The 173,542-nt window shown below is 66.6% G+C and carries 169 protein-coding genes, 3 tRNA genes, 1 other RNA gene and 2 pseudogenes; 99 read left to right on the forward strand and 76 right to left on the reverse strand.

Translation table 11 applies throughout. The features are described from left to right. Window positions 1-64: 64 nt before the first annotated feature. Together ACTJJM_RS03430 and ACTJJM_RS03435 are read right to left on the reverse strand one after the other, a co-directional pair. Window positions 65-607: a type 1 glutamine amidotransferase domain-containing protein gene (locus ACTJJM_RS03430; protein WP_010483547.1), complete on the reverse strand. Its 543-nt coding sequence runs from the start codon at window positions 605-607 to the stop codon at window positions 65-67. A gap of 129 nt (window positions 608-736) precedes the next feature. Further along, the gene (locus ACTJJM_RS03435; RefSeq protein WP_010483549.1) at window positions 737-1,204 is read right to left on the reverse strand and encodes an SET domain-containing protein; all 468 of its coding nucleotides are present in this window, start codon (window positions 1,202-1,204) and stop codon (window positions 737-739) included. A 209-nt stretch (window positions 1,205-1,413) separates the two neighbouring features. On the opposite strand from ACTJJM_RS03435, the gene ACTJJM_RS03440 reads away from it, so the two are divergent. The 5 genes from ACTJJM_RS03440 (at window position 1,414) to ACTJJM_RS03460 (ending at window position 6,716) form a co-directional block, all read left to right on the forward strand. After that, window positions 1,414-1,869 carry an SUF system Fe-S cluster assembly regulator gene (locus ACTJJM_RS03440; protein WP_005408436.1) on the forward strand — a complete coding sequence of 152 codons (456 nt, stop codon included), beginning with the start codon at window positions 1,414-1,416 and terminating at the stop codon, window positions 1,867-1,869. A 17-nt stretch (window positions 1,870-1,886) separates the two neighbouring features. Next, on the forward strand, window positions 1,887-3,362 hold the full coding sequence (gene sufB, locus ACTJJM_RS03445; RefSeq protein WP_005408435.1) for a Fe-S cluster assembly protein SufB: 1,476 nt from the start codon (window positions 1,887-1,889) through the stop codon (window positions 3,360-3,362). Window positions 3,363-3,436: 74 nt separating this feature from the next. Beyond that, complete coding sequence (gene sufC, locus ACTJJM_RS03450) at window positions 3,437-4,201, forward strand: Fe-S cluster assembly ATPase SufC (RefSeq protein WP_440865153.1); 765 nt, start codon at window positions 3,437-3,439, stop codon at window positions 4,199-4,201. Beyond that, window positions 4,201-5,463: a Fe-S cluster assembly protein SufD gene (sufD, locus tag ACTJJM_RS03455; protein ID WP_241873753.1), complete on the forward strand. Its 1,263-nt coding sequence runs from the start codon at window positions 4,201-4,203 to the stop codon at window positions 5,461-5,463. The genes sufC and sufD overlap by 1 nt, the downstream gene beginning before the upstream one ends. After that, window positions 5,460-6,716, forward strand: a complete 1,257-nt coding sequence (locus ACTJJM_RS03460; RefSeq protein ID WP_010483557.1) for a cysteine desulfurase — start codon at window positions 5,460-5,462, stop codon at window positions 6,714-6,716. Before sufD ends, ACTJJM_RS03460 begins: the two co-directional genes overlap by 4 nt. A 548-nt stretch (window positions 6,717-7,264) precedes the next feature. Here the strand turns inward: ACTJJM_RS03460 and ACTJJM_RS03465 are convergent. From ACTJJM_RS03465 to ACTJJM_RS03490, 6 genes are all read right to left on the reverse strand, one after another. After that, window positions 7,265-7,798 carry a hypothetical protein gene (locus ACTJJM_RS03465; protein WP_241873752.1) on the reverse strand — a complete coding sequence of 178 codons (534 nt, stop codon included), beginning with the start codon at window positions 7,796-7,798 and terminating at the stop codon, window positions 7,265-7,267. A 589-nt stretch (window positions 7,799-8,387) separates the two neighbouring features. Continuing rightward, a complete protein-coding gene (locus tag ACTJJM_RS03470) occupies window positions 8,388-8,894 on the reverse strand; it encodes a hypothetical protein (RefSeq protein WP_146205518.1) in 507 nt (168 codons plus the stop codon). 807 nt (window positions 8,895-9,701) lie between these two features. Further along, entirely contained in the window at window positions 9,702-10,145 is a 444-nt protein-coding gene (locus ACTJJM_RS03475) for a hypothetical protein (protein ID WP_241873750.1), read from the reverse strand. 485 nt (window positions 10,146-10,630) lie between these two features. Next, entirely contained in the window at window positions 10,631-11,098 is a 468-nt protein-coding gene (locus ACTJJM_RS03480; protein WP_197602125.1) for a hypothetical protein, read from the reverse strand. After that, window positions 11,095-12,054, reverse strand: coding sequence for an RHS repeat domain-containing protein (locus ACTJJM_RS03485; protein ID WP_197602126.1), 960 nt, complete (start codon window positions 12,052-12,054; stop codon window positions 11,095-11,097). The genes ACTJJM_RS03480 and ACTJJM_RS03485 overlap by 4 nt, the downstream gene beginning before the upstream one ends. Window positions 12,055-12,057: 3 nt before the next feature. Then, window positions 12,058-17,376 (reverse strand): RHS repeat domain-containing protein, encoded by a 5,319-nt coding sequence (locus ACTJJM_RS03490; RefSeq protein WP_241873749.1) that lies wholly within the window; start codon window positions 17,374-17,376, stop codon window positions 12,058-12,060. A 241-nt stretch (window positions 17,377-17,617) separates the two neighbouring features. Between ACTJJM_RS03490 and ACTJJM_RS03495 the strand changes: the two genes are divergently transcribed. From ACTJJM_RS03495 to ACTJJM_RS03555, 13 genes are all read left to right on the forward strand, one after another. Next, window positions 17,618-18,157: a GNAT family N-acetyltransferase gene (locus ACTJJM_RS03495; RefSeq protein WP_049434494.1), complete on the forward strand. Its 540-nt coding sequence runs from the start codon at window positions 17,618-17,620 to the stop codon at window positions 18,155-18,157. After that, the gene (locus ACTJJM_RS03500) at window positions 18,154-18,486 is read left to right on the forward strand and encodes a non-heme iron oxygenase ferredoxin subunit (RefSeq protein ID WP_005412525.1); all 333 of its coding nucleotides are present in this window, start codon (window positions 18,154-18,156) and stop codon (window positions 18,484-18,486) included. The genes ACTJJM_RS03495 and ACTJJM_RS03500 overlap by 4 nt, the downstream gene beginning before the upstream one ends. Before the next feature lie 203 nt (window positions 18,487-18,689). After that, complete coding sequence (locus tag ACTJJM_RS03505; RefSeq protein ID WP_125437791.1) at window positions 18,690-19,094, forward strand: hypothetical protein; 405 nt, start codon at window positions 18,690-18,692, stop codon at window positions 19,092-19,094. Between the two features lie 150 nt (window positions 19,095-19,244). Next, complete coding sequence (locus ACTJJM_RS03510; RefSeq protein WP_125437789.1) at window positions 19,245-21,551, forward strand: TonB-dependent receptor; 2,307 nt, start codon at window positions 19,245-19,247, stop codon at window positions 21,549-21,551. A gap of 68 nt (window positions 21,552-21,619) precedes the next feature. After that, a complete protein-coding gene (locus ACTJJM_RS03515; protein WP_241873748.1) occupies window positions 21,620-22,339 on the forward strand; it encodes a tetratricopeptide repeat protein in 720 nt (239 codons plus the stop codon). 10 nt (window positions 22,340-22,349) lie between these two features. After that, window positions 22,350-23,027: a Fe2+-dependent dioxygenase gene (locus ACTJJM_RS03520; RefSeq protein WP_012510312.1), complete on the forward strand. Its 678-nt coding sequence runs from the start codon at window positions 22,350-22,352 to the stop codon at window positions 23,025-23,027. Between the two features lie 164 nt (window positions 23,028-23,191). Continuing rightward, window positions 23,192-23,602: a hypothetical protein gene (locus tag ACTJJM_RS03525; protein ID WP_010483584.1), complete on the forward strand. Its 411-nt coding sequence runs from the start codon at window positions 23,192-23,194 to the stop codon at window positions 23,600-23,602. A 146-nt stretch (window positions 23,603-23,748) separates the two neighbouring features. Further along, window positions 23,749-26,169 carry a TonB-dependent receptor domain-containing protein gene (locus tag ACTJJM_RS03530; protein ID WP_241873746.1) on the forward strand — a complete coding sequence of 807 codons (2,421 nt, stop codon included), beginning with the start codon at window positions 23,749-23,751 and terminating at the stop codon, window positions 26,167-26,169. A gap of 202 nt (window positions 26,170-26,371) precedes the next feature. Beyond that, on the forward strand, window positions 26,372-27,010 hold the full coding sequence (locus ACTJJM_RS03535) for a PepSY-associated TM helix domain-containing protein (protein ID WP_440865154.1): 639 nt from the start codon (window positions 26,372-26,374) through the stop codon (window positions 27,008-27,010). Window positions 27,011-27,036: 26 nt separating this feature from the next. Continuing rightward, window positions 27,037-27,555: a DUF2271 domain-containing protein gene (locus ACTJJM_RS03540; protein WP_004147429.1), complete on the forward strand. Its 519-nt coding sequence runs from the start codon at window positions 27,037-27,039 to the stop codon at window positions 27,553-27,555. Between the two features lie 73 nt (window positions 27,556-27,628). Beyond that, the gene (locus ACTJJM_RS03545; protein WP_010483590.1) at window positions 27,629-28,432 is read left to right on the forward strand and encodes a DUF4198 domain-containing protein; all 804 of its coding nucleotides are present in this window, start codon (window positions 27,629-27,631) and stop codon (window positions 28,430-28,432) included. Window positions 28,433-28,486: 54 nt separating this feature from the next. Further along, complete coding sequence (locus ACTJJM_RS03550) at window positions 28,487-29,458, forward strand: FAD:protein FMN transferase (protein WP_440865155.1); 972 nt, start codon at window positions 28,487-28,489, stop codon at window positions 29,456-29,458. After that, window positions 29,455-31,059, forward strand: a complete 1,605-nt coding sequence (locus ACTJJM_RS03555) for a sulfite reductase subunit alpha (RefSeq protein WP_224329086.1) — start codon at window positions 29,455-29,457, stop codon at window positions 31,057-31,059. The genes ACTJJM_RS03550 and ACTJJM_RS03555 overlap by 4 nt, the downstream gene beginning before the upstream one ends. Window positions 31,060-31,143: 84 nt before the next feature. Here ACTJJM_RS03555 and ACTJJM_RS03560 read toward each other — a convergent pair whose 3' ends face one another. From ACTJJM_RS03560 to ACTJJM_RS03575, 4 genes are all read right to left on the reverse strand, one after another. Next, window positions 31,144-31,749, reverse strand: a complete 606-nt coding sequence (locus ACTJJM_RS03560) for a HutD/Ves family protein (RefSeq protein ID WP_100447928.1) — start codon at window positions 31,747-31,749, stop codon at window positions 31,144-31,146. A 34-nt stretch (window positions 31,750-31,783) separates the two neighbouring features. Next, window positions 31,784-32,509 (reverse strand): murein L,D-transpeptidase catalytic domain family protein, encoded by a 726-nt coding sequence (locus ACTJJM_RS03565; RefSeq protein ID WP_010483599.1) that lies wholly within the window; start codon window positions 32,507-32,509, stop codon window positions 31,784-31,786. A 17-nt stretch (window positions 32,510-32,526) separates the two neighbouring features. Beyond that, window positions 32,527-33,603, reverse strand: a complete 1,077-nt coding sequence (locus tag ACTJJM_RS03570) for a L,D-transpeptidase (protein ID WP_224329085.1) — start codon at window positions 33,601-33,603, stop codon at window positions 32,527-32,529. A 352-nt stretch (window positions 33,604-33,955) separates the two neighbouring features. Further along, complete coding sequence (locus ACTJJM_RS03575) at window positions 33,956-34,267, reverse strand: ComEA family DNA-binding protein (RefSeq protein ID WP_224329378.1); 312 nt, start codon at window positions 34,265-34,267, stop codon at window positions 33,956-33,958. Window positions 34,268-34,483: 216 nt separating this feature from the next. Here ACTJJM_RS03575 and ACTJJM_RS03580 point away from each other — a divergent pair, with 216 nt between their 5' ends. The 4 genes from ACTJJM_RS03580 (at window position 34,484) to murU (ending at window position 38,114) form a co-directional block, all read left to right on the forward strand. Then, a complete protein-coding gene (locus ACTJJM_RS03580) occupies window positions 34,484-35,977 on the forward strand; it encodes a M20 family metallopeptidase (RefSeq protein ID WP_010483606.1) in 1,494 nt (497 codons plus the stop codon). Window positions 35,978-36,047: 70 nt separating this feature from the next. Further along, window positions 36,048-36,317 (forward strand): GlsB/YeaQ/YmgE family stress response membrane protein, encoded by a 270-nt coding sequence (locus ACTJJM_RS03585; protein WP_010483608.1) that lies wholly within the window; start codon window positions 36,048-36,050, stop codon window positions 36,315-36,317. A gap of 64 nt (window positions 36,318-36,381) precedes the next feature. Continuing rightward, complete coding sequence (locus tag ACTJJM_RS03590) at window positions 36,382-37,407, forward strand: aminoglycoside phosphotransferase family protein (RefSeq protein WP_224329084.1); 1,026 nt, start codon at window positions 36,382-36,384, stop codon at window positions 37,405-37,407. Further along, on the forward strand, window positions 37,404-38,114 hold the full coding sequence (gene murU / locus ACTJJM_RS03595; RefSeq protein WP_049480166.1) for an N-acetylmuramate alpha-1-phosphate uridylyltransferase MurU: 711 nt from the start codon (window positions 37,404-37,406) through the stop codon (window positions 38,112-38,114). The genes ACTJJM_RS03590 and murU overlap by 4 nt, the downstream gene beginning before the upstream one ends. A 461-nt stretch (window positions 38,115-38,575) precedes the next feature. Here the strand turns inward: murU and hda are convergent, their stop codons facing one another. Genes hda through ACTJJM_RS03610 form a run of 3 tightly spaced genes read right to left on the reverse strand, consistent with a single transcriptional unit; the run spans window position 38,576 to window position 41,588 of the window. Further along, entirely contained in the window at window positions 38,576-39,283 is a 708-nt protein-coding gene (hda, locus tag ACTJJM_RS03600) for a DnaA regulatory inactivator Hda (RefSeq protein ID WP_010483615.1), read from the reverse strand. Further along, on the reverse strand, window positions 39,283-40,452 hold the full coding sequence (locus ACTJJM_RS03605; RefSeq protein WP_010483616.1) for an AI-2E family transporter: 1,170 nt from the start codon (window positions 40,450-40,452) through the stop codon (window positions 39,283-39,285). Before ACTJJM_RS03605 ends, hda begins: the two co-directional genes overlap by 1 nt. Beyond that, window positions 40,449-41,588, reverse strand: coding sequence for a DUF2066 domain-containing protein (locus ACTJJM_RS03610; RefSeq protein WP_019336864.1), 1,140 nt, complete (start codon window positions 41,586-41,588; stop codon window positions 40,449-40,451). Before ACTJJM_RS03610 ends, ACTJJM_RS03605 begins: the two co-directional genes overlap by 4 nt. A gap of 99 nt (window positions 41,589-41,687) precedes the next feature. On the opposite strand from ACTJJM_RS03610, the gene purM reads away from it, so the two are divergent. From purM to ACTJJM_RS03645, 7 genes are all read left to right on the forward strand, one after another. Continuing rightward, entirely contained in the window at window positions 41,688-42,746 is a 1,059-nt protein-coding gene (purM, locus tag ACTJJM_RS03615; RefSeq protein ID WP_010483620.1) for a phosphoribosylformylglycinamidine cyclo-ligase, read from the forward strand. Between the two features lie 22 nt (window positions 42,747-42,768). Beyond that, window positions 42,769-43,257: a hypothetical protein gene (locus ACTJJM_RS03620; RefSeq protein ID WP_019336866.1), complete on the forward strand. Its 489-nt coding sequence runs from the start codon at window positions 42,769-42,771 to the stop codon at window positions 43,255-43,257. Next, window positions 43,254-43,676, forward strand: a complete 423-nt coding sequence (locus ACTJJM_RS03625) for a hypothetical protein (RefSeq protein ID WP_217015325.1) — start codon at window positions 43,254-43,256, stop codon at window positions 43,674-43,676. Before ACTJJM_RS03620 ends, ACTJJM_RS03625 begins: the two co-directional genes overlap by 4 nt. A 41-nt stretch (window positions 43,677-43,717) precedes the next feature. Then, window positions 43,718-44,380: a DUF2238 domain-containing protein gene (locus ACTJJM_RS03630; protein ID WP_241872640.1), complete on the forward strand. Its 663-nt coding sequence runs from the start codon at window positions 43,718-43,720 to the stop codon at window positions 44,378-44,380. After that, window positions 44,377-45,036 carry a phosphoribosylglycinamide formyltransferase gene (gene purN, locus ACTJJM_RS03635; protein WP_019336868.1) on the forward strand — a complete coding sequence of 220 codons (660 nt, stop codon included), beginning with the start codon at window positions 44,377-44,379 and terminating at the stop codon, window positions 45,034-45,036. Before ACTJJM_RS03630 ends, purN begins: the two co-directional genes overlap by 4 nt. 67 nt (window positions 45,037-45,103) lie before the next feature. After that, the gene (locus ACTJJM_RS03640) at window positions 45,104-45,928 is read left to right on the forward strand and encodes a DUF3108 domain-containing protein (RefSeq protein ID WP_440865156.1); all 825 of its coding nucleotides are present in this window, start codon (window positions 45,104-45,106) and stop codon (window positions 45,926-45,928) included. Window positions 45,929-45,930: 2 nt separating this feature from the next. Next, window positions 45,931-46,614 (forward strand): DUF3108 domain-containing protein, encoded by a 684-nt coding sequence (locus tag ACTJJM_RS03645; RefSeq protein ID WP_010483632.1) that lies wholly within the window; start codon window positions 45,931-45,933, stop codon window positions 46,612-46,614. A 77-nt stretch (window positions 46,615-46,691) separates the two neighbouring features. Here ACTJJM_RS03645 and ACTJJM_RS03650 read toward each other — a convergent pair whose 3' ends face one another. From ACTJJM_RS03650 to ACTJJM_RS03660, 3 genes are read right to left on the reverse strand one after another with little or no spacing between them, the layout of a single operon-like run. Continuing rightward, window positions 46,692-47,018: a hypothetical protein gene (locus ACTJJM_RS03650; RefSeq protein ID WP_049455550.1), complete on the reverse strand. Its 327-nt coding sequence runs from the start codon at window positions 47,016-47,018 to the stop codon at window positions 46,692-46,694. Continuing rightward, window positions 47,015-48,286, reverse strand: coding sequence for a UDP-N-acetylglucosamine 1-carboxyvinyltransferase (murA, locus tag ACTJJM_RS03655; RefSeq protein ID WP_010483637.1), 1,272 nt, complete (start codon window positions 48,284-48,286; stop codon window positions 47,015-47,017). The genes ACTJJM_RS03650 and murA overlap by 4 nt, the downstream gene beginning before the upstream one ends. 21 nt (window positions 48,287-48,307) lie before the next feature. Next, complete coding sequence (locus ACTJJM_RS03660; RefSeq protein ID WP_005408396.1) at window positions 48,308-48,538, reverse strand: BolA family protein; 231 nt, start codon at window positions 48,536-48,538, stop codon at window positions 48,308-48,310. A gap of 54 nt (window positions 48,539-48,592) precedes the next feature. Between ACTJJM_RS03660 and ACTJJM_RS03665 the strand changes: the two genes are divergently transcribed. The 16 genes from ACTJJM_RS03665 (at window position 48,593) to ACTJJM_RS03740 (ending at window position 61,930) form a co-directional block, all read left to right on the forward strand. Next, window positions 48,593-49,594 (forward strand): KpsF/GutQ family sugar-phosphate isomerase, encoded by a 1,002-nt coding sequence (locus tag ACTJJM_RS03665; protein ID WP_010483640.1) that lies wholly within the window; start codon window positions 48,593-48,595, stop codon window positions 49,592-49,594. A gap of 66 nt (window positions 49,595-49,660) precedes the next feature. Continuing rightward, on the forward strand, window positions 49,661-50,209 hold the full coding sequence (locus tag ACTJJM_RS03670) for a KdsC family phosphatase (protein WP_440865157.1): 549 nt from the start codon (window positions 49,661-49,663) through the stop codon (window positions 50,207-50,209). Beyond that, window positions 50,206-50,781, forward strand: coding sequence for an LPS export ABC transporter periplasmic protein LptC (gene lptC / locus ACTJJM_RS03675; RefSeq protein WP_010483644.1), 576 nt, complete (start codon window positions 50,206-50,208; stop codon window positions 50,779-50,781). Before ACTJJM_RS03670 ends, lptC begins: the two co-directional genes overlap by 4 nt. Before the next feature lie 104 nt (window positions 50,782-50,885). Next, window positions 50,886-51,437 carry a lipopolysaccharide transport periplasmic protein LptA gene (lptA, locus tag ACTJJM_RS03680; protein WP_005408392.1) on the forward strand — a complete coding sequence of 184 codons (552 nt, stop codon included), beginning with the start codon at window positions 50,886-50,888 and terminating at the stop codon, window positions 51,435-51,437. Beyond that, complete coding sequence (gene lptB / locus ACTJJM_RS03685) at window positions 51,437-52,156, forward strand: LPS export ABC transporter ATP-binding protein (protein ID WP_010483646.1); 720 nt, start codon at window positions 51,437-51,439, stop codon at window positions 52,154-52,156. The genes lptA and lptB overlap by 1 nt, the downstream gene beginning before the upstream one ends. 40 nt (window positions 52,157-52,196) lie before the next feature. Further along, window positions 52,197-53,621, forward strand: coding sequence for an RNA polymerase factor sigma-54 (locus ACTJJM_RS03690; RefSeq protein WP_440865158.1), 1,425 nt, complete (start codon window positions 52,197-52,199; stop codon window positions 53,619-53,621). A gap of 58 nt (window positions 53,622-53,679) precedes the next feature. Next, the gene (gene hpf / locus ACTJJM_RS03695; protein WP_004147311.1) at window positions 53,680-53,997 is read left to right on the forward strand and encodes a ribosome hibernation-promoting factor, HPF/YfiA family; all 318 of its coding nucleotides are present in this window, start codon (window positions 53,680-53,682) and stop codon (window positions 53,995-53,997) included. A gap of 21 nt (window positions 53,998-54,018) precedes the next feature. Next, window positions 54,019-54,471: a PTS sugar transporter subunit IIA gene (locus ACTJJM_RS03700; protein ID WP_440865159.1), complete on the forward strand. Its 453-nt coding sequence runs from the start codon at window positions 54,019-54,021 to the stop codon at window positions 54,469-54,471. Next, the gene (hprK, locus tag ACTJJM_RS03705) at window positions 54,468-55,418 is read left to right on the forward strand and encodes an HPr(Ser) kinase/phosphatase (protein ID WP_005408388.1); all 951 of its coding nucleotides are present in this window, start codon (window positions 54,468-54,470) and stop codon (window positions 55,416-55,418) included. The genes ACTJJM_RS03700 and hprK overlap by 4 nt, the downstream gene beginning before the upstream one ends. Window positions 55,419-55,445: 27 nt before the next feature. Next, entirely contained in the window at window positions 55,446-56,330 is an 885-nt protein-coding gene (gene rapZ, locus ACTJJM_RS03710) for an RNase adapter RapZ (RefSeq protein ID WP_010483655.1), read from the forward strand. A gap of 413 nt (window positions 56,331-56,743) precedes the next feature. Next, window positions 56,744-57,136, forward strand: coding sequence for a PTS sugar transporter subunit IIA (locus ACTJJM_RS03715; RefSeq protein ID WP_010483657.1), 393 nt, complete (start codon window positions 56,744-56,746; stop codon window positions 57,134-57,136). After that, window positions 57,129-57,398, forward strand: a complete 270-nt coding sequence (locus ACTJJM_RS03720) for an HPr family phosphocarrier protein (RefSeq protein ID WP_005408385.1) — start codon at window positions 57,129-57,131, stop codon at window positions 57,396-57,398. The genes ACTJJM_RS03715 and ACTJJM_RS03720 overlap by 8 nt, the downstream gene beginning before the upstream one ends. 2 nt (window positions 57,399-57,400) lie before the next feature. Next, on the forward strand, window positions 57,401-59,170 hold the full coding sequence (gene ptsP, locus ACTJJM_RS03725) for a phosphoenolpyruvate--protein phosphotransferase (protein WP_010483659.1): 1,770 nt from the start codon (window positions 57,401-57,403) through the stop codon (window positions 59,168-59,170). Between the two features lie 203 nt (window positions 59,171-59,373). Continuing rightward, window positions 59,374-60,735: a magnesium transporter gene (gene mgtE / locus ACTJJM_RS03730; RefSeq protein WP_010483662.1), complete on the forward strand. Its 1,362-nt coding sequence runs from the start codon at window positions 59,374-59,376 to the stop codon at window positions 60,733-60,735. Between the two features lie 59 nt (window positions 60,736-60,794). Beyond that, window positions 60,795-61,061 carry a hypothetical protein gene (locus tag ACTJJM_RS03735; protein WP_010483664.1) on the forward strand — a complete coding sequence of 89 codons (267 nt, stop codon included), beginning with the start codon at window positions 60,795-60,797 and terminating at the stop codon, window positions 61,059-61,061. Window positions 61,062-61,132: 71 nt separating this feature from the next. After that, window positions 61,133-61,930 carry a prolyl oligopeptidase family serine peptidase gene (locus tag ACTJJM_RS03740; protein ID WP_019337120.1) on the forward strand — a complete coding sequence of 266 codons (798 nt, stop codon included), beginning with the start codon at window positions 61,133-61,135 and terminating at the stop codon, window positions 61,928-61,930. 120 nt (window positions 61,931-62,050) lie between these two features. Here ACTJJM_RS03740 and ACTJJM_RS03745 read toward each other — a convergent pair. From ACTJJM_RS03745 to ACTJJM_RS03760, 4 genes and pseudogenes are all read right to left on the reverse strand, one after another. Beyond that, window positions 62,051-62,533: pseudogene (locus tag ACTJJM_RS03745) on the reverse strand (REP-associated tyrosine transposase); the annotation flags it as partial. A gap of 171 nt (window positions 62,534-62,704) precedes the next feature. Next, a complete protein-coding gene (locus tag ACTJJM_RS03750) occupies window positions 62,705-63,655 on the reverse strand; it encodes an aspartate carbamoyltransferase catalytic subunit (RefSeq protein WP_010483671.1) in 951 nt (316 codons plus the stop codon). A 15-nt stretch (window positions 63,656-63,670) separates the two neighbouring features. Then, window positions 63,671-64,165, reverse strand: a complete 495-nt coding sequence (ruvX, locus tag ACTJJM_RS03755; protein ID WP_440865160.1) for a Holliday junction resolvase RuvX — start codon at window positions 64,163-64,165, stop codon at window positions 63,671-63,673. Beyond that, complete coding sequence (locus ACTJJM_RS03760) at window positions 64,158-64,724, reverse strand: YqgE/AlgH family protein (RefSeq protein ID WP_005408377.1); 567 nt, start codon at window positions 64,722-64,724, stop codon at window positions 64,158-64,160. The genes ruvX and ACTJJM_RS03760 overlap by 8 nt, the downstream gene beginning before the upstream one ends. Window positions 64,725-64,815: 91 nt before the next feature. Between ACTJJM_RS03760 and ACTJJM_RS03765 the strand changes: the two genes are divergently transcribed. Both ACTJJM_RS03765 and ACTJJM_RS03770 read left to right on the forward strand, forming a co-directional pair. After that, window positions 64,816-66,603 carry a DUF4153 domain-containing protein gene (locus ACTJJM_RS03765; protein WP_440865161.1) on the forward strand — a complete coding sequence of 596 codons (1,788 nt, stop codon included), beginning with the start codon at window positions 64,816-64,818 and terminating at the stop codon, window positions 66,601-66,603. Further along, complete coding sequence (locus tag ACTJJM_RS03770; RefSeq protein ID WP_197602420.1) at window positions 66,600-67,145, forward strand: DNA-3-methyladenine glycosylase I; 546 nt, start codon at window positions 66,600-66,602, stop codon at window positions 67,143-67,145. Before ACTJJM_RS03765 ends, ACTJJM_RS03770 begins: the two co-directional genes overlap by 4 nt. An 85-nt stretch (window positions 67,146-67,230) precedes the next feature. On the opposite strand, the gene ACTJJM_RS03775 is transcribed toward ACTJJM_RS03770, so the two are convergent. The 3 genes from ACTJJM_RS03775 to ACTJJM_RS03785 form a co-directional block, all read right to left on the reverse strand. Further along, window positions 67,231-67,938, reverse strand: a complete 708-nt coding sequence (locus ACTJJM_RS03775; RefSeq protein ID WP_029379885.1) for a YitT family protein — start codon at window positions 67,936-67,938, stop codon at window positions 67,231-67,233. A gap of 91 nt (window positions 67,939-68,029) precedes the next feature. Continuing rightward, on the reverse strand, window positions 68,030-68,479 hold the full coding sequence (locus tag ACTJJM_RS03780; RefSeq protein ID WP_019338302.1) for a GNAT family N-acetyltransferase: 450 nt from the start codon (window positions 68,477-68,479) through the stop codon (window positions 68,030-68,032). 95 nt (window positions 68,480-68,574) lie between these two features. After that, complete coding sequence (locus ACTJJM_RS03785; RefSeq protein ID WP_014646220.1) at window positions 68,575-68,787, reverse strand: DUF4287 domain-containing protein; 213 nt, start codon at window positions 68,785-68,787, stop codon at window positions 68,575-68,577. Between the two features lie 93 nt (window positions 68,788-68,880). On the opposite strand from ACTJJM_RS03785, the gene ACTJJM_RS03790 reads away from it, so the two are divergent. Beyond that, window positions 68,881-69,777 carry a LysR family transcriptional regulator gene (locus ACTJJM_RS03790; protein ID WP_197602103.1) on the forward strand — a complete coding sequence of 299 codons (897 nt, stop codon included), beginning with the start codon at window positions 68,881-68,883 and terminating at the stop codon, window positions 69,775-69,777. Between the two features lie 62 nt (window positions 69,778-69,839). On the opposite strand, the gene ACTJJM_RS03795 is transcribed toward ACTJJM_RS03790, so the two are convergent. From ACTJJM_RS03795 to ACTJJM_RS03805, 3 genes are all read right to left on the reverse strand, one after another. Further along, window positions 69,840-70,823 (reverse strand): aldo/keto reductase, encoded by a 984-nt coding sequence (locus ACTJJM_RS03795; RefSeq protein WP_197602104.1) that lies wholly within the window; start codon window positions 70,821-70,823, stop codon window positions 69,840-69,842. Between the two features lie 121 nt (window positions 70,824-70,944). After that, window positions 70,945-72,087 carry a PilT/PilU family type 4a pilus ATPase gene (locus ACTJJM_RS03800; protein ID WP_006422552.1) on the reverse strand — a complete coding sequence of 381 codons (1,143 nt, stop codon included), beginning with the start codon at window positions 72,085-72,087 and terminating at the stop codon, window positions 70,945-70,947. Between the two features lie 99 nt (window positions 72,088-72,186). Beyond that, a complete protein-coding gene (locus ACTJJM_RS03805; RefSeq protein WP_440865162.1) occupies window positions 72,187-73,224 on the reverse strand; it encodes a type IV pilus twitching motility protein PilT in 1,038 nt (345 codons plus the stop codon). 87 nt (window positions 73,225-73,311) lie between these two features. Between ACTJJM_RS03805 and ACTJJM_RS03810 the strand changes: the two genes are divergently transcribed. Beyond that, window positions 73,312-73,989 (forward strand): YggS family pyridoxal phosphate-dependent enzyme, encoded by a 678-nt coding sequence (locus ACTJJM_RS03810; protein ID WP_100447906.1) that lies wholly within the window; start codon window positions 73,312-73,314, stop codon window positions 73,987-73,989. A gap of 18 nt (window positions 73,990-74,007) precedes the next feature. Beyond that, window positions 74,008-74,829, forward strand: a complete 822-nt coding sequence (gene proC, locus ACTJJM_RS03815) for a pyrroline-5-carboxylate reductase (protein WP_049481360.1) — start codon at window positions 74,008-74,010, stop codon at window positions 74,827-74,829. Window positions 74,830-74,888: 59 nt separating this feature from the next. On the opposite strand, the gene ACTJJM_RS03820 is transcribed toward proC, so the two are convergent. Beyond that, on the reverse strand, window positions 74,889-75,764 hold the full coding sequence (locus ACTJJM_RS03820) for a LysR family transcriptional regulator (RefSeq protein WP_029379886.1): 876 nt from the start codon (window positions 75,762-75,764) through the stop codon (window positions 74,889-74,891). 71 nt (window positions 75,765-75,835) lie between these two features. On the opposite strand from ACTJJM_RS03820, the pseudogene ACTJJM_RS03825 reads away from it, so the two are divergent. Continuing rightward, window positions 75,836-76,465: pseudogene (locus ACTJJM_RS03825) on the forward strand (short chain dehydrogenase); the annotation flags it as partial. Window positions 76,466-76,538: 73 nt separating this feature from the next. Here the strand turns inward: ACTJJM_RS03825 and soxR are convergent. Next, window positions 76,539-76,973: a redox-sensitive transcriptional activator SoxR gene (soxR, locus tag ACTJJM_RS03830; protein ID WP_010483703.1), complete on the reverse strand. Its 435-nt coding sequence runs from the start codon at window positions 76,971-76,973 to the stop codon at window positions 76,539-76,541. A gap of 29 nt (window positions 76,974-77,002) precedes the next feature. Here soxR and ACTJJM_RS03835 point away from each other — a divergent pair, with 29 nt between their 5' ends. Continuing rightward, a complete protein-coding gene (locus tag ACTJJM_RS03835; protein ID WP_440865163.1) occupies window positions 77,003-78,424 on the forward strand; it encodes an MFS transporter in 1,422 nt (473 codons plus the stop codon). Window positions 78,425-78,470: 46 nt separating this feature from the next. On the opposite strand, the gene ACTJJM_RS03840 is transcribed toward ACTJJM_RS03835, so the two are convergent. Together ACTJJM_RS03840 and ACTJJM_RS03845 are read right to left on the reverse strand one after the other, a co-directional pair. Then, window positions 78,471-80,495, reverse strand: coding sequence for an esterase/lipase family protein (locus tag ACTJJM_RS03840; RefSeq protein ID WP_010483707.1), 2,025 nt, complete (start codon window positions 80,493-80,495; stop codon window positions 78,471-78,473). Continuing rightward, on the reverse strand, window positions 80,495-81,469 hold the full coding sequence (locus tag ACTJJM_RS03845) for an Lnb N-terminal periplasmic domain-containing protein (protein WP_125437402.1): 975 nt from the start codon (window positions 81,467-81,469) through the stop codon (window positions 80,495-80,497). The genes ACTJJM_RS03840 and ACTJJM_RS03845 overlap by 1 nt, the downstream gene beginning before the upstream one ends. Before the next feature lie 171 nt (window positions 81,470-81,640). Here ACTJJM_RS03845 and ACTJJM_RS03850 point away from each other — a divergent pair, with 171 nt between their 5' ends. After that, window positions 81,641-82,045 (forward strand): GFA family protein, encoded by a 405-nt coding sequence (locus ACTJJM_RS03850; RefSeq protein ID WP_049410238.1) that lies wholly within the window; start codon window positions 81,641-81,643, stop codon window positions 82,043-82,045. A gap of 275 nt (window positions 82,046-82,320) precedes the next feature. Here the strand turns inward: ACTJJM_RS03850 and ACTJJM_RS03855 are convergent, their stop codons facing one another. Continuing rightward, on the reverse strand, window positions 82,321-85,422 hold the full coding sequence (locus ACTJJM_RS03855; protein ID WP_241873741.1) for an efflux RND transporter permease subunit: 3,102 nt from the start codon (window positions 85,420-85,422) through the stop codon (window positions 82,321-82,323). Between the two features lie 4 nt (window positions 85,423-85,426). Next, entirely contained in the window at window positions 85,427-86,602 is a 1,176-nt protein-coding gene (locus tag ACTJJM_RS03860; protein WP_171953959.1) for an efflux RND transporter periplasmic adaptor subunit, read from the reverse strand. Between the two features lie 156 nt (window positions 86,603-86,758). Here ACTJJM_RS03860 and ACTJJM_RS03865 point away from each other — a divergent pair, with 156 nt between their 5' ends. From ACTJJM_RS03865 to ACTJJM_RS03875, 3 genes are all read left to right on the forward strand, one after another. Continuing rightward, window positions 86,759-87,442, forward strand: a complete 684-nt coding sequence (locus ACTJJM_RS03865) for a response regulator transcription factor (RefSeq protein WP_010483717.1) — start codon at window positions 86,759-86,761, stop codon at window positions 87,440-87,442. Continuing rightward, the gene (locus ACTJJM_RS03870; RefSeq protein WP_100447890.1) at window positions 87,429-88,805 is read left to right on the forward strand and encodes a sensor histidine kinase; all 1,377 of its coding nucleotides are present in this window, start codon (window positions 87,429-87,431) and stop codon (window positions 88,803-88,805) included. The genes ACTJJM_RS03865 and ACTJJM_RS03870 overlap by 14 nt, the downstream gene beginning before the upstream one ends. Before the next feature lie 98 nt (window positions 88,806-88,903). Further along, window positions 88,904-90,997, forward strand: coding sequence for a TonB-dependent siderophore receptor (locus tag ACTJJM_RS03875; protein ID WP_241873740.1), 2,094 nt, complete (start codon window positions 88,904-88,906; stop codon window positions 90,995-90,997). Window positions 90,998-91,041: 44 nt separating this feature from the next. On the opposite strand, the gene ACTJJM_RS03880 is transcribed toward ACTJJM_RS03875, so the two are convergent. The 3 genes from ACTJJM_RS03880 to ACTJJM_RS03890 all read right to left on the reverse strand — a co-directional run bounded on the left by ACTJJM_RS03880 (window position 91,042) and on the right by ACTJJM_RS03890 (window position 93,871). Then, window positions 91,042-91,929: a LysR family transcriptional regulator gene (locus ACTJJM_RS03880; RefSeq protein WP_241873738.1), complete on the reverse strand. Its 888-nt coding sequence runs from the start codon at window positions 91,927-91,929 to the stop codon at window positions 91,042-91,044. A 38-nt stretch (window positions 91,930-91,967) separates the two neighbouring features. Continuing rightward, the gene (locus ACTJJM_RS03885) at window positions 91,968-92,840 is read right to left on the reverse strand and encodes an SDR family oxidoreductase (RefSeq protein WP_241873737.1); all 873 of its coding nucleotides are present in this window, start codon (window positions 92,838-92,840) and stop codon (window positions 91,968-91,970) included. Window positions 92,841-93,007: 167 nt separating this feature from the next. After that, window positions 93,008-93,871 carry a DMT family transporter gene (locus tag ACTJJM_RS03890; RefSeq protein ID WP_241873736.1) on the reverse strand — a complete coding sequence of 288 codons (864 nt, stop codon included), beginning with the start codon at window positions 93,869-93,871 and terminating at the stop codon, window positions 93,008-93,010. 133 nt (window positions 93,872-94,004) lie between these two features. Here ACTJJM_RS03890 and ACTJJM_RS03895 point away from each other — a divergent pair, with 133 nt between their 5' ends. Next, entirely contained in the window at window positions 94,005-95,384 is a 1,380-nt protein-coding gene (locus ACTJJM_RS03895; RefSeq protein ID WP_109814092.1) for an aminotransferase-like domain-containing protein, read from the forward strand. Here ACTJJM_RS03895 and ACTJJM_RS03900 read toward each other — a convergent pair. Further along, window positions 95,323-96,267 (reverse strand): LysR substrate-binding domain-containing protein, encoded by a 945-nt coding sequence (locus tag ACTJJM_RS03900; protein ID WP_241873735.1) that lies wholly within the window; start codon window positions 96,265-96,267, stop codon window positions 95,323-95,325. The genes ACTJJM_RS03895 and ACTJJM_RS03900 overlap by 62 nt on opposite strands. 115 nt (window positions 96,268-96,382) lie before the next feature. Here ACTJJM_RS03900 and ACTJJM_RS03905 point away from each other — a divergent pair, with 115 nt between their 5' ends. Further along, window positions 96,383-97,081, forward strand: coding sequence for a glutathione S-transferase family protein (locus ACTJJM_RS03905; RefSeq protein WP_010483737.1), 699 nt, complete (start codon window positions 96,383-96,385; stop codon window positions 97,079-97,081). An 86-nt stretch (window positions 97,082-97,167) separates the two neighbouring features. Next, window positions 97,168-97,842, forward strand: coding sequence for a methyltransferase (locus ACTJJM_RS03910; RefSeq protein WP_049481382.1), 675 nt, complete (start codon window positions 97,168-97,170; stop codon window positions 97,840-97,842). Between the two features lie 3 nt (window positions 97,843-97,845). On the opposite strand, the gene smqnr is transcribed toward ACTJJM_RS03910, so the two are convergent. Further along, a complete protein-coding gene (gene smqnr / locus ACTJJM_RS03915) occupies window positions 97,846-98,493 on the reverse strand; it encodes a SmQnr family pentapeptide repeat protein (protein WP_126559839.1) in 648 nt (215 codons plus the stop codon). 160 nt (window positions 98,494-98,653) lie between these two features. Here smqnr and ACTJJM_RS03920 point away from each other — a divergent pair, with 160 nt between their 5' ends. Together ACTJJM_RS03920 and ACTJJM_RS03925 are read left to right on the forward strand one after the other, a co-directional pair. Then, a complete protein-coding gene (locus tag ACTJJM_RS03920; RefSeq protein ID WP_241873733.1) occupies window positions 98,654-99,430 on the forward strand; it encodes a DeoR/GlpR family DNA-binding transcription regulator in 777 nt (258 codons plus the stop codon). Window positions 99,431-99,441: 11 nt separating this feature from the next. Then, window positions 99,442-100,575 (forward strand): MFS transporter, encoded by a 1,134-nt coding sequence (locus tag ACTJJM_RS03925; RefSeq protein WP_241873732.1) that lies wholly within the window; start codon window positions 99,442-99,444, stop codon window positions 100,573-100,575. A 9-nt stretch (window positions 100,576-100,584) separates the two neighbouring features. Here ACTJJM_RS03925 and ACTJJM_RS03930 read toward each other — a convergent pair whose 3' ends face one another. The 5 genes from ACTJJM_RS03930 to ACTJJM_RS03950 form a co-directional block, all read right to left on the reverse strand. Further along, window positions 100,585-102,090: a PepSY domain-containing protein gene (locus tag ACTJJM_RS03930; protein ID WP_440865164.1), complete on the reverse strand. Its 1,506-nt coding sequence runs from the start codon at window positions 102,088-102,090 to the stop codon at window positions 100,585-100,587. 11 nt (window positions 102,091-102,101) lie between these two features. Beyond that, window positions 102,102-104,240, reverse strand: coding sequence for a TonB-dependent receptor (locus tag ACTJJM_RS03935; RefSeq protein ID WP_241888559.1), 2,139 nt, complete (start codon window positions 104,238-104,240; stop codon window positions 102,102-102,104). A 129-nt stretch (window positions 104,241-104,369) separates the two neighbouring features. Then, window positions 104,370-104,765, reverse strand: a complete 396-nt coding sequence (locus ACTJJM_RS03940; protein ID WP_019336919.1) for a DUF2946 family protein — start codon at window positions 104,763-104,765, stop codon at window positions 104,370-104,372. A 211-nt stretch (window positions 104,766-104,976) separates the two neighbouring features. Next, window positions 104,977-105,231: a hypothetical protein gene (locus ACTJJM_RS03945; RefSeq protein ID WP_005408345.1), complete on the reverse strand. Its 255-nt coding sequence runs from the start codon at window positions 105,229-105,231 to the stop codon at window positions 104,977-104,979. Window positions 105,232-105,242: 11 nt separating this feature from the next. Beyond that, window positions 105,243-105,467 (reverse strand): hypothetical protein, encoded by a 225-nt coding sequence (locus ACTJJM_RS03950; protein ID WP_010483754.1) that lies wholly within the window; start codon window positions 105,465-105,467, stop codon window positions 105,243-105,245. Window positions 105,468-105,955: 488 nt separating this feature from the next. Here ACTJJM_RS03950 and ACTJJM_RS03955 point away from each other — a divergent pair, with 488 nt between their 5' ends. The 24 genes from ACTJJM_RS03955 to ACTJJM_RS04070 all read left to right on the forward strand — a co-directional run bounded on the left by ACTJJM_RS03955 (window position 105,956) and on the right by ACTJJM_RS04070 (window position 124,779). Beyond that, a complete protein-coding gene (locus ACTJJM_RS03955) occupies window positions 105,956-108,292 on the forward strand; it encodes a VapE domain-containing protein (RefSeq protein ID WP_197601890.1) in 2,337 nt (778 codons plus the stop codon). Next, on the forward strand, window positions 108,292-108,567 hold the full coding sequence (locus tag ACTJJM_RS03960) for a hypothetical protein (protein ID WP_049410201.1): 276 nt from the start codon (window positions 108,292-108,294) through the stop codon (window positions 108,565-108,567). The genes ACTJJM_RS03955 and ACTJJM_RS03960 overlap by 1 nt, the downstream gene beginning before the upstream one ends. 75 nt (window positions 108,568-108,642) lie before the next feature. Further along, window positions 108,643-108,870, forward strand: a complete 228-nt coding sequence (locus ACTJJM_RS03965) for a hypothetical protein (protein WP_010483758.1) — start codon at window positions 108,643-108,645, stop codon at window positions 108,868-108,870. A 41-nt stretch (window positions 108,871-108,911) separates the two neighbouring features. After that, window positions 108,912-109,550: a hypothetical protein gene (locus ACTJJM_RS03970; RefSeq protein ID WP_049410199.1), complete on the forward strand. Its 639-nt coding sequence runs from the start codon at window positions 108,912-108,914 to the stop codon at window positions 109,548-109,550. Between the two features lie 151 nt (window positions 109,551-109,701). After that, window positions 109,702-110,085, forward strand: a complete 384-nt coding sequence (locus ACTJJM_RS03975) for a hypothetical protein (protein WP_019336915.1) — start codon at window positions 109,702-109,704, stop codon at window positions 110,083-110,085. Window positions 110,086-110,441: 356 nt separating this feature from the next. Further along, window positions 110,442-110,870, forward strand: a complete 429-nt coding sequence (locus tag ACTJJM_RS03980) for a Mor transcription activator family protein (RefSeq protein WP_019336914.1) — start codon at window positions 110,442-110,444, stop codon at window positions 110,868-110,870. Then, complete coding sequence (locus ACTJJM_RS03985; protein ID WP_010483765.1) at window positions 110,867-111,217, forward strand: hypothetical protein; 351 nt, start codon at window positions 110,867-110,869, stop codon at window positions 111,215-111,217. The genes ACTJJM_RS03980 and ACTJJM_RS03985 overlap by 4 nt, the downstream gene beginning before the upstream one ends. After that, window positions 111,214-111,699 carry a glycoside hydrolase family 24 protein gene (locus ACTJJM_RS03990; protein WP_440865165.1) on the forward strand — a complete coding sequence of 162 codons (486 nt, stop codon included), beginning with the start codon at window positions 111,214-111,216 and terminating at the stop codon, window positions 111,697-111,699. Before ACTJJM_RS03985 ends, ACTJJM_RS03990 begins: the two co-directional genes overlap by 4 nt. Continuing rightward, window positions 111,696-112,073, forward strand: a complete 378-nt coding sequence (locus ACTJJM_RS03995; RefSeq protein WP_313123460.1) for a hypothetical protein — start codon at window positions 111,696-111,698, stop codon at window positions 112,071-112,073. Before ACTJJM_RS03990 ends, ACTJJM_RS03995 begins: the two co-directional genes overlap by 4 nt. Beyond that, window positions 112,015-112,320, forward strand: a complete 306-nt coding sequence (locus ACTJJM_RS04000; protein WP_312391967.1) for a hypothetical protein — start codon at window positions 112,015-112,017, stop codon at window positions 112,318-112,320. The genes ACTJJM_RS03995 and ACTJJM_RS04000 overlap by 59 nt, the downstream gene beginning before the upstream one ends. 110 nt (window positions 112,321-112,430) lie before the next feature. Continuing rightward, window positions 112,431-112,985 carry a hypothetical protein gene (locus ACTJJM_RS04005; RefSeq protein WP_197601887.1) on the forward strand — a complete coding sequence of 185 codons (555 nt, stop codon included), beginning with the start codon at window positions 112,431-112,433 and terminating at the stop codon, window positions 112,983-112,985. Beyond that, complete coding sequence (locus ACTJJM_RS04010; RefSeq protein ID WP_053442589.1) at window positions 112,982-113,572, forward strand: phage baseplate assembly protein V; 591 nt, start codon at window positions 112,982-112,984, stop codon at window positions 113,570-113,572. The genes ACTJJM_RS04005 and ACTJJM_RS04010 overlap by 4 nt, the downstream gene beginning before the upstream one ends. Before the next feature lie 52 nt (window positions 113,573-113,624). Continuing rightward, window positions 113,625-113,963: a GPW/gp25 family protein gene (locus tag ACTJJM_RS04015; protein WP_010483777.1), complete on the forward strand. Its 339-nt coding sequence runs from the start codon at window positions 113,625-113,627 to the stop codon at window positions 113,961-113,963. Between the two features lie 2 nt (window positions 113,964-113,965). Continuing rightward, complete coding sequence (locus tag ACTJJM_RS04020) at window positions 113,966-114,862, forward strand: baseplate assembly protein (RefSeq protein WP_010483779.1); 897 nt, start codon at window positions 113,966-113,968, stop codon at window positions 114,860-114,862. Further along, window positions 114,855-116,156, forward strand: a complete 1,302-nt coding sequence (locus ACTJJM_RS04025) for a phage tail protein I (RefSeq protein ID WP_313208324.1) — start codon at window positions 114,855-114,857, stop codon at window positions 116,154-116,156. The genes ACTJJM_RS04020 and ACTJJM_RS04025 overlap by 8 nt, the downstream gene beginning before the upstream one ends. A 7-nt stretch (window positions 116,157-116,163) precedes the next feature. Then, window positions 116,164-117,663: a tail fiber protein gene (locus ACTJJM_RS04030; protein ID WP_100442687.1), complete on the forward strand. Its 1,500-nt coding sequence runs from the start codon at window positions 116,164-116,166 to the stop codon at window positions 117,661-117,663. Window positions 117,664-117,667: 4 nt separating this feature from the next. Then, on the forward strand, window positions 117,668-118,270 hold the full coding sequence (locus tag ACTJJM_RS04035) for a hypothetical protein (protein ID WP_440865166.1): 603 nt from the start codon (window positions 117,668-117,670) through the stop codon (window positions 118,268-118,270). 107 nt (window positions 118,271-118,377) lie between these two features. After that, window positions 118,378-119,577, forward strand: a complete 1,200-nt coding sequence (locus ACTJJM_RS04040; protein WP_010483787.1) for a phage tail sheath C-terminal domain-containing protein — start codon at window positions 118,378-118,380, stop codon at window positions 119,575-119,577. Window positions 119,578-119,579: 2 nt separating this feature from the next. Next, window positions 119,580-120,083 carry a phage major tail tube protein gene (locus ACTJJM_RS04045; RefSeq protein ID WP_010483789.1) on the forward strand — a complete coding sequence of 168 codons (504 nt, stop codon included), beginning with the start codon at window positions 119,580-119,582 and terminating at the stop codon, window positions 120,081-120,083. Between the two features lie 80 nt (window positions 120,084-120,163). Beyond that, entirely contained in the window at window positions 120,164-120,454 is a 291-nt protein-coding gene (locus ACTJJM_RS04050; protein WP_010483792.1) for a phage tail assembly protein, read from the forward strand. A gap of 120 nt (window positions 120,455-120,574) precedes the next feature. Next, window positions 120,575-123,046 (forward strand): phage tail tape measure protein, encoded by a 2,472-nt coding sequence (locus tag ACTJJM_RS04055; RefSeq protein WP_440865167.1) that lies wholly within the window; start codon window positions 120,575-120,577, stop codon window positions 123,044-123,046. Between the two features lie 2 nt (window positions 123,047-123,048). Then, complete coding sequence (locus ACTJJM_RS04060) at window positions 123,049-123,516, forward strand: phage tail protein (RefSeq protein ID WP_049434341.1); 468 nt, start codon at window positions 123,049-123,051, stop codon at window positions 123,514-123,516. Further along, on the forward strand, window positions 123,500-123,715 hold the full coding sequence (locus ACTJJM_RS04065) for a tail protein X (RefSeq protein WP_010483798.1): 216 nt from the start codon (window positions 123,500-123,502) through the stop codon (window positions 123,713-123,715). Before ACTJJM_RS04060 ends, ACTJJM_RS04065 begins: the two co-directional genes overlap by 17 nt. After that, the gene (locus ACTJJM_RS04070) at window positions 123,706-124,779 is read left to right on the forward strand and encodes a contractile injection system protein, VgrG/Pvc8 family (protein ID WP_054171122.1); all 1,074 of its coding nucleotides are present in this window, start codon (window positions 123,706-123,708) and stop codon (window positions 124,777-124,779) included. Before ACTJJM_RS04065 ends, ACTJJM_RS04070 begins: the two co-directional genes overlap by 10 nt. Window positions 124,780-124,859: 80 nt before the next feature. Here ACTJJM_RS04070 and ACTJJM_RS04075 read toward each other — a convergent pair whose 3' ends face one another. After that, complete coding sequence (locus tag ACTJJM_RS04075; RefSeq protein WP_005408320.1) at window positions 124,860-125,240, reverse strand: tautomerase family protein; 381 nt, start codon at window positions 125,238-125,240, stop codon at window positions 124,860-124,862. 565 nt (window positions 125,241-125,805) lie between these two features. Here ACTJJM_RS04075 and ACTJJM_RS04080 point away from each other — a divergent pair. Then, on the forward strand, window positions 125,806-126,213 hold the full coding sequence (locus ACTJJM_RS04080; protein WP_043398242.1) for a hypothetical protein: 408 nt from the start codon (window positions 125,806-125,808) through the stop codon (window positions 126,211-126,213). A 52-nt stretch (window positions 126,214-126,265) separates the two neighbouring features. After that, entirely contained in the window at window positions 126,266-126,829 is a 564-nt protein-coding gene (locus ACTJJM_RS04085) for a hypothetical protein (protein WP_043398239.1), read from the forward strand. An 85-nt stretch (window positions 126,830-126,914) separates the two neighbouring features. Here the strand turns inward: ACTJJM_RS04085 and ACTJJM_RS04090 are convergent. The 14 genes from ACTJJM_RS04090 to ACTJJM_RS04155 form a co-directional block, all read right to left on the reverse strand. Next, a tRNA-Val gene (locus ACTJJM_RS04090) sits at window positions 126,915-126,989 on the reverse strand. A gap of 133 nt (window positions 126,990-127,122) precedes the next feature. Then, entirely contained in the window at window positions 127,123-127,476 is a 354-nt protein-coding gene (locus ACTJJM_RS04095; protein ID WP_005412452.1) for a PilZ domain-containing protein, read from the reverse strand. Further along, on the reverse strand, window positions 127,473-128,429 hold the full coding sequence (locus ACTJJM_RS04100; RefSeq protein WP_224329061.1) for a DNA polymerase III subunit delta': 957 nt from the start codon (window positions 128,427-128,429) through the stop codon (window positions 127,473-127,475). The genes ACTJJM_RS04095 and ACTJJM_RS04100 overlap by 4 nt, the downstream gene beginning before the upstream one ends. After that, entirely contained in the window at window positions 128,426-129,091 is a 666-nt protein-coding gene (gene tmk / locus ACTJJM_RS04105) for a dTMP kinase (RefSeq protein ID WP_019336901.1), read from the reverse strand. The genes ACTJJM_RS04100 and tmk overlap by 4 nt, the downstream gene beginning before the upstream one ends. Then, window positions 129,088-130,149 (reverse strand): endolytic transglycosylase MltG, encoded by a 1,062-nt coding sequence (gene mltG, locus ACTJJM_RS04110; protein WP_010483815.1) that lies wholly within the window; start codon window positions 130,147-130,149, stop codon window positions 129,088-129,090. The genes tmk and mltG overlap by 4 nt, the downstream gene beginning before the upstream one ends. Before the next feature lie 137 nt (window positions 130,150-130,286). After that, window positions 130,287-131,651, reverse strand: coding sequence for an aminodeoxychorismate synthase component I (locus ACTJJM_RS04115; protein ID WP_440865168.1), 1,365 nt, complete (start codon window positions 131,649-131,651; stop codon window positions 130,287-130,289). A gap of 92 nt (window positions 131,652-131,743) precedes the next feature. Continuing rightward, window positions 131,744-133,006 carry a beta-ketoacyl-ACP synthase II gene (gene fabF / locus ACTJJM_RS04120; protein ID WP_057503269.1) on the reverse strand — a complete coding sequence of 421 codons (1,263 nt, stop codon included), beginning with the start codon at window positions 133,004-133,006 and terminating at the stop codon, window positions 131,744-131,746. A gap of 143 nt (window positions 133,007-133,149) precedes the next feature. Then, the gene (gene acpP / locus ACTJJM_RS04125; RefSeq protein ID WP_005415509.1) at window positions 133,150-133,389 is read right to left on the reverse strand and encodes an acyl carrier protein; all 240 of its coding nucleotides are present in this window, start codon (window positions 133,387-133,389) and stop codon (window positions 133,150-133,152) included. 152 nt (window positions 133,390-133,541) lie between these two features. Continuing rightward, window positions 133,542-134,285, reverse strand: a complete 744-nt coding sequence (gene fabG, locus ACTJJM_RS04130; RefSeq protein WP_005408312.1) for a 3-oxoacyl-ACP reductase FabG — start codon at window positions 134,283-134,285, stop codon at window positions 133,542-133,544. Between the two features lie 81 nt (window positions 134,286-134,366). Next, the gene (gene fabD / locus ACTJJM_RS04135; protein WP_440865169.1) at window positions 134,367-135,311 is read right to left on the reverse strand and encodes an ACP S-malonyltransferase; all 945 of its coding nucleotides are present in this window, start codon (window positions 135,309-135,311) and stop codon (window positions 134,367-134,369) included. A 168-nt stretch (window positions 135,312-135,479) separates the two neighbouring features. Further along, the gene (locus tag ACTJJM_RS04140) at window positions 135,480-136,262 is read right to left on the reverse strand and encodes a serine/threonine protein kinase (RefSeq protein WP_019659499.1); all 783 of its coding nucleotides are present in this window, start codon (window positions 136,260-136,262) and stop codon (window positions 135,480-135,482) included. Window positions 136,263-136,339: 77 nt separating this feature from the next. After that, entirely contained in the window at window positions 136,340-137,317 is a 978-nt protein-coding gene (locus ACTJJM_RS04145; protein WP_005415505.1) for a beta-ketoacyl-ACP synthase III, read from the reverse strand. A gap of 91 nt (window positions 137,318-137,408) precedes the next feature. After that, window positions 137,409-137,603: a 50S ribosomal protein L32 gene (gene rpmF, locus ACTJJM_RS04150; protein ID WP_005408308.1), complete on the reverse strand. Its 195-nt coding sequence runs from the start codon at window positions 137,601-137,603 to the stop codon at window positions 137,409-137,411. 107 nt (window positions 137,604-137,710) lie between these two features. Beyond that, on the reverse strand, window positions 137,711-138,220 hold the full coding sequence (locus ACTJJM_RS04155; protein WP_010483828.1) for a YceD family protein: 510 nt from the start codon (window positions 138,218-138,220) through the stop codon (window positions 137,711-137,713). 113 nt (window positions 138,221-138,333) lie between these two features. Between ACTJJM_RS04155 and ACTJJM_RS04160 the strand changes: the two genes are divergently transcribed. Next, window positions 138,334-138,903: a Maf family protein gene (locus tag ACTJJM_RS04160; RefSeq protein ID WP_019338747.1), complete on the forward strand. Its 570-nt coding sequence runs from the start codon at window positions 138,334-138,336 to the stop codon at window positions 138,901-138,903. A gap of 107 nt (window positions 138,904-139,010) precedes the next feature. Here ACTJJM_RS04160 and ACTJJM_RS04165 read toward each other — a convergent pair whose 3' ends face one another. Beyond that, window positions 139,011-140,846 carry a glycosyltransferase family 39 protein gene (locus ACTJJM_RS04165; RefSeq protein WP_019338746.1) on the reverse strand — a complete coding sequence of 612 codons (1,836 nt, stop codon included), beginning with the start codon at window positions 140,844-140,846 and terminating at the stop codon, window positions 139,011-139,013. Between the two features lie 42 nt (window positions 140,847-140,888). Here ACTJJM_RS04165 and ACTJJM_RS04170 point away from each other — a divergent pair, with 42 nt between their 5' ends. Genes ACTJJM_RS04170 through ACTJJM_RS04185 form a run of 4 tightly spaced genes read left to right on the forward strand, consistent with a single transcriptional unit; the run spans window position 140,889 to window position 145,255 of the window. After that, window positions 140,889-141,842, forward strand: coding sequence for an AAA family ATPase (locus ACTJJM_RS04170; protein WP_043398214.1), 954 nt, complete (start codon window positions 140,889-140,891; stop codon window positions 141,840-141,842). Window positions 141,843-141,865: 23 nt separating this feature from the next. Then, a complete protein-coding gene (locus tag ACTJJM_RS04175) occupies window positions 141,866-142,789 on the forward strand; it encodes a DUF58 domain-containing protein (RefSeq protein WP_440865178.1) in 924 nt (307 codons plus the stop codon). Next, entirely contained in the window at window positions 142,782-144,731 is a 1,950-nt protein-coding gene (locus tag ACTJJM_RS04180; protein WP_241873723.1) for a transglutaminase TgpA family protein, read from the forward strand. Before ACTJJM_RS04175 ends, ACTJJM_RS04180 begins: the two co-directional genes overlap by 8 nt. Beyond that, entirely contained in the window at window positions 144,728-145,255 is a 528-nt protein-coding gene (locus tag ACTJJM_RS04185; RefSeq protein ID WP_005408301.1) for a Slp family lipoprotein, read from the forward strand. The genes ACTJJM_RS04180 and ACTJJM_RS04185 overlap by 4 nt, the downstream gene beginning before the upstream one ends. A 79-nt stretch (window positions 145,256-145,334) precedes the next feature. Here the strand turns inward: ACTJJM_RS04185 and ACTJJM_RS04190 are convergent, their stop codons facing one another. From ACTJJM_RS04190 to dnaX, 4 genes are all read right to left on the reverse strand, one after another. Beyond that, window positions 145,335-145,694, reverse strand: a complete 360-nt coding sequence (locus ACTJJM_RS04190; protein ID WP_010483842.1) for a histidine triad nucleotide-binding protein — start codon at window positions 145,692-145,694, stop codon at window positions 145,335-145,337. Window positions 145,695-145,760: 66 nt separating this feature from the next. Then, entirely contained in the window at window positions 145,761-146,360 is a 600-nt protein-coding gene (gene recR, locus ACTJJM_RS04195; protein ID WP_032127775.1) for a recombination mediator RecR, read from the reverse strand. 82 nt (window positions 146,361-146,442) lie between these two features. After that, entirely contained in the window at window positions 146,443-146,763 is a 321-nt protein-coding gene (locus ACTJJM_RS04200) for a YbaB/EbfC family nucleoid-associated protein (protein ID WP_440865170.1), read from the reverse strand. A 6-nt stretch (window positions 146,764-146,769) separates the two neighbouring features. Beyond that, window positions 146,770-148,803, reverse strand: coding sequence for a DNA polymerase III subunit gamma/tau (gene dnaX / locus ACTJJM_RS04205; protein WP_224329057.1), 2,034 nt, complete (start codon window positions 148,801-148,803; stop codon window positions 146,770-146,772). 161 nt (window positions 148,804-148,964) lie between these two features. Here dnaX and ACTJJM_RS04210 point away from each other — a divergent pair. After that, window positions 148,965-149,057, forward strand: a tRNA-Ser gene (locus tag ACTJJM_RS04210). Between the two features lie 335 nt (window positions 149,058-149,392). Here ACTJJM_RS04210 and ACTJJM_RS04215 read toward each other — a convergent pair. Continuing rightward, window positions 149,393-149,767: a DUF3592 domain-containing protein gene (locus ACTJJM_RS04215; protein ID WP_440865171.1), complete on the reverse strand. Its 375-nt coding sequence runs from the start codon at window positions 149,765-149,767 to the stop codon at window positions 149,393-149,395. A gap of 351 nt (window positions 149,768-150,118) precedes the next feature. Here ACTJJM_RS04215 and ACTJJM_RS04220 point away from each other — a divergent pair, with 351 nt between their 5' ends. Then, window positions 150,119-150,562, forward strand: a complete 444-nt coding sequence (locus tag ACTJJM_RS04220) for a GNAT family N-acetyltransferase (protein WP_440865172.1) — start codon at window positions 150,119-150,121, stop codon at window positions 150,560-150,562. A gap of 57 nt (window positions 150,563-150,619) precedes the next feature. Here the strand turns inward: ACTJJM_RS04220 and ACTJJM_RS04225 are convergent, their stop codons facing one another. Both ACTJJM_RS04225 and ACTJJM_RS04230 read right to left on the reverse strand, forming a co-directional pair. Then, entirely contained in the window at window positions 150,620-161,530 is a 10,911-nt protein-coding gene (locus ACTJJM_RS04225; protein WP_440865173.1) for an autotransporter-associated beta strand repeat-containing protein, read from the reverse strand. A gap of 357 nt (window positions 161,531-161,887) precedes the next feature. Continuing rightward, window positions 161,888-162,205 (reverse strand): DMT family transporter, encoded by a 318-nt coding sequence (locus ACTJJM_RS04230; RefSeq protein WP_010483859.1) that lies wholly within the window; start codon window positions 162,203-162,205, stop codon window positions 161,888-161,890. 300 nt (window positions 162,206-162,505) lie between these two features. Between ACTJJM_RS04230 and ffs the strand changes: the two genes are divergently transcribed. Beyond that, window positions 162,506-162,602, forward strand: an RNA gene (gene ffs / locus ACTJJM_RS04235) — signal recognition particle sRNA small type. A gap of 77 nt (window positions 162,603-162,679) precedes the next feature. Here ffs and ACTJJM_RS04240 read toward each other — a convergent pair. From ACTJJM_RS04240 to ACTJJM_RS04250, 3 genes are read right to left on the reverse strand one after another with little or no spacing between them, the layout of a single operon-like run. Beyond that, on the reverse strand, window positions 162,680-163,069 hold the full coding sequence (locus ACTJJM_RS04240) for a nuclear transport factor 2 family protein (RefSeq protein WP_010483861.1): 390 nt from the start codon (window positions 163,067-163,069) through the stop codon (window positions 162,680-162,682). Then, on the reverse strand, window positions 163,066-163,833 hold the full coding sequence (locus tag ACTJJM_RS04245; protein WP_010483863.1) for an MBL fold metallo-hydrolase: 768 nt from the start codon (window positions 163,831-163,833) through the stop codon (window positions 163,066-163,068). The genes ACTJJM_RS04240 and ACTJJM_RS04245 overlap by 4 nt, the downstream gene beginning before the upstream one ends. Then, window positions 163,833-164,582 (reverse strand): 3-deoxy-D-manno-octulosonic acid kinase, encoded by a 750-nt coding sequence (locus ACTJJM_RS04250; RefSeq protein WP_010483865.1) that lies wholly within the window; start codon window positions 164,580-164,582, stop codon window positions 163,833-163,835. Before ACTJJM_RS04250 ends, ACTJJM_RS04245 begins: the two co-directional genes overlap by 1 nt. 20 nt (window positions 164,583-164,602) lie before the next feature. Between ACTJJM_RS04250 and ACTJJM_RS04255 the strand changes: the two genes are divergently transcribed. Next, window positions 164,603-165,649 carry a glycosyltransferase family 9 protein gene (locus ACTJJM_RS04255; protein ID WP_010483867.1) on the forward strand — a complete coding sequence of 349 codons (1,047 nt, stop codon included), beginning with the start codon at window positions 164,603-164,605 and terminating at the stop codon, window positions 165,647-165,649. 18 nt (window positions 165,650-165,667) lie between these two features. On the opposite strand, the gene ACTJJM_RS04260 is transcribed toward ACTJJM_RS04255, so the two are convergent. Further along, window positions 165,668-166,072 carry a DUF6165 family protein gene (locus tag ACTJJM_RS04260; RefSeq protein ID WP_010483869.1) on the reverse strand — a complete coding sequence of 135 codons (405 nt, stop codon included), beginning with the start codon at window positions 166,070-166,072 and terminating at the stop codon, window positions 165,668-165,670. 239 nt (window positions 166,073-166,311) lie between these two features. Beyond that, window positions 166,312-166,402 (reverse strand) — tRNA-Ser (locus ACTJJM_RS04265). Between the two features lie 165 nt (window positions 166,403-166,567). Between ACTJJM_RS04265 and ACTJJM_RS04270 the strand changes: the two genes are divergently transcribed. Further along, window positions 166,568-167,272: a protein phosphatase 2C domain-containing protein gene (locus ACTJJM_RS04270; protein WP_049453595.1), complete on the forward strand. Its 705-nt coding sequence runs from the start codon at window positions 166,568-166,570 to the stop codon at window positions 167,270-167,272. Window positions 167,273-167,334: 62 nt separating this feature from the next. Here the strand turns inward: ACTJJM_RS04270 and dnaQ are convergent, their stop codons facing one another. From dnaQ to ACTJJM_RS04285, 3 genes are read right to left on the reverse strand one after another with little or no spacing between them, the layout of a single operon-like run. Continuing rightward, the gene (dnaQ, locus tag ACTJJM_RS04275; protein WP_010483873.1) at window positions 167,335-168,066 is read right to left on the reverse strand and encodes a DNA polymerase III subunit epsilon; all 732 of its coding nucleotides are present in this window, start codon (window positions 168,064-168,066) and stop codon (window positions 167,335-167,337) included. Between the two features lie 4 nt (window positions 168,067-168,070). Next, window positions 168,071-168,523, reverse strand: coding sequence for a ribonuclease HI (rnhA, locus tag ACTJJM_RS04280; protein WP_010483875.1), 453 nt, complete (start codon window positions 168,521-168,523; stop codon window positions 168,071-168,073). A gap of 13 nt (window positions 168,524-168,536) precedes the next feature. Continuing rightward, on the reverse strand, window positions 168,537-169,181 hold the full coding sequence (locus ACTJJM_RS04285) for a methyltransferase domain-containing protein (RefSeq protein WP_010483877.1): 645 nt from the start codon (window positions 169,179-169,181) through the stop codon (window positions 168,537-168,539). 11 nt (window positions 169,182-169,192) lie between these two features. On the opposite strand from ACTJJM_RS04285, the gene gloB reads away from it, so the two are divergent. After that, window positions 169,193-169,957: a hydroxyacylglutathione hydrolase gene (gloB, locus tag ACTJJM_RS04290; protein ID WP_043398189.1), complete on the forward strand. Its 765-nt coding sequence runs from the start codon at window positions 169,193-169,195 to the stop codon at window positions 169,955-169,957. Continuing rightward, window positions 169,954-171,153, forward strand: coding sequence for a lytic transglycosylase domain-containing protein (locus tag ACTJJM_RS04295; protein WP_010483881.1), 1,200 nt, complete (start codon window positions 169,954-169,956; stop codon window positions 171,151-171,153). The genes gloB and ACTJJM_RS04295 overlap by 4 nt, the downstream gene beginning before the upstream one ends. 197 nt (window positions 171,154-171,350) lie before the next feature. Here the strand turns inward: ACTJJM_RS04295 and ACTJJM_RS04300 are convergent, their stop codons facing one another. Then, window positions 171,351-173,306: a peptidyl-prolyl cis-trans isomerase gene (locus ACTJJM_RS04300; protein WP_235651148.1), complete on the reverse strand. Its 1,956-nt coding sequence runs from the start codon at window positions 173,304-173,306 to the stop codon at window positions 171,351-171,353. Window positions 173,307-173,542: the final 236 nt, after the last annotated feature.

Raw genomic sequence — 173,542 nt, forward strand, 5'->3', positions numbered from 1 at the left:
GGAGGGGGGGTGGGGGGGGGAGGGGGGTTGTCCCCTCCCCCTCCCCCCCACTACCCGTAGCGCATCAGGCGGCAAGTGCCTTGACCACCGCCTCACTGAAGGCGGGAATGTCGTCCGGCTTGCGGCTGGTGATCAGGTTTCCATCGATCACAACCGCGGTATCGCGCCATTTCGCACCTGCGTTGACCAGATCCTGCTGCAGGGACGGCCAGGACGTCACGTCGCGCCCCTCAGCAAGGCCGCTGTTGATCAGCAACCACGGGCCGTGGCAGATGGCCGCCACAGGCTTGCCGGCTTCATCCACTGCCCGGATGAAGCCGAGTACAACCTCGTCGGTACGCAGCGTGTCCGGATTGATGACGCCTCCGGGCAGGACCAAGGCATCGAAGCGTGCCGGATCCGCTTCATCCAGCGGAATGTCCACCGCGACGGCGTCGCCCCAGTTCTTCTCCTTCCAGCCCTTGATCGTCGCCTCCTTTGCGGGCGACACCACGCTGACGCGCGCGCCCTCGGCTTCCAGCAGCCGCTTGGGTTCGGTCAATTCGGACTGTTCGAAGCCGTGGGTGGCCAGGATGGCAATCTGCTTGCCCTTCAATCGCTCTGCCATGGGTGCACTCCGGTTGGGGGAGCCGACAGAATGGAAGAACGGCCCTTGCACGGCGGTGACCCTGCCGTGCACGGCAGGTGGAGAGCCTCCGGGTAGTGCCGGCCAGTGGCCGGCAGTCCCCGGTACGGGTCAGCGCTTGGGCTGCAGCATGGTGCCGGTGCACTTGGGCGAGCCGCAGCGGCACTCCCAGATCTTCTTCAGCTTGGCGGTATGACGCTCGGCCAGGGTGATGCCGTAGTTGTAGGTCAGTTCCTCACCGGCCTTGATATCGCGCAGCGCCTCGATGAACACCTTGTCGCCACGGCTGTCGCCGTCCTCGTCTTCCTCGATCACTGCCTCGCAGTTCGGGTCGCAGCTGTGGTTGATCCAGCGCGCGTCGTTGCCCTTGTAGTTGGCATCGATCACCCAGTCGTCATTGAGGGTGAACAGGAAGGTATGGCCACTTTCAACGTCGCCGCTGTCATCGGCATCAACGTCGCCGTGGCTGCGCAGCAGGCCCTTGTACTGGATCACGCGCTCGCCCTGCTTGATCGGGGCCACGGAAAACACACCGTTGCCGTGGATGGCGGACTTGCGGGCTTGGATCTTCTTGGGCATCGGCAAGGGAAGTCTGCAGCGAAAGGAACGTTGATTCTCGCCCATTCCGGGTGATTGCGAAAATCACCCCGTTGGCGCAGCATTGCGCCCTGGCAACGGCCCCGGTGTGTTCTCCCGTCCCGGCCCCAGCGCCGGCTGAATGCCCGGGTTGGATGGCGGCGAAGAAAAGCGTACAATTTCAGTCCGCTTTAAGAACCACTCGCATCCCCATGTTGCGCGTCACCAAACTCACCGATTACGCCACCGTCGTACTGACCGTGCTCGCCGCCCGTCCGGGCGAGGTGCTCAGTGCCACCGAGCTGGCCGAATTCACCGGTCTGGAGCCGCCCACCGTCAGCAAGGTACTCAAGCCGCTGGCCCAGGCCGGCCTGGTTGAAGGCCTGCGCGGCGTCCGTGGCGGCTACCGCCTGACCCGCCCGGCCATCGAGATCTCGCTGTTCGAAGTGGTCGAAGCGATGGAAGGGCCGCTGGCCCTGACCGAATGCAGCCACGACCACCACCAGTGCGGCATGGCGCCCAAGTGCGGCGCGCGCAGCAGCTGGCGGCTGATCAACGACGTGGTTTCCGAGGCCCTGCGCGATGTCACCCTCGCCCAGATCCTGCCCCCTCTCCCCCTTGCCGATGACGAACAGCGCCGCACCATCGCTGTCGACGTCGTCTCCTGATCCGTAGGCAGCCCCCCATGGCCACCGAAACCATCGAAAACGTCGCCCACGACGACACCCCCAACCGCGAGATCCACGAGCAGCTCGGCCGCAAGTATTCGGCCGGCTTCATCACCGAGATCGAGTCGGACTCCCTGCCGCCGGGCCTGGACGAGGACACCATCCGTGCCCTGTCGGCCAAGAAGGACGAGCCGGAGTGGATGACGCAGTGGCGCCTGGACGCCTACCGCCACTTCCTGACCATGCCGATGCCGGACTGGGCCAAGCTGGAGATCGCCCCGATCGATCTGCAGGCGCTCAGCTACTACTCCGCGCCGAAGGGCCCGAAGTACGCCTCGCTGGATGACGTGCCCAAGGAGCTTCTGGACACCTACGACAAGCTGGGCGTGCCGCTGCACGAGCGCGCCAAGCTGGCCGGCGTGGCGGTGGATGCGGTGTTCGACTCGGTGTCGGTCGGTACCACCTTCCGCAAGGAACTGGCCGAGAAGGGCATCATCTTCTGCTCGATGTCCGAGGCCATCAAGGAACACCCGGAGCTGGTGCGCCAGTACCTGGGCACCGTGGTGCCGGTCGGCGACAACTACTTCGCCGCGCTCAACTCGGCGGTGTTCTCCGATGGCAGCTTCGTGTTCATCCCCAAGGGCGTGCGCTGCCCGATGGAACTGAGCACCTACTTCCGCATCAACGCCGGCCACACCGGCCAGTTCGAGCGCACCCTGATCGTGTGCGAGGACAAGGCCTACGTGTCCTACCTGGAAGGCTGCACCGCGCCGATGCGCGACGAGAACCAGCTGCACGCCGCCGTGGTCGAGCTGGTCGCGCTGGAAGATGCGGAGATCAAGTATTCCACCGTGCAGAACTGGTACCCGGGCGACGAGAACGGCGTCGGCGGCATCTACAACTTCGTCACCAAGCGTGCCGAATGCCGTGGCGCGCGCAGCAAGGTCACCTGGACCCAGGTCGAAACCGGCTCGGCGATCACCTGGAAGTACCCGTCCTGCGTGCTGCTGGGCGACGACTCGGTGGGCGAGTTCCACTCGGTGGCGCTGACCCATCACCGCCAGCAGGCCGACACCGGCACCAAGATGATCCACGTTGGCAAGCGCACCAAGAGCAAGATCGTCAGCAAGGGCATCAGCGCCGGCCGCGGCCAGAACACCTACCGCGGCCTGGTGCGTGTGGACCGCAATGCCGATGGCGCGCGCAACTACACCCAGTGCGATTCGCTGCTGATCGGCAAGCAGTGCGGCGCGCACACCTTCCCCTACATCGAGGTGAAGAACCCGGGCGCCACCGTCGAGCACGAGGCCACCACCTCGAAGATTTCCGACGACCAGCTGTTCTACTGCCGCGCCCGTGGCATCAGCCAGGAAGACGCGGTGTCGATGATCGTCGACGGCTTCTGCAAGCAGGTGTTCCGCGAACTGCCGATGGAGTTCGCGGTGGAAGCCAAGAAGCTGCTGGAAGTCTCGCTGGAAGGTTCGGTGGGCTGACCGCCCGCCCCTGCCCCTCGCAAACGCATTCTCTTTACCGGCGGGCCGCGGCCCGCCCCACGGAAACCCCCACCATGCTGAAGATCGAAAACCTCCACGCCCGCATCGGCGACAAGGAAATCCTCAAGGGCCTGTCGCTGGACGTCCAGCCGGGCCAGGTGCACGCCATCATGGGCCCGAACGGCGCCGGCAAGTCCACCCTGGGCAATGTCCTGGCCGGCCGCGACGGCTACGAAGTGACCGAAGGCAGCGTGCAGTTCGACGGCGTCGACCTGCTGGAGCAGGACCCGGAAGCGCGCGCCACTGCCGGCCTGTTCCTGGCGTTCCAGTACCCGGTGGAGATCCCGGGCGTGAACAACACCTACTTCCTGCGCGCGGCACTGAACGCCCAGCGCAAGGCACGCGGTGAGGAGGAACTCGATTCCATGCAGTTCCTCAAGCTGGTGCGCCAGAAGCTGGCCGTGCTGCACCTGAAGGACGAACTGCTGCACCGTGGCGTCAACGAAGGCTTCTCCGGTGGCGAGAAGAAGCGCAACGAGATCTTCCAGCTGGCCGTGCTGGAACCGAAGCTGGCGATCCTGGACGAAACCGACTCGGGCCTGGACATCGATGCACTGAAGAGCGTGGCCGATGGTGTCAACGCACTGCGCGCTGCTGATCGCTCGTTCCTGGTCATCACCCACTACCAGCGCCTGCTGGACTACATCAAGCCGGACGTGGTGCACGTGCTGGCAGATGGCCGCATCGTCAAAAGTGGCGGCCCGGAGCTGGCACTGGAGCTGGAAGCGCACGGCTATGATTTCCTGAAGGACCGGGTCGTGCCCGAGGCGGCGGTCTGATGAGCGCCCTGCTTGATTCGATGGCCCAGGCCTTCTGCGGCAGCGATGCGCGCCGCGAAGTGCTGGATGCGGCCCTGCGTGACGGCCTGCCGGCCGCCCGCAACGAAGCCTGGAAGTACACCTCGCTGCGCCAGCTGGAACGCCGTGCGTTCGCTGCGGCACCGCTGCAGGGCCCGGCGCTGGACGCCGCCCTGCTGGACGACATCCCGGCGCCGCGCCTGGTGTTCGTCAACGGCCGTCTGGATGCCGCGCTGAGCGACGTGCAGGCCTTGCCGGCCGGCGTGCAGCTGCAGCCGCTGTCGGCTGCGCTGGCCGCTGGCGAAGACGCCGTGCGTTTCCTTGGCCGCCGCTACGAGCGCAGCGAGGAGATCTTCGCCCGCCTGAATGCCGCGCTGGCCGATGAAGGCGTGGTGCTGCGCGTGGATGAAGGCGTACAGGTCGACGTGCCGCTGCAGCTGGTGTTCGCCAGCGTCGCCGGTGACACCGACCTGGCCTGGCATCACCGCCACCTGATCGAACTGCGTGCCGGCGCCAGCCTGGGCGTGGTCGAGCACCGCTTCAGCGTGGGTGACTCCGCCCACCTGGACAACACCGTGCTGCATGCCCACGTCGCTCGCGATGCCGTGCTCAAGCACGCCCGCGTCCAGGCCGGCAGCGCGCGCCAGACCAGCTTCCTGCGCACCGACGCCGTGCTGGCCCGCGACGCGCAGTACCACCGCGTGGACCTGGAACTGGGCGCCGCGCTCAGCCGCCATGAACTGAACGTGCGCCTCGAAGGCGACAATGCCCAGCTGACCGCCAACGGCGTGCTGCTTGGCAATGGCCGCCGCCACGTCGAAACCCGCCTGGGCATCGACCACATCGCGCGCGATACCAGCTGCGAACTGCTGTGGCGCGGCGTCGCCGCCAACCGCAGCCGCGTGGTGTTCCATGGTGGCATCCAGATCCGCGAAGGCGCCGATGGCACCGACGCGAACCTGTCCAACAAGAACCTGCTGCTGTCGGCCGATGCCGAGATCGACACCCAGCCGACGCTGGTGATCGACGCCGATGAAGTGAAGGCCGCGCACGGTGCGACTGTCGGCCAGCTCGATGCCAACGCGCTGTTCTACCTGCGCTCGCGCGGCCTGCCGCAGGCACAGGCGCAGGCACTGCTGAGCGCCGCGTTCTGCCACGAGCCGTTGAAGATCCTGCCGGACGCACTGCGTGCGCAGCTGGCACGCCGCCTGGACAAGGCGCTGGCCGAGGCAGGTGTGGCATGAACCTATCCACGCCGCGACCGATCGAAGAACGCACCGGCGCCCCCGACTGGGACCGCGTCCGCCTCGACTTCCCGCTGCTGATGCGTGAAGTGCATGGCAAGCCGCTGGTCTATTTCGACAATGCCAACACCGGCCAGAAGCCGGTGCAGGTGATCGGCGCGGTGGACGAGTTCTACCGCCGCTACAACGCCAACGTCAGCCGCGCGGTGCATGCACTGGGCAGCGAAGCCACCGACGCCTACGAAGGCGCACGCAACACGCTGGCGCGCTTCCTCAACGTGCGGCCCAGCGACCTGGTGCTGTGCAGTGGCACCACCTTCGCCATCAACCTGGTGGCCTATTCGTGGGCGCTGCCGCGGCTGAAGGCCGGCGACGTGATCCTGATCACGCGCATGGAGCACCACGCCAACATCGTGCCGTGGCAGCTGGTCGCGCAGCGTACCGGCGCCACCATCCGCGTGGCCGAGATCACCCCCGATGGCGCGCTGGACCTGGATGCGCTGCGCGCGGCGATGACCCCGGAGGTCAAGCTGCTGGCGGTTACTCATGTCTCCAACGTGCTGGGCACGGTCAATCCGGTGCGCGAGATCTGCCGCGAAGCGCGCAAGCGCGGCATCATCACCGTGGTCGATGGCTCGCAGGCCGTACCGCACCGCAAGGTCGACGTGGCCGCGATCGGCTGCGACTTCTACGCCATCACCGGCCACAAGATGTGCGGCCCGACCGGCACCGGTGCGCTGTGGGCGCGCCGCGAGCACCTGGACGCGATGCCGCCGTTCCTCGGTGGCGGCGAGATGATCAAGGAAGTCAGCTTCGACGGCACCGTGTTCAACGATGCCCCGCACAAATTCGAAGCCGGCACCCCGAACATCGCCGGTTTCATCGGCCTGGGTGTGGCTGCCGACTACCTGCAGCAGCTTGGCCAGGAGAACGTGGAAGCACGCGAAGCCGAACTGCTGGCGCACTTCACCGAAGAGCTGCGCCGCGTCGACGGTCTGCGCATCATCGGCGAAGCGCCGGAGAAGGCCGCCGTGGTCTCGTTCCTGATCGATGGCGCACATGCGCACGACCTGGCCACCCTGCTCGACCTGGAAGGCGTGGCCGTGCGCTCGGGCCAGCACTGCGCACATCCGCTGCTGCAGTACTTCGGCGTCGCGGCTACCTGCCGTGCCTCGCTGGCGTTCTACAACACGCATGCCGAGATCGAGCGGTTCATGACCGCACTGACCAAGGTGCGGAAGCTGCTGGGCTGAGGATTCGCCAGAATCAGGGAAGTACGAGAACGCCGCAGGAAACTGCGGCGTTTTTTATTGCGCGCTGGGCGCAAGCAAGCAGAGGCGTGACCGGGAAGCACCGAGTGATGCCAGGAACGGGCAATCTCACCGCAATGCCGATCCATCCACCATCAACGGCCTTGAGGCACCTTCTCCTACATGCCAACAAGCATGGATACCCCGGGGGCAATCAAGAAGACGTACATCATCACGACGCCCCTCAACACCCACCGTTCCCCCTGATGGAGCGTCTTCCCTTTGGAAGTAAGGGCAAGCACTGCAATACCGCGCAAGCACCTAAGCCACCAATCAACCTTGATGATTCCGACTGCAGCGAGTACTTCCGGCCGTTCACGCTCGATTTTCAGCAACATCCTGTGAGCCGCAAATGCGTTTATCCACATGGCACCTAGGATGATGGAAGCCCAAATGGGGAAGCTCTCAACAAACCCTGGCACTCAGCTCCTCCTTTTGAAGCTACTCCATCACATAGCACCTGCACACCCAATCATCTACGCAGCAATCTGCTATGGAGTCGTTGCGTTCAAGGGCGCAAGAAGCCCCTTGACGTATCCACCGAGGCCAACAACGTCCTCAGCTGTACCAATCAGGTCCCGTCGCATCATCTTCTCGACATGCTCTACACCACCAAGTCGCGCGACAACATCCGCAAGGAAAGTGACATCTCCCGCAAATAACGTCACGTCCTGATCCAGCTTTACGACCCAGCGACCATCACGCGAAAACAAGAAATGATCACGCATGAAGTTCCCATCTTCCAGCCAGTAGAAGCGCAGGCTATCCAGCCCTCGCTCAATTTCCACAGAGCTTCCACCGTCGGAGCACTCTGAACATCGAACCGCGCACATCGCGATATCTGCAAAGTGCTCCGAAAGTGCGCTCAGCCACGCCACCCAAACATCATTCGGAGCAGAATCCTCATACAGGTTGCGATCAAACGCCATCCCGGCCCGGTCTTCCCGGAGGAGCGGGAGATCCGGAGGGTTAGCATCCGAGAGGGATGCCGCAATGAAATCTGGCCAGCAATATGTATTGCTCATGGCTTCTCTGAATGCACTCAAGCCCACTCATCAATACTCCGCCTAACGGCCAACACCTGTGCTTCGGCATAGCGGGGATCGCGAATACGGATATCGGCATCATCAAGATAGTGCCATATCACGTGAGGAACCCCGATTTCATACGAACTTGACCGAATCACGTTCTTGATAAATTGCGCCCTCTGGTACCAGCCAGACACCTGTTCCTCGGAAGCAGGCTCGGATTCCAACAGCCTCCACAGACAGGCTAAAACGAGATTCTTTTCATCGATAGCGCTCAATGCGATACCTCATATTCTTCAACCAAGGGGCAACCCCCCAAAGCCTATCGACGTGATCGATCAGCTCGCAATGACACAGGCGCAATCGCGCAACGTGGAGAACTGAGCTGCCCAGGAGTGCCATGGCGTAATGTGACATCTGCGACTCTACCAGCGATCGAGAATGTTCCGAAGCCCCTTCCTGGCAAGTGTCACCCCTAAGACGGGGACCATGTGATCACATGTTAGGCGCGCCTTTGAATCATCCCGCTTTCCTGCCATAGAAGGCAGAAATGAAAGCACATGACGTCATTTCCACAACCTATCACTCACTTCAGATCTTCAAGATTGACGAGCACATCTCCAAATTTCGCACGTGGCACGGGACCAGGGATTCGTAGGGAGCGAACTTCAAGGGGGGCGTGAATTTCGCCAAGCAGCAGATCACCTGTCGAATTGTCAGTTTCTCTTGTCCTGAACACCCCAATTATCGAAACCCATGAATACGCGTATTCGTCAAATACGCTTCGCTGCAGATCTATTGGCCCTCTAATTCGAACTTGGGTCTCCTCAGTCACTCCGGCCTCAAACAACTCTTTGCTTGAATTCAGTACAAAGAGCTCCCGGCTCACCCCGAGATAGCCCTCCATCCGCACCAACTTTCCATCGAATAGCCGGGGCGTAGCAGCTAGTTCCCGGAAGCTGACTCGGCAAGCGGAGCTGCCCTCGACCCCACAGCTCTTTCCAGACGGTTCGCCCCCGCCTTCTTGATGCCTGCAACCAGCCCCGTAGAAAATAAAAAAAATAACCATGAAAAACCGGAAATCAACATTCACGCCCACACCCCTGCGTCGCCATCCAGCGCCATGGGATACCGCTCACCTTCTTCGCTCCACACCCATAATCCCAAGCCCTCCTCCTGCCAGCCGAAAAGTGCGCGGAATCATTGATAGCCAAGCTCATCAACAATAGCCTTGCACTCGGGATCCAAATCGACATGAAATGATTTCAACTCCTCGGACGGCAGTTTTCCGTCCTCCGAGCGATGCATTACTGCGTATCCGCGCAGCCCTGACACCGTCCCCTCAGGAGCAATGTCGTAGACATCCCCAGCCCACCCCCGCGACGACTTTATATAGTCGGCCACCACCAAAAGACAGTCGTCATCCAGCCGACCGCTTCCTATTTCATGCAGCGAACAACCAGCGACAGATACAAGACATAGCACTGAAGTGCGCGCAAACCCTTGAAGAACCATCGCTGGTCGTCGGCATCGAGATGAACTTGTGGATTTCACAGCACTCCCGCCACTTGTCGATAAACTCTGGAAGGAACACCGTGGGCCGCGTGTCCACCCGCTTTTGGAGTAGTGATTCTATCAATAGCGCGTCAGCCACTGTTTGACGACAACGTGCTTCCATTCTACTTGGGATAGGCTTTCGCCCATCCCCCCTTAAGCCATGGCCATCTGAACCACCTCACCAGAAGGCTCATACACCGTACGCTCGATGACATTTCCATTGACAGCGGTAATCGCCGCCGGTGAAGCCAACGCATCGGTGCAACTGTACATAACCACTTCATCGGCAGCGCCCAGCACTATATACAGGCCATGCGCACCAACACCGCGAGTGCCGCCCGAATCAGTGGAAAGCCAGCCCTTTTGCTTTACGACAGCCCACCCTCGACCTTTCAGCAATAATCGTCACGCACTCATTCATAGGAAGCCCACAGGTGTCCGCAGACCTGACGACACCTTGATGATCGGCCAAGACGAAATATACCCTCACCCTTTCGCTTTCAGCCTGATCAAATGATTTCCTTACATCAATTAAATGTACCCTGCATATTTGCGCTTCTGGCACACTCTCGGAAGAACTGAAAACTGACTCGAGCGCCAGTGCGTAGTGATCAGCCGCTGCGTTTCCCGGATCATGATTCATGACCACATCCAAACGTTCATCTCTTCCGCCACAGGCGGCAATTCCCAAAAAACAAAGCGCCGCCACAATAATACCGGCCAGCCACCCAAAGCGATCAAGCACTTGGGAATTTCTCACTGAAATACCCCCCAAAACTTGGCGCACCCGCAATCTACATCCTTTCACAGAACCCGAGCATTCGCTTCACAATGATCGAGGCACACTGGCGTTCGTCAATACCACAAGTCCCCGCAGTCAAGAGTTTCCCGCTACCATCAGTCAATACATAGAAAATCCTTCTATTTCTCCACCCCTCCCGAGAGAGTTCGAGCTGCGATACCACTAACTCTGCATTCACTTCCCGCTCCCCATCCACAGGGCGCGAATGTATGAGTTCATCCATATCAGCATGGATCTTCTGAGATGAGGAGCTGTCGTGGTCCTGGTTGGCCACCCGAAGAAGACAACCGCGGTCCTGCACACAGGAGGCAAGAAGCAGCATCGGTAAGGCAGCAGATAGAGAAATTATGATCTTCATCGAGACCTGCCCAACCAATAACCTCGAGTTCAAACCAGAATGCGCTCCGCATCACCCGTTCCTATCATCGAATCCGAACGAATTATTATCGGCATTCGCGCAACTGCTGCCTCTAATTGGAGAGCCCCACCCCGCAAGGTGGAACCCCGACCCGTTCATGCCGCAATCTCTGAAGATCCATCTCCATCAGTTCGCGCGTAGTCTCCGGCGGATCAAGACGCAAACCTTCCTCGAGGATTTGCATCGCTCGCTTACAGTCTCCCCCGCCTTGCTCAAGGGAGAGAAACAGTGCCAATCGCTGCATTGAACTAACGTCCATTCGTGCGACCCCCTCCTCAAGCCAGTAGCGATATCGCTCCATGTCGCCACGCGTCGAGTAGTGCCATTCAAGCTTTAGACGGGCCTCTGCATTCCCGTTTTCAGCCATCGCAATCTGACGTTCCAACTCTTCCTCGGAAAGGGCCAAACTTGGCGCTTCATCATGCTTCTCATTTCGGGAAAGCCGCTCTTCCTGGGGCTCCCCGTTACCGCAGCCAACAAGCAGCAAAGACAAAACAACGGAATTCGAAAGAATTTTCATTGCTTAACCTTCACCGTTTCCATTCTACGAATTCTGGACCCCAATTCAGGCTCAGCAAACTGATAGGATATTGAACCATCAGCTTTGATCGTAATCGAACGAATGGCGGGGCCCGTCGGCCCCGTCCCTCCAGGCGAGAACCTCTGCCATACACCTGCACCTCCGGTTCCGTTCTCACCCATACTGACACGGAGCGTCATATCATCTCCAGGCTTGTAGTTTTTTGGATAGCGAACGAATCCGTTGGGAGCATATACGGACGACTTATTCAGGTTCGCCCATCCCTGAGCAAAAGCCTTTGCCTGACCGATTTCCGCCCCCAAGTGGCAACCTGCCATGAATATTTCCTGGCCCTGTTTTAGCCCAAACTGGGTCCGAGCCATATCCCAGGAGCTGACTGTGGAGTAATTTTCCATGCGCCCCCCTCGCTGGTCCTGAATGACCATGTTATTGGCGTGCCCTGCGACCGTGAACTTGCCCGGAATATTGAGCGCATCTCCTGCCGCTCTCAGCCCGTTCGGATCGGCTTCACCGAACACGTTCATGTCTGCCCTGCCGTCCGGATCTTTGAACCTATAGGGATTGGCAGAAGCATAGCGATAGCGATTGAATGAAGCCCCTTCCGAACTAGCTGCAACTGGATCAGCTCCCAGAAATGCGACAGTTTGGAAGTCATAGTACCGCTGCTGCATGTAGATCAACCCGGTCCCCGAGTCCGTCACATGCCCCGTATATCCCGGCCCATCCTTCAACGGCCGATTGACCACCGCCCCATACGGCTCATACACCGTACGCTCGATGACGTTTCCGCTGGCATCGGTGATCGCCACCGGTGAACCCAGTGCATCAGTGTGGATGTACTCGACGACTTCCTGGGCGACCGCCGGAGCCACACAGGCCGCCAGCACCACCACCGCGAGTACCGCCCGAATCAACAGCAAAGAGAGTCCATTCATGGCTTAGTCCCAGCTCAATACGCCGCGGGTGACGGGGAAGTCTGCGGACCATGCCGAACAGCCACCGGCGTTGCAGGCCCTGACAATGTAGAGACTGGCGCAGTAGGTCCCGCCGCTCGACTGCACGTAGGTATTGGGGCCGGTGTACAGGCGCCGTCCAGCTCCGGAAGGCTCAAGCTGATACTCCGTTGCCCCCGGAACCGCGCGCCAGCCGACGCTGCATTGCACCTGATAGGGCGCCTTGCGCGTGCTGAGCCACTCGGCCACGTAGATCTGAGTGGCCGCGGGAGGAAGCACCACGGAGACACTGGCGATGCCCGAGTAGGGACTGCACCCCGCGAAATTGCATGCCCTCACGCGATAGGCGTAGCTGCCATTGCCACGGCTGGCACCAAAGCTGTTCCCGCCGCCGTTATGCACCACCGTCCAGCCACCACCGTTGGCACTCTCCTCCAGCACGAAGCTCTCGCTGTTGGCCGGCACCGACCAGCTCAGGCTGTACTGCGGCACGTTCACCAGGCCCGGCGCGCTGATCACCGGCTCGATCGTCGGCGGTCCGATCACCGCTACCGTCGACGTGGCCGACCACGGTCCGCAGCCTGCGCCATTGCAGGCGGCAACCCGATAGCCATAGCTGCCGCCCCCGCGCGCAGCGGTGGCATAGGAACCCGCGTTGCCGTCGAACAGCGTGACCCATCCACCACCATTGCTGCTTTCCTGCAGGGTGTAGCGCGTGGCACCAGCCACCCCGTTCCAGCCGATGCCGATACTGCCCGGCGCAGCGCGTGCCGGCGCAGAAAGACCTGGCGCAGTGGCAGGCGGATACACCACCGTCACCGCAGCCGTGGCGCTGTATCCCGTGCACCCCACCGGGTTACATGCGCGAACCCGGTAGTTGTAGCTTCCCGCTGCCTTGCCACTGAAAGCCTTGGACTGACCAATGGCGTTGTGCACCTGGGCCCATGCGCCACCATTGGCGCTTTCCTCCAGCTCATAGCGCTCGGCACCGGAAGCCGCAGACCAAGCCACGTTGTAGCTGCCGTTGAAGGCCGTGGCAGGCAGGTTCAAGGTCGGCACAGTGGATGGTGCCAATGCCACGGCCACTGATGCGACATTGCTCCATCCGCCGCACACCGCCCGGCAGCCGCGCACGCGGAACTGATAGGTTCCCGTGACCAGGCCGGTGCTGGTGAACGATTGCGCCGCGCCATCAAAGACCGTGCTCCAGGTGCCCGCAAGGGCACGCTGCAGCTCATAGCGGTTGGCACCACCGGCCGGGCTCCAGGTCAGGTTCACGCTGCCCTGGGTGATGTAGCCCGGCGCACTCAGCGCGGGAACGCTGGGTGCGGCTTCGCCATGCACCTGGGACACCAGGCTGCCTGACAGGTAGAGATAGTCGGTCTGTTTGCCGGTACGTTCGTTGCGCTGGAATCGCAGCACACCGCCGTTGTCGTAGAACGAGTAGATTGCCCCCTTGCCACTGGCGCTGGCCTTCACCCGGCGCCCATGGGCGTCATACTCGTAGCTCTCTGCTGTACCCGCCGCACGCAGCCGGTTGCCGTAGTCAAACGCGAAAGCCTGGCCATTGCGCACCGAAAGATTGCCCTGCACGTCATAGCCAAGACCGGTCACGGTTGCCCCCGTTCCGGTTTCGATCACGTTGACCAACCGATTCGTCGGATCGAAATAGTGCGTACGATCGCGGCTGCCGACCTTGGCACGGCGCAGGTTGTCCAGCGCGTCATACTCATACAAGGCGTTGCCGAAGCCCGGTGCAGTGACCGTCCGCAACCGGTCCAGGCCGTCATAGGTCATGTCCCGGTTACCGGGCGCCCCGGGCAGGCCATCGGAAATGGCCATCACATTGCCGCCGGCATCGTAGTCGTAGCTGTCATCCAGCACTGCGGCCGCTGCAGTGGCATCGCGGCTGCGGTCAGGCAGTCCGCGGGCATTCTGGGTCAACGTGTGCACGATCCCGTTGCCATAGACAAAGCGGGCCAACGCGCCATTGGCAAAGTAACTGGCCTCTTTTGCATAGCCGCCGACCGTCGTCGCCCGACCCAGTGCATCCGGCGCATAGCTGACGACGCGCCCCCCCGGGTAGGTATTGCTGGCCAGTGTGCCGTTGGCATCGTAGCCATAGGCCAGGCTCAGATTACCCAAATCCGGATGCTGCAGGGTTTCGCCACTGAGCAGGCGGCGGCGGTTGTACTGGTAGCGGTTGACGACCATCGGCCGGGCCGGGTCGTTCTGCGTACTGATCTCGGCAGGCAGACCATCAGGCGCGTAGGACCAGTTCTGATTTCCGCGCCCATCCGGGAAGATCAGGGTCGACAAGCGGTTGGCAGCATCGTAACTGCGCTTCACCGCACGTCCACTGGCCAGCGCTTCACTGCGGTTGCAGTCGGTGGTGCTGGTCAAACCCGTGCCAGCCGCCGACCACAGCACGTTGCCTGCCGCGTCGTAGTCCTGCACGGTCGCGCCGGTTTCCGGTTCGATGGTCTTGCATAGCTGCTGGTAGCCGTCATAGACGTAGCGGCGGGTCAGCGACTGGCTGCCGTCTGCACTGCGGCGGGTGATCGCCAGCGGCTTGCCCAACGTGTCTCGCTGGATCTCGGTCACCACGCCTTCCGGATGCTGCAGCGTCAGCGGCATCTCATAGCTGGGCTGGTCGTAGGCAAGATGACGGGTCGTCGTGGCCTGGCCGCGTGGATTGGTCACCTTCACCGACAGATTGCCCACGTACTCCGTGCGGGTAACCAGTGCCCCCAGCTCGGACGATTGACTGACCACGGTGGGGCGGCCCAACGCGTCGTACTGCGTCGTGATGCCGGTCAGGGTGGCATTGATATCGGAGAACTGCCGCGTGGGATACGAGGCAAACACAGTCTTGCCGCTGGTGTCGTAGCGGGTCACCACGGCGCTGTCCAGCACGTTGTTGGCGTTTTCGGTCACCAGCACCGGGCGGAACATCGCATCCAGGTAGGTATCCGTGCGCCGCCCGCCCTGCGTGCGGGAGTGCTTCCACGCACCGGCGGGCACCCCCAGCTGCGCGCCACCCAGCCGCTGCAGGTCCATGGTTACGCCATTCCAGTTCACGCTGTCGCCGCCAGGGAACTGCTGGCTGCGCAGCCTGCCCATGCTGTCGTAGCTGAAGCTGGTGGTTGCGCCGGTTTCGTCGGTCAGCGAGGTGATCCAACCGTTGTCGTCGACGACAACCGTGCGCACCGCGCCATTGGGCGCTTCGGGCGTGGCCGGCATGCGCAGCTGCTGCGGAACACCACGCTTCCATCCCGACAGATGGCTGGTATTGCCGCGGCCATCGGCCACCGAGGCAACCGTGCCGTCGGCTGCGTAGGTCACCTGCTGCGCCAGACGGCCGAATGCATAGGCGCGTAACGGTAGTGCTTTGGCCGTATCGAATTCGGTGCGGGACTGCTCGATGCCATTGAGCACACTGCGCGCCGCCTGGCCGTTCACCCACAGCGCGGGATTGTCGTAGTAGCTGGTGCTGCTGGTGCGACTCTGGCCGGCGGAATTCGCTTCGACAACGGTGACTTCGCGCGCAAATGCATCAAAGGCCTGCACGGTGCGGGTGAACTGCACGCCATCCTGTTCCACAACGGTGGATTGGACGGGGCGGTTGTAATGGGCCTTGAGATCGTTGGCACCGTACTTGAAGTCCTTGCCGGCCTCCTTCGGGAAGGGCGCCACATCCAGCTGGGCATCCGGATAGTAGTTGTTGCGATCAATGCGCACGACCGAGCCGCCCGATCGCGTTGTCGTGGACAACAACAGGCCATCGTTGTAGGCAACTTCCTTGCCGAACTCATAGACGCGAACGACACCATCGGGCAGCGTTTCGGTGGTGATCTTCGGCTCTGCCTGGCCCACCGGGATTACTGGACCGCCCAGGTCCTGGGCGAAAGCACCGTTGAGATTAGTGTATTGATAAGTCCACTGTGCAGTGGGCATGCCCGGACCGCTGATGGTCTTGGTCACCAGCGACATTGCGTCACGGTAGACCGGCGTGTAGTTCCAGCCATCGGCAAACAGGTGATTGTCGCCAGAGGTCTGGCAATCCAGCTTTACATTCTTGCGCCCGTGGCGGAACGGGCGGAACAGGAACGTTCCCAGCGCACCCGACGGATGCTGGATGCTCAGGGTGATCTCGCTGGGCACGATCTTGTTGACGCGCGAGCATGTGGCCGGGTAGTCCATGTACTCCCAGATGCTCTGCCCGATGTAGTCGGCATACTTGTGGGTGACTGACAGCGGCGGCAGGTTGTAGACCCATTGGGTACCGTCCGGCAGCGTCACTGTCCGCAGGATATCGGCCTCCGTGTACCCATAAGTCCAGGTGCGCCCTGCAGCGGTTGCGGACGCGATCAGTCCTTTCGCGTTGTAGCCCAGGCTGATCTCGCGGCCATCGTTGGCAACCATGCGCAACAGCCGGTCGCCACTCCACTCGTAGCGCACCCAGTTGCCGAAGCGATCCACAACCTGCGATGGGTACAGGAACACACGCTTTCGATTCAGCAGTGCATTGCTTTCTGGCCCGTAAGGTTGCAGCGTTGCACCGTTGTGGGGCTTGGCGACCATCCAGTCGAAGTAGTACTTGGTACCGTCGGGCGCATGACCAAGGAAGCCTTGTCCCGGCTGTCCGCTCTTCAGGGCGGTCAGGCAACTGAACGTCCAGCCACCCTTGGTATTCCAAGGCGCCGGTTCGCCAAACTGCGGCTGCGGCTGGCGCGCATCTCCGCTGCCTCCCAGCACCGGCTCACCGCCACCACCTGGCAGGGAGAGGCGCACGCCATCCCAGAACGTATTGGGATAGAAATTGACGGTCTGGGTGCGGCGACGGTTCCAGACCTCGAGTGACGGAGGCGCCGCCACCGTACTGCAGCGCGCAGCGGGCGCCCAATAGCCGACAGCAGCGGTCTCCGGCAGATCGCCATAGACGCCGGACATGGACGGAATATCCAGATCCCAATCCGAGAATGGGCTCTCACTACTACCATCGCCATCGCGGTAGCTGCGGCCCAAGGTCATCGTCAGGCTGCCATTGCCCGGAATCGAAACATCCGTAGCCTTGAAGCTGATCGAACCGTCATAGAGGTTGACCTGCTCGCCGAAGATTTCGCCCTTCAGTGGTTCGACAAGGTCCCCGTACTTCAGTCGCTTGTCGTACTCCTGCCGCCAGGTGGGAACGATCTGGGCGGAAACGCTGACCGGTGCCAGCACACACAGGGCAATGAAACCGAGAAACAGACCCTTGGCAGCCGTTGCGGCGCGCGGATGAGAAATGAGGCCAGACTGCATGCAGATCCTCCCTGGATCGACGTCCCTGTGTGCCCCACCCGCGCCGAACGGCAGTTGGCCTTCGACCAGGCGGCACCCACTCCGGCAGACAGCCACGCGTTGCTTCACGGTGGGCGGGTGCTGGTCACAGATATGAACGAATAATGAAGATGGCGTCAAGTCCACGCATTGGCCAAACTCGGCAAAGTCACGTCAACCAGCAGCCTCCCGCGCCCTTCCCCGCCCCACATAGAATGTCCCCATGAGCACCCTGACCTTCCGCGCCGCCACGTCGGCCGACATCCCCGCCCTCATTGCCCTCGTCACCTCGGCCTACCGGGGTGACGCCAGCCGCGTCGGCTGGACCACCGAAGCCGACCTGCTGGACGGTGCCCGCATCGACGCCGAGGGCATCCAGGCCGACCTGGACCGCCCGCGCTCCACCATCCTGCTGGCCGAGCGCGGGGACCAGCTGGTGGCCTGCGCCCACGTCGCCGATGTCGACGGCAAGGGCTACTTCGGCATGTTCTCTGTCGACCCGGCCCAGCAGGGTGGCGGCGTCGGCAAGCAGCTGATGGACGCTGCCGAAGCGCACGCCGCACGCGAATGGAACGTGCCGGTGATGCAGATGACGGTGATCGACGTGCGCGACGAGCTGATCGCCTTCTACGAGCGTCGCGGCTACAGCCGCACCGGCATCAAGAAGCCGTTCCCGTATGGCGACGAGCGTTTTGGCATTCCCAAGCGCGACGACCTGCGCTTCGAGATCCTGGAAAAGCCGCTGGCCGGAGCCGCCGCGTGAGCGAGGCCTGGACCTTTGTCTGTGCCGGCAACGAGCTGCTGCCGGGTGAAATGAAGAGCGTGTTCGACGAGGTGACCGGCACGCCGATCGTGGTGTTCAACCTCGACGGCGAGCTGTACGCCCTGGAAGACCAGTGCACGCATGAAGAGTTCGAGCTGTCCTCGGGCGAATTCAACACCACCGAAGGCAGTGTGGAGTGCGTGCTGCACGGCGCGCGCTTCGACGTGCGTGACGGGCGCGCTCTGTGCGCGCCGGCCTACAGCCCTGTGCCCAAGTTCCCGGTGAAGCGCGAACACGACGCCGTCTGGACCCGCGACGACCGGGATTGAGGCGGCGCCCCGCCCGGAGAGATCATTCACGGGGCGCCCCGCCAGAGAGCATCAACCCATGGGGTGAATCTACCGGAAGGCCATGAGGACCCTTCCAGGGCGCCCCGTGGCCGCCTCGGGGGGCCGCCACGCCCCGCACATGCGAATCATTATCGTTGATGTTATTCTACGTAACATCTTCGTAACGACTCTGCCCCCGCGCCATGGCTTCGCCCGCGCCCACCGCCACGCTGTGCCAGCTTGCCCGTCAAGGGTGGCCGCTGCTTGTGGTCGTGCTGCTGACGCTGCTGCTGGGCTGGTCGGCATTGCACGAAGGGCGCGGCAACAACCCGGCTGCCCACGGCTGGCAGGCACACGCTGATGATCTGCAGCAGGTCATGCCGATGCCGGCCCCGCCGGCGGACGAGTGCCCGCACCCTGCCGCGCCAGCACCGGAGCCGCCGCTGGATGGCGAGGGCACCACGCCCTGTACCGGACTGGCTCCCCCGCGCGCCGTCCTGGTCGCGCATGTTCCGCTATGGCGCTCCAACGCCCTGCGCTGGCAGCTGCACGATCCCGCACTGCGGTTGAACCCCGGCCACGCACCGCCCGCATCGCACGCCAGCTGAGGCGCCCTGCGGCTGTTGCCGTGCGCCTGTTTACGTTTCCTGCCAGCCGAGCGTCGGCTCGGCTCTACAGATACCGCCTTCTACATGCCATCGCGCTGCCTGCGCTTCGGCCCGCGCCCTTTTCTGATCCAAGCCACCGCCACCCAGACCATGACCCACATCACGTCCCGCAAGCACGCCCCGCGCGTTTCCCTGCTCGCTACCGCCACCCTGGCCGCCGGCTTCGCACCGTTGGTCGCACAGGCCGCCGACAGCGCCGATGCCAGCTCCCGCAACGCCACCGACCTGGACAAGGTGCAGGTGCGCGGCAGCTGGTTCAATCCGTCCTCGCCGAAGTTCACCGCCGAGCTGCTGGACACCCCGAAGTCGGTGTCGATCGTGTCGGAGAAGCTGATCGCCGAAACCGGTGCGACCAACCTGCAGGATGCGCTGCGCATGGTCCCGGGTATCACCTTCGGTGCCGGCGAAGGCGGCAACCCGACCGGTGACCGCCCCTTCATCCGTGGCTTCGATTCGCAGAGCAACGTCTTCGTCGACGGCCTGCGCGACGTCGGCTCGCAGACCCGCGAGATCTTCGACCTGGAGCAGGTGGAAGTGGTCAAGGGCCCGAGCTCGGCCTACGGCGGCCGTGACTCCGGTGGTGGCAGCCTGAACCTGGTGAGCAAGACGCCGAAGCTGAAGAACGAGACCAGCGCCAGCATGGGCATCGGCACCGACAGCTACGCGCGCGGCACCGTGGACGCCAACTACGTGCTGGGCGATGGCATCGCCGCCCGCCTGAACCTGATGAAGCACGCGTCGGACATCGCCGGTCGTGATGCGGCCAATGTCAGCCGTTGGGGCATCGCGCCGTCGATCGCGTTCGGCCTGAACGGCCCGGCGCAGCTGATCGCGAGCCACTACCACATGCAGAGTGATGACCTGCCCGATGCGGGTGGTTTCCCGTACAACAACCCGTTCACCAGCGGCCCGAACGTGGCCAAGAACGGCGACGGCCGCCCGATGGTGCCGGACCGCAACAACTACTACGGCCTGGTCGACCGTGATTTCCAGCGTACCCGCGCCGATATCAGCACCCTGGACGCCAGCTACGATTTCGGTGGCCACAAGCTGCGCAACATCGCGCGCCTGGGCAACACCAGCAACGACTACCTGTGGACCCAGCCGGACGACAGCAAGGGCAACCCGAACAACTACGGCACCCTGTGGCGCCGCACCAACAGCCGCGCCGTCGACGTCAAGAGCTTCGCGGACCAGCTGGGCCTGACCGGCGCCTTCCAGACCGGCGCGCTCAAGCACAGCTACAGCGCGGGCGTGGAGTACAGCGACGAGAAGATGACCCGCGGCAGCTACCTGATGTCGCCGGGCACCGCCAATCCCCTTGAAAACAGCGCCAACAGCACTCGCTGCCAGGTGTCCGGCGCGGCCACCGGCTACAACTGCACCGACTTCAACAATCCGAACCCGAACGATCCGTGGGCGGCCGGTCAGATCGTCTATCGCAGCGACAAGGCGCTGGACGTCGAGCAGCGCACCAAGACCACCTCGGCCTACGTGTTCGACACCATCGAGCTCAATGAGCAGTGGATGATCAACCTCGGCCTGCGCTACGACGACTTCCGTACCACCCTGACCACTCCGGTGGCCGGCAAGGCACCGACCCGCGTGCGCAACAGCAACGACTTCCTGAACTACCAGGCCGGCGTGGTGTTCAAGCCGGCCGCCAATGGCAGCATCTACCTGTCCTGGGGCACCTCCTCGACCCCGCCGGGCATGGACGGTGGTGACGGTTCGGACGGCCTGAGCGCGGCCGTTGCCGACCTCAAGCCGCAGGACACGAAGAACCTCGAACTGGGCACCAAGTGGGACCTGCTGGACAACCGCCTGAACCTGACTGCTGCGATCTTCCACACCGTGATGAACAACGCGCGCGTGACCGTCGACAACGGCACCAGCCAGAACGCCGGCAAGAAAGAGATCAACGGTTTCGAGCTGGGCTTCAACGGCCAGTTGACCGACGCCTGGAGCCTGTACGGCGGCTACACCTACCTCGATTCCGAGCTGAAGGACAATGGCTTTGTCTGTGGCGCACCGGTGGGCCGCACCTGCCCGTCCAACGTCTACGTGCCGTCGCCGAACAACGGCAACGTGTTCCCGAACACCGCCAAGCACAGCGCCAACCTGTGGACCACCTACCGCTTCCCGATCGGCCTGACCGTCGGCGCCGGTGCGTTCTACTCGGACAAGCAGTACGGTGACGTTGCCAACACCAAGTGGATTGCCAGCTACACCCGCTTCGACGCGATGGCCAGCTACGCGATCCAGGACAACATCAGCCTGCAGCTCAACGTGCAGAACCTGACCGACAAGATCTACTTCACCAAGGCCTATGCCTCGCACTACGCGAGCATCGCCCCGGGTCGCTCGGCCACCCTGGCACTGAACGTGAAGTTCTGATGTAACTCCGCTCCACCACGGCGGCAGGCTTTCCTGCCGCCGTTTTTGTTTCCGGCGATACTCACCCCATGGCGACCCTTACCCCCATCGACAGCGACGCCCTGGCCGAGCTGCTGCAGCACGATCCGCAGGCTGCCTTCGCGCGCGTGCGCGACGCTGCGCAGGCCGGGCAGGTCGAGGCACAACTGCTGCTCGCGCAGATGCACATGGAAGGCAAAGGCACCGCACAGGACGCCTCGGCGGCACTGCTCTGGTACGAAACCGCCGCCAACAACGGCGCGCCGATGGCGATGAACATGCTCGGTCGCTGCCATGAGCTGGGCCAGGGCACCGTCGCCGACCCGGCGCTGGCAGCCGTCTGGTACCGGCGCGCCGCCGACACCGGCCTGGACTGGGGCCTGTACAACCTGGCCAACCTGCTGGCCACCGGCCGCGGCGTGACCCAGGACCGCGCGCAGGCACTGGCCCTGTACACCCGTGCCGCACACCTGGGCCATGCCAAATCGATGAACCTGCTGGCCCGCCACCTCGAAGAAGGACTGGACACTGCGCCCGATCCACAGGCAGCGCTTGCCTGGTACCAGCGCGCGGCCGAGGCCGGTGATTTCCGCGGCCAGGCCAACTACGCCTCGATCCTGCTGCAGGCCGGCCACGTCGAGCAGGCCGTGCACTGGCTGCGGCTTGCACTGGCCCACGGCAGCCCGGCGTTCATGGCGCATCTCGTGCCGGAACTGGCCGCATCGCCGCATCCACAGGTGCGCGCCCTGGTCGCACCGCCGTCCCTCTGAGGAGTCCCGCATGCTGCTGCACATCCCCGACATTCTCAGCGCCGACCAGGTGGCCGACTTCCGCCGCCGGCTGGATGCCGCCGACTGGACCGATGGCCGCGAGACCGTCGGCCATCTGGGCGCACAGGCCAAGCACAACCAGCAGCTGCCCGAGGCCTCACCGCTGCGCCGCGAACTGGGCGAGATCATCCTCGTCGCACTGGCCCGGCACCCGCTGTTCTTCAGCGCCGCACTGCCACTGAAGTACCTGCCACCGCGCTTCAACCGCTACAGCGGCGGCGGCACCTATGGTTTCCACGTCGACGGCGCGGTGATGAACCTGGCCAACGGCGAACAGCTGCGTTCGGACATCTCCTGCACCCTGTTCCTCTCGGCGCCGGACGAGTACGAGGGCGGCGAACTGATCATCAGCGACACCTACGGCGAGCACGAAGTGAAGCTGCCCGCCGGCGACCTGATCGTCTACCCGTCCAGCAGCCTGCACCAGGTGCGCCCCGTCACCGCCGGCGCGCGCGTGGCCTCGTTCTTCTGGGTGCAGAGCATGGTCCGCGACGATGTGCAGCGCCGCCTGCTGTGGGAAATGGACGGCTCGATCGAGCGCCTGCGGCAGACCGGCGGCGACGCCGAAGCGGTGCTGCAGCTGACCGGCGTGTACCACAACCTGCTGCGGCGCTGGAGCGAAGTCTGAGCCCCATCCGACCAGTCTGCGATATTTTGGCAATCATTCTCATTTGCAACAGCTAACAGCTCTCATTACAATCACGCCCCGTTGATGCCGGCCACTGCCGGCAGACCCCTGGGGACCCCTGCTTGCTGCGCCCGCTTCGCCCTCGCCCACTCATCCATCGCAAGATGGGCACCGCCATGCGCGGCCAGCGTCCTGCGCTGGCCAGCCTGCTGGCGTGGGTGGCGATGCTGGTACTGCTGATGGGTACCGTGCCGCTGCTCCCACAGGCCCACGCCGGCAACGCCGCGCAGGCAGTGCAGCCGCCGCTGGAAGAGCGTGGCGGCGAAGCCCCGCTGCAGGAAGAAGCCCCGGCCAAGCTGCGTCGCTGTGCTGCCGCGCCGGTGAAATCAGCCGAGAAGGCACACCCGCCGCTGCTGCTGGCCAGCCAGTGGCTGCGTACCGAACGTGAACTCGTACCCGCCACGCCGGCCATGCCCGGTGTGCGCCCGGATTGGCCGCTGGCCGCTCCGGACACGCCCTGGGCCGACGCGCCCGGGCGGCGCCAGCAACGCGGCCAGGCGCCGCCGCTCGCCTGATCCACGGCCCCGCGTGACCGCCTGCGCGGTCGCGTCAGCGCGCCGCTGCCTGCTTCATCCCTGCCGCCCCTGACCGGGCCTCCCCGTGCATGCCGCGCCGTTCGCGCCTGGCATTGCACCACCCTGCATCCTTCGAGGTTACTGCCATGGCCCAGCGCCATCGTGTCCGTTCGTCCCTGTCCCGTACCCTGCTGACCAGTGCCGTGCTGGCGGCCATGGCCGCCCCTGCCTTCGCCCACGGTGACGCTTCCGGCGCGCCGCAGACGCTGGACAAAGTGGTGGTCACCGCCTCCGGCTTCGAGCAGAAGGTGGTCGATGCACCGGCCAGCATCAGCGTGGTCAGTCGCGAAGAACTGAGCAAGCGCCCCTACACCAACCTGGTCGACGCGCTGCGCGACGTCGAAGGCATCGATGTCGGCCTGGAAGCCAGCGACAAGAACGGTCGTGCCACCATCTCCATGCGCGGCCTGCCGTCCGAGTACACGCTGGTGCTGATCGACGGCCGCCGCCAGAGCAATGTCGGCCAGCTGTATCCGAACAACTTCGGTGGCGGCCAGTTCGCCTACCTGCCGCCGCTGGACGCGATCGAACGCATCGAAGTGGTGCGCGGCCCGATGTCCACGCTGTATGGCTCGGATGCAATGGGTGGCGTCATCAACATCATCACCCGACGCAACCAGGACAGCTGGCACGGCGCCGTCACCCAGGGCTTCACCGTGCAGCAGGACGACCAGTTCGGTGATGCGCGCACCACCGACCTTTACCTGAGCGGCCCGCTGCTGAAGGACCGCCTCAGCCTCGCCGTGCGCGGCAGCTACTACGATGCCAAGGCATCGAACCCGGAATGGGATGCACTGACCCTGCCCGACGGCACGCTGTGGGAGCGCAGCATCGGCTTCGGCGGCGGTGGCAAGTCGGTGGCCAACACCAACTGGAACACTGGCGTACGCCTGGATTTCCGCGTCAACGACGATCACGAACTGTGGCTGGACTACGACGTGTCGCGGCAGAAGTACGACAACAGCGAAGGCCAGACCGGCACGCTGGACAGCCTGGCCAGCCTCTGGCGCGTCGGCAACGCGGTCATCCCCAACCCGAACGGCAGCGGCACCGTCACCCGCCGCGTGGTGCAGCCGCGCGTGGGCTACACCGCCTACCAGCGCTACGAGCGCGACCAGCTGTCGTTGACCCACCAGGGCCGTTACAGCTTCGGCACCTGGCAGACCTCGCTGACCCACAGCAAGAGCAGCAACCTCGGCCGCTCGCTGCCGCTGACCCTGGACGAGCGCGCCAACCTGCAGACGCTGTGGAATGACGTCTGCCGCCGCACCGGTGCCGCCAACAACTGTGCGGCCGGCCGCGGCAATGCGCTGACCGCACTCAATCCCAGCGAGATGGCGCGCCTGCAGGCGTTCCTGCCGCGCCCGCTGCGCACCATGGAATTGGAAGGCTACGTGCTCGACACGATGCTCGACCTCGACTTCGGCGCGCACAAGCTGACCGTCGGTGGCCAGTACAACGACACCGACATGATCGATGGCGTGTTCGGCATGGATGGCGCCGGTTATCGCAGCAACACCAAGCAGAAGCACCGCATGTGGGCGCTGTTCGCCGAGGACAACTGGGCGTTGACCGATAGCCTCACCGCCACCTTCGGCCTGCGCTACGACGACCACAACGTGTTCGGCAGCCACGTCAGCCCGCGCGGCTACCTGGTGTGGAACGCCAGCGACGCGTGGACCTTCAAGGGTGGCGTCAGCACCGGCTACAAGACCCCGCGTCCGGACCAGCTGTTCCCGGGCATCACCGGCTTCGGTGGCCAAGGCGTGCTGCCGCTGGTGGGTTCGCCGAACCTGAAGCCTGAAACCAGCACCAACTACGAGTTGGCCGCCTACTACGAGGGCCAGCGCTGGGGCTTCAACGTGACCGGCTTCTTCAACAAATTCGAGGACAAGATCGCCAGCGGCGGCACCTTCCCCAACTGCGAAGTGGCCCGCGCCGGCAGCGGCTACTGCGTGGACATCGGCCCAGGCTGGGCAGCACTGGGCTACAGCACCTTCACCCAGAGCGTGAACATCGACAAGGCCGAGACCCGCGGTGCCGAGCTGGCCGGTCATGTCGACCTGCTCGACACCCTGCAGCTGCGCGGCAACTACACCTGGACGAAGAGTGAGCAGACCAGTGGCGCACAGAAGGGGCTGCCGATCAGCGGCACCATGCCGGCAAAACACATGGCCAACGCCAGCCTCAACTGGCAGATCAATGAAGCGGTCAGCCTGTCGCTGATCGGTGAGGGCCGCTACGACCGCTACCGCGACACGCTGCTGGATGCCAGCGGCGCCAGCCACACCCGCTACTACGAGGACTACACGATCTTCCATCTCGGTAGCAGCTGGAAGGCCACGCCCTGGCTGACGGTGAACGCACGGGTCAACAACCTGCTCGACAAGGATTTCGTCTCGCAGTCGTGCCTGTTGATCAGCCAGAGCGAATTCAACTGCGTGGACGACTATGCGACCAAGGACCAGCGCCGCAGCTACTGGATCTCGCTCAACGCGAAGTTCTGATCGCCGCGCACCGCCTTGGTGGGTGCCAACCTTGGTCGGCACCGCTTCATCCACGCATGGCGTGGATCTACCAATCCTGCGGTAGTGCCGGCCGCTGGCCGGCAACCGCTAAAGCCCCCTCCGGGATACAGAACGACACGCAATTGCGAGCTATTCTCATCAATGATGTAATGGGCAGTCCCCGTCCGCCCCGAACCGTGCCGTGAGCCGTCCTGCCTCTTCCACCGTGCAGCAGCAACAGAACCGTGGCTTCTGGCTGCGGACGCTGCACCAGTGGCACTGGATCAGCTCGGCGGTGTGCCTGATCGGCATGCTGCTGTTCGCGGTGACCGGCCTGACCCTCAACCATGCCGCGAAGATCGAGGCCAAGCCCGAGGTGCAGAACCAGCATCTGGAGCTGCCGGCCGAACTGCTGGGCCAACTGGGCACCCGCGAAGACGGCAACGCGCCGATCCCGCGCCCGGCGCGGCAATGGCTGGATACGCAGCTGGGCATCGCCATTGGCGGCCGCCCGGCCGAATGGTCGGCCGAAGAGATCTACCTGTCGCTGCCGCGCCCCGGCGGCGATGCCTGGCTGAGCATCGATCGCGAGACCGGCGCAGTGGAATACGAATCAACCTCGCGCGGCGCGGTGTCCTACCTCAACGACCTGCACAAGGGCCGCAATGCCGGCCCGGCGTGGGGCTGGTTTCTGGACCTGTTCGCCATGGCCTGCCTGGTGTTCTGCATCACCGGCCTGTTCCTGCTGCACCTGCATGCGCGGCAGCGGCGCATGACCTGGCCGCTGGTCGGCCTCGGCCTGATGATCCCGCTGCTGATCGCCCTGCTGCTGATCCACTGACTTTCCCTCGTTCCTGGAGCCGCCCCATGCGCGTCACCCTGACCATCGCCCTCAGCGGCCTGCTGGCCACTTCGCCGGCCTATGCCACCACGCTCGACATCAACGTCGAAGTGCCCAAGCTCAACGTGGCCGAGTACCACCGCCCGTACGTGGCGGTGTGGCTGGAAGGCGCCGACCAGAAGGTCGCGGCCAACCTGTCGGTCTGGTACCAGCAGACCAGCAACAGCGAAGGCCATGGCACCAAGTGGCTGCCCGACCTGCGCCAGTGGTGGCGCAAGAGCGGCCGCACCCTGCAGGTGCCGGTGGACGGCGTGACCGGCCCGACCCGCCCGGCCGGCAAGCACGCGCTGTCGTTCAACGACAAGCAGCCGGCACTGAAGCAGCTGGCCCCGGGCAACTACACCCTTGTGGTGGAAGCGGTGCGCGAAGTCGGCGGCCGTGAACTGCTGAAGATTCCCTTCACCTGGCCGGCCACCGCCGCACAGAACGGCAAGGCGCAGGGCGCCACCGAACTGGGCCAGGTCACCCTCGCCGTCAAACCCTGAGAGGGGACGGAGGGGATCAAGTCGTAGCCCCCTCTTCCTTGCCGCATCACCCGCATCCACTGGAGTCCTCCGCATGAAGCGCACGCTCGTCCTCGCCGCCGCCCTGGCCGCTGCCCTTCCCTTCTCCGCCCTGGCCCACAAGGCCTGGCTGCTGCCCTCGCAGACCGTGATCGCCGGCAACGCGCCGTGGATCACCGTCGACGGTGCGGTCTCCAACGACCTGTTCTATTTCAACCACGTGCCGCTGCGCCTGGAATCGCTGGTGATCACCGCGCCGGACGGCAGCACCGTGCAGCCGCAGAACGCCTCCACCGGCAAGTACCGCAGCGTGTTCGACATCGAACTGAAGCAACCGGGCACCTACCGCATCGCGTCGGTCAATGACGGCCTGTTCGCCACCTACGAGCAGAACGGCGAGCGCAAGCGCTGGCGCGGCAGCGTCGCCACCTTCGGCGAACTGCCCAAGGACGCAAAGAAGCTGGAAGTGAGCCAGTCGGTCGGCCGCGTGGAGACCTTCGTCACCAACGGTGCGCCGAACGACACCGCGCTGAAGCCCACCAACCGTGGCATCGAGCTGGTCGCCGTCGGCCACCCGAACGACCTGTTCGCCGGCGAGGAAGCCACCTTCCGCGTGCTGGTCGACGGCAAGCCGGCCACCGGCCTGGAGTTCGAGATCGTGCGTGGCGCCACCCGCTACCGCAACGCGCAGGACGAACTGAAGGTCACCAGCGATGCCAAGGGCGAGATCAAGGTGACCTGGCCGGAAGCTGGCATGTACTGGCTGGAAACCGGCACCGAGGACAACAAGACCTCGGTGAAGCAGGCCGCCAAGCGCCGCCTGAGCTACGTGGCCACGCTGGAAGTGCTGCCGCAGTAATGACGTGGACCGCGATGCCGGGCAGCCCCGGCATCGCATCTGCAGCACACCACCATGACCGATCCCCAGCTCGACATCGCCCGCCTCGGTGGCACCACCATGGGCACCACCTGGAGCGTGTCGCTGGTCGCGCCGCGCCAGCGCGACCTGCACCCGCTGCATGCCGGCATCCAGGCGCGGCTGGACGAGGTGGTCGCGCAGATGAGCACCTGGGAGCCCGGCTCGGACCTGAGCCGCTACAACCGCGCCAACACTGGCCAATGGTGCGTGCTGCCGGCTGAGACCCGCCAGGTGCTGGCCTGCGCACAGGCCATCGCCGCCGCCAGCGATGGTGCATTCGATCCCACCGTCGGCCCGTTGGTGGCACTGTGGGGTTTCGGTGCACATGCCGGCGAACGCCGCCAGCCCAACGACGCTACCCTGCAGGCAACGCGTGAGCGCTGCGGTTGGCAGCGCCTGCAATTGCGCAGCGATGCGCTGCTGCAACCGGGCGGACTGGAACTGGACCTGTCGGCGATCGCCAAGGGGTTCGGCGTCGATCACGTGGCCGCCTGGCTGCGCGATCAGGGCATCGCTGCTGCACTGATCGAGGTCGGTGGCGAACTGGCCGGCTACGGCCGAAAACCGGACGGCCAGCCGTGGCGCGTGCTGGTGGAGTCCGCACCGGAAGAAGACGCGCACACCGAAACACCACCGCGGGTGCTGGCACTGGAGGACAAGGCGGTAGCCACCTCCGGTGATCGCTGGCACCAGTACCAGGCCGATGGCCAGGCCTTCAGCCATAGTCTCGACCCGCGCACCGGTATGCCGGTACGCCAGGTCGCCGCAGCGGTCACCGTGGTCGCCGACGATGCCATGCACGCCGATGCCTGGGCCACCGCACTGACCGTGCTCGGCCACGAACAGGGCATGGCGCTGGCCGAACGCGAAGGCCTGGCTGCACGCTACCTGCAGCGTGCAGCAGACGGCCCCCGGGAATTTCTCAGCAGCGCCTTCCAGCGCCTGCTCGACGAGCAGGACGCATGAGCGCACGTCCATCGCGCGCGTGGCTCGGCAACGCACTGGCCCTGCTCCTGCTGGCGCTGATCGCCTGGGCGTTGCTGCGACTGCATCTCGGCGAAGCCTGGTGGCAGGGCGCGCCGCCGGCACGGCGAACGCAGATTGCGATCATCGCCACCGCGCTGTATGCGCTGGCCTGCGCCGCACTGTGGTGGCGTGGGCGACCGCGCGACGATGCTGCCTGTGGCGACGTCGCACCGATCCTGATGGTCTGGTCCAGCCAGACCGGTTTTGCCCGCGAACTGGCCGAACGCAGTGCCGAGGCATTGCGCGGTGCCGGCGTGCCGGTGCGTGTGCGCGGCCTGCATGAGGTCGACGCCACGCTGCTGGCCGACAGCCAGCGTGCATTGTTCATCGCCAGCACCACTGGCGAAGGCGACCCACCCGATCATGCGCTGCCGTTCCTGCGCGGGGTGATGGCCTCACCGCCTGCGCTGCAGCACCTGCAGTACGGCGTGCTCGCACTGGGCGACCGCAGTTACGGCCACTTCTGCGGATTCGGCCACCAGCTCGACCAGTGGCTGCGACAGCATGGTGCGCATCCGCTGTTCGATGCGATCGACGTCGACAACGCCGATCCGGCCGCGCTGCGCCATTGGCAGCAGTTGCTGGGCCAGCTCGGCGGCGGCGCTAGCGAACTGCCCGACTGGAGCCCGGCCGAGTACCAGCCGTGGACGCTGCTGCAACGTGAGCATCTGAACCCGGGCAGCCCCGGCGGCCCCGTGTATTGGTTGCGCCTGCAGCCCCCGGCCGATGCAGATGCGCAGTGGCAGGCCGGTGACATCGCCGAGATCGGCCCGCAGCACGCACCGCACACCGTGCGTGCCTGGCTGGACGCACAACGCTTCGATGCGGATACCGTGCTGGATGACGGGCGGACGTTGCTGGCACGCGTCGCGCGCTCGCACCTGCCCTCATTGGTTCCCCCGGGTGATCTGCCCGCATTGCTGGCGACCCTGCAACCGCTGCCCCATCGCGAGTACTCGATTGCCTCGGTGATGGCCGACGGTGCGGTCGAGCTGCTGCTGCGCCGACAGCTGCGCGCGGACGGCACGCCTGGCATCGGCAGCGGCTGGCTGTGCGACCACGCGGCCATCGGCGAACCGGTGCAGCTGCGCCTGCGCCGCAACGACAATTTCCATGGCGTCCCCTTCGATGTACCGCTGCTGCTGATCGGCAACGGCACCGGCATCGCCGGCATGCGCGCGCATCTGCACGAACGTGCCCAGCGTGGCGCGCGCCGTACCTGGCTGCTGTTCGGTGAGCGCACCGCCGCCCACGACTTCCACTTCGGTGAAGAACTGCAGGCAAGGCTGGCCGACGGCTCACTGGCACGGTTGGATGCCGTGTTCAGCCGCGACGGCGGCGCGCATCGCTATGTCCAGGACCGGCTGCTGGCCGAAGCGGCAACGCTGCGGCAGTGGGTGGATGAAGGCGCCACGATCCTGGTCTGCGGCAGCCTGCAGGGCATGGCCCCGGCGGTGGATGCGGTGATCGAACAGGTGCTGGGTGTTGCGGGCAAGGAAGCGCTGTTGCTGGCTGGTCGTTACCGGCGCGATGTGTATTAAGGTTGCCGCATCCACGCATGGCGTGGATCTACTGTAGAGCCGAGCCATGCTCGGCTGGCCGTGCCCACCGGCGCCAACGAATCATCACCCTGCCGCACTCACCCGTATCGCCAACAACTCGCCACCGCCCTGCAACGCGTGCCGCTGACGCTCACCCGCCGCCAACCACGCGGTATCGCCGGCCCGTAGCGCGGGCAGGCCGCTGTCGGCACCGAACTCTGCCTGACCGGACAGCAGATGCAGCGCCCAGGCCACGCCCGGTTCGCAGAAGAAGAACATCGCGCCCACCAGCGGCCGGTGCAGCAGTTCGGCCTGCAGCAGCTCGCGCTTCCACATCAGGTTGAAGTCGTGGGTGGTGCCATCGACCAGTTCACCGTGCAGGGTTTCCTCGCCGGCAAAGCGCACCCGTCCATGCGGCGGCAGCACCTCGGCCACACGGCCACCGTCGAAGCGCAGGCGCACACCATTGCCCTGCAGCAGCACCAGCTCGCGCTCCACGCCGGGGAAGGCGGAGAACGCGGCGTCCTGCTCGATCTCGGCCACCGACAGGCGCAGCGCCCAGTCATCCCCCTGCGCAGGCAGGCGCAGGATCTCGCGGGTCCAGCCAAGTCCATTCCGCCAGCGTTCGCGGCGATAGTCCAGGCTGGAAATGACCTGGCTCGGAGTGTGCAGCAGGGAGTCGATGTTCATCCACGCATTGCATCATGCCGCGCGCCGTCGTGCATCACCGCGTGGCGAGCGTGCCCTGGCCACCGCACCCGCCGGCCAGCAGCTGCGAGTGCTTCAGCCAATCCTGGTCGGGGTAGTAAGCAAACACCATCGTGCCGCCACGCAACGCATCGATCAGCGGCTTGGCCACCGACAGCCGCACCGCCGGGCAACCCAGGCTGCGGCCCAGCCGCCCCTGCAGCTGCGCGGTAGCCGGATTCACGTACGGCGCACCATGGATGACGATCGCTCTGTCACGCGCGCGGTCGTTGAAGCCCGGTTCCAGCCCGGCAAGGCGCAGCGAATATCCATTGCCGCCCATGTAGGTCTCCTGCGCGGTGAACGCGCCGAGACTGGACATGAAACTGCCGTCGCGGTTGGAGAAGTGCTCGGTGCGGTTCTCGCCGCTGTTGCGGCCATGCGCCACCCATTCCTCGAACAACAGGCGCTGGTGGGCCAGGTCGAACACCCACAGCCGCGGCTCGGTGGACGGGCGCGAGTAATCAATCACGCTGAGGCGATCACCATTGATGCCCAGCTCCGGCCGCTGCAACGCACAGCGCATGGCGTGCGCCGCCAGCTGCAGCACGTGGCGGTCGGCCTTGGGCGCACTGCGCGACAGCAGGGCAGCCAGATCATCGGCAGAGGTGGCGAGGGCGGGCGTCTGTGCCAGCGCCGGGGCGCTGGCCGAGGTCGCCAGCAGGCCGAACGCGGCCAGCCGGCACAGGCGGGATGCAGTCATGGGCACAACGAGGGGACTCAGTTGCCCTTGAGGGTGGACCCTGGCGGCTCGGATTCCAAGACCGGCTGCATTCCGGATTCAGCCGGGCTTGGGCGGACCGCCGGCAGCGAGGTGACCAGCAGGGTCGTGCCCGGCACCAGCACCTGGTACAGCTGGCGAGCGAAATCGGTCGGCAGCGCCATCGGCAGCGAGGGCGTGGCCAGCAGGTCCGGCGTGGCCTGGGCACGGTCCTGGCCCAGCAACGGATAGGCCGTCCACTGGTGCAGCCGCTGGTTCACGTCCAGCGGGCTGGGGGTGTCGCTGTAACCCTGCCCCATCACGAACAGCGTGGTGCCCTGGAAGGCCGGCAGGGCGTCGGCCTTCAGCGGCGACTCGCCAATCATCACGCCATCGCGCAGCACGTACAGGCGCTGGTCGTGCAGGCTGACCAGGATGCCGACCTGCCCGGCCGGCGCCGCGGCGTCGTCCCACCAGGCCTGTGCCGGGACTCCGCCCTCGGTCTCCGGCAGGGCCTGGCCGCGCGCGTTCACCGGCGCCAGCACCGACGGATAGGCCAGGGTCATCGGCGAGCTCTTGGCATCGGCCACGACCACGGTATCGCCGCGCTGGGTTTCACTGAACAGCTTCTGCGCGAAGGCCTGCGGCAGGCGCACGCAGCCGTGCGAGGCCGGATGCCCGGGCAGGCTGCCGCCATGCAGGGCGATGCCGTCCCAGGTCAGCCGCTGCATGTACGGCATCGGCGCGCTGTTGTAGAGGTTGGACTTGTGGTCCTTGTCCTTCTGCAGGATGGTGAACACACCGGTCGGCGTCTCGTGCCCGGCCTTGCCCGAGCTGATCGTGGTCAGGCCGATGGCGATACCGTTGCGGTAGACATAGGCGCGCTGCTCATCAAGGCTGACCACCAGCACGATCGGGCCGGTCGGCGAGATTTCCGGATGCCACAGGTATTCGCCCGGCTTGAGGTCGGTCGGCCCGCGTACCTCGGCGGTGGCGGCTGCGGGCTTGGCAGCCGGTGTCGTCGCAGCGGCATGGGCCAGCAGCGGCAGGGCCAGTGCAAGGGCGAGCATCAGGGTCGTGGGGCGGTGCGGAAGCATCCAGCGGGGGTCCTTTCCATGCAGAGCGGCCACCGTACACCATCGGCCCGTGGTGGCCGCGGCAAAACCAGGCGCCGGAAATGAAACTGCCCGGCGACACAGCCATGTGTCGTACCGGGCAATCGTTACGTCCTTGTCGGCCTGCTGCCGCCCCCTCGCATCCTGCGCTGTGGGGGTAGCGTTGCATCCTGCACGCGGCCGCGTCTGTCCTGTTTGTATCTCAGCCCCTTCCACAGGTCTGTGATGCCACCATCCTGGTGATTGGTGCCGCGTCCTGCGGCGGTCGGTGGTCACGGCCTTCCTGTCCGTGACCGGTGAACCAGCCTCCTGCCGGTTCCGACGATTCCTGCTGTCAGCGCCTCGGTACGGTTCGCACCGGTACCGATCCGGGTACCGGATCCGCCGGCAACAACCTGTTGCCTACGGTGATCCGCTGTCGATTCCGTTCGACGATTGCTTTCCCTATCCCCTTCACCTGCGCCAAGTCCTCGACGCGATGAAACGGGCCGTGTCTGCGCCGGTGCTCGACGATCGCCTCGGCCTTGGCGGCTCCGACCATCGTCAATCCCTGCTGCAGCGCCTGGGCATCGGCGCGGTTGATGTCGATCGGTTCGGCGGCATGCGCCCCAGCGATCCACACGACCAGCACCAGTGCCCTCAACACGACACTCCAAGGCACGACGTGTATCTCCTTGTGGTTCTGACCGTCCCGACCGGCAATCCCGTCGGTAGGAACAGTGTCCGTCACCACATGCACACAGCCTATCGGTTTCCTGGATTTCTAAAAGCCAGCCAAATACCCGACGTGATGTAGGAAAAACCCTACCCACGGCACAGGCGTAGAATGTCGCGATCACAGCCCATGCAATCGGAGTTTCAGATGGACAGCGCCAAGCTCGGCCAATTCGTCAATGACAAGTGGGACAGCGAGATCGTCCCGCAGTTGGTCGACTACATCCGCATTCCCAACAAGTCGCCGATGTTCGACGCCAATTGGGTGCAGAACGGCTACATGGAACAGGCGGTCACGCTGATGGAGAACTGGGCCAAGGCCCAGCAGCTGCCCGGCCTGAAGGTTGAAGTGGTGCGCCTGGAAGGCCGTACCCCGCTGATCTTCCTGGAAATTCCGGCTACCGGCGCCGAAACCGGCGACGACACCATCCTGCTCTACGGCCACCTGGACAAGCAGCCGGAAATGACCGGCTGGGACGACGACCTCGGCCCGTGGACCCCGGTCCTGCGCGGCGACAAGCTGTATGGCCGCGGCGGCGCCGACGACGGTTACGCCATCTTCGGCTCGCTGGCCGCCGTACTGGCGCTGCAGGCCCAGGGCCTGCCGCACGCCCGCTGCGTGGTGCTGATCGAAGCCTGTGAAGAATCGGGCAGCTACGACCTGCCAGCCTACGTCGACCACCTGGCCGACCGCATCGGCAAGCCGTCGCTGGTGGTCTGCCTGGATTCGGGCTGCGCCAACTACGACCAGCTGTGGTGCACCACCTCGCTGCGCGGCCTGACCGGCGGCAACTTCACCGTGAAGGTGCTCAACGAAGGCGTGCATTCCGGCGATGCCTCCGGCGTGGTGCCGTCCAGCTTCCGCCTGCTGCGCCAGCTGCTGTCGCGCATCGAGGACCAGGACACCGGCCGCATCCTGATCGACGGCATGAACGTTGAAATTCCGGCCGAGCGCCAGGAACAGGCCAAGCGCGCCGCCGAAGTGGTCGATACCGAGATCTTCGAGAAGTTCCCGATGGTCGACGGCCTGCGTCCGATGAACGAGGACCTGACCGAGCTGGTGCTCAACCGCACCTGGCGCCCGGCGCTGTCGGTCACCGGCGTCGGTGGCATGCCGGCATTGGAATCGGCCGGCAACGTGCTGCGCCCGCAGACCTCGGTGAAGCTGTCGCTGCGCCTGCCGCCGACCGCCGATGGCAAGACCTGCGGTGAGCTGCTGAAGGAAGCGCTGCTGCGTGATCCGCCGAACGGCGCGCAGGTCACCCTGGATCTGGAAAAGGCCTCCACCGGCTGGAACGCCCCGGCCATGGCGCCGTGGCTGACCCAGGCCATCGACGACGCCAGCCAGGCCTTCTTCGGCAAGCCGGCGATGTACATGGGCGAAGGCGGCTCGATCCCGTTCATGGGCATGCTGGGTGAGAAGTTCCCGGGCGCCCAGTTCATGATCACCGGCGTGCTTGGCCCGCACTCCAACGCGCACGGCCCGAACGAGTTCCTGCACATCCCGATGGGCAAGAAGGTCACCGCCTGCGTGTCCAAGGTGATCAGCGAGCACTACGCTGCCAGCCTGCGCGGCGAGACCAGCGGTTCGCCGGTGGCTGCCGACAGCGGCACCCGCCACGGCGACCACGGCTGCTGCTGATTACGCCACACCGTGACGGACGCAGTCTGGCCTTGCTAGGCTGCGTCCACCCTTGCTGGAAATCGCGCGCATGAATGGTCTGTTCGGCAGCAGCAGCTGGCTCTACATCATCCTGGTCGGCTTCTTCGTCGGCCTGCTCGGGCGTTTCTTCATGCCCGGCAACAACCGCATGGGCTGCCTGCTGACCATCGTGCTGGGCATCCTCGGTGCGCTGCTGGCCGGCTGGTTTGGCCAGTACATGGGCTGGTACGCCCCCGGTGAGCCGGCCGGTTTCCTCGGTGCGGTGGTGGGCGCGGTGGCCGTGCTGGCCGTCCTGCGCCTGTTCAGCGGCCGCCGCTGAGCGCGCATCCCCTTCCCTTCCTGTTCCCGACGTTGGCGCGCCCGGCGCGCCCGGATATGCCCGCATGACCGAACCCGCCTCCGATCCCCAGCGCAGCGCGCAGCGCCTGCAGTGGGCCCGTACCCAGCTCGATGACGCCAACGCGGTAGTCGAACGCGCTTCGGTGGATGCCGGCATGCGCAGCTACTGGCGTACCACCAGCACGCGCGGCAGCCACATCGTGATGGACGCTCCGCCGGGGCTGGAAGATCCGCGGCCGTGGCTGCGCATGCGCGGCCTGCTGCACGACAACGGCCTGCGTGTGCCCGCGCTGCTGGCACAGGATCTGGAGGCCGGCTTCCTGCTGCTGGAAGACCTCGGCGGCCCGACCCTGGCGAAGATCCTCGACGAGCGCAACGCCGATGAATGGTTCGGTCGCTCGATCGAACAGTTGCTGCGCCTGCAGGCGATTCCGGTGCCGGCCGACTTCGGCCAGTTCGGCGAAGCGCTGCTGCAGCGTGATGCCGGCCTGTTCGACGAATGGTTCCTACAGCGCCACCTGAACCTGGAACTGGACTGCGGCGAGATTGAAGGGCTGCAGCTGGTGCATCGCCGGTTGATGGACAACGCGCTGGGCCAGGCCCAGCTGATGACCCATCGCGACTACATGCCGCGCAACCTGATGCCGGTCGACGACGGTCCCGCCGTGCTGGATTTCCAGGACCTGGTGCGCGGCCCGATCGCCTACGACGCGGTGAGCCTGTTCAAGGACGCCTTCCTGAGCTGGCCGCTGCAGCGCGTGGACGAGTGGCTCGCGCAGTACCACGAGCGCGCGCGCGATGCCGGCCTGCCGGTGCCCGACCGCGCCACCTTCCTGCGCGACGCCGACTGGATGGGTGTCCAGCGCCACGTGAAGATCCTCGGCCTGTTCTGCCGCCTGCGCTACCGCGACAACAAGGGCCATTACCTCGACGACGCGCCGCGCTTCATCGGCTATCTGGATGAAGTGCTGCCACGCTATCGCGAACTGGCGCCGCTGCAGCAGTTGCTGGACGACCGCATCAAGCCAGCACTGGCCGAGTTGGCCGCACCGCTGCGCGTGGCCCGATGAAGGCGCTGGTCTTTGCCGCTGGCCTCGGCGAGCGCATGCGCCCGCTGACCCTGCACACGCCCAAGCCGCTGCTGGAAGTGGCTGGCAAGCCGCTGATCGTCTGGCACCTGGAACGCCTGGCCGCGCTTGGCGTGCGCGAGGTGGTGATCAACACCGCATGGCTGGCCGAGCAGTTCCCGACGATGCTGGGCGATGGCAGCCAATGGGGCCTGCGCCTGCATTTCATGTACGAAGGGCAGACCCCGCTGGAAACCGGCGGCGGCATCCTCAACGCGCTACCGGTGCTGGGCGACGCCCCGTTCCTGGTCGTGAACGGCGACATCTGGACTGACTTCGATTTCGCCACGCTGCCGCGCGAACCACAGGGCCAGGCGCACCTGGTGCTGGTCGACAACCCGGCGCAACACCCCGAAGGTGACTACCGCCTCGATGCGCAGGGGCTGCTGCATCACGACCGCGAAGGACCGTGCCTGACCTATGCCGGCATCGGCGTGTATCGCCCCTCCATCGTGGCCGGCTGGCGCACGGTGATCGGCGATGCGCCGGGTAGCGAGCGTGTTCCGCCGAAGTTCTCGGTGGTGCCGCTGCAGAAGCATTTCATGGCGCAGGGGTTGATGACGGGGCAGCACCATCGCGGGCGTTGGACCGATGTGGGTACCGTGGATCGCCTGCGCGCGCTGGATGTTGAGTTGGCGGCGAACGGCTGAGCCCCTCGTGGCTGGACGTTTTGAGAGCAGAAGCCTTGCTTGGCCGGTCGGGGTGGGCTGCGCAGGGGACGCTGCAAGTACGTCCATGTAAGCTCGGTCGCCGCATCCATGCGGCTCACGCCCCTGCGCAGCCCACCCCGACCGGCCTCTGACAGTTTCCGTGCGCGTCCAGCCACGGAAGAAAGGAAAGAAAAGCAAAAGCGGGTCGCTTCGCTGCGCTTGCTCTGGTGTCGACCAAGGTCGGCATCCACCAACAGCCGCGGAAACCTGTCGAAGGCGGGGGGCTGTGGGTTTGCGGGGTGTGAGCCGCATGGATGCGGCGACCAAGCCCCCATGGACGGGTTCACGGCGTCCCCGCAAACCCACAGCGCCCCGCCTCCCCTCAGGAAGCCCGCTTTTGACGTTGACGTTGCTTCGGCTTCGGCGGGTGCAGGGCGCAGCCCTGCAAACAAACCCCACCCTCAGTATCGAGGCCGGCCTTCTTCCAGCACCTGGCGCAGGAACGGCACGGTGATCCGCCGCTTCGCCGCCAGTGACTCGCGGTCCAGCCAGTCCAGCAGCGTGATCAATCCACCCAGCTCGCGCCCGGTGTGCGACAGCAGCCACTCGATGGCCGCCTCGTCGATCGCCAGCCCACGCCGCAGTGCACGCTCACGCAGCACCGCCGCGCGACCTTCCTCATCCAACGGCTGCAGCAGCACGCGCACGCACTGGCCCAGGCGCGAACGCAGGTCGGGCAGTACCAGGCCCAGCTCTTCCGGCGCCTTCTGCGCCGTGTACAACACGGTAACGCCCGCAGCGCGCGCACGGTTGTGGAAATCGAACAGCGCGATCTCGTCCTCGCGGTTGCCGGCAACCTCGTCCAGGCCATCCAGCGCCACCAGTTCGCGCACCTCCAGCCCATCCAGCGCCGCGCGCACGCGACCGGCGGCGCTGGCCAGCGGCACGTAGGTCGGCAGGCGGCCGGCCTGCTCGGCGCTGGAACACATCGCCAGCGCCTGATGGGTCTTGCCGGTGCCCGCCGCCCCTTCCAGGTAGACCCAGTCGTGGCTGGCGCCCACCGCGATCGCGCGCAGCTGCGCCAGCGCGCCGTCCGGCGCGCCGATGAAGGTCTCCAGGCGCTGGTCCCGCGGGTAATGCAGGGCCAGCGGCAGTTGCGGCACACCCATCACTTCAGGTCGGGGCCCTTGTCATTCGGAATGATGATATGGGGGGCATCGACCACGCCATCAAGCACGATCGCAGGCTTCTCGCCCACGTACAGCTCGCTCTGGCGATAACGCTGGTGCGCATAGCGCAGCAGCACGTTGGTCACCGCCGCCACCGGCAGCGCCAGCAGCATGCCGAGGAAGCCGAACAGCTGGCCGCCGGCCATCACCGCGAAGATCACCGCCACCGGGTGCAGGCCGATCTTGTCGCCGACGATGCGCGGGGTCAGCACGTAGCTTTCCAGCAGCTGGCCCACGGTGAAGACCACGCCGACCAGGATCAGCAGCTTCAGGTCGAAGCCCTGCGCCTGCACCAGTGCGGCGATGATCGCCATCAGGATGCCGGTGGTCGCGCCCAGGTAAGGGATGAAGCTGATGAGGCCGGCAATCAGGCCGATCAGCAGGCCCAGCTTCAGGCCAACCAGCGACAGGCCACCGGCATAGATCACGCCCAGCGCCAGCATCACCAGGAACTGGCCGCGGATGAACGCGCCCAGCACCTCGTTGGATTCGCGCGCCAGCGCGCTGATGGTGCCGATCTGGTTGCGCGGAATCACCGACGCGACCCGCTCGACCAGCTTGTCCCAGTCACGCAGGAAGTAGAACGCCAGGATCGGCAGCAGCAGGATGTTGACCACCCAGGTCACCATCGCGAAGCCCGAGCGCGAGACGTAGCCCATGAATGTGGTGGCGAAGCCGCCGGCCTGCTGCCAGTGGCTGCGCACCCATTCGATCAGGCGGTCCGGGTCCAGCCACTGCATCACTTCCAGGCCGGTCTTCTGCTCGAACCAGGGAATGCCCTTTTCCATCAACCACGCCTGTGCCTGCGGCGCGACCGCGATCAGGGTGGTGATCTGGCGCTCGATCATCGGCACCAGCACCAGCAGCAGCGCCACGATCACCAGCACCATCGCCGCGAACACCAGCACCACGCCGGTCATGCGCGAGCGGCCGGTAGCCTCGATGCGGTCCACCAGCGGATCGCCCAGCCAGGCCAGCGCCAGCGCCAGCACGAAGGGAGTCAGGATCGGCGCCAGCAGCCACACCACCCAGCCGACCAGGCCGGCGAACAGGATGTACTTCAGGCGGCGCAGGAACTGCGCGATTTCCGCTTCCGGGGTCAGAGTCATCGCAGGCGGTACTCGTTGCTGACCGGGGCGGCCACCGGAGTACCGGTGGTGTCATCGATCGGCGTCGGCAGGGCCGGCAGCGGTGCGCTCGGCGCCAGCACACCGTTGTCGCCCAGCATGCGGTTGAAGCCGGCCAGGCCGGTGGTCATCTCCAGGCTCAGCTCCAGCTGGCCGGCCGAGGCGTGCAGCGGGGTGACGTTGCGCACCACCGGCACCTCGCGCAGGCCGGCAGCCAGGCGCAGGTAGTCATCGGCACTGTTGATGCCGGTGACCACTACACGGTAGGTGCCGGCCTGGCCGACGGCGGCGCCCGCCTTGGCATAGCGCTTGACCAGCGCATCGGCGGCACCATCGGCACCGGCGGCCATCGCACGCATGGCGTTGGCGTCCTTGCTGGTCCACTTGTTCAGCTCACGGCCGTTGTCGACGAACACCCAGTCCGCCTGCCAGCCACCGTTGGCGCGGTAGAGCTTGCCGATCAGCTGCATCGGCGGCGAGTAGCGCGAAGAGGCGCGGGCCACGGCGGCGCTGTCCTGACGCCAGATGGCACCGGCCAGTGCCTGTTCGGCGGCACCACCGCTGGGCAGGCCCAGCTTGTAGCCGCGCTCGATGGCGCGGTTCAGCAACGGGCGGGCGGCGTTGGCCTGCTGCACGCTGACCAGGCGCGGACCACTGCCGTCGTCGACGGCCAGCCACAGCACCGGCTTCGGGCGCGGCTGCGGCCACAGCGGCAGGCCCAGCGCCGACACCAGCGAATCGACATCGTCCTCGCGGAAGCGGGCCACCAGCAGGGTACGGAAGCTGGGGGCGCCACTGGCGCTCACGCTCTGGTCCTGCTTGTAGTCGTAGCTGGCCACGTAATCCTTGGCATTGCGCAGCGCCTGCGCCACGCCAGGGCGCGACATCACGCTGCGATCGCCGGACAATTTGCCCAGTACAACGCTCAAGGCGCGGGCCAGGGCGCCGTTGCGGTCGGCTTCGGCTTGGCTGTTGACGGGCACTTCGGCCTCGTACGCGCCAGTGGCGGTGGCAACATCACCCTCGGTGCGCAGGCCGCTCTGGGCCATCGTGGCCACCGGCAGGCTCAGCGCAAGGAGCAGGGTCAGAATCAGGCTGCGGCGCATCAGGACATCCATTGGCTCGACGTATCCGGGGGAATTGTTGCCCGAATACGGCCTTTGCGCCAATGCGGCCTGTTAAAATCGCCCGTTCAACCCCTGCCAGCGCCGACGCCCGTGACCAACACCCCGTCTTCCGCCCCCTCCCCCCTCACCTACCGTGACGCGGGTGTCGACATCGACGCCGGCAATGAGCTGGTCGAGCGGATCAAGCCCCTGGTCAAGCGCAGCTTCCGCCCGGAAGTGATGGGTGGCCTGGGTGGCTTCGGCGCCCTGTTCGACCTGTCCAACAAGTACCGCGAGCCGGTGCTGGTGTCCGGTACCGACGGCGTGGGCACCAAGCTGAAGCTGGCCCACCAGCTGAACCGCCACGATACGATCGGCATCGACCTGGTCGCCATGTGCGTGAACGACGTGCTGGTGCAGGGTGCCGAACCGCTGTTCTTCCTGGACTACTTCGCTACCGGCAAGCTGGACATCGACACCGCCGCGGCGGTCGTGGGCGGCATCGCCAACGGCTGCACCGAGGCCGGCTGCGCGCTGATCGGCGGCGAAACCGCTGAAATGCCCGACATGTATGCCCCGGGCGAGTACGACCTGGCCGGCTTCACGGTCGCTGCGGTCGAGAAGAGCGAGCTGAAGGACGGCGCCAGCGTGGCCGCCGGCGACGTGCTGATCGGCATCGCCTCGTCCGGCCCGCACTCCAACGGTTACTCACTGGTGCGCCGCATCTACGACCGCGCCGGTCGCCCGGCCGATCTGGAGCTGGAAGGCGGCGTGAAGCTGGTCGATGCGCTGATGGCGCCGACCCGCCTGTACGTCAAGCCGATCCTGTCGCTGCTGAAGTCGCACGGCGAGGCCATCCACGGCATGGCCCACATCACCGGTGGCGGCCTGACCGAGAACATCATCCGTGTGGTGCCCGAAGGTCTGGGCCTGGACATCCAGGCCTCGTCGTGGACCCTGCCGCCGGTGTTCCAGTGGCTGCAGAAGGAAGGCGCGGTGGCCGACAGTGAAATGTGGCGCACCTTCAACTGCGGCATCGGCTTCGTGCTGATCGTGGCGCCGGACCAGGTGGCTGCAGTGTCCGACGCGGTCAAGGCGCAGGGCCTGGAGCACTGGACCATCGGCCAGGTGGTCACCGCCGAAGGCGCCGAGCGCGTCCACATCGGCTGATCCCGGCAACCCAGGAGCCCGCATGGACGCAACGCCCCCCTTGTCGCCCGCCCCCGTGCCGCCGCCGCTGGCGACGGTACCGGTGTTCAGCGCGCAGGATGCCGATCACCTGCGCATGCTGGCCATCGCGCACTACGTGGTCGGCGCCCTGATCGCGCTGTTCTCGCTGATCTTCATCATCCACATCGTGCTGGGCATCACCGCGCTCACCGGCAACCTGCCGATGAATTCCGGCGGCCAGCCGTCATCGCCGGCCGAGGAACGCCTGTTCGGCTGGATGTTCACCATCGTCGGCTGCGTCATCGTGTTCGGTGGCGTGACCCTGGGCGCGTTCGTGGCCTACGCCGGCCGCTGCCTGACCCGTCGCCGCCGCTACCTGCTGTGCCTGATCGTGGCCGGCTTGGCCTGCCTGTTCACGCCGATCGGCACCGCACTGGGGGTGTTCAGCCTGATCACCCTGCTGCGCCCGCAGGTCAAGGCCGCCTTCGACCTTCCCGCCACGACCGCATGACTGCCTCTGGCAATCCGCCGCCGCTGCCGCATCAGACCCTGGCGCAGCTGCAGCTGACCAGCCATCTGCAGACGCTGAAAGTGCTGTTCTACGCGTTGGCCGGCTTCCATTGGGTCGCCACAGTGGCGTTCCTCGGCCTCAGCGGCTGGGTGGCCCAGTCACGCGGGCTGGACGATGCCTGGATGCTGACCACGGTCTATGCGTCGATCGCCGGGCTGGCCGCCGTTCTGGGGTTCGTGCAGCTGCACACCGCGCGCCAACTGTCACATCGCGCCGGGCTGGCCTGGTGCCAGCGCGCAGCCTGGCTGGGCGTACTGGCAGGCCCGCTGGGCATGGCCTTGGCCGCCTATGCCTGGGTGTTCCTGTCCAAGCCTGAAATGGCCGCGCTGTTCGACCGCGGCGACCACCTCAGTGTCTGAACCTGCCGGCAGACGCCCCGTCCTGTCCTGATCGATTTCCCATGTCCGCGCCTGCCCTCCCGACGTCCACTTCGCCCACCACCCACCGCTTCTCGGGGCCCAAGAAGCTGGCCTTTGCCACCGTACTGGCGGTGTTCGCCATCAGCTGGGTCCACCCGCTGTGGCCTACCGAACAGGCCCTGCACAGCACCCTGACCGTGATCGGGCTGGCCGCGCTGCTGTGGGTCGACCGTCGCGGCGGCTGGCTGGGCAACGGCGCCTTCATCGCCATCTGTGGCTTCATCGCGCTGCACTGCGTGGCGGCGCGCTGGCTGTATTCCAACGTGCCCTACGACGCTTGGGCGCAGGCGCTGACCGGCTGGTCGCCGAACGCGGCCTTCGGCTGGCAGCGCAATCACTTCGACCGCCTCATCCACTTCCTGTTCGGCGTCTGCTTCACTCCCGCGCTGCTGCAGCTGGCGCGCCATGCGTGGCCCGCGCTGCGCCTGGGCCAGGCCTTCACTCTGGCAGTGATGACGGTGATGTGCGCCAGCCTGGTCTACGAATGGTTCGAATGGGCCATCGCGCTGGCGCTGTCGCCGGATGCTGCCGAAGCCTACAACGGCCAGCAGGGTGACATGTGGGATGCGCATGCCGACATGCTGATGGCGACCATCGGCAGCCTGCTGACGTGGCCACTGATCCGCCGGAGTTCCCTGCAATGACCGCCCCAACCCGCATCGCCGTGCTCGCCTCGGGCCGCGGCAGCAACCTGCAGGCCATCCTCGACGCGATCGGCAGCGGCCGCCTGCCGGCCGAGGTGGTCGGCGTGTTTTCCGACCGCCCCGCCGCGGAGGCCCTGCAGCGCGTCGCACCGAACCTGCGCTGGGCACACGCACCGAAGTCCTTCAGTGACCGCGCCAGCTACGAGCAGGCACTGGGCGATGCGCTTGCCGCAGTACAGCCGGACTGGATCGTCTGTGCAGGCTACATGCGCATCCTCGGCGCGGCCTTCGTACAGCGCTTCGATGGCCGGCTGGTCAATATCCATCCGTCGCTGCTACCGCTGCACAAGGGCCTGGACACCCATGCCCGGGCGCTGCAGGCCGGCGATGCCGAGCACGGCGCCAGCGTGCACCTGGTGGTGCCGGAGCTGGATGCCGGAGCCGTGCTGGCGCAGGTACGTGTACCGGTGCAGCCAGGTGATGACGCGCACAGCCTGGCCGAGCGCGTGCTGGCGGTGGAGCATCCGCTGCTGATCGCCACCCTGCAGCTGTTGTGCGAGGGCCGCCTGGCTGAACGGGAGGGTCAGCCCTGGCTGGACGGTCACCCCCTGTTTAGCCCCTTGGCCCTAGATTCCGCCGGAAACCTGAACCGGTAACGCCCTTGCACACGCCCTGCTGACTGCGGGGCTGGCATCCTGCCCCCTCCTGCGGTCCCTGTCCTCCATGAAGACCACGACCCTGCTGTCCACTTCATTGCTGCTGTCGCTTGCCGTGTTCCCCGGCGTGGGCTGGGGACAGGCACCGGCGCCCGCAACCCCGCCGGCACCGGTGCCCGCAGCGCAGCCGCCTGCCGAGGCGCCGGTCGTAACGATGCCACCGGCACTGGCCTGGGAGCCACCGCCGCTGCAGCCGTTCAGCGCCACCTACCAGGCCTTCTACAAGGGCAAGGAAGCGGGCGATGCCAGCATGCAGGTCACCCACACCGGCGGCAGCCAGTGGCGGGTCGACATGCAGGTGGTCGGCCGCCGCGGCTTTGCCAGCGTGCTGGGCCTGAACATCGAACAGAGCACGGTGTTCGAGGAGCGCAGCGGCGTGTATGCGCCGCTCAGCCAGAGCACGGTGCGCAAGGGCCTGTTCCTGGGCAAGAAGGCGGTCGGTACCTACAACTGGCAGGCCGGCACCGCGCAATGGACCGGTGACGTCAAGAAGGAACGCGCGCAGCCGATCCCGCTGCAGGCGGGCGACCAGAGCGCGCTGCTGATCAATCTGGCGATCATGCGCGATGCCCGCCCGGGCGCCGCCATGCACTACCGCTACGTGGACATGGGCAAGGTCCGCGAACACGACTACCAGGCCGCGCCGCAGACCGAGAACGTCGAGGTCGGCGACCTGTCCTACAACGCGCTGCGGGTCTACCGGACCAACGGCGGCAGAAACGAAACCATTCTCTGGATCGCCAACGGTGTCCCCACCCCGGTGCGCATCCTGCAACGCGAAGACGGCGAAGATCGCGTCGATCTGCGCCTGATCGAATACCAAGGAGTCTGAGCATGAACACCCTGACCCGCCCCCTCACCTGGATCGCAGCCGCTGCCCTGACCGTGGCCAGCCTGCCGGCCATGGCCCTGGAACCGTTCAAGGCGGATTACCTGGCCAGCTACATGGGCATGCAGGCCAACGGCACCATGACCCTGGCCAGCGAAGGCAGCAACAAGTGGCGCTACAGCCTGCAGGTGAAGAACCAGCTGGCCGACCTCAGCCAGAGCACGGTGTTCGAGGAAGTCCGTGGCCAGCTGCGCCCGCTCAGCAGCCAGGACCGTTCGGCGCTGCTGGTGAAGAAGCGCAACGTGCAGGCCAACTACAACTGGACCAGCAACCAGGCCACCTGGACCGGCGACATCAAGCCGGACCGTGCGGGCCCCATCGCGCTGAAGGCGGGCGACATGGACGCGCTGCTGATCAACCTGGCGATCGCCCGTGACCTGGCCGCCGGCAAGCCGCTGACCTATCGCATGGTCGACGAAGGCCGCATCAAGAACATGACGTACCGCGTGATCGGCAAGGAGTCGATCACCGTGGGCGGCAAGAGCTACGAGGCCACCAAGGTCTCGCGTGCCGACGGCAACAAGGAACTGATCGCGTGGATCGTGCCGGAGTTTCCGGTGCCGGCGCGCATGCTGCAGCGTGAGAGCGGCCGCGATGCGCTGGACCTGACCATCAAGGCGATGAACTGACCGGAGATCCACGTCATCCACGCATGGCGCGGATGGGTGTATCCCAAAAAGAAACGCCCGCTTTCGCGGGCGTTTTCTTATTTCTTCGCTTCGGCCGGTTTGTCTTCGGCCGCCTTGAACTCGGTGCGGCAGTCCACGCGGATCTGCTCGCCGGTGCTGCGCCAGACGAAAGTGCGGCAATGGCGGTTGCCGTCCTGGCTGTCGTTCACCGCAACCGCATAGAACGACTCGATGATCTCGTCACGCGTGACCGTACCGTCGCCGTTCCAGTCCATGTCCTTCTGCTCGATGCCCCGGGTGATGGCGATGTTGGCGTACCAGGCATAGCCCAGCCACGCCAGCACGATCAGCACCAGCGCAAGCAGCGCCTTGCGACGCGGGCTGAATTTCCCGCGCAGGATCATGGCACGCGCCGGATGGTGGCGCCGAGCGAAGACAGCTTCTCTTCGATGTTCTCGTAGCCACGATCAAGGTGGTAGATGCGGTCGATGGTGGTGTCGCCGCTGGCCATCAGGCCGGCCAGGATCAGCGACGCCGACGCACGCAGGTCGGTCGCCATCACCGGTGCACCGCTCAGGTGCTCGCTGCCACGCACGATGGCGGTATGCCCTTCGACCTGGATGTCCGCACCCAGGCGCAGCAGTTCGTTGACGTGCATGAAACGGTTCTCGAAGATCGTTTCGTTGATCACGCCCACGCCGTCGGCCACGCAGTTGAGCGCCATGAACTGCGCCTGCATGTCGGTCGGGAATGCCGGGTACGGCGCGGTGGTCAGGTTGACCGCCTTCGGCCGCTTGCCCTGCATGTCCAGGGTGATGGTGTCGTCGGTGGTCTCGATCTTCGCACCGGCCTCGACCAGCTTGGACAGCACCGCGTCCATGGTGTTCGGGCGCGCACGGTTGACCGTGACCTTGCCACCGGTCATCGCTGCGGCGACCAGGAAGGTGCCGGTCTCGATGCGGTCGGGCAGCACTTCATGGCGGCCACCGGACAGGCGCTCGACGCCTTCGATCACCAGGCGGGCGGTGCCCAGGCCTTCGATCTTCGCGCCCAGCGCGATCAGGCAGTGCGCCAGATCGGTCACTTCCGGTTCCATCGCGCAGTTGTCGAGGATGGTGGTGCCTTCAGCCAGCACCGCACCCATCAGCACGTTCTCGGTGCCGGTGACGCTGACCATGTCGAAGGTGAAATGGCCGCCCTTCAGGCGCTTGGCGGTGGCCTTGATGAAGCCGTTCTCGACCACGATCTCGGCACCCAGCGCCTGCAGGCCCTTGATGTGCTGGTCGACCGGACGCGAACCGATCGCGCAGCCGCCGGGCAGCGACACTTCGGCCGCGCCGAAGCGGGCCAGCAGCGGGCCCAGCACCAGGATCGAAGCGCGCATGGTCTTGACCAGCTCGTAGGGTGCCACGTGCTGGTTGACCGAGCGCGGGTCGACCACGATCGCGCTGCCGCGCGACAGCGTGCCCTGGTCGATGGTGACCTTGGCGCCCAGTTCGCCCAGCAGCTTCACCGTGGTGACCACGTCGTGCAGGTGCGGCACGTTGGTGATCTCCACCGGCGCATCGGCCAGCAGGGTCGCGCAGAGAATGGGGAGGACGGCGTTCTTGGCGCCGGAGATGCTCACTTCACCGTGCAGCGCAGCGCCGCCGGTCACAACGATCTTGGCCATGTATTCGGGATCTTCTGCGGTTCAGCCGGCTTCGGCCGGGGTCACGGTTTTCAGCGCCAGCGCGTGGATCGCGCCGCCCATCAGGTCGCCCAGCGTGGCATACACCATGCGGTGGCGGGCCAGCGGCATCTTGCCGGCGAAGGCCTCGCAGACCACGGTCGCTTCGAAATGCACGCCATCGTCGCCCTGCACGTCGGCGCGGGCGCCAGGCAGGCCGGTTTCGATCAGATTGCGGATGGTGTCGGCGTCCAACGGGCTTTCCTAATAAAATGTGCGTCCATTCTACTTCCGCTGCGTGGCGTCCGCATGGCCGAATCCCTGTTGCCCCCCCGTTCCGTCGACCCTGCCGGCCTGGTCGCCAGCGGCCGCCGCGTCTTCGAGATCGAGCGGCAGGCGCTGGATGCCGTGGCCGACCGCCTTGGCGAGGCCTTCCAGCAGGCCTGCCAGGCGATCCTGGCCAGCCACGGGCGGGTGGTCGCCACCGGCATGGGCAAATCCGGGCATATCGCCCGCAAGATCGCCGCCACCCTGGCGTCCACCGGTACGCCGGCGTTCTACGTGCATCCCGGTGAAGCCGGCCACGGCGACCTGGGCATGATCACCGAAGACGACGTGGTGCTGGCCCTGTCCTATTCGGGCGAGTCCGACGAGGTGCTGATGCTGCTGCCGGTACTCAAGCGCCAGGGCAACGTGCTGATTTCCATGACCGGCCGCCCGCAGTCCAGCCTCGCCACCGCCGCCGACATCCATCTGGATGTGAGTGTGCCGGCCGAGGCCTGCCCGCTGGCGCTGGCGCCGACCTCCAGTACCACCGCCTCGCTGGCGATGGGCGATGCGCTGGCTGTGGCCCTGCTCGACGCACGCGGCTTCACCGCCGATGACTTCGCCCGCTCGCACCCGGCCGGCAGCCTCGGCCGCCGCCTGTTGCTGCACATCACCGACGTGATGCACACCGGCGAGGACCTGCCCAGCGTGGGCGCCGACGCCAGCCTCAGCGAAGCGCTGATGGAAATGAGCCGCAAACGGTTGGGCATGACCGCCGTGGTCGATGCCGACGGCGTGCTGATCGGCCTGTTCACCGACGGTGACCTGCGCCGTGCGCTGGACAGCGCGCTGGACGTGCGCACCGCAAAGATCGCCGATGTGATGACCCGCAACCCGCGCACCATCGGTGCTGACCAGCTCGCGGTCGAGGCGGCCCGGCAGATGGAAACCCAGAAAATCAATGGCCTGATCGTGGTCGATGGCCAGGGCCGCGCGGTCGGCGCCCTGAACATTCATGACCTGTTGCGGGCCCGGGTGGTTTAACCGACAGTCCATCAACCCCATTCAGTCTGTAACGCCGCACCTGCCCCCAACGAGCCTGCCGCCCTGATGCCCTGGTCCCCCCTGCCCGCCTTCCCCGCCCACCTGCATGCCGCCGCGGCCCGTATCCGCCTGGCCTGCTTCGACGTGGACGGCACCCTCACCGACGGTCGGCTGTACTACGACAAGGACGGCAACGAGAGCAAGGCGTACTTCGTGCAGGATGGCCTGGGCCTGAAACTGCTGCAGCAGCACGGTATCCACCCCGTGCTGATCACCGCGCGCAACAGCCAGTCCGCGCTCAAGCGCGGCGCCGACCTCGGCGTCGACACCCAGATCGCCGTGGGCGACAAGCTGGCCAGCGTGCAGGCGTTGTGCGCGCAGCACGGCATCGGCCTGGAACAGGTGGCGTTCATGGGCGATGACCTGCCCGATCTGGCGCCACTGGGTGCGGTCGGCCTGGCGGTGGCCCCGGCCAACGCCCATCCGTGGATCGCCGAGCGCGTGCACTGGCAGACCTGTGCCGAGGGCGGGCTGGGCGCCGCACGTGAACTGTGCGACATCCTGCTGGCCGCCCAGGGCCACGTGGACGCCGTGCTGGCGAGGTTCGGCGCATGAACCTGCCCACCCTGAACTGGCGCACCGTGCTCGGCATCGGCCTGCTGCTGGCCGCCCTGCTGAGCAGTTGGGCGGCGCTGCGCAACCGTGACAAGGGCCCGGCCAGTGGCGGCCAGGAAGTCGGCGTGGATTACATCCTGCATGACTTCCAGATCGTCGCCCTGGATGAGCACGGCAAGGAATCGACTACCCTGCGTGCGCCGCTGCTGGAGCGCCAGCGCGGTGACCAGACCATCAACATCGCCACGCCGCTGTTCGAGATGCCGGACAAGGATGGCAAGCACTGGACCCTGCGTGCCGAGACCGGCTGGCTCAGTGCCAAGGGCGACGAGATGAAGCTGCGCGGCAATGTTGCCGGCGACAGCCCGGCCGGCCCGGGCACGGTGCCGACCACCTTCCGCACCGATCATCTGGACGTGTTCCCGAAGGAAAACCGCGCCCGCACCGACGCCCTGGTGACCATGACCCGCCCGGGCATGGAACAGTCCGGCGTCGGCTTCGAAGTGGATTCGAAGAACAACACGTATCATTTCCTCAGCCAGTCCAAGGGCCGCTACACGCCCAAGCACTGATTCCGCCGCCAGCCTGCGACGTCTCCGGACAGGCGCAGGGCCGGCAGCCCCATCCGCCCGCCCCCGGCCCGCCCGGGCGGCCTCCACCGGTAGAACGGACCCCGATGAAGATTCCCTTTGCCGCCGTACTCGCGCTCGGTCTTCTTGTCCCCAGCGCCGCCTTCGCCAAGTCCACCGACCGCAACGAAGACATGCACATCGATTCCGGCGCCCAGTCGGGCATGCTCACCGGCGACGGCAAGACCGTGCTGTCGCAGGGCGTGATCATCACCCAGGGCACGCTGGACCTGCGCTCGTCCGAGGCCGAGATCTACCTCAAGGACGGCGAGGCCGTGCGCGTGGTGTTCACCGGCAAGCAGGCCAAGATGAAGCAGCAGCTCGATGACGGCACCTGGATGGACGCGCTGGCTGATCGCATCGATTACGACATCAAGACCGAGATCATCACCCTGACCGGCAACTACAAGGTCACCAGCGCCCGCGGCACCAATGCCGGCCAGCGCATGGTCTACAACACCCGCACCGGCGAGATGAACTCCGGTGGTGACGGCAGCCGCGTGCGCACCGTCATCCCGCCGAAGAACAAGACCCCGGCCGCGCCTGCGGCACAGCCCAAGGCCACCACGCCGGCGCAGCCGGCCGGGAGCAGGAAGTAATGCTCGTCGCCAAGGGCCTGCGCAAGAAGTACAAGCAGCGCGAAGTCGTCAAGGACTTCGGGTTGACCCTCGACGCCGGTGAAGTGGTCGGCCTGCTCGGCCCCAACGGCGCCGGCAAGACCACCTGCTTCTACATGATCGTCGGCCTGGTTGCGGCTGACGCTGGCAGCATCGTGCTCGATGGCAAAGACATCACCGGCGATCCGATGTATACCCGCGCCAAGCAGGGCGTGGGCTATCTGCCGCAGGAACCCTCGGTGTTCCGCAAGCTGACCGTGGCCGACAACATCCGCCTGGTGCTGGAACTGCGCGAGGACCTCGATTCGAAGGGCCGCGAGCGCGAATTGAACAGCCTGCTCGACGAACTGCAGCTGGGCCATGTCGCCGACCAGCTCGGCGCCAGCCTGTCCGGTGGCGAACGCCGCCGCTGCGAGATCGCCCGCGCCCTGGCCGCGCAGCCGCGCCTGATCCTGCTCGACGAACCGTTCGCCGGTGTCGACCCGATTTCGGTCGGCGAGATCCAGCGCATCGTCACCCATCTCAAGCAGCGTGGCATCGGCGTGTTGATCACCGACCACAACGTGCGCGAGACCTTGGGTATCTGCGACCGCGCGTATATCCTCGCTGAGGGCAGCGTGCTGGCCCAGGGTTCGCCGGAAGCGATCCTGGACAACGCCGATGTACGTCGCGTCTACCTCGGGGATTCCTTCAAGCTGTGAGTGCAGTCGCCGGGTCCCTTTCCTTCCTTTCGGCACAGGCATGAAGACTCGGCTGCAGACATCGTTGGGACAGCAACTGGTGCTCACGCCCCAGTTGCAGCAGGCGATCAAGCTGCTGCAGATGTCCACCACCGAGCTGGAGCTGGAAATCGCGCAGGCGGTGGAAAGCAATCCACTGCTGGACTGGGCCGACAGCAGTGACAGCAGCAGTACCGCCAACGAAGCCGGCGATGGCAACGACAGTGACGCCGCCGCAGAACGCACCGATGCCGGTGACGACTGGGCACCGGCCGAACTGGACTGGAGCGCGGCCGGCAGCGGTGGCAGCTTCGACGATGACGACGACAACGGCAGCGCTGCCGAGCGCGTAGCCGAAACCGAAACACTGGCCGACCATCTGCTGTGGCAGCTGCATCTGTCGCATCTGTCCTCGCGTGATCGCAGCATCGGCGCGGCACTGATCGATGCATTGGACGACGACGGGTACCTGCGCGAGCCGCTGGCCACCATCGCTGAAACCCTGTTGCCGGCGATCCACGCCGACGAGGACGAGATCCTCGCCGTGCTGCATCGCATCCAGCGCTTCGATCCGGTGGGTGTGGCTGCACGCACGCTGGGCGAATGCCTGCTGCTGCAGCTGGATGTGCTGGCCGGCGACACGCCCGCCCTGATCCTGGCGCGGCAGATTGCCGCAGGCCCCTTGGAACGGTTGCCGCGCAGCGGCGTCGCCGGGTTTGCCCATGAGTTGAAGCAGCCGCTGGACGAGGTCGAGGCTGCCGTGGCGCTGCTGCGCTCGCTGGACCCGCGCCCGGGCACGCAGATCGCACCGCTGTCGCAGGACACCTATGTGGTGCCGGACGTGGTGGTGTGGCGGCAGAACGGCGTGTGGCGCGCGGCGCTGGCCGCGCATGCCGGGCCGAAGGTGGTGATCCACCGCGGCTACGAACAGCTGATCCGACGCTGTGGCGACGCCGATGCCGGCTACCTGCGTGCCCAGCTGCAGGAAGCGCGCTGGCTGCTGAAAGGGCTGCAGCAGCGTGGCGAAACCCTGCTGCGCGTCGTGCGCAGCCTGATCCTGCAGCAGGCCGGCTTCCTTGAATTCGGTGAGCAGGCGCTGCGTCCACTGACCCTGCGCGAGATCGCCGCCGAGCTCGGCCTGCACGAATCCACGGTCTCGCGCGCGATCGCCCGCAAGCACGTGCGTACCCCGCGAGGCACCCTGCCGCTGCGCGCCTTCTTTGCCTCCGGCATTGATACCGAGGGCGGTGGCGAGGCGTCCAGCACCGCCATCCAGGCGATGATCCGGCGCCTGATCGACGACGAGAACCCGCGCAAGCCGCTTTCTGACGCCAAGCTGGCTGACCTGCTCAAATCATCGGGAATTCCAGTAGCGCGGCGCACCGTGGCGAAGTATCGTGAAGCCATGAACATTTCCGCCTCGCACGAAAGGGTCAGAATCGCTTGACGCGCCGCCGCGCCCGGCGGAGAGGTTCATTGGCACATCCGAACACAGGAGAAACCCGATGCGCATCGAAACGTTTGGCAAAGATGTCGAAGTCACCCCGGCCCTGCAGTCCTATGTAGAGGAGAAGCTGGCCCGGATCGGCAAACACTTCGACCAGCACTGCGAAGCGCGGGTGACCCTCAAGCTGCAGAAGACCGAACACCACGTCGACGCCAGCCTCAACATTCCCGGCCAGACCCTGCACGCCGAGGCCAATGCCCAGACCATGTATGCCGCGATCGACCTGCTTGCGGACAAGCTTGACCGCCTGGTGATCAAGCACAAGGAGAAAAAACAGCAGCACGCGCCGCTGCCGGTGGGCGACAATGGTGGCTGATCGCCACCGTTCCCCGCAGACATGCCCCTGACTGACCTCCTGGCGGCCGTGCAGACCCAGCTCTGCACGGCCACCGACCGCGACAGCGTCCTGCAGGCCGCCGCCGGGTTGCTGGCCTGCCGCCAGGCCAACGCCGAACAGATCTATCTGAGCCTGTGCCAGCGCGAAGCGCTGGGCAGCACCGTGATCGGTCACGGCATCGCCATTCCCCACGGCCGCGCGCCAACCCTGGACCGCCCCCGCGGCGCCCTGCTGCGGTTGGCCACCCCGGTCGACTTCGGCGGCGACGAGCCGGTGGACCTGGTGTTCGCCATGGCCGTCCCCGCCCACTACACCCACCAGCACCTGATGCTGCTGTCCGAGCTGGCCGAGCTGTTCTCCGCGCCGGACATCCGCCAGGCCCTGCGCGAAGCGGGCGATGCCCGGGCCCTGCGCGAGGCGCTGGACATGACCCCACCTGCGAGCGCCGCATGAATACCAGCATCACCGCCCGTGAACTGTTCGAACAGCAGCGCGAGCGGCTGGGGCTGCGCTGGGCTGCCGGCAAGTCCGGCGAGAAGCGCGAGCTGGAGGCCGGCAACACGGTCTCGCGGCGCCCCTCGCTGGCCGGCTACCTCAACGCCATCTATCCCAACAAGGTGCAGATCCTGGGCACCGAGGAACTGTCCTGGCTGGATGCGCTGGAACCGCGCCAGCGTTGGGAGACCATCGAAAAGATCATGCAGTCGCACCCGCTGGCGCTGGTGCTGACCCGCAACCAGGCGTGCCCGGAAGACCTGCGTGCCGCCGCGGATGAATCCGGCACGCCGCTGTGGCTGTCGCCCAAGCGCGGCCACGAACTGCTCAACCACCTGTCCTACCACCTGGCGCGTACGCTGGCGCCGCGGGTGATCCTGCATGGCGTGTTCATGGAGATCTACTCGATCGGCGTGCTGATCACCGGCGAGGCCGGATCGGGCAAGAGCGAGCTGGCGCTGGAACTGCTCAGCCGTGGCCATCGCCTGGTCGCCGACGATGCCCCCGAATTCACCCAGATCGCGCCCGACGTACTCGACGGCACCTGCCCCGAGCTGCTGCAGGACCTGCTGGAAGTGCGCGGCCTGGGCGTACTGAACGTGCGCGAGATGTTCGGCGACACAGCTGTAAAGAAGAACAAGTACCTTCGGCTGATCGTCCACCTGACCAAGCCGATGACCGAACCCACCCCGCATGGCTACGAGCGCCTGACCGGCGACTCGGGCACCCGCCATGTGCTGGACCTGGATGTTCCGCTGATCACCCTGCCGGTGATGCCTGGCCGTAACCTGGCCGTGCTGACCGAAGCCGCCACCCGCCTGCATATCCTGCGTACCAAGGGCATCGACCCGGCGGCGATGTTCATCGCCCGCCACAGCAACCTGCTGGAACGGCGAACGCCCTGATTCCCCTGCCCTTCGAAGAGCCTGTCCATGAGCACCGCAACCCCCTCCGCCCCGACCCTGATCATCGTCAGCGGCCTGTCCGGCTCGGGTAAATCCGTCGCCCTGAAGACCTTCGAGGACCAGGACTACTACTGCTCGGACAACCTGCCGATCCACCTGCTGCCTGACTTCGTGCGCAGCCTGCTGGCCAACCACGACGGCAGCGCGCCGCGCCGGCTGGCGGTGGGCATCGACGTGCGCGGCCAGGCCGACCTGAGCCAGCTGGGCGACTGGCGGCAGCTGGCCACCGACGCCGGCGTGGAAGTGAAGGTGCTGTTCTTCGAGGCCAGCGATGAAACGGTGCTCAAGCGCTATGCCGACACCCGCCGTCGCCATCCGCTGAGCCAGCTGGGCCTGTCGCTGCCCGAAGCGATCGCCCGCGAGCGCGAGCTGACCGCACCGCTGCGCCGCGAGGCCGATGCGGTGATCGATACCAGCAACCTCAACGTGCATCAGCTGCGGCGGCGGATCATCACCGAGTTCACGATGGACCATGCCACCGGCCTGTCGCTGCTGTTCGAATCGTTTGCCTACAAGCGCGGCGTGCCGGCCGAAGCGGACTTCGTGTTCGACGCGCGGGTGCTGCCCAATCCACACTGGGACCCGGACCTGCGCGCGCTCAGCGGCCGTGAGCCTGGCGTGCGTGACTACCTGGAAGCGCAGCCGGACGTGCAGCGCTACCTGGCCCAGCTGATGGATTTCCTCGATACCTGGCTGCCGAAGCTGGGGGATGGCACCCGCAGCTACGTGACCGTGGCGTTCGGCTGCACCGGTGGCAAGCACCGGTCGGTGTTCCTGGCCGAGCGCCTGGCCCGGCATGCCCGCGAGATGGGCTGGGAAGACGTGGCGACGTACCACCGCGAACAGGATTGAGGGGGTCGGCCGGGCTGCGCCCGGCACCCGCCGGTAGTGCCGGCCGCTGGCCGGCAACAGCAACAGCAAAAGCAAAAGCGGCATTCCGTGGGATGGCGGGGCGATGTGGGCAGGCAGGACACGCCGTGAACCCCTCCCTGGGGGCTCGATGGCGCCATCCATGGCGCCAACGGTCCTGCCTACCCACACCGCCCCGCCTCTGACAGATTCCGTGTGCTGTTGGTGGGTGTCGACCTTGGTCGACACGATCCACGCCATGCGTGGATGAGTCCCGGTCAGGCATCGAAAAACGCATGGGGTCGGATCCCTTTTCCAGGGGAAAAGGGCTCTGACCCTGGCAACACTGAATACGGGACACAGTGCCCCTCTCCTGCTGCTATCGCCAATTCACCTTGACCTGTTAACGTGCAGTAATGACCTGTGGCATTCTCCTCGTAACACATCCCGGGGTCGGGACCGCCCTGCTTGACGTGGCGACCCGGCTCCTGCGGCAGTTGCCGCTGAAAACCGAAGCTTTCGAAGTACCGTTCGACGCAGACCTGGATGCTCTTCTCCCGCTTGCCTCGGCCGCTCTGCGGCGGGTCGATGGCGGTGAAGGTGTGCTGATCCTGACCGACCTGTACGGCGCCAGCCCCGCCAACCTTGCCGGGCAGCTGGCCCGTCTGGGGACCCCGGTTCGCCGGGTGTCGGCGCTGAGCCTGCCGATGTTGCTGCGGGTGATGAATTATCCGGAACAGGGACTGGATCAACTGCCCGCCACAGCCGCGGCGGGTACCCGTAATGGAGCGATAGTCGACGATGCTTGAACGAGAACTCACCGTGAGCAACCGCCTGGGCCTGCATGCCCGGGCCACCGCCAAGCTGGTGCAGACCCTGGCGCCGTTCCGCTGCAACGTGACCATGGCCGCCAAGGGCCGTGAGATCAACGCCAAGAGCATCATGGGCGTGATGCTGCTGGCCGCCGGCCAGGGCACCCCGGTCACGGTGCGCATCAACGGCGAGGACGAAGCCGCCGCGATGGAAGCGGTGGTCGGCCTGTTCGAACGCCGCTTCGACGAGGACAGCTGAGCGTGCCACGCGCGCGTGCCGCCCAGGTCCCTTCCAGCCAGCGGCCGGTACAGCTGCTGGCCGGGCACGGTGCTGCCCGTGGCGCGGCGATGGGCCGGGCACGGGTGCGCCTGCCGCATGCGCTGGAAGTGGCCGAGCAGCGCATCGCCGCCCATCAGATCGAGGCCGAACTGGCCCGCCTGCACCGGGCGGTGGATGCCGCGCGCACGGAAATGCACGAGCTGCGCCAGCGCCTGCATGGCGCCTTGAACCAGGAAGTGGGCGAGTTCCTCGACCTGCATGCCCTGCTGCTGGACGATCCCGAGCTGTTGTTCGGGCTGGACGAACTGATCCGCAGCGGCCCCTACAGCGCCGGCTATGCACTGCGCCTGCAGCGTGACCGCCTGGCCAAGGTCTTCGATGGCATGGACGATGCCTATCTGAAGAGCCGCATGGACGACCTGGACCATGTGATCGGCCGCATCCACGCCTTCCTGCAGCCCGAACGGCCGCCGGTGATGAAGGGCCTGGCCGGGGAGATCCTGGTCTGCGACAACATCGCCCCGTCCGAGCTGGCGCAACTGCAGGCGCAGGGCGTGGTCGGCATCGTCACCGCCGCCGGCAGCGCGCTGTCGCACAGCGCCATCCTGGCGCGCAGCCTGCACCTGCCCCTGATCGTCAACGTGCCGCAGCTGCTCAGCCGCATCGCCGATGGCGACGTGCTGATCATCGATGGCGCCGACGGCAGCATCACCGCCAACCCGCAGGCCGACAACCTGCGCGACTACCGCGCGCGCCTGAAAGAGCATGCGCGCGAGCAGCGCGAGCTCGGCCGCCTGCGCAGCAAGCCCAGCCGTACCCGCGACCAGGTCGACATCGCGCTGCTGGCCAATGCCGAATCGCTGGAGGACGTCACCCAGGCACATGCGCTGGGCGCGCAGGGACTGGGCCTGTACCGCACCGAATTCCTGTTCCTGCAGCGCAACGAGCTGCCGGACGAAGAAGAACAGTTCCAGACCTACCGCGATGCCGCATTGGGCATGAGCGGGCGACCGGTCACCATCCGCACGCTCGATCTGGGCGCGGACAAGGCCGACCGTACCGGCCTGACCCTGAGCAATGAAGAGAACCCGGCCTTGGGACTGCGCGGCGTGCGCCTGTCGCTGGCACGGCCGAAGGTGGCCGACACCCAGCTGCGCGCGATCCTGCGGGCCTCGGCCTACGGCAAGCTGCGCGTGCTGGTGCCGATGGTCAGCACCCGCGAGGAACTGCTGGCGGTGCGCCGGCGCATGCTCAAGCTGACCGAACAGCTGCGTGGCGAAGGTCACATGGTGTCCGACCATGTGCCACTGGGGGCGATGATCGAGGTGCCCGCTGCGGCGTTGGCACTGGAGAGCTTCATCGACCTGGTCGACTTCCTGTCGATCGGCACCAACGACCTGGTGCAGTACCTGCTGGCCGCCGACCGCAACAACGAGGCACTGGGCGAGCTGTATTCGCCACTGCATCCGGCCGTGCTGCGGCTGCTGCAGATGGTGATCGAGACCGGTGCGCGGCATCGCATCCCGGTGGCGGTCTGCGGTGAGATGGCCGGTGATGCGCGGATGACGCCGCTGCTGCTGGCGCTGGGCCTGAGCGAGTTCAGCCTGCACCCCGGTACACTGCTGGAGGTGCGCCGCGCGATCCGCGAGGCCGACCTGGCCACGCTGCGTGCGCGCGCACCGAAGCTGCTGGCCGCACGCGACCGCCGCGCCATCGAGCGCTGGCTGGCGCTGGTGGCCGAAACGGCCTGAGCGCCAAGGGCAGTGCCGGCCGCTGGCCGGCAATCGCCGCCATCGAGGTCCGTGAGGTTGCCGGCCAGCGGCCGGCACTACCATCGGCTGCCATGCGTGGCGGCTATGCGTTGAAACATCCCCTTGCGATAATGACGCGCTGAACACCCCTGTTGCCGCATCCTTGCCGGGATCGCGGCTTTTCTTATCCCGCGGGAGCTGCGATGGCTGAAGCTGTACGCCACGACAAGACTGCACGCCAACTGCGGATGCTGTCCGACGCACTGGACAGCGGTCGGCTGGGCCCGGTGCGCCGCCTGGTCAACACCCTGGCCCCGGCCGAGATCGGCAACCTGCTCGAATCGTTGCCGCCGGGCAAGCGCGAGGTGGTGTGGGGCCTGGTCGATCCGGAAGATGACGGCGAGGTGCTGGTCCACGTCGGCGACGACGTGCGCGAGAGCCTGCTCGCGGACATGGACCCGGACGAAATCATCGCCGCGGTCGAAGACCTGGACATCGACGACCTGGCCGACCTGGTCGAAGACCTGCCGGACACGGTCATCGACGAAGTCCTCAAGTCGATGGACCGCGAGAACCGCGAGCGCCTGGAGCAGGTGCTGTCCTACCCCGAGGACAGTGCCGGGCGCCTGATGAACCCGGACGTGGTGACCGTGCGCGCCGACGTCAACGTCGACGTGGTGCTGCGCTACCTGCGCCTGCGAGGCGAACTGCCCGACCACACTGACCACCTGTTCGTGGTCAGCCGGCGCCATCAATACCTCGGCCGGGTGTCGCTGGCGGCACTGGTGACCCACGAGGACACCACCCCGATCAACCGCCTGATCGACGACGAGCAGCCGGCGATCGATGTCGGCGAAAGCGACCAGGAGGTCGCCCGCCAGTTCTCCGACCATGACTGGATCTCGGCGCCGGTGGTGGACGACAACAACATCCTGGTTGGCCGCATCACCATCGATGACGTGGTCGACATCATCCGTGGACAGGCCGAGCACCAGGCGCTGGGCGCCGCCGGCCTGGACGAGGACGAAGATCTGTTCAGCCCGGTCTGGCGCGCCATGCGCCGCCGCTTGATGTGGCTGTCGGTCAACCTGTGCACGGCGTTCCTGGCCTCCAGCGTGGTCGGCCACTTCGAGGGCACCATCGACAAGCTGGTGGCGCTGGCGGTGCTGATGCCGATCGTGGCCGGCCTCGGTGGCAACGCCGGCACCCAGGTGCTGGCGCTGATGGTGCGCGGCCTGGCGCTGGGCCAGGTGGGCGCCTCCAACGCGCGCACCCTGTTGTGGAAGGAGGTACGGGTTGCGCTGTTGAACGGCGTGATGCTCGGCTCGGTGCTGGGCCTGATCGTATTGGCCTGGTTCCATTCACCCGGTCTGTCTGCGGTGATCGCCATCGCGCTGACCTGCAACCTGCTGTTCGCAGCGCTGGCCGGCGTGCTGGTGCCGCTCACACTGAAGCGCTTCGGCTTCGATCCGGCGCTGGCCAGTGGCATCTTCCTGACCGCCGTGACCGACTCGATGGGCTTCTTCACTTTCCTCGGCCTGGCCACGCTGGTGCTGCTGCACTGACCGCATCGAGGATCGGCCCCCGCCACGCGGGGCGCTGACCCCACCCAACTGGAACACCCATGGCAACAACGATCGAAAACTATTTCCAGCCCGGCTGGCGCGACCAGCAGCACACCTGCCCGGCCTGCGAATGGAAGGGCAGCTCGCGTGCCATGGAGATGGAGCTGGACGAGGACGCCACCGAGTACGACTGCCCGGTCTGCGAGAACCCGCTGCTGGTGGTGCTGCATCCGGACATGGCACAGGTGCAGGCAGCTGCCGCCGAAGGCAACGCCGAGGCACAGGAGCAGTTGGACATCATCGCCAGTTTCCCGCGTCCGCAGTGACGCGGCGCACGATGCCTCATTGACGTGCGGCGGACTACGATGCGGCCATACCTGCCGCTTCGGGAATTCCCATGGTCCGTTCGATGTCGCGCTGGCTGCCACTGCTGGCCCTTCTGGTGATGAGCGGTTGCACTTCGCTGCCGGACAGCGCGCGTGGTCGCTTCGAGGCACGTGCGGTGAAGGTGGAGGGGGAGACCGCCTACTATCAGGTGTTCATTCCGGCCGGCGTGCAGGCCGCCGCTCCCACCCACCTCCCGGTCATCCTGTTCCTGCACGGCTCCGGCGAGCGCGGTGCCGATGGCGTCAAGCAGACCTACGCCGGGCTGGGGCCTTACCTGCGCGAGCATCCCGACTTCCCCGCCCTGGTGGTGTTCCCACAGGTACCGGGCCATGAGGAATGGAGCGGCCGCAACAACCGTGCGGCAGTGGCCGCACTGGACGCCACGATCGCCGAATTCGGCGCCGACCCGGCACGGCAGTACCTGACTGGCATGTCGATGGGCGGCTACGGCAGCTGGAACATCGCGCTGGACGACCCGCGCCGCTTTGCCGCGATCGTCCCCGTGTGCGGCGCGGTACTTGCACCACGCGCGAAGCGCCCAACCCTGTTCGTCGAGCAGGTCGCCCAGGAAACCGATCCGTATGCCGTGATCGCGCAGCGCCTGCGGCACACGCCGATCTGGATCTTCCACGGCGCGCTGGACGACGTCGTGCCGCCGGACGACGACCGCAGGCTGCACGCCGCCTTCCAGGGCGCCAGCGCACGCGACGTGCGCTATACCGAGTACCCCGACGGCAACCACAACGCCTGGGATGCCACCTATGCGGACCCGGCAATGTGGGCGTGGCTGTTCGCGCAGAAGCGCTGAGCCACAGCTTCTGCTGGGAAACATCTGTTGGTGGATGCCTACCGTTGGTCGGCATGGATGTTGGTGGATGCCAACCGTTGGTCGGCTTGGGTATTGGTGGGTGCCGACCGTTGGTCGGCACTATCTCTCCGCTTCGGGGTAATCCATTGCCTGGTAACTCACATCGATCTCCCATCGGCACCAGGCATACGGATAATCCGCCACGCAGCTCGCCAGGTTCGCCCTGACCGGGTTGGCGACGATGTACATCGCATGGCGAAACAGTGATTCTTCAGAACGAATGGCGTGATCGTGATAGCTCGATTGCCAGAATCGTCCTGTCCTACCCAGCATGCGGTTGATCCGCAATGCACTGCTCGATTTGAAGCGTTGCATGATGCGGTCCAGCGAGAACGCTCGGATCTCCACAAGCCAATGGATGTGGTCTGGCATGACCACATAGGCAAGTGAGTGCGTCAGGCCCTCAGCATCAATGCGACGGAACACATCCATCACCTCCTGTGCCGCAGTGGCATCATCGAAGTAGCATCGACGTTCCTGGGTGACGGTGGTCAGGATGTAGGATTGCCCGATCCGGGAATGGCGGCCAAGGCGTAGGCGTGCGGTTCATGGGCCCAAGCGTGCGCCTGCCGGCATCCGTCTTCTATCGGGCAACCACGTCAGTACAGGTAGGCCCGGAACCATTCAGTGGCTAGGCCCGCACTTCACCGCACTGATGGTTCAGTGCCGACCAACGGTCGGCACCCACCAGGGCAGGTCAGCCCACCAGGGCGATCAGCCCAGCAGGGTTTCCAGCACGGCCATGCGCACGGCGACCCCGTTAGCGACCTGGCGCAGTACCCACGACTGCGGGCCGTCGGCCACCTCGTCGGTCACTTCCACGCCGCGGTTGATCGGGCCCGGGTGCAGCACCGCCGCATCCTTGCCGGCGCGGGCCAGGCGCTCGGTGGTCAGGCCGTACTGCGTGTGATACTGCTCCAGCGACGGCACCAGGCCTTCTTCCATGCGCTCGCGCTGCAGGCGCAGCATCATCAGCGCGTCGACGCCTTCCAGCATCGCGTCGAAATCATCGCCGACCACGCAGCCCTTCAGGGTCTCGTCGTCCGGCAGCAGCGACTGCGGGCCGCAGACGCGGATCTCGCCCACGCCCAGCGTGCGCAGCGCATGCAGGTCGGTGCGGGCCACGCGCGAGTGCTTCACGTCGCCGACGATCACTACCTTCAGCTTCGAGAAATCCGGGCCCTTGGCCTGGCGCAGGGTCAGCATGTCCAGCAGGCCCTGGGTCGGGTGCGAACTGCGGCCGTCGCCGGCGTTGATCAGTGCGGTGCCCTCGCCCGCAGCGTCGGCCAGTGCAGCCACGGCGCCATCATCCGGGTGGCGCACCACGAAACCGCGCACGCCCATCGCTTCCAGGTTGCGCAGCGTGTCGCAGGCGGTTTCGCCCTTGCGCGTGGACGAGGTCGAGGCATCAAAGTTCAGTACATCGGCGCCCAGCCGCTGCGCGGCCAGCTGGAACGAGCTGCGGGTGCGCGTGGACGGTTCGAAGAACAGCGTGCACACCGCCGAACCGGCCAATACGTGGCGCTTGTTGCCGACGCGGCCGACTGCGGCATCGCGGATCTGCCCTGCCCGATCGAGCAGCTGCAGCAGGGTCTCGCGCGGCAGGCCCTCCAGGGTCAGCAGGTGGCGCAGGCGTCCGGAGGCATCGATTTGCTGGGCGGTCATGGCGGTGTCGGGCAGTCAGGGAATGGGGGTGGCGTCGTCCGGCGACGACAGCCAGCGGTCGATGATCACCGCCGCGGCCACGGCATCGAGGGCGGCCGCATCACGGCGGCGCTTGCGCCCTTCGGCGCGCTCGACGGCGAAGCGGCGGGCGGCCTCGACCGAGCTGGAGCGCTCGTCGATCATCACCACCGGCAGCTTGAAACGTTCCCGCAGCTGGCGGGCGAAGCCCTGCGCACGCTTGCGGTTGGGCTGGTCCTGGCCGTCCAGGGTCAGCGGGTCGCCAACCACCAGGCCATCGGGCTTCCATTCCTTGAGCAGGCGCTCGATCGCGGTCCAGTCCGGGCCGTTGCCGTGCACATCGACCACGGCCACCGCGCGCGCATGCGCGGCGAAGGCACTGCCGATAGCCACGCCGATCCGTCGCGAGCCGACATCGAAACCCAGAACGGTGCCATCACGGAGGATCGCCGGGGCAGCAGGAACCGGTGCGGGCGCGACCGGCTCAGACATGGCCGCTGTAATCCGTCAGCCGGAACAGGTCCACGCCGATACGCGAGGCCGCACCCTGCCAGCGCTGCTCCAGCGGCAGCTGGAACACCAGTTCGGCATCGGCCGGCACCGTCAGCCAGCTGTTCTCGGACAGCTCGCTTTCCAGCTGCCCTGCGCCCCAACCGGCACAGCCAAGGGTGACCACGGCATTGGCCGGGCCTTCGCCCCGCGCCATCGCTTCGAGGATGTCGCGCGAGGTGGTCAGGTACAGGCCGTCGCCCACGGTCAGGCTGGAATCCCACGCCCGCGCGTCGTCATGGATGACGAAGCCGCGCTCCGGATGCACCGGGCCGCCGTTAAGCACCATGCGCGCCTGCAGGTCGCCATCACCGGTGGTGATGTCCATCTGTGCAAGCACTTCACCCAGCGTGTACTCGGAAGGCTGGTTGACCAGCACGCCCATCGCCCCGTTCTCGTCGTGCTGGCAGATCAGCGCGACGCTGCGGGCAAAGGTCGCGTCGAGCAGCGACGGCAGCGCGACGAGCAGGTGATCGGCAAGGGAGGTCGGCGTTACAGGCATGGCCCCATTCTACCTGCTGGGGCCGATATGGTCGCGCGATGGGCGCGTGCAGCGATGGGCTAGGATGGTGCTTTGCCATGGAAGGTCATCGATGCAGCCCTCTTCGCCCCTGAGCCTGCCGGCACGCAGCGCCATCGTCCTGATCGCCCTGCTGCAGGGCCTGATGCTGTACGCCGCGCAGGAGCTGTCCGATGCTTGGCCCTTCCGCGATATCGGCTGGCGCTACTGCTGGTACGCCTGGGTGCTGGCCATTCCCAGCGCGGTGGCGCTGAGCCTGGTCGAGCTGGGCCAGCGCCGCCTGTGGCTGCAGGCCGCGCTCGGCTCGGCGGTGGTGCTGGCGCTGGCCGCCTGGATCGGCTGGAACCTCAATGGCGAGACCGCACTGGAATCGGGCGCGCTGCAGTTCCCGCTGACCCTGGGCATGGCCGTGGCGGTGTTCGTGGCCCTGCCCTGGTGGCAGTTCCAGCTGCAGCACGGGCATTGGCGTGCCAGCTACCCCGAGTTGTTCGAGCGCGCCTGGCAGAACGGTTTGACCCTGGCTCTCGCCGCACTGTTCACCGGGCTGACCTGGCTGCTGCTGTGGCTGTGGGCGGCGCTGTTCCAGCTGCTGGAGGTGACGTTCTTCCGCGACCTGTTCCGGCAGGACGCGTTCATCGCGCTGGCCACCGGCAGCCTGACCGGGTTCGGCGTGCTGATCGGGCGCACCCAGCACCGCGCGATCCAGATCACCCGCCAGGTGCTGTTCGCGATCTGCCGCGGGCTGCTGCCGCTGCTGTCGTTCATCGCCGTGCTGTTCGTGCTGAGCCTGCCGCTTACCGGGCTGGAACCCTTGTGGAAGACCCGTTCGGCGGCCAGCCTGCTGCTGGTGCTGTCGCTGTTGCTGATGACGTTCACCAATGCGGTCTACCAGCAAGGGGAAGACAGCGCCCCCTACCCCCTGCTGCTGCGCCGCCTTGTTGAAGCCAGCCTGCTGGCGCTGCCGGTCTACGCGGCGCTGGCACTGTACGCGCTGGGCCTGCGCGTGGCGCAGTACGGCTGGACCGTGGACCGGTTCTGGGCGGTGCTGATCGCGCTGGCCGTGGCCGGTTATGCCGTGGGCTACGCGTTGGCGGTGCTGCGCCGGCAGGGGCGCTGGTTGCAGATGCTGGAGCCGGTCAACCGCTGGATGTGCTGGGCGGTGCTGGCACTGGCATTGCTGGGCAACTCGCCGCTGCTGGACCCGGTGCGGCTGACCCTGTCCAGCCAGCTGGCGCGCCTGCGTGCGGACCCGCCGGCAATCACCAGCAGTGACGTCAACGTGCTGCGCTTCGATCTTGGGCGCCGTGGCGTGCAGGCGCTGCGCGAGCTGCAGCGTGATCCGGCCATCACCGCCGATGCCAACGCGCCACAGGTGATCGCGGCAGCGCTGGCACGCACGTCACGCTGGGATGACGGACAGCGCCTCGACAAGGGGCCGCAGGACGTCGCTGCCCTGCAGCGCGCGCTGAAGCTGGCCAAGGGATCCAGCTCGCCACCGGACGATTGGTGGCAGGCGCTGGCCACGCGTTCGATCAATGGCGAATCCTGCGCCCAGAGCGAGCGCGACTGCCTGATCGTGCATCGCGACCTGGACGGCGATGGCACCGGCGAAGTGCTGCTGTGCGAGCTGTACACCCACCGTGGACCGGACTGCGTGCTGTACGCACGTGGCAGGGATGCCCAGTGGCGCCGGGCCGGCTCGCTGTTCGGCACCGTCAGCGGCCAGGCCGAGGCGATCAACCAGGCCCTGCGCGATGGCGAACTCACTCTCGAACCGCCGCGCTGGCCGATGCTGTCCATCGGCGGGCGCCCTGCGCTGGCCATCGATCCCGAACCCGAATCCAACGAGTCTTCCCCATGAGCGGCTACTGCCTCATCGCCCCGGGCCATCCGGTGCACGACTACTACCACGCCAACGAGTACGGCTTCCCGCAGCGTGACGAGCGCGAACTGTTCGAGCGGCTGGTACTGGAGATCAACCAGGCCGGGCTGAGCTGGGAAACGATCCTGAAGAAGCGCGAGGGTTTCCGCGCGGCCTATGACGGCTTCGATGTGGACCGCGTGGCAGCGTATGCCGAGCAGGACATCGAACGCCTGCTGTCGGACGCGGGCATCATCCGCAACCGGCTGAAGGTGCTGGCGGCGATCCACAACGCGCAGGTGATCCAGCAGCTGCGGGCCAGCCATGGCAGCTTCGCGGCGTGGCTGGATGCGCATCACCCGCTCAGCAAGGCCGACTGGGTGAAGCTGTTCAAGAAGACGTTCCGCTTCACCGGCGGCGAGATCACCGGCGAGTTCCTGATGAGCCTGGGCTACCTGCCCGGTGCGCACGCCGAGAATTGCCCGGTGCATGCGCGGCTGCTGAAGCTGTCGCCGCCGTGGCTGCAGGCCGCCGTACGTTGAAGGACGGCCGCCGGGCATGGCCCGGCGCTACCGGAACCGCCACGTAGTAGCGCCGGGCCATGCCCGGCGAACGCGGAGAGCGCGATCACACGCCCATGTAGCGGCCGGGGCGGTGGTTGAACATCAGCACCAAGCTGAGCACCACCGCGCCGATGGCCGAATACAGCACCTTGGAAGGCGACAGCACGAAGAACGCGGCCACCATCAGGCAGGCGTCGTAGGACATCTGCACCTTGCCCGCGCTCCAGCCACGGGTGCGCTGCAGGTACACCGCCAGGATGCCGATACCGCCGAGGCTGGCACGGTGACGGATGAAGAACAGGATGCCCAGGCCGGACAATGCGCCACCGACGATCGCCGAATACAGCGGGTGGATGTGCGAGAAGTCGATCCAGCGCGGCAGCAGGTCGGTCAGCACGCCGCAGGCGGTGACCGCGGCGAAGGTCTTCAGGGTGAATTCCCAGCCCATGCGCCGCACCGCCACCCAGTAGAACGGCAGATTGACCAGCACGAACACCACGCCGAAGTTCCAGTCCAGCGCGTAATGCAGCAGGAACGCCATGCCGGCCATGCCGCCGATCATCAGCCCACTCTTGGCGAAGATGGCCAGGCCCAGCGAGGCCACCATCGTGGCCAGCACCATGCCCTGCACATCCTCGGCGATCGAGTGGCGCAGCGCTTTTTCGTCGGCGGTGGTGCCGGCGCTATCGGGCGGCGGGGTCAGCGGGCCGGCGGTGACCAGGTGGCCGTCAGCGTCGTCGCACGGCGCGGGGCCATGGGAGGGAAGGGACATACGGGTGGGGAACAGCAGGTGGGGAGCGGTATTAGACACGATCTGCATGACAGTTGCAGATGAAATCGTTCAGCCACCCTTGCCCATTCAGTTATTTCGGGACCGCTGCAGTCAGCACGGCCAGCATGTCTTCTCCGGCCTCGTCCATTCCGGTCTCGACGAAACCGAAGCTGCCGTAGAAGGCGCCGGCCACCGGATTGCGCGGGTTGTAGCAGATCTCGATCTCGGCCAGCCCGGGCGTGGCCCGGATCTGCGCCAGCGCCAGTTCCAGCGCACGTCGACCGATGCCGCGGCCCTGCCAGCGTTGATCGACCATGAAGCGCCAGATCGACATCCGCTGCGGCGTCTCCGGCACCCACATGAAGAACCCGACCCACTCGCCATCGGCACGGATGGCGCGGGTCTGGTAACCGGGATTGAAGGCTGCCTGCACCAGCGACCAGGTATTGCCGGCCACGAAGTCCTGCTGCGCCTCGCTGACGTCAAGGTCGCACACCGCCTCGTAGTTGTCGGAGGTGATCGTTTCCAGCGTGACCTGCATGCGGGCGTCCTGCCTGAGGATGGACGCCCAGTCTGCCCGTCCCTGCATCCCGTGGGGCGAGGCCGCCGACAACCGTTCAGCGCGGGGTTGCCTGCTCAGCCCTTGCCGGCCAGATGGTGCGCCACCAGCGCGTTGGCATGGCCATGGCCCAGCCCATGTTCACTCTTCAGGAAGCTGACCAGTTCCATGTGTTTCAGGCCCTTCTTCCCGGCCAGCAACCCGAACCAGTGCGCCACCGGCTGCCCGTAGGTCTTCTCGATGGAGGGGAAGTACGAGGCCGGGCCCTTGGGCTTGGTGTCAGTGCTCATGCGGAAGCTCCTTGCGTTGGATGTACCGGTACGACGAACCGGGGAGCCGGAAATCGACAGATCCGTTCAATCCGGGAGCCGTATCATCCTGTCATGCCCCGCGAAAATCTCAACGACCTGCAGGCCTTCGTCCACGTTGCCCGCGAGGGCAGCTTCACCAAGGCCGCCGCCCAGCTGGGCGTATCCCAGTCCGCGCTCAGCCATGCCATGCGCGGTCTGGAAGAACGTCTCGGCGTGCGCCTGCTGACCCGCACCACCCGCAGCGTCTCCACCACCGAAGCCGGGGCCCGCCTGCTCGATACCCTGGGTCCGCGCCTGGCCGAGATCGAGGACGGGCTGGCCGCGCTGGCCGAGTACCGTGAACGCCCGGCCGGCACCATCCGCATCAATGCCACCGGCCACGCCGCCGAGTACATCGCATGGCCACGGCTGGCGCCGCTGCTGCAGCAGTATCCGGATTTGAAGGTGGAACTGGCCGCCGACTACGGGCTGGCCGACATCGTGGCCGAGCGCTATGACATCGGCATCCGCCTCGGCGAGCGGCTGGCGCGCGACATGGTCGCTGTGCCGATCAGCCCGCCGCTGCGCATGCGCGTGGTCGGCGCGCCCAGCTACTTCCGCCAGCATGTGGTGCCACGGCATCCGGACGAGCTTGCAGGCCACAACTGCGTGACCCTGCGCCTGCCCACGCATGGTGGGCTGATGCCGTGGGATTTCGGCCAGGATGGCAACGAACTGAGCGTGCGCGTCACCGGCCAGTGGACCTTCAACACCATGGGCATGACCCGCGCCGCTGCGCTGGCCGGCAGCGGATTGGCCTGGCTGCCGGAAGACCAGGTGCAGCCGATGCTGGACGATGGCCGGCTGCAGTCGGTGCTGGACGACTGGTGCCCCCACTTCGATGGCTACTACGCGTACTACCCGTCGCGCCGCCACGTCACCGTGGCGATGCGCACGGTGCTTGATGCGCTGCGTGGGCCGATGGGGTGAGGATCAAGGAGTGCGGACCAACGGTCCGCACCCACCACCAACGTTCCGCACCCAGCTGTTGATCAGCCCTTGGCCTGGGCGGCGCGCTGCGCGTTGTAGCGCTCGCCGACGATCGACACTTCGTCCAGCGCCTGTGCGATGCGTTGCAGCTCCTCCGGTGCCAGCTGCAGGTCGGCCGCGCCCAGGTTTTCCTCCAGGCGAAGGACCTTGGTGGTGCCTGGGATCGGCACGATCCACGGCGCCTGTGCCAGCAGCCAGGCCAGCGCCACCTGCGCCGGGGTCGCACCCCGCGCCGCCGCGATCGTGCTGATGCGATCCACCAGCGCCTGGTTGGCGCGACGCGCTTCCACTTCGAAACGCGGCACGCTGTTGCGGAAATCGTTGGCGTCGAAGGTGGTGTCGGCGTTGATCGCACCGGTCAGGAAGCCGCGGCCCAGCGGGCTGAACGGCACGAAGCCGATGCCCAGCTCCTGCAGCGTCGGCAGCAGTTCACGCTCCGGTTCGCGCCACCACAGCGAGTACTCGCTCTGCACCGCAGCCACCGGCTGCACCGCATGCGCGCGACGCACGGTGGCAGCACTGGCCTCGGACAGGCCGAAGTGGCCGACCTTGCCCTCGGCGATCAGGTCGCGCACGGTGCCGGCCACATCCTCGATCGGCACGTTCGGGTCGACGCGGTGCTGGTAGAACAGATCGATATGGTCGGTACGCAGGCGCTTGAGGCTGGCTTCAGCCACGGCGCGGATGTTCTCCGGGCGGCTGTCCAGGCCGGTATCGACGCGCGCGTCCTTGAAGCCGAACTTGGTGGCGATCACCAGCGTGTCGCGGTACGGCGCCAGCGCCTCACCGAGCAGGTCTTCATTGGTATACGGGCCGTACACTTCGGCGGTATCGAAGAAGGTCACGCCGCGTTCCACCGCAGCGTGCAGCAGGGCGATGCCCTGGCTGCGCTCGACCGGCTGGCCATAGCCGTGGCTCAGGCCCATGCACCCCAGGCCGAGGGCGGAAACCTTCAGGCCACTGCGGCCGAGTTCACGTGTCTGCATCGTCATGCTCCAGAGGGGGAGCGCTGACGATACGCCTGCTGGGGCGCTGGATTGAACCGACTGGATGGCAGTCGGTCATGACTGGAATTCATCAATCCGGTCACGACCGTTGCCGGCCGGGTCACCGGATCTCGGAGATCTCCACGCCATCCAGCCCCTGCGACAGGGTACGCGCGTCGCCGCCCTGGCTGAGCTTGATGCGCAGGCGCACCTCGTTCTGCGAATCGGCGTAACGCAGTGCGTCCTCGTAGCTGATCTCACCGGCCTGGTACAGCTCGAACAGGCTCTGGTCGAAGGTCTTCATGCCCAGCTGGACCGAGTCCTTCATCACTTCCTTCAGCTTGTGGATCTCGCCATCGCGGATGTAGTCCTGCACCAGCGGCGTGCCCAGCAGAATCTCCATCGCCACCTTGCGCGAGCGGCCATCGGGCGAAGGAATCAGCTGCTGCGCAACCACGCCCTTCAGATTCAGCGAAAGGTCCATCAGCAGCTGGTTGCGGCGGTCTTCCGGGAAGAAGTTGACGATGCGGTCCATCGCCTGGTTGGCGTTGTTGGCATGCAGGGTGCACAGCACCAGGTGGCCGGTTTCGGCGAACGCGATGGCGTGGTCCATGCCTTCGCGGGTACGCACTTCGCCGATCATGATCACGTCCGGCGCCTGGCGCAGTGTGTTCTTCAGCGCCGCTTCCCAGCTGTCGGTATCGATGCCGACTTCACGCTGGGTGATGATGCAGCCCTCGTGCTTGTGCACGAACTCGATCGGGTCTTCGATGGTGATGATGTGGCCGGTCGAGTTCTGGTTGCGGTAGCCGATCATCGCCGCCAGCGATGTCGATTTGCCGGTACCGGTGGCACCAACGAACAGGATGATGCCGCGCTTGGTCATCGCCAGCGTCTTGATGATCGGCGGCAGGCTCAGCTCTTCCACGGTCGGAATGCGCGTCTCGATGCGACGCAGCACCATGCCGACCTGGTTGCGCTGGTAGAAGCAGCTGACGCGGAAGCGGCCGACACCGGACAGGCCGATGGCGAAGTTGCATTCATGCGTCTTCTCGAACTCCTCGCGCTGCGCAGGGGTCATCACGTTGAGCACCAGGTCGCGGCTCTGCTGCGGCGTGAGCGGGGTCTGCGTGATCGGCGAGATCTTGCCGTTGACCTTCATCGCCGGCGGCATGCCCGCAGTGATGAACAGGTCCGAGGCGCGCTGGTGCGCCATCAGCTTGAGGAACGAAGTGAAATCGATGGTGGTCGCGGTGGTGTTCACGGCAGGCTCCCGGAAAAGCGGTTTACCAGGTAACGGTCGGTGGAGGAAACAACACGGAGCGGCCGCGCCATTGCACGCGCCGCCCGTGGCTGCCCTGCCTTACTCGAACAGGCGCTTGTCCTTGGCGTAGTCGCGGGCCTGGTTGCGGGTGATCAGGCTGCGCTTGACCAGGTCCTGCAGGTGCTGGTCCAGGGTCATCATGCCGTACTGCTGGCCGGTCTGGATGGCCGAATACATCTGCGCCACCTTGTCCTCGCGGATCAGGTTGCGGATGGCCGGGGTGCCGACCATGATTTCCCACGCAGCGGTACGACCGCCGCCGACCTTCTTCAGCAGCGCCTGCGAGATCACCGCACGCAGCGACTCGGACAGCATCGAGCGCACCATCGGCTTTTCGCCGGCCGGGAACACGTCGATGATGCGGTCGATGGTCTTGGCCGCCGAGCTGGTATGCAGGGTGCCGAACACCAGGTGGCCGGTTTCCGCGGCGGTCAGCGCCAGGCGGATGGTTTCCAGGTCGCGAAGTTCGCCGACCAGGATGATGTCCGGGTCCTCACGCAGTGCCGAGCGCAGCGCTTCATTGAAACCATGCGTATCACGGTGCACTTCGCGCTGGTTGATCAGGCACTTCTGCGAGGTGTGCACGAATTCGATCGGATCCTCGACGGTGAGGATGTGGCCGTATTCGTTCTTGTTGATGTAGTCGATCATCGCCGCCAGCGTGGTCGACTTGCCCGAGCCGGTCGGACCGGTCACCAGGATCAGGCCCTGCGGCTGCTGGATCACTTCGCGGAACAACAGCGGGCAGGCCAGGTCCTCGAGGGTGAGCACCTCGGACGGAATGGTACGGAACACCGCACCGGCGCCGCGGTTCTGGTTGAACGCGTTCACACGGAAGCGCGCCAGCGACGGAATCTCGAAGGAGAAGTCCACTTCGAGGAATTCCTCGTAATCGCGGCGCTGCTTGTCGGACATGATGTCGTACACCAGCGCATGGACCTGCTTGTGGTCCAGGGCTGGGATGTTGATCCGGCGAACGTCGCCGTCCACGCGGATCATCGGCGGCAGCCCTGCGGACAGGTGCAGGTCGGACGCTTTGTTCTTTACGGAAAACGCCAACAGTTCGGCGATATCCATGAGCGGCTACTCCCCAATAACGGCTTCGACTGGAAGGATCTTTCCCCGGGCGGCAGTATAGCCTCCTGATTCAACGGAACGCGTTACGTGGCCACTCCCCTGCCCCAGATCCTGAGCAACCTGCATGCCGCCGCCGAGGCCGCGGGCAGGCCCGATCCACGCCTGCTGGCGGTGTCCAAGACCCAACCGGCCGAGGCCGTGGCCGCGCTGGCCGCACAGGGCCAGCATGCCTTCGGCGAAAACTATGTGCAGGAAGCGCTGGCCAAGATGCAGGCGCTGCAGCACCTGGCGCTGGAGTGGCACCTGATCGGCCACCTGCAGTCGAACAAGGCCGATGCCGTGGCCACCCACTTCGACTGGGTGCAGAGCGTGGACCGGCCCAAGCTGGTAACGGCGCTTGCGCGCCATCGCCCGGCCGCGCGCGGCCCGCTGAACGTGCTGATCCAGGTCAACATCGACGACGAATCCAGCAAGCATGGCTGTGCACCGGAGGAAGTGGACGTACTCGCCGCCGCAATTGCCGCCGAACCCACCCTGCGCCTGCGCGGACTGATGGCGATTCCCGCGCCATGGCCCGAGGCCGAGCACCGTCGGGATGCATTCGTGCGCATGCGCACACTTTTCCAGTCGCTGGCTGCCCAGCACACGCAGATCGACACGCTGTCGATGGGCATGAGCAGCGACTACGCCGAAGCCATCGCCGAGGGTGCCACCCTGGTGCGGATCGGTACCGCACTGTTCGGCGCGCGCCCGCGCCCAGCCTGACTTTCCAAGGAGCTTTCCATGGCAGCTGATTCCATCACTTTCATCGGCGGCGGCAACATGGCGCGCAGCCTGATCGCCGGCCTGATCCGCCAGGGCACACCCGCCGCGCACATCCACGTCGCCGAACCGGTGGCCGAACTGCGCCAGGCGCTGGCCGCCGACTTCGGTGTGCAGGTGCATGACAACGCGATTGATGCCGCTGCGCAGGGCAGCACCTGGCTGCTGGCGGTGAAGCCGCAGGTGCTGCGTGAGGTCTGCCAGTCGCTGCGGGCACTGGCACAGGCGAACCGACCGATGGTGGTGTCGATTGCCGCCGGCATCACCAGCGCGCAGCTGCAGCGTTGGCTGGGAGGCGACCTGGCAGTGGTGCGCGCGATGCCGAACACCCCGGCCCTGCTCGGCGCAGGTGTGACCGGCCTGTTCGCCACACCGTCGGTGGACACGCAGCAGCACGCACAGGCCGAGAAGGTGCTGGCCAGCGCAGGCCGCACCGTGTGGATCGACAGCGAGGCGCTGATGGATTCAGTGACTGCCGTATCCGGCAGTGGCCCGGCCTATGTGTTCCTGCTGGCCGAAGCGATGGAAGCGGCGGGTATTGCCCAGGGCCTGCCAGCCGACGCCGCGCGCACGCTGGTGGTGCAGACCCTGCTGGGTGCCTCGCGCATGCTTGATGAAGCCGGTGAGAGCCCGGCCGAGCTTCGCCGCCGCGTGACCTCGCCGAATGGCACCACCCAGGCCGCGATCGAGAGCTTCCAGGCCGGTGGCTTCGAGGCCCTGGTGGACACCGCACTGCGTGCCGCACAGGTGCGTGGGCAGGAACTGTCTGCGGCGAATGATTGATCCCGATGCGTGCCGACCAACGGTCGGCACCCACCGTCATCCACGCCTGGCGTGGATGCTCATTGCCCCAATGTGGTCATGACGAAATCGACGAAGCACTGCAACCGCGGACGCGGCCTGCGGTCGGGCAGGTAGATCAGGTGCATCGGCCGTGGTTCGGGCAGGTAGTCGCGCAGCAGCGGCTTCAACCGCCCTGCCGCGATCTCGCCGGCCAGCAATGCGGTCGGCTGCAGCACCAGCCCCGCGCCGGCGACCGCCGCTTCGCGCAACGCAAACCCGTCATTGCAGGTCAGGCGCGCCTCCCAATCCACCTGTTCGCCATTGGCCAACTGCCAGCCGTGGCCACCGCGCCAGGCCAGATGGCTCAGGCAGTCATGCCCTTCCAGATCGGCGGGCGTACGCGGCGTGCCGCGCTTGCGCAGGTAAGACGGCGCCGCGCACAGGCTCATCGCATACGGCGGCAGCGGCCGCGCCACCACCTCCTGCGATGGCAACGGCCCGACCCGGATCGCCACGTCGAAGCCGTCCTCGATCAGATCCACACGGCGGTTGCTCAGGTCCAGTTCGATGTTCAACTGCGGCTGCGCGCGCAGCAGGCCGGCCAGTTGTGGCGCCAGCACGCAGCTGCCCCAGGTGGTGGGTGCGCTGACCCGCAGCAGCCCGCGTGGCTGTATCTGCAGTCCGGCCACGTCGGCCTCGGCCTGCTGCACCTGCTCCAGCACCTGCCGGCACCCGGCCAGGTAGGCGCTGCCGGCTTCGGTCAGGCGCTGGCGGCGGGTGTTCCGTTGCAGCAACGCGGTGCCCAGGTGCGTCTCCAGCTGCTGGATGTACTTGCCGACCATCACCGCCGAGACCTGCAGCTGTTCGGCAGCCCCTGCGAAGCTCCCGCGCTCGGCCACGGCGACGAAGGCCTGCATGCAGCGAAGGGTATCCATTGCTAATCCAGAGTTAGGAATCTGCGAAGCATACGCCGCTTACCTAACCGCACCGTGACGGCGCAGACTGCGCTCACTCCCTCACGCAAGGAACGGCCATGAAGATCCTCCTCGTCGGTGCGAGCGGCACCCTCGGCCAGGCAGTCGCCCGCCAGCTCGGCCAACAGCATCAGATTCTCGCCGCCGGCCGCAGCAGCGGCGAACTCCGAGTGGACCTGACCGATGACGCCAGCGTCGCCGAACTGTTCGCGCGTACCGGCCCGGTCGATGCGGTGATCTCCACCACCGGCTCGGTGCACTTCGGCCCGTTGCAGCAGATGACGCCAGCACAGTTCAACATCGGGCTGCAGGACAAGCTGCTGGGGCAGGTGCGGCTGGCACTGGCCGCCCAGCACCACCTCAACGCCGGCGGTTCGATCACCCTGACCAGCGGCATCATCAGCGCCCAACCGATCCGCGATGGCGTCAACGCCACCGCCGTGAACGCCGCACTGGAAGGCTTCGTGCGTGCGGCAGCACTGGAACTGCTGCCGCGCGGCCTGCGCATCAACGTGGTCAGCCCGAACGTGCTGATCGAATCGATGGCGGCGTACGGCCCCTACTTCCCGGGCTTCGAAGCCGTGAGCGCGCAGCGCGCGGCGCTGGCCTTCCAGCGTGCAGTGGAAGGCATCCAGAGCGGCGAGACGATCACGGTCTGGTAAGAAAAAAGGGGACGGAGGGGATTAAGTCGTTAATGCACAAACGACATAATCCCCTCCGTCCCGTTTTCGTGGGTCACTCCCAGCGCATCGGGCCGTCGCCGCGTTCGCCCAGGATGTCTTCGGGATTGGCCAGGCGGCAGCGCTGCAGCGACAGGCAGCCGCAGCCGATACAGCCGGTCAGCTCATCGCGCAGCAGCTGCAGCATGTGGATGCGCTCCTCCAGCTCGGTGCGCCAGCGCGCGGACAGCTTGGCCCAGTCGGCCTTGGTCGGTGCGCGGCCCTCGGGCAGGCTTTCGAAGGCACGGCCGACGGCTTCCAGTGGCATGCCCACCCGTTGCGCGACACGGATCACGGCCAACCGTCGCAGCACGTCACGGCTGTAGCGACGCTGGTTGCCCGAGGTGCGCAGGCTGCTGATCAGCCCCTTGCGCTCGTAGAAATGCAGCGCCGAAACCGCCACGCCACTGCGCTGGGAGACTTCGCCTACGCTCAGTTCCTGGGACACCATTGCTTGACCTCAACTGCAGTTGAGGTGGCATGCTGCTATCTTCGCCGCCAGTTGACAAGCGCGGCCCGCATCCAACTTGTATGTCCCCCACTGTTTCGCCCGCCGACGCGGTTGTGCAGGCTGATACGTCGATCCTGTCCCCCCGCTATCGCGCCACCACCCTTGGCATGGTGGCGCTGGTCGCGCTGCACGCCTTCGAGGCCTTGGCGGTGGCGGCCGCCATGCCGACCGTGGCCGTGGCACTGGACGGCCTGCGCCTGTACGCACTGGCCTTCGGCGGTACCCTGGCCACCAGCGTGATCGGCATGACCCTGGCCGGACGCTGGGCCGACTGCCACGGGCCGGCACGGCCGCTCTGGTACGGGTTGGCCTGCTTCGTCCTAGGCCTGCTGCTGGCCGGCTTTGCCATGCGCATGGGCATGCTGGTGGCAGGACGCCTTCTGCAGGGCCTGGGCGCGGGCGCGATCTCGGTTTCGCTGTATGTGATGGTCGGCCGCAGCTACCCCGAGCATCTGCGGCCGAAGGTATTCGCCGCGTTCTCGGCCGGCTGGGTGGTGCCGTCCATGATCGGCCCCGCGCTGAGCGGGCTGATCGTGCAGCATCTCGGCTGGCGCTGGGTGTTCCTGGCCGTGCCACTGCTGGCCATTCCGGCCGCGCTGCTGCTGCGCCCGGCACTCACGCGCATGCAGCCCACCGATGGCGGCCTCGCCAACGATGGGCGAGGCAACGTTGTGCGCTGGGCCAGTGGTGCCTCGCTGGCGGCGCTGCTGCTCTACTTCGGCGGCCAGCAGCAGGGCCTGCCTGCGCTGCTCTGCATCGGCGTGGCGATGCTGGGGCTGCTGTTCTGCGTGCATCGACTGCTTCCGCCCGGAACCCTGATCCTGCGCCGTGGCCTGCCCAGCGTGATCGCGCTGCGCGGCGTCGCGGCGGCCGCCTTCTTCGCCTGCGAGGCCTACCTGCCGCTGCTGCTGCAGCGCGAACGCGGGCTCTCGCCCAGCTGGGCCGGTGCCGTGCTCAGTCTTGGCGCACTGGGCTGGTTCGCCGGTTCATGGCTGCAGGGTCACCAGCAGCGTGGCTGGTCGCGCCAGCAGCTGTTGCGGGTGGGCACAACGATGATGACGGTCGGCATCGCCGCCACGCTGGCCGTGCTGTTCAACGTGGTGCCACTGCCGGTGTCGCTGCTCGGCTGGGCCGTGACCGGCTTCGGCATGGGCATGATCTACGCGAGCCTGTCGGTGCTGACGCTGTCGTTGTCGGCGCCGCAGGAGCAGGGTACCAACACCTCGGCACTGCAGCTGAGCGAGGCGCTGTCGGTGACCACCGCGCTGGCGGTTTCCGGCGCGCTGTTCGCGCTGTTCGTGCAAAGCGCACCCCACACCGGTTACGCGCTGTGCCTGGCGATCACCTTCGGCCTGGCGCTGCTGGCCACGGTGATCGCGCGGCGGGTGTAACACCACCGGGCGGATTCCGCCGGGCCACGCCCGGCGAACGCAGCGGTCAGGGTGTCCTGTCGGCTCCCACATCATCGATGTCCCGATGCAGGATGCGCCGCACCTCCAGCACCGCCTGCGGGGTCTCCTGCACGCTGTGGCCGGAAATGATCACCTTCTCCGACAATGCGCCCGGCAGGTGTGCGCTCCAGTACGGCACCAGCCCGTCATCGGACTTCTCCACCGGCAGTTCCGGTTTGCGCTGGGCGATGATCGAGTGGTACTTCAGGCCCGCTTCGATCGGCAGCTGTGCGGCGGCCTTCACGAACGGATCGCTGGCCTTGAGGTTGTCGATGCTGTTCGGGATCTTCGGCTTGGCGGTGCCATCGACCTGCTGCTCGGCCTGCGCCAGTGCCATGAACACGTCCTCGAACTTGCCGAGAATGGTCAGCGGCAGGCGCACCAGGCGACCGATCAGGCGGCCGACCTTGTTGCCGGCGATGTCGGTACCCTGGTGCGGTGCGGCGATGAAGATCGCGCGTTCCACGTTCGGCTGTGCCTTGAAATGCAGCAGCGGCCCCAGCTTGTTCTGCACCCGCTTCAGCCGTTCACCCTTCAGGTCGTAGTTGGCCAGCAGGTCATTCCACAGCACGTCGCCCGAGTCGCTCACCAGCAGCCGCGCCAGTACACCGCCCATGCTGTGGCCGATGTAAACCATGTCCTTCGATGCACGCGTGCTGCCGTTGGGGTCGAAATGCTTCAGCGTGTCGTTGAACGCATTGGCGATCTCGTAGCGGTTCAGTGCGATCGGCGCATTGGTCGGGTAATAGACCTGCCACACCTGGAACTGCTGGCGCAGCTCGGGATCGCCCATGATCTCATTGGCCAGGTTCACCCAGGCTTCCGGGCTGCTGGCCAGGCCATGCAGCATGAAGATGATGCGCCGGTTCGGGTCCCAAGGCTGCATCAGGTAGATGTGCGGCTCGCCGATGCCCTCGCTCATGCCGAACAGGGTGCGCAGCGACTGCCGGGCGAAGCCACTCTGCGCCAGCCACAGGCCATAGGCCGCGGTGAAGTTGCCGGCCAGCGGTACCTGCTCACCGTGCAGGGTGATGCGCTCGGTGGCTTCCGGCGAATAGGCATCCAGCTCGACCCGGCGTGTGCGCATCACGTCTTCCAGGCTGCTGCCCTCGAAACGCAGCAGTGCGGTGACGTTGATCGAGGACATCTCACTGAATTCGGGCACCGAATCGTCATGGCGATGACGACGGCCACGGTGCGCGTCGTCGCCGTCGTCCTGCGTGGTCTCGGCCTTCGGGCCATCGGGTTCGATCACCGGCGCGACCAGCTTCGGCGGATCCATCACCATCACCAGCTCGGCGCCGAAACCATCGCGGCGATAGGTGCTGCGCAGGCCGACGAAACTGACGGTACCGGCCGGCACCAACTGCGCCGGGATGCTCTTCAGGTTCAACTGCTGGTAGTTGGAGGCCAGCGACCAGCTGCCGACCGAGACCGGCTTCGTGTAGTCCTCGCCGGCAAGTGCCGCCGCACGCGCACGCACGAACAGCACCACCGCTGCTTTCTCGGCCGCGTAGTTGTAGTAGTCACGCACCTGCGTCTGCCGGTCCTCGAAGGCACGGTCGGATGGGGACCTGCCGCTGTAGAACAGATACGCATACGCGTAACGCGCCGCTTCCAGCCAGGCATCCAATGCCGCATCGCTCATCGGCGGATCACCCGCTGCGGTCTTCTTCGGTGTCAGCGCCAGCGCGGCCTTCACCCACAATTCGGACAGCGCCGACAGCCGCTGCTCGACATTGAGGTCATCGGTCATCAGCAGCGTGCTGCGGCAGACCAGAAAGTCCTTCTCGCACTGCGACTCGTCCAGGCCCGCCGCGCTGAGCGTCTCGCGCGCGGCTGGGCTGAGCTTGCCGGTGTTGAGCACATCCGCGCGCTTGTTGACCAGCGAATCGCTGGATTTGACCTGCTTGACGGTCACCATCGCACAGCCGCTGCTGCCCAGCAGCAGGAAGGCGGCAAGCAGCGCCGGCAGCATGCGCTGCCAGCGGGTCAGAAAGAGTTGGGTCATTACTGTGGGTCCTGCTCGGTGCCGGGCACGCCCTGGCGGATCACGGTGGAGAAGTGCGGGCCATCGCCCAGGTCCAGCGCACGCTGGGTGATTCGGCCCTTGTCGTGCAGCTCGGCGTACGGCACGCCTGGAGTGAGCGCGCCGACCTCCTGCGCGTACTCGGCCAGGTAACCGGACAGCAGCAGGCGGTAATCCAGCGGCAGGCGCGGTGCGATGTGGCGGGCCAGGTCGAAGACGATGGTGGTGCAGTTGCTGGTCAACGTGTTGTAGAAGCCGGGCTTCGCATCCAGTTCGCGGGCCTGCGCGATGTACGCAGCGAACAGTTCCTTCAGCTGCGTGCGGTCCATACCATGCAGGCGGTACAGGTAGACGTCCTCGCCACGCGCGTTGGTGCGTGTGCGGATGATGTCGGTCTCCTCCGACGCCACCAGGGTCATCTCGAACTTGCGGAAGAAGCCGCCCAGCGCCGAGAACGACTCACCGCGCTCCTTGCGGATCTCCAGCGAGAACACCACGTGGCGACCGTCCTCGAAGCCGAACGAGATGAGGGTGTGGGCGATGGCCGGGCCCATCCAGTACGACAGCACCAGGTCGGCCGAGCGCAGCTGGTCCAGGTCGTACTCGCGGCGCACCCAGTGTGCGTCGTAGTCGGTTTCGGTGCGCCAACTGAAGTCACGCACATTGTCCAGCACGACGTGGCGGCCATCGAAGGACACCACGTGCAGGCGCTGCGCCACGTCATCGGCCCACAACCGGTCCTGGCGCGGGGTCAGCAGCAGCCACCACAGGCCGGCCAGCGCCAGCGATGCCCCGAACGCCAGACCCAGGCGGCGCGAGGCACGGCCCCGCGCGACCCGCCACGACGCCCACAGCGCAACCAGCAGCCACAGCCCGGCGACGCCGGTGGCCAGCCAGCCCGGCCCCGGCAACTGATAGGCCAGCAGCCCGGTCACCCACAGCGCCAGCAGCGCCATGGCACTTCCTGTCATCCAACGTCCTGCGGCGTTCACTGGCGTCCTGTCGCGGTCTTGAAGCCGCATAGTTAGCCACAAGCGGGTTCACCGTGGCATCTACGGCCCGTTCAGGCAGGCCGGTGCACCGTCGGCGGCGGCCTCTGCGGCCAGATTCACTTCACAGGAGCAACGATGGGCATCACTTCCGTGGCCGGCGTTCCGGTCCAACCCCGGCATCGCGCCACCTGCCACTGCGGCACGGTCGAACTGCTGCTGGACCTGCCTGATGGCATCGTCGACCCGCGCCGCTGTGACTGCTCGATGTGCCGCCGCCGTGGCGCCATCGCCGCCAGCGTCGCACGCGCGGGCCTGCAGGTGATGCGCGGGCAGAACCACCTGCAGCTGTACCAGTTCAACACGCATGTGGCCGAGCACTATTTCTGCGGTGTGTGCGGCATCTACACCCACCACCGGCGTCGTTCCAACCCGGACCAGTACGGCTACAACGTGGCCTGCCTGGAGGGCATCGACCCGTTCGCACTGGGCATCATTCCGGTCAACGACGGGGTCAACCACCCGGCCGACCGCGGCGATTAGCCTAGTGGCGCGTCCGCCGTGGCGGTGCGGCGACCTTCTGCCACGGCGCCATGCCACTGCGGCCGGCCCGCACCGGGCGTTTCAGCCAGGGCCGACGGGGCGTCGCCTGTGGTTCGGCAGCGACCGGGGGAGGGACAGGTCTGCGGCCGGGCCAGAGATGATCGAGCAGCCACATGGCAGGTCTCCGTGGGGGACGGGGACGACCTACGCTAGCGACACCTGGGCAAAGGACGGGTGATGGTGCTGCGGCAGCCAGATGACAGCCGCGCCCCCCCTCAGTCCTGCGGCCGTGACCGGCCGAGGCGGCGCACCAGCACGAAGAACAATGGCACCAGCACCACCGCCAGCACCGTGCCGGAGACCATGCCGCCGATCACGCTCATGCCGATCTCACGACGGCTGACCGCACCGGCACCGGTGGCCAACGCCAACGGAATCACACCGGCCACAAAGGCCAACGACGTCATCACGATCGGACGCAGGCGCAGGCGTGCGCCCTGCAGCGCGGCCTCCACCGCTGAACTGCCCGCGCGATAGCGGGCCTCGGCGAACTCCACGATCAGGATCGCATTCTTCGCCGACAGGCCGATGGTGGTCAGCAGCCCGACCTGGAAGTAGATGTCGTTGACGAAGCCCGCCGCGGTGGTCGCCAGCACGGTACCGATCACGCCCAAGGGAATCACCAGTACCACGGCCACCGGCACCGTCCAGCTTTCATAGAGCGCAGCCAGGCACAGGAAGATGAAGGCAATCGAGGCCAGGTAAAGCCACAGCGTCTGGTTGCTGGCCAACCGCTCCTGGTAGGACAGGCCACTCCACTGCAGGTCGAATCCCGCCTGGTCCGCAATCAGCGCCTGCATGCGCTGCATCGCCTCGCCCGAACTGCGTCCTTCGGCGGCACCGCCCTGGATCTGCATCGCCGGCAGACCGTTGAAGCGCTGCTGCAGCTGGGGCCCGCGCGCCCAGTGGCTGCTGGCGAAGCTGGCGAACGACGCCATCTGGCCGTTGCCACCGCGCACATACCACTGGCCGATGTCGTCGGGCACGCTGCGGTAGGGCTGGTCACCCTGCATGTACACACGCTTGACCCGACCGCGATCGAGGAAATCGTTGATGTAGCTGCCGCCCCAGGCCGCCGACAGGGTGGAATTGATGTCAGCCTGGGACAACCCCAGCGCGCTGGCCTGCGCATGGTCGATGTCCAGCCGCAGCTCGGCCTTGTCGCCGAGGCCGTTCAGGCGCACCGAGGTGAGCCCATCGTCTTCGCCGGCCGCACGCACCACCTGTTCCTGCGCTGCCTGCAGGGCCACGCGCCCGGCGGCGCTGGTGTCCTGCATCCACAGTTCGAAGCCACTGGACTGGCCCAGTCCACGCACCGCCGGCGGTGCAAGCACATTGACCCTGGCATCGGGCAACCCGCGGAAGTAGGCATTGGCACGCGTGATGATCGCCGCAGCGGTGTTGTCGCCGGTACGCTCATCCCAGGGTTTCAGTGCGAGGAAGCCCTGTCCGGCGTTCTGGCCGGTGCCGGCATTGTTGCGGCCAACCACCACGAACACCACGTCCAGGTTCTGCTTCTCGTGCTCCATGAAGTAGCGGCTGATCTGCTCGCCCAGCGCTTCGGTACGCGCCATCGGCGTGCCCTCCGGCGTGGAGAACTGGAAGGTCACCTGGCCCTGGTCTTCCACCGGCAGGAAGCCGGTGGGCATGCGCGCGTACAGCGCAATCATGGCGACCACCACCAGCAGGTAGAACGCCATCCAGCGCCGCGGCCGGGCGACCACGCCACCGAGCTTTCCCTGATAGGCCAACTGGCTGCGCTCGACACCCCGGTTGAAGGCCCTGAAGAAGCGGCCCTGCGGTTTCTGCGCCGAAGATGGCTTGAGCAGGGTCGCGCACAGCGCCGGGGTCAGCGTCAGCGCGACAAGCGCCGACAGCGCCATCGCAGATGCAATGGTGATCGAGAACTGGCGGTAGATGATGCCGGTGGAACCACCGAACAGGGCCATCGGCAGGAACACCGCGCCCAGCACCACGGTGATGCCGATCAGCGCGCCGGTGATCTCGCCCATCGATTTTTCGGTGGCCTCGCGTGGCGGCAGGTGCTCGTCGTGGATGATGCGCTCCACGTTCTCCACCACCACGATCGCGTCGTCGACCAGCAGGCCGATCGCCAGAACCATCGCAAACAAGGTGAGCGTGTTGATCGTGAATCCGGCGACCGCCAGCACGCCGAACGTGCCCAGCAGCACCACCGGCACCGTGATCGCGGGGATCAACGTAGCGCGCAGGTTCTGCAGGAACAGGAACATCACCACGACCACCAGCACGATGGCCTCGATGAGGGTATGGATGACACCCTCGATCGAGACCCGCACGAACGGTGTGCTGTCGCGCGGATAGGCGACCTGCAGCCCGGGCGGGAACGTTGGTCGCAGGCGTTCGATCTCCTCACGGACCGCATCCGCGGTGGCCAGCGCGTTGGCCCCGGAGGCCAGCGTGACCGAGAAACCCGCCGCCGGATAGCCATTGAGATAGCTGCTGGTCTGGTAGTTCTCGGCACCGATCTCCACCCGTGCCACGTCGCCCAGGTGCACTGCAGCGCCGCTGGGAAGCGTGCGCAGGATGATCGCGCGGAACTGTTCGGGCGTCTGCAGCCGCGACTGGGCAGTGACGGTGGCATTCAGGCTCTGCGTTGCGCTGGATGGCAATGCGCCCAGTTCGCCGGCCGTGACCTGGGTGTTCTGGGCCTGGATGGCCGTGCGCACGTCGGCCGGCATCAGGTCGTAGGCGCGCAGCTTGTGCGGGTCCAGCCACACGCGCATCGCATACGCCGAGCCGAACACATTGATCTCGCCGACACCCGGAATGCGGCTGATCGGATCCTGCACGTTGCTGACCAGGAAGTCGGAAACATCCACCCGTTCCATGCGCCGGCTGGTGTCATACAGCGAGACCACCATCAGCGAGTCGCCCTGCGACTTGGCGACCGTCACGCCCTGCTGCTGCACTTCCTGCGGCAGCCGGTTGATGGCCTGGTTGACGCTGTTCTGCACCTGGACCTGGGCAATGTCCGGGTTGGCGCTCTGGTCGAATGTGACCGTGATGCGCGCCTGCCCCGATGACGAACTGGTCGACGAGAAATACAACAGGTGATCGATGCCTTTGATCTGCTGTTCGATCACCTGGGTGACGCTGTCTTCCACCGTCTGCGCCGAGGCGCCGGTGTAGTTCGCGGTGATGTTGACCTGTGGCGGTGCGATGTCCGGGTACTGTTCGACCGGCAGCTGGCTGACGGCGATCGCGCCAAACGCCATGATGCAGATCGCCAGCACCCAGGCGAACACCGGGCGATGGATGAAGAAGCGCGGCAGCATCTGCTCAGTCCTTCCCGGCCGGTGCCGGCGCAGACTTCACCCGTACCGCCATGCCATCGGCCAGGCCCTGCGTGCCGGCCACCACCACCTGTTCACCGGCGGCCAGGCCATCGAGCACCAGCCACTGATCGCCCACCGCACGCGCGGTGCGGAACAGGCGCAGCTTCGCCTTGCCGCCCTCATCCACCACCCACACCTGCGCCTCGCCCTTCGGGCTGCGGTCGACCGCAGCCTGTGGCACCAGCAGCGCCTGCTGGCGGGTGCCCTGCCCCACCAGCGCGCGCACGTACATGCCTGGCAGCAGCTGCCCGGCGGGATTGGGAAAACGTGCACGCAGGGTGATGCTGCCGGTTTCCTGCTGCACGTCGATATCGGCAAATTCCAGAGTGCCGGGCAACGGATACGCGCTGCCATCGGACAGCCTCAGCCGCACCGCAGCGGTGGTGGCCTGCACGCCACCGTCGGCGATGGCGCGGCGCAAGGCCAGGTACTCGTTGCTGGACTGGGTGATGTCCACGTTCATCGGGTCGACCTGCTGGATCCGCGCCAGTGGGTTGGCCTGGCCCGAGGTGACCAGCGCACCCGGTGTGAACAGCGCGCGGCCGATGCGACCGGCGATCGGCGCGGTCACCGTGGCGAAACCAAGCCGCGTGCGCGCGGTATCCAGGCTCGCCTGTGCCGCCTGTACCGCGGCTGCGGCCTGCTGCCCGCTGGCGATGGCGTCATCCACGTCCTGGCGCGCGGCCAGCTGCTCGCCGCCCAGCGCCTGCATCCGTTGCGCGCGCAGGCGTGCGGTCACTGCCGCCGCTTCGGCGGTTTTCAGGTTGGCCTGAGCCTGATTCAACGCCGCCTGGTACAGGGCCGGTTCGATCTGGAACAAAGGCTGCCCGGCACGCACGGTTTCGCCCTCTTCGAACAGGCGTTTCACCAGCACGCCATCCACCTGCGGGCGCACATCCGACTCCTGCGATGCGATGGTCCGCCCCGGCAGCTCCTGTTCCATCGCCAGCGGCCTTTCCTGCAGGGTCAGCACCTCCACCTCGTGAAGCCTGCCGGCCGGCGTGGGCGCATCCTTGCCGCAGGCCGACAGCAGGCCGAGCAGAACGAGCGCAAGCAGCAGAGGCCGCCGGAGCCGCAGTGGCCGGGCATGGCATGGCAAGGGCATGTGCAGGAGGTTCATCGGGTGCCGGGGTTCCGCGCGCCGGGGGGAGACGCTCGGCGCCGAATATAGAAGACCTGTGCGCGGAATCCGGCGAATCGCGCATGAAACATTTTTCATTTGCAGTCACCGCGAGCGGTTGCGAGGATGGCAGCCATCCAACCTGCACAATGGCCCATGCCGCGCGTACTCACCATCGAGGACGACCTTGTCACTGCGGAGGAAATCGCAACCGAGCTGCGCAGCCATGGCTTCGAGGTCGACGTTGCCGTTGACGGCACTGCCGGCCTGGCATTGGCGCGGGCGGGCGACTACGCGGTGATCACCCTGGACCGCATGCTGCCCGGCATCGATGGCCTGGCGCTGGTCACTGCGCTGCGGCGCGAAGGAATCGTCACCCCCGTACTGATGATCAGCGCGCTGTCGGACGTGGACGAGCGCGTGCGTGGCCTGCGTGCAGGCGGCGACGATTACCTGACCAAGCCGTTCGCCTCCGATGAGATGGCGGCCCGCGTGGAGGTATTGATCCGTCGGCAGAGCCAGGCCGGCCCTGCCGACAGTGTCCTGCATGCCGGCGACCTCGAACTGGATCTGATGACCCGTTCGGCCCGGCGTGGCGGGCAGGAGATCAGCCTGCTGCCGACCGAGTTCAAGCTGCTCGAATTCCTGGTCCGCAATGCCGGCCAGGTGGTCACCCGCAGCATGCTGTTCCAGGAAGTCTGGGGCTATCACTTCGACCCCGGCACCAACCTGATCGATGTCCACATCGGCCGCGTGCGCAAGCGCATCGAGCAGCCGGGCCGCCCTCAACCCATCACCACCGTACGTGGAACCGGCTATGTCTTCGATGCGCAATCCTGACCAGTGGCGCTCGTCCAGCAGCCGCCTGCTCGGGTTGTACTGCATCCTGTTCGTGGCCTGGTCGAGCCTGCTGCTGGGGGTGATGTACTGGCGCATCTCGGACTATCTCAATGACCTGACCGAATCCGGGCTGCAGCAGCGTGCCCATCTGTTCATGGCATTCGACGGCCAGGCACTGGACGATGCGTTGCGCGACAGCCAGCGCTTCGACCTGCACCAGGTCTACACCTACGGATTGTTCAGCGGCGACGGCGCGCCATTGGCTGGACCGCTGACCGCCATCCCAGCGGGACTGCCGCTGGATGGCAGCTCGCATCCGGTGGAAGGCTGGACATTGGTCGATGGAAAGCACGAGAGCGGCGGCAGCGCGCTTGGCGTAGCGACCCGGGACGGGCGGACGCTGGTGTTCGTGCGCCAGAACGGCAAGCTCATGGCGGTCAACAGCATCATTCTCGATGCACTGCTGTGGGGCGTGTCGCTGACCGTCATCCCTGGCCTGGTCGGATGGCATCTGCTGCGCCGGCGCCCGTTGAAGCGGATCCAGCAGATCGAAGCGGCCACCAGCCGCATCGTCGCCGGCGACCTCGGCCAGCGCCTGCCGGTATCCAACCGTCGCGACGAGATCGATCGGCTGTCGAGCATCGTCAATGCCATGCTCGAACGCATCGAGCAGCTGATGACCGAGGTCAAAGGCGTGTGCGACAGCATCGCCCATGATCTGCGCACCCCGCTCACCCGCCTGCGGGCGCATCTGTACCGCATGCGCGTCGGTCTGGACGAACAGGATCCGCATGCCGACCCGCTGGACAAGGCATTGGCTGAAACGGACATGCTGATGGCGCGTTTCACCGCGCTGCTGCGCGTATCCGAACTGGAAAGCCACCAGCGGCGTTCGGCCTTCGACGAGGTCGACCTTGCCGAGCTGCTGCAGGAACTGCACCAGTTCTACCTGCCACTGGCCGAAGAGAAGCAGCAGTTGCTGGAGCTGCAGGTGGATCCACAGGCCGGCCTGCTGCGCGGCGACCGTGAGCTGTTGTTCGAAGCGGTGGCGAACCTGCTGTCCAACGCCCTGCAGTTCACCCCTGCGCACGGCCGCATCCTGCTGCGTGCGGTCGATGATCACGGCGCGCCGAGGATCGATGTGATCGACAATGGACCCGGCATCCCGCCGCAGGATCGCACGCTGATCTACCAGCGCTTCTTCCGCGGCAGCAGCAGTGCCGGCCAGGGACCTGGATTCGGCTTGGGCCTGTCGATAGTGGCCGCCATTGCCGGCCTGCACGGCTTCCGGCTGCGTGTGGGCAGCGCCCCGGGCGGCGGCGCCTGGCTGAGCATCCGCGGCGCCTCGGATGGCCTGCCCTGACGCCTGTCCCGAGCGATTCAATCGCATTTGGGAATCATTTGTATTTGCAGTCGAGCATCCGGATAATCCGCCGTCACCGCCTTCCCGGATTCCTGACGATGCCCGCCCTGTCGCCGCGCCGCCCGCTGCTGTACACGCTTGCCCTGCCCACCCTGCTGGCCTCGGCCATCGCCCAGGCCCAGGACGGCCCGGCGGCACGCACCCTGGACAAGGTGACCGTGGTGGCCGAGCGGGCCAGCACCGCGACCAAGACCGACACCGCCCTGACCGAGACGCCGCAGGCGATCAGCGTGGTCACCCAGCAGCTGTTCACCGATCGCGGCGCGCACAACCTGCAGGAAGTGCTGCGCTACAGCGCCGGCGTCACCGCCGATGCCTGGGGCCTGGATACCCGCAACGACGCGACCTCGGTGCGCGGGCTGGACCCCGTGCAGCACCAGGATGGCCTGCGCCGCAGCTACGGTTTCAGCCCCCTCGCCCGCCCGGAAATCTATGGCCTGGAGCGGGTGGAAGTGCTGCGCGGCCCATCCTCGGTACTGTACGGTGCCGGCGCCACCGGTGGCATCATCAATGCGATGAGCAAGCGCCCGACCTTCGGCGCCCTCACGGGCGAGGTCGGCGTGCAGTTCGGCAGCTTCGACCGCAGGCAGCTTCAGGGTGACATTGGCGGCGCCTTGAACGATGCCGGTACGGTTGCCGGTCGCTTTGTCGGGCTGGTGCGTGAATCGAACATGCAGACCGATGTACTCAACGATGACCGCATCTACCTGGCGCCCTCGATCAGCTGGCGCGGCGAACGCAGCACGCTGACCCTGCTGGCCAGCTACCAGCACGACAGGACCGGCTCCAGCCAGCAGTTCCTGCCGCTGGCCGCGACCCTGCTGGCGCCGCCAGACCGTCGCCTGGACACCTCCAGCTTCATCGGCCACCCCGGCTTTGATCGCATCGATTCGCGCGTCTACAGCCTGACCGCGCTGTTCGACCACAGCTTCAATGACGTGCTCAGCCTGCGCTCGGCGGTGCGCTACATCGATGGCAGGACCACCCTGCAGCAGATGTACGTGGACAGCTACAGCAATCCGGCAGATCCCTTCATCGATGCCGACCGCCGCGTGGTCAACCGCACCGCCTACGGCACCCGCCCCGACGTGCAGATCTTCAGCGCCGACAATGCGCTGCAGTTCGACTTCGCCACCGGTGCCTTCCAGCACCTGCTGCTGGCCGGGGTGGACTACAGCCAGTACAGGGAGCAGCTGCAGCGGCTGGATGCCACCGGCACGCCGATCGACATCTACACCCCGGTATCGGTCGCACCGATCGTGCGTGGCTGGGATCGTCAGCCGGACCAGACCTCCACCCAGCTGGGTGTCTATGTGCAGGACCAGATCCGCTGGGCCGACCGCGTCTCGCTGGTGCTGGGCGCGCGCCGCGACCATGCGCGCTCGAAGACCGAAGGCCAACCCAGCCAGACCGACAACGCCACCACCTACCGCGCCGGCCTGATCGGCGACCTCGGCGCCGGAGTATCGCCCTACCTGAGCTACAGCGAATCGTTCCTGCCGGTGACTGGCCAGGACCTGTTCGGCCAGGCCTTCAAGCCGATGCGTGGCCGCCAGAGCGAGGCCGGCATCAAGTGGCAGCCGGCACGCAACCTGCTGCTGACGATGGCGGCGTACCGCATCACCGAAACCAACCGCCAGACCAACGACCCGGACAACGTGCTGAACGTGGTGCAGACCGGGCAGATCCGCTCCAAGGGCCTCGAGCTGGAAGGCCAGTTCCAGTTCGCCAACAACCTGACGATCACCGCCGCGGTGGCCCGCAACGAGGCCGAAGTCAGCCGCAGCAACTTCGCGCTGGAAGTGGGCCAGCGCCTCAACGACACCCCGCAGGACCTGGCCTCGGCCTGGGTCTCGAAGGGCTTCCAGCTGGACGATGCCGCACGCCTGCGCCTGGGGCTGGGCGTGCGCCATGTCGGCAATACGGCGTCGCTGGGCAATGGCGGGCGCATCATCACGCCCAGCTACACGCTGGCCGATGCATTGGTGGAAGTGCAGGTGGCCGACTGGACGATGGCATTGAACATCACCAACCTCACCGACAAGCGCTACTACGCCCCGTGCCGCACGTTTGGCGACTGCTTCGCCGGCTACCCGCGCGTGGTCACCGGCACCATCAGCTATCGGTTCTGACCGAGGATCACGCTGACCGCCGATTCAGCAGGTGTACCGGCGGCTCAGCCGCGGGCAGCCAGCTTCGCCACGTCCAGGAAATTGCCAAGCACCGGTGACGGTGGTTCCGGGCGCATGCAGAACTGCAGGGCGAAACGGGCGGCTTCGCCCTCCAGCACGCGATAGACGATCTCCTGCGGGCGGAAGCTGGCCATGCTGGCCGGCACGATCGCCACGCCAGCGTCCACCGCCACCAGTGACAACACCGCGTGCATGCCCTGCGCTTCCTGCACCACGCGCGGAGTGAAGCCCGCTGCGGTGCACAGGCCCAGCACCTGCGCGTGGAAGCCGATGCCCTCGCCCGCTGGCCATGAAACGAACGGCTCGTCAGACAGCATCGCCACACTGACCTCCGGCGCATCGGCCAATGCATGTGCACGTGGCAGCGCAATCGCCAAACGGTCGTGGTCGAAGTCGTGCAGCACCAGCTCGGCGGCGGGAATCGGTGGAATCAACACGCCGACGTCGATGCGCTGCTCACGCAACCACAGCTGCTGCTGGTGCGAGGTGGCTTCCTGCAGATGCAACTGCACCTGCGGGTACTGCTGGCGGAAGCGGCGGATCAAACCTGGCAGGTGGCCATACAGCGCACTGCCGACATAGCCTACGCGCAGGCAGCCAGACTGTCCGCTCGCCGCCTCGCGCGTGCGCTGCAACGCCTGCTCAGCCTGCCGCAGCGTTGCACGTGCCTCCACCAGCAGCGTCTGCCCGGCCACGGTCAGACCCAGGGTGCGGTTGCCGCGCACGATCAATTCACTTCCGAGTTCGTCTTCCAGCCGACGTATTGCCGCCGTCAGCGGTGGCTGCGACATGTGCAGGCGGGCCGCAGCGTGGTGGAAATGCAGTTCTTCGGCCACGGCCACGAACTGGCGAAGCAGGCGCAGATCGATCATCTGGGAGCAGGCAGTGAAAACCTGCCTAGGGTACGCCCTCAGCCGCGCGCGTCCACGCTGGCGCGGGCAATGGCCGGCCACTGCAGCGCCACCGACTCGATGCTGTCGGCACTGACCGCACGCAGATCGCGCGGATACGCCACGTGCTCGGCCTCCTGCAGGCGCAGTGCATGGAACTGCCCGTTGCTGGCGCGCAGCGCCCATCCGCCCTCGTGGCAGCGCGTGGATGCCAGATAGGCCACGCCCTGGGCGACCGCGTCCGGATGCAGTTCATCGGGCTCGCCGGCGATGCCCCACATGCGCGTCTTCGCCACCGGCGAAACCGCATTGACCACGATGCCGTGCTCGGCACCTTCCAGCGCAAGCACATTGACCAGGCCAAGCGCGGCCAGCTTGCCCATCGCATAGGCGGACAGTCCGCGCTGTGCGTACTGCGGATACAGCGCGCGATCGGAGGTGGTGATGACAATGCGGCCACCGCCCGCCGCGCGCATCGCGGGCCATGCCGCCTGCGCCAACCACAGCGGCGTCTTCGCGGCCAGGCACAGCATCTGTTCCAGCGCCTCGTCCTCGATCGCTTCCAGCGTCTGGTACCCGACCCAGCCCGCGTTGTGGATCAGGAAGTCGATGCGGCCGTGCGCCTGCAGCAATTCCTGCACCAGTGCATGGCAACCCGAGCGATGGTCGATGGGACCGCTTGCGGCCTGCACCGGCAGACCCTGCCCCTGCAGCACTTCCACGCTGCGAAGGATGCGCTGCGGATCGGCGCCGCGGCCATCGGTACCGGCACCGACGTCATGCATCACCAGCTGCGCACCGCGCTCGGCCAGCAGGCGGCTGTAGGCCAGGCCCAACCCACCCGCGGCACCGGTCACCAGGCCCACCTGACCCTCGAAGGAAATACGCGACATCGGCTTCATACGCACAGCTTCAGCCAAGCGCACTGCCCCGGCCAATACCGTTGACCACCGCCCACGATACGCCCTCGCTATCACCGGAAAAGGGGACGGAGGGGATTAAGTCGTTTCAGGCACAGCAGGGCCAGTTACGACTTAATCCCCTCCGTCCCCTTTTTCGCTCAGCGGCTGAAGCGGCGCGCGCCGGCGACGCAGATCACCGCGACCACGGTCACCAGCACCATGCTGAGGCTGACCGCTTCATGCAGCAACAGCGCAGCCAGCGCCAGGCCGAAGAACGGTTGCAGCAGCTGTAGCTGGCCGACCGCGGCGATTCCACCCTGGGCCAGCCCGCGATACCAGAACAGGAACCCGAGCAGCATGCTGAACACCGCCACGTAGCCCAGCGCCCACCACGCGGATGCCCCCACTTCGACGAACGAGGGCGGGCGCATCAGCACCGTCAACGGCAGCATCACCGGTAGTGCCAGCAGCAGCGCCCAGCTGATCACCTGCCAGCCGCCGAGATGACGGGCAAGCCGACCGCCTTCCGCGTAGCCCAGTCCACACACCACGATCGCCGCCAGCATCAGCAGGTCGGCCTGCAACGAGGCCTCAATGCCGTTGCGCGCGGCATAGCCGACCACGCAGGCGCTGCCCAGCAGCGAGAACAGCCAGAACGCTGGGCGCGGCCGATCGCCACCCCGCAGTACGCCGAACACCGCAGTGCTCAACGGCAACAGGCCGAGGAACACGATGGTGTGCGCTGATGAGGCGTGGCGCAGGGCAAGCGCGGTCAGCAGCGGGAAGCCGACCACCACGCCGAGGCTGACCACCACCAGCCCCGGCAGGTCACTGCGCCGTGGCCAGGGCTGGCGCAGCATCAGCAGCAGGCCCAGGCCGAGTACCGCAGCGATGGTGGCCCTCGCAGCAGTGACGAATCCGGCATCCAGCTGCAGTACCGCCAGGCGGGTGGCCGGCAATGAGCCGGCAAAGATCACCACGCCAATGAAGCCATTGATCCAACCACTCGCCGACCGTTCCACGTCTGTACTCCCGGGGGTGCCGGGCGGTGCCCGGCGGGATCTCCATGGAAGCACCTGCGGCCCGCGCCCCCCAGCTACAATCCAGTACAGTTTCAAATAACTGTACTGCCCACACTTACAGCACGCTTTCGCCATGACGCGCCCGCTTACCCGCATCGAATCGGTCATCCAGGCCGTCCGTACCCGTATCGGCACGCGGGTGGATGGCCCCGGCTCACGCCTACCCTCGGTGCGTGCGCAGGCGGCGGCAATGGGCGTGTCGGTCTCCACCGTGGTCGAGGCCTACGAGCGCCTCGCCGCCGAAGGGCTGATCAGCGCGCGTGCCGGTTCCGGCTTCTATGTCAGTGGACCGGCCGCACCGCTCGCCCTGGCCGAAATGGAACCACGCCTGGACCGCGCGGTGGACCCGCTGTGGGTGTCGCGGCAATCGCTGGAAACGCCGGCGGGCCACCTCAAGCCGGGCTGCGGCTGGATGCCCAGTGATTGGCTGTATCACGACGGCGTGCGCCGCGGCCTGCGCCGACTGGCGCGTGCCGATGCCATGCAGCTGGTCGACTACGCCGGTCCGCTCGGGCTGCCCGCATTGCGCCAGCTGCTGCAACGGCGCAGCGCGGCGCTGGGCATTGATGCACCGATTGAGCAGATCCTGCTGACCGAATCCGGTACGCACGCGGTCGATCTGCTCTGCCGTTTCCTGCTCAAGCCCGGCGACTGCGTGCTGGTGGATGATCCGAGCTACTTCAACTACCACGCGCTGCTGAAGGCGCACCAGGTGCAGGCCATCGGCGTGCCGTACACGCACAGCGGCCCGGACCTGGAGGCGTTCGCGCAGGCACTTCAGGCGCATTCGCCACGGCTGTACATCACCAACTCGGGCCTGCACAACCCGACCGGCGCGGTGCTCTCGGCCAGCACCGCGCATCGGCTGCTGGGGCTGGCCGAACGCAGCGAACTGATCATCGTCGAGGACGACATCTTCGCCGACTTCGAACTGCAGCCGGCACCGCGCCTTGCTGCGCTGGATGGGCTGTCTCGGGTGATCCACGTCGGCAGCTTCTCCAAGACCCTGTCAGCCGCTTCGCGCTGTGGCTACATCGCTGCACGCCACGACTGGATCGAAGCGCTGACCGACCTGAAGCTGGCCACCAGCTTCGGCGGCGGCCATCTTGCGATGCAGTTGATGCACATCGCGCTGACCGACAGTGGCTATCGCCGCCACATGCAATCGGTGCGCTCGCGCCTGGCCGATGCGCGCCGCCACACACTGCGGAAACTGCACACGCTGGGCATCACGCCGTGGCTGCAACCGGAAGCCGGCCTGTTCCTCTGGTGCCAGCTTCCCGATGGCCGCGATGCTGCTGCGCTGGCACGGCAGTGCCTGCGCGAAGGCATCGTGCTGGCCCCGGGCAACGCGTTCAGCCAATCGCAGCGCGCGGCCGACTATGTGCGTTTCAACGTCTCGCAGTGCCAGGACCCGAGGATCTGGCAGGTACTGGCACGCGCGCTGCGTTGAGCTGGTAATGCGCGACCAGCGCATCCACCACCACGCGCACACCCGGCAGCTGGCCGCGACGATGCGGCAGCAGCACGCTGGTGGTGACTTCGCCGGCATGCCACGCCGGCAGGACCTGCTGCAGGCGGCCAGCAGCGATGGCCGCCGCACACAGGCTGTAGGGCAGCACGGTGATGCCAAGACCCGCTTCTGCCGCCGCGATCAGCAGCTGCGATTCATTGCCGACCAGCGCCACCTGCGGCTCCACCTGCACGGTGCCGGCGTCGGCGCTGTGCAGCGTCCAGCGCGTTGCATGGCGCGCGGTCAGCAGGCCGGCATGCGCGCGTAGCTGCTCGGGCGTGTCCACTGCCGGCGCGGCTGCCAGATAACCAGGGGACGCCGCCAGCACGATGCGTTCGCTACCGAGCATTCGCTGCACCAACCCGGAATCCGGCAGCGGACCGAAGTGGCTGCGCAGGGCGATGTCGATGCCCTCCTGCGCCAGATCGATGAAACGATCACTCACTTCAACTTCGATGCGCAGCCGCGGATAGCGGCGGGCCAACGCGGGCAGGCACGCGGCGAGCTCGCCCTGCACCACCGGAATCGAAGCGCTGATGCGCACGGTGCCGCTGGGTTCGGCCTGGCGGTCGCGGACAATGGCCTCGGCAGCCTCTACCTCCGACAACGCCGCGCGTGCGCGTTCGAAGAACGCCTGGCCGACCTCGGTCAGCGCGAAGCGGCGCGAACTGCGTTGCAGCAGCCGCACCTCGAGGTGTTCTTCCAGCAGCGCCACGCGCTTGCTAAGGGTCGAGCGCGGCAGGCCCAGATGGCGCCCACCTGCGGCGAAACCACCCTGTTCCACTGCGGTCACGAACAGGGCCAGATCATTGAGGTTGAGCATGCGCAACGTCCACACGTGTGGACTTCAGGATGCCATTCGGACGGCTTCAGCGGAAATGTCCATGCTGGCACGCTTTCCTCACCCGCCGCATCGCGGCTCGAACCGGAAATCTGCCATGACCCCGATCCTCTTCTACGGCGTGCCCTCGGGCTGCTCGTTCGGCTCCATCGTTGCACTGGAGTGGCTGCGCCAGCCTTACCAGCTGTGCCGCATCGACATGCCCGGCCAGGTGCAGGGCGAAGACTACCGCCGCCTCAATCCACTGGGCGAAACCCCGACCCTGCGAACCCCGCAGGGCGAGCTGCTCAGCGAGAGCCTGGCCATCCTCAACCACCTGGCCGCGAAGGGCATCGCGCAGGGGCTGGGCTTCGCACAGGGCACGGCTGGCTTCGATCGCCTCAACCACCGGCTGGCCTATCTCAACACCAGCTTCTTCGGTGCCTACGCGCCGCTCTGGCACGCACTGGAGCATGCGGAAGGTGATGAAGCCGAGGTGCTGGGTGCCTATGGCACGACCAAGGTGCGCCACGCCCACCAGGCGCTGGAGCAGATGATCGGTACGGGCCCGTGGCTGCTGGGCGAACAGCGCAGCTTCGCCGATGCCTACTTCGCCGGCATCGCGCGCTGGAACGACTATCACCAGGTGGTCGACCGCCGCGAGTTCCCCAGGGTGCAGCAGCTGTTCGAACGCCTGCAGGACGACGCGGGCGTGCAGTTCGCCCACGCCATCGAAGCGCAGCAGCCGGCAACCAGCAGTGGTGGCTTCCTCGGCGAGGTGAGGCTGGAAGACGTGCTTGAGGCCGCAGCGGCCTGAGCCCTGTGCTGTCTCTGCGGCAGCGGCGCGCAATGCCTCTTGCACGCCGCGCTACAGTGGTCTGTCCCCGTCGAAAGAATCCGCACATGTCCACGTTCTCCGACCCGCAGGCGGTGGCCCGCTATGCCGAAGCACCGCTGCGCCAAGTGCCCGGTTTCCTCGCGTTGCAGCAGATGAGCCGCCTGCTGCTGGCCGAACGCGTTCCCGCACAGGGCCGCGTGCTGGTACTCGGTGCCGGTGGCGGGCTTGAGCTGAAGGCCTTCGCCGAGGCACAGCCGGGCTGGCAGTTGCTCGGCGTGGATCCGGCCGCACCGATGCTGGCCCTGGCCGAACAGACATTGGGTCCGCTGAAGTCGCGCGTGCAGCTGCTGGAAGGCTACATCGACGATGCGCCCGATCTGCGCTTCGACGGTGCCAGCTGCCTGTTGACCCTGCACTTCCTCGACGCCGCGCAGCGCCTGCACACGTTGCGCGAGCTGCACCGGCGCCTGCAGCCCGGCGCGCCGCTGGTGGTGGCGCACCACAGCGTGCCGCAGGATCCGGCCGGCAAGCTGCGCTGGTTGCAGCGCTACGCGGCGTTCGCCGAAGCCTCGGGGGTTGCCCGCGCCGATGCGCAGCGCGCGATCGAGGCCATTGCCGAGCGGCTGCCGCTGCTGGCGCCCGAGCAGGAGGTCACCCTGCTGCAGGAGGCCGGCTTCGACGACGTGGAGCTGTTCTATGCCGGCTTCAGCTTCAAGGGCTGGGTGGCGTACGCCAGGTGATGCCTACGGCACCACGGTGATGCCGATGCGCTGCATCAACAGCGCCACCTGCTGCACGTCCAGCGTGGCGCCGCGCAGGTTGGTCCTGCGCAGGTCCAGCTCGCCCAGCTCGGAGTTGGTCAGATCGCAGTCGGTGAAGTTGGCGCTGTTCCAGTCGATGCCCTCGAACTGGCCGCCGGACAGGTCCGAGCCGGCGAAGCTGGCGCCACTCACGTTCGCACCGTCCCAACGGTTTTCCCATAGCTCGCACTTCTCCAGCGTCACCCGCGAGAAGTTCGCGTAGCGCAGGTTCGACTTCTTGATGAAGGCACTGCAGAACCCGCTGCGCGTGGTGATCTGGTTCATGAAGCTGGCGTTGCTGAAATCCGCGCCCTGCGCGCGGCACTCGCTGATCTCCAGGCCCAGTGCCTTGATGAAGTTGAAGTGGCACATGCTGATGTCGCAGCTGCGGAAGCTGGCTTCCTTCAGCGTGGCGCCGTTGAAGCGACAGCCGGCACGGCTGTCGGCATCGTAGAAACTGCAGTTGATGAACTCGGTGCCGGTCAGGTCCGCGCCGGAGAAATCGCACTTGTGGAACTGCTGGTCGACCACCTTCTGGCCGGTGTACTGGTCTGCGCCGATGCGCAGCTCGCGGTGAACGGTGGGGGACATCAGGGATTCCATGCCAGGTGCCCCGCCATGATGCCGGGCCGCGAGGGCGATCCATAGACCCCAGGCGCCGGCGGGTTCACCGGCAGTCCAGCCACCCTGTGTCCACTTCCACCCATTGCACGTTGTTGCACGTTAATGCACGAATGTGCAGACTTGCAGCATGAGCTCCGTTCCCAGCCCCCTCCCCGCCCAGCGCACCCGGCAGATCCTTGAGGAACTGCGCCAGCAGGGCCGCGTGGTCGCCGCCGAACTGGCGCGCCGCTATGCCGTCTCCGAAGACTCGATCCGCCGAGACCTGCGCGAGCTGGCCGCACAGGGCCTGTGCCAGCGTGTCTACGGCGGCGCCGTGCTGCCACCGCCGAAGGAACGCCCGCTGCGCGAGCGGCTCACCCACGACCGCAGCGACAAGGCCGAGCTGGCCGCCCGCGTCTGCGCGCTGCTGCAACCCGGCCAGGTCGTACTGCTTGATGCCGGTTCGACCAACCTGGCGATCGCCCAGCAGCTGCCGACCGCTCTCGGGCTGACGGTGATCACCAATGCCCCGCAGATCGCCACCGCCGCCAGCATGCTTGAAGGCACCCTGGTGCAGCTGATCGGCGGCCGCCTGGCCAGCGGCGGCGGTGCGGTCGGTGCCGAAGCGTTGGCCCAGGTGCAACGCCTGCGTGCCGACGTGTACCTGCCCGGCCCCTGCGCGGTGGACGGCGACACCGGCGTGTGGGCGATGGATGCCGAGGAAGCCACGCTCAAGCGCGCGATGGTGGCCTGCAGCAGTCGCATCATCGTCGCCGCCACCACGGAAAAGCTCGGCGCCCGCGGCCACTGGCAGATCGCCAGCCTCGACGAGATCGACGATCTGGTGCTGACCACCACCGCACCGCCCGCACTGGCGGCTCGCTTCCGCGCCGCCGGTATTGCGGTGCACCCCACTCCTCCCTGACCGTACCGCTCATGTCCCTTGCCAACCGCGCGCGTGCCGAACAGCACGCGACCCGCGCTGCATTCTTCATTCCCGGCTTCGCCACCGCGCTGTGGGCCACGCTGGTACCGTTCGCCAAGGCACGCACCGGGATCAATGACGCCACGCTGGGCCTGGTACTGCTCTGCCTCGGTGCAGGTTCGCTGCTGGCCATGCCGTTGTCAGGCGTGCTGGCCGCGCGCCTGGGCTGCCGCCGGGTGATGGTGGCCAGCAGCCTGCTGATCTGCCTGACCGTGCCCGGCCTGGCATTGGCCAGCTCGGCGTGGGCGCTGGGCCTGGTGCTGTTCGTGTTCGGTGCCGCCGTGGGCGCGATGGACTGCACGATGAACGTGCAGGCCGTCATCGTCGAGCGCGAAGCGCGGCGGGTGATGATGTCCGGCTTCCATGCCTTCTTCAGCATCGGCGGTTTCCTCGGTGCGGCTACCATGACCGTGCTGCTTTCCGCACAATTGCCGCCGGTAGCGTCGGTGCTGATCGGCGTCGGCGCCATGCTGCTGGCGTTGCTGCTGTCAGCAGCGTACTGGCACAGCGAACGGATGCCGCACGACACCCCGATGCTGGCCCTGCCGCACGGCATCGTGCTGTTCATCGGCGTGCTGGCGTTCGTTGCGTTCCTCGGCGAAGGTGCGATGCTGGACTGGAGCGCGGTGTTCCTCAGCGATGTGCGTCGCGTCGATGCCAGCCTCGCCGGTATCGGCTATGTGACCTTCACCCTGACCATGACCATCGCCCGTCTGTTTGGCGATGCACTGGTGGCACGCGTGGGCCGCCAGCGCGCGATCGTGTTCGGCGCTCTGCTTGCTGCGGCTGGCGTGCTGGTGCTGACCCTGGTCACGCCGTGGCAGGCGTCGCTGGTGGGCTATGTGCTGGTCGGCCTCGGCTGCGCCAACATCGCGCCGGCACTGTTCTCGCTGGCTGGCCACCAGACCCGTATGCCCGGAGCCTTGGCGATCACCGCCGTTTCCACGCTGGGCTTCGCCGGCATTCTTGCCGGGCCGGCGCTGATCGGCTTCGCCGCCAACCATTTCGGCCTCGTCGCCGCGTTCATCGGCGTGGCCACGGCCTTGTTGCTGGTGGCCGTGTCCACACGCTGGCTGCGGGTGTAGCCCAGTGCATCAGCGCCGCCTGCGCCGCAGCTTCATCCGCAACCGGCGGTAGCCGATCACCGTGGCCGTTGCACACAACGCAGTGCCCGCAACGCTCAACAGCAGCAGAACAGCCAACCGGGCGGTGTCGAAGCGCAGCATCGCAGGCAGGTCCCAGCTGTGCAGGAAGTAGAACAGCCAGCGCCCCACCCGCTCGCGATACCCCATCGTCAGCAATGGATCGCCGGTGGCCAGGTCGAGGTAGACGCGCGTCGCCTCGGCATCGCCGAAATCCACCACCGCCACCGGGAAGCGGCGCACCGCTGCGCCGTTCATGGCTTCCGGTGCACGTGGGTAGAAGTACGCATCCGCTGCATGCTGGACCCAGTACCCCTGCATGGGCGCGTCCGACAGCGCCCGCACCTTCTGCTGCAGCCACCCGGCCGGCAGCAACCGCGCAACCTGCAGATGCCCATTGCTGCCGGACACGATACGGGTCTCGCCCTGTCCGTCCAGCAGCACCGCGAACAGCTCGCCACCGATGCGTCGCCACTGGATCTCCACGGGCTTGAACCGCTCGGCCTCGACGGCCGCCAGCAGCGCCGTCGGCTCACCCAATGCGCCATCCACCGCCACCGTGCCACCACGATAACATCCGCTGTCGATCGCCTCGCGCGTGCTGCTCAAGACGCCCAACGGGTTCATCGACATCAGCCCGCTGAAGATCCAGGTGAACACAAACGCTGCAGCCACCAGCCCGATCAGATGGTGCCAGCGCATCCATGGTTCGACGTATGGCGTCTTTGCACCCGAACGGTAGTGTCCACGGAAACGCCAGCGCCACACACCGACCACGATGCCGCTGACTGCGGCCACCATGCACAGCGCGGACAACACGATCACCACCCACGTCCACGCCGGGTCCACCGACTGCATGCGCAGGAAGTACAGCCAGTGCAGCCAGGCACCCACATAGTTCCAACGCTGCTGCACATGCGGTGCGTCCAGCACCACTTCGCCGGTGTGCGAGGACACATACAGGTCACCCGGCTGCGCGCCCCCTACCTCCACCCGGTACAGCGGCCGGTGCGCGTCCAGCGCGCGCGAGTGCGTCCAGCGATCCTCATCCACGCGCATCGCGCCGACGAACGCCTGGCCGCCAGCAAACTGCGCAGCGGATGCTTCGGCACGCTGTGCCGACACCGGCAGCAGAACCTGGCCGGTGCGCGCAGACCAGGCGCCCACGTTGCCGCCGCTTCGCACCACGTACGCTGGCTCGCCGCGCAGCGTCGTCAGTGCCACGGCCTCCGGCTCGGCCTGCACGGCGGCCGGCAATGCCGACAGCCCCTGCCAGCCGCGGGCATCCCCCAGCACCGGCAACGCCGCCAGCCGCTCACCCGGCGTCAGCTTCGGGTAGCCGACGAACAGCATCACCATGCCACTCACGAACCACAGCAGCATCAACAGGCACCCACCAATGCCCAGCCAGCGATGCACCAGGTAGGTCCAGCGCCTGGCGGTGGATCGCAGCGTCATGGCCGGCCTCCTCAGAAGCGATGGTCGACGGTGAATTCGGCGCGCCGGTCCGCACCCAGCAGCCATTGCGTGCTGGTGTAGTACGCGGTGGCGTAGTACGCCTTGTCGAACACGTTGAACAACCGCGCGGACAGCCGCGTGCGCGGCGCCGCCTGCCAGGTCAGCGCCAGGTCGGTGGTGCTGTAGCCGGGAAGTTCCAACGCGTTGGCATTGTCGGCGTAGCGCTTGCCGACATAGCGAACACCCGCCGCTGCGCTCCAGTCCGGCAGGAACTGCCAGCTCAACCATGCGTTGGCCAAGCGCTCGGCCACGTTCGGCGGCACGTTGCCATCGCGCGACACCAGCACCGCCGGCGAACCGGTGGTTTCCAGGAAGTCCTCGAATTCGGCCGTCAGCACCGTCGCGTTGGCATCCAGCGTCCAGTGCGGCGCGACATTCCAGGTCAACGACGCTTCAATACCGCGCGAGGTCTGCGCGCCCACCTGCACGCGGCGATCCGGCACCAGCGGATCGCGGCTGAGCAGCCCGGTCTTGCGGATGCGGTACGCCGCCAGCGTCCACTCGCCACCGTCGAAGGCCTGCTTCAGGCCCACCTCGATCTGCCGGCCCTTGGCCAGATCGAAGGCACCGTTGGCTGGGCTGATCATCAGCAGTCCACTGACCGGGTCCGCCGCCTGTGAGTACTGCGCGTAGAGGCTCAGCGTCGGCTGCAGCGCGAATACGGTACCTGCACGCCAGCCGGTGCTGCTGTAGGTCTTCGAGAACGCGTTCTGGCCACTGATCAGATCGGTGCGATCGATGCGCGCGCGGTCGTGGCGCAGTCCACCCAGTACCGACCAGCGTTCGCTCAACGCCAGCCGGTCCTCCACGAACAGCGCGTACTGCTCGGCGCGGTTGCGATAGCGCGGCAGGTTGGGCGCATCGCTGGCGAACCGGCCTGGCACCGGATCGAACGGATCGACCGGGCCCGAGCTGCCGGCATAGGTGTTGTTGGTGTGCTTGAAGTGCGCACGATTGGCATCGAGGCCCACGGCAAAGCGGTTGGTCAGGCCCGCGATGTTTCCTTGTACCCGCAGTGTCGAGGTCAATCCGGTCTGGTCCTGGTTCTGGGTGATCTCGGTGTTGCCGGAGCGATCGATCAAACCGGTGGCGCGGTTGTAGACATAGGCCTCGGCATTGCGCCAGTCGCGCTGGCTGTCGATCTGGTAGACGCGGGTGCGCCATTCCACGTTCGAGGTCGGCGTCCACAGCGCATCAAGTTGGGTCCAGCGGTCGCGATAACGGATGTCGCTGTCTTCCACGTTGTAGTTGCGATGGCGAAGTGCTTCCAGCTGGTGGCCATCCACCAGCGGCGTGCCGAAGTAGCGCATCGGTTTCTGGTAGCCCTGCGCATGGGTGAGCGTCAGCTGCAGATCCGTGCGCGGCTGCCACAGCAAGGCACCGGAGAAGGTCGCGTCCCTGTTGCGTCCGCGATCGACCCATCCACCGCTGTAGTTGCCACTCACGTCCAGCCGATAGGCCAGGTCCGGGGTCAACGCACCGCCGCTGCCGAAGCCCAGGCGCGCAGTATCCTCGCTGCCGACGGTCACGCTGATCTCGTTCTCGATGGCGCTACGCGAGGGCTTCCTGGGCACGATGTTGATGACCCCGCCAATGGCGCCATCACCATGGATGACCGAAGCCGGGCCGCGCAGTACTTCGATGCGTTCGATCGACCAGGTATCGAACGGGAAGGTGATGCCCACGCCGCCGTACTGGCGAAGCCCGTCGTACAGGCGCATCACCGAGGCGCCATCGGTGAAGCCACGGCTGGACAACGCACTCAGGCCGTTGCCCGGGTGCGGCATCGCACTGATCGCGCCTGCCCGGCTGATCGCATCATTGAGGTTGGTGTCGCCCCGCTGTTCCAGTTGTTCGCGCGAGATCACGGTCAGGCTGGCCGGTGTCTGCAGCACGCTCAGGCCCAGCGCAGACCCGGCGCTGGCGGTGGAAGACAGTTCACCGCTGCGGGTGTCGACCACGCGCACGGTATCCAGCGTGGTCGGAGGTGGCGCATCGGCGGCAAGGGCGGGCACGGCGTACAACAGGGACATGCACAGCGCAGGCAGTGTCGCCCTGCGCAGGCGCGCGGAGTTGGGGTTGGTTTTCATTTGTTCACGGCATGCAAGGCCACCCCGCAATGGCAGGGCAGCAATCAGAAAGGGGCAAACACGCGCGTGCGGGCACCGGCCGTGGCCGGCAACCTCATGGAAGAACGTTCAGTGCAACACGCGTGCGGCTCAGACGGCCATCAAGGCCGGCGGCCCACGCGCTCCCAATGTGCCGCTGATCCGCTGCGGTAACGTCTGCACCGCACCGCGCAGCGCGCGGCACACCGGTGCCATCGGCGCCAACAGCAACACTGCCGCCACCAGCAGGGTGATCAGCCGTGCAGCGATCAGGCAGTAATCGCAGTCCACACCCATCTCATGGTCGGCGTGTGGATCGGCAGCCGGCTTCGGTGTCGATTCCCCGTTCTGCATTGCCATCGCGTGATGGTCATGGTGCGCTTCCATCGCGTGCTGTGCATGCTCTGCATGCATCGCGTGATTCAAGGCTGCCACCGGTGCGGTGGCCGCAACGTGGTCATGCGCCAGCCAGCGGCTCACCAGCGGGGCGAGCAGCACCAGCAGCATGGCAAGCCATGCCAGGACCTGGAACCGGCGGTGGAGGACAGAACGACGCACGCCACCATTCTACGGGGCGATGGCCAACCTTGGACCGAGTTCAGGGTTTCCAGAAAGGTGGTGCGACGTTATGACGCAGCCGCGGACGCAGACGCTCTCCACGGCCCCAAAGGGGGACGGAAGGCGGCCTTACAGCCCCTTCCGTCCCCACATCGCATTGCTAGAACCGCGCGGGCTGCTGCACCGCACGTTCCAGGAACATGACGCCCGCCTGCAGGCTGTTGCGGGCGTTCTCCAACCAGCGCTCCGGATCGGCCACCGCGAATCGCTCCTGTGCATCCACATCACCCGAGTCGGCCAGGTCAGCCAGCTGCAGATGGATGTGGTTCTCCACCAGGCTCACCAGCACGGCGAGCTCGGCCGACAATCCGGCGATGCGTTCGGTGAAGCCAGCGTCGTTGCTGTTCAGAGACATGTCCCCTGTTCCTATGCGTTGCGGTGTTGATGGATGGCTTCGAAACGCTCGGCACAGGCAGGACCACAGAACAGCCTGGCCGGATCGTTGTCGAAGTCTTCGCTGCAGTCCGGGTTGTGGCATTCCCCAATGGGCCTGAGTGGGGCAACGCTGCGGGCCCGCGTTGCGTGCTGGGCCAGTGCTCGTTGCAGATGGCGCGCGTCCAGTTCCTGCGCTTCGTCGATGGTGTCCGTCATGCGGGTTGTAATTTATCGAGGGGTCGTCGCACTGATTGAGAACGTCGCGGCCGCGGCCTGCGGCGCGCATGTGGCGTCAGGCCGGGGCATTTCATTGAGGTCGGCTTCAGTCATGCAGGCTCCTTGTGCATGGGCGCCCTGGCGGGCGTTCGAGAGAGAGTGAAGGGCCGCGTCGAACGGCCCGGCCATCATCCGGAAACCGGTTCTCGCCGATTGCGACACAAGACGGCGATGATGCGGATCTGCGATCGCAGTCGCATGTTCAACCGCGTGGAGCGCCTTTGGCGGATCCAGGGACAGCAGGTATCCAAAGGTGTTGCAAATGGCGGATCCATCGGACACCATGACCACATCAACACCCTCCATCACCTACTGACCACTTCGCGTCGGGCCGCCGCCGCATGGCCTGCACAGCGCAGGCATCGCACAGCGCCATTGCCATCCACGGTCGCTGTGCATCGAACAACGTTCCAAGGGGGTCCCGCCGAATGTACACACCGCACCCAACGCAGGACGTCGTCCCGGCGTTCCTGCAGGCCATGCATGCACACGGCATCGTGCCGGACGCACGCGGACGCGATGCACTCAACGCCGACGGCACGCTGGTGCGCTTCCACGTGGAGGGTGACCGTCGTGGCACCCGCAATGGCTGGGCGGTCCTGTTCGGCGACAACGTGCCCGCCGGCGAGTTCGGCAGCTGGCGTACCGGTACCCGTCACGCCTGGTGCGCGCAATCACCGGCCACGCTGAGTCCCACCGAGCAGCGCGCGATCCGGCAACGCCAGGAATCGGCCCGGACCGAACGGGAGCGGCAACAACGCGAGCGCGAGGATGCCGCAGCCAAGGCCGCCAACGTACTGTGGCAGCGGGCCATGCCCGCCGACGACAGCCACCCCTATCTTGCCCGGAAGGGCGTGCACGCTCATGGCCTGCGCGTGGCAGCGTGGCCGGTACGCAACAGCGACGGGCTGGTGTTCCGCCACATCGAGAATGCGCTGTTGGTGCCGGTGGTGAACACTGCCGGACGCATCGTCTCCCTGCAGGCGATCCTTCCCCGCACCGACCCGGCACTGGGGCGCGACAAGGACTTCCTGGCCGGTGGCCGCAAGCAGGGCTGCTTCCATGTCATCGGCAAGCCATTGCCCGGGCATCCCATCGCCATTGCCGAGGGCTATGCCACCGCGGCATCGATCCATCAGGCCACCGGCTGGTGCGTCGTGGTCGCGTGGGATGCGGGCAACCTGACGGCCGTGGCCCGTGCCTGGCGCAACGCCGTACCCGATGCCTCGTTCGTGCTCTGCGCGGATAACGACCAATGGACGCGGCAACCACTGGAGAACCCTGGTGTCAGCCAGGCCACGCAGGCTGCGGTAGACATCGGTGCTCGGGTGGTCTGGCCGGAATTCGCCATCGTGCACGGCGACGATGATCGCCCCACCGACTTCAACGACCTGCATCGGCGTGAAGGCCTGGAAGCACTGCGCGCGCAGCTGCTTGCCGACCCACCGTGCGCGCCGGGCGAAGTCCCCGCCGACAGCGGCACACGCTCCCCGGCCGCCGCGAGCTACCAGGTTCCCGGCAACCTCTCCGCCTTCGATACCTTCACTCCGTTCCCCGACAGCAGCGCACGCGGCCGCCCGTTGCCGACCGCGCGCAATCTCGCCGAGCTGTGCCGCCGCACCGGCGTTACGGTGCGTTACAACGTCATCCGCAAGGACCTGGAGATCCTGGTGCCGGACCTCCAGTCCACGATCGACAATGCCAAGGAGGTTGCCGCCGGCGAAGTGATGGACTGCATGCACCGTGCCGGCATGGCCACCGCCAGCTTCGAGACCAACCTGTGCCAGGTGGCCGAAGCCAATCCCTACAATCCCGTTGCCAGCTGGATCACCTCGCAGCCCTGGGATGGCCACTCCCGCCTCCAGGCGTTCTTCGACACCGTGCAGGAAGCCCAGCCCACGCGCATGGCCGATGGCCGCATCCTGAAGGAGGTGCTGATGCGGCGCTGGCTGATCTCCGGCGTGGCGGCCGCCTTTGAACCGGATGGCGTGGTCGCGCGTGGTGTACTGACCTTCGTCTCCAGGCAGAATCTGGGCAAGACGCGCTGGGCACGGCAGCTGGCACCGGCCGAACTGCAGCTGATCGCCGATGGCGTGGTACTCGACCCCACCAACAAGGACAGCATCAAGCAAGTCATCTCCAAGTGGATCGTGGAGCTGGGTGAGGTCGACGCCACCTTCCGCCGCACTGATATCGCCGCGCTGAAATCATTCATCTCGCGCAGCCACGATGAAATCCGCCGGCCTTACGCACGCACCGAATCGCGCTATGCGCGGCGCACCATCCTGTTCGCCAGTGTCAACGACGAGCGCTTCCTGCGTGACGCGACCGGCAACAGCCGCTGGTGGACCGTGCATGCCGTGGCGTTGGGTGAACCGGCGCGGATCGACATGCAGCAGGTGTGGGCCGAAGCCCATGCGCTGTACCGCAACGGCGAGACCTGGCACCTGTCCGGCGAAGAGCTGGATGCGCTCAATGCCACCAACAGCGAGCACGAACCCATCTCGCCTATCGCCGAGCTGATCGATCGCCACTTCGACTGGTCCCTCCCCGCCGAGCATTGGAGCACGCACTACCGTGCCACCGAGATCGTCATCGCGGTGGGCATCGACAGACCGAACCGGCGCGAGGTCAACGAGGCCGCCGCCTACGTGGTGAAGCGGCATGGCGTGCGCACCCGCGTGGTGGGCAAGGAACGGGCAAAGGTATGGCTGATGCCACCGCGCAGCCGCAGCCTGTCCGAACACATCGCAGGACCGTTCTGATGCCACGCACCCATGATGGCCGCGAAGTCGGCAGCGACAGCGCCGAGTGGCGCCTCGACTGCGAGGCACGGCGCCTGCTGCAACTGGCGGGCTACCGCTGCATCGACGCTCAAGGGCGGTGCAGAACGATCAGCCCGCGCCGGCATCGCCAGCAGTACCTGGCGCGCGTACAGGCCACCCGGGGTCCTGTGGAGCGCGAGCGATTGGCGTCACTGGCGGTACGGCAATGGATCGCCAATCCCCCCTCCCAGCCCGCCGAGGATGCAAGTAGATGAAAGGTGTTGACTGGAGCGGTCCACAGAGGCAAGATGACTGTATCGGCCACGCCACCTTCCAGGAGCGCTTCCGCCATGCCTCGACCCCGACTGCATGCCTTCGAAGGTGAGCAGCTCACCGTGCGACAGATCCACCAACGGGTACCGGTACTGTCCGAGCGGACCATCCGCGATCACCTTGCTGCCGGCCGTCGTACGCGTACCGCCATGTTGTGCTTTGACCCGATCGCGGCGGCAGCGCGCGGTGGCCGCATCACCCAGCGCATCCTGCGCGCCCGCAGCACCGCCGCACGTGATTCCTGATCCACCGGCAGCGGCCACGTCCTTCAAGGAGTAGATTCCCCATGATTCCCGCGTCCCTCGACAGCGGCCATCGCATGATCGCCGACACGCTGGCTGCGTTCCGTGCCGGGCCTGCCCTGGCCAGCACTGCGCTCCGCGCACGCCCGCAGGCGGGTCCGCCGCTCTACATCGGCATCGCCGGCGCCAAGCGCGCGGGCAAGGACACCCTCGCCAGCGGGCTGGCGTCGGCACTGGCACTGCCCTGCGACAGCTTCGCCGCACCGCTGCGGCAGTTCGTCGCGTCCCTCCTCGGGCTCTCCCTGCGTGAACTGGACAGCCGCAAGGAGGACACCATCGACTGGCTGGCCGAACTCACTCCTCGCCACCTGATGCAGACCGCGGGTACCGAATGGGGCCGCGACCGTGTCCATCCCGAGTTGTGGGTACGCTCGCTGTTCGCGCGCCTGCCTGCGGGAGGACTGGTGCCCGACGTCCGCTTCAGCAATGAGGCCTGCGCGATCCGTCGCCGCGGTGGTGTCGTGATCCGCGTCAGCCGCCCGGGCCATGGAGGCCATGACACCCACGCCAGCGAGCAGCCACTGCCCGATGAGCTGGTCGACATCGAGGTAAGCAACGACGGCAGCCGGGCCGATCTGGTACGCAGGACGCTGGACCAGCTGCTGTCGCGCGGCGTGATCTGAGCCTGGAGCAGGGCCGCGCTGCCCTGCATCTTCCTGACCCAACCGCAGGTTCCGGCCCATCATCAGCGAAAATGATGTAAGGTCGTCCCCCATCACCGACGGCACCTGTCGTCACCCTGCATCCCCAACCATTTCGCAAAGAGGAATTGTCATGGAGGTCGAACAGTTCACGTCGACGCGCCAGAAGGCCATCGAATTGTTCAAGTCACAGCCCAAGGGTGGCAAGGACATCGTGAGCCTGGACGCGATCTTCATCTCGCTGTGCTCGCTGGCCAACGCCCGGGCCGAGACCGGCACCACCCGGCAGGAACGCACTGCGGCTCGTCCTGGCAGCCAGCAACCTCCCGCGCCGTGGTTCACCGAGACCCTGGCCGCCCTGAAGGGCAAGGGCGAATCGATCACCGTGGCGCGGTTCCTGATGTTCGCCAACCGCTTCCCGGTCAAGCGCATGGACCAGGTCAATGCAGCGCGCTGGCTGCGTGATGCCGGCTACATTCCGCGCAAGACCGGCGGCAACCTGGTATTCGACCTTTGATCCAGCACCACCTGCAGTCCTGAAGCCCCGGCATCGTCCGGGGCTTTTTCGTTTCAGGGCCTGCTCACCTGCATGAGGACGGCCAACGGGGCGCCATCCTCACCCCGTACCTGCCACATCCCCTTGATCTGCCTTTCCCTCCGCCCTGTGAGGACTGCGAGTACGAAGGAAGGAGCAAACATCAGCAGCAACAGCCAGCGGCTGCAGGACGTCATACGCTGCCGAGCAGCCCTCCTCACCCGTCCTCGGGACACCGATGAATACCTTCAGCACGCACACTCGAAAGTAGACGAACGGTGTTGACTGGCGGTGCGGGATGGCAACAGTGGAGATCAATGCCACTGAAGACATCCTCAATGAACGCCCTGCCCGACAGCATCCAGACCCTGGCCGAGGTCATCGGCGAATCCGCAGCCCTCACGCTGGTGCGTGCGTGGCCGCCGACCACCTCCAGCACCACCGGCCGTCATCGCGTCATCGTCTACGTTCCCTCCACCCTGCCCGACCAGCATCGCCTGATCGACATCCTCGGCCGCGACGTTGCCCAACGGCTGGTCACCCACTTCGGTGGCGAGCTGCTGTTCCTGGCCTCGTGCTTTGCGGCCAATGCCCATGAGCGCCGCGAGCAGATCGCACGAGCGGTCGCCTGTGGCATGCCGCGCGAGCACGTCGCGCGCGAGTTCGGTGTCTCGCAGACCACCATCAAGCGCGCCCTGCGTGGCGCCCGTTCCGCGCCACCGCCTGCGGTCCATCCGGCCCTGCTCAAGGGGTACGCACGCGCATGAACGAGAGCGACCTGCTGGCGGGTGTACCGGACTGGGCCAAATATCTGGGGGGAACCTCGGGTGTACTGATCGCGGTGTCGCTGTGGCTGCGCCAATGGTTGTCGTCGGCCAAGGTCGACCGCACCGCAGACGAGGCCACCAGCAACACCCTGCGCACCCTGCAGGAGCAGCTCGCGGCCGAGCGTACCCGCGCCGACGGCCTGATGCACGAGCGCGAAGCAATGGCCCAGGAGATCGGCCAGCTGCGCGGCGAGGTCAACGCCCTGCGCGCGCAGATCGCCCAGCAGAGCGTGCAGATAGACGCGCTGTTGAACCTGGTGCGCAAGCAGCCGGGGGCCGCCGCATGACCGCCGCTGCAGCCAGCGCCCTCGGTGGGGCCAACGTCGCCGCATTCCTGGACATGCTGGCGGTATCCGAAGGCACCGACATCCCCAGCCTGCGCTCGCGTGACCGCGGCTACGACGTGATCGTGGGTGGCCAGTTGTTCAACGACTACCGCGACCATCCCCGCATGCTGGTGTCGCTGCCACGCTATGGCATCAAGTCCAGTGCCGCCGGTCGCTACCAGTTCCTGCGCAGTACCTGGGATGACCTGCGCGCGCGGCTGGGCCTGCCCGACTTCGGCCCGGTTTCGCAGGACCGCGCGGCCGTGGCGCTGCTCAAGCAATGCGGTGCCTACGAGTTGATCCGCCTCGGTCGCTTCGATGCCGGCGTCAACGACGCACGACGTATCTGGGCATCACTGCCGGGCGCCGGCTACGGGCAGAAGGAGCATGCACTGGAAACACTGCGCGTGGCCTACCGCGCCGCCGGCGGAGGCCTGCAGTGACGCCCGTCGCCCTGCGTTTGCGCATGGGCCTGCTGGTCCTCGCCGGTACCCACGCAGGCTGTGCCTGGCTGGGGTGGACGCTGCGCGACCGCAGCGCGGACCTTGCCATCGCCACCGTCCAGACCGCACAGCAGGCATCGCGCGCTGATGCGGCGCAGGCCGCACATCAGCGGGACCTCGGCAACGCCCGCGCAGGTGCGCAGGCCGAATCGCAGCGCCTGGCCACGCAGGCCGAACGCGCCCGGCAATTCCAAACCCTGCAACAGGACATCGAGACCCATGCCAAGACTCCTGGCCGTGACCGCGGCGATGCTGATGCTGAGTTCGTGCGCATCTGGCGCGAAGCCAACGCCGGCCGCGCCCTGTCGCGTTGATCTCAGCATCGCCCCGGCGCAGCTGCGTGCGCCGGACGAGCTGCCGGACCTGCAGGCGGCCAACGACGATGCGCTGCTACGCAATCACGTTGCCGTCGCGCGGCAGTACCACGCACTGGCCGACCAGCTGCGTGCCCTGCTGTGCAGCCTCGGCAGCCAGCAGGGGATCACCCTCAACGGTACAGCGCCAATGGCGCCTGCGGAGTGCGCAGCCACCGGCACGGCCAGCGCGCGGCGACAGCGCTGATCCCCGCGGCCACGCCTGCAATGTCCCATGCGGCGGGTGATGGCAACACTGGATGCAGACAGCGCGCGTCCCCAACCAGGCGCGTCCTCCCATTCAACGCACGAGCTGACATGGCGACCAACTCCTCCTCTTCCATTCTCGACGCACTGCACCCCGCCATCGAAGCCGCGATCCGCGCCCGCTTCCCGGACTTCGCAACCGTCGAGTTCTATCGCGAACCCGGTGCTGAAGGCCTGGCCACACCCGCCTGCCTGTTGGCGATGACCCGCTGTGATCGCAGCAAGGACAAGGACGATGGCAGCGGGCAGATGCAGGCACTGCTGCGCTTCGAGGCACGCGTCGTCGTCGCTGCCGCCACTGCCGACGCGGCACTGCAGCTGCGCAAGGCCGCCGTCGCGCTCGCCAGCTGGCTGCACCAGCTCGGCCGGTTCCCCGGTGCGGCCAGCGGCGCGATCGATGTGATCGCCGCACTGCCCGAAGACACGGCGGCGGCGCAGCCAGGCCTTCGCACCTGGCTGGTGGAGTGGTCACTGCCGGTCGCTTTGGGCAGCAACGCCTGGGAGGAGACCGGAGGCGCAGTTCCCCAGGCCTTCTACAGCTTCGTACCGGAGATCGGTCGTGATCACGAAGCACGCTACCAGCCCATTGAAGGAGCAGCACCATGAGCGCCGAACACGCGCGCCTGATCGGCAACCTGCTGATGATCGGCGTCGTGCGCGAGCTGGACGAAGCGGGCGGCCGCGTGCGGGTGGATGCAGACGGCATGCTGACCGACTGGATTCCCTGGCTGGAGCGCCGTGCTGGCCCGGGCGTGCGCAGCTGGTGTGCACCCGAACCCGGCGAGCAGGTGCTGCTGGCGTGCCCCTATGGCGACCCGGGCCAGGCACTCGTTCTCGGCAGCCTGTACCAGGACCGGTTCCCGGCGCCCGCCGACTCTCGGCTGCGGCACCGCACCGAGTTCGCCGACGGCAGCGTTGTCGAGTACGACCAGGAAACCGCAACGCTCAACGTCGATGTCGGCAGCGGCAAGGTCATCGTCACCTGTGCAAGTGCACAGGTGATCGCCAGTGAGTCGATCGTGCTCGATACGCCATCGGTCAAGGCGACTGGCGACCTGGACGTCACCGGTGCGATCAGTGCCGGCAAGGACATCAGCACATCCGGCGAGGTCAAGGCTGGCGCCATCGGCCTGAAGGCACACAAGCACACCGCACAGGGTCCGACCGCACCTACCACGCCCGCGCAGCCCTGAGCGGCCACGCGTGCAATGCCCTGAAAACCCGCACTCCACGACGATAGAGGCCATGCGAGGAATCGACGCCAACACCGGCAAATCACTGGATGGGCTCGCCCATCTGCACCAGTCCGTGCGTGACGTTCTCACCACGCCCCTTGGCTCCCGGGTACTGCGCCGTGAATACGGTTCGCGCGTGTTCGAACTGATCGATGCGCCGACCAACCGCTCGCTGCGCATGGACCTGATCGCGGCCACCGTCGACGCACTCGCGCGATGGGAACCGCGGCTTCACGTCGAGAACGTCGACGTCTCCCTCCCCGCCCCCGGTGTGATGATCCTGGCAGTGACCGGAATCCACCTGCCGGACGGCGAGGCCATCACCATCGAAGGAATCGAGGTTCGCTAACCGTGGCATCCGGCTCGTTCACCAGTGTCAATCTCTCCCAGCTGCCTGCACCGGCGGTCATCGAAGTGCTCGATTTCGAGACGCTGTTCGATGAATCGTTGACCGCACTGCAGGCGCTCGACCCCACCTTCGACGCGCTGCTGCCGTCGGACCCGGCCTTCAAGATCCTGGAGGTCTGCACCTACCTGCGCCTGCTCGACCGACAGCGCGTCAACGATGCGGCGCGTGGCGTGATGCTGGCCTACGCGGTCGGCAGCGACCTGGACCAGCTGGCCGCGATCTTCGGCATCGGCCGCCAGATGCTGGACCCGGGCAAGCCGCAGGAAGGCATTCCGCCACGCTACGAGAGCGATGAAGATTTCCGTCGGCGCATCCAGCTGGGTCCGGAAGGCTTCAGCGTGGCCGGGCCGGAAGGCGCCTACATCTTCCACGCGCTGAGTGCCGATCCGCGGGTGCTCGACGCCAGCGCGACCAGTCCGTCGCCGGGTGAAGTGGTGGTCTCGGTGCTGTCGCGTGAAGCCGATGGCACGGCCACCCAGGCGCTGCTCGACGCAGTGGAAGCGAAGCTGAGTGCGGCCGACGTGCGTCCGCTGACGGACCACGTGCTGGTACGCACGGCGGCAATCATCAACTACGCGGTCACCGCCACGCTCTACACCTACGCCGGCCCGGATTCGCAGGTGGTGCTGGCCGAAGCACGCTCGCGCCTGGATCGCTACATCGCCGAGTCGCATCGGCTCGGCCGCGATGTCACCCGCTCCGGCCTGTTCGCCGCATTGCATGCCGAGGGCGTGCAGCGCGTGGAGATTTCCAGCCCGGCGGCTGACGTGGTGGTGGACCGGACCCAGGCCACCTACTGCACCGCGGTGACCCTGACCCATGGCGGCAACGATGAATGATTCCACCGCACGCCTGATCAATGCACGCCTGCGTGGCGCGATCGATGGGCACAACCTGCAGTTCCGCCATCCAGGTGGCGCACTGGCCACCCTGCAGGCGGTGTACCGCACCGATTGGCAGGGGCGTTTGAAGCTGTCGGATACGATGCGGCGCAACCTGCAGCGTTTCTCGGCATCCTTCGACCATCCACGATGGAAAGGCTTCTACGTGAAGCCGGCCAACCTGTCGTCCAGTCATCCCGCTCCGGATGGCAGCTCCAGTGCCTGGTCCTTCCCGGTCTCCGATGCGATCGGGGGCCCGGAGCAGAACTTCGCCGGCGTGGTGGACGAGGATGGAAGCGCGTTTCCCAATGGTGCCGTGCGCACCATCAGCATCTGGCTGCGTGCAACCGAACCCTGTGCGATCGACTTCGGCATGCGCGCCACCGGCGCAGGCAGGACCCGTCTGCAGGTGGGCACCGAGTGGAAGCGCTACAGCTACACCTATGCCGCAACCGCGGATGACGCCCCCCGGGGCGTGAGCATCGTGCTGGATCGGCGGGCGGGCGGGAACGCCGGCCTGAAGCCGGACAGCCGCATCCACCTTTGGGGCGTGCAGGTGGAGGAAGGCCGCGAGGCGACCAGCTACATCCGCACCATGCCCGAGCCAGTGGGCGTGATCGATTACAGCGTGCTCAACAATGTGATCACGCTCAGCCGCCCTCCCGCTCCCGGTTCGATCATCGACGCCGACACGCTGATCAGGGTGCCGACGGCAACCACCCTGCTGCCGCCCAACGCCACCCGCGCGGAACGGGCGCTGGCCCGTGCTGCGGTGACCCGCCCGCTGCCGGTGGACATCACCGCGCTGTGGGATGCGGACCGCTGCCCGGCCGCGTTGCTGCCCTGGCTGGCCTGGGCCTTGTCCGTCGACGAATGGAAGGCCTACTGGCCGGAAACGGTAAAGCGTGCCCGCGTGCGCGCCGCGATCGCGATCCAGCGCCGCAAAGGCACCTGGGGCAGCGTCCGCGATGTGGTGGCTGCGTTCGGCGGTTCGATCCTGATCCGCGAATGGTGGGAAATGCAGCCGCGAGGTGCACCGCACACCTTCGAAGCGGTGATGACCATCGCCAACCAGGGCGGCGAGACCGCCACCGCCAAGTTCGTCGACGACGTGATCGGCGAGATCAGCCGCACCAAGCCGGTGCGCTCGCACTTCACGTTCACCCAGGGCATGCAGGCCAGCGCCGGTATCGGTGCACTTGCCGGCGCCCATGGCACCACCTTCCGCCGCATCCAACTGATCGGAGAGTAAACCCCGCATGCGCTTGAAAATCACCGACGCCGGCTTCGCCAGGCTGGTCAATCCACCCAACACCGGCACCAGTGCCGTGCTGATCACCGAGATCGGCCTGACGTCCACGGCATTCACGCCGACGGCAGGGCTGACCGCCCTGCCCGGCGAGATCAAGCGGGTCTCGACGTTCGGCGGCAAGGCCGTGGGCGACGACACGCTGCACGTCACGATCCGTGACGACAGCGCTACCGCCTACAGCCTGCGCGGCTTCGGCCTGTACCTGGGCGACGGTACGCTGTTTGCAACCTTCGGCCAGACCGATCCGATCATGGAGAAGACCGCAGCCTCGATGCTGCTGCTCTCCACCGATACCCGCTTCAGTGAAGTCGATACCGCGCTGATCGAGTTCGGCAATGCCGAATTCATCTATCCGCCCTCCACCACCGAGGTGCAGGGCGTGGTCGAACTGGCCACGACGACCGAGACCGAAGAGGGTGCAGATGCCCAGCGTGCGGTGACACCGCGCGGGCTGCGTGCCTTCATCGACAAGCGCTTTGGCGCCAGCGCCCCAACCCAGTTCGTCCGCACGCTGTTGTCGATCGCCACCGATGCCGCGTTCCGTTCCGCCCTGGGGCTGAAATCGGCCGCGTTGAAGGACGAGGGCGCCGACAAGGGCCTGGATGCCGACCTGCTCGATGGCCGCCACGGCACCCACTACCTGGACTGGCGCAACATGACCGGCGTGCCATCCAGCGTGCACGTGCCCGGACAGGTGATTCTGTTCGCCGGTGCCACCGCGCCCAACGGCATGCTGCTGTGCAATGGCGCCGCTGTTCCGCGTGCCAGCTACCCGGCCCTGTTCGCCGCCATCGGTACCCGCTACGGCGCCGGTGACGGCGCAACCACCTTCAATCTGCCGGCAATGCAGGAAGGCACGGTGGTCACGCACACACTGAACCCGGAAGCGGTCGGCAGCTTCACCCAGGGTGAGGTGATCCGCCATGCCCACAGCGCAAGCACGGCAACAGCAGGCAGCCACAGCCATGCCATCTCCGTAGGCGCAGGCGGCGCGCACTCCCACGGTGCCAGCGCCAGTGCCGTCGGCGACCACGCGCATGGTGCGTGGACCGACTCGCAGGGCCACCACGCGCATACCGGTGGCACCTCGTGGGCTGGCGACCACCAGCATGGAGGCGTCGTTCCCTCCAATCCTGCCCTCAACGGCTACGGCGTCTATCGCGAACGCGACAACGACGCGCTGTATCCGGACGGCGCCACAGCACCTGCCGGCGGCCACGCCCACAGCTTCACCACCGACGGCGCCGGCGGCCACGGCCACAACATCGGCATGAACGGCGCCGGCGGCCACTCGCACACCATTTCCATCGCCCAGGTGGGTGACCACGGCCACGCCGCGTCGGCCGCCGATGCCGGTGCGCACACCCACACCGTCGTGGTGGAGAACGCTGGTGGCGACCGCAACCTGCCGGCTGGCCTGCGGATGATCTATTGCATCGCGTACTGAGGACATGAACTTGCCTACCGAACCGCGCTTCGCGCACTCCTACGATCCCGATACCCGCGCCTACATGGGCAAGGTCCGCCTGCAGCCTTCGCCGGACGGTGCCTGGAACCTGCCCGACTTCACCGTGGACGTCGCGCCTCGCCAACCTGCCGGCGAATACCAGGCACTGCGCCTGGCCGAGGATGGCTCACGCTGGGAACTGGTGGCCGATTTCCGCAACTGCATGCTGTGGGACACACGCACCGCGATGGCGGTACCCAATCGCCTCGCGCTGGGCGAGCCGTTGCCCAAGGACGTGACCCTGTCCGAACCATTCAAGCTGGATGGCACCACCGCGCAATACAACGCGTGGAATGCCAGCCGCCGCGAATGGACGCTGCTGCCGGACTACAGCTCGCGACCGCTGTGGAACAAGCACGATGCCAGCTTCGCGACTCCCGTTTCCCGTGGGGTCGTGCTGCCGCCATCGGTCACCGATCTGGCACCGCCTGCAGATCGCAGCTACCCGGTCACCTTCGATGAAGCCCGTGCTGCCTGGGTGATGTTCACTGCTCCCGAACCCGACCCGGCCGCGCAACCGCAACCGCAACCGCAACCGCAACCGTGATTTCGGGCCACCGCTGCAATTAATCCAGCCGCGGCCAGATACGAACATGTACCCATGCGGCGCAGATCGCGACCGCAGCACCCACCCAACCAAGGAAAAAACAACGCATGGCCGAATTTCTGCATGGCGTGCAGGTCGTCAACATCGATGGTGGTTCCCGCTCGATCGCTGTTGCCTCGACCAGCGTCATCGGCATCGTGGGCACCGCGCCCCGCGCCGACAAGATCGCCTTCCCCTACAACACTCCGGTCCTGGTGACCTCGCGTTCGCAGGCAGCCAAGCTGCTCGCCAACGCCGCAACCGAAGTCGATGAGGGCACCCTCCCGGGCCAGCTCGACGCCATCTTCGACCAGTCCAACGCGGTTGTGGTCGTCATCCGCGTCGAGAAGGGCGCCACCGAGAACGACACCCTGGCCAATGTGCTGGGCGGCGTGAACGCGCAGACCGGTGCCTACACCGGCGTGCATGCACTGCTGGCGGCAAAGTCGGTGGTGGGCATCAAGCCCCGCATCCTGGCGGTACCGGGCTTCACCCACACCCACGAAAAGCGCGATACCGAACTGCTGGCCAACCCGGTCGTGGCCGAACTGCTCGGCATTGCCGACAAGCTGCGCGCGGTGATCATCAAGGATGGCCCGAACAGCAACGACGACGCCGCCAAGAGCACCACCGCTCTGACCGGTTCCAAGCGCGTCTACGTGGTCGACCCGGCGCTGCTGGTGCAGTCCGGTGATGCCATCGTCACCCGCTACGCCTCCGGTGCCGTGGCCGGTGCCATTGCCCGCAGCGACAACGAACGCGGCTGGTGGGCATCGCCGTCCAACCTCGAGCTCAACGGCGTGGTCGGTACCGCACGTGCGATCGACTTCGGCCTGTCCGACGCGACCAGCCGTGCCAACCTGCTGAACCAGTCGAACGTGGCGACCATCATCCGCGAAGGTGGCTTCCGCCTGTGGGGCAACCGTACCGCCAGCAGCGACCAGAAGTGGCAGTTCCTGTGTGTGGTGCGCACTGCCGACATCATTGCCGACAGCCTCGAGGCCGCCCACCTGTGGGCCGTCGACCGCGGCATCAGCAAGACCTACGTCGACGACGTGCGTGAGGGTGTCAATGCCTTCCTGCGCGGCCTGAAGACCCAGGGCGCGATCCTCGGCGGCAACTGCTGGATCGACCCCGACCTGAACGCAGCAGACAGCGTGGCCCAGGGCCGCTTCTACTGGGACTTCGACTTCACCCCGACCTACCCGGGTGAGCAGCTGACCTTCCGCATGCACATGAACAACAACTACGTCTCGGAGATCTTCTAAGCATGGCGCGCAAGATCCGCAAAAACTTCAACTTCTACGTCGACGGCAAGGGCTATGCCGGCAGCGTGATGTCCTTCACCGCCCCCAAGCTGTCGCTGAAGACCGAAGACTTCCAGGCCGGCGGCATGCTGGCCCCGACCGAGATCGTGCTCGGCCATGACAAGCTGACCGCCGATGTCGAGTTCGCCTCCGACGACGCGGAGATCATGAGCAAGTTCCACGTCATCGAAAGCAAGGAATACGGCTTCACCGCCCGCGAAGCGCTGGAAGGCGATGACGGCGAAGTGACGCAGGTCGTGCACAACATGCGCGGCAAGGTGAAGCTGCTGGACCGTGGCGAAACCAAGGTCGGCGAGAAGGGCACGATCAAGGTCAACCTGGCGCTGAGCTACTACAAGCTGACCCATGGTGCCCAGGTCGTGCAGGAGATCGACGTGGTCAACATGATCGCCCGCCAGGGTGGCGTGGACGTGCTGGCCGGCATCCGCGGCGCACTGGGCATCTGAACCCTCGCCGCACTGAAGAACCCGGGGGCGCCTCGCGCCCCCGCATCCATCGCACCGCATCGCATTCCAGGAACGCATCCATGTCCAGCAAGACCAAGACCCCCATCGACACCGTCATCGAGCGCGATGGCTTCGCCGAGATCACCCTCACCCGCCCGCGCCAGGTCAACGGCATGGAAACCGCCGTGCTGCGCATGCGCGAACCGACCGTGGAAGACATGGAGCGCTACCAGGATGACAAGGGCAGCGACGCACAGCGCGAGGTGCGGATGATCGCCAACCTGTGCGAGGTCTCGCCGGAAGACGTGCGCAAGATGCCGCTGCGCGACTACGCACGACTGCAGGCAGGCGTCGCGCTTTTTACCACCTGACCCTGCCTCAGATCAGGCAGGGAGTGCTCGCCCTGGCCGGTCATACCGGCTGGGGCCTGCGCGAGATCATGACACTGCGGGTGTCGAAGTTCATCTGGTGGATTCAGGGATTGCCGGTACATGGCCAGTAACGTTCAAACGACAACGATCACGATCGGCGGCGAGGTGTCCAAGTCACTGAAGGACGCCTTCTCCTTTGCCAACGACGGTATCAAGCGCCTCGGCACCGAGGTGACCCTGCTGGATCGCAGGCTCGCGCGCATGAGTACGACCAGCAAGGAGTACGCCCGCATGCGTACCCAGGTCGATGCTCTGCGTGCCTCGCAGGTGGCGCTGGAGAGCATCGAAGCAAAGCGCGACGCCAACCTGGAGAAGCGCGGGAAGCTCGGCTCGGCATTTGGCGAGGCACGCGGCACGCTTGGCACGGCCGTTACCGCGCTGGCCAAGCCGGTCGAGAACGCCTCCGGCTTCGCCCGCCAGAACCAGCAGATCGGCGTGGCAGCCAACCTCAGCCGCGCCCAGGTCAGCGCACTGGGGCAGGCCATCCTGGAACAGTCGCGTGCAACCAACCAGGGCGCCGACGCGCTGCAGCGCTCGATCAGGCTGATGATCGACGCCGGCATGGATGCGCAGTCGGCCCAGGCCAGCCTCGGTGCTGTCGGGCGGACCACCACCGTCACCGGTGCCAGCATCGATGATGTGGCCCAGGCTGCGGCCGCCCTGCAGCAGTCGTTCGATATCGATCCCTCGCGCATGCAGAACGCGCTGGATGTGCTGGTGGTCAACAGCCGGCAGGGCGGCCTGGGCCTGAAGGACATGGCCGCAGTGCTGCCTACCCTGGGTTCGTCGTTCGAAGCGATGAAGCTGCAGGGCACCTCGGCGACCGCCACCCTCGGCGCGGCCCTGCAGGCCACGCTGGACTCGGCCGGCGGCGCCGACAAGGCCGCCAGCAACATGAAGAGCTTCATGTCCGAGGTGCTCTCGCCGGACATTCAGGAGAAGGCCAAGAAGAGCCTGAACCTGGATCTGCGCAAGATCATCGGCGATGCACAGACCAGCGGCGGCAATCCCTTCGACGCTGCGATGCAGGGAATCATCCAGGCGACCGCGGGCGACCAGAAGAAGATCGGCACCCTGTTCAGCGATGCACAGGCGAAGAACTTCGTCCAGCCGATGATCGAGAACTGGGATACCTACATCCGTGTCCGCGACAAGGCCTTGAATGGATCGGCGGGTACCACCGATGCGGCCTATGCCGATGCGATGCAGACCGATCCGCAGAAGATCGAAGGTGCCAAGATCGCCGTGGACAACCTGTCCAAGGCCTTCGGTGCGGCACTGCTGCCCGCGGTGGGCGAGGCCGCGGTCAAGCTGACCGAGCTGTTGAACGGGGTTACCTCGTTCGTGCAGGAAAACCCGAAGCTGATCGCCAACACCACGCAGATCGTGGTCGGCATGCTGGGCATGCGCACGGCGGTGCTCGGCGCTCGCTACGCCTGGACCTTCCTGCAGGGCCCGATCCTGGGCGTGCAGAAGGCCTTCCAGCTGTTCCGGGGTGGCAGCCTGCTGGCACAGATGGGGCGCTTCGGGCCGATGGCCATGCGCCTGGCATCGGGCTTCCGTGTGGTTGCTACTGCCGTGGCCGCCATCGGTGGTGGTCCGATCACGATCGCCATCGCGGCAATCACCGCAGGCGCCATCCTGGTGCGCAAGTACTGGGAGCCGATCAAGGCATTCCTGGGCGGCGTCTGGGAGGGCCTGAGCGGTGCAGGCACCGCAGCGATGGGTGAACTGATGCGTGCGGTTGAACCGCTGCGCCCCGCCTGGGAAGTCATGAGCGGGTTGATCGGCCAGGCCTGGGACTGGCTGTCGAAGATGCTTGCACCTGCACAGTACACCGGCAACGAACTGTCGCGCGTTGCCCAGATCGGCAGCTTCCTCGGTACCGTTCTGATGGAAGGCCTGAGAATGAACATCCAGCTCATCAGCGGCCTGGTGCAGTACGTCGCCTGGATGGGCAACGTGTACACGACCGTCGCCAGTGGGATCGGAATCGGAATGAGCAAGATGTGGACGGCGATCAAGTCCGGTGCCGAATCCCTGTTCGACTGGCTCATCCCGAAGCTGGATTTCCTCATGCCCTACGTCGAGAAGCTGATGGGGTTCGTCGAAGGGGGCATTGGCAAGGTCAGTGCGCTGGTCGGCAAAGGCCTGGACTTCGGCAAGGAGGTGCTTGCCGGTGGTGCGGAAGCGATCGGCAACGGCATGGTGGGGTACACCAACATGCGGGCCGGCGGCCGAGGTGGCCTGGATGACGCCGTGGGCCTGGTCGGCGACGTCGCCACGTTGGACGCGCCGGGGGCGCGCAAGCGTTGGGGCGGCATCAGCGAGGCCGCTCGCGGTCGCACCGCACCCGACATGCCATCGCCCACTACGCGCGGCGTCACCACCGTGCAGCAGCAACAGACCAACAACATCACCATCCACCAGCAACCGGGTGAATCCAGCGAATCGGTGGCGCGTCGCACTGCCGACGAACTGCAGCGTCGCAACGCGGTTGCTGCCCGTGGTGGCTTGGCAGACAGGAACTAAGCATGAAGCGCGAGTTCGTAACCGCATCCATCGACAAGCTGTTGTCCAGTTTCCAGAGCAACGACTCCGGCAACGCCCCGGTACTGCTGATGCTGGGCGGCTTCAAGTTCAGCCTCAACACCGCCGTGTTCCAGGAGATCCAGCAGAGCAACGAGTATGGCTGGGCTGCGCAGGAACGCATCGGGCAGATGGCCGCCCTGCAGTACACCGGCCCCGGCAAGGCCAGCATGACCTTGCCGGGCGTCATCCACTATGCGTTCCGGGGTGCCGGCAATGAGCTCTCGCAGCTGCGCAAGCTGGCGGCACAGGGCAAGCCACAGCGGCTGCTGACCGGCAAGGGCGGAAACCTGGGGCTGTGGGTCATCGACAAGATCGACGCCACTGCCTCCGGCTTCACCGTCGATGCGGGAATCCAGCGGCACGAATTCACCCTCTCCCTGCGGAAGCACAGCGATGGCACGAACGTATAACACCCGCGACGGCGACGTCGTTGACCGCATCGCGCATGCGCACTATGGCGAACAATCACCGGCCATTCTGCGCGCGATACTCGACGCCAACCCAGGCCTGGCCGCGCGCGGCGCAGTACTGCCTGCGGGCATCGCGATCACTCTGCCGGACGTGCAGCGCCCCGCCGGCGAACGCAAGGGGATCGCGCTGTGGGACTGAACATCACACCGGCATTCCGCGTGGTGGCCAACAGCCAGGACATCACCGACAAGATCATGTCGCGCTTCAAATCACTGCGCATCACCGACGAGACCGACAACAACTCGGACATGCTGGAGCTGCAGCTGGCCGACCATGATCCGTCCGATCCGATCCAGCTGCCGCCGGCAGGCGCGGAGCTGGAAGCCTTCATCGGCTATGACGGCGAAGTGCGGCGCATGGGCCTGTACATCTGCGATGAGGTGGAGATTTCCGGCTACCCGGGCAGCATGACCCTGCGCGCGCGCGCCGCACCGTTCGAGGCCAGCAAGGGCGGCAAGAACGATCTGCAGACGCAGAAGACGCGCACCTGGAAGAAGGGCACGACGATCGGCGGCATGGTCCAGCGCATGGCCGGCGAGCACGGACTCAGCGCGGCCGTGAGCGGATCGCTGGCGTCGATCGCACTGCCGCTGACAGTGCAGTCGCAGGAGTCGGACATGAACCTGCTGCTGCGCCTGGCCAAGCAGCACGATGCCATTGCCAAGCCGGGCGGCGGCCGCCTGATGTTCGTCAAGCGCGGTGAATCCACCAGTGCCAGCGGTGAGCGCATTCCCGACGTTACCCTGACCCCGGCCGATGGCAGTGGCTACAAAGTGAGCATCGTCTCACGCGAGAAGACCGGCACCACCATTGCCTACTATCGCGATGTACGCGGTGCCAAGCGCCAGGAAGTAAAGCTGGGCAGCGGTGAACCGATCGTGCGCCTGCGCATGGCCTACGCCGACCGCAAAACCGCTGAAGCCGCAGCGCGCGCCAAGCACCAGGAACAGGCCCGGCAGACGCGTACGCTGAGCTACACCCTGCCCGGCCGCGAGACGCTGATGGCCGAAGCCACGGTGGTGATGCAGGGCTTCCGCGATGGCGTGGATGGGCAGTGGCTGGTCAAGCGCGCCGAGCACAACATCAGCCACGACGGCTACGTGACCAGCATCGAGTGCGAACAACCCAACAGCGCCGACGCAGTGAAGGCGGCCCGCAGTGCCGCGGCCACCGAAGGCGAGCAGGTCGGCAGCGAGGTGTAGATCCACGCTGGCGTGGGTCTACATCGGCGGCCTCGACCAGGCTCGGTAGATCCATGCCATGCGTGGATGCTTTTCGCGCATCAACTCACGTACTGCGCAACCCCGTTCCCGAACGACCAGTTCTCCTTTTTCACTTCCACCAGGTTGATGAACACATCCTCGCGGCGGATGCCCACCGCCGCGTGCAGGCCATCAGCGATGCCGGCATACAGCGCCTTCTTCTGCTCCAGCGTGCGCCCTTCGTTCCAGGTGATCTGGATGCAGATGAAGTCGTCGGTGCGGTCCACGCCCAGGTAGCCGGGGTCGTAGATCAGCGTGCCGGCGTCGTGCTGCTGGAAGATCTGGAAGCGGTCGTTCTCCGGCACGCCCACCGCGCGCATGGCCTGGTAGATGGCTTCGCCGACACGTTGCAGGTAGTCGGCGGATTTACCTTTGCGAAGATCGATGCGGGCGAGCGGCATGGTGGCACTCCAGCGTGGATGGATACGGCGACAGGCTGAGACTACGCCTGCCCGGGGCGGTGGGACAGCGCAGGGATGGAACCCTCTGGCTCCATGCGTGACACATTCCCGCCTGCGCGCGCCGGGTGACGGAATTGCCATGGCGGCGCCGCTCTGGAGTCGTCATGTGCACGGTCGGCGTGGGCGGCGATATGCGCCATCAGTGATGGGCGACACAGTCGGCGGATGCTGGAGGGCACAGAACCGGAAACGCTTGGTGTGCCTGCGTGGAGTTGAGAACTTTCCTTACAGACCACCGTGATTGCGCGATCCCATGATCACCGCGCCGAGGCAGATTGCCTGGGCCGGGATTGGCGTCTCGAATAAACGAATGAACACCCATCGCTGCGATTTACGCCGCAGCAGAGAGAATGCACCGATTGCCTTCAATGGCGGCCGGTGCGTGGGGATCGACAGATCCGCCAGGCCTTCTTCTCGATGGGAGTTCGTTTGCCTTGGTACGCCAACCCGCACCGTCCGCCACCTTCACTCCGGAAGGTGGCCCCACGCCAGTGAGGGTTTCGCCATGACCAATCGCACCGCCGACCGTCCCCGCCTGCACGCCCTGATCGGCAACATCGCCGCCGACGTGCCTGAAGAGCTCGCGCACGAGATCGAGTGCGCCTTGCAGGAACAGAACCTGCCCGTGCAGTCGCCCACGTTCTTCGCCTGCCTCAATGCGATCAGCAACGCCGACGCCGATGACGGGCAACCGTGTGGCGGCCTCACCCTCGGCGCCAGCAATCACGCTTCGCTGCGCCGCTCGATGTCCGGGCTCAGCGCAGTGCTCGATCTGCTGCAGGCCGCCGACCGGGCGCGTGCCGAGGCCGGCCCGGAGGAACAGCTGGGCGCCTTCCATACCGACGGACTGATCGTGGCGGCACGGCAACTGGTGCGCGAGGCGCATCACTGCCTCTCCGGCGGCGACGCCTGACCGGCCCGGATGCGCTCCCGCTAAAATCGCGCAGGAAACGCTGGGGACTGCAATGGACGCCGAACACCTGGAGTATTTCAAGGCCGCTCTGGAGGGCCGCGCAAGCGTAGGCTGGAACGTATGGTTCGCCGCCAACCAGCAGGCGCTGGCACAACAACTGAGCCGCCCTGCACTGCTGCGCTTGAAGTTCAGCAAACTGGATGAAGCCGAACGCTTGCTCGCCCAAACCGGCATCGTGCCTCGCAGCACAGCGGGTAAGCGCTACGAAATGTACTGCGCGGAGTTCGCGGCAGACGTGGTTGACGCGAACGGTCGCCCGCTGCCAGCCCTCTGGCGCGCAGCGCACGGCGGAGCCATCGGCCTGCTTGCCGATGGCGAGCGTGAGGCCGGCCAGGCGAAGCTGCTCGCGGAGTTCCGCCGCGCCCGCAAGCGCGGGCTGCAACAGGTCCACGAATGGTTGGCCGATCTGTGCTTTGAAGGCGAGATGGAACTGACCAGCGGCAATGCCGAGGTGGGCCGTGGTCTGCTTGCAGTGGTGGTGCAGGCCGGCAGCGGCCACGACCTGCTGGATGCAACGGCACTGATCGCGCGCGCGCTGTTGGACGAACACGGCTGAGACAGGGTCCGCTGCCCGTCGGCCCAGCAGAATCGCAGGCAACAAAAAAGCCCCCATTGCTGGAGGCTTCTTTCGTTCTGCAACATGGTGGGCGGTACAGGGATCGAACCTGTGACCCTTGCCGTGTGAAGGCAATGCTCTACCGCTGAGCTAACCGCCCGGTGTGTTGCTGAGCCGCTCATTATAGGGGCTTTTCAGAGGCCGTCAACAGTTTTTCACATTCGTGTTCACGGGTGTTTCCGGGGTCCGCAGCCAAGCATGGCTCGGCTCTACAGAAAGGCCCCGGTGCTACCTCACATCGTGTGGGTCGGCTTGTCCGAGCCGGTAAGTCCAGCCAGCAGGGTCTCGATCTTGTGGCGCACGCCCTCGCCTTCGGCACCGTCGGCCAGCTGCACGCCGATACCGGCGGTGCGGTTGCCCTGCGCGCCGGCCGGGGTCACCCAGATCACCTTGCCGGCCACCGGCAGGCGCTCGCTGGAATCGGGCAGGGTCAGCAACAGGAACACCTCGTCGCCCAGGAAGTAGCGCTTGGGCGTGGGCACGAAGATGCCGCCATTCTTCACGAACGGCATGTACGCGCTGTACAGCGCGGCTTTGTCCTTCACGGCCAGGGACAGGATGCCCTGGCGGGCGTTGCTGGCACTCATCGATTTCCCCTTGCGGCAGGCCGCTCGTTCACCTTGTTCCAGGCCAGCAGCAACTCGACCACCGCAAGGTCTGCGCGCACCGTGGTGCGCAGCAGGTCGCGGGTGCGGTTGGCCGCATCGAACCAGGCTGCAAGCTTGTGCAATCGCTCCGGCGTGGTCAAGGCATCGGTGCTGGCCTGGGCCAGCGCCAGGTCGGCGGCAAAGCGCAGGCGCAGCGCTGCGTTGTCGTCGCCGCACCACTTCTGCGCCAGCTCCACCGCACCGGTCTTGCCGGCGGCCAGCTGTTCCAGCTCGCGGCCAACCTCGCGGCGCAGGCTCAGGCCATCTTCGCGCAGCCAGTTGTCGGCCTGGCCGGGATGGCCGCGTGCAGCCTCCAGCGCTTCGCGCGCCGACGCCTCGCTGTGTCCCTGCTGCTGCAGCCAGGCCAGTGCTTCATGCTGCGGCGGCAGCTTGAATTCCAGGCGCTGGCAACGGCTGCGGATGGTCTGCGGCAGCCGCGCCGGGTCGCTGCTGATCAGCCACAGGTAACGGCCGGGCTGCGGCTCTTCCAGGGTCTTCAGCAGTGCATTGGCGGCCGAGCGGTTGATCGCATCGGCCGGGTCGACGATCACCACCTGTGCCACGCCGTACTGCGGGGTCAGCGCCAGCGTGTCGATGATCTCACGCACCTGCTCGATGACGATCTCGGTGCGCAGCTTGTCGCCGCTCTTGTTCGGGATGAAGCTGACCAGCTGCAGGTCCGGGTGGGTACCCGCGGCGATCAGCTGGCGCGTGCGCGTGGCATGCGCGGCATCACCGCGCGCCAGCACGTGGTCGGCCAGCGCCAGTGCCACCTCGCGCTTACCCAACCCGGCCGGGCCGCAGATCAGCAGGCCATGACCGAGCCGGTCTGCATCGAGCGCAGCAACCGTCTGATCGAACGCGCGCTGCTGCCACGGCGAAAACGTGCTCATACGCCCTCCCCGTCCCGCAGCCAGCGCTCGACACGCGCGACCACGTCGGCCGCCACGCGTTCCTGCACCTGGCCAGCGTCGACTAGCGCGAAGCGCTGCGGATCCTGCTGTGCGCGGCTGCGGAACACTTCGCGCACGCGCTGGAAGAAATCGTCCTGCTCGCTCTCGATGCGGTCCGGCCACAGGTCGCGGCCATTGGCGCGTGCGCGGCCCACCGCCACGTCCACGTCCAGCAGCAGGGTCAGGCCCGGCAGCAGGCCCACCGCGCGTCGTTCCAGATCGGCAATCCACTGCGGATCGAGGCCGCGGCCACCGCCCTGGTAGGCATAGCTGGAATCGGTGAAGCGATCGCTCAGCACATAGGCGCCGCGCTGCAGCGCCGGCTGGATCACCTGGCGCACGTGCTGCGCGCGTGCGGCGAACACCAGCAGCAGCTCGGCTTCGGCGCTGAGCGGTTCGGCGGCGATCTCGGCATCGGGCTTCAGCACCAGGCCGCGGATGCGCTCGGCCAGGGGCGTGCCGCCCGGCTCGCGGGTCAGCACCACCTCGTGGCCGTGGCTGCGCAGGCAGTCACGGATGGCGTTGATGGCGGTGGTCTTGCCTGCGCCCTCGCCGCCTTCCAGGCTGACGAAACGCGGGTGGCGAAGCAGCGCGGGACTCATTGCGCCGAGGTCTCCTTGGTACGTTGCTGGCGCAGCTGCTGCAGGTAGCGGGCGACTGCGGCGTTGTGCTGGTCCAGGCTGGGCGAGAACACGTGCGCGCCACTGCCATCGCCCACGGCGACGAAATACAGCGCGTCGCCCGCTGCGGGTTGCGCGGCGGCCATCAGTGCATCGCGGCTGGGCATGGCGATCGGGGTCGGGGTCAGGCCCGCACGGGTATAGGTGTTGTAGGGCGTATCGGTGGTCAGGTCGCGGCGGCGGATGTTGCCGTCATACGCGGCACCGATGCCGTAGATCACGGTCGGGTCGGTCTGCAGGCGCATGCCGATCTTCAGGCGACGCATGAACACGCCGGCAATCTGCGGGCGCTCGCTGGCCAATGCGGTTTCCTTCTCGATGATCGAGGCCATCGTCAGCAGTTCGTAGGGCGTGTTGATCGGCAGGTCCGGCGCGCGGCTTTCCCAGGCTTCATCCAGCGCCTTTTCCATCGCGGCGTGGGCGCGCTTGAGCACGTCCAGATCACTGTCGCCGCGCTGGTAGACGTAGGTCTCCGGCAGGAAGCGGCCTTCCGGATGCTGGCCACCGAAGCCGAGGCGCTGCATCAGCGCGGCGTCATCAAGATTGTCGGTGGTGTGCAGCAGCGGCTCGGCGCGCTTGAGCGCGGCACGCAGCTGGCGGATGTTCCAGCCTTCGATGATGGTGACACGGTGCTGCAGCACCTTGCCGGCACGCATGCGCAACAGCAGCTCGCGCGGGGTCAGGTCGCCACTGAGCGCGTACTCGCCCACCTTCAGCTTGCCGGCGGCATCGAGCTGGCGCGCCAGCAACTGCCACTGGGTGTCCTGGCCCTCGTCCACGCCGGCATCGCGCAGCTTGCGCAGCACGCTGTTCATGCCATCGCCGCTGGCGATGACCACGCTTTCGGCGGTGGGGGTGATCGGGGCATCGGCGAAGCGGGTCTGCTGGTAGAAGAACCACGCGCCCGCGCCGGCCACGACAGCGGCCAGCACCACCACCAGCGTTACCACGAACAGACACCCGCGCTTGGCTCCCGCCATGGACTACCTCTGAACTCGATTCCGTCGTGCAGGATACCGTGCCGCTGGTGTGGGGTCATGACCGGGGTGGCGTCTCAGTGCCGACCAACGGTCGGCACTCACCGTGGGGGAATGGCGTTGCCGGCCAGCGGCCGGCACTACCCTTGCTGGCCGAGCGCGCGCAGCAGGCCGCGGGCCTTGGCGCGGGTCTCGTCCAGTTCCTTGTCCGGGTCCGAATCAACCACGATGCCGGCGCCGGTGCGGAAGCTCACCTCGTGGCCATCCACTTCGGCGGTGCGGATCAGGATGTTCAGGTCCAGGTCGCCATCCCGGTTCAGCCAGCCGAAGGCGCCGGTATAGGCGCCGCGCGGCACCTGCTCCAGTTCGCTGATGATCTGCATGCAGCGCACCTTGGGGCAGCCGGTGATGGTGCCGCCCGGGAACGTGGCGGCGATCACCTCGCCGGGCGTGACCTCCGGGCGCAGATGGCCGCTGACGTTGCTGACGATGTGGTGCACATGGGCGTAGCTCTCCACGGTCATCAGCTCATCGACCACCACGGTGCCGGGCAGGCAGATGCGGCCCAGGTCGTTGCGTTCCAGGTCGATCAGCATCACGTGCTCGGCGCGCTCCTTGGGGTGGCCGACGAGTTCCTGGATGCGCGCGGCATCATCGTCCCCCTCGAAGCGCGGACGCGTGCCAGCAATCGGCCGGGTCTGCGCGTGACCGGCATGCACCGACACCAGCCGCTCCGGCGAGGAGCTGACCACGTGGCGGCCATGCGCGCTGAACAGGCCGGCAAACGGTGCCGGGTTGGCACGGCGCAGCTGCGCGTACAGCGCCTGCGGGCTGACCGGCGCAGCGAACTGCGCGCTCCAGCGCCGCGACAGGTTCACCTGGAACACATCGCCGGCGCGCAGGTAGTCGATCACCCGGCGCACGCCGTCGGTGAAGCGCTGCGGCGCGTCTTCGCCGACCGACTGCGGCGGCTGCCAGCCTTGCCCGGCTCCGGGCAGCGCGGCCGAAGCCAGTGCCACCAGCGCGTCCAGCAGCGCCTGCTCGCCGGCTTCGGCGATGACGAAGCTGGCATCGTTGTGATGGTCGTTCAGCACCGCGGCCGGGCAGCGCAGTGCCAGCGCGGTCGGGCGGCCGTCCTCGCGCGCACGCGCCGGCAGAACCGGTTCGATCTGGCTGGCCACTTCGTAATCCAGCATCAGCGCCCAGCCGCCACGGAACGGCAGGCTGTGGCTGCCGTCATGCGGCAGGCGCTCGCGCTGCCAGGCACGGTCCAGCACCTGCAGGAAGCTGCCAGCGTGTACCGCATCATGCTGGTCACGCACCTGGCCATCGGCGTCCAGCCGCAGGCCCTCGCCCTGCGCGGCCAGCAGCAGGCTCCAGCGGCCCTGGGCGGTGCCCGAGGCGGTGGATTCCATCAGCAGCGGGAAGCGCGCCGGGTCGTGCTGCTGCAGCGCCAGCAGATCGATCAGATGCGGCAACGGGTGGATCAGCGGTGCGTGGGTCATGGCAGCCAGGTCGGGGGATCAGATGCACGGAAGCCGCCTTGCGGCGGCCTCTTCGCATGTAGAGTCGAGCATGGCTCGACGCTACAACTCGGTCAGACGCGCTTGAAGATCAGCGTACCGTTGGTGCCGCCGAAGCCAAAACCATTCGACATCACTACGTCCACCTTGGCCTGGCGTGCTTCGTTGGGCACGTAGTCCAGGTCGCAGCCTTCGCCCGGCTGCTGCAGGTTGATGGTCGGCGGAATGACGTTGTCCTGCAGCGCCATCACCGAGAAGATCGCTTCCACGCCGCCGGCAGCGCCCAGCAGATGGCCGGTCATCGACTTGGTGGAGCTGACCATCATCTTGTAGGCGTGGTCGCCGAAGGCGGTCTTCATCGCCATGGTCTCGCCCAGGTCGCCCAGTGGCGTGGAGGTGCCGTGCGCGTTGAGGTAGCCGACCTGCTCCGGGGTCACGCCGGCGTCCTTCATGGCCATGGCCATGCAGCGGGCGGCACCTTCGCCGTTCTCGCTCGGTGCGGTCATGTGGTACGCATCGGAGCTGGCGCCGAAACCGGCCAGCTCGCAGTAGATCTTCGCGCCACGCGCCCTGGCGTGCTCGTACTCTTCCAGGATCAGGATGCCGGCGCCGTCGCCCAGCACGAAGCCGTCACGGTCCTTGTCCCACGGGCGCGAGGCCTGTTCCGGGGCATCGTTGCGGGTGCTCATGGCCTTCATCGCGCAGAAGCCGCCCAGCGCGGTCGGCGACGAGCCACGCTCGGCACCACCGACCACCATCACGTCGGCATCGCCGTACTGGATCATGCGCATTGCGGTGCCGATCGAGTGGTTCGAGGTCGCGCACGCCGACACCGCCGAGAACGACGGGCCCTTCAGGCCGGTGATGATGCTCAGCTGGCCCGGCAGCATGTTGATGATGGTCTTGGGCACGTAGAAGGGCGAGATCTTCTTGCCCTCGTGGAACTCGATGGTCTGCTCTTCGATGCCGAGCAGGCCGCCGATGCCGGCGCCGACGATGGCGCCGATGCGTTCGGCATTGGCGTCGGTGATCTCCAGGCCCGAGTCGTGCAGGGCCATGAACGAGGCACCGAGGCCGTAATGGATGAACGGGTCCATCTTCTTGGCATCCTTGCCGCTGACCCGGAATTTGCCGAACAGTTCATTGTCGGCGGTGATGTCGAATCCCTTGACCTCACCTGCAATCTTGGTGGTGAACCGATCCAGATAGGCATCAGAAACGTTGGTCAGCGGACCGATGCCCGAACGACCATGGGTGATGCCTTCCCAGCTGCTGGCCAGATCATTGCCCAACGGCGAGACGATACCCAGGCCGGTTACGACGACGCGACGCTTCATTGCTGATTCTCCTGGCCCGGATGGTTTCAACGGGCAACTCGGTTTGCTTCGGTGTGATGCTCAAACACACGGGGCCGCAACAGCGGCCCCATGGGGTGCGGTGCGCGGCGAGCGTGAACCCGCGCGCGCACTGCCGTCTGACATCAGGCCTTGACGTGGGCCTTGATGTAGTCGATGGCGGCCTGCACGGTGCTGATCTTCTCGGCTTCTTCGTCCGGGATCTCGCACTCGAATTCTTCTTCCAGGGCCATCACCAGCTCGACGGTGTCCAGCGAGTCAGCGCCCAGGTCATCGACGAACGATGCGCTGTTGGTGACTTCTTCTTCCTTGACGCCAAGCTGTTCGACGACGATTTTCTTGACGCGTTCTTCGATGGTGCTCATGGGATCTCGCTCCAGATGGAGTTGTGGTTCAAAAGTGGTCGCCATCAAAGGCGATGGCCGTGGGATAGTGTAGTGGAAACCGGCGCGGCCTTGCATCGCAGCAAAAACCTCAGCAGATCAATCACTTGCGGCGCAATCCCTGCGCCCCTTGCTTACGGCATGTACATGCCACCGTTCACATGGAGGGTTTCGCCGGTGATGTAACCGGCAGCCGGGCTGGCCAGGAAGGCCACCGCATGGGCGATGTCTTCCGGCGAACCCAGGCGTTCGAGGGCGATGTCGTTGATCAGCGCGGTACGCGCTTCTTCCGGCAACGCCTTGGTCATGTCGGTGTCGATGAAGCCAGGTGCGACAACATTGACGGTGACACCGCGCGAACCGATTTCCTTGGCCAGCGACTTGCTGAAGCCGATGATGCCGGCCTTGGCGGCAGCGTAGTTGGCCTGGCCGGCGTTGCCGGTCACGCCCACCACCGATGCGATGTTGATGATGCGGCCCTTGCGCGCCTTCATCATGCCGCGCATGACGGCCTTGCTGGTGCGGAACACGCTGGTCAGGTTGGTGTCGATGATCGACGCCCAGTCCTCGTCCTTCATGCGCATCAGCAGGTTGTCGCGGGTGATGCCGGCGTTGTTGACCAGGATCGAGATCGGACCGAATTCCTTGGCGATGCCGTCCAGCACGCTGTCCAGCGCAGCCGCGTCGGTGACATTCAGCGCGCGGCCATGACCACCGTGGGCGGCCAGGCGCTCACCGATCGCGGCAGCGCCGGATTCGGTGGTGGCGGTGCCGATGACGGTGGCGCCTTGGGCGGCCAGCAGATCGGCGATGGCGGCACCAATGCCACGGCTGGCGCCGGTGACCAGTGCGATTTCACCCTGCAGGGGCTTGCTCATGATGTTTTCCTCAGGCTGGGGCGGCCGCCGCACCCGTGCCGCGTGCAGCGGCCACTGGTACGGTCGGCAGGAACAGGGGGATCAGGCCGACCATGCCTCGCGGGCACCTTCGAAGTCGCCCGGCGTGGCCAGCGAACGGCCGTCGATGGCCTTGTCGATGCGCTTGACCAGACCGGTCAGCACCTTGCCCGGGCCGCACTCGGCGATCTGGGTGACGCCACGGCCAGCCAGCGCCTGCACGCAGCCGGTCCACTGCACCGGCTGGTACAGCTGCTGGACCAGCGCGGTACGGATCGCGTCGATGCCGTCATGCACCTTGGCGTCGACGTTCTGCACCACCGGCAGCTGCGGCGCCTGCCAGGCCAGGCCGGCCATCACTTCGGCCAGGCGGTTGGCGGCTTCGCGCATCAGCGGGGTGTGCGAGGGCACGCTCACGGCCAGCTTGACCGCCTTGCGCACGCCCTTCTCGGCCAGCAGCGCCAGCGCGCGGTCGACCGCATCGGCGTCGCCACCAATCACGATCTGGCCCGGCGAATTGAAGTTGGCCGGCACCACCACCTGGCTGCCTGCCGCTTCAGCGCAGACGTCCAGCACCAGCTGGTCTTCGGCGCCGAGCACGGCGGCCATGGCGCCGACACCGGCCGGCGCGGCTTCCTGCATCAACTGGCCGCGCAGGCGCACCAGGTGCGCACCGTCATGCAGGCTCAGCGCGCCAGCGGCAACCAGGGCGGTGTACTCGCCCAGACTGTGACCGGCCAGCACCGACGGGCGCGGACCGCCCACGGCGTTCCAGGCGCGCCACACGCCGATGCTTGCAGCCAGCAGGGCCGGCTGGGTGTATTCGGTGCGGTTGAGCATTTCCTCCGGGCCGCCCTGGGACAGCGCCCACAGGTCGACGCCGGCACCATCGGATGCCTCGGTGAAGGCGTCACGCACCTGCGGGTGCAGTTCGGCCAGCTCGGCCACCATGCCCACAGACTGCGAGCCCTGGCCGGGGAAGACAAAAGCGAGGGTGGATAGGGTCACGCGGTCATCCGCTTGTTGCAATCGAAGCGGGCCATGATAAGGGGGAACATGCCGTGTCGTCTGTACGTGCGCGTATGCACGCGTATGGTGAATGGCTGTCGCAACACGCTGGAGATCCGGGGCCGGATGCCTCTCCATGGAAAAAAGGGATCCGGCCCCAGCCGCTGATCAGCAGAACAGCTGCAGGACGTCCAGATCGCCGTCGGCGAGGAAATCCACGCACAGCCCCACCAGCATCAGCACGCCCGCAGTACTGGCGCCATGGGTGATGAAAATGGAATGGGCCAGCGCGCGCGCTGAACGGCCCAGCTTCATGCAGACCCGGGCCAGGCTGCGCAGGCGGCCACTGACCGCATGCACGTGCTCGCGCACCGGTGCCTGGGCACCGCCCATCGCCTCGGCCATCATCGCCTGCAGGTGCTCGGGGCGGTCGGCGTAGTACTTGGCCACGCCATAGCCGAACATCAGCCAGTCGCGGGCCTGGGCTTCGGACAGGTCCATCACTTCCAGTGGATCTTCCTCGAAGTCGATGAAACCGACCTTGTCGCCATCCCAGGTGAGGTTGCGCGGCAACGGCTGGCCGAAATAGGCGCCGCGCGCATGCGCTTCGGCAATGGCCTGCATCGCCGCCATGACCAGCCGATCACGACCTGCCTCGTCGGCCTGGCGCAGGCAGGTATTGAACGAGCTGCCGTTGTCGCCGATTACCAGCGCGGCATGGCCGGTGCCCAGCACGTCGGGCACGTTCACACCCTGCGCCTGCAGTTCTGCAAGGCGACGGGCTTCGGTTTCGCGTGCGGCGTCGCCGCCACGGTGCGGCGGCGGGCGCAGGGCGTCCAGATGAAAACGACGGGCAACAAAATTGAGCAGGCCAAGGGCCAGCGCCCGGCTTCCCTTGCCGTACTGCTTCAGCCAGGCACGTTGCCCTTCGATGACGATGGGCTCAACCATGACAGGTCCTCCTTAAACGCGTTACGGCCCCAGAGGGGCCGCAACGACAAAGCTTCACGTTGTCGTAACTTGCACTATCAATAGCGCAGCAGAGCCGAACCCCACGTGAAGCCGCCGCCGAAGGCTTCCAGCAGCAGCAGCTGGCCACGTTCGACCCTGCCCGAACGCACGGCGGCGTCCAGCGCCAGCGGCACCGAGCCGGACGAGGTATTGCCGTGCTTGTCGACGGTCACCACGACCTGGTCCATCGACATGTCCAGGCGCTTGGCGGTGGCTTCGATGATGCGCAGGTTGGCCTGGTGCGGAATCAGCCAATCCAGGTCGGACTTGTCCAGGCCGTTGGCGGCCAGGGTCTCGTCCACGACCGAGTCCAGCGCCTTGACGGCGTACTTGAACACGTCGTTGCCCTTCATGTTGATGGTGCCGCCGCCATTGGCGCCGTCCTTGAAGCCGGTCGAGACACCGACCGGGTTCCACAACAGCTCCTTCTTGCTGCCATCGGCATGCAGGTGGGTACTGAGGATGCCGGTCTCTTCATCGGCCTTGAGCACGACGGCGCCGGCGCCATCGCCGAACAGCACGCAGGTGGTCCGATCGTTCCAGTCGACCATGCGGGTCAGCGTTTCGGTGCCGATCACCAGCACATGCTTGCAGTCACCGGAACGGATGAATTTGTCGGCCACGCCCAGCGCGAACACGAAGCCCGAGCAGGCTGCGTTGACGTCAAAGGCAGGGCACCCCGCAACACCGAGCTTGGCCTGGATCAGGCACGCGGTGGACGGGAAAATGAGATCAGGGGTGGTCGTGCCGACCACGATCATGTCGAGCTGCGAGGCATCGATGCCTGCGGCTTCAAGCGCGCGCAGGGCGGCGTTGTAGCCGAGGTCGCTGGTGGTTTCGCCTTCGGCCGCGATGTGCCGTTCACGAATTCCGGTGCGCGACTGGATCCACTCATCCGAGGTTTCGACCATTTTTTCCAGGTCGGCGTTGGTCAGGACTTTTTCCGGCAAATAGCTACCGGTGCCCGCGATCCTCGAGTAGATCCGCTTGCTCATCATGTTTCCTGTTGCGCGGGCCGCCGATCACCGGCACACCCGGGGAAGAAGGCAAAGGCCGCTGCCCGGAGGCAGCGGCCTTCCCGGCACATCAATCTTCTTCGACGGCCGAGGTCTTGGTCTGGATGACCTTCTTGCCGCGGTAGAAACCATCGGCAGTGATGTGGTGACGCAGGTGCACTTCGCCGGTGGTCGGGTCGGTCGACAGCTGCTTGGCGCTCAGGGCGTCATGCGAACGGCGCTGGCCGCGGCGGGACGGGGTAACACGGGATTTCTGGACAGCCATGGGATTGCTCCAAACTCGGTTCGTTTTGCTTCGTCGTTTCGTCGCACAGGACGCCAGCGCCCAGCACACTTTTCGCTTTCGCCGCAGCCGCCGACGACAACCGGCTGCTATTGTTTCTTCAATGCCGCCAACGCCGCAAACGGGTTGGCCTTCTTCGTTTCTTCTTCGCTCGGCGCCCAGTCCTTGTCGACTGCTTCACCGTCGGGCGACAGCGGTACCACCGGCACCGCCAGCACCAGTTCGTCCTCGACCAGATCCAGCGGCTTCAGCTGGCCATCTTCCGGCACCAGCAACGCCTCGTATTCCTCCGGCAGGGACGATTCCTCGTCCTCGTCGCGGATCAGGCCAAGCCTCTGGGTCACCTTCACCGGCAACAGGAATCGCTGCATGCTGCGCTGACAGGTCAGCGGCAGCGCGGTGTCGATGGTCAATTCCACATAGGATACCCGCAAGACGTCGTCGCGACCGAATTCAAGCGAGTAATTGCACTCACCGTCGGTATCTGCGACCAACCCCTGCAGGCGGGTCAATTCAGCCAGAGACACCTGACCGTCGAAGCGCCTTCGCGCTACAACCATCCGCCAGGCATCCAGCGTTTCGGGCACGTTCGCGGACATAAGCCGCTGAATACTAAGGATCCGGGCGCCGACTGTCAAATGCCCGCCATACAGGACTTGCTGCTGGCGCTGCGGACACGCCAGACTGCCATGCCCTGCCCCGGTATTCTCGCATGTCACTGGTCCTGGCCTCCACCTCCCGCTACCGCCGCGAGCTGCTGGAACGGCTGGGCCTGCCCTTCGACTGCGCACGTCCGGAGGTGGATGAGACTCCCATGAACGGGGAGGCTCCGCTGGCCCTGGCCACCCGCCTGGCCGCCGCCAAAGCGGCCGAGGTGGCGTCCCGCCACCCCGGCGCGTGGGTGATCGGTTCGGACCAGGTCGCAGACCTGAACGGCCAGCCACTGGGCAAACCGGGTACGGTCGAGGCCGCCTGTGCGCAGCTGGCAGCGATGTCGGGGCAGACCGTCCGCTTCCACACCGCCGTCTGTCTCAGCCGTGACGGAGAATCATTCACGGCCGTCGATCTGACCGAAGTCTGCTTCCGCGAACTGGAACCAGACGAAATCGCCCGCTACGTGGCCACCGAGCAACCGCTGGACTGCGCCGGCAGCTTCAAATGCGAGGGCCTGGGCATCAGCCTGTTCGACGCCATCGACAACCGCGACCCTACCGCGCTGGTCGGCCTGCCGCTGATCGCGGTATGCGGATTGCTGCGCAGGGCCGGTTTCGCGGTGCCCTGAACTGTAGAGCCGAGCCCATGCTCGGTTGCTTTTTTCGAGGCAGCCTGCATCTGAAGCAGAAGCAGAAGCAGCCGAGCATCGGCTCGGCTCTACAGGACCAGAGGACCTCAACGAACCTCGAACGGCTGCTCCTGCCACGCCTCCACACTGCCATCGCGGCCGTGCAGGCGCAGGCCCAGCCAATGCCGGCCCGGCGCCAGCGTGGCGGTATCCAGCGACGCATCAAAGCCCACCGCCGGATGCTGCGGATCGGTACTGTCCGGCCAGGTGTGGCGCACGTCGAACACACGCCCATAGCGGGCGTCACCGATCGAGCGACCATCGACCAGCACTTCGACGCGCGCCAGGCCGACACCATCCTTGAACGCCCAGCCCTTGATCGCGAGCGTGCCGGATACCTTCTCACCATTGGACGGCGCATCCAGCCACGCCATCGCCGGCGTCACGCACGGCCCTTCTGCGCGCTGCACCGGCAGCCGGAACAGCAGGAAGCGCTGGAACCCGTGATCACTGCTGACCACGCGTGGCGCAGGCATCGGCCCCACCTGATTGCAGATGGCGTGATAGCGCTCCAGCAGTTCGCGATAGCGCTGGTCGCTGGGTGACAGCACCAGCAGCATCGGCACCGTGCGCTCGCCCTCATGCAGCAGGCCCCACTGCGCCAGCTGCGCGGTGCGGCCATGCTTGTCATTGAGCGGATGCGGCAGTACCTCGATGTTGCCATTGCCCAGCTGGAAACCCAGCTCGGCGCCAACCTTGAAGTTGCCGGCCAGCACGCGCGTTCCTTCCGGCATCTGCCGCAGCTCTTCATGGACCGCAACTGCCAGTGGCTGCCAGCCGGCGAAATTGCGCGGATAGTACTTGCTGCCGGCCATCTGCTCGCGCAGTGCCGGCGTGGATGCCATCAGGTAGTAGCCGAAGGCCAGCACCATGCCCGCGCCGGCCAGCCACCAGCCGGTGCGGCGCAGCCAGCGCGGCCAGCCGTTGAGCACCACCGGCACCGCCACCAGCAATGCGAGGTAGCCCGGCAGCGGCCAGTGGAAGCTGATCCGCTCGACGTCAGTGAAGAAGCCGAGCACGAAAATGCCCAGCGTGGATACGCCGCCCACCAGGCCGAAATAGCGCCACTGCACGCGCGCACCGCCACCGCTCCGGGTTCCTGCCAGCGCCACCTTCCACATCGCCATGCACAGGATCGGCGTGACCAGCATCGGCTGGATCACCAGGAACCACAGCCCGCCCCATTCAAACGCCCAGGGATGACGCTCGATCACCTGGAATTTCAGGCCGGCATCGTGGTTGTCCGCATTCCACGCCAGCAGTGGCAGCCATGCCAGCACGCCCACCGCCAATGCCACCCACACGCGCGGATCGGCCAGCATGCGACGTCCCTGCGGCAATGCCAGCAACGCGATGAAACCGACGCCGATGACACCGATGAAACGGTAGTGGCTGAGTGCACCGATCAGCAGGCCCAGCGCCAGCTTCATCGCCGAGGAGGCATCCACGTTGTGCAGCAGGCGCGCACCGGCGTGCAGGCAGATCACTGCCGCCAACGCCATCGGCACGTCCGGTACCGCCAGCAGGCCCAGCGTCGCCGACAACGGCATCAACAGCGTGAGGCTGCCCGCCTGCCAACCGGCCACATTGCCGAACCAGCGCGTGGCCGTGCGCACCACCAGCAGCGGCAGCAGCGCACCGATGGCCAGGAACGGCAGGCGCAGCGCGAGCACGTGATGCCCGCCGATCTCCACGCCCAGGCGGGCCAGCCAGGCGGTCAGCCCGGGCAGATCCGAATAGGCCGCGGCCAGATGCTGGCCTTCCTGCCAATAGAACGCTTCGTCGACGAACAGCGGCAGGCGCGCGGCAACGATCAGCTTGGCCGCTGTGACCAGCGTCCATAACCAGAGAAATATCGTCCGTGCGCGCTGTTCGCCTTGCATTGCTCTATGGATAATCGAGTGGATTCCAGATCTGAGACGATCATGCCAGCTTCGTCCCCCAATCCCAGCATGCTAACCGATCAATTGCGTCAGGCCCTGCGGGAGGCACAGGATCAGGTGAACGCACTGGTACTGGGCAAGGTGCCGGAAGTCAGGCTGGCGTTCGTCGCATTGCTGTCCGGCGGCCACCTGCTGATCGAAGATCTGCCCGGCCTGGGCAAGACCACGCTGGCGCATGCGCTGGCCAGCAGCCTCGGCCTCAGCTTCCAGCGCGTGCAGTTCACCTCCGACCTGTTGCCGGCCGATGTGCTGGGCGTGTCGGTGTATGAAGCCGGCAGCCGCCAGTTCCAGTTCCACCCAGGCCCGGTGTTCACCCACGTACTGCTGGCCGACGAGATCAACCGTGCACCACCACGCACGCAGAGCGCGTTGCTGGAAGCGATGGCCGAACAACAGGTCACCCTGGACGGACAGACGCATCCGCTGCCCGACCCGTTCTTCGTGATCGCCACGCAGAACCCGGTGGACCTGTCCGGCACCTTCCCGCTGCCGGATTCGCAGCTGGATCGTTTCCTGCTGCGGCTGGCGATGGGCTACCCCAGTGCCCAGGCCGAACGCGAACTGCTGCGTGGCAGCGACCGCCGCGACCTGATCGCGCGCGCCGTACCGAAACTGGATGACACCCAGGTGCGCGCGCTGCGCGACGCGGTGAACCAGGTGCATGCCAGCGACGCGCTGATCGACTATGTGCAGGCCCTGCTGACCCGCAGCCGCCAGCACGCCGGCGTGCGCGTCGGCCTGTCACCACGCGCCGGCCTGGCATTGCTGCGTGCGGCCAGGGCACATGCCCTGCTGCTGGGTCGCGGGCATGTCGTGCCCGAGGACGTGCAGACGCTGTTCGTCGCAGTGGCTGGTCACCGGCTGGTGGCGGAAGCCGAATCCAGTTCGGGACCGGCACTGGCGCGCGCGATCCTGCAGACCGTCGCGGTGGATTGAGCGTGGCCACACGCTGGGCACGCATGCAGCTGCTGGCACGGCCACGCAGGCCCGAAGCCTTGCCGAAGCGGCTGGATCGCCATCGCATCTATGTGCTGCCCACCCGCTTCGGCCTGTTCTTTGCCACCCTGCTGGTGGCCATGCTGCTGGGCGCGCTGAACTACAACAACAATCCGGCGCTGCTGCTGGCCCTGCTGCTTGCCGCAGCGGCCATCGCCAGTGCCATTGCCGCGCATCTCCAGTTGTCCGGCGTGCAGATCGATGCGATCTCGGCCGAGCCGGTACCGGCCGGGCAACCGTTGCGCCTGCGCGTAGACCTCTCACTGCGTGATCCGCGTGCGCGGCACGGCCTTCATCTGCAGCTGGGTGACAGCAACGCCTGGACCTCGCTGCCTGCGCACGGCCGTGGCGAAGTGGAACTGGACGTTCCCAGCGAACGCCGTGGCTGGCTGGAACTGCCGCGTATCCGCCTGTCCACCACCCAGCCGCTGGGCCTGGTGCGGGCATGGTCGTGGGTGTGGCCGGAACAGCCGCTGCTGGTCTACCCGCTGGCCGAGGCCGTGGCGCCTGCACTGCCGGAGAGCGGCAGCGATCCGCTGCATACCCGTGCCCATGCCAGCGGCGAGGAGCTGCATCAGCTGCGCCCCTACCGGGCGGGCGATGCGCCGCGCAGCATTTCCTGGAAGCACTCGGCACGCCGCGACAGCCTGCTGGTGCGCGAGTACGAAAAGCCGGTCGGCATCGAAGTGATCCTCGACTGGCGCTCATTGGCGCCGCTGGGCCATGAAGCACGCATCGCTCGATTGGCGCGCTGGGTGGATGTGGCCGAGCGCGAGGGCCGCCGCTACACCCTGCTGCTGCCTGCGCATCCACCGTTCGGGCCCGGCCAGGGCGCCAGCCATCATCACCTGTGCCTGCGCGCGCTGGCGCTGATGCCGCATGACTGAGACCCCGGCCCTGCTCGACCGCAATGCCCGCAACTGGACCCTGGCCAGCGCGGCGCTGGCACTGTTGCCGTTGCTGCTGCAGCTGCCACCACTGCTGGCGGGCGTGATCGCGCTGGCGGCGATCATCACTGCCGCCCTGTCGTGGCGGACAGTGTTGCCGATGCCAGTACGCCTGCTGCTGGTGCTGGGCATGCTCGGCGCCATCGTCTGGCAGATGGGCGTGGTGCGCCCAGGACGCGATACCGGTTGCGCGCTGCTGGCCGCGATGCTGGCGATCAAGTCCAGCGAGCTGCGCAGCCTGCGTGATGCCCGCAGCCTGCTCGGCTTCGCGCTGTTCTCGCCCTTTGCAGCATTCCTGCTCGACCAGGGGCCGCTGACAACAGCGCTGGCCGCGCTGGCCGGGGGCAGCGCACTGATCGCACTGCAACGCCTGGCGCAGGATGAAGGCCATGCTGGCCGCCAGCCACTGCGTGGACAGCTGCGTGGTGTCGGCCGCCTGCTGGCGATCGGCCTGCCGCTGGCACTGGCCTGCTTCTGGCTCTTCCCCCGACTGGCCACGCCACTGTGGGGTATTCCCGAACGCGCCGTGGGTACACCGGGGCTGTCCGACAGCATGGAACCCGGCCAGTGGCTGGACCTGATGGCCGACGACACCCCGGCGCTGCGCGTGCAGTTCTTCGGCGCTCCGCCCGAGCCGGCGCAGCGCTACTGGCGCGGCCCTGTACTGACCGCCTTCGATGGACGGCGCTGGACACGCGACCGTGCCAGCGCGCGGCGACCTGCTGCAGTGGTTGCAGCGGGTACACGGGGCTGGGACTACCAGATCGATTACGAGCCCACCGACCGCCGCCAGCTGGTGGCGCTGGACCTGCCCAGCCGCGCACCTGCGGGCAGCGTGCTGGATGCGGACATGAGCCTGAGCAGCGAACGCCCGCTGGCCTCGCTCAGCCGCTGGCGGTTGCATTCGGCCCCGCCACTGCGCTTCGACAGCACGCTGTCGCCCTATCTGCGCCGCGCGACGTTGCAGCTGCCGGCCGGCTTCAACCCGCGCACCGCCACGCTGGCGCAGCAATGGCGGCAGGACGCTGGCAGCGACGACGAGGCCATCGTGCGCCGCGCGCTGCAGTGGATCACCACCGATTTCTCGTACACGCTGGATACCCCTGCGGCAGGGCGCGACCCGATCGACGAGTTCCTGTTCGGCTACAAGGCCGGCTTCTGTGAACACTTCAGCTCGGCCTTCGTGGTGCTGATGCGCAACGCCGGCGTCCCGGCGCGGGTGGTGACCGGTTTCGCTGGTGGCACCCGCAACCGCATCGGCGACTACTGGGTGGTGCGGCGGATGGATGCCCACGCCTGGGCCGAGGTATGGCTGCCGCAGCGCGGCTGGGTCAGGGTTGACCCGACCGCAGCCGTGGCACCGGAACGCATCCTGGACACCCTGGATGACCGCCTGCAGGCCGGCACGGACACACCACTGCAGCAGCGTTGGCTGCAGCTGGGCCAGATGGGCGACTGGCTGCGCCGCGGCTGGAACGATCTGGTGCTGTCCTTCGATGCGCGCCGCCAGCAGCAGCTGCTCAAGCCGTTCGGGCTGGACGATCTGGGCCCCGGGCAGCTGGTCGCTGCCTTCGTGGTAGCCGCACTGCTGGCGCTGGCGTGGATGGCCTGGCTGCTGGCCCGTGGCGAGCGCGAACGCGAGCCGCTGCTGCGCGCCTGGCACCGGCTCGGACGGCGCTACGCCCGCCTCGGCCTGGCCCGTGAACCGCACGAAACCGCACAGGACTGGGCACAGCGGGTACACCGGCAGCGCCCCGACCCGGCTCTGCTCGCACTCAGCCAGCGTTTCGCCGACGCGCGCTACGCTGGAACTTGCACCGACCTCGCTTCATTATTGCGGGACCTGCGCAGGCATCGCCCGACTTCCGGAGCCTCCCCATGAACACCAAGTTCCTTCTCACCGCTGTGGCCACGCTGGCCCTGTCGGCCTGCGCCACGGCCCCCAAGCCGCTGCAGGGACAGTTCAGCCTGGTCTCCCCTCGCGACTCGGTCGCTACCCAGCAGGTCGGCACGCCGGTCCGTTGGGGCGGTCGCATCATCGAAACCAAGCCCGGCCAGGGCGAGACCTGCTTCCAGATCATCTCGCGCCCGCTCAATGGCAGTGGCCGCCCGAACACCACCTCGTCCGACGCCAGCGACGGCCGCTTCATTGCCTGCCGTGCCGGCTTCTACGACCCGGCGGTGTTCGAAGCCGGTCGTGACGTGACCTTCATCGGCAAGATCGACGGCTACCAGAACACCCGCATCGGCGAGTACGACTACCGCCTGCCGAAGCTGTCGGCCGATGTGATCTACCTGTGGCCGGAACAGCGCCAGGTCGATGTGGTGCCCTACCCCTATGGCCCGTGGGGCCCGGGCCCGTATGGCCCGTACTGGGGCGGCTATGGTCGCTGGGGCTGGTGGTGATCGTCACCACACACGCATGACGGAAAAGGCCGCCCTCGGGCGGCCTTTTTCATCCACGCATGGCGCGGATACCGGGCGCTCAACGTCCCGGGGTACCGAAGTGCCCCAGCGACGCACCGGCCAGCAGGTGCATGTGGATATGAAACACGGTCTGGCCGGCATCCTCGCGGCAGTTCATCACGATGCGGTAGCCGTCCTGTGCGAAGCCTTCGCGGCGCGCGTACTCGGCGGCGGCCAGCGCCAGCTTCCCGATCAGGTGCGCCTGCGACGGCTGCAGGTCATCCAGGGTCGGAATGATCTCGTTCTTCGGAATGAACAGCACGTGCACCGGCGCCTGCGGTGCGATGTCCTTGAAGCCCAGCACCTCGTCATCCTCGTAGACGATGGTGGCCGGGATCTCGCGACGGATGATCTTGCTGAAGAGGGTTTCGTTGCTCATGGTCGGCCTCGGCGGGGATGTCTCCCGCATTGTAGGCCGCTCACGCCCGGCCATGCCGGCCGTTGCTCAATCGCGGAATTCGCTGCGCGTCCCGAACGCGTGCGACAGCGTGCCACGATCGACGTATTCCAGTTCGCCGCCCAGCGGCAGGCCCTGCGCCAGACGGCTGGGCTGCACCTTGCGTGCACGCGCCAGCTGCGCCAGGTAATGCGCGGTGGCCTCGCCCTCGACAGTGGCGCTGGTGGCGATGATCAGCTCCTGCACCTCGCCTTCGGCCAGCCGTCGCTCCAGCTGCTCCAGGCCCAGCTCGCGCGGGCCGATGCCATCAAGCGGTGATAGACGGCCCTGCAGCACGAAGTAGACACCGCGGAAGCCGGTGGCGTTTTCGATGGCCAGGCGGTCGGCCGGCGATTCGACCACACACAGCTGGCTGCGCTCGCGGCTGCTGTTGGCACAGGTCGGGCACAGCTCGGTTTCGCTGAAATCGCGGCACTGCGCGCAGTGGCCGATGCGTTCCACCGCCAGCGCCAGGGTTTCGGCCAGGCGCTGGCCACCTTCGCGCTCACGCTCGAGCAGGTGGTAGGCCATGCGCTGCGCAGTCTTCTGGCCGACGCCCGGCAGCACCCGCAACGCGTCGATCAATTGTTCAAGCAGGGGTGCGGACACGGCGACAGGCTTTCATTGCGTCGAGCAGGCTCGACGGCTACAGGGTCCGTGGCACCCGGTTACACGGGTGCCACGCTGAAAATCAGAACGGCAGCTTCATGCCCGGCGGCAGCTGCATGCCAGCGGTGGCCGACCCCATCTTCGACTTCGACTCGGCATCGATCTTGTTCGAGGCATCGTTGAAGGCGGCGGCGATCAGGTCTTCCAGCATCTCCGGGTCGCTGGCCAGCGACGGATCGATGCGCACCTTGCGGCATTCCTTGGCACCGGTCAGGGCCACGCTGACCATGCCGCCACCGGCGCTGCCGGTCACTTCGATCCTGGCGATTTCTTCCTGGGCCTTCTGCAGGTTTTCCTGCATCTTCTGGGCCTGCTGCATCAGTTGGGCGATGTTGCCGCGCATAGTGTCTTACTCGTCAAAAGAACGGATGGAATCGGAAACAACCCGGGCGCCGTGCTGTTGGATCAGCACCTGCACTTCCGGATCGTCCATGAAAACAGCCTCTGCCACCTGCTGCCGCTCACTACGCTGGCGGTCGGCACGCTGATGCAGGGTCTCGGCCGGAACGTGCTCGATTTCCACGGTCTCGACCACGATCTTCGGCGCCTGGCCAAGGGCCTTCTCCAGCATCTCGCCCAGGGCCGCCAGCGCACGCTCCGAGCGCAGGTACTCAAATCCGGGCGAAAGGCCCAATTTCAAGGTCCCGTGCTGGCAACTGATGAAGGCAGCGTTGGCCGCCAGCTGCCGCGACGGGCCGCTCAGGCCACTGTTGGCCACCAGGTCGAGCCAGTCCTCGGCCGTGGCCAGCTCGCTGACGCCTTCCTGCGGCACGGCATCACGTGCCGGGGCCGACTCTGTTGGCGCGATGGCAATGCCTTCAGTGCGGAACGGGCGCTCGGACGGCGCAGGCTCGCCGGGAGCCGCGACGGGAGCCGGCGGTTCATGCCAGGGCGCCACCATGGCGGCGTCCGGCCCAGCCATCTCGGCCGCCAGCGCCTCGTCACGCGCCTCGGCTTCGTCGGTGGCCCACGGCGGCAGGTCGTCGCCCGCTTCTGCTTCAACAGACGGAGGCGCCACGGCTTCGGTCTTCACCGGCGGCGGTGACACCGGCTCCTCCACCGGAACCGGCTCGGGCTCCGGCGTCGGCTCAGGGTCGGGTTGCGGGACCGGCTCCGGTTCGGGTTCAGGTTCGCGCGGCGCGGCCTGCGCCGGAGCAGCCACCTGCGCCACCACGGCCGGGCTGGCCGAAGCGGCGGCAGCGGCCGGCGTCGCTTCGTGGCTACCGGCACCGGTGCCACCACCGGCAGCATTGCCACCCGGCGCATTGCCTGCACCATCCACCGACTTCGGTACCGGCGGGACTGCTACGGCCGGGCGGAATGCCAGCATCCGCAGCACGGCCATTTCGAAACCTGCGCGCGGGCTCGGCGCCAACGGCAGGTCGCGCCGGCCATTCAGGGCCATCTGGTACCAGAGCTGCACCACTTCCGGGCGCAGGCGCTCGGCGAATGCGACGGCGTCCAGGCCTTCGGCAGCGGCAGCACCCGGTACCAGCTGCTGCACCTGGATGCGGTGCAGGCCTTCGGCCAGCGCTTCCAGCACGCCATTCCAGTCCGGTGAGAATTCGGCCAGCGCGGCCACCACCTGCAGCAGGCGCGGGCCATCGCCGTCAGCCAGCGCATCGAGCATCGCCGCCACCTGGGTGCGGTCGACCGTGCCCAGCATGGTGCGTACCACGTCCTCGCGCAGTGCGCCGCCGGCATAGGCGATCGCCTGGTCCAGCAGCGACAGGCCGTCGCGCAGGCTGCCGTCAGCGGCCTTGGCCAGCTGTACGATGGCACTGCCGTCGGCCTCGATCTCTTCTGCCGCCAGGATGCGCGTCATCTGGCCCTGGATCTGATCCTCGTCCAGGCGCTTGAGGTTGAACTGCAGGCAGCGGCTGAGCACGGTGACCGGCAGCTTCTGCGGGTCGGTGGTGGCCAGCAGGAACTTCACGTGCTCCGGCGGTTCTTCCAGCGTCTTCAGCAGCGCATTGAACGCCGCCTTGGACAGCATGTGCACTTCGTCGATCAGGTAGACCTTGTACTTGCCGCGCGACGGCATGTACTGCGCGTTCTCGATCACCTCGCGCACGTCATCCACGCCGGTGTTGGACGCGGCATCGATTTCCAGCAGGTCGATGTAGCGGCCGGCGTCGATGTCCAGGCAGGCCGCGCACTGGCCGCACGGGTCTGCGCTGGTGCCCTGCTCGCAGTTCAGCGACTTGGCGAAGATGCGCGCGATGGTGGTCTTGCCCACGCCGCGGGTACCGGTGAACAGGAACGCGTGGTGGACACGGCCGCTGTCCAACGCGTTGCTGAGCGCACGGACCACGTGTTCCTGGCCCACCAGCTCGGCAAAACGCTTCGGACGCCACTTGCGGGCAAGGACGAGGTAGGACATCAGGCCACCGTTTTCCATCGGATGTTCCATTGTGCCATGCCTGTCCAGCCCCCTCGCCAACAATGCGCCCGGATGCGTCCGTGATCTGGGCGCTTGTGTCCGGCCGCGCCGCCCGCTAGAATCTGCGCCCCTGCTGAGGCGTTTGCCGGTGGCAGGGATCCGGAGAGGTGTCCGAGTGGTTGAAGGAGCACGCCTGGAAAGTGTGTAAGCGTCTAAACCGCGCTTCGGGGGTTCGAATCCCCCTCTCTCCGCCAGACAAACGCAAAAGGGCCGCCCACAGGGTGGCCCTTTTGCGTTTGTCTGGCGGATGGGATGGGTGGTGAGAAGCCCCGCCGGGGTTCGACGGTTCTGCAGGAGCAGAACCGGACAGCCGCAGGCTGGTCCCGGGGCGCAACGCGCATCGGGATCGGGTGCAGGGATGCACCCGACAATCCCCCTCTCTCCGCCAGATAAATGAAGAAGCCGCCCAGTGGGCGGCTTTTTTATTTTGGCTGGCGGCAATCGCCGCAGGCACTACCGGACTGAACAGGCGCTGCCGCCGTGGCCGGTCCAACGGCCCGCCCGCCGACGGCGCGCGATCGGCCGCGAGTCATCTGCGCCGGAGCAGTCCCCGCACGCAGGCGCCGACGAACGCCAGCCCCAGCAGCACCCACACGACCGTCATTCCCCACAACGCACCGAACGTATCCAGGACCGGCTCCAGCCGCAGTCGCGCCGGGTCGTACAGCACGCGTACCGGCTGCCCAGGCTCATAGGCGAAAATCATGCCGCCCTGCGGGTACGAGATGCGTTGGCCGGTCGCGGTGGTGAACGCGACCTGCGGATGCGATCCGCCGGCGTTCAGGCGCTCGACCTGGCCATCAACGGCCTGCGCGACCTCCAGGAACTCAAGACGATGCGTCACCTCGAGGGCGGCCACGGCAAGGCTCAACAGGCCCACCGCGCCAAACAGCAGACCGCGCATGAGCTGGGCAGTCCGGGAAAGAGAAGGGTCGGGCGTCACTGGGCAGCTCCGTTGCAGGCAGGAAGACGAATGGGGCCGGCGGATCCTGCCGCGCGGTCAGTCCCATGTGTCGAAAGCATAGCCCGGAAGCCGCCGCGCCCCGCTGCACGCCATCGCGGCCGCATGCGCCTCGCCATTGCCCGCGAACGACGCACCCGCCTGGTACAGGCGCTGCGTCCCGAGCACGGTCATTCGAGTGGGGAGAAGTCACCTGGAAAAGGATCGGCATCGCTCCATGTACCCTGGAACGCTTCGCCCCCTCCCAACGTCTGGACGGTTGAAATGCAGCCGGGCAACTCCATGGCATTTCCCATGAACCTCCGCCTCTACCGCCCCACCGATGCCAGCGCCTGCCTGTCGATTTTCGACAGCAACGTACCCACCTACTTCGCGCCCGAAGAGCGCAGCGACTTTGAACGCTTCCTGCGCGAACAAGCCACGGACTGTGCATTCCAGGTCATCGAGCGCGATGGCAGCATCGTGGCCTGTGGCGGCCTGTCGCGACGCGGCGACGGCAGTGCCGGTTTCTGCTGGGGGATGGTCCAGCGCGCGCTGCACCGGCATGGACTGGGCCGCGAACTGGCACTGGCACGCCTGCGCCAGGCTGAAGCGGATCCCTCGATCAAGCGCATCGCGCTCAGTACCAGCCAGCACACCCAGGGCTTCTATGCCGGGCTGGGCTTCCAGGTGACGCGGATCATGCCCGATGGCCACGGCGCCGGGATCGACCCCGTGGAAATGGAGCGGGAGCTCTAGCGCTCCCGCCCCGGCCCCATCCACGCAGTGCGTGGATCTACCGCTGGCCCGCTCCCCTCAGAAGCCTACGCGCAGGTTGATCTGCCCGCCAACATCACGGCGGCCATCGCCGTGCTGGCCCTGCACGAACATCGACAGCTGGCTGTTGCGGCCGAGCCCAACCGCCACGCCGACCTGACTGACCAGCGCATTGCGTGCCATCACCGCGCTGTAGACGTCGAACGCGTTGCCACCGACGGCGAAGCGGTTGCGGCTGGCCACATCGGTGTCACCCGAGGCGTGCTGCCAGCCGAGGCCGACCGTCAGCTGTGCCGGGAAGCGCTCGCCGCTGCCCACATCCCAACGTCCACGCACGCCCACGGTGCTGACATTGAGCGTGTCCTTGCCGCCTTCCAGCTCCAGTGCAGCAGTGCCACCCTGCTCTACTGCGCGATCGCTGTCGACCCAGTGCTTGGTGAACTGCACGTACGGCTGCAGCTGGGTCCTGCCATGTGTCCAGGTCCAGCTGCCCTCCACCTGCGCGATGGTCACGTCCGAGTCCTGGCGGCTGTACAAGGTCTGGCCCAGCAGCGGTACCTCACGCGTGGTGCGCGTACGGTAGTCGCCGCGCGATACGCTGCCCCCCACCGCGAAGCCGTTGTTCCACTGGCCCTGTGCATACAGGCCGAACGTGTTGCCACGCAGGCGGGCCCGCGAACTGCGATCGTACAGGCGCGTATCCAGCCGCTCGTTGCCTGCGGCCGCACCCAGCACCACGTGCTCGCCCAGCTGCCAGTCCACGCCCGCCATCAGCGCATTGCGGTTGGAGCGGATGTCATCGCCGTTGCCGTCACCGTCCTGGCGGAACACCTTGCCACTGCCGGCCAGCCACGCCGAAGCACGCTCACCACGCACGGTCGGCAGCTCACTGCCCAGGCGCTGGCGGATACCCTCTTCCAGGTAATTGTCGTACAGCAGCACCGCGCGGCTGGCCGCATGCACTTCACCGGACAGCTGGTCGAAGGCAGCGCGCGCGGTACCCGCGTCATACATCAGCAGCGTGTTGTACAGGCCCAGTGCCGAACCACTCTGCGGCAGGCTGTCCAGCGCTGCGGCGGTGTTGTACTGGTTGCGCGTCTTCGCCGCCGTGGTGAATGCCGCGGTCTGCGCCACGTCGATCTGCAGGTTGGCCGTGTTCGCGGTGTAGACCGGGGTGATGGTCAGGAAGGCCGACGGCGTGGTCGCCGAGGCGAACTGCCCGCTCACCCCACCGCCCGCGTTGACCACGGTGTACTGCTGGCCCTGCTGGTAGCTGGTGCTCGGCGAGATGGTGTTCACCTGCACGGTGCTCCCAGCCACGTTGGCACTGCCGCCCACCTGCACCGTGTCGCTGCCGGTGGCACCCAGATCGATGCCCAGCGTGCTGCCCGGCGACAGGGTCAGGTTGCCCCCCACCGTGATCGTGCCGGTGCCATTGCCCGCACCGCTGCCGTTGCCCGGACCATTGCCCGGCGACAGCACGCCGCCGCTGGACACCGTCACACCACCGCCGGCGCCACCGATGGTGCCGGTGCCGGACAGCGTGGTGCCGCTGCCGATGGTCCACTGGCCGCCGATGTTGCCGGTGACATTCAGGCCACCGCCGGTGACCTGGCCGGTACCGCTGAAGCCACCGCTGTTGCCGCCCAGGTTCAAGCCCCCCGGGCCGGCCTGCACGATGCTGCCACCACCACTGATGGTGCCGCCCAGCGTGGTGGTGCCACCGGTGTTGATGATCAGGCCACCGTTGTTGGTGATGTTGCCGGTGACCGAACCGCTGGCCCCGCCGTTGCCGACCTGCACCGTGCCACCTGCATTGATGGTGGTGCCGCCGGTGTAGGTGTTGTTGCCGGTCAGCGTGATGGTGCCGTTGCCGGCCTGGGTCAGGCCACCGCTGCCACTGATGGTGCCGCCAACGGTGGTGTTGCCACCTACGTTGAACACCAGGCTGCCGTTGTTGCTGACGTTGCCGGCAATCGATCCGCTCGCGCCGCCGTTGCCAACCTGCAGCGTGCCGCCGGTGCTGATGGTGGTGCCGCCGGTATAGGTGTTGTTGCCGCCCAGAATCAGCGTGCCGGTGCCTGCCTGGATCAGGCCACCGCTGCCGCTGATGGCGCCGCCGACGGTGGTGTTGCCACCCACGTTGAACACCAGGCTGCCGTTGTTGGTGACGCTGCCGCCAATCGCACCGGTCGCGCCGCCATTGCCCACCTGCAGGGTGCCACCGGCAGTGATGGTGGTCGGGCCGGTATAGGTGTTGTTGCCGGTCACGGTCAGCGTGCCGCTGCCGGCCTGGGTCAGGCCGCCGCTGCCGCTGATGGTGCCGCCCAGCGTGGTGTTGCCCGCCACGTTGGACACCAGCGTGCCGTTGTTGGTGACGTCGCCCACGATCGAGCCGGTCGCACCGCCGTTGCCAAGCTGCAGCGTGCCACCAGCATTGATAGTGGTACCGCCGGTGTAGGTGTTGGTGCCGGTCAGCACCAGCGACCCACTGCCCGCTTGGGTCAGGCCACCCGTACCGCTGATGGTGCCGCCCAGCGCGGTATTGCCGGCCACGTTGGAAATCAACGCACCATTGTTGGTGATGTCACCGGCAATCGAACCTGTGGCGCCGCCGTTGCCGACCTGCAGCGTGCCACCCGCATTGATGGTGGTGCCGCCGGTGTAGCTGTTGTTGCCGACCAGGGTCAGCACGCCAGCACCGGCCTGGGTCAGCGCGCCAGTGCCACTGATCGCACCGCCGACCGTGGTGTTGCCACCGACATTGAACACCAGGCTGCCGTTGTTGGCGACGTTGCCGGTGATCGCGCCGGTCGCACCGCCATTGCCGACCTGCAGCGTGCCACCGGTATTGATGGTGGTGCCGCCGGTATAGGTGTTGTTGCCGGTCAGGGTCAGCGTGCCGGCACCGGCCTGGGTCAGGCCACCGGTACCGCTGATGGTGCCGCCCAGCGTGGTGTTGCCGGCCACGTTGGACACCAGCACACCGTTGTTGGTGATGTCACCGACGATCGCACCGGTCGCGCCGCCATTGCCGACCTGCAGCGTGCCACCGGCATTGATGGTGGTACCGCCGGTGTAGGTGTTGTTGCCGGTCAACACCAGTGTGCCGCTGCCAGCCTGGGTGAGGCCGCCGCTGCCGCTGACCACGCCGCCCACGGTTGCCGTGGTACCGAGGTTGTAGACCAGGCTGCCATTGTTGGTGATGTCGCCCAGCACCGAACCGGTGCTGCCACCGTTGCCGATCTGCAGCGTGCTACCACCGTTGATGGTGGTGCCACCGGTATAGACGTTGTCGCCGCTCAGGGTCAGCATGCCGGTACCGCTCTGCACCAGACCGCCGGTGCCACTGAGCACACCGCCGAAGGTGGTGCTGCCGTTGTTACCGCCGGTGGTCAGGGTCGCACCGCCCAGCACCACGCCGGATCCGGCTACGCCGGCCAGGCCTCCGATGCTCTGACTGCCACCGGCACTGATGTCCAGCGTGCTGGTACCGGCCAGGTTCACCGTGCTGGCGCCAGACAGGGTGCCGCCCGCGCCCACCGCCAGCGTGCCGCTGTTGATGGTGGTGGTGCCGGTGTAGCTGCTGGCGCCGGTCAGGGTCAGCGTGGCCGGGCCATCCTTGATCAAACCGCCCGCGCCGGAAATCGCGCCGGCCAGGGTCAGGTCATTGCTGCCCAGCACGTCGAGATTCGCACCCGCGCCAAGAGCGACGTTGTTGGCCAGCGTCACCGCCGCATTGGCATCCAGCGAGCCGTTGCCCGCCACAGTGAGTGCACCGCTGCCCAGCGCTGCGTTGTTGCCGACCACCAGCCCGCCGGCGTTGAGGGTGACACCGCCAGTGAAGGTGTTCGCACCGCCCAGCGTCTGCACGCCAGCCCCGTCCTTGATCAACGCGCCGGTGCCACCGATGACACCGTTGAACGCGGTGTTGCCGACGCCGCCGAGGGTCAGCGTGTTGCCGCCCAGCGACACGTTCGAGCCCGTCACGCCCGCCAGCGAGCCGATGCTCTGGTTACCGCCTGCGGAGATATCAAACGCGGTGCCGGCATTGGCCAGGGTGACCGCACCGGTCGCCGCCAGGCTGCCGCCGGCGCCGATCGCCAGCGTGCCGGCATTGATGGTGGTACCGCCAGTGAAGGTGTTGGTGCCGGTCAGGGTCTGGGTACCGGTGCCTTCCTTGATCAGCCCGCCGGTGCCGCCCACGGAGCCGCCGAAGGTGCCGTTGGTGGCATCACCTATGGTCAGCGTGTTGGCGCCCAGATTCACCGTGCCATTGCCGATCAGCGTGCCGAACTGCTGCGTACCGGCACCGGCCGACAGATCGAAGGTCGCGCCGCTGGCCAGGTTGACGATGCCGCTGGCATGCAGGCTGGCCCCGGCCCCCAGCGCCAACGTGCCGGCATTGATGAAGGTGCCACCGGTGTAGGTGTTGGTGCCGTTCAGGGTCAGCGTCGCCAGGCCTTCCTTGGTAAGCGAGCCGGTGCCGCTGAGGTTGCCGTTGAGGGTCAGGTCATTGCTGCCCAGTACGGTCAGGCCAGCATTGAGAACGAAGTTGTTGCCCAGGGTGATCGCGCTGTTGGAATCAAGCGTGGCAGCGCCGCCCACGGTCACCGTGCCGGTACCCAACGCGGCGTTGTTGCCCACCACCAGGCCACCGGCATTAAGGCTGACGCCTCCACCGAAAGTATTGGCACCGGTCAGTGTCTGCACGCCGGCACCGTTCTTGATCAGTCCACCGCTACCGCTGATCACGCCGTTGTACGTGCTGTCGGCCACGCCGCCCAGTGTCAGCGTATTGCCACCCAGCGCCACGTTGCTGCCGGCCACACCGGCCAGCGCACCGATGCTCTGGTTGCCACCGCCGGAGATATCCAGCGTGCCGGCACCGGCAAGATTCACCGCGCCGGTGGGCGCCAGGCTGCCGCCGGCACCGATGGCCAGCGTGCCGCTGTTGATGGTGGTACCGCCGGTGTAGGTGTTGGCGCCGGTCAGGGTCACCGTAGCCGCACCATTCTTGATCAGGCCACCGTCACCACTGATGACGCCACCCAGCGTGAGCGCGTTGCTGCCGAGCAGGTTGAGGTTGGCACCGGCGGTGAGGCTGATGGCATTGCCAAGCGTCACCTCCAGGCTGCTGTCCAGCGTCGCATCGGCACCGACGTTCAACGCGCCGCTACCCAGTGCAGCGTTGTTGCCGACCACCAGCCCGCCACCGTTCAAGGCCACGCCGCCGCTGAACAGGTTGGCGCCGCCGAGCGTGAGAATGCCCGCGCCGTTCTTGACCAAACCGCCGGTACCGGCAATCGCGCCATCGAAGGCGCTGCTGCTGACGCCCCCCAGAATCAGTGAGTTGGCGCCCAGACTGACCGTCGAGCCGGCCACGCCGGACAGCGAACCGATGGTCTGGTTGGCACCGGAGGCCGAGATGTCGAAGCCCGCACCTGGCGCAGCGATGTTCACCGCACCGGTCGCCGCCAGGCTGCCGCCCGGGCCAATCGCCAGCGTGCCAGCATTGATGAAGGTGCCGCCGGTGTAGGTGTTGGCGCCGGTCAGCGTTTCGATGCCCGTACCGACCTTGTTCAGGCCACCGGTACCTGCGATCGAGCCGCTGAAGGTGCCATTGGCGGCGCCTCCGACTTCGATGTTGTTGGCCCCCAGGTTGACCGTGCCGTTGCCGACCAGCGTACCGAACACCTGCGTGCCGTTGCCGGCCGACAGGTCCAGCGTGGCGCCGGTGGCGAGATTGACGGTACCGCTTGCGGCCAGGCTGGCACCGGCGCCGAGTGCCAGCGTACCGGCGTTGACGTTGGTACCCCCCGTGTAGGTGTTGATGCCGTTCAAGGTGAGCGTTGCGCCACCGTTCTTGGTCAGGCTGCCGGTGCCGGAGAGCACACCGTTGAGGGTGAGCGCGTTGGTGCCCAGCACGGTCAGCCCGGCGTTGAGCACAACGTTGTTGGCCAGCGTCGCCAGCCCGGTGGTATCCAGCGTGGCCGCGCCACCCACGGTGAGTGCGCCGGTACCCAGCGCCGCGTCATTGCCCAGCACCAGTCCACCGGCATTGAGTGAGACGCCACCACCGAAGGTGTTGGCGCCGGACAGGGTCTGCACGCCTGCACCCACCTTGACCAGACCGCCACCGCCACTGACCACGCCATCGAAGGCGGCATTGCCGGCCGTGCCGAAGGTCAACGAATTGCCGCCCAGCATCAGCGTGCTTCCGCCCGCACCGTTGAGCGCGCCGATGGTCTGGCTACCGCCGGCACCGGAGATATCGAAGCCAGCGCCTGCGCCCAGCGTGATATCACCCGCTGCGGCAAGACTGCCGCCCGTGCCCAGCGCCAGCGTACCGGCGTTGATGGTGGTACCGCCGGAGTAGGTATTGGCACCGGACAGCGTCAGCGTGGTAGCACCATTCTTGATCAGGCTGCCATTGCCGCCGATCACACCCGACAGCGTCAGCGCGTTGCTGCCAGGCAACGTCAGTGCAACGCCCGAGCCCAACGTGACTGCATTGCCCAGTGTCACCGCAGCGCCTGCATCCAGCGTGGTACTGGCATTCACCCCCAGCGTGCCGGAACCGAGTGCGCCGTTCGCGCCGACCACCAGGCCACCGCCGTTCAAGGTCAAGCCACCACCGAAGGTATTGGTGTTGTTGAGCGTCAGCAGGCCTGCACCGTTCTTGATCAGGCTGCCGTTGCCGGCCACCACGCCACCAAGGGTGAGATCGTTGCTACCGCCCAGCGTGAGCTGTGTACCGGTACCAAAGTTCACCGCGTTGGCCAGGTTCAGTGCCACGGTGCTGTCCAGCGTGGTGGTGCCGCCGATACCCAGCGCACCGGTACCGAGGGCACCTGCATCGCCCAGCACCAACCCGCCCGCGTTGAGCGCAAGACCACCACTGAACGTGTTCGCACCGGACAGCGTCTGCACGCCCGCGCCGGTCTTGACCAGGCCACCGGTACCACCGATCACACCGGCAAAGCTGCCGTCGCTGGCACCGCCGAAGGTGAGCGACTGCGCGCCCAGGGCAAGCTGGCTGCCCGCCACGCCGTTCAACGCACCGATGGTCTGTGCCGCACCGGCTGCGGAGATGTCCAGTATCGCGCCCGCGCCGGCAAGATTCACCGCACCGGCCGCGGCGAGACTGCCACCTGCCCCCAACGCCAGCACACCGGCATTGACGGTGGTGCCGCCGGCATAGAGGTTGGCACCGCTCAGGGTCAGACGTGCCGCGCCGTCCTTGATCAGCCCACCGGCACCGAATACCGGACCAGTGAGCGTCAGGTCATTGCTGCCCAGCACGGAGAGGTTGGCACCGGCAGCGAGGCCGATGTTGTTGCTTACGGTCAGCGCCGTTGTGGCGTCCAGCGAAGCGTTGCCGCCCACGTCCAGCTGACCGGTACCCAATGCCAGTGCATTGCCCAGCTGCAGCACACCCGCGTTGAGGCCAACACCCCCACTGAAGGTATTGGGCCCGTTCAACGCCAGTGTCGCCGCACCGTTCTTGACCAGACCGCCGGTGCCGCTGATGACACCGCCCAGCGCCACGTTCTGGCTGCCCAGCAGGTCAAGCACTGCCCCGGTTCCAAGATTGACGCCGTTGGCCAGATTCAGTGCCACCGAACTGTCCAGCGTGGTATTGGCGCCCACCGACAGCGCACCGGTGCCCAACGCACCGGCATTGCCCAGCAGCAGGCCGCCACCGTTGACGGTCAACCCACCGCCGAAGGTGTTGGCGCCATTGAGGGTCAAAGTAGTGGCACCGTTCTTCACCAGCCTGCCCGCACCGGACACCACCCCACCCAGCGTGATCGCCTGCGAGCCCGGCAGCGACAGCGCGGCACCCGCGCCCAGCGACACATTGTTGGCCAGACTCAGCGGGGCGCTGCCATCGAGAGAGACGTTGCCACCAATGCCCAGTCCGCCCGTGCCGAGTGCACCGCTGTTGCCCAGCAGCAGGGTGCCGGCGTTTGCGCTCAGTCCTCCACTGAAGGTGTTGGCGCCGTTCAAGGTCAGTGTGGACGCGCCATTCTTGACCAGGCTGCCGGTGCCGGTGATGTTGCCGCCCAGCGTCAGGTTCTGGCTGCCCGGCAGGGTCAGCGCCGCGCCGAGGTTGATCGCATTGCCCAGGTTGAGCGCAGCCGTGGTGTCCAGCGAACCGTTGCCACTGACCGTCAGCGCACCGCTTCCCAGCGCGCCGGCGTTGCCCAGCACCAGGCCGCCGGCCGCAAGATTCACCCCACCGCTGAAGGTATTGGCGCCGGTCAGCGTCTGCACGCCACTGCCCTGCTTGATCAGGCCACCGGTGCCGCCGATCACGCCGGCGAAGGTCTGGTTGGTGGCATCACCGAAGGTGAGCGTGCTGCTGCCCAGCGTCACCGTGCTGCCGGCGATGCCAGTCAGTGCACCGATGGTCTGGTTGCCGCCGAGTGAGATATCCAGTTCGGCGCCGGCCCCCGCCAGGCTCACCGCCCCGGTGGCCGCCAGACTGCCGCCACTGGCCAGCGCCACCTTGCCTGCGTTCACGTTCAGGCCGCCGGTGAACGCGTTGGCCCCACCCAGCGTCAGCGTGGAGGCGCCGTTCTTGACCAGGCTGCCGGAGCCACTAATGACACCGCCCAACGTCAGTGTGTTGCCTCCCAGAATGTCGAGCGAGCCACCTGCCCCGAGATTGATGTTGTTGCCCACACTCAACGCCGAGCTGCCATCGAGGGTCACGGCTCCGCCGACGTTCAAGGCACCGGTTCCCAGCGCACTGCCATTGCCCAGCAGCAGGCTGCCGGCATTGAACGCCAGCCCACCACCGAACGTATTGGCGCCATTGAGCGTCAGGGTTGACGCGCCATTCTTGATCAGGCCGCCAGCGCCGCTGATCACCCCGTTGAACGTGAGCGCCTGCCCGCCAAGCAGATTCAGGTTGGCGCCCGATCCGAGGCTGACAGCATTGGTCAACGCCAGCGCCGTGGTGCCGTCGAAGGTGGTGTTGCCGCCGACAGAGAACGTACCACTTCCCAGCGCGGCCGCATTGCCCAGCAACAAGCCACCTGCGTTGAGCGCAACACCGCCAGTGAGGCTGTTGACGCCGGACAGGGTCTGCACGCCGGTACCGAGCTTGATCAGGCCACCGGTGCCTGCGGCGAACGTGCCGCTGAAGCTGGTATTGCCCAGCCCACCCAGGGTCAGCGTGTGGCTGCCGAGATTGACCGAACCGCCGAGGCCGGCCAGCGAGCCGATGGTCTGGTTGGTCGCCGCTGAAAGATCCAAGCTGGTGCCAACGCCCAGCGTGATCGCACCGGTGGGCGACAGGCTGCCGCCCGCGCCCAGCGCCAACGCGCCCCCGGCCAAGGTGAAGTTGCCGGTCAGCGAATTGGCACCATTCAAGGTCAGCGTGCCCGCGCCGTTCTTGGTCACGTTGCCGGCACCGGAAATCGAGCCACTCAATGTCAGCGCATTGCTGCCCAGCAGGTTCAGCGAGCCCCCACCGTTGATCACCAGATTGTTGCCCAGGTTGAAGCCAGCCGTCGTATCCAGCGAGGCGCTGCCACCGACGGTCAGGTTGCCGCTGCCGAGTGCACCGGCATTGCCCAGCAGCAGGCCGCCCGCATTGAGGTTGACGCCGCCGGAGAACACGTTTGCGCCGCCGAGAGTAACGATGCCGGTGTTGTTGACCGTCAGTCCACCAGCGCCTGAAAGCACGCCACTCAGGCCGAATGCATTGGTCCCTGCCAGGGACAGATTGCCACCGAGGCTGAAAGCGTTGGTCAGGTTCAGACCGGCCGTGGAGGAGGCGATGGCACCGCCGTTGGCGGTGAACAGCCCTGTGCCGAACGAACCGGCATTGTTGAAATTGATCAGGCCATCATTGAGCGTCGTCGGCCCCGCACCCGCCCACGCACCCTGCAGGTTCCAAGTGCCGCTGTTGACCGTCAGCTTCTGGAAGTTGACGTACTGGTTCCAGCCCACCGTGGTCGGCGCACCACCGGTGCCGGAGCCGGGGCCAGAGGGACTGTTCTGCAGCACCAGGCTGTTGTTGCTCGCCGAGCCGCCATCAACCTGGCCCGCGGCCGCCAGATTGACACCCACGCTACCCACGGTACCGGCGATACCCACGCCGGCGTTGTTCACGCTGGAACCAGACACCGCTGTGAACGTATTGCCTGCCGTAGAGTTGCCCAGGTGCACGCTGCCGTTGATCGTTCCGGCGTTGAGGAAGGTGTTGCCGTTGGTCGCCGAGGCGGACCCGGCAAAGCCGACACGACCGGTGATGCTGCCGGTATTGGTGAACTGGGTCTGCGCGCCGCCATAACTGAGAATGGCCGGGGCATCGGCGGCGGTGAACAGACCCGCACCGAAGATCGACATGCTCACCGAGCCATTGTTGACGACGGTGCTGGTGCCGCCCGCAGCGTTCTGCACCACCAACGCCTGTCCACCGAAACCGAGGAGCGAGGCGATATTGACCAGGCCGTTTATCGAACCACCGGCCAGATTGTTCACGTTGATGGCATTGCCACCGACCGTCGCGTTGCCCAGCACCATGCCCGACGCCGCCAGGCTCAGGCCACCGCTGATGGTGGGATCGACCGTGCCCTGGTTGTTCACGGTAATGCCGTTGCCGTTCAAGGTCACCGCACTACCACCCACGATCGGCGGCACGCTGAGCTGGGCGCCGGTCTGGATATCCAGGGTTACGCCATTGATGCTGTTGGCCAGCGAGTTGGTGCTTGAGCCTGTCGGGCAAGTGACTGTGTTGCCGACGGTGTTGCACGCTGCGAACGCCGAACCGCTGGCCAAGGTGGCTGCCAGTGCGACCGCCAGCTGATGCGCCCGCAATCGCGGTGGCCGCTTCGCGGTAATCGCACTTCCGCCGGGATTCTGGGCGACCTCCGAGGCAACCTGCATTACGCCGAGGGCACGATTGAAAACCAGACGGTAAATGCGGTTCATCGGTAAATCTCCATGAAAAGACCGGATGGCACTGCGGGCAGGTTTTTTGAAGACGATGCGGTTCATCCCGGCTCCCGATACGGGAACAAGGCCTGGCGGCATTAACTCCTGAAAATCTTCACATCTTCACGCGACGCCCCCTGGAAAAGGTGCGCCGGCGTGTCCGTCAAGGCGAAAACTCCCCGGTTTCGCATGACGAATGGCGGCACTGTGCGTCCGATGGCGCCAGCGGCATGTGAATCACGCTCGTTATTTTCATGACGTGCGTCAAATAAAACGAGCGGACAAAATGGCTTTGCCGAAAATGCATATACCTGCAGGACGCGGGGAATCCATTCCCCGCTCAACTAAATGCATTCAGCTGCTGGAGAGTTTCATCAGCACCAGCCCGGACACGATCAAGACCGCTGCACCGATCCGCATCGGGCTGACCTGCTCACCGAGGAACACGATGCCGACCACGAACGCGCCTACCGCACCGATGCCGGTCCAGATCGTATAGGCGGTACCCAATGGCAGGCTGCGCATGGCCACCGCCAGCAGCCAGAAGCTGGCGATCATGCCGATGATCGTGACCACGGTGGGGGTGAGCTTGGTGAAGCCTTCGGACTGCTTCATGGACACGGCCCAGACGATTTCCAGCAGGCCGGCGAACAACAGATAGATCCAGGCCATGACAGCCCTCCTCTTGGTAGGGCCAGGCCGTCCTGGTCATTGATTCCCGATGTGGGGGAGGTCGTTCCTCCTGGCCGGCATTCTAGCAACGCCGGTCGCGCCGGGGCGTTGCCAGCAGACGCGGGTTACAGCCGATTCAGTGCACGAAGCTGGCGTCGATGTACCTGCCTGCGCTATAGTTGCGTTCTGCCATCGGCCAGCCGATGTGCAGTCCGGCTGTGGTCTCCGGCGCATCGCGCGCTGCTTCCCCTGATCGGTGAACCGGCCGCCCACTGGGCGGCCAACGTCTCTATGGTGGCCCCGTCGGCCCCTCGCGACGCTAGGTCGAAAATCCCGCCAGGGCCGGAAGGCAGCAACGGTATCGATCGACGCGGGCGCCGAGGTCAGCCGGCGGGGCCATCGCCTTTTCCGGCGACGCCCGCCTCTGGTAGATGCCAACCTTGGTTGGCGCCCTTTGCCGGGCATGGCCCCGCGCTACTGCGCTTCCGGCGTACCCTGGTGGAACACCATGCGCCATCCGTCCCCATGCCGGCGCCACAGCGAACTGCGCAGTACCCAGCCTTGCGGCTGGCCATCCAGGTAGTAGCGGCTGCGATAACGCACCTGGGCCAGGTCTTGCGTCAGCAGCGAGACCGCGTACTGCTCCGATTCGATCCGCACCTGCGCCCGTTCCAGCGGGATCTCCGCCAGCGCAGCTGCACGGTCGTAACAGCGGCCGGAACTGCCGATCTCGCTGAAATCCTCGTCCAGCAGGGCCGCAAGGGACTCGCGATCCCCCCGCACCTGCGGCGCATGCAGCGCGCGTTCCAGCGCCTCCAGTTCGGCCGCCAGCGCCGCGTCGGCGGGCTGGCCAACACCGCTCACGGCGGATCCTGCGCCAGCACGTGCGGCGCCGTCGGGCTCGCCAACCGCACGCACTGCCCCGGCTGGGCGACGCGGTGACCGCGCGCGGCCAGCGCCGCACCGTCAGCCACGCTGGCGTAGTGGTAGAGCATCATCCGGGACTGCAGCTCGGCGCTGTACTCGCGCTCCAGGTCGTCCACACCGGTATGCGACGGGTTGCCGTGCAGGCCGCAGTCGTGCGCGATCAGTTCGTTGTCGTTGGCGAAACGGGCCAGCATCTCCGGAATCGGCCGGGTATCGCCGCTCCAGGTCAGCGCGCCCTGCAGACGCAAGCCATAGGCCGTCTCCGGCCAATGGTGGCGCACCGGGAACACCTCCAGGCGCACGCCTTCATGCCAGAACGCCTCACCCACCACGATCAGCTGGAACGCATCCCAGAAGTTGGCGCCGCCCTCGGCCAGCACGTTCGGGTAGTCCCCGATGCGCTTGTGCAGCAGCGGCACCACCGTGGCAGGCACATACAGGCGCACCTTGCCGCGCCGGTGCGCATTGAAGAAGGTATCGACGAACAGGCGCTCGAAGCCCGCCACGTGGTCCAGGTGCACATGGGTGACGAACAACGCCTGCGGCATGTGGCCGTAGTGCGCCTTGAACGCGGTCAGGCCTTCACCGCCGCAGTCGATGGTCAGCCACGGACGCCCGTCCCGCTCGATCACCGACATCGGCGACCCCAGCTCGACCGCCGACGCATTGCCGACGCCGAGGAAACGCAACGACCAGTCCATCAGGTGCCCCGGTTCCAGGCCATGTCATAGGCGCGGCGCAGCCGCGCGAAGTCCTTCTGCACGTCTTCCATGCTGCGCTCGCCGCGCAGCTTGATCAGCGAGCGCAGCAGGCGCTTGAGATTGCGTTCGCGCCAGGCGGTCGCCGGGATGCGGATCACCCCGCGGTCGAAGTCGATCAGCCAGCCATGGCCATTGCCGTCGAACAGGATGTTGTGCGCATTGAGGTCGGCATGGTCCAGGCCGGCACGGTGGAAGCGCGCGATCAGCCGCCCGGTTTCCTCCCACGGTGCGCCCCGGCCAGCGACCAGCGCACGGTCGGCCAGCGAACGGACACCCTCGATCCGCTCCATCAGGATCGCGGCCCGGTAGCGCAGGCCCTCGCGCATGTAGAACGCGGCGATCGGCCGTGGCACCGGCAGCTTCTTCTCGCGCAGCGCGCGCATCAGCCGGAATTCGGCGAAACTGCGGGTGCGGTCCGCGCCGCGCCAGAAGTACTGGTCATGGCTGATCTTCGCCGCCAGGCCACCGCGCAGGTAGTGGCGCAGTACGCTGGGGCCGAACGGCGCATCGACCAACCAAGCGCTGCCACGGCCGCCCTCACCCACCGGCCGGGCCCTGCTTCCCCAGTGCTGGGGCGAGAACAGGCCGATCTCGGCTTGCCGCAGCCGCTCGCGGTCGAACAGAATGGCCCCGATGCCGCGACCCTCGCGGCATGGCGTCAGCGCTTCATTGGCGTCGAATGCGACCATTTCATTGAGTCTAACAACACATGGCATCAGCGTCCTCCTCCTTGTGCCTCCTGCGCCTGTCCGCACTCGGCGATGTCACCCACGTGGTGCCCCTGGTGCGCACCCTGCAGGCTGCGCGTCCGGACACGCCGATCCACTGGATCATCGACAAGGCCGGCCACAAGCTGCTCGACGGCCTGCCTGGCGTCACCTTCCATGCCTACGACAAGAAGAGCGGCATGGCCGGGGTCAAGGAACTGCGCAGGCAGCTGCCACCGGGGCGCTTTGAAGCGCTGCTGCAGATGCAGGTGGCGTTCCGCGCCAACCTGCTGTCGGCCTTCATTCCAGCAGAGCGTCGCATCGGCTACGACCGCAGCCGATCGAAGGATCTGCACGGTCTCTTCATCAACGAGCGCATTCCCGACCGCCCCGGCATCCATGTGCTGGACGCCATCGGCAGCTTCTGTGAACCCCTTGGCCTGCGCCAGGCCGAGGTCAGCTGGGACCTGGCGGTGCCGCAGTCCGCGTATGAGTGGGCCGCCGCGCAATGGCAGGACGATGGCCGACCGGTACTGATGATCTCGCCCTGTTCCAGCCACGTGCGCCGCAACTGGTATGCAGACCGCTATGCAGCCGTGGCCAACCATGCCGCACAGCGCGGTTGGCGGGTGGTGCTGTGTGGTGGCCGCAGCGAGCTGGAGCGCAGCATGGCCGATGCCATCCAGGCCCAGCTGCACACGCCGGCACTGGACCTGGTCGGCAAGGACACCTTGAAGCAGCTGCCGGCACTGCTGGCCCGCGCCAATCTGGTGATGACCCCGGACTCGGGCCCGATGCACATCGCCAACGCGATGGGCGCCAAGGTACTGGGCCTGCATGCGGCCAGCAATCCGAACCGCAGCGGTCCCTATTCCGACCGCCGCTACTGCGTGGACCGCTACGATGATGCGGCGCGCAAGTACCTGGCCAAGCAGGCCGCGGATCTGAAGTGGGGCACCAAGATCGAGTTCGACGATGTGATGGAACTGATCACTGTCGAAGACGGTATCGCTGCGTTCGAACGCTACGTCGCCGACCACCTGGGGTGAGCGGCAGGCTGCCGGGGATTACGCGCGCTGCGCGTAATCCTGGTAGGACTTCTCTTCCACGTACGCCGAACCCAGCGCCAGGTTGATCGCCTTCTTGATGCGCGCGCGTTCGTCGTTGCGCAGGTAGACACTGCGCGCCAGGTCGATGAAGCCCTGATCGAACGCCTGCGCCTTCTCCTTCAGGCGGATGTCGTCCTCGATGTCCCACAGCTGCTCGTTGACCGTCTTCAGCTCGGCACGCAGCTTGGCGATGTCCTTCACCGCCGCCGGGTGTGCCATCCAGGTCTGCTCCAGCGCCGACAGCTCCTTGCGCACATTGGCCAGCTTGCCCTCGTCGCTGATGCGCTCGGACTTGATCTGCAGGATCGAGATCTTGTCCAGCAGCTCGCCGAAAGAAACGGGGACGAGGATTTCAGCGGTCATGGGGAAAAGCTCCAGCAGGTGATGCGTGCAGTTTAACCCGCAGCTCGCGATGGGACAGGTAGATCCATCTGGAGGAACAAGCCCCTCTGTTGAGGGGCTGCCCCGACAGGGCGGGGAGAGGCCGGCAAAGGGAGGGCCCACGCGTTGCACAGCAACGCGTGGGGCGACGCGCAACGCGCGTCGCGTCCCGCGCCAGATAAAGAAAAAGGGCCGCCTTTCGGCAGCCCTTTTTCTTTATCTGGCGGAGAGGGGGGGATTCGAACCCCCGAGGCGCTATAAACGCCTGCCTGATTTCGAGTCAGGTACATTCAACCACTCTGCCACCTCTCCGGGTGGTCCCCGGCGGACCGGGGACGCGCATCATACGAGGAAGTGAGGCCGACGACAAGTCATTCCGGCCAACGAAGTGAAAATTTCCTGAGCGCATGCCTTGCCGGATGCGTGCCGTCACCCGATGATGCCTGTCTCCCCAGCAACACCCCGCCCCAGCCCCCCATGATCGAATTCGGACACCTCACCCACCCCGGCATGCGCCGCGAGCTCAACGAGGACACCTACTACGGTGACAGCGAGCTGGCCTTGTGGCTGGTGGCCGACGGCATGGGCGGACCCGCCTGCGGCGAAGTGGCAAGCGCGCTGGCACGCGAGACCATCGTGCGCGAGATCCGCCGCGGCGCGCCGCTGGCGCAGGCCATCCGCACCGCCGACGAAGAGATCATCCGCGCCTCGCGCCGACGCAACGACACGCTGCCGATGGGCACCACCGTGGTTGCCGCGCGCGTGCAGGGCAATCGCTATGAAGTGGCATGGGTCGGCGACAGCCGCGCCTACCTGTGGCGCGACGGCCAACTTGCGCAGCTCAGCCAGGACCACAGCGTGGTGCAGGAACTGGTCGCGCAGGGCAACCTGACCGCCGAACAGGCACGCGCACATCCGCATCGCAACGTGGTCACCCAGGCGCTGGGCGTGACCGATCCGGCGCATCTGAACGTGGCCACCACCAGCGGTGAACTGCGCCCGGGCATGCAGCTGCTGCTGTGCAGTGACGGACTGACCGAGGAAGTGGACGACCGCGGCATCGCCCGCACCCTCGCCCTCGACGATGCCAGCGCGCAGGAGTGCGTGGATACGCTGGTCGCGGCCGCGCTCGACGGCGGTGGCCGCGACAACATCAGCGTCATCCTGGTGCGCTGCCACTGAACCTGGTGCATGAGCCGAGCATGGGCTCGGCTCTACAGTAGATCCACGCCACGCGTGGATGTTTATGCGCTGGCGGGCTCTTCCACCTTCGGGCCATCCCACAGCGCGTGGCCAGCCTTCTTGCGCAGCCGCTCCAGCCGCGCGGCATGCGCTTCCAGTTCCGACGGCGTGGCCACCACGCGCGGGCGCGGCAGCAGCTTGCTGGTGTCGAAGGCCTGCAGCGCCGCACCGGCACCACCGCCATCGTCATCGCCCAGGCCGAAGCCGATTTCCTCCTGGCCCGAGGTCAGCGCGATGTAGACGTCGCCCAGGATCTGCGCATCGAGCAGGCCGCCGTGCAGTGCACGGTGCGAGTTGTCCACGCCCAGCCGCTTGCACAGCGCATCCAGCGAATTGCGCTGGCCCGGGAAGCGCTCGCGCGCCATCACCAGGGTATCGATCACGGTGCAGCGGTCGGTGATCTTCCCGTACTGCGGCCCCAGCAGCGACAGCTCGTTGTCGAGGAAGCCGAGGTCGAACGCCGCGTTATGGATGATCAGTTCGGCGCCATCGATGAAGGCCAGGAACTCGTCGGCGATCTGCGCGAAGTCCGGCTTGTCATCGAGGAACTCCAGGGTCAGGCCGGTGACTTCCTGCGCGCCCTGTTCGAACTCACAGTCCGGCTTGATGTACTGGTGGTAGTTGTTGCCGGTCGGGCGGCGCTTGAACAGCTCCACGCAGCCGATTTCGACAATGCGGTTGCCCTTCTTCCACTCCAGGCCGGTAGTTTCGGTATCGAGGATGATCTGACGCATGGGCTCAGTTTACCGGGCTGGCGTCGCGGATCTGGATCGCCGCGTTGCGGGCCAGGGTATCCACCCGCTCATTGTCGGGGTCGCCGGAGTGCCCCTTCACCCACCGCCAGTCGATCTGATGCCGCAGCGTGGCCGCCTGCAGGCGCTCCCACAGCTCGCGGTTTTTCACCGGATCGCCACCGGCGGTCTTCCAGTTCTTGCGGATCCAGCCCGGCATCCACTGGGTCAGGCCCTGCCTCACGTACTGCGAATCGGTATAGAGCACGATGCTGCACGGCTCGGTCAGCGACTCCAGCCCGGAAATGGCCGCCATCAGCTCCATCCGGTTGTTGGTGGTGTGCGCCTCGCCACCGCTCAGCTCACGCTCGTGGCCCTTGTAGCGCAGCAGCGCAGCCCAGCCGCCGGGGCCGGGATTGCCAAGGCAGGAACCGTCGGTGTGGATTTCGATGGTTTTCAATACAACTCCAGAATCAGGTAGCTACGGTGCCGTGCCAGCGCACCGGCAGCGGTTTCGGCCCGGGCAGGGCCAGCGTGCGTTTTTCCGCATGGAACAGGCAGGCCGCACGCAGCGGTGCCCAACCTCCGGGACGACGGCTGCCCGCACCGCGCCAGAGCGGGCCCAGGTAACGCATATCGTCGCACTCCAGCCCATGACGGCCGAGCAGCAGGCGGATCCGCTGCGGCGTGCGCACCACCAGCCCATGCTGGCGCCAGCGCGTGCGGTACGGGCTGAACGGATTGAGGCTGCTCAGCCACAGGTGGCCGCCCGGCATCAGCACGCGCTCGCACTCGTCGAGCAGCCGATCAGCGTCGGCCGCGGTGACATGCTGCAGCACGATCGCATTGACGCTTTCATTGGCCAGCGGCAACGGCAGCGCGCAGCGGGTGTCGCCGGCATAGCCCGGCCCCTGTCGATACAGGCGCAGGCCGCGCCCACCCAGCTGCGCATCCTCCAGCCAGGCCGCACTCGGCGCGATCCACAGCCAGGGCTGCGCCGGCAGCACCGACAGCTGCGGCAGCAGCAACTGTCGCTCCAGCACGCGCAAGGCCTCCGCCGGTTCACTGTCGAACCACGGGGTCTGGCTCGCTTGACGGGTACTCTGCAGCGCGGGCATGGTCCAATTCTATGCGACTGACTGCCCTGCCCGCATTTGCGGATAACTACATCTGGACGCTGATCGACGACGAGGGTGCTGCCGTGGTCGTCGACCCCGGTGATGCCGCGCCCGTGCTCGCGCTGGCCGATCAGGGCCTGCGCGTGGACACGATCCTGCTCACCCATCACCACGACGATCACATCGGTGGCGTGCCGCCATTGCAGGCGCGATTCCCCGGCGTGCGGGTCGTCGCGCCGGCCGAGGAGCGCATTCCCACGGCGACCGAGCGGGTCGGTGAAGGTGAACGCGTTCAGGCATTGGGCCAGACGTTCCACGTACTATCCGTGCCCGGGCATACCCGCAGCCACATCGCGTTTCACACTGCTGAACATCTTTTCAGCGGAGATTCGTTGTTCAGCCTGGGCTGTGGACGCCTGTTCGAAGGTACGCCGTCCCAGCTGCTGGCGTCGATGCGCAAGCTGGGTGCCCTGCCCGCGCAACTGCTGCTTTGTTGCGCTCATGAGTACACCGTGTCAAATGCCGTCTTCGCGCGGCATGTCGACCCCGCCAACGCTGCCTTGTGGCAGCGCCAAGAGGAGGCTTTGGCCATGCGCCGCGATGACCGTTCCACCCTGCCGGTAACCCTGGCCAACGAATTCGACTGCAATCCCTTCCTGCGTGTGCACGCTGCACCGATCCGTGCGTCGGTATCGGCACACCTGGGCCGTGACGTCGTGGACGACGTCGACGTGATGGCCGGTCTCCGGCACTGGAAAGACGGCTTCCGCGCATGATGCGCCGAAGTCTGCCGCTGGCCCTGGGCCTTGCCCTGGGGCTGGCCGGAACCGCGGGCGCACAGTCGCTGGGTGCCGGCATCAGCCAGAACCTGACCGCTGCTGCGGCCCTGCCGCTGGACGCTTCAGCGCTGCCCGCCGCTTCGGTGCGCAACGGCCAGGAGATCTTCACCAGCTTCCGCGACGGCCTGGCCGAGCCCAGCTGCGATGCCGAGGCCACCAGCCCGCGCTGGCAGAAGCAGTTCGCCCACGCCCCCTCGCGCCTGGCCAACCAGGATGACGATGCGCTGGTGCTGTTCGGCTATGTGGTCGAAGAGCTGCGCAAGGCCAACCTGCCCACCGAATTCGCGCTGATTCCGTTCGTGGAAAGCGGCTATCGGCCCAATGCCCGCAACGGCAGCGGCCCGACCGGCCTGTGGCAGTTCATCGCCACCACCGCGCGCAACCACCGTGTGCCGATGGCCAACGGCTATGACGGCCGCCTGTCGGCGGTTGATTCCACCCAGGCCGCGGTGCGCTACCTGAAGACCCTGCATGGCATGTTCGGCGGCGACTGGCGCCTGGCCACCATGGCCTACAACGCCGGCGAGTACCGGGTACTGCAGTCCATGCGCAAGGCTGGCATGAACGCGCAGAACGCCAAGCCGGCAGCCCTGCCGGGCCTGTCGCCGGTCACCCATGCCTATGTCGAGAAGCTGCATGCCCTGGCCTGCGTGCTGGAAGACGTGGAAGACCAGCCGGGCGTGATGGCCTCGCTGGACCGCACCGTGCCGGTGCTGAAGGACCACACCCTGCCGGCCGGCACCAGCGTCCAGCAGTGGGCCGCACAGCGCGCGCTGGACCCTGCCAGGATCGCCCGCCTCAACCCGGCCCTGGCCGCCGGCAACCGCGCCTCTGGAACCACCCGGGTGCTGGCCCCGGTCTCGGCTGCCAATGCGACTGTGACGGAAACCGCGACCACACTGGTGGCCAGCACCGCACCGGTTGCCACGACCACGCCGACGCCGCAGGTGGCCAAGACCGTCGCCGCGATCGCCGACCGCCCGCGCAGCCGCCGCCACACCGTGCGTGATGGCGAGTCGGCATGGACCATCGCCCGTCGCTACGGCATGCCGGTGAAGGCGCTGCTGTCACTGAACGGCCTGAGCGGCAGCAGCGTGCTGAAGCCGGGCGCGGTACTGCGCGTCGAGGATTGAAGCAGGCGCGGTTCCGGCCGCGCCCTGCCCTGCTTCCTGTAGAGCCGAGCCCATGCTCGGCTTTTTCATGTTCGCGCCCTGCCGGGGTTCATGACAGGCCGAGCATGGGCTCGGCTCTACAGTTCAATTTCCAGCATCGCTCCCAATAAAAAAGGCCCGGCATTGCCGGGCCTTTCTCGTCCTGCCCGCCGCGAGGCTTACAGGTTCTCTTCGGTGGTCTGGATCACGAACTTCTTGCGCATCGCCTCGACGTAGGCCTTGGCTGCGGCCATGCCATCGATCTGGCTGAGCTGGTCCTTGAGCTGCTTCTGCTGCTCGGCAGTCACTTCCTTGATGTCGCCCGGGTTGACCTTGTTCACCGCGAACAGCAGCGCGTGGCCGTTGACATCCACCTTGCCGTAGCTCGGCTTGCCCTCGGCCGGCACCGGCGCGCTGAAGATCGCGCGGTTGATTTCCGGAGTCGGCACCGGCTGGCTACGCGGCAGGCCTGGCATCGGGCTCAGCTGCAGCTTCTCGCTGGCAGCCAGCGACTGCAGGGTGGCACCGGCCTTCAGCTTGGCCAGCACGGCGTCGGCGGCCTTGTCGCTGGCCTGGCGCTGGCGGTCGGCGCGGATCGCGGCGATCACCTGTTCGCGCGCCTTGTCCAGCGGCATGGCCTGTTCCGGAGTGTGCGCGGCCACGCGGATGACCACACTGTGGTTGGTCGCGCCGCCCAGGGCGATCGGGTCGCTGGCGGTCCCGTCCTGCACCAGCACGTCGGAGAACGCGGCACGCAGCACGGCCGGGTCAGCGGCGATGCCACTGGCAGTGGCACGGGTGATCGGGCCCAGGGTCTGCAGCGGCAGGTTCACTTCCTTGGCCGCAGCAGCCAGATCGCTCGGGCTCTTGTTGATGGCATCGACCAGGCGGCCGGCCAGCTCGTTGAAGCCGCGCTCGCCGTCAGCCTTCAGCTGCTCGGCGGCCAGCGTGTCACGCACTTCCTCGAAGGACTTGCCTTCGCCACCGCGCACCGCGGCGACCTTGATGATGTGGTAGCCGAACTCGGTCTTGACCGGGCCAATCACGTCACCGGCCTTGGCGGCGAACAGCGCATCTTCGAACGGCTTGACCATCGCGCCGCGTTCGACCCAACCCAGGTCACCGCCCTGCCCCTTCGAGCCCGGGTCTTCCGAGTTGGCCTTGGCCAGTGCAGCGAAGTCGGCACCGGCCGCCTTGGCTTCGGCAGCGATCTTGTTCGCCTTGGCTTCGGCGCCGTCACCGGTGATCAGGATATGGGCAGCCTGGCGCTGTTCCGGCGAGGTGAACTTCGCCTTCTCGTCTTCATAGCGCTTGCGCAGGGTCGCTTCGTCGGCCGCGGTCGGTGCCGGCAGGTTCGCGCCGTTGATCTCGACATACTCCAGCGAGACGCTCTCGGCCTGGCGGAAATCCTTGCCGTGGCTGTCGTACCACTGCTTGATCTGGGCGTCGGTGACCGGCGCGGTATCGGCCGGCACTTCCGGCAGCGCGGCCAACTCGACGTCGCGGGTTTCACCCAGCAGCTTCAGCAGGCGCTCGGTCTCGGCCTGGGTGACGAAGCCCGAGTTCTGCAGGCCCGACGGAATCACCGACTGCTGCAGGCTCTCGCGCACCAACTCCTGGAACTGCGTGGGCGTACGCGGCGGATTGCCACCGGCCAGGGCCAGGCGATAGTTGTTCTCGTTGAACTTGCCGTTCGAATCGAGGAAGGCCGGGATGGTGGCGATGTACTCGCGCACCGCACCGTCGCCCACCACGACACCGGCCTGCTCGCCCACCAGGCGCACGACCTGCTCGTCGATCAGCTGATCGAGCACGGCCATCTTGTTTTCAGTGCTTTCGAACGCGCGCGGGTCGAAGTTCTCACCCTGCTGCTGGCGCTCGCGCATGCGCTCCTGCTCGAAGCGGGTGCGGAAATCCTGCGCACTGATCTCGTGGTGCTGCCACAGCATGCGTACCGGCCACCACGACGGCGCCGAACGCCACCAGGTCGGCGGCGCGGAAACCTTGGCCACGTTCTGTGCGCCAACGCCACCGAGGTAGCTGTTGTCGATCACGAACAGGAACGGAATCATCAGCAGCCCCAGGATCACGGTGACGATCCAGCCTGAGGTCTTGTCGCGGAGTTTCTGCAGCATGGTGAGAATCACAAGGCCTGATTGGCGAGCCCGGCAGTGTAACCCGCTTCGCCGCAGGGACCAAAAGCAGCGCCGGCGCGGCCTGCGCCGATCTTCGTGGACCTGCACCATCAGCACATCGGCAGGCCTGCGGCACGGCCCAAAGAAAAAGCCCCCGGCTTGCGCCGAGGGCTTTTAAAGTTGGCGGAGCGGACGGGACTCGAACCCGCGACCTCCGGCGTGACAGGCCAGCATTC

The sequence above is a fragment of the Stenotrophomonas sp. 22692 genome (assembly GCF_052045015.1).
Classification (GTDB): Bacteria; Pseudomonadota; Gammaproteobacteria; order Xanthomonadales; family Xanthomonadaceae; genus Stenotrophomonas; species Stenotrophomonas geniculata.

Excerpts from the sequence above, each read along its gene's own strand:
- ACTJJM_RS03900 (WP_241873735.1), bottom strand. The coding sequence starts at position 96,267 with ATGCTCAACCTCAATGATCTGGCCCTGTTCGTGACCGCAGTGGAACAG.
- ACTJJM_RS03630 (WP_241872640.1), top strand. The coding sequence starts at position 43,718 with ATGTCCGCGCCTGCCCTCCCGACGTCCACTTCGCCCACCACCCACCGC.
- mgtE (WP_010483662.1), top strand. The coding sequence starts at position 59,374 with ATGGCTGAAGCTGTACGCCACGACAAGACTGCACGCCAACTGCGGATG.
- ACTJJM_RS04085 (WP_043398239.1), top strand. The coding sequence starts at position 126,266 with ATGGACGCCGAACACCTGGAGTATTTCAAGGCCGCTCTGGAGGGCCGC.
- ACTJJM_RS04300 (WP_235651148.1), bottom strand. The coding sequence starts at position 173,306 with ATGCTGCAGAAACTCCGCGACAAGACCTCAGGCTGGATCGTCACCGTG.
- ACTJJM_RS03625 (WP_217015325.1), top strand. The coding sequence starts at position 43,254 with ATGACTGCCTCTGGCAATCCGCCGCCGCTGCCGCATCAGACCCTGGCG.
- ACTJJM_RS04115 (WP_440865168.1), bottom strand. The coding sequence starts at position 131,651 with ATGACCCACGCACCGCTGATCCACCCGTTGCCGCATCTGATCGATCTG.
- murU (WP_049480166.1), top strand. The coding sequence starts at position 37,404 with ATGAAGGCGCTGGTCTTTGCCGCTGGCCTCGGCGAGCGCATGCGCCCG.
- ACTJJM_RS04080 (WP_043398242.1), top strand. The coding sequence starts at position 125,806 with ATGACCAATCGCACCGCCGACCGTCCCCGCCTGCACGCCCTGATCGGC.
- ACTJJM_RS03645 (WP_010483632.1), top strand. The coding sequence starts at position 45,931 with ATGAACACCCTGACCCGCCCCCTCACCTGGATCGCAGCCGCTGCCCTG.
- ACTJJM_RS03520 (WP_012510312.1), top strand. The coding sequence starts at position 22,350 with ATGCTGCTGCACATCCCCGACATTCTCAGCGCCGACCAGGTGGCCGAC.
- ACTJJM_RS03865 (WP_010483717.1), top strand. The coding sequence starts at position 86,759 with ATGCCGCGCGTACTCACCATCGAGGACGACCTTGTCACTGCGGAGGAA.
- ACTJJM_RS04160 (WP_019338747.1), top strand. The coding sequence starts at position 138,334 with ATGTCACTGGTCCTGGCCTCCACCTCCCGCTACCGCCGCGAGCTGCTG.
- ACTJJM_RS03580 (WP_010483606.1), top strand. The coding sequence starts at position 34,484 with ATGGACAGCGCCAAGCTCGGCCAATTCGTCAATGACAAGTGGGACAGC.
- ACTJJM_RS03565 (WP_010483599.1), bottom strand. The coding sequence starts at position 32,509 with ATGACTGCATCCCGCCTGTGCCGGCTGGCCGCGTTCGGCCTGCTGGCG.
- ACTJJM_RS03505 (WP_125437791.1), top strand. The coding sequence starts at position 18,690 with ATGGCTTCGCCCGCGCCCACCGCCACGCTGTGCCAGCTTGCCCGTCAA.
- ACTJJM_RS04045 (WP_010483789.1), top strand. The coding sequence starts at position 119,580 with ATGGCGCGCAAGATCCGCAAAAACTTCAACTTCTACGTCGACGGCAAG.
- ACTJJM_RS03670 (WP_440865157.1), top strand. The coding sequence starts at position 49,661 with ATGCCCTGGTCCCCCCTGCCCGCCTTCCCCGCCCACCTGCATGCCGCC.
- ACTJJM_RS03985 (WP_010483765.1), top strand. The coding sequence starts at position 110,867 with ATGAACGAGAGCGACCTGCTGGCGGGTGTACCGGACTGGGCCAAATAT.
- ACTJJM_RS04095 (WP_005412452.1), bottom strand. The coding sequence starts at position 127,476 with ATGAGTGCCAGCAACGCCCGCCAGGGCATCCTGTCCCTGGCCGTGAAG.
- purN (WP_019336868.1), top strand. The coding sequence starts at position 44,377 with ATGACCGCCCCAACCCGCATCGCCGTGCTCGCCTCGGGCCGCGGCAGC.
- acpP (WP_005415509.1), bottom strand. The coding sequence starts at position 133,389 with ATGAGCACCATCGAAGAACGCGTCAAGAAAATCGTCGTCGAACAGCTT.
- ACTJJM_RS03780 (WP_019338302.1), bottom strand. The coding sequence starts at position 68,479 with ATGCAGGTCACGCTGGAAACGATCACCTCCGACAACTACGAGGCGGTG.
- ACTJJM_RS04060 (WP_049434341.1), top strand. The coding sequence starts at position 123,049 with ATGAAGCGCGAGTTCGTAACCGCATCCATCGACAAGCTGTTGTCCAGT.
- lptA (WP_005408392.1), top strand. The coding sequence starts at position 50,886 with ATGAAGATTCCCTTTGCCGCCGTACTCGCGCTCGGTCTTCTTGTCCCC.
- ACTJJM_RS03515 (WP_241873748.1), top strand. The coding sequence starts at position 21,620 with ATGGCGACCCTTACCCCCATCGACAGCGACGCCCTGGCCGAGCTGCTG.
- ACTJJM_RS04075 (WP_005408320.1), bottom strand. The coding sequence starts at position 125,240 with ATGCCGCTCGCCCGCATCGATCTTCGCAAAGGTAAATCCGCCGACTAC.
- ACTJJM_RS03960 (WP_049410201.1), top strand. The coding sequence starts at position 108,292 with ATGCCACGCACCCATGATGGCCGCGAAGTCGGCAGCGACAGCGCCGAG.
- ACTJJM_RS03940 (WP_019336919.1), bottom strand. The coding sequence starts at position 104,765 with ATGCTGCTGGTGCTGCTCGCCCCGCTGGTGAGCCGCTGGCTGGCGCAT.
- ACTJJM_RS04180 (WP_241873723.1), top strand. The coding sequence starts at position 142,782 with ATGACTGAGACCCCGGCCCTGCTCGACCGCAATGCCCGCAACTGGACC.
- ACTJJM_RS04025 (WP_313208324.1), top strand. The coding sequence starts at position 114,855 with ATGAATGATTCCACCGCACGCCTGATCAATGCACGCCTGCGTGGCGCG.
- fabG (WP_005408312.1), bottom strand. The coding sequence starts at position 134,285 with ATGAGCAAGCCCCTGCAGGGTGAAATCGCACTGGTCACCGGCGCCAGC.
- rapZ (WP_010483655.1), top strand. The coding sequence starts at position 55,446 with ATGAGCACCGCAACCCCCTCCGCCCCGACCCTGATCATCGTCAGCGGC.
- ACTJJM_RS04005 (WP_197601887.1), top strand. The coding sequence starts at position 112,431 with ATGGCGACCAACTCCTCCTCTTCCATTCTCGACGCACTGCACCCCGCC.
- ACTJJM_RS04040 (WP_010483787.1), top strand. The coding sequence starts at position 118,378 with ATGGCCGAATTTCTGCATGGCGTGCAGGTCGTCAACATCGATGGTGGT.
- ACTJJM_RS03700 (WP_440865159.1), top strand. The coding sequence starts at position 54,019 with ATGCCCCTGACTGACCTCCTGGCGGCCGTGCAGACCCAGCTCTGCACG.
- ACTJJM_RS03620 (WP_019336866.1), top strand. The coding sequence starts at position 42,769 with ATGGACGCAACGCCCCCCTTGTCGCCCGCCCCCGTGCCGCCGCCGCTG.
- sufB (WP_005408435.1), top strand. The coding sequence starts at position 1,887 with ATGGCCACCGAAACCATCGAAAACGTCGCCCACGACGACACCCCCAAC.
- ACTJJM_RS03785 (WP_014646220.1), bottom strand. The coding sequence starts at position 68,787 with ATGAGCACTGACACCAAGCCCAAGGGCCCGGCCTCGTACTTCCCCTCC.
- ACTJJM_RS03920 (WP_241873733.1), top strand. The coding sequence starts at position 98,654 with ATGAGCTCCGTTCCCAGCCCCCTCCCCGCCCAGCGCACCCGGCAGATC.
- ACTJJM_RS03460 (WP_010483557.1), top strand. The coding sequence starts at position 5,460 with ATGAACCTATCCACGCCGCGACCGATCGAAGAACGCACCGGCGCCCCC.
- ACTJJM_RS03975 (WP_019336915.1), top strand. The coding sequence starts at position 109,702 with ATGGAGGTCGAACAGTTCACGTCGACGCGCCAGAAGGCCATCGAATTG.
- ACTJJM_RS03895 (WP_109814092.1), top strand. The coding sequence starts at position 94,005 with ATGACGCGCCCGCTTACCCGCATCGAATCGGTCATCCAGGCCGTCCGT.
- ACTJJM_RS04245 (WP_010483863.1), bottom strand. The coding sequence starts at position 163,833 with ATGGACTGGTCGTTGCGTTTCCTCGGCGTCGGCAATGCGTCGGCGGTC.
- ACTJJM_RS03490 (WP_241873749.1), bottom strand. The coding sequence starts at position 17,376 with ATGCAGTCTGGCCTCATTTCTCATCCGCGCGCCGCAACGGCTGCCAAG.
- ACTJJM_RS04165 (WP_019338746.1), bottom strand. The coding sequence starts at position 140,846 with ATGCAAGGCGAACAGCGCGCACGGACGATATTTCTCTGGTTATGGACG.
- ACTJJM_RS03495 (WP_049434494.1), top strand. The coding sequence starts at position 17,618 with ATGAGCACCCTGACCTTCCGCGCCGCCACGTCGGCCGACATCCCCGCC.
- hda (WP_010483615.1), bottom strand. The coding sequence starts at position 39,283 with ATGGGTGTGCCGCAACTGCCGCTGGCCCTGCATTACCCGCGGGACCAG.
- ACTJJM_RS03590 (WP_224329084.1), top strand. The coding sequence starts at position 36,382 with ATGACCGAACCCGCCTCCGATCCCCAGCGCAGCGCGCAGCGCCTGCAG.
- ACTJJM_RS04285 (WP_010483877.1), bottom strand. The coding sequence starts at position 169,181 with ATGCCCGCGCTGCAGAGTACCCGTCAAGCGAGCCAGACCCCGTGGTTC.
- ACTJJM_RS04055 (WP_440865167.1), top strand. The coding sequence starts at position 120,575 with ATGGCCAGTAACGTTCAAACGACAACGATCACGATCGGCGGCGAGGTG.
- ACTJJM_RS03665 (WP_010483640.1), top strand. The coding sequence starts at position 48,593 with ATGGCCGAATCCCTGTTGCCCCCCCGTTCCGTCGACCCTGCCGGCCTG.
- ACTJJM_RS03510 (WP_125437789.1), top strand. The coding sequence starts at position 19,245 with ATGACCCACATCACGTCCCGCAAGCACGCCCCGCGCGTTTCCCTGCTC.
- ACTJJM_RS04030 (WP_100442687.1), top strand. The coding sequence starts at position 116,164 with ATGCGCTTGAAAATCACCGACGCCGGCTTCGCCAGGCTGGTCAATCCA.
- ACTJJM_RS04170 (WP_043398214.1), top strand. The coding sequence starts at position 140,889 with ATGCCAGCTTCGTCCCCCAATCCCAGCATGCTAACCGATCAATTGCGT.
- ACTJJM_RS03760 (WP_005408377.1), bottom strand. The coding sequence starts at position 64,724 with ATGCCTGTAACGCCGACCTCCCTTGCCGATCACCTGCTCGTCGCGCTG.
- ACTJJM_RS03955 (WP_197601890.1), top strand. The coding sequence starts at position 105,956 with ATGTACACACCGCACCCAACGCAGGACGTCGTCCCGGCGTTCCTGCAG.
- ACTJJM_RS03640 (WP_440865156.1), top strand. The coding sequence starts at position 45,104 with ATGAAGACCACGACCCTGCTGTCCACTTCATTGCTGCTGTCGCTTGCC.
- ACTJJM_RS04270 (WP_049453595.1), top strand. The coding sequence starts at position 166,568 with ATGATCGAATTCGGACACCTCACCCACCCCGGCATGCGCCGCGAGCTC.
- ACTJJM_RS03905 (WP_010483737.1), top strand. The coding sequence starts at position 96,383 with ATGACCCCGATCCTCTTCTACGGCGTGCCCTCGGGCTGCTCGTTCGGC.
- sufD (WP_241873753.1), top strand. The coding sequence starts at position 4,201 with ATGAGCGCCCTGCTTGATTCGATGGCCCAGGCCTTCTGCGGCAGCGAT.
- ACTJJM_RS03930 (WP_440865164.1), bottom strand. The coding sequence starts at position 102,090 with ATGACGCTGCGATCCACCGCCAGGCGCTGGACCTACCTGGTGCATCGC.
- ACTJJM_RS03610 (WP_019336864.1), bottom strand. The coding sequence starts at position 41,588 with ATGGATGTCCTGATGCGCCGCAGCCTGATTCTGACCCTGCTCCTTGCG.
- ACTJJM_RS04010 (WP_053442589.1), top strand. The coding sequence starts at position 112,982 with ATGAGCGCCGAACACGCGCGCCTGATCGGCAACCTGCTGATGATCGGC.
- ACTJJM_RS03870 (WP_100447890.1), top strand. The coding sequence starts at position 87,429 with ATGCGCAATCCTGACCAGTGGCGCTCGTCCAGCAGCCGCCTGCTCGGG.
- ruvX (WP_440865160.1), bottom strand. The coding sequence starts at position 64,165 with ATGTCTGAGCCGGTCGCGCCCGCACCGGTTCCTGCTGCCCCGGCGATC.
- ACTJJM_RS04295 (WP_010483881.1), top strand. The coding sequence starts at position 169,954 with ATGATGCGCCGAAGTCTGCCGCTGGCCCTGGGCCTTGCCCTGGGGCTG.
- ACTJJM_RS03480 (WP_197602125.1), bottom strand. The coding sequence starts at position 11,098 with ATGAAAATTCTTTCGAATTCCGTTGTTTTGTCTTTGCTGCTTGTTGGC.
- ACTJJM_RS03990 (WP_440865165.1), top strand. The coding sequence starts at position 111,214 with ATGACCGCCGCTGCAGCCAGCGCCCTCGGTGGGGCCAACGTCGCCGCA.
- soxR (WP_010483703.1), bottom strand. The coding sequence starts at position 76,973 with ATGGTGTCCCAGGAACTGAGCGTAGGCGAAGTCTCCCAGCGCAGTGGC.
- fabF (WP_057503269.1), bottom strand. The coding sequence starts at position 133,006 with ATGAAGCGTCGCGTCGTCGTAACCGGCCTGGGTATCGTCTCGCCGTTG.
- ACTJJM_RS04100 (WP_224329061.1), bottom strand. The coding sequence starts at position 128,429 with ATGAGCACGTTTTCGCCGTGGCAGCAGCGCGCGTTCGATCAGACGGTT.
- ACTJJM_RS03805 (WP_440865162.1), bottom strand. The coding sequence starts at position 73,224 with ATGGATATCGCCGAACTGTTGGCGTTTTCCGTAAAGAACAAAGCGTCC.
- ACTJJM_RS03750 (WP_010483671.1), bottom strand. The coding sequence starts at position 63,655 with ATGACCGCCCAGCAAATCGATGCCTCCGGACGCCTGCGCCACCTGCTG.
- dnaQ (WP_010483873.1), bottom strand. The coding sequence starts at position 168,066 with ATGCGTCAGATCATCCTCGATACCGAAACTACCGGCCTGGAGTGGAAG.
- ACTJJM_RS03970 (WP_049410199.1), top strand. The coding sequence starts at position 108,912 with ATGATTCCCGCGTCCCTCGACAGCGGCCATCGCATGATCGCCGACACG.
- ACTJJM_RS04155 (WP_010483828.1), bottom strand. The coding sequence starts at position 138,220 with ATGTCCGCGAACGTGCCCGAAACGCTGGATGCCTGGCGGATGGTTGTA.
- murA (WP_010483637.1), bottom strand. The coding sequence starts at position 48,286 with ATGGCCAAGATCGTTGTGACCGGCGGCGCTGCGCTGCACGGTGAAGTG.
- ACTJJM_RS04175 (WP_440865178.1), top strand. The coding sequence starts at position 141,866 with ATGCAGCTGCTGGCACGGCCACGCAGGCCCGAAGCCTTGCCGAAGCGG.
- hpf (WP_004147311.1), top strand. The coding sequence starts at position 53,680 with ATGCGCATCGAAACGTTTGGCAAAGATGTCGAAGTCACCCCGGCCCTG.
- ACTJJM_RS03945 (WP_005408345.1), bottom strand. The coding sequence starts at position 105,231 with ATGTCTCTGAACAGCAACGACGCTGGCTTCACCGAACGCATCGCCGGA.
- ACTJJM_RS03845 (WP_125437402.1), bottom strand. The coding sequence starts at position 81,469 with ATGGCGCTGCTGGCGCTGTGGGTGACCGGGCTGCTGGCCTATCAGTTG.
- ACTJJM_RS03925 (WP_241873732.1), top strand. The coding sequence starts at position 99,442 with ATGTCCCTTGCCAACCGCGCGCGTGCCGAACAGCACGCGACCCGCGCT.
- ACTJJM_RS03860 (WP_171953959.1), bottom strand. The coding sequence starts at position 86,602 with ATGAACCTCCTGCACATGCCCTTGCCATGCCATGCCCGGCCACTGCGG.
- ACTJJM_RS04190 (WP_010483842.1), bottom strand. The coding sequence starts at position 145,694 with ATGAGCAACGAAACCCTCTTCAGCAAGATCATCCGTCGCGAGATCCCG.
- ACTJJM_RS03545 (WP_010483590.1), top strand. The coding sequence starts at position 27,629 with ATGAAGCGCACGCTCGTCCTCGCCGCCGCCCTGGCCGCTGCCCTTCCC.
- ACTJJM_RS03720 (WP_005408385.1), top strand. The coding sequence starts at position 57,129 with ATGCTTGAACGAGAACTCACCGTGAGCAACCGCCTGGGCCTGCATGCC.
- ACTJJM_RS04035 (WP_440865166.1), top strand. The coding sequence starts at position 117,668 with ATGAACTTGCCTACCGAACCGCGCTTCGCGCACTCCTACGATCCCGAT.
- ACTJJM_RS03735 (WP_010483664.1), top strand. The coding sequence starts at position 60,795 with ATGGCAACAACGATCGAAAACTATTTCCAGCCCGGCTGGCGCGACCAG.
- ACTJJM_RS04220 (WP_440865172.1), top strand. The coding sequence starts at position 150,119 with ATGAACCTCCGCCTCTACCGCCCCACCGATGCCAGCGCCTGCCTGTCG.
- ACTJJM_RS04255 (WP_010483867.1), top strand. The coding sequence starts at position 164,603 with ATGGCATCAGCGTCCTCCTCCTTGTGCCTCCTGCGCCTGTCCGCACTC.
- ACTJJM_RS04215 (WP_440865171.1), bottom strand. The coding sequence starts at position 149,767 with ATGCGCGGTCTGCTGTTTGGCGCGGTGGGCCTGTTGAGCCTTGCCGTG.
- ACTJJM_RS03765 (WP_440865161.1), top strand. The coding sequence starts at position 64,816 with ATGCAGCCCTCTTCGCCCCTGAGCCTGCCGGCACGCAGCGCCATCGTC.
- ACTJJM_RS03880 (WP_241873738.1), bottom strand. The coding sequence starts at position 91,929 with ATGATCGATCTGCGCCTGCTTCGCCAGTTCGTGGCCGTGGCCGAAGAA.
- smqnr (WP_126559839.1), bottom strand. The coding sequence starts at position 98,493 with ATGTCCCCCACCGTTCACCGCGAGCTGCGCATCGGCGCAGACCAGTAC.
- ACTJJM_RS03910 (WP_049481382.1), top strand. The coding sequence starts at position 97,168 with ATGTCCACGTTCTCCGACCCGCAGGCGGTGGCCCGCTATGCCGAAGCA.
- ACTJJM_RS03935 (WP_241888559.1), bottom strand. The coding sequence starts at position 104,240 with ATGAAAACCAACCCCAACTCCGCGCGCCTGCGCAGGGCGACACTGCCT.
- ACTJJM_RS03540 (WP_004147429.1), top strand. The coding sequence starts at position 27,037 with ATGCGCGTCACCCTGACCATCGCCCTCAGCGGCCTGCTGGCCACTTCG.
- ACTJJM_RS04260 (WP_010483869.1), bottom strand. The coding sequence starts at position 166,072 with ATGACCGCTGAAATCCTCGTCCCCGTTTCTTTCGGCGAGCTGCTGGAC.
- rpmF (WP_005408308.1), bottom strand. The coding sequence starts at position 137,603 with ATGGCTGTCCAGAAATCCCGTGTTACCCCGTCCCGCCGCGGCCAGCGC.
- ACTJJM_RS04065 (WP_010483798.1), top strand. The coding sequence starts at position 123,500 with ATGGCACGAACGTATAACACCCGCGACGGCGACGTCGTTGACCGCATC.
- ACTJJM_RS04185 (WP_005408301.1), top strand. The coding sequence starts at position 144,728 with ATGAACACCAAGTTCCTTCTCACCGCTGTGGCCACGCTGGCCCTGTCG.
- dnaX (WP_224329057.1), bottom strand. The coding sequence starts at position 148,803 with ATGTCCTACCTCGTCCTTGCCCGCAAGTGGCGTCCGAAGCGTTTTGCC.
- ACTJJM_RS04000 (WP_312391967.1), top strand. The coding sequence starts at position 112,015 with ATGCTGAGTTCGTGCGCATCTGGCGCGAAGCCAACGCCGGCCGCGCCC.
- ACTJJM_RS03430 (WP_010483547.1), bottom strand. The coding sequence starts at position 607 with ATGGCAGAGCGATTGAAGGGCAAGCAGATTGCCATCCTGGCCACCCAC.
- ACTJJM_RS03550 (WP_440865155.1), top strand. The coding sequence starts at position 28,487 with ATGACCGATCCCCAGCTCGACATCGCCCGCCTCGGTGGCACCACCATG.
- ACTJJM_RS03555 (WP_224329086.1), top strand. The coding sequence starts at position 29,455 with ATGAGCGCACGTCCATCGCGCGCGTGGCTCGGCAACGCACTGGCCCTG.
- ACTJJM_RS03465 (WP_241873752.1), bottom strand. The coding sequence starts at position 7,798 with ATGAGCAATACATATTGCTGGCCAGATTTCATTGCGGCATCCCTCTCG.
- ACTJJM_RS04230 (WP_010483859.1), bottom strand. The coding sequence starts at position 162,205 with ATGGCCTGGATCTATCTGTTGTTCGCCGGCCTGCTGGAAATCGTCTGG.
- ACTJJM_RS03715 (WP_010483657.1), top strand. The coding sequence starts at position 56,744 with ATGACCTGTGGCATTCTCCTCGTAACACATCCCGGGGTCGGGACCGCC.
- ACTJJM_RS04250 (WP_010483865.1), bottom strand. The coding sequence starts at position 164,582 with ATGGTCGCATTCGACGCCAATGAAGCGCTGACGCCATGCCGCGAGGGT.
- tmk (WP_019336901.1), bottom strand. The coding sequence starts at position 129,091 with ATGAGTCCCGCGCTGCTTCGCCACCCGCGTTTCGTCAGCCTGGAAGGC.
- ACTJJM_RS03560 (WP_100447928.1), bottom strand. The coding sequence starts at position 31,749 with ATGAACATCGACTCCCTGCTGCACACTCCGAGCCAGGTCATTTCCAGC.
- ACTJJM_RS03525 (WP_010483584.1), top strand. The coding sequence starts at position 23,192 with ATGGGCACCGCCATGCGCGGCCAGCGTCCTGCGCTGGCCAGCCTGCTG.
- ACTJJM_RS03835 (WP_440865163.1), top strand. The coding sequence starts at position 77,003 with ATGCTGCTATCTTCGCCGCCAGTTGACAAGCGCGGCCCGCATCCAACT.
- ACTJJM_RS03790 (WP_197602103.1), top strand. The coding sequence starts at position 68,881 with ATGCCCCGCGAAAATCTCAACGACCTGCAGGCCTTCGTCCACGTTGCC.
- ACTJJM_RS03850 (WP_049410238.1), top strand. The coding sequence starts at position 81,641 with ATGGGCATCACTTCCGTGGCCGGCGTTCCGGTCCAACCCCGGCATCGC.
- ACTJJM_RS03885 (WP_241873737.1), bottom strand. The coding sequence starts at position 92,840 with ATGTCGCGTATTTCCTTCGAGGGTCAGGTGGGCCTGGTGACCGGTGCC.
- ACTJJM_RS04145 (WP_005415505.1), bottom strand. The coding sequence starts at position 137,317 with ATGAGCAAGCGGATCTACTCGAGGATCGCGGGCACCGGTAGCTATTTG.
- hprK (WP_005408388.1), top strand. The coding sequence starts at position 54,468 with ATGAATACCAGCATCACCGCCCGTGAACTGTTCGAACAGCAGCGCGAG.
- ACTJJM_RS03605 (WP_010483616.1), bottom strand. The coding sequence starts at position 40,452 with ATGACTCTGACCCCGGAAGCGGAAATCGCGCAGTTCCTGCGCCGCCTG.
- ACTJJM_RS03820 (WP_029379886.1), bottom strand. The coding sequence starts at position 75,764 with ATGGATACCCTTCGCTGCATGCAGGCCTTCGTCGCCGTGGCCGAGCGC.
- ACTJJM_RS04225 (WP_440865173.1), bottom strand. The coding sequence starts at position 161,530 with ATGAACCGCATTTACCGTCTGGTTTTCAATCGTGCCCTCGGCGTAATG.
- ACTJJM_RS03440 (WP_005408436.1), top strand. The coding sequence starts at position 1,414 with ATGTTGCGCGTCACCAAACTCACCGATTACGCCACCGTCGTACTGACC.
- ACTJJM_RS04200 (WP_440865170.1), bottom strand. The coding sequence starts at position 146,763 with ATGCGCGGCAACATCGCCCAACTGATGCAGCAGGCCCAGAAGATGCAG.
- ACTJJM_RS03965 (WP_010483758.1), top strand. The coding sequence starts at position 108,643 with ATGCCTCGACCCCGACTGCATGCCTTCGAAGGTGAGCAGCTCACCGTG.
- ACTJJM_RS03840 (WP_010483707.1), bottom strand. The coding sequence starts at position 80,495 with ATGACCCAACTCTTTCTGACCCGCTGGCAGCGCATGCTGCCGGCGCTG.
- ACTJJM_RS04050 (WP_010483792.1), top strand. The coding sequence starts at position 120,164 with ATGTCCAGCAAGACCAAGACCCCCATCGACACCGTCATCGAGCGCGAT.
- ACTJJM_RS03855 (WP_241873741.1), bottom strand. The coding sequence starts at position 85,422 with ATGCTGCCGCGCTTCTTCATCCATCGCCCGGTGTTCGCCTGGGTGCTG.
- ACTJJM_RS03775 (WP_029379885.1), bottom strand. The coding sequence starts at position 67,938 with ATGTCCCTTCCCTCCCATGGCCCCGCGCCGTGCGACGACGCTGACGGC.
- ACTJJM_RS03650 (WP_049455550.1), bottom strand. The coding sequence starts at position 47,018 with ATGATCCTGCGCGGGAAATTCAGCCCGCGTCGCAAGGCGCTGCTTGCG.
- gloB (WP_043398189.1), top strand. The coding sequence starts at position 169,193 with ATGCGACTGACTGCCCTGCCCGCATTTGCGGATAACTACATCTGGACG.
- lptB (WP_010483646.1), top strand. The coding sequence starts at position 51,437 with ATGCTCGTCGCCAAGGGCCTGCGCAAGAAGTACAAGCAGCGCGAAGTC.
- ACTJJM_RS03585 (WP_010483608.1), top strand. The coding sequence starts at position 36,048 with ATGAATGGTCTGTTCGGCAGCAGCAGCTGGCTCTACATCATCCTGGTC.
- lptC (WP_010483644.1), top strand. The coding sequence starts at position 50,206 with ATGAACCTGCCCACCCTGAACTGGCGCACCGTGCTCGGCATCGGCCTG.
- ACTJJM_RS04140 (WP_019659499.1), bottom strand. The coding sequence starts at position 136,262 with ATGGTTGAGCCCATCGTCATCGAAGGGCAACGTGCCTGGCTGAAGCAG.
- ACTJJM_RS03980 (WP_019336914.1), top strand. The coding sequence starts at position 110,442 with ATGAACGCCCTGCCCGACAGCATCCAGACCCTGGCCGAGGTCATCGGC.
- ACTJJM_RS03795 (WP_197602104.1), bottom strand. The coding sequence starts at position 70,823 with ATGCAGACACGTGAACTCGGCCGCAGTGGCCTGAAGGTTTCCGCCCTC.
- ACTJJM_RS03875 (WP_241873740.1), top strand. The coding sequence starts at position 88,904 with ATGCCCGCCCTGTCGCCGCGCCGCCCGCTGCTGTACACGCTTGCCCTG.
- sufC (WP_440865153.1), top strand. The coding sequence starts at position 3,437 with ATGCTGAAGATCGAAAACCTCCACGCCCGCATCGGCGACAAGGAAATC.
- ACTJJM_RS03530 (WP_241873746.1), top strand. The coding sequence starts at position 23,749 with ATGGCCCAGCGCCATCGTGTCCGTTCGTCCCTGTCCCGTACCCTGCTG.
- ACTJJM_RS03690 (WP_440865158.1), top strand. The coding sequence starts at position 52,197 with ATGAAGACTCGGCTGCAGACATCGTTGGGACAGCAACTGGTGCTCACG.
- ACTJJM_RS03435 (WP_010483549.1), bottom strand. The coding sequence starts at position 1,204 with ATGCCCAAGAAGATCCAAGCCCGCAAGTCCGCCATCCACGGCAACGGT.
- proC (WP_049481360.1), top strand. The coding sequence starts at position 74,008 with ATGGCAGCTGATTCCATCACTTTCATCGGCGGCGGCAACATGGCGCGC.
- ACTJJM_RS03570 (WP_224329085.1), bottom strand. The coding sequence starts at position 33,603 with ATGCTTCCGCACCGCCCCACGACCCTGATGCTCGCCCTTGCACTGGCC.
- ACTJJM_RS03770 (WP_197602420.1), top strand. The coding sequence starts at position 66,600 with ATGAGCGGCTACTGCCTCATCGCCCCGGGCCATCCGGTGCACGACTAC.
- ACTJJM_RS04015 (WP_010483777.1), top strand. The coding sequence starts at position 113,625 with ATGCGAGGAATCGACGCCAACACCGGCAAATCACTGGATGGGCTCGCC.
- ACTJJM_RS03740 (WP_019337120.1), top strand. The coding sequence starts at position 61,133 with ATGGTCCGTTCGATGTCGCGCTGGCTGCCACTGCTGGCCCTTCTGGTG.
- ACTJJM_RS03950 (WP_010483754.1), bottom strand. The coding sequence starts at position 105,467 with ATGACGGACACCATCGACGAAGCGCAGGAACTGGACGCGCGCCATCTG.
- ACTJJM_RS03485 (WP_197602126.1), bottom strand. The coding sequence starts at position 12,054 with ATGAATGGACTCTCTTTGCTGTTGATTCGGGCGGTACTCGCGGTGGTG.
- mltG (WP_010483815.1), bottom strand. The coding sequence starts at position 130,149 with ATGGCGGGAGCCAAGCGCGGGTGTCTGTTCGTGGTAACGCTGGTGGTG.